Source organism: Exiguobacterium sp. s192, from assembly GCF_018618795.1.
Lineage (GTDB): Bacteria > Bacillota > Bacilli > Exiguobacteriales > Exiguobacteriaceae > Exiguobacterium_A > Exiguobacterium_A undae.
Window position 1 is genome coordinate 631,314 of sequence record NZ_JACSMS010000001.1, and the last position, 222,970, is coordinate 854,283.

Genomic DNA, 222,970 nt, shown 5'->3' on the forward strand with positions numbered 1-222,970 from the left:
GATTTGTTTGTTGCCTCTAGGAACACCGCGTGGCTGGGCAGACAAGGAATATACATAACTAAGAGAAGTAAAACAGGAAAGGATGAGACGGATGTTGCCGATTTATTTGTCTGTTTTGGAAATGTCGAATCTCACCCTTGCAGTTCTCATCGTGGGCGTCATCTTGACCTTCAAATACGGACGCCTGTTTGTGAGTAAAGAAATCCCGGCTGCAAGTAAACGAATCGCCGCTGTCTTGTATGGTGTGTGTCTGTTCGGTTTGAGCGGCATCGTCCTGGTGTTTTCATGATGACGAGACCTTTTTTGACAGGAACCTACCGTGTCAAAGAAGGTTTTTTTGATTCAAAGGCGAAAGGGTAAAGATTGAACAGTGAAGTGATTATTAAACCAAGGGGGAACTGAGGATGGACGGATTATTAAAACGCCGGATCGGGGCAGGCATCGTTGATTTACTCGCACAAGGAGTGGTTGCCGGTGTGCTCGAAGAAACCGTGTTGAAACGCGTCAAAAATAAGGCGGTTCATTCACTGATTACGGAACCGGCCGTCAATTTCCTGCTCGAGACGACACAACTCGCGACAGGAAGCCGGCAAACCATCGGGCAACGACTGTTTCAGATTCAAGTCGTCAGTGACAACGGACAACCGCTCGCTGTCAAACAGATTGCGAAACGGATTGCTTACCGGGAAACGATTGCCCCGATCAAAACATGGAAAAACCGCAAAATTTATCTGCAGGACGGATCGGCGTTACCGGAGGATGAATTTGCCGGTACACGTGTTGTGCGGAAGGGAAAATAAAACAGCTGATTCGAAAAAAATCATATGAAATTACCGGGGACAGCAGATTTTAAATCTGCTGTCCCCTTTTCTTGTCGTAGTACTCAATAAGTGGTGCTAAACGAATATGTGGTGTGTTGAGAATATGGAGATCGTTGGTTGACGAGTGAGGATAAGATAAAAGGCTTCGAATCAAAGCACACACCAGAAACGGATTTTGTTCGTTGTTCACCTGCTTCAATAGACGGAATCCAGGCGGTAGACAAAAGAAATCCAGGTTGAGATGATTCAATGGTCATCCATCGACCGCTTAACGCTTCGTGAACGGCGATGACTGGTTTTTGACAAAACAAAAAATACGTATCTGTAAGGGATGCTGGCGTAGTCTCATCAATAAATAGGTGCTTCAAACGGCGTCCTAATTGAAAATCAAAGACTGTCCCCTTTGTCCGCATGAACCACGAATCGTTTAAAAGAGCGTAGGTTGGATTAAGGAAATAAGAACTAGAAAATTTTAAATCGTGTTGTGAGATACTCTCTTTTAAATTTCCACTTAAGTTGAAGAAGATAAGATTTGAAAGTGAGAGACGTAACGGCTGCTTAGTCTTAGCAAAATACCGAAGTATCAGTTGATTATCATTGGTCAGAATATAAAGGATTTCTATGTGAATGACGTGAATGTTTATGAAAATCGTAGTACACAGACGAACGCCTATTCGATGTGTCGTCGTAAACGCTTCCCCTGTAAATGGAATTAGATGCAAAGATAAGTTTGTTTCACAAGGCATACTGGATACCGATAAGTCATATAGATGACCCGATAGCCCATTAAAAAGCGAATTTTCGAGAGACGACGATTTTAAATTTCCGAGGAGGATATCTTCTTGATGACCATTTCGGTCAGGCACAAGTAAACGCTGGATTTGTCCTCCGTTGCTTAAAATATCGACTTCGATTCCTCGACTATTCTTTAAACGATACTGTGTCGACTGATCTGCTAATTGATTAATTTCAACCTTCAATTTCTTTCCTCCTCTTTTCGAATGAAATAAACCGGGTTTTAACGGTATAATAAAATAATGGCAACAGATTAAGTAAAAATGTTTTATTGAATTTTACCATAAAATAATTATTTTTTACTAAAATTTTTTATCTTTAAATTAATCAAAATCAGAGGTGGATGGATGATGGCAACGATTAAGGATATTGCAAAAGAAGTTGGATGTTCGATTTCGACGGTTTCGCGAGTGTTAAATAATGATCCAACTTTATCGGTGGGAGAAGAGACGAGGACTAGAATTTTTGAAGTGGCAGAAGAGGTCGGTTATCGAAAAAAAACATTAAAAACGCTCGTGAAAAACATCGCTTTTTTGTACTGGTTGACTGACAATGAAGAGCTCGAAGACGTCTATTTTCAAACGATGCGGGTTGAAATTGAGAAAAAAGCACGCGAAAACAATATTGAATTGACGACATATAAATTAGAAGGCGGAATTGAGAAAATTCCATTTGATATCGACGGATTTATTGCTGTTGGTTCCTTCATGAATCGTGAACTGGAATATTTGAGAGAATTGACAACACACGGCGTGTTCATCGATTCTACGCCGGATCCGGCATATTACGACTCTGTTCGTCCGGATCTTGCGCAAATCACGCGCCAGGCAATCGATGTGTTGGTGGAACAAGGGCATAAGAAAATCGGATTTATCGGCGGGACGTATCATAATCTTGATACGGATGCAGAGGAGATGGACGGACGGGAACGGGCTTTTCGTCAAGCGATGGAAGAACGTCAGTTGTTGCGTGAAGACTTCATTTTTTGCCGGAAGGGTTTTTCGGTGGATAACGGTTATTACTTGATGAATCAAGCGGTTGAACAGCTCGGGGAAGAGTTGCCGACAGCTTTTTATGTCGCGGCAGACCCAATCGCGGTTGGTTGTTTACAAGTCTTGAATGAACAGCAAATTGAAATTCCGAAACGTGTCAGCCTGATAAGTGTCAACGATACAAGCATCTCGAAATATGTATCACCACCTTTGACAACATTCCACATTGACTTGGAGGAAATCTGTCAGAATGCGATTCAGTTGTTGCTGGAACGAATTTTAAAGAAACGGAAAGTCGTCAAAACCGTTTACATCGGCGCTGAATTAATTACGCGTAAAAGTACGTTGTAAATAAATTTAGTAAAATATTTTACTAAATTTATTTACAACGTTTTCTTGTGGTGTTATATTTTGAATAAGAAAACGCTTTCAAAAATGCTTTTATTCTTTTCATAATATGACTCATAGGAGGAGTAAGAAGATGAAGAAAACCATTACATACATGACTGTCCTGAGTAGTCTGGCATTAACGGTCTCGCTCGCGGCATGTGGTCCCGGGGAAGAGTCGCAGGAGAAGAAGGATGAAACATCGGGTAAAGAAGCGAAGCTTATTGTCTGGGAAGACATTGAAAAAGGAGAAGGAATCAAAGACATCGTTTCAAAATTCGAACAAGACAACGGCGTTGATGTGAAAATCGTTGAAAAACCGTATGCCAAGCAAATCGAGGACTTACGATTAGATGGTCCGGCGGGGACGGGTCCCGATTTATTGACGATGCCAGGGGATCAGATTGGGACTGCCGTAACAGAAGGAATCATCATGGAGATGGATGTTCCGAAAGAGATCCAGGCCATTTATACTGATGTTGCGCTCGATTCGCAAAAAGTGGATGGGAAACTCTATGGTGTCCCAAAAGCAGTGGAAACAACCGTTTTATACTACAACAAAAAACTGGTGTCAGAAGAGAAGTTACCGAAAACATTGGAAGAGTGGTATGCCTTATCCAAAAAAACGGCAACGGGGCAATCATTTGGATTTCTCGCTTTATTTGATCAAATTTATTATGCCCAAAGTGTCCTGAGCGGATATGGCGGCTACATTTTTAAGCAGGATGGCCAAGGGAAGTATCAGACGAAAGAAGTCGGGCTTGGGAATACCGGAGCCATCGAAGGTGCGACGTATATTCAAAAGTTTTACAAGGAAAAATTATTCCCGGCAGGCATCATCGGCGAGCAGGGAATCAATGTCCTCGAGTCCTTGTTTACGGAAGGGAAAGCGGCAGCCATCATCTCCGGTCCCTGGAATGTCGAGCCGTTTACGAAAGCCGGCATTGATTTCGGTATCACAAAATTGCCGGAACTTGAAAACGGGAAAAACATGAGTTCTTTCATCGGCGTCAAAAGTTATAATGTCAGTGCCTATTCCAAACAATCGGAGCTTGCGGGCAAACTGGCGCTTTATTTGACGAATGCGGAAAACTCTAAAAAACGTTTTGAAATCACAAAAGAAGTTCCGGCCGTCAGTGCGTTGGCAGAAGATCCTGCGGTCACAAAAAGTCCAGCCGCACAAGCAGTAGCCGAACAATCTAAATTTTCCGAGTTAACACCGAACGTCCCCGAAATGAATGAAGTCTGGAAGCCGGTTGATGCCGCACTTCAAACGATTGCCACCGGAAAAGCGGAACCGGAAGCAGCGATGAAGCAAGCCGTCAAGACGATTGACGGTCAGATTAAGGCGAAACACGGAACGAAATAACCGTGTTTGATGCGACAATGCCTGACAGTCAGAGATTCTAATAAAGAGGTGAAGGACGTGCAACACCGGAAAATTGGATTGATGTTATCGATCATTCCAGGACTTGGCCAATTGTATCACCGGCAATGGATGAAAGGCGGACTCTTGCTCGCGGTCAGCATTGCCTTTTGGATAGCGTTCGCCGATTTGCTCAACATGGGACTATGGGGAATCGTGACGCTCGGAACAGAAGTACCCCGCGACAACTCGATTTTTTTGTTGGCACAAGGCATCATCGCGATCATCATTTTGTTATTCGGGATCGGTCTTTATGTATTTAATTTACGGGACGCCTACCGCAATGGGCAAAAGCGGGATCAAGGTGTCCGACCGGATTCTTTGTGGTCGGATTATCGGAATTTAATGAATCAAGGTTATCCCTATTTAGTCAGTGGACCTTCGTTGTTTCTGTTGATATTTGCCGTGATTTTTCCTATTTTGTTCAGTTTCGCCTTGGCGTTTACGAATTATGATTTGTACCATTCCCCGCCTGCCAAACTGGCGGATTGGGTTGGATTTTCTACCTTTGCTCAAATCTTCACAGTTGATATTTGGCGGTCGACGTTCTTTGATGTGTTGTCTTGGACGATTGTCTGGACATTGGTCGCCTCGACGTTACAAGTGTCGCTCGGTATTTTTTTAGCAGTGCTCGTCAATCAAAAAGAGGTCCGGTTCAAACGTGTCATTCGGACGATTTTCGTTTTGCCGTGGGCGGTTCCCGGTTTTGTGACGATCCTTGTCTTTGCCGGACTTTTTAATGACAGCTTTGGTGCCATCAATCTGGACATTTTGTCTCTATTCGGTCTTGATCCGGTCCCGTGGTTGACAGATGAAAAGTGGACACGGGTTGCCCTTGTATTCATGCAGGGATGGCTCGGATTCCCGTATGTCTTTTTAGTGACGACAGGTGTTTTGCAATCGATTCCTGATGATTTATACGAAGCAGCAACGATTGACGGCGCTTCGATTTTTGCGAAGTTTCGACATATTACGATGCCGATGGTACTGATTGCGATGTCGCCGATTATCATTACCCAGTTCACATTCAATTTTAATAACTTTAACATCATCTATCTCTTTAACGGGGGCGGACCGTCCGTACCGGGTTCCAATGCCGGCGGAACGGATATTCTCGTCTCCTGGATATATAAATTGACGATGCAGTCCGGTCAATACGCGTTAGCTGCTGCTTTGACGATCCTGCTTTCGATTTTTGTCATCGCGATTGCGTTATGGCAGTTTAGACGAACGAATGCCTTTAAGGAAGGAGCGTGATCGGGATGGCGACACGTAACATGACGCGGACGGTTCGTCTGACGCTGACCTATTTGATTCTGCTGTTCGTTGCGACCTGCATCATCTATCCCCTCTTGTGGACGATTGGTGCGAGCTTTAATCCGGGCAACAGTTTAGTCAGCACATCGATCATTCCAAAAAATCCAACACTTGATCATTACCGGGAATTATTTGCCGGAAAAGAAAGTCTGCAATACGGTCATTGGTATATGAACTCTTTGAAAATCAGTCTCTTTACGATGCTCGGAACGGTTGTCAGCGTTTCTTTTACAGCCTATGCTTTTTCAAGGTTTCGCTTCAAAGGACGCCAGCAAGCCCTGACGTTGTTCTTGCTGTTGCAAATGATTCCGCAGTTTTCTGCCTTGATTGCCCTGTTCGTACTGGCCCAGCTACTTGGCATGATGAACAGTCACTGGCTACTGATTCTGTTATATATCGGCGGGCAAATTCCGATGAATACATACTTGATGAAAGGATATATGGATTCAATTCCGGTTGATCTGGATGAAAGTGCAAAACTCGACGGCGCCGGTCATACCCGGATTTTCATCCAAATTATTTTACCACTGTGTCGTCCGATGCTTGCCGTGGTCGCGATGAACGGATTTACGGGACCGCTCGGTGATTTTGTGCTGGCTTCGACAATTTTACGGACGCAGGAAGCGTATACGTTGCCGATTGGTCTGTTTAATCTCGTCAACGAAGCGATGGGAGCAAGCTATACGACGTTTGCTGCCGGAGCGATTTTAATCAGCATACCGGTCGCTATTCTGTTTGTCCTTCTGCAAAAACATTTTGTATCCGGGTTAACAGCCGGAGGCACAAAAGGGTAAGAGAGAAAGAACAGCTAAATTGGTGAGTAAGGGAGAGTTATATAATGGGACGAAGAATCTATACATCAAAGGCCAGGCATTTGTTGCACGGTGGGGACTATAATCCGGATCAGTGGCTCGACGTCCCGGATGTCTTGCAGGACGATTTACGGTTGATGCGTCTCGCACACACGAATACGTACTCGATCGGCATCTTTGCTTGGAGTGCGCTTGAACCGATCGAAAATCAGTTCACGTTCGAGTGGCTCGATCAAATCATCGACGAGATTCATGCGAACGGAGGCCAGGTCATATTGGCGACACCAAGCGGGGCGCGTCCTGCCTGGTTATCTCAAACGTACCCGGAAGTCCTGCGTGTCGATGAGAGGCATGTCAAACAGCTCCACGGCGGGCGTCACAATCACTGTCTGACGTCGCCCGTCTATCGCAGGAAAACCGAGCAGATAAACCGCTTGTTGGCCGAACGTTACGGGACACACCCGGCGCTTTTGATGTGGCATGTCTCGAATGAGTACGGGGGCGAGTGTCATTGTCCGCTTTGCCAGGAAGCCTTTCGGAATTGGCTGAAAGTGAAGTATGAGACGCTTGAAGCGTTGAATGCCTCGTGGTGGAGTGCCTTCTGGAGTCATACATTTGATGACTGGTCGCAAATCGAATCGCCGTCGCCGATTGGTGAAAGTATGGTCCATGGTTTGAATCTGGACTGGAAACGCTTTGTGACGGATCAAACGATTTCCTTTTTTGAACAGGAAAGCGTACCTTTACGTGAATTGACGCCGGCACTTCCGATTACGACCAATTTCATGGCGGATACGGAGGACTTGATTCCTTTTCAAGCTCTCGATTACAGTCAATTTGCCAAACACGTCGATGTCGTCAGTTGGGATGCCTATCCGACTTGGCACAATGATTGGGAGACGACGGCCAATTTAGCGATGAAGGTCGGGTTCATCAACGACTTATTCCGGAGTTTAAAACAGCAACCGTTCCTTTTGATGGAATCAACACCGAGTGCCGTCAACTGGCATCCCGTCAATAAAGCAAAACGTCCGGGCATGCATCTGTTATCCTCGATGCAAATGATTGCCCACGGTTCCGACAGTGTCCTTTATTTCCAGTGGCGCAAATCCCGCGGATCATCAGAAAAGTTCCACGGGGCGGTCGTCGATCATGACCGATCGGAGCATAACCGGGTCTTTCGGGAAGTCGCCCAAGTCGGACGGACCCTCGAACAATTAGATGCTGTGGTCGGTACGACGCGACCGGCGGAAGTGGCGATTGTCTATGATTGGGAAAATAACTGGGCATTAAACGATGCTCAAGGGTTTGCAAACGGGACGAAAGACTATCCACAAACCCTCCAGGAACACTATCGCTTTTTTTACGAGCAGGATATTCCCGTCGATGTCATCACGAAGGAACAGCCGTTTGATGCTTACAAACTGTTGATCGTGCCGATGCTGTATTTGGTTAGTGCGACGACATTAGAGCGGTTGCAGCGTTTTGTCGAACAGGGTGGGACATTAGTCACGACGTACATGACAGGTCTCGTCGACGAACACGATTTGACGTATGCCGGATGGCCGGATGAACTGAAAACACTGTTTGGTCTGACACCACTCGAAACGGATACCCTTTATCCGAATGATCGGAACGGGGTGGTGTTTGACGGCAAACATTATGAACTGCAGGATTATGCGACGATCATGGAAGTAGCGGAAGCGGAGATCGTCGGTAGCTACACCGATGACTTTTATCGTCATACGCCGGCCGTGACAAAAAATCAGTATAAAAAAGGTGAGGCATGGTATATCGGCGGACGACTTGAGTCTGCATTTCAGCATGACTTGTATACGATGATAACGGATCGGTTAACCATCAAGGCGCTACTCGATACGTCGCATACGGCTGAAGTTTCGGTTCAAGTACGTCGTGGACAGGACGTGTACTACGGATTCATCATGAACTTTTCGGAAGTCGAGCAATCGATTAAACTGTTTGAGCCTTTGCTGGAGTCTTTAACACAAACGGAGATCAGCGGTCAACTGACGCTTAAGCCGTATGAAGTCAAGATAGTTGAACGGACGAATACAAACAATAAATGAATACGATACAAGGCGATTTTCCGAATGTAAATGTTTTAATGTTCGGAAAATCGTTTTTTTTGATGATGTTTCATTTAAAGGGCTGTCTCATTTTGCGAATGTCTCAACCACTCCAATAATTTTTTTGCCGGACGTGACAGGACGGCTTCCTTTTTCCAAATCAAAAACGTGTTTGAGGTGACGTTCGGCAGGAGTGGCACAAAAATCAGTTCACTGCCTGTTGTATTGATGATGTGATCCAGGCATAAAGCGTGACCAAGTCCTTCTTTGACCAAAAGTGACGCATTAAACAGTAAGTTATAAGTTCCGACGATGCGGCTTGCATTGAAATCGAGTCCCGTTTTTTCCGCAAACTGTTGCTGGTCTTTGGTTTGTTCCGAGATGATCAACGGTGCATTCCGTAAATCCGCTGCATCGACCGTCGTTTGTTGGCCCAGCGGATGGTCTCTTCGTGTCAAGATACCCCATCGGTCGGCTGTTGCAAGCTGTAAATGATGATATTCCTTGACGTCAAACGGTTCAATTACAAGACCGAAATCGAGAATGCCTTTGTCGAGTTTATCGAGGATATCTTGACCGTTGCCGCTGTGGATCCGGATGGTGACCTCAGGGTGCTGCTGATGCATCTCATGAAATGCCCGGATAACGCTTAACATACTGGTCGTCTCGCCGCCGCCGATGTAGAGATCACCGTGCAACGTTTCTTCCGTCGTCAGATTGGTGACGATTTTATCCGCCAGAGTAACCATTTCGCGCGCCCGTTCGGCTAAATAATAACCGTTCTCCGTCAAGATGATACCGTTCGGCGTCCGATCAAATAAAACACCGTTTAACTCGTCTTCCAACCGTTGCAGTTGGCGGGACAATGCCGGTTGAGAGATCCGGAGAATGCGGGCGGCCCGGGTAATATTTTTTTCTTCGACGACCGCTAAAAAATACCGTAACTGTTGTAGTTCCATGAGAATCCTCCTATGCGTTTTAGTTATGTCTTGTGATGTAATATTAGCATTAGACATGACTAATGGATACTTGTAGTGTTGTACACAAGCAAGACATACGAGGAGGAACATCAATGAGTACACCACTAAACAAAGTCATCGTCATCATGGGGGCATCCAGCGGGATTGGCGAAGCGACGGCCCGTTTATTAGCAGAACTAGGAGCGACACTGATGTTGGCAGCCCGTCGTCTCGACCGATTACAGGACATCCGGGACGCGTATCCACAAGCGGATATTCGGATCAAGCAGGCAGACGTCACCCAGTTTGATCAGGTCGAAGCTGTGATTCAGGAAGCGAATTCGGCATTTGGACGGATTGATGTTCTGTTTAACAATGCCGGCATCATGCCGACCGCACCGCTTGCCGCGGGTCACCGGGAGGACTGGAAACAGATGCTTGATATTAATGTCATGGGGGTACTAAACGGGATTGCCGCGGCGTTACCGATTATGGAACACCAACAAGCCGGTCATATCATTGCAACGGACTCAGTCGCCGGTCATGTCGTCTATCCGGAATCGGCCGTCTATTGCGGGACGAAGTTTGCCGTCCGGGCCATCATGGAAGGTCTGCGGCAAGAACAACGGGAAAACCAGATTAAATCAACCATCATTTCACCAGGTGCCGTGCAGACGGAACTCTACACGACGATCAAGGATCAAGCTGTCGGCGAATCGCTTCGTCAAGCGCAACAGGAATGGGGACTGACGAGCGAAGATGTGGCACAAGCCGTTTTGTATGCAATCGACACACCGGACCGGGTTTCGATCAGCAACTTAATCATTCGCCCGACGCAACAACACGTGTGATGCCGATGGAATCATCATCACTTCTTCAACAGATTCAAAATCGACTGATTGAGGCAGACGATCCCCTGTTCGAGCAGATTCATGCCGTACAACGCGACGGAGAACGATTGCTCCACCGGTTGAACCAGCAACTTTTGTCACCGACGGCGTATCGCGACACGTTAGCCGAGTTGATCGGTCAGCCGGTCGACGAAAGTGTTGTCGTCTTACCCCCGTTTTATACGGACTTCGGGCAACACATTTCGCTCGGAAAAGACATCTTCATCAACCGTGGGGTGATGCTGACGGATCTCGGTTCGATTCAAATTGATGATCATGTGTTGATTGGTCCGTTTGCCAAGTTGTTGACCGTCAACCATCCGGTCAGTCCGGCAAAACGGCGTGGTTTGCTCGTTGCCCCGATTCACTTGAAACAAAATGCTTGGATTGGAGCGGGGGCGACGATTCTACCGGGGGTGACGATCGGCGAACAGGCGATTGTCGCAGCCAATGCGACCGTGACGAAAGATGTCCCGGACAAGGCGATTGTCGCCGGTACCCCGGCTCGAATCATCCGTTACGTTGATGAGACGGAGGGATGAAATGAACCGTCGTGTGATTGTCATAATGATGATTCTCTCGCTTGTACTGTCGGGGTGCGGTACGTCGGCGCCTGTGTCGACCGAATCAGACAAAACGGTCAAGGAGAGAGCAACCATGCGCATCGAAATCAATGGTCAAATCGCTTCAGTACAACTGGAAGACAACGCAACAACTACAGCCTTAATGGCGGACGCTCCGTTTACGATTAAAATGGATGACTTGCATCGAAATGAAAAGTACCATTATTTCGACAAGGCATTTCCGACGGATGCCCAATCGGTTCAGACGATTGAGGCTGGAGAAGTACTGCTGTATCAAAACAATTGTTTAGTGATTTTTTATGAAGCGGTCGAACCGGCGGCTGAATATACACGAATCGGACAAATCACCGATTTTGAGGACATTCAATCGCTGTTTGCTCCTGAAAGTGTCCAGATTCGTTTTCTGAAGGAATAGGAAACGTAAAAAAAGACTTACATCTGGTCCCTGACCGATTGTAAGTCTTTTTTAAATTGATGGTTTTGTGGTCATTTCAGGGACGGAGGTGAGAAGGAACTATCCAAATTCCATAACCGGTCTCCCAGTTGTTTAAGCAACTCGTTGGCCCGGCGCTCGATCGTCTCGGGCAGTGTCGCCTGGCTGAAGTAGCTCAGATTCAGACTTTCCCCGTCGCGCATCGCAAGCGTCCCCGTGACGTCTTTTGCATGATAGAGATGAATGACGCTGTATGTTTCATCCCCGTTCGGATACTGGAAGTAAAAGCGGGGACCGGAAAAGACGCCGATCAGTTCCGGTTGAGTCGTCTGTAGCCCGGTCTCCTCCTGCAGTTCACGGATGGCGACTTCTTCAAGTGTTTCGCCGAGTTCCATCGATCCGCCCGGCAGTCCCCAGTCGTGTGTATCGGACCGGTGTTGGAATAAGACTTCCCGTTGATCGTTCGTCACGAGGACCGTCGCACCGACGCTGATGATCGGACGACTCCCGATGGTCTTGCGTAATTCTGAGATATACCCCATGTAGAGACCTCCTTCATGATCTGTAAGATTGGCTTTGATGTAACCAGTGTTTGCACAGGACGGAACAGCATCCTTGTTCGTGATCACGTCTCAATCATTCGGCTGGATTGAGGTGGATCGCATATGTTGACAGGACATCGGTAAATTGCCGAACACTCATGTCAGGCTGCAATCGCAGTGAAGGAAGAGAAACGTCCTGAAGAAAGACTTGATGGACATCTTCGATTTTTGCCGGATCGTTGTGAAGGACGGACATATTCGTCAGAATCGCTTCAATCAACAGGATCTGTTCGAACGAAAGTCCTTGCGCGGATAACCATTCGGAAACGCTCGGTCGCTCCTCCATTACCGGATGAATCCACCCTCTGCATGAATGATCTGCCCTGTGATCCAGGCGGCGTCTTCACTGACGAGAAAGGCAATGGTCCGCGCGGCATCATTCGGTGTACCGATCCGTCCGAATGGAAACTGCGGTTGGAGCTGCGTCCGGACGTCATCCGTCATCCACGTCGAATCGGTTGGTCCGGGATTAAGCGCGTTGACGGTAATCCCAAGCGGCGCGACAGCGAGCGAAAACGAAGTCGTAAACGCTGAAATCGCCCCTTTCGTCGCTGCATAAGCGAGTTCATCCGGCATCGGACCGAGATCCTGTCCGGACGTCATGTTGACGATACGACCATTCTGTAAACCGGCTTGCTCGAACTGACGGGCAAACAGGACCGATAACAGCAGCGTGCTCCGGATGTTGACGGCGTAGTGGGCATCAAGTGCTGCAATATCTAAGGAAGCCAGATCGGTCTGCGTCGAGTGAGCGGCATTGTTGATCAGGACGGACGGTGTGCCGACTGTTGAGAGCGTATGGGCAAAAACACGTTCTGCCGCATCGGGCGCCGACAGGTCGATTTCAAGCGCTTCGCTTTGGGTACCGTTTGCCGCCAGCTCTGCTTGAAACGTCTTGATCCAGGAAGGATCGGCTTTCCAGTATGTAAAACAAATTGTCATTCCTTGAGCCGCGAGCTTCCGGCAAATCGCCGTACCGATATCATCGGGATGGCTCGCACCGGTAATGAGTGCGATCCGGGGTGAGTATGACATGATAACGCCTCCAATGTAAGTCCGTCTATGCATGTCATTGTACCGTGATGAAAAGAAGGGCGTCCAGAAAAAAGAGGGATTTTTTTACAAAATGTAATAGAATCCATCCGTTTCCAAATGCTATGATGAAAAAAAGAGGTGGTTCAACGTGCTGAAACGGAAATACGCGGCGCGCTCGTCGTGGAAGCGGATGATTGAACGAAATTACCGGGAGCTGTACATGGAGACGGAATCATTCACCGGGTATGTAACACGGCTTGATATGATTCAAGTGACGCACCCGTTGCATGTTCGGTATTCAGAACGGACGGTTCAGCTTGTTGGCGACGGCTATTCCTGGCTGCAACAGTTTCCGAGCGAAAAAAAGCATGTCGTCACGACGATGTTTGATGAACACGGAAAAATCGTTCAAACGTATGTCGATATTTGTCTTCGTCACGGACGAGATACGAACGGGATTTTTTGGGATGACTTGTTTTTGGATCTTGTGCTGTTGCCGTCAAGAGTGTTTGATCCTTGATGCGGATGAGCTGGAAGCGGCATTAAGAGCGGGGGAAATCAACCGGGCGCAGTATGATGAAGCATGGCAGGAGGTCGACCGGTTGCGCGAACAAATACGGACATCGGATTTTGTGACCGGTACGCTTGCTTATGCGCACCATGCCTTACTGAGCGATGCGTGATTCGAGCAAGCAAATCCCGTTGAGTGTCAAAACAATCAACGGGATGATGGAAGGGTGTCGCTAGACGATTTTGTTGTTGTTGTGATAGAGGACAAACAGAACGATGCTGATGACGGCTAAGGCGATCACAATAAGCACCATCATGACGTTTCATCTCCTTGCGCTTTCGAAAAAAACATGGCACATCCCTGTCCTAGTCTTTACCCTGTATTCAGAAGACTGAGTGAGCAGGCCGCAGAAAATTTTTAACAGATTGAGTTGACTGACGAGAAGTCTCAACCTAAACCATCAAGGAGGTTGGAAATATGAAACAGGCGTACATATTTGATATGGATGGGACATTATTTCAAACGAATCGTATTCTTGGTCATGCCTTGGACGACGCGTTCACGTTCTTGCGCGAGCAGGAACGCTGGAGCGGAGAGACTCCGCTTGCGAAATATCAATCGATCATGGGAGTACCGTTGCCGGAAGTCTGGCGGACACTGTTGCCGACGCATACGGATGACGAACGGATACTTGTTGATCAAATCTTTCAAGGCGCGTTGATCACCCATATAAAACAAGGGCATGGTGCGTTGTATCCGGGTGCCGAAGCGACACTCCGTGCCTTAAAAGCAGCGGACCATCCTTTGTACATCGCAAGCAACGGCTGGAACAACTATTTAGCTGCGATCGTGACGTATTATGAACTGGATCGTTGGTTAGACGGTGTCTACAGCATCGAAGACGTGGCGTCGTTACAGAAAAGTGATTTGGTACGGCACATCTTGTCAAACCATCAGTTGACGCAAGCGACGGTCGTCGGAGACCGGATTTCTGACTTTATGGCGGCACGGACGAATCAATTACCGGCCATCGGTTGCCGTTTTGATTTTTCGAATGAAGCAGAACTGGCAGAAGCTGATTATATCGTCTCCGATTTACGGGACATCCTAAAGCTGAGTCTTGCTTCGCTCTCGAAATGAGATGATCTAGTTTCAACACGACACAACCGGTGCCTCCTTTAAACGCAAGGGGACACCGGTTGTGTTGAATTGTGTCATCTCTTTTGGAAAAGCGCTGTCCACAGACCCGATAATCCAAAGACCGGATCGGTCGGTGCAGCTTCCTGCATCAACCGGATTTCAAGGACGTCAAACGTATCGAAAATCGAGCGGAGTTTGTCTTCGGTGAAGCCAAGACCGCCCTGCAGACTGCGTTGACGGTAAACGTCCCAGTCCGTCATGTCGGACCCGCCGTACTGACCACCCTCGACGAAGCAGGTTAAGGCAAAGCAACCACCCGGTCGTAACGCATCCGTGACGACGCGGATGTAGTCGTGTCGTCGGTGCGGGGCGATATGATGGAAACAGCCGGAATCGTAGACGAAGTCGTAAGCACCGTCTTCAATCGAGAGCTCAAACAAGTTTCCTTGCCGGAACCGGACATCAAGTTGTCGCTCGTTTGCCCGTTCATTTGCCCAATCAATCGATGATTGCGCAAGGTCAATCGCGTCAACCTGACTTCCACGTTCCGCCAGATACAAGGCATTGCGTCCGGGACCGCTTCCGAGTTCGAGGACACGTGTCAGCGGAAGTTGTGTTTGTTCCACGTAGGCGACAAGATTTTCATCCGGTTTATCGACGAAAAAGGGAATCCGTTTCGTCCGATCTTCATAAAAGCTATCCCAAAACGCAGTCGGTTCCCGCAGTAAAGCATCCAGCATGTTCAGGATATCGTCCTGCGTGCGAATCGTTTCCTTCATCGTGGTTCCTCTTTTCTCGCCGGCAGATTTCTCAAACGGACCGCAGTTGTCAGTATGTCTTCCAGATGTTCCGCCCGCTTGTCGATGAAGGTCGTCCAGAACATTTCCCCGATTCTTGCCAGTTCGTCCGGTGAATAGACGCCGGGCTCAAAATGACCCCAACAGCCGTCCGTTGTCAGTTGATCCCAAAAAACATAATCAGCGACCGGGTAATGGGACAGCGGAACGTCTCCCCCCATCGGTTTTAAATCGACGAGTTCTGGACAAAGCCACATCGCCGTGGCGACGGACAACAGACCGCCGTGACGTTCTCTTAACCCGTCCAGTCCTGCAACGTGTAACGCTTCCTCAAAAGCCTGATAACGGTGGGTCGTGATGACGACCAGTTCCGGATACTTGAAGTTGATCTGTTTGACGAACGCCGATTCCCAGTAGGCACCTCCGTGCCCGTTGCAAAGGACAAATTGATTAAATCCTTGACGGAACAGATTGACGATGATTTCTTCGAGCATCGCCGATAACACCGTCGGACTGACGGTGACGGTTCCCGCTTGATTGGCATGTTCTTCGGAGGTATTAAACGGCAGGGTCGGTAAGACATAGGCGTTTAAGCGTTCGCCGAAAACGGTCGCATACCGCTCGGCAATCAATGTATCAAGATGCATCGGCAAATACGGTCCGAACTGTTCCGTTGCACCGACCGAAAGAACGGCAATGTTCGTCTGGCTGTCTTGGATGACTTGTGTACTGTTTTTGTAGCTGAGCATGCATCAATTCTCCTTTATTCGAATACTTGACGTAATTCGATTTGTCCTTCGCCGTGACCTTGCGGATCCGGCATACGTCTGGCCCAGGCGATCGCTTCCTCTTTTGACGCCACATCAATCAACAGGAAACCGGCAATCTGCTCCGTCGACGGTTCAAACGGTCCGGATGTGATGTCCGCTTGTCCATCGGGTTGTTGATACGTAAAACGGAGCGCTTCCCGTGTCGGGTGAAGTCCTTTTGCCATGACCCGGACACCTGCCGTCACCAACTCCTGATTAAAAGCGGCCATCGCGTCTTGGAGCGATAAATCCGGGAGTAAATCGGCTTCCGACCGGTGAGACGCTTTGACGAGCAACAGGAATAACATCAATTAACCTCCAAACAAAAGTAGAAAATGGTGATGACTGTATCACATATTTAGTATTCGACAAACAGTAAAAAAATCCTGCTGTATAAACTAAAAAATGGATGTTGGAAATTTCGATGGCGGAGTAGATAAGGAAAATGATTGCCAATTTAATCGTATTTAATTAGCATGGAAATGGAAGTTGTGAAATCAGAAATGGTCATGAAAGGGAACTGGAAGATGGTATATGGCATCGGGTTATTTTTGTTAGGGGTCGTCGGATTGACGGCGCGCGGGTTGTATTTTGGGATCTTCGATATCACGGAGTGGGCGAGTCTATCGTTGCTTCTGCCCGCCGCCTACGGGGCGGGGTGGATCGAACGGATCCAACAAAAGCGGGACGGGACCTTTTGCGGCGTAGACGCCGGATACGCTTCACGCCTCGGTGAACGAGTATCGACAGGGGTAAAACAGATCTATCGGGCGGATGTTGCGTTCGGTACGTATCGGCGGACGTTCCATAAACCGTGGCACCGCTGGTTCATTGCTTTTCCGAAGGTGGAAGGATTTTTTCTGAATTTGGTGTTCGACGTGTCAAACCAACAACTTCAGCTAGTCGAGAAACCGAATCAACGGTTGTGGAGCAATCAGACGGAATGGTGGATCGAGGAGGGGGGAGAGACTGTCGGTGAAATCAAAACGGATAATACGTTCCGTCATGCGGCCGCGTTCAGCGAAGTGTTGCAGATGACTTACCGAACGGAACAGTATCAGATCCGGTCATCCAAGTTATCGCGGCGCATAGAGGTGTTGCGGCAAGGCGCAACGATCGCCACGAGCAAACGGAAACGGAATCTTTTGACGTTTGATGTTCCAAAGCAGGATGCGCACGTCGCGCTCATCGCCGGAATGGTCTTGTTTCGTTTCCATTATCGGGAATGAGACGCCTCCCGGATGAAGTGCGGAGTGTGATATCCTAAGACAAAGCAAGAGAATCAAAAACAGAAAGCAGGCGATTTGTGATGAGCAATCCACTGAGTCAACTCGCATGGACCTTCGTCTCTGAGTGTGACATCCCGCATGACGTGCAAGGATTATTGATTCAAGGCGAACAGGCCTTGTCCGCCTACAAGACGATTCGTGACGTCGCCGTTTTCACGACCCACCGGTTGATCATTCGGGACGCGCAAGGACTGACGGGAAAAAAGGTCGAAGTCTACTCGATTCCCTATAAGTCGATCAACATGTATTCGACGGAAAACGCCGGCGGGATGTTTGACATCAACTCCGAAGTTCAACTGTTCACCCGGGCCGGAACGATTAAGATCAATCTCAACAAAAAGGTCGACGTTCGCAAAATCGATCTGTTGATTGCCAATGCGATTTTATGAGGAGGAAAATGTAATGAAAAGAACGTTCAAGAAAAAACGAGTGATCCTCTTATTGACGTTGCTCGCCGCTATCTGCCGCCCTAAACGAGTTCGTTAATTTTATTTCAACTCCCGTAATTCATGCTTAAATGTACAGAGCGTAACGACGGGTAATCTTCATTTACTGAATCCGTCACTTTGAATAACAGGGAAACAGCACGAAAACGCTCCTGCCAATAAAAAAACAGATCCATCAGGGACCCGTTCCGCAACTGACCGTATAGTGATGATCTTGTTTTTTGCTGTAACAAATGGTTGGTGTCATCCCCGTCTCGCTGTCATAATCGTACCAGAGGACGTCGTACATGCGCCCGTACTCCGGATCGACCATTCTTTTGTCGAGAAGGGCGCTGTAACTCTGATACGGATGTCCTTGTTCGTACAGATAATGGCGAATCGCTCCGTGCTCTGTATCGTCCGAAAAGACGACCGGCGACAGCAATGGTAAGACGATCAACAAAGCGAGTAGAGAACCACCCATCCAAAGTCCAATTTTTTGCCAACGCTTCATTTGAATATAACTCCATTTTAGTTAAAATATTGAATTTATATGTAAAAGCAACGACCGACAGTCACTCGATTGTCGGTCGTTCTGGTTTACCCCGTCTTTCGCATCGATTCAAACAAACGTCCCTTGTAGACGTCTGCGATCGTATTCAAGAAGGACTCGGAAAATCGTTTCGGGAAAAACGGTTTCGCATAAAAGTACTGATAGGCCCGTTTTAAGTCGTCCCATTGTGTACACGGATCCGTTTGTCGGAATCGCGCGACATCGATGATTCGGGTGCCGGTCGGCGTCAATAAGATGTTGCGTAAGTGAATGTCGGATGGATTCAAGCCGACCGATCGTGCTTCTGCTAAAGCCTGATCGACGGTCTGGATGACATCGTCTGTAATGAGCGTGCCGCTGATCAAACATTCGAACAACGTTTGCCCTTCGATGTATTCGATGACAAGATAATCCGCGCCATACTCGTATTGTTTGGCATACGTCGTAAAAGGGCTTAATTGTTCATAAATCGATCCTTCGATTGCTGCCAGATGTCGATGCGACGGGAAAAACTTTTTGATGACCCGGTCCGTTCCGACGATCCGAAATACAAACGCACTTCGACCCGTTCCAATCCACTCCAGTTCATCTGGATAAGAGGAGACCGTATAGCCATCTTGTATCTCTGTCAGATGGATCGCAAAAGCCAGTTCGGAATCTGTCTTCACACATGCCACTTCCTTTCTCTTCTTTTAATTATACGCTGTTTGGTGTGAGAAGGTTTCATAAAACGACTCCTGTGTGAAAGTTTTGAACATTTTGTGATATGCTGAAAATGTACAGCAAATACCTAGCTCAGGGGGTTCTTTTATGAATACATTACAACAATGGCGTGACCATTTTGAAGCGCTTGGTGCCTATGACGAAGCAGTAGCTCTACTTTATTGGGACATGCGGACGTACATGCCGGATCAATCGGCCGAAAACCGTTCGAAATCGATTGGATTCCTGTCGACGGAGAGTTTCCGCCGCCGGACCGGCACGACGTACCAGACGTTGCTGAAGGCAATGGGACAAGAGACGCTGACGGGGTTAGAGGCGATCTCTTATGAAAAAGCGAAACAGGCATACGATCGGGACTCGAAGATTCCGGAAGCGGAATATCAGACGTTCATCACGTTGATCTCGGAAGCCGAAAGTGTCTGGGAAAAAGCGAAGGACGCGGATGATTGGGATCTGTTCGCCCCGTACTTAGAAAAGATCGTCGCCATGGAACGTAAATTCGTCGAGTACTGGGGATACGGGCAACATCCGTATGATGCGTTACTTCATGATTATGAGCCGGGGATGACAGTCGCGGAACTTGACCCGTTGTTCGCGGAACTCCGTCAAGCGATCATCACTCTGTTAAAAGAACTGGACGGGAAAACGTTCCCGACGCTCGACTGGTCAGCAAGCCGAAAGACGCAGATTCAATTGAATCACGATTGGTTAAACGATATCGGCTATGATTTCACGGCCGGCCGCCTCGATGAGACGGTTCATCCGTTCCAGACGACCATCAACCGGAAGGATGCCCGTGTCACGACGAAGTATGATGAAAATGATTACCGGAACTCCGTGTTCGGGACGATGCATGAAGCGGGACACGCGACATACGAACAAGGCATCGCTCCGGAGCTCGATGCGCTCGGACTGGGAGAAGGCGCGTCGATGGGGATTCATGAATCGCAGTCGTTGTTCTTTGAAAACTTCATCGGTCGAAACCAAGGGTTCCTCGCAGCACGCTACGAAGGACTGCAACAAGCGATTCCTTCGCTAGCGGACGTTCCGTTTGAGACGTTTTATGCGGCCGTCAATGAGGTCAAACCGTCCTTGATCCGAATCGAGGCGGACGAATTGACCTATGCCCTCCATATCATCATCCGCTATGAACTCGAAAAACGATTGATTACGGGTGAACTGGAAGTCAAAGACTTGCCGGTTGAGTGGAACCGTCTCTATAAAGAGTACCTTGGAGTCGATGTCCCTTCAAACGCCAAAGGGGTGTTGCAAGACGTCCACTGGTCGGGCGGATCATTTGGTTACTTCCCGAGTTATGCCCTCGGACTCGTCTACAGTGCGCAGTTGAACGAAGCGTTACGTCGGGATGTGCCGAACGTCGATCAATTGATCGCGGACGGAACGCTTCAACCGATTAAAGGGTGGCTCAATGAACACATCCATCAACACGGAAAAGCGAAGACACCGGCTGAATTGATTCAAGCGGCAACCGGACAATCGATTTCCGTCCAACCGTTGATCAACTATTTGACAGCGAAGTACACGCGGGTCGTCGAGGCATTATGATGCGTTGGTTTGCCCATCGGGGAGCCAGTGATCAGTTCCCTGAAAATACGCTGGAAGCCATCGAAGCGGCGATTCCGTTCGTTGACGGGATCGAATTTGATGTCCACTTTTCACAGGACGGTGTCGGTGTCATCATTCATGACGAGACGGTCAACCGGACGACCGATGGAACGGGACGCGTCGTCGATTTGACGCTCGCGGAACTCAAACAGCTGAACGCCGGTGCACGCTTTAAAGGAAGCGGCGGACCCGTCCGGACGACGATTCCGACACTCGACGAAGTCTTGGCGTTACTTGCTCCGACAAGCGTTATCCTGAACATCGAGCTGAAGACGGATACGATCCGTTATCCAGGCCTTGAAGCCTATACACTCGAACGGTGTCGTGCCCATAGTATCGCAAGCGACCGATTGATTTTCAGTTCGTTTAATCATTATTCAATCGCGACCGTCCGCGAGCTCGATCCGGCGATTGAGACAGCGATTCTGTTTCCTTATCCGCTGTACCATCCGGAACAGCAGGCAAAACAACTCGGGGCAAAAGCGATTCATCCGGATTACCGTCGCGTCACGCGAGACGACGTCATCCTTGCGCATCAGGCGGGAATCGAAGTCCGCGTTTATACGCCGAAAACCGCGGCTGATGTCAAACAGATGATGGCGCTTGGCGTCGATGCCGTCATCGTCAATGATCCAAAAACGTTTAAGGCGAGCTTGTCCATCCACTAAGGAGGAAGCGTCATGCGCAAGGAGCATGTGTTAATCATACTAGCGTCAATCACGGCGCTCGTCATCGGTCTGCAGATTGGTTTTGCCAGCCTGCCGGCGCCGAAACCAAAACAGGTCGAGGAGTCGGTGACGAAACCGGATGATTTTCAGGCAGGACTGCGTGACGCAAAAACCGAATTAAAGATGGTACAACGTTTTGCCTTGACGAGTACGATCAAGCATGACCGTTCAAACGAGACGTGGATCTACGCCAGTCAAACCCCGACCCGCATTGCGGTCGATTGGTATTATGTTTCGAGTTATCCGGAGAGCAACGTCCAGATGACCCGAAACGACGTCTCGCGAATCGTGACGTACGACCGGTACCTCATCGTCGTGCGTCCGATTTACGGGGTTGTCGAAGACAGTGAACTGGAACAGTTTGCGCTGCGTTTTTCAAGTTATTTTATGACGCTAAAACAACAAAAGGAGGATGACGATGTCAGGTAAAATCATTCTGTTGATTGGTGGATCGGGCAGCGGAAAGTCTTCCTTGATTAAACGGTTACGCCATGAATATGAACGTGTCCGCTTTATCCCGTCCGTCACGACACGGCCGAAACGTCCGACGGAACAGGATGGGGAGAGTTATCATTTCGTCGACGTCAAGACGTTCCAGCAATTGATTCAAGACAATGGTTTCATCGAGTACGCGCACGTTCATCGCGCCTGGTACGGAACACCGCGCCAAGCGTATGAAGATGTGCTGGCGTCCGATGGAATCGTCATCAAGGATATCGATCCCAAAGGGGCAACCGCCTTTAAAACGATGTTTGCCGATCAAGTAATCACGATTTTTGTCTCCGTTCCGCCGGACTTGATGAAAGAACGGCTGTTGATGCGGGGTGATACGCCGGAGTTCGAAGCCCGGCTCATCGACTATGCCGATGCGTGGAAAGAGCGTGATCATTACGACTACATGATTGAAAACATTGACTTTGAACAAGCTTATGCCGATCTGCTCGGCATCATTTCCGCCTATATTCCGGGACAACCGTCCGAATCGTAACAGCAGGGAGTCTCCCTGCTGTTTTTGACTGTTGCAAAAGGAGGTACTGATGGACCCGATTTTAGACTGCTTACAACAACACCCGGCTTTAAAAGATTTTACGGGTTGGCGGCGCCTTCCGACCCGGTATGGTATTGATCCCAAATATACAGCGCAGGACGAAACAGGAACGTCGATCTTCCACATCAATCCGTTACGGGATGTGGAGCGAAAACAGCAAGAGTTCTGTCTCCTGCAACAGATGCATCAGGACGGTTTGGCGGTGCCGGAACCGCTCGACCTCATCGTGATACCGGGCATGTCTTGGTGCTGCAGCCGGTACCGCTATCTGGAGGGAACGACGGTCCGGCAACTGTTCCCTTTGGGGCAGGAGTCGGAGTATCGTCTGGGACGAGAAGTGGGGCAACAGTTAAAACGACTGCATACCTACGCTGCACCGTCAGTGCTTGAACCGTGGGCGAACCGTTGTCTCGCCAAACATCAGCGGTACGTCGATCAGTACCGGCAAGGACGGATCAGAATCCAAGACGATCAGCCCCTTCTTTCCTTCATCGAGCGCCATGTCGAGTTGCTGGACGGTCGACCGAACCGGTTCCAGCACGATGACCTGCACCTCGGTAATCTGATTGCGGATGAGGGTCGGTTCGTCGGATTGATTGATTTTTCGAATCATGATTTTGGGGACCCTTGGCATGATTTCGTCAAGGTGGGATTGTTTCAAGTCGAGGAGAGTGTGCCGTTTGCCGTCGGTCAACTCGACGGATATTTTGACGGGGAGGTGCCGGAAGCATTTTGGGTGCTATACAGTGTTTATCTTGTGATGGCCGTTTTTTCTAGCGTGGTCTGGACCGAGCGACATGCGCCGTTGGAAACGGAACAAATGGAACAACGCCTTGGCGGTATAGTGGCGGCTCATCACCAGTTCGAACAAGTGATTCCGGATTGGTACCAAGACTTCATCTACTCCAATTCCGAAAATGCATGAAACCACCACAACAAACGTTTCCCTGACGAAGTCGTCTTCATCAAGGAAACGTTTGTTGTGGTATTCAGCTGTCCCATGTGTCATCGAGGTGCTCTGCATAAAAACGGAGCGCCCGTTCATAGGTCAGGATGTCTCTGTCAGCAGTGGTGTCAAGGAGTGTCCGGATGAGCAACTCCGTCGATTCGGACGCCCGGTCGAGGTTATGTAAAGTCAACGCATAAAACGTTTGGAGCACGGGATGGTTCGGAAATCGGACGAGTCCTGCAGTCAAGGTCTGTTCCGCCTCCATGTATCGTCCAAGCGCCCGGTAGGTGCTGCCGAGTCCGATATACGCTTGTTGTAAATAAGGCGGGATTAAGCCAGAGGAGATTGCTTTGACATAATAAGGAACGGCAGCCGACTCTTCACCGAGGCTGTCGTGGCACCAAGCCATCTGGTAATTGACGAACGGATCGTCCGGTGCTTGCCTGATGTAAGTCGCGACGACGTCTTTTGCAACGGCGTACTGTTTTTCCTGCCGGAACCGACTGACTTCCGTCCAGTCAAAAGGAGGTGTTTCGGTCGGCGTCGCTTCCGTATTCAAACGGACGAAAATCCGCTGCTCCGTCCAGGTATGGTTGTCGGGGAACCAGACGGATCGGATGCCGTCGTCCTGCATACCGAGGCGACGGACCAACTGCACCGTGGCAGAATCGTCGAGGGGAATCCGGACTTCAATCCGCTGATACTGCAATGGAGCAGCGACGGCTTCGTCGGCATATCCGAAGGAAGCGTCGATCGAAAAGCCGATTGTTGCCGCTGCTAAGCTCTTTCGGGCGAGCGTCGAAAAAGTAATCGTTCCGAGGTGGACCCCGTCCGTCGTCCGGAACACACCGAAGCAGTAGCCAAGGTCATCCGCCGCCCGCTGCTGTTGTTCTGCGATCCATGCTTCGAACCAGTCCTCTGTAAACACGGTCACATCCGGTTGTCCGGAAGAGGGGACGGAAGATTGCGCAAGCCAACTCGGAAAATCCGTCAGTTGGTATGGACGGATCGTCAAGCGTTCCGTCTGTGTCGTGAGTGTGCCTGTCATCACTGAATCACTCCTTTTTTGAGGTGGGAACCAAAAAACCCTTCAACCGAATCGGCTGAAGGGTTGGATGAAGATTAAGCCTGTTGTTCGAGTTTTGTCAGCAATGTCCGGAACGTATCGAGTTCGGCATCGGAAAAGTCAGCGAACACATCAGACAGATATTCCATCTTCATCGCTTCCAGTTTCCCGTATAACTCGATGCCTTCTTCTGTCGCCCGAAGTTCGACGACACGACGGTCGAGTTCACTCCGCTCACGCGAAATCAATCCTTTTTTCGTCAATTCATCCGCAAGCGCCGTAATCATGCTGGCTGAAAATTGGAATTCATTGGACAAAGCCGACGCGATTTGCGGACTGCTTGTGCAAAGTGACTTCAAAATAAAGAATTCATTTCGCGTCAAGTACGTCGTAAACATGCTCCGGACGTCTTTTTTGATGGCGCGGTAATTCATGCGTAAACCCTTTTCTGTATCCACGATCAATTGGTCGCGGTTTGCTACTTCTAGTGTAGTGGCCATAGTTTCACTCTTTCTGTACCGTAGTTTCTTCTTCCGAGATTTAGTATAGTGAAAAATTTTAGTTTAATCAATATTTTTCTCTTGAATCATCTGTTTTGTTAACGGTTGGACCTGTTTGATGATTTCCTCGACATTCCGGAGTTCAGGATAGAAGCGGCGGAAGAAATAATCGATCCGGTGCGGATCGTTGCCGGCGATCGTCACCGCCATGCAGATGTAGGCAATCCCGATCCCTTGGCGGGGCAGGAAGGGGTTCGGCATGACCTGGGCACATTTCAAGGCGAGCGGACTGTGGACGGAAACGGCTTCGATCAATTCGCCGTAGTTCCGGATATCGACGTAATGGAACATCCGTATCAGTTCGTTGATCAATTGTTGATCGGAGTCAAGCATCATCTGGGACGTGACCAATTGTTTATCCAGATCATTGATGACAGCGGAATGATCAATGAAATAATTTAAGTTGTCGGACGTGATCCGGACTTGGTGGGGATCAGACAAAATCTGTTGGACGGTCTCGTCTTCGAATTGTTTGAGCTGTTTCTTGATGTTGACAAACTCTTGGTCGGCGATTTCAAGCAGACCGGCGACCCGGCTGAAACTGCGCCGCACTTCCGCCGGCACGCTGTTCGGATTTTTGTAACCGAGATCGTGTTCGATTTCAGCCCACGCGTGTTGGAGGATGGAGCGGATCTGAATCTCGGCTGTATGGTCCTTGAAACGGCCGTATTCGCTGAGCGCGAGTCGTTGGTCACTTAGGGCGGCGACGAAGTGGACCGACAGATAGCCGAACTCTGTCGTATCGAGTAACGTCGATTTATCGACGGATTGATCCCGGTCGATCGAAAACTCATTTTCGATGATCCGCGCCGCTTCCCGGACATCATCGTGAAAATACGTCACGATCCGGATCCCGGTCAAGTCATGGACGTCCCGGAGCGACTGGTATTTATTTGGTTGTCGTAACACTTTTTGATATAAGCTTTCGGATTCCTTGGTCCGCGCAACAATCGAATGGTATTTGATCCCGGCAGCGTCTAAAAGTTCGGATAACAACACCTTTAATTTATCCGCAAACGCGTCATAATCTTCCTTATCGTTTACGTATTCCAGCATCATCGTATTTAAATCTTGTGATTGCACGGATTTCACCTTCCTCATCAAGTCTCTTCTAGCCATATTGTAGCACTCGTTTTCGATGGACGCACGGGAAGACCCTGTTTCAACGACTGCCGTTCGTGGGAAAGAAAGAATAGAACATCTGGGAGGGGTGCTACAATGGAAATCTTGGACGCACGGGCGTTGCCGGCCGATCATTCCGATATCTTACATGTCACACCATCGTCAGTTTATTTCAGACGCCGACTCGACGAAAATCAATTTCATATCAGCCGGTTTGATTTGGAAGATCAGGAACAAATCGATTTGACGACGGACGTGTTGCGCGATCACGGACCAACCCGTCCGTTCGTCAAACAAGGCAAAGTGTATTGTTTAAACGAGCAACACCGGGATGACGGTGGGGAAACCCACCTGCTTGCGATCGATCTGCACTCGGGGAAAAGCGAGCAGCTCGCCGTGTGGAACTTACCCGGTGATTTGACGCTGTACTGGGTCTTAAACGCCCGTTATATGGTCCTGTTGCATGTCGATCAGACGACGACGGCTTTTCTGTATGACGTGACGACAAAAACCCAGCACCCGATCAACGATGAACGGTTGTACGGCATCACGGAAAACTACCGGGAACTGTACTTTTTCCTCGTCAGTCTAAACGAGACGGATTATATCGTCTGCAATGCCCGGCTCGATGAGTTTTCATTTTATGACGCGCTTGAGAGCGGGGTCATCTCGCCGGAAGATCCGATTGATCACTCTGAAAGTCTGTTGATTGCTTCGCTTGCTACGATTGTCCAGGAAATCGAACAAGGAGCTGACCGTTTGTCGTTTCAGACGTTACTCCGCCTGGACGGGGAAGGGGACACTGTTCAATATTTAGGGGAACAGGGTGGTCACCTTGTGTTCAGTGCCTACACCGAACGGTTAAATGAAGAAGTGTTTTATCAGATCAACAATGAATCGGACATCACGGAACTCGGTCGGGTCCGGTGGAGTGATTATGAACCGCTGGACTTTACGTATGACGACGTCGAATCGACGATCTTCATCGTCAACGATCGGTCCGATGAACACCATGAAGTCATGAATCTGCGGACAGGCGCCCGCTACTTGGAACGGGACCCCTTTGAACGGGTGTTACGCGACCGGTTTTATCTGCATGAATCGATCGGCGATGACGCCGAACCGATGGTGACGGTATTTGACGGCGAACAAAATGTCCGTCACCGGTTTGAGGATGCCTATTATATGATCGTTTCCGGAGAGCTCGTCATCTTGTCCGTCAAACAGTTGCAATGATCCACCGAACGATTGGCGGAATCACACTGTGAATTCAAGCAGTGTGATTTTTAAACTGTACGTATGTTTATTTCATTTACCGTAAATATTAATAAAAAATAAAATTAGAAAAGCAAAAATCATATCAATCATTTTTATAAACACAACAAAAAACTCTCCCATCTTAGCCAATTTGACCAAGACGGAAGAGGAGAATGGTATGCTTATTCTGCATCAGATGTCCGTGTAAAGATATCGACTTGAATGTTTCCAGCTGTTGCGCGTGAGTACGGGCAAACAGTATGCGCGATTTTTCCGAGTTCAGCAGCTTGTTCTTCCGATACACCACGGACAAGAACGTCGAGTTCAACTGACAGGGTAAAACCGTCTGCTGCTTCGTTTAGGGTAACGTGAGCAGTGACTTCGCTGCCGTCATGTTTGATGCCTTGTTTACGGGCAACAAGGTTCAAGGCAGAATCAAAACAAGCAGAGTATCCGGCAGCAAATAATTGTTCCGGGTTTGTTGCTTCTTTTTTAGATCCTGGTACAGGCATCGCGAGAGCGACGTCTAAGATTCCGTCTTCCGATACGACGCGACCGTCGCGTCCTCCTACAGCAGTTGCAGATGAAGTAAACATTGGTTTCATGGTTGTAACATCCTTTCGTTTTTAGGTATTCTTTTTAAGTAGCTTACAATTAGATTTTATACAATCTAATTTAAAACACAACTATTATGCTTGAAGGAGGTCTCTTGATGTCAAATCCACTCTTACTGGATGAACAATTATGTTTCCCGTTTTATGCAATTTCACGGGAAATCACGAAACGGTACCGTCCGTTGCTCGATCCGCTTGGATTAACCTATCCGCAGTATCTGGTCATGTTGGTTTTATGGGAAGAAGATGAGCAATCGCTCAAAGCAGTCGGTGAACGGTTGCACTTGGATTCCGGTACCTTGACGCCTTTATTAAAAAAACTGGAAGTATCCGGTCTGATTCGGCGTGTCAAGAATCCGACAGACGAACGGCACATCAAAATCACGTTGACAGCAGAAGGACGGGACCTTCGGCAACAGGCCGAACGCATTCCGCTCGCTTTAAAAGAAGTGCTCGGCGTGTCGGAAGAATATCTTGAGCTCGTCAAACAGACCTTAAACCGGCTGACATTAAAAATGAACGGAACTGATTAAACAGTCCCGTTCATGTAATGCTTATTTACGGCGGAAACCTTCTTCTTCCAGATAGTTTGCCGCTTCTTTATACGAATTAAAGGCCCCGTCGAGTAACTCGCCGGCATAGACCAACCATGTATCCAAATCTTCGTTTAATAACGTCAATTCGAATTGGTTGTCATTGATCCATGTTTCTTCTAATGTTTCGACCGTCTCGACGGTTTCCAACGCCTTGATGGCATCTTGAAGTAAGAGGATTAAAGCCGGCTCCGAAAATTCACGGATGTTGACGAATCCTTTCCGGTCTTTTTCATATCCGGGTAAACCTGCTGCGTAAACAAACCCGTTTCCGTTTGGATGCAGGTGATAGACGACGATTTTTTTCTCGAACTGACTTTCCGGGAAGTGGAAGTTGACACGATTCAGGGAAACTTCTTTCCGGACAAGTTGTGGGAAAGTCTCGATGATAGTTAATTTTTCTTCAAATGTTAGCATGGTTCCTCCTTGAGATACATTTCTACTCTCTTATATATGCGATGATTCGCAGGGAAATGTCAACGTCTGATTGATGATGCTGAAACTTCAACGGGTCTCCTCCCGTATGAAAAAACGAAAGGCAGGAGATTTTATGCAAGCAAACCATCCGACCGGGGAGTGGCAATATCTGCCTCAGGCCTCGGTAACCGCTGAACGTCAATACGTTGGAATCAAGTATACCATTGTTGCCCTCCTCATTGGAGTCGCGACCGTCGTCCAAATCACCTGGCTTGATCTGTCTCCATGGTGGATGTGGATTGCTTCCGCCGTCGTCGGTCTGTTGTTCATACTGCAGTTCGTCTATATTCCGCCGATCCGGAAAAAGTATTTTAAGTTCCGCGTCGATGAGGAATTTTTAATCGTCGAGTCCGGCATCTTCATCTTACATCATGTCGTGACACCGCTCGTCAAAGTCCAAATCATCGACACCTCGTCGGGTCCGATTTTACGTCGTCATGAGTTAATGAACATGAACGTCCGCACCGCGTCGGGAGAAATCGATCTGCACGGACTCGAGGTGACTCAGGCGAAGAAACTGCGACAGCAGATCGAACGGATCGCGAAACTTGAGGAACAAGAGGAGGAGACGTTATGACACGGCGGGTCCATCCTCTGTTCATCCTGATGACGACCTTAACGCATCTCCGCTCGCTTGTCATCCCGATTGCGGTCATTTTGTTTAATGATTTGAAAAATGACGGGTTTGGTGTTTACACGGCAATTGGCGTCGCAGTCGTCAGCCTGATCATCCTGTTGTTTGGAATCGCGTCCTGGTATTTCTACACGTTCACCTTGGACGACCAATCGATTCGGGTCAATAAAGGGATTTTCCGGAAAAGTGAGCGGACGACAAAACGTCAGCGGATCGAGTCGATCGGAATCAACCAAAACGTTCTCGAACGTCTGCTTGGACTGGCGACCTTGACGGTCGAAACATCGTCAGACGGCGGCAAACCGGAAGTCGAGCTCAAAGGGGTCCGGTTGAAGTTCGCCAAACAATTGAAGTCAACAATCGGATCGACGGATCAGATTGATTCGTCAGAACACTCCTCCTCGTCTGACACGTATTCCGTCAGCATGACGGAGCTGTTGCTGGCCGGTGCCTTGTCCGGGAGAATCGGTCTTGCGCTGGTCGGGTTCGGTGCCGTTTATCAATTTATCAACCGCTTCATTGAAAAGTACATCAGTCAACTGTTCAACGAATTACTCCATCTGTCGTTACTGGTGTTAGTTACGATCGGCCTGTTGGTGTTAGTGATCATCTACATCGGCTCCATCCTCGTCTTTGCATTACGGTATGGATCGTTTCAAGCCACTTTACACCAACACCGGTTGACGATCGGGTACGGTCTCTTGAACCGGACGGAAGTTGTGTTTCATCAAGATAAGGTTCAAGCCCTCGTCATCGAAGAGAACTGGATCAAACGCCGGTTTAAGCGGGCACATCTCTCCCTGCATATCATCTCCGCCAGCGGGGAAGAGGAAAAGCTGTTGCTCCATCCCTTCATCCGCGTCAGTGACATCGATGGCTTTTTAGAACGGTTTTTACCGCGGTTTAAGCAACTTGTACCGGAACGACGTGCTGCCGATCGCGGATTTTTCTACATCGTGCGTTGGCCGTTGCTCGGTTATGCAAGTCTGTTCCTGGCTGTAAACGGCGCCTTGTACTTTTGGCTGCCGGAAGCGATCCGGTATATCGGCTTGGTGCTGTTCTTATTTTTGCCGCTGTATTACGTCCTCGCCCGGTCCGGTTACCGGCATACGCGTTACGGTTATGAAAATGATCTGTTCGTTTTACGAAAACAACTTGTCAACCGGGAAACGATTTATGCGCCCCGTTTGAAAATCGAAGCTTTTTCCGGGCATGTCTCCCGTTTTTTGGAAGAGAAAAGCATTTTGAAATTCCGAATCACGCTGCGTGGTTCGACGGGGTTTGATGCCGGATATTTTACTGCAACCGAATTTAAGGAGATCTTGCACTGGTACCAGCAAACATTCTTAAAACCGTTGCCGCCGGCAGCAGGTCCTGAGGCAAAGGACGGCGAATAAGTGTAGGAAACATAGGACGGAAGGGAGTTTACAGCGTGCGCAGATGGTTATTCGTCATCCTTATTCCCGTACTGATCATCAGTGGATTGATTCTGTATGATGGTCACCGGATTCAACAGACGCTCAGTGGACAGTCCGATGCGTCCCGCCTGTTAGCAAACGAAAGCAAAGCGTCTGATGAGAAGCAAACCGATGATCAAACGTGGTTTACCGAACAAGACGTCGTATCGAAAAAGCTGACGACATCAGGACCGGAACGTGTTGGTCAGTACCTTGCTGCAACAGAGGCTTCTGACAAAACAGTCATTGTCCTACCTGACGACACACCACACCAGGCCTCCCTGTTTTCACTGATCCGCTTGTACCATGAACAATTTGGTTACCATGTCCTGCTTGTCGAACGTCGAGACACGGAGGCACGGAACTCTGGTTGGTTGGACCGGCTGGATTTGATTGATTGGACAAACCAGCTGATTGCGGAAAATGGACCGACGAGCCAAATTTTATATCACGGATTAGGTGTTGGAGGCGCGACGGCCTTGTTGGCTGCGGGGGAAGCAGACGTCCCGAAACAGCTGAAAGTCGTCATCTCGGAAGGTGCTTATGCCCGCCTTGACGATTGGTTGGCGTTCCGTGCCAAAGAAGATCTCCCGTATCCTGCGGGTCCGTCACTTGCTGCTGCCAGTACCTTCAATAAGTTCCGGCAGGATTTCTTTTATGGGGATGTGTCCGTCACGCGACAGACCTCACGCATCATGGTGCCGACTTTATTCATTCACGGGACGGACGATCAACGCGTCCCGTCGCGGATGGTGTATGAACTGTACCAAGCAAAACCCGGCATCAAACAACTGTACCCGGTCCGGGGAGCGGGACACGACGACACGTCTTTCAAAGATCCCGATAATTATGAAAAACGGCTCCGGTTATTTATCGAACCATTCGTCAAACCGCTATAAGCCATAAAAACGAGAACGGCAGATGTTCCATCCGCCGTTCTCGTTTTTTGTATTGACCTGATTTAAAACAGGATAAATATACCAGCTTCCTGTCGGTATGCTACGCTGTCTCTATTAACAAGAAACAGGCGCACGTAGTGTGTTGTTTCGAAAGGAGCAATCCATGACAGGAGTTCAATTGTCTTGGGTAGGAAATGAATCGGCGTTCGTCGATCAGATGGACATTCAAACCATCGGTCCTGTCGCGGTAGGACGGTTTGGCGGATGCAGCCGGGCGGGGCAAACAAAAAATGAGGACGGGTGTCTGATCTGGCTTGGTGACGACTGGGAATTCACACTGGTGCTCGACGCCCACGATACAGCGGAGAGCGCAATTGCAGTCGTGCGTCAGATCACGCGGCATCAGGAAGAAATCGAACAAACGTTACATCAACCGGTCGAGCAGGCATTTTCGTCACTTGAACAGCTGGTGCTCGGATTGTTACAGGACGAAGCTTTTCGGGCGACCTGCCGAAGTGTACAAGGAGAGACAGCCTGTTTGTTCCTTGCGCGAAAAGGAAAATACCTGTGGTGGTTATCGGTCGGCGACGTGCTGGCTTATCTGTTCCATCCGGATTTGAGCCGGCATCATCAATTTAAGCTGAACGAACGACAATTTTTTGAGTGGATCGGGCGGGTCAACACGTTTGATTTACCGGTTCCGTGTTACACGCGCGGCGTCCGGGAATTACGGCGCGGGATCAACCGTATCTTGGTGACGACAGACGGTCTGGTTGAATGTCCTGGAACACCATTTGAAGATTCAAAGACGATGGCCACTCTTTTTGAGAGATACCCCGAAACGGCACTTGCTACGTTACTCGAAACGATTGAACGACATGATGTCCGAGACAGTACGACGATTGTGACCTGGACGGTGACGGTGGAGGAAACCGTCACGATGCCGGGCAACGCAAAATAAAAGCATGACCCGTATTTCCGTCGCTGGTGGAAAGGGGGTCATGCTTTTATTCAGTTGGTTCCACGGGAGACTCAACGGGAGCGGGTTGTTCTGTCGGCACGATGTCTGTCTCCGGTGTTTCATCCGTATCGGTCGACGGCAACACGATGCCGACACTTGCCAAAACGGCAAGTAAAGTGGTATTCGTTAAAGTTTGACGCATCTGTTTCCCTCCACTTCTTACAGATAAAGTGATCTTTCTTACTATTCTGAATATTTATGGCGGATTCGTCAAGCAATCGCCATCTTCCTTATGAGTATTTTTCCCGTTAAACCGTTATACTTAAACATGAAAAAGGGGGATCTCGCTTGAAACTAACTAAAGCCAACACACGTATTTTAGAGTCGTTGTTACCACGACTCAACCTGAATGTCGAAGAACCGGAGCGGACGGAAATCGAACACCGTCTCCAAGCCGATTTGTACGAAGCACAACGGTCGCAAAAGCCGTTTGAAACGGTGCACGGTCAATCGCCGGAAGAGCGGCTTGATCAAATGATCGCCGAAATCCCGGAACGCCGCCGCGTCGAGACGCAAAAACGGTGGACCCGCAACTATGTCTCGACGATTCTGATGTTCATCTTCATCGAAGGAATCGACGGCATTTTTCAATTTGCGTTAGCCGACTATATCCTCTTTTCCATCATCGCATTATTTTTAATCGATGCAATGTCAATCTTGATTACGTCACCGAAAATCCGTCTCGTCAAGAAGCGGGTCTGGGCACAATTCCTTATCAGCTTCATGCTGTTCGCGACGTATAAAGCTGTCCTGATTACGTTCGTTCCGAATCCGGACGTCTTGATTCAAGTCAGTGGAACTGCTTCGTATGTGATTGGAATCGCCGGATTGGTCGGACTGTACATTTACTGGTCGAAGAATCCGCTTCGTAAACGGGCCTAATCAGCAAGGAGGGGAAAACATGGAATTCACGCACTGGAAAAGACGTATGCAAGACCATTTTGAACGAATGGGATTTGATTTACGGATTGAACGACTGGCGATGCAGGATATGCTGAAGCTCGAGGCGACACACGGAGCGTTCCTGTTTTTCCCGATTACAATCACTTTATATGAGCGAATGGGTTGGCAAATGGTGGCGATTGAATCGCACCATCCGGAAGAAGTCGACGACTTGTTTGCGGAAGCACAAGTCCAATCGTTGTTCCAGATGACGATGATGACCTTCGAAGAAGAAGAACGCGAATTCATCTTAGGTTTTTACAGCAATACCGGGCGTTACTTGACAGACCAGGTCTCTTCGACCGGTCAACTGATCCGCGTCATCGAAGAGGAGTGGAATGATGGAGAAGTCTTACGAATTTCAACGTTTGAGTCGTTTCCGGGTTTATTCGTCGCTCCGGCATTTGCGCATCAGACCTATGCCTTTGCACCGGACGGGGATGACTGGCAGATCTTGGTCGGTCGGACCGGCCGGCCGGCCAGTGATTACCGCTTTGACGGGCACGTGTTGAGCGCGCACCGCGTGCCGGAAGGGGAACTGTTTACACCCGCTCCGATCCGCGTCCCGATTCATCAGTTTGAGGAGGTACGCAAACAATTGCGCACCGAACAGGTCGAGATCGAGACCTTTTTACAACAGGCGATGGAAACGATCCGTCAATATGATCCGTCATTCGGGTTTGCCTGGCGGGGGACGGTCACGTTTTTCCACGGAATCCCCGTCAATCCGTTTGCGCAACGCTTGTGGCTCGAAGAAGGGCAGAAGCGCTTTCGCGTCATGCAGCAAGGGTCCCGGCGGATTTTGGCCATCGGCGCCACGTCCGACGAGACGATTCAGCTGCTCGATCAAGCAGTCGGTGCCGGAGAACCGGACGGGACACCCGTCAGCGCCGTGGGACAGCTTCTGTTAGGAATTTGGCAACAATTCGAGTCTGATGAAGCGACGTATTTGACCGCGGTCGACTGTGAAGGGATTTCACGCCAACAAGCCGAAAACCGGATTCGTCACAGCCTGGCACGCCGCGAACCCATCGAATGGATCGACCGGGCACAAAACGGGAACGACAGCTGTCGCTTCGGCGGTCTGACGCTTACCTTTCCGCACCGCCCGCCCGGAGTCGTCCGAATCAGGCGAACCGATGAATCAACTGCTGTAGCAGAGCAAACCGATACACCATGATACACAACCGAAAAAGCGACTGTCGTCTCTCGATTTACCGAGAGAGGATAGTCGCTTTTTTTTACTCCGAAAACGGCTGACCGAGTCCGAGGGAGGCAATCAACTTCCTGATCCGTTCTTCCGACTGTTTCGGGGTCAAAATCAACAACTGATCTCCGCCGATCAGCCGGGTTTGTCCCCGTGGGGTGATGATGGCATCGTTTCGGATTACCGCGACGACCAACAAGTCTTGCGGCATCTCGATTTCTTGCAGTGTTTTCCCGTCGATGCGGCAAAATGACGGGACACTGACTTCGACAATCTCGGCGTTCGGATTGGCGACGGTCATGAACTGAATCAAGGGTTCAACATCAATCAGCGGTTTGACATCAAGCTTCATCAATTTGACGATCCACGGCAAGGCCGTCCCCTGCAACAGAGCGGATGTCATGACCGTAAAGAAAACGATGTTGAACAACAGGTTCGCTTCCGGCAAACCGCTGGATAGCGGATAGGTCGCCAAGATGATCGGAACGGCGCCGCGTAATCCGGCTGCCGTGATGACACTTTGTTCCCGGATGTTATAGGGAAACGGCAGTAAGGACAAAAAGACGGCGAGCGGTCGGGCGATCAGCACCAACGTCAGGACGATGACAGCGGAGACGAGTAGCGTTTGTGGGTCGAGCAACTGTTTCGGGAAGACAAGCAGACCGAGCATGATGAACATCCCGACTTCCGCCAAATGGGACAAACTGCCGCTGAAACGGACAAGGATGTCCCGGTAAATCAAATCGTGATTACTGAGCCAAATGCCTGTCACATACACGGCGAGGAATCCACTGGCGTGCAGACTCGTCGCCACGCCGTAGGAGAGAAGGGCACCGCTGATCAACAGCGTCGGATAGAGGGCGGAAGATTGGAGCTGAATCCGGTTCATCAACGTCGTCAAGCCCCAACCGATCACAAGACCAATCAGAAGTCCAAGCCCCATCTCATAAAGCAACGCCACGATTCCCTGACCGATCGAAAATGCGGCCGGACTGAGAGCGAACTCCGTAAAAAAGATCGTCAGGAAGACGGCCATCGGATCGTTGGTTCCGGATTCCGCTTCCAGCGTGTGTTTGACCTTCTGATCAATCGATTGTCCGTTGAGCAATGAAAAGACGGCTGCCGCATCCGTCGAACCGACCAGTGCTCCGATCAACAAGGCAATCGGCCAACTGAAATCAAGCAGGTAGTGTGCGACGACGGCAATCAATCCGGTCGTCACGAGGACGCCGATGGTTGCGAGTGATAATGCCGCCGGTAACACCGGCTTAAAGTTTTTCCAGCGCGTATTGAGTCCGCCGTCAAACAAGATGATGACCAGAGCAATCGTCCCAAACAGCCGTGCTTGTTCAAAATCTGCAAAATCAATCCATCCCGTGACATCGGTTCCGGCGAGAATCCCGACAAAAACAAACAGAATCAGGGTCGGGACATTCAGACGAACGGCAAATTTCGTCGTGATGATGGCGAGTAACAGTAAGATGCCGGCAAGTAACAGGACGGTCGCTTCGTTCACATGCACTCACTCCCTTTGATGAAAGGTATCTTTTCTTTAGTATACGCCATTCTCTTGCACCAATTCGGAAAAATAGTTTTCAAGAACATGTGTATAAATCCGAAAAAAAAGGAAAACAGGTAGCATATGGTATCATCGATCCGAAAAGAGGAGGCAGTTTCATGAATATTTGTGTAGTTACAGGAGCAAATTCCGGTATGGGCATGGTCACGATTCAAGCATTACTCGAACGCGGGGACCGGGTCATCGCGACCGTCCGCTCAGCCAAGAAGGCGACGTTACTCGTTCAATTGTTGCGTGAGCATGGGGTCTCCCATACGAATCTGGAGGTTGAGATCGTCCAACTGGATCAACTGGACTCGGTCCGGCAATTTGCGGATCTGCTATTTGATCGGATCGGCCGCATCGACCGGCTGATTCTGAACGCCGGTGTCATGGTCCCACCGTACCACCGGACGAAGGATGGGTTCGAGTCTCAGTTCCAAGTCAATTACCTCAGCCACTTTTATTTGATTGAACGGTTGCTCCCGCTTCTGGAACAAGGACAGGACCCCCGCGTCATCTCGATTTCGTCACTTGCCGGTGAAGGCGGGTTGATCCGGACGGACATCGAACTCGAAGCGATGGCGCATGTCAAAAAGGAACAATACAATCCGATGCGGTCATACCGGGAATCAAAATTGTTGCAGATGGTGCACATGCGTGAACTGGCGGAACAATACGGAGACCGGGTGACGTTCGTCAGTGTCCACCCGGGCATCGTCAATACGGACTTATTCTATCGCGGAAAATACGGCAAGGTGCTCAAAACCGTCTTAAAGCCAATTGCTCAAATCGGGTATTGGACCGGAAAACTGTATACGCCGGAATACGGAGCCAAAACGGCGTTGTACCTTGCAACGACGGAAGATCGTCTTGAAAACGGAGGGTATTATGCGGATTCGGCACCGCGTCTCAGTAATCCGGTCGTCGAAGACGAGACCTACCGCCGACAAGCGCGGCACCTCTCGAAACAATGGGTCGGGTTAACGTAACCAAAAGAAGGTCTACCGACTCGTGGGAAGTCGGTAGACCTATGTTGTGCAGACTGGGGGTCTGATCACGCTCCTAGCATACAATATAGGAGTATATAATTTTGAAATATGAAAAAAATCACAAATTGATGCTGTCATTTGAAATTTTCATGTAGTTTGTGCAAATCGGTTTTCTTCTGTGCTCATTTTCGTTAGGATGAAGAAGAATTTTTTTTCAGGAGGACTACTATGATTCGACAAGCTACAACACAAGATGTGAAACAGATTGCGGCACTTCTCAGACATAAGGCCGAATTATTACAAGCAGGCGGAAGCGAACAATGGTCCGCGTATCTGAAGGCAGATCTGGACGCGCTCGTCGCAGCAGATCTTTCAGCAGGACGTTTGTACGTATATGAACAGGACAGCCGCCTTCTTGGTTCGATTGCGCTGTTGCCTTCACTCGATTGGGACAAAGCCTTATGGGATGATGCGGAAGGTTTGTATATCCACCGGATTGTCGTCAGTGAATCGGCAAAAGGGTTGGGTGTCGGAAAACAACTGATCCAGCATGTCATTGCTGTCGCGATGGCTGAACAGGAACGTCTCCGGTTGGATTGTGTCGCGACGAATTCGTTTTTAAATACGTATTATCCGTCCTTCGGGTTTGAAAGCCGGGGAATTCGTGACGGTTTTTCGACATATGAGTATCCGGTTGCCGTCCTTTCGCACTGAGACCCTCTTTAGTCAGGACAAGTGACGTGTGCTTTGGTATGGTTAGTAAAAAGAATGATTCGAGGAGTGATCAGATGCGTCTTCAGATTGGTTTCATCGGTTTTGGAAAAAGTACGACCCGTTATCATCTACCCTACGTCATGATTGAGGAAAATTTTGATGTGACGTGGATTTACAATCGAAAAGCAAAGCCTGATCTCGAAAAAACGTATGCTGATCAGTTACCCGACGTCCGGTTTACGACGGATCTCGACGCGATGCTGCGGGATCCGGAGCTGCAAGTCGTCGTCATCAATACACCACCCGCCACACATTTCGCCTATGCGCTGCAAGCGTTGCAACACGGAAAACACGTTCTGGTCGAAAAACCGTTTACGGTAACGGAGCAGGAGACGGCGCAGTTGTTCGAAGTCGCCAAGCAGCAGGGAGTTAAACTGCTGGCCTATCAAAACCGGCGTTTCGACAGTGACTTTCAAGTCGTCGAGCAAGTCATCCGGTCCGGTAAACTGGGACGCCTCGTTGAAGTCGTCTCGCATTTTGATCTCTACCGCCCGGAAGCGGCGCCGGCCATCGCGACAAACGAGAATGGCGCGTTGTACGGTCTCGGTGTCCATACGATGGATCAAATTGTCGCCTTGTTCGGAAAACCGGACCAAGTCGGGTACGACATCCGTTCGGTCCGCTTAGCCGGGAATCCGGATGACACGTTTGCGCTTGATTTTTATTATCCGGAACTCAAGGTCAGTGTCCGGACAAGTCATGTCGCCTTAGCCGGCGCGCCGCGTTGGATGTTGCACGGGACAAACGGTACGTTCATCAAACAACACGTTGACCGGCAAGAGCTCGATCTGAAGGCGAATTACTTCCCGGGAGAAGAAGGCTTCGGAGAAGATTCGGAAGATGATTACGGGCGACTGTTGTATCATGATGACCACGGTCACTTGCAGGACGTCCGGATTCCGAGTCCGGTCGGTGATTACGGGAAGCTGTATCGGGCCTTTTACGACAGTATCGTCCACGATAAACCTTTACCTGTCACCGAAGAAGAGACGAAACTCGTCGCACATTTGATGGAACAAGGTTTCTCCCAACCGTCTCCTTTCATTTTGAATGTTAAAAAATGAATTTTTTTCGATATCAATATAATTACATCTCAGCAATCTGCCTAGGCAGAGCTGAGATTTTTTGTTATAAAGGAAAAGATATCACAATTTTTCAGAATTTTCTTATGGAATGTTGATTAATATTTCAAAAAGATGGGAAAAACTGTGTATATTACATCCAAAGGGGGTTTATCATGAAAAAAATCATTTCGTCCTTCATCATTGCGGGGGTGTTGATCGGCTTGTTTAGTCCGTCGCTCATCGCAGAAGCCGCCACGAAGTTGACCGTCACGACCGATGTGTTGCGTGTTCGTGAAAAGCCGTCGACGACGAGCAAGATTCTCGGAAACATCACGAAAGGTGCCGTCTATACGTCAAATGGCACATCCGGCAGTTGGTACAAGATCACGTATAAATCACGGACCGGTTACATACACAAGGACTATGTCCGAACGTCGACGACCTCGAAATATACGTCGACCGGTGCCCGTTATACGACGGTTGGCACGTTGAACGTCAGAACAGGTCCAAGTACAACGTCTAAAACCGTTACGCAATTGAACAAAGGGGTCAAAGTGGCGTCATACGGCACATCCGGCAGCTGGACCCGTATCTTGTACAACGGCAGCTACCGTTATGTTTCGACACAATACTTGACGAAGACTGCTCCAAGCAGTTCATCGAAACAGTTAAACGTACCGTATTACAATCAGTACTCATTGGGTTATCCATCCGGTTGTGAATTCGTTTCGTTGAAAATGGCACTGGAGTACAAGAAGAAAGCGGTCTCTGCTGCTTCACTGTATAACCAAATGCCAAAAAGCATGAAAAATGCCACATACAAAAACGGGAAATACTACTGGGCGGATCCGGAAAAGATGTTTACGGGAAATCCGGCCGGAACCCTCGATTACTACAAGAACTGGGGCATATATCCAAAAGGCATCTTACCGCTCGCGAAAAAATATCGGAGCGGGGCAACTGATATTTCAAAGCAAGGGGTCAGCAAGATCGAAAGTGAAATCCGCAGTGGAAATCCGGTCATCGTTTGGGCGACGGTTGATTTTAAAAATCCATATGGTTACTTCTCATGGATCAAACCGGATGGCAAAACATTTACAGGATACCGCAATTACCATGTCATGCTCGTGACGGGTGTCTCAAGCACCTCGTTTACGGTGTCCGATCCATACCGTGGAAAATATACGGTCAGCCGGTCACAATTTACATCTGTCTACAATACGACAGGACAATATGCCTTATCTGTCCGTTAATCTGTCTGCCGGTGAAGCTTTCCGCTTCACCGGTTTTTTTATTAGACTCCGTAAGCATGAAGCGATGACCGCGTTACGGATTTTAAAGAAATGGGAATTGATTAAAAGACAAGTAAAATAATAACAACCCCTATGCTTTTATCCAGCAAGTCATCCAGAAAGGACCGGTGAGAAGATGGATGAAACACGTTTGGAACAGCTTGAGCAAGAAGTCGCACAGTTAAAGGCACGACTGGATCGATTGGAACAACAACCGGCGGCAGACGCAGACATGAAAGGCGAACCGGTTTCTTCTGTCGCCCGTCCAGCCGTCCGTCCGGCGTTCGTCAAAAAGCAACGGACACCTGTCGTCAAGAAGGTCCGGACACGGGACGAATGGGAAAACGTTTTGGCAACGGTCTGGTTACCGCGGATCGGGGCGATTTTTGCGGCAATCGGGGCAATTTTCCTGTTTTCGTACGCTTCCATGGCCGGTTTGATCAGTCCGGCAGTCCGGATCGGAAGCGGAGTCATCATCGGCTTACTCGTCATGGCACTTGGTGAGTTTCAGTATGAGAAGAAACGGCGGGAGCTCGGTGTCGGGCTTGTCGCAACAGGAACGATTGTTTCCTTGTCCGCGTTATTCGCCGGTATGGCCTTATATGAATTTTATCCGCCGCTGTTGGCCTTTTTACTCGAAATCGTCGTGCTTGCGATTGCCTACGGATTGATGTTGTGGATGCGGTCAACGGCGTTATTGATCCTGGTCTCGGTTACCGGTTTTTTGTTACCGTTCCTTCAATTATCGGATGAACCGGACGTCTTCTTGTTTTTACTGTATGAAGTCCTGTTATTTACGGCAGTATGTATTGCCATCCTGCGTTTACAGTCGACGAAAGCCTACCCGGTGGCAGCCGGAATCTTTTTCCTGGCGTTGATTTTCGGCAGTCTCACTGTTAATTTTGAGACACGCCCCTTGATTGATGAAATCACCTTACTCATGGCATCCTTCATGGGCTATCTCGGTCTTGCATACGTCGGGACCAGACTTCCGATCACTTACAATTATCCGAGCTGGATAGCGGGCGGGTTCGTCCTGCTCAGTCTGTCAGTGGTCGATTGGCCGTTTGTTTACGGACTCGCGGTTCTGTTTGCACTACTCGCTTACGTCGTCGCGAATCAAACGAAGGATGCCTGGCAAAATGGTGTCGGTCATATCGCCCTGTTGTTTGCGATCTCACAATTACCGGTCGACACACTCAGTTTAGGCGATCAGTTCCGGACCGTTCTCTATGCGCTCGTAGTCGTCGGATTGTGGTTCGTCGAGCGGCAGCAAGTACCATATCAGCGATTCTTCGGCATCGCTGTGTACTTGATGCTTACGTTGTATACGATTGGAAACTATGAAGCGTATCGACTGAACGGTCAATCGTATGCCGTATCTGTATTGGGGCTGACCCTCGCGACAGCAGCCTTCATCCTGTTACTCGTCCGGACGCATGGGGAAGCGATTTGGCGGAAGTATTGGCAGGTCGTCTTATTTTTCGCAGCGGTTGGTGTCTTCGTGACCTATACGTTGATCGTGATGGAACTGCCGTTTTATGCGGATCTCGACCAGACGGACCGCAGTACGACCTTATCCGTCGCCTATATCCTGCTCTCTTTTGTTCTGGTGGCGATCGGCCGCTGGCGCGGAACGGCTGCCTGGCGCTTGTCGGGTCTTCTGTTGCTGTCGGTCAGTGCCATTAAACTGTTATTGTTTGATTTGTCATTCTTGTCCTTGATTCAAAAAGCGTTTGTCTTCATCGGATTCGGTATCGTGGCGTTCGTCATTTCACGCACGTACTTCAAAAAGCGTCAATCCTGAACAGTGTTCTTCCTTTTCCGTCAGACGGTCACATCTGGCGGGGAAGGATTTTTTTATGGAAACATATTGATAACGATTATCATTATCGACTATACTGATTGATGAACTTACTTAATTATCAGGGGGAACCATCCATGCGACATAAAAAATCACTCACCATCGGACTGTTATCGATGACGACATTATTGGCAGCGTGTACCGAACAACCGACGGCAACGAAACCAGCAGCGAAGCCGGATCCATTCGAACAAGTCGTCGCCGATTACCGGATTTATGCCATCGCGGAACTCGATCAGTTCACGAAAAAGACGGAAGCGTTCACGACAGCGGTCAAGGAAGGAGACCTCGATCAGGCTAAAGCACTGTATGCGCCGGCCCGGATGCATTATGAGCGGGCAGAACCGATTGCCGAGGTGTTCGGCGACCTTGATCCGAAAATCGATGCCCGTGAAGGGGACGTCAAGGAATCGGAATGGGGCGGATACCACCGGATCGAGCAAGGCTTGTTTGAGAAAGGGACGACGAAAGGATACGAAAACTATGCGACACAATTGATGGAAGACGTTCACCTTCTCCGGGCGAAAGTCGAGACGGTCGATGTCACACCGGAACTGCTCGTCACCGGCGCAACGGATTTATTGAATGAAGTCTCGACTTCCAAAGTGACAGGTGAAGAAGACCGGTATTCGCATACGGATTTATATGACTTCGCGGCGAACGTCCAAGGGGCGGAAAAAATCTATCAGTTGCTCAACCCTGTGTTGAAGAAACAGGACCCGGTTCTGTCAAAAGAGATTGCGGCTCGTTTTGCTGATGTCAATGCCTTACTGGAAGCCAAGAAATCCGGCGACGGATACGTCCTCTATACCGACCTATCGAAAACGGACGTCAACCAGTTGAGCCAGGCCATCAACGAGTTGGCGGAGCCGCTTTCGAAAATGGGCATCGTATTGGAGGGGTGATTGATGACGCGGACTACGTTGGAAGAAGGAGTCACACGTCGTGACGTGCTGAAGGTCGCCGGATTGACGGGGCTTGGCGCAGCATTGTATGCCAGCGGAATCGAACGGTTGTTGCCGCGTGCCTTGACGGCGCAAGCGATGGATCAGGTTCCGTTTTACGGGACATACCAAGCGGGCATTCTGACCCCTGTACAAAATCATATTCAATTGGTCGCTTTTGACGTGCAGACAGATCGGCGGGATGAACTGATCGATCTGTTACGCCGCTGGACACGCGCCTGTGCCCGGTTGGCGGCCGGTCTGTCGCTTGGAGAGTCGGACAGCCAATACGTGCCACCGGAAGATACAGGGGAAGCGGAAGGGCTCTCGGCGAGCCATCTGACGTTTACATTCGGGTGCGGTGCCAGCTTGTTTGCCGGGGATCGTTTCGGAATCGCCCATAAACGGCCGGTTGCGTTACGTGACTTGCCGACCTTTGATTTGGACCAGTTGGATGACAAGTGGTCCGGCGGAGACTTGATTGTTCAGATTTGCGCCGATGATCAGCAGGTCGTCTTTCATGCCTTACGGAACTTGACCCGGATTGGACGCGGAGTTGTCAAAATCCGCTGGACGCAAGCCGGTTTTCAGCGGTCGAAAGCGGCGGATGCGACTGGCGGAACGCCGCGGAATTTGTTTGGTTTCAAAGACGGAACCGGTAATCCGGATCTGACGAAAGATAAAGTCCGGAACAAGCATCTGTTTTACCAGTGGCAGGACGGTTCTCCTTGGCTGACAAACGGGACGTTTCTGGTTGTCCGACGGATTCAGATGCACCTCGAGGTCTGGGACCGGACGATTCTAAAGGAACAGGAACGGACTTTTGGACGAGAGCGGGCGTCCGGTGCGCCACTGGGTTCAACCAACGAGTTCGCCTCTGTCACACCGGACAAACGGACGTTACACGGGGAAACACAACTGCCGGCGGATTCGCACACGGCAGTGGCGCACGGGACAGGTAAGGAACAGCTGTTACGCCGCTCCTATTCGTATCAAGCCGGGGTCAATGAAACGACCGGCGCTCTAGATGCCGGATTGTTATTCGTTTCGTTCCAACGCTCACCGGATCAGTTCATCACGATTCAAAAACGACTGGCGGCGTCCGACCGGCTAAATGAATACATCACCCACCGCGGCAGTGCCTTGTTTGCTTGTTTTGGCGGGATTCAAAAAGGAGGGTACATCGGCGATGCGTTATTTGCTTAACTTTCTGATCGTCCTGTTGTGTCTGTTCGGAACGATGCCGCTCGTTCAAGCGGATTCACAGACTGACGCCTTATATGTATCGATCGGACAAGCGATTGCCGCTGTTCAGGCAAACGACCGGCCGGCGCTTGAGACGGCGGTCGCTCGGCTTGCGCAACAAGTCGAGCAGCTCAAAACATCGGATGAAAAAACGGTGATCCAAAAGGAACTGACGAATTTACAGGATCAACAGGATGAACCGTTTTCCAAAATCAGTCCTGCCTTGACCCGGTTGTCGACAGCTGTCCGTGCCTTGGAAAAAACAGCAACGAAGGCGGATCCGGCAGCGAAACAACGTCTCAATGCATTGTTTTTGCAGACCGACCAACTGCGTGAAGCAAATACAGCCGCCGAACGGCAACAACTCCAGTCGCAACTGCTCGCAGCATGGATCGATCGGGAGACGATTGTCCGGGAAACGAGTATCGGACATTACGGACAAGTCGAGATGGGGCTGTCCGCCATCCGGATTGCCCTCGCGCGTGACCCGTTTGACGAAACCGAATTCCGCGACGCGCTTGATCAGTTTGATCAAAGCATTCAATCATTTCTCGACGGGGATACCGTCAAGGACGTTCAAAAGACAGGACTTGCGACACTAACGACCTTACTGGAGCAGGCGGACCGGTCACTTAAGCAAGGTGACATCGAGGCGGCGAAACAGTCGTTGACGACCTTCATCACACGTTGGCCGAGCGGGGAAGGGGAAGTCCGGACACGCAGCAATGCGCTCTATACAACAATTGAATCGGACATCCCGGTCTTATTGTCACGCGTCAGTGCAAAGACACGTGTCTCCACTCAGGACGAACTCCGTCCAATCATCGCTTCGTTACAAGTGTTGGAGCAAAAGACGACCTATACGTTCGTCGACGCGATGCTCGTCATGTTACGCGAAGGACTGGAAGCCTTGTTGATCATCAGTGCCCTCGTTGCCTTCACCCGAAAAGCAGGCCTCAAGGGGGAACGGTTGATTTGGAGCGGAGCGGTCGTCGGATTACTTGCCAGTGGCGGTCTTGCGCTCCTGATTCAATCGTTTTTTTCCACGGCACTCGCCGGTGTCGGACGGGAGCAGATTGAGGGATGGACCGGTCTTGTTGCCGTCTTGATGATGTTAGTCGTCGGTTCATGGCTGCATTCGAAGACGGTCCTGACGTCCCGGAAAGGACAACTCGCGACAGCGTTTGTCGGACGTTCGTTGTTTGCCGTCAGTTTCCTGACGATTTTCCGGGAAGGGGCGGAGACTCTGCTGTTTTATGCGGGGATGGCTCCTGCGATGACACCGCTCGCTTTGACGAGCGGCATTTTACTCGCGATCGGTCTGATCACTGTCGTGTCGGTCGCCGTGATTTATTTCGGCGTCCGTCTGCCGATTAACCGTCTGTTTTTGGCAGCGACGATCTTGATTTACGTCATGGCCTTTAAAATACTCGGTGCCAGCTTGCATGCCCTTCAATTGACGGGCAGTGTGCCGATGCATGTTCTCGCATCTGTGCCTTCCGTGCCGTGGCTCGGCTTTTACCCAACGTATGAGACAATCCTCCCGCAGGCGGCCCTCGGTCTGTTTGTTGCGGCTACGGTGATTTGGAAACGGCAGTCGGCTGTGCGGTTACGACAAGTCGGTTAAATCATTTTTCGATTCATGTTTTATTCATTATGTTTCGGGAATAACTTTATATCGAGAGTAGATTGTTCGCTCGCATGAAGGAGAGGAAACAACATGATTGAAACACGAATCGTCCGTAACATGACAGCCGTTGACGCAGAAGTGACAAGTCTGAAATCAAGCGGTTATTCGAATAAACAAATTTACATTTTTGCAAAAGACGAAGAGTTGGCAGAACGCATTGCAAGTGATACGCAGACACTCGCTTATCGGGTGACTAAAAAATCATTTTTCGAGACGCTGATGTCAACGGTCCGCAGCAACCGAAAAGACCGGATTGCCCAGTTATCGGAACTTGGGATGACGAAGGATGTCGCCGAAGATCTTGAGGATGAAGTCCGTCACGGTCGGATCGTCATCGTCGGGTCAAAGTCTGATCTGCTCAATCCAGCGTTTGCTGCTTCCTATGTCGTGGATGAAGCGACGGATTACGGCGCAGGTGTACCAAAACTGGAAGAGGAAGAGACGACAACGACACTACCGGCCGATCAGAACGTGAAACTAAAGGACGATTGAACTACCTCCACCTACGCTTTGCTCAGAGGTGGAGGATTCCTGAGTTATCCGACCTACCGGTCGAAAATTTATCAGGCTAACCCCGTCGTCCCGACGGTTGAAGAAGCTAAGATACGTTCGGCTTCTTGTTTGAGATTCAGTCCTGCATTCACATCCCGGTCGTGATGGATCCCGCAACTCGGGCATGTCCATTCACGCAAGCCAAGATGTTTCACGTCTTTGTGTTGATGTCCGCAACTGGAGCACAGTTGGCTCGAAGCAAAGGTCTTGCCGACCTTCACGATGGTCTTCCCGTACCATTCTGCCTTGTACTCCAGCATGCGGAAGAACTCCGACCAGCTGACGTCCGAGATGGCCTTGCTCAACTTGCGGTTCTTCTGCATGTTCTTCACCTGCAAGGTCTCGATGCCGATAACGTCGTGGCTTTTGACGATCTCGGTCGATACCTTGTGCAGGAAGTCGGTGCGCTTGTTTGCAATCTTCTCGTGGATACGGGCGACTTTCCGTTTCTGCTTCTGGTAGTTCCTCGCCTCGGACAGCTTGACTTTCTTGTCCAAGGCCATGCGCTGACGACGAGAGAGCTTACGCTGCTCGCGCGCCAGTTTCTTCTCAAGCGAACGGAAGTAACGGTCATTTTGGTATACCGTGCCGTCCGACAGGATGGCGAAGTTCTTCAGTCCGACGTCGACGCCGACGGATGAACCGGTCTTCGGCCGTTCGTTGATCTCCTGCTCGACGAGCAGGGAGACGAAGTATTTTCCTGAAGCGTTACGTCGGATCGTGGCGTTCAAGATCCGGCCTGTGACCTGCTTCGAGTGGGCGAAACGAACCCATTTCAGCTTCGGAAGTTTGAGCTTATTGCATCCAATAGAGACTTCAGGAAGCTGGTTTTTGCCTTGGATGTTGGTCTTGTACGACTGGACGGGATTACGCTTGGACTTAAAACGAGGGTGTTCGTTCTGCTTCTTGAAGAAGCGGTCAAACGCATCGGCAAGATGTTTGACGCTGATCTGAACAGAGGTACTATCGACTTCCTTCAACCAGTCGAACTCCTGCTTCAACAAAGGAATTTCTTTGGAACAAGAACCGTAGGACAGTCCTTTTCCAGTGGTCTTGTATAATTCATTCCACTTCGCCAAGAAGTGGTTGAAGATGAAGCGTGAACACCCGATCGTCTTCGCAATCAGGATTTCCTGCTCTTTTGTGGGGTAGATTCTGAATTTGTAGGCCTTGTGCTTCAACACCAATTTTCACCTCCTTCAAAGAGAATATACCCGAAAAACAGGCTGGCGATTCATCTCCCACTTTCACTAGGGCTTCGCCCTTAACGTTTAGAAGTGGGCGTATTCTCTCCTAATTTTGATAAATTTCGTCAACTAAAAAAGGAGGACGCTGACGGCGTCTTCCTTTTTTAAATGGATTCCCGTATATCAAGCAGACTGTCGAAAGGAATACGGCGGTATAATCCCGTCGAGGTTTTAAGTTCAATTAAACCGCGGGCATGAAACAGGGTGGTGACCGAGCCGCTTAAGGCGGTCGCATTGCCATGCTGTAAGTAATCAATCGTCATCGTTTGACCAGTTCGAATCGCATCTTCTAACATCCGCTGAAAAACAATCTTCGTTTGTGCCGTCGGTAAACCAGGATGCGTTTTGTACAAGTGTTCCAACTGCAGAATATGATTCCGGGTCGTACGTTGTCGCCACTTCCGCTCCGTTCGTTTTTTGGACTGTAACACGTCGCTCCACCTCCGATTGAATCGTTTGAATGTAGATGAACCACTGCATCAAAATATTCCCTGTTTATTTTGGAAATAAACACCGTTTACAGAGAAGCCGCTCCGATTGTCAGGTTGTTGGTCAGCAACTGGTTTTGAATACTCGATTTGCGGAAAAAGACTAGGAGTACGCCAGGAACAGAGGAGGAAATGTCTGATGGAACGCAGTACGTTAATCGCACTCGAAAAACACATATACGCCATTCATCTCGAATTGGATGGCCTTGCACGCTTGATCACCAAACAATTGTTACATCTCAGTCAAGTAGCAGGCTCGGTCGAACATTTTCGACGGATGAGTTTTGATCTCTACAAAAAGCGGGAAACACTGGACCGGATCGCACCACAGGTCTTGTACGAGACGGCGCTTGATTATGAAGATTTTTTGGAAGAAGAGTTTGATGATGTCCCTGCTTCATGGGCATTGTCCACAGACGAAGCTGAGGCGCTGGACCAATTATGGTGGTTCGAGTTTTTCCGGATTCAAGCCGAGATGGAAGACTGGCTGAGCTTGTACTTGATCCGGCGGATTCGGGAGGACATCCGTTACGTCCCTCCGGTCATCGAAAAAAATGCCTACGCACTCTCCGACGACGCCCGGCATGTCTTCTGGCGTCTGTTGCAACGGTCGGTCGCCAAACCGTCCTCGAAAATCAAGGCCAATCAACTTTCCTGCCGGATGGGAATTACAGAAATCGCCCGTTATGCCCGCTTTAACCTGGAGCGGACGCAGCTCGCGATCGAAGAGCTGACGGCACGGGGCATCATCTCGATCGAAGAAGACGATGAAAAATTGAAGTTACGTGTCCGCCTTCAAGTGATTTAAGCCGATGAACCGTTCAATCATTCGTTCGTCGTGACGGGCGGAAGGGCCAATCCAGATGAGATGTCCCGGACTCTTCGATTCAATGAACTGGGCATGGGGAATGGCGCGTCGTGCATACAGCGCATGTTCAAACGGAACCGCCCGGTCTGCCTTCGAATGGACGATCAAGACCGGGCATGTGATGTCACGTAACGTCTGGCGCTCAATCTGTTGGGTCAAGTCAAACAGGACACCCCGTCCCGGACCATTCTGAAGTCCGACTTGATAAAGCAGCTTCTCGTCGGCCCCGTTTAATTGGAGCCGGATGTCTTCCCGTTGCAAGAGACTGGTCATCTCGACCATTCGCACGGAGGCTTCTTGCGGGAATTTGATCAACTTGTCTTTGACATAGTGCCACAACAGCTGCTGGAGGAGTTGTAGAGGGCGTTGTAACAACGGTTGAATGAGCCACGCCTGATAGGGTAAGGAGATTTGGTGCGTCATCGCGCAGGCCAGGACAAGGGAACGTACGGCGGGATTGTTGCTTGCGAGCGCCAGAGCCGTCGGTCCGCCGGCCGAGATGCCGTAAACGGTATATTGTGTAATGTGGCGTGACGCCATCCAGCCTTGATAAAAGGCTGCCAGTTCTGCCGGAGACGCCGCCAATTGGAGCGGCGTTTTTCCATATCCGGGACGAGACGGGACGATTACCCGATACCCCGCTTCGATCAATCGTTCGACATGATATACTTCCCGGTAATCGGACTGGGTCCCGTGAATCAACAGGACAACCGGGCCGGTTCCGCTGTCCCGATAATCAAATTGTTGGTCGTTCCAATCGGCGATATGCTGCATCCAAATTCTCCTATCTCTTAAATTTTTCCAAATTATTGTTAATCTTCTTTCCTAATTAAGGTATAATCCAATTATAATCAAACATCTTACAGATAGGAAATGAGGATGCCCTGTGCCTAATGAAAAATTATCCAATCGCGACCGGTTATTAGCGGTCCGTGACATTTTTGAACAATATTCGGATGAAGAAAAGACGTTGACGTTGGAAGAATTGAGTACGGAACTGTCGAAGCGGGGACTGATCGAAAAACTGTCCCGTAAGTCGCTGAAAGAAGACATTGCGGCGCTGGCCAAATCCGGCTTTGACATCGTCGCTGAGGAAACCAAAAACGGGTTGGCGATTCCATACCATCTTGTCAGTCGTCCGTTCGAGTATCACCACCTGCGCCTGTTGGTTGATGCGATCGCCAGTGCGAAGTTCATTTCCGAGAGCGAAACGCAGATTCTCGTTCGTAACATCCATTCTTTGACGAGCAAACGACTGGCGGAAACACTGAATCCGGTCATCCATACCGTTAAGAAACCAAAAGGCGTCATCCCGTTTTCAATCGATACCATCCAAAAAGCAATCATTGATCAGGATATCATCCGCTTCCAGTACCAAGGAAAGTTCAACGAGCGGACACGAAAGTTCGAATTGCGTAAAGACGGTGATTATTACTTCGTGACACCGGCGCACCTGATCGTCGACAACGGCAATTATTATCTAATCGGTCGAGATGAACGGGTTGAACAAATCCGGACTTACCGCGTCGACCGGATCGTCAACTGCAGTGTCTTTGAACCTGCGCAGACACCGGTACATGTCGAATCAACTTATTTGAGTAACATGTTTAATATGTATGGAGGGGAGAATGAACAGTTGACCTTGAAGTTCCATGAAAGTGTCATGCCGACGGTCGTTGATCGTTTTGGAACGGACATTCGTTGCCGTCGGATCGAGGACGATTGGTTTGAAGTCAAGGTCAGTGCCTTATTCTCCCAAGGATTCATGATGTGGTTGATTCAATTCGCGGAGCAGGCTGAAATTCTGGAACCGGTCGAATGCCGAGAAGCCTTTAAGGTAAAAGTGACTGAACTGGCGAAAGTCTATCAAACACGGTCCATCGCGCATTAAATCGAGTAGGAACGGATTCAACAGCAAGGAGACTGTCATCTGACAAAACAGATGCCGGTCTTTTTTGTCGTTTTTTGTCGTATATTCATATTTGAATATTTTTAGCCGTTTTTTCCGACTACCATTAAGGATATCTTATCTTTTCGTAGGAGGGACCGCATGCAACACATGGAAAAACCACGGATGGGAAGCTTTATTGCTGGGGTATCGTACCTCCTCTTTATTTGCTTGTCCTATACGACATGGTACTTATTATCAATTTTTGCGTTTAATCTCATCTTCAGTTCCGAATTACTCCTGTCAATGGACTTGGTAGTGTTTGGTTTCAGTCCTTTGTTTGCACTGGGAATCACGATGTTCTCCTTGAGCGTGCTGAAGCGTCACGGTCAACCGAAATTTGCGCCGTACATATTGGTTGTCTATAGTGTCGCGACCAGCGTCTTGATTTATTATTCTGTCATCTACTCGATTTTACCGCGCATCTAACGAGGCTTGCATGGGCTTGTCATTTGGAATATGCTACGTGTATAGCATTCATTTGAGGAGGGGATACGATGAATACACAGTATATCCTAGACTGGATGCCGCTTGTTCTTCCAGTCGCTGCCATCGTCTTTATTGTCATCATTGCGCGTAAAGCATCGAAGATCGATGCAGATAAATAAAAGACTCTTCTTCGGAGTTGTTTCAGGCTGAAGAAAAGGTGCACTCTCTCTTAACAGAAGGAGGGCACTTTTTTTATTTGTCTCAACGTCTCGTACCGGGATCAGCAGCGCGTCGCTACAAGAGTCTTTTTAATTCCTGACGCGCCATACAAAAGACCCGAACGCTTGAAAGAGATCATTCTCTCAGACGTTTGGGTCTTTTGGTTAATCGAGTTGTTTCGTCGGGGCCAAGACGATTTCCCGGATGTTCACATGTTGCGGTTGCTCGAAGGCGAACAGGACCGTATCGGCGACGACTTGCGGATCCAGCATTCCAATCCTCGACGCGATTTGCGACTGGGGTCTTGCGACAACACCGCGGAATCAATTGATGCGTACTTTATGCGACGAAGCCCCTGCTCCATGAGCAAGGGCTTTTGTCAGCGTTCGATTTGTTCCCGTACTAACCGGCGGAAGGTCTGAATATCATAAGCCGGTTCACTCGGACTGAACTCGATCCCGTCAATCAGACGGGCGTTGTGCAACGCATCAGGGAACTCGATGCGCGACAACCACTCAAACGTCGTCTCCTCATGACGCCGCGGGAAGGCTTGTTCGAGTTGTGATGCAATCTTTAACAGCGGATGATGACTGTGACGCTTTGGAGCACGCGCACGCGTCTGTTTTGGACGTTGGACGGTTTGTTCCATCTCGATGTGTACGACTTGGCGTTTCCGGATGACGTACAGCGTGACAGCGACGAGGATTACCGTCACGATGACGAGCACGACCCAGATCCAATTGGATGTACCGGCGTCGACTGTCGAGCGTCCGACGTTTTGAACACCTTTGATGTTTTCTAGACCCATCGCTTTGTTCGTCATCTGATCGGCCTCTCGTCCGATCGGTTCCGTCCAGAGAAAAAGTGACCCGAATGCTTCGAATATCGGACGAATCCAGCTGGTGACGGAACCGAACAACGCTTCCTTCATGAAGCGGAACATCCCTGCGAGAATTAGCCCTCCGCCCAGCATCAGAGCAATCGTTGGGAAGATCCTCCGCCATTCCGTCATGTACGTGACGACGAATGGATAGGCGACGACAAGGAATGAAAGCAACAGGGCGCCCGGCGGCGGCATCATTCCGGGGAAGAGAATCACCATGACACCAATGACGAGGGCACTCACTGCATAGCGCCAGACAGACTCGACCGTATCAAGAAACGCTGTCCACGTGACGAAGACGAGCGCCAGGACACTTGCGGCCGGAGAAAGAAAGAACAACAGTCCAGCTGCGAGTAACTGGAGACCAATCCGCAACGGACGATGCGGCACGAACGCAAGAGCCGGAAAGGCGAGAGCTGCATACAGCGGAACCGGTAATAAACTCGCAAGGAATATCCACCAGAGAATCATGCGCTCACCCCTTTCTGCCGATGACCGAGATGGATTTCCGCCGTCGTCGACGGAACGCTGCGCTGCAATCGTTTCGTGAAATAGCGCCGTTCAAGCGGTAAATCGTATTCGGAAATCCGCGCCAGACATTCCATCGTTCGCAGGAATTGATGTTTTCCTGTACCGGACGGAACATGGTACCACTGACCGGATCGATTGACCATCGAGATCCAGAGACTGTAAGAAGCCCCTTGTTTCTCGAGCTCGCGGATGATCGTCGCGGCTCTGGACAGCAGCTTCTCGAAGTCGGAGCGAAGCGCGAGCCCGTCTGCTGACAGTCCATCAACGATCACGGCATAATCATGGTTTCGCTTCCGGTCATATTGATAGGAATAGAGTTCGTTCGTCTTCGCATAAGCGGACCAATAGATGGATTTCGCATCCCCGGAGTAGGGAAAGACGGAGTGAAAACTTGACCGGTCCGTGAACGGGCTGGATCGATCAATCGTCTCACCAGGAATCATCTGCTCGTTCCACTCGACGGAAGCAGGGGCAAAATCAGGAAAGACATGCCCGAGTTCCTGAATGTCTTGTGTCACATAGACCGTCATCAGATGAAACGGGTCTGAAATCATGACGTCAAACGATTGGATGCGGATCGTTCCTCGGTGGGCAGCGAGGACATCAATTGAAAACGGGACAACCGACTGTTTCCCGACATACAAGTGTTGACGCCAAAATTGACTGCTTGCTTCCGCAATCTGAATCTGATCCCCAAGCAAGCCGGAAACTGTGATTCGCCCAAGCGGCAACTTCGTCGTATTCGTCAGTTCAAAGGGAATCTGGATTTCTTCATCCCGGAAAGCGCGGACAGTCTCAAGTAGACGAACTTGAATCCGCTTTGCCAGATACTCGAGGTAAAGCGGCATCAACCAGCCGTATAACGTATAGGCAAGCAATATGGCCGCAATCCAGACGGAACCATATAACCCGATGATTAATCCAGTTGCCCCCGTCAACACTAGGATGACCATATGAAAGGATTTTGGTGTGATCAATTGCATGCTTACACCTCAGTCGGTACAGTCAGCGAATCAAGTACCTGCTGGACGAGTCGTTCGTTCGACAGCTTCAGCGTCGCTTCAAGTGTCAGGACGAGTCGGTGGGCAAGCAGCGGGGCAGCGAGGTGCTTCACGTCTTCTGGTGTGACGTATGTCCGCTCCTGCATCCACGCACGTGCTTTTGCTGCTTTCAAGAGAGCGAGCGTCGCCCGGGGGCTTGGTCCGATCTCAACGTCACGATGGGCACGGAGGGCATCACAGACGTCGAGTAAGTAATTTTCAACGCTGTCCTCGATTGAGACGGCGACGACCTCTTCCTTCCAGTCATTGAGTTGCTCGAGCGGGACTTGAAGTTCGGCTGCTGTGAGATGGGCGCCCCGTAATAACGCTTTTTCCGCCTGACGCGTAAGGGGAGCGAACGAGAGCTTAAACAAGAAGCGGTCAAGCTGGGCGTGCGGCAGTGGAAATGTTCCTTGTCCGTCAAACGGATTCTGTGTCGCAATCACAAGAAAGTGTTGCGGTAACGTATAGGATGTATCCCCAATCGTCACTTGGGCTTCAGCCATCGCTTCGAGTAACGCCGATTGTGTCCGCGGTGTCGTCCGGTTGATCTCATCGACGAGGACGATGTTCGCAAAAAGAGGACCGAATCGTTGTTCGAACGAGCCCGTGAGCGGATTGAACAGTTCCATTCCAAGCAGATCGGTCGGTAACGTATCCGCCGTACATTGGACACGCGAGAATTTCGCTTCAAGTGTCTGTGCAAGTGCCTTGGCCAGTGTCGTTTTCCCTGTTCCCGGACGATCTTCGAGCAGAATATGTCCTTCAGCAAGCAAACCCATCAACAAATGGTCAATCACATCGTCCTGACCTAAGACAGATTGTTTAAGTGATGTACGTAATGTTTGAAACATAGATGATTCCCCCTTTAAGATGCATCGTATTTCTAAAGTGTACGAAAATTCAGAAAAAACCGCCAGTGGTTTTCCTGAAACCGCCCTAAAGAATACGTCTATTTTCTATACTACCATTTTCATCACTACCATTTTCATCCAAAAGTTTCGTAGAATATCAAAAAAATTGAAAAAATCTGAGAGGACTTCTGCACACGGTTGTTTGCTTATACACCGTTCGCAACAAAAAATCATTGCCGGAACTGAACAACACCCCCTCTAACGTCTGAGGGGGTGTTGTTCATTCTTCAAAAAGATCATCCATCAACGCGGTGATCTCTTTTTTGCGTGCGTTCGTCTCATCGCGTAAGATGCGGATCGAACGACCGGTCCAATCGAGTCGATCGCCAATCGTTGCCTGACGCGGCAAGCGACTTTTCGGCAACGTGATCGTCTCACGTTCGTCTGTCTCGCAAATCGCTAAATCGTCTTCAAAATCCGATAGAGTGAGCCGCATCTGTTTCACCTCCGCGTTCGATTATTCCGGCCGTAAGTCGGTCCGGTTCGATTCCTTAATGCCATTACCGGTTGAGATATACTGGATCGTTCCGTTTTTGTCTGTTCGATCAACCGTAATCCGTTCCGTCTTCAATTCTTGTAAGACAGATGGGCGTGGATGACGGTAGGCGTTGTCCTTGCCAGCTGAGATCAATGCCCGCTTCGGATCAACGGCTTGTAAGAAGGGCAGGGAGGACGATGTTTCCGCTCCGTGATGTCCAAGCTTCAGGACATCGGCACTTAGATCCTCATTTGATTCCAGAAGTTGTTGCTCGGTCCGGATCGGTGCGTCGCCCATGAAGAGAAAACGATCCTGTCCGTTCTCGACCCGGAGAACAGCGCTCCAGCTGTTGAGATCCTGTGTGCCGTCGGTGACGGGTGCAAGAAAGGTGAAACGTGCGGCCTCACTTGGAATCGTTAGACCGGCTTTGACCGGCTTGATGGTCACGCCTTCTCGTTTGACGGCAAGCAGGAAGTCGCGGTACGTCTCCGTCGTATGGGTGACGCGCGGCGCGTAGACACTGTCAACCTCAAAGGCATCGAGCACGGTATCAAGCCCTCCGATATGATCGGCGTCCGGATGCGTCGCGACGACCGCGGTCAATCGTTTCACACCGAGCTGTTGCAGGTAGCGGACAACATCGTCTCCTTTGCCGTTGTTCCCGCCATCGATCAGGATCGCGTCATCTTTCGTCCGGATGAACGTACTGTCCCCTTGACCGACATCAAAGCCGTAGACCTCCATCTGGCCTGCCGTCGGGGCAGGGGGCGACTCTTCATTCCGTGTCGTATAGAAGATGACAATCAGGCAGAGGGCGAGTAAAAGGGTCGATCCCCATTTCAACATGTCGGTTGCTCTTTTTCGAACAGATACAATATGCCGTTACGCGGATGACCGAACCGTGGTCCGCGATAACCGCGACGCTTCAAGGCAGAGCGCATCAGAATCATCATTCCGCCGTGCCCGACGAGTAAGACCCGCTCATCGTCTTCGAACATCAATTGATTCAAAAGAACCTCGATTCGTTCGTTTGCATCCTTGATCTCGGCTTGAATCCGTTTACTAAACGGTGCCGCAATACGTCCAAGCACCGCCCAACCCAGAAATGGAAGTCGCAGATTCGACCGAATCGCCGGAAACGGCACTTCCCGTAATAGATCGGTCACGATAATCTCTTTGTCATAAACGCTCCGTGCCGTCTGGACAGCCCGCGGCATGCTGCTGGCATAACAGACGGTCCAGTCGATCTGACCGAGCTCTACAGGCTGGATATCGATGTCTGACGTATCGTAACGTTCAATCCACTTTTCAATGTCACTGGCGCTGATCCAGCCTTTCGTCGGGTATCCTTCCGTCACCCGATGATGTCTCACTAATCCGATTTTTTTCATGGTTCATGCGACGGTCAAGACCGTCTCCCTCACTTTCATTCATCGTTTTACAATGCGACTCGGATGGCGAGTCCGCACAAAATTGCTCCTAAAATACTGAGCAAGCTCCCGATGATGTAATATTCCGCAAAGCGGCGATCTTCAAACTGTTTAAAACGGGCAAGTGCCTTCAAGGCGATGACGAATCCGATTGCCCCGGTGGCGTTCGTGACGACAAGCAGGGTGATGATTGCCCGTTCGACGAGACCGATATATCGTCCGATGCCGTTCAGTTCCGTCGTATAACTGCGGGCAGAATCTTCGACTTCATGCGTAACGGTCCGTGAGACCCCATCGAGTTGCTCTTTACGTGTCACTTTCCGTTCAAAATGCGCTTCGATCAACCTTGGGGCAAACGGGGCGAGCATCAAAGCGATTCCATGTCCGAGTAACTCTGTCGTCACTAAACTAAAGCAAAGGATCCAAAGTACTTGCTCCGGCCGTGAGAAGGTCAACGACCAGTCGAGTGGCACGAAAATCCAGGTCAAGGCGATGATCGCACCGATATGTAAGGCTTGATCAATCCAGTAGGCAGGCGCTTGCTGGACGCGGCGCTTGAGCGGGGAGGCATCGAGTAGGGCGTGAAACAAAAGGATACTTCCTCCAAGCAATCCGGCGACCTCTAACGGCAGCGTACCTCCCAAGACAAAAAACGTTAATACAAACAGCATGAGAATGCCGTGGACGGCGATGTGACGGAATAAAATCCATCGGTTCCGGTGTTTATGCGTTGCCATTCGTTTCGTTTGCAACGGAAAATCGGCCAGGAGATGGATGAACAAAAGGCTCAGTAAGACGGTCACCGAATCGCCTCCCAAACTTGGAATTGTTCCAGTGCCTGCGTCAATGCTGCTTCGAGGCGCTTCCGTTGTTTGCGTTGCGAGCGGGAGACGAGTTTTGCGACATTTGCCCGGGCATCCTGTTCCTTGAATCCCATCCGGCGCCCGATTTCTTCATACGTATCATCCGGATATTGATCCATCAATTGATGAAGTTCGATTTGCCGGTCCGTCTTCCCGAAATACGCCGGATAAAGCATCTCGAAATAACCGTTCAGCAGGGCGGTCGGCAGATAAGGGGGACCAGCAAAGGCAATCCGTGACGGAAGCGTCTTTGCCTGCTCCTGCGCCTCGAAGGCATGGATGATCGCACTTCCATTTGCTTCTTCTGCCTTTATTGTCGACATCGTCTCATATTGACCGAAGCCGATCCCGATATATCCCGTCAGCTCCTGATTCAATAACTTCAGGATGACCGGATAACTGACCGGATAATCTGCGAATACAGCTAATAAGCTGTCACCGGATTTGATTTGGAAAGGCACGATACTTGTTGGAAATGCCGTGTTCAGATCGTCTGCCAGTGTCCGGAGCGTCTGCAATAAGGCTTCTTTGCTCGAATAATCGCGGGAGCCTTTGACATCAAACGATAAGGCAACAGCTTGCATAACATGTCCTCCTGTCTATATGTTGCCGAAATCATGGCAACATGTTGTTTGTTACCGTTAAAAGGGTAACATTTGCGGTGTTACTGTTATTAGAGTAACAAAAAAGAACGTGGAAGACCATCAGGACGATGGACTGATTTTTATAGCGACAGGGGGAGACGGTAAAACAGACTAAAGTATCATTTTTTTATTCAAGTTAACATAACATATATTATCACTAGTTATAATATCTTGTCTCATAATTAAGGTAAACTCAATATAGTGAGACAAAACAAAAAAAACACGGAGTTATCCGTGTTTTCGGCAATCGTAATGCTGGCTCCGTTCTAAACGATGAATCAACCGGTCCAAGAAAATATGATGGCGGCGTTCGAGCTGTGTGATCCGTTCCAGCGGCAACCACGCGAAATGGAAAAAATCACCGCAATCTTGACCGTCACCAGCAACACAATGCGTCCAACGATTTTCCTGACATTCGATATGTGCGTGGTAAAAATATGTGTAATGAACCCGCATTCGTTCCGGATACCGCATTTCCTCTTCGCCGACGTATTGGACGGTCGCGAGCGAAAGACCGCTTTCTTCCAGTGTTTCCCGTACAGCTGCTTCTTTGGCGATTTCAGCGTCTTCTATGGTACCAGCAGGAATTTGCCAATCACTGTCTGGAGCTGATTGCGGATGAAATACAAGTAGTTCCCATCCCTCTGGTTGTTCCCGTGTGATATAGATTGCTACTTTTTCGCGTCTTCTGAATTTCATCTTCATCACCTCTCCAGTTCGGCAGATTGCACAAAAGCAGCCGAGGAACATGTCCGTAGCTGCTTGATGAAAGAGATATAAGCTAAAGCTCCGAACTGCCCGCTCCACGTTTTTGTGGCGATCATGCCTTGACCATTTTCTTTTATTGTAGCGGTTATCGACAATCGTTTCAATTTGTAAACGACTGAATTGCTGATAATTCGAAGAAAAGTCTGAAAAAGATGCCGTGATGGGCGCTGGAAAGCCAGAAACGAACAGCAATCGGCGAGTTTTCACCCAATTGAATAAAAAAAGATGCCCCTCGTTTAAAATGAGGGGCATCTGACCATCAAACGGTATACCAATCGATCAAGGCACCGAATTTCTCTTCATCGTACGCAAACGAGCCGTTCGACAAACGATCCAGATAAGACAAGGATTGGACTTGAATCGCCTTTTCCTGCTCTTTTCCGATCAAGATGACTTCTTTTGCTTGGGTGACATCGATCAAAGCCGCAACTTGGTGAGGTTTTGATTTTAAATCACGCAGCAGCTGCGTCCCGCGTAAAGCGCGATTCGAAACTTGGAACTGGTCGGCAAGCCGCATTTTCTTCAGTGCGCCCCGCTGCGTCAAGAGGACGATGTTCGGCGCTTGTTTGAAGCCGATCGCCCCTGCGACGACATCCTGGTCCCGCAGATTGATTGCTTTCACACCAGCCGCCCGGACACCTACGACCGGGACATCGTCTTCCGTGAACCAGAGACCAAATCCATGCTGGGTCGTTAAGAACAATTGCTCTTGTCCGGTAGAAACCTTCGCATACAAGACTTCGTCATCGGACCGTAACCGGACACCTTGGAGGGGTTTTGATTTCCGCTGGGCGTTGTAATCACTCAGCTTCGAGCGTTTGACCATTCCTTGGCGCGTGACGAACAGACAGTGCGATGTTTCATCAAACGTCCGGACGAGATCGACGGATAAAATCCGGTCGCCCGGATCAAGTGGAACGAGATTGGCGACGTGTTGTCCCCCATCTTTCCACTTCGTATCCGGCAACTGGTGGACCGGAATCAAGAGATAGTTCCCCTGGACCGTCCAAACGATGACATGATCCGTCGTCATGGCTTGTCCTTGATACAGCAGGCGATCCTGCTCTTTCATCTCCGGCAAGTCGTTGGTCGCTCCGAATGAACGCATCGAAGAGCGCTTGATATAGCCGTTTTTCGAGACGAAGACCATCGTTTCTTCGACCGCGATCATGACTTCCGTCTTCAGTTTCAACTCTTCGACTTCCGCTTCGACCGTCGACCGCCGGTTATCCGCAACCTGCTCTTTTAAGACCGTCAATTCCTTGATGATCAACCGGTTTCGCGTTTTTTCGTCGTTGAGAATCTTTTCGAGACGGGTGATTTCTTTTTCGAGCTTCGCAGCTTCGTCCTGTAATTCGACGATATCGGTGTTCGTTAACCGGTACAATTGAAGCATGACGACGGCTTCCGCTTGGCGGTCCGTGAACCGGAACCGCTCGATCAGCTTGTCTTTTGCTTCTGATTTGTTGGAGGCGGACCGAATCAAAGCGAGTGTCTCATCGAGGACGGAAATCGCCGTCATCAAAGCAGATACGACCTCCTGGCGGCGTTTCGCCTGCTCAAGATCAAATGTCGTGCGTCGGATGACCACATCCTTGACGTGGCTGAGATAGGCGTCAAGTAAGGCCAGAACGCCCATCTGACGCGGTGTCCGCTCATGAATCGCCACCATGTTGTAGTTGTAGGCGATTTGCAAATCGGTCTGCTTCAGGTAGAAATGGAGCACTCCTTCGGCATCCGCTTCTTTTTTTAGTTCGATGACGACACGGAGTCCGTCACGGTCCGTCTCATCGCGCACTTCCGCCACTCCTTCGACTTTACGGTCGAGGCGGAGTTCTTCCATCCGTTTGACGAGGTTGGCTTTGTTGACTTCATACGGCAGTTCCGTGATGATGATTTGCTGGCGTCCGCCGCGTAACGTTTCGATCGTCGCCCGCGAGCGGATGATGACTTTCCCGCGACCGGTTTCGAACGCTTTTTTAATCCCGTCGAGCCCTTGGACGACTCCGCCGGTCGGGAAATCAGGTCCTTGCATGTGGGTCAATAAATCATCGACGGTATGCACGCTTCCGGAGATCCGGCCGATCGCAGCGTCGAGGACCTCGCCTGCGTGATGGGGCGGGATTTCCGTCGCATAACCCGCTGAGATACCGGTCGAACCGTTCATCAGAAGATTGGGTAAGAGAGACGGTAGTACAAGCGGTTCCTCTGTCGTGTCATCAAAGTTCAGCGTGTAATCAACGGTCTGTTTATTGATGCCGTCGAGGATCAGGCTCGAGACTTTGGACAAACGGGCTTCCGTATACCGCATCGCTGCCGCACTGTCGCCGTCGATCGAGCCGTTGTTCCCTTGCATGTCGACTAACGGATACCGGAGTTTCCACTCCTGGCTCAGACGAACCATCGCTTCATAGACCGAAGAATCCCCGTGCGGGTGGTAGTTACCGATGACGACACCGACCGTTTTGGCGGATTTACGGTAGGCGCGGTCAAACAAGTTGCCTTCCGTATGCATCGCGTACAGAATCCGGCGTTGCACCGGTTTCAATCCGTCGCGCGCGTCCGGTAAGGCCCGGTCTTGGATGATGTATTTCGAATAACGTCCGAACCGGTCCCCGACGACTTGCTCGAGGGACAGGTTGAGGATGTTTTGCAGGTTAGACATATCAGTTCACACTCTCTTTCGTCACATGTTCATTTTCAATGATCGAGAGGTCTTCCGTCAGCCCAAACGCTACATTGTCTTCAATCCAGCTTCGGCGGTGTCCGACGTTATCGCCCATCAGGACGGATACACGTTTTTCAGCGACAGCTGCATCATCGATCGTGACACGAATCAACGTCCGTGTATCGGGATCCATCGTCGTTTCCCAAAGTTGTGGCGCATTCATCTCACCCAGTCCTTTGTAACGCTGGATCATATACCCTTTGCCGAATTTTTTCGTTGTTTTGGCAAGGGTTTCTTCGTCCCAGACGTACTCGAACTTCTCGGATTTGCCCTTCCCTTTCGAGACGCGGTAGAGCGGCGGCAAAGCGACAAAAACTTTTCCGGCATCGATCAACGGACGCATGTAACGGAAGAAGAACGTCAATAACAAGACTTGGATATGCGCCCCGTCCGTATCGGCATCCGTCATGATGATGACTTTGTCGAAGTTGCAATCGGACAGGTCAAAGTCTGCTCCGACGCCGCTCCCGATTGCGTGGATGATCATATTGATCTCTTCATTTTTCATGATGTCCGCGAGCTTCGCTTTTTCCGTGTTCAGGACTTTCCCGCGTAACGGTAAAATCGCTTGGAACGTCCGGTTGCGTCCTTGTTTCGCTGAACCACCGGCAGAATCCCCCTCGACGAGGAATAATTCGTTTTTCTCGGCGTTTTTTGACGCGGCGGGTGTCAGTTTCCCGTTCAGGATGCTCGAACGTTTCTTTTTCTTCCCGTTCCGGGCTTCTTCGCGGGCTTTACGCGCGGCTTCCCGGGCCTGAGCGGCGCGGATCGCTTTTTTGATCAGGAGTGTCGCCGTTTGCGGGTTTTCCTCGAGATACGTCGACAAGCGGCGTGTAATAACGGCGTCACAGCTCGTCCGGGCTTCCGGAGAACCAAGTTTTGATTTCGTTTGTCCTTCGAACTGCAGGAATTCTTCCGGAATCCGAATGGACACGATCATCGTCAACCCTTCGCGGATATCGTTGCCGTCGAGGTTTTTATCTTTTTCCTTAAGCAGCGTGTTTTTGCGGGCATACTCATTCATGACCCGTGTCATCGCCGTTTTGGCACCGACTTCATGTGTTCCGCCGTCCCGTGTCCGGACGTTGTTGACGAATGACAGGACGTTTTCCGAATAGGCATCCGTGAACTGGAACGCGATATCGACTTCGATGTCATTTTCCGTTCCTTCAAAGGCGACTGTCGGATGCAACGTATCTTTGTCGTCGTTCAAATAGCCGACGAATTCGCTGACTCCGTCTTCGTATTGGAACGTGTCCGCTTTTTCCGACCGTTCGTCGGTCAGTGTGATTTTTAATCCTTTCAACAGGAAGGCTGATTCACGCAGGCGTTCCGCCAACGTATCGTAATTGTATGTCAACGTGCTGAAGATTTTTCCGTCCGGTTTGAAATAGACGCTTGTTCCTTTTTGACGGGTCGTTCCCGTTTCAAGCAAGGTCGTTTTCGGAATTCCCCCGTCTTCGAACGTTTGCTCAAACTGTTTCCCGTCGCGGTAAATCGTGACTTTCAACTGTGTCGACAGGGCGTTGACAACAGATGCCCCGACACCGTGCAATCCGCCCGATGTTTTATAACCGCCTTGACCAAATTTACCGCCGGCATGAAGCACCGTGAAGATGACTTCTGCCGTCGGTTTTCCGGAAGCGTGCATCCCGGTCGGCATACCGCGTCCATGGTCGCGGACGGTAATTGCGTTATCTTTATGGATGATGACATCAATCTGTTCCCCGAATCCGGCCAGTGCCTCATCAATCGCATTATCAACGATCTCATACACCAAATGGTGGAGTCCGCGATGATCGGTCGAGCCGATATACATACCCGGGCGCTTCCGGACTGCTTCGAGTCCTTCGAGCACCTGTATGGCATCATCATTATAATTGTTTAAATCTGTCGCCATGTTTTTCACCTCAAATAGAAAAACGCCGAATATTCCAAACGTTCGTTCGTTTTTCTAGTAGTCTGTATCTAATTGTAGGCATCTTCTTGCTATCTGACAAGGATAATCTAGAAAACAAGAAAAAAAGACACCTACTGTCAAGGAGTAGATGTCTTGTCGGATTGCGATTACAAGTACTGGTGTTCAATTTTAATGCAACGATTTTCGATGTATGGAATACCGGCCCCGAGTGCTAAACTTTCCGCTTCGACACTCGATAACCCGAGTTGATTCCAAATCATGCCGACGTCACCGTGTGCGACGGCATCTTTGGCGACGTCCGCCAGGAATTCCGAACGGCGGAAGACATCGACGATATCGATGTGTCCCGGGATGCTGGCGACACTCGGATACACTTTCTGACCATTCCATTCGTTTAAAGTCGGATTGACCGGGATGACTTCGTAACCGTGTTGGACCAGGTAGTCCGCAATCCAGTTGGCCGTTTTGCCGGAGTCGCTCGAAACACCAACGACCGCAATGCGTTTTGCATCTTTTAACAATTTACGTGCTTGTTGATCTGAAATCATGTTATGTCCCCCTCATGTTAAATACAGGATAGTCTTAGACTATATACCCCATTCGATTTGGATTAAGCCTCGAAACGGGCACATTCGCAACGTCCGAAACCGGGAATTGACTAAAACGCTCTGTACGAAATCGAGATGACCAACTCCCTGTCGGAAGGAAGTTCGTTGCAACTGAGAGCGAATTCGAAACTTTCGATTTGTTCACGTTATTCGGTTGACATAATAGTATTATTGTATTTATGGATGCTTGAAAGGGGTGTTCGATCATTTGCATCGAGTCGAATGGTTACCTGTCTCGATCGATTTCGCTGCAACTGAGCGCTCCCTGTCTGACAATTTAACGTTGCGTGAAATAACTATTTCACGCAAACTAGTGTACCGTCTACCAACGTTTGGTATAGTAGTAACAGAGAGGGGATAGAATGATGAGTTTGTTTAAAAACCTAGGAAAAACGGTAAAACCGATACCCCTTCCCGCCCATATGATGGATCTTCCGGGATATGTCCGGATGCCGGATTTCATCCGGTCCTATATCGACCATTTGGCATCGAAGAATTTCTCGAAAGCGACGATGCGGCGGTACGTCTACGATTTTGATTCGTTTTTTCAGTTCGTTGCGGAAGCGTCGGGAGAAGCAATTCAGGCGCGGGATATCACGCAGGACGCGTTTCTTGAAATTGATGGGTCCGGGATTGCTGCTTATGCGGAATACTTAGCTTTAACAAAACAGAACGCCCCGAGCGTCATCAATCGGAAACTGTCAGCACTTCAATCCCTGTTCCGGCATTTGATCGATATCGGTGTCCTGTCGGAAAATCCGGTCGCGAAAATCAATCGTCCGAAACAGGCGAAGCGGGATCCGGTTTACTTAACAAAACGCGAATGGGACGAACTGATGCAACTGTTGCCGTCGAACGTCGAGATGAATGCCCGGGAAGCTGCCCATTATGAACGGGATCGTGTTCGGGACGTCACGTTGTTTCAGTTGCTCGGGTACAGCGGGATGCGGCTCAGTGAAATGACACAATTGACGTGGAGTGCCGTCGATTTTCACGAAGGGACGATTCGGGTCATCGGGAAAGGCAACAAGGAACGGGTCATTCCGCTCGCGAAGCCGGTCCGGGTCGCCTTACGGAAATACGCCGCGCATTACAGTCTGACGATGCGGGGAGCAGAACCGATTTTTCAGAAACAAGGCAAAGCACTCAGTCCCCGGGCGGTCCAGCATATCTTAAAACGCCACGTCGACCGTCTGCGTCCTGTTTTGCCGTTTTTGGAGCGGAAACAGATCACTCCGCATAAATTACGGCATACATTCGCGACGCGCCTGGCGACCGGCGGGGTCGATGTCTTGACGATTCAACAATTGCTCGGACACGAGTCGGTTGCGACGACGCAGGTTTATGCCCATATCGGTGATCAAGAGAAAAAACGGGCAATTGAATTATTTGATAGTGAACGATAATTGTATTATGTCACCTACATCCTAAGGAAAGGAGCAACGGGATGAATTATGGACTAAGTGAACGAAAAATCAAACAAATGTCGGATACCTATGCTTTCCGTCGCGGCAAACGGTATGTCGCCGCTAAAAAAGTCACGTTGCGAAACTACCAATCCGGTGACTTGCTCGTCGAAGCCGCTGTTCAAGGCGAAGACCTGTTCACCGTCACTGTCCGCGTCAAGGAACACGGCGTGGATGCCGGCTGCAACTGTCCGTCACTTGCGATGGATCAATCGTTTTGCGGACATATCGTTGCCGTGTTGCTAGCGATGCATCATGTGCAAGTCTACGGCATACCCGGTGGAAAGCAATCATTAATCCGTCCGTTTGCGACGACGCGGCAGACGGAAGATGCCGCGGTGACGGCTTATTTGCAAACATTACGCAAAACGGAACGGGCAAAAATCAGATTTGATGTCAACGGTTCGGCGATTGTGATGGAAAGCATCACGGCGCAACAACGTTTTATCATCAGTCCGATGTATTTTGACCGGCTCTTGCAAAGGCGTGACCACTTACGGAATCTGGCCGACGTCTGGCTCAGTCCCCCGCTCAAACACCGGCTCGTCAGCGGTCCGCCGACGGTCGAACTGGCGCTGGACCGGGAAGCTGGTGGACTTGAACTGCTCGTGACGTTTAGCTATCAGGGGGTTCGGATTAATCCGTTGCAAGAAACAGATTGGCTCGGACGCGATGGATTGCTCGAAGGCGCCGTTCTCCACTACGTGACGGAGAGTGGTTTCTTGGAGCGGAATGGTCGCTATCAATTAGAGGGAGAAGCGGCGGAATATCAATTTCTGAAAGGTTTGCTCGATCCCCGCGTCGTTTACGGCGAACTCGTCGTTCAAGTGACGGAAAGTATCCGCCACTCCTTACCGAATGGACCGTTTCATCCGCGGATTGATGTCGACACGACGGACCGCCTGGATTGGTTAACCTTCCGCTTTTCCATGGACGGGATTCCGGAAATGGAACTGAAACGGGTCTTGCAGTCGCTAGTCACCCGGAAAACGTATCACCGGTTAAAGAACGGTCAGTTTGTCTCGTTTGAGACCCGGGCGTTTGAACAGTTGCAACGCGTCTTTCGGCAACTCGAAGCAGCAGAGCAGGATCAACTTGAAGCGGTGTTGCGCGCGCCGGCTTTGCCGAACCTCAAACATCTGGTCGGTGCCTCCTTCTTGCATGTCCATAAACAATTAACAGAACGATGGCTCGAGCTGAAAAATGGAACAGGAGTCTACCTGAACTTCCCGGAAGTACTCGACCGCCACTTGTATCCGTATCAGCGGGCAGGGATCCAGTTCATGGCGAATCTCGCCGGACACGACGGGCACGGGATTTTAGCGGATGAGATGGGACTCGGGAAAACGATTCAGGCGATTGGGTATCTTGAGACGCTGCCGCCGGGACGGGTCTTAATTGTCGCCCCGGCCTCCCTGCTCCATAACTGGCAGGCGGAACTCACGCGATTTGCCCCGACGAGAACGGTCCATCTGTTGACCGGAGCGCGAAAGCACCGCTTGGACCAAATCGAGACAGTACCAGCGGACGGGATTTTTTTGATTTCCTACCCGTCGTTACGAGCCGACATGGAGGCACACCAGGCCGTCGAATACGACGTCGTAATTTTTGATGAGGCACAACATCTGAAGAATCCGGCGTCACAAACCGCTGTCCGCTTGCGCCGGATTCGGGCGAAACGTCGGTTTGCCTTGACCGGAACGCCGCTTGAAAACCGGACCGATGATCTCTGGTCGATTTTCCGGGTCATCTTCCCTTCCTTGCTGCCGGACTTACAGACGTTTCAAACGTGGTCGCATGACGAGATCAAACGATTCATCCGTCCGTTTCTGATGCGGCGGACCAAAGATGAGGTGTTGCAGGATTTACCGAAGAAGCAGATTGTCCATCACTATACAGACCTTGGTCCGACACAGAAAAAGCTTTATGCCTCCTACTTATCTAAACTGCAACTGGAAACGTTGCGTCATTTGGATGAAACGAAACGTGAGGACCGGATCAAGTTGCTCGCCGGTTTGACCCGCTTACGGCAGATTTGCTGTGATCCGGCGTTGTTTGTCGAAGATTATACAGGCGAATCGACAAAGCTCGAACGCCTGCTTGAAATCATTGAAGAAAAAGTAGCGAGCGGACATCGGATCCTGATTTTTTCCCAGTATACGAAGATGCTGGCCCGGATTCGGGAACGACTGGCAGCACGACAACGTGCCCACTTTCTACTGACCGGTGAGACGCCGGTTGAAGACCGGGTCGCACTGTGTGACCGGTTTAATGCCGGTGAAGTCGATCTCTTCCTGATTTCCTTGAAGGCCGGCGGGACCGGTCTGAATCTGGCGACGGCAGATACCGTCATTTTATACGACAGCTGGTGGAATCCAGCCGTCGAGCAACAAGCGGCTGACCGGGCTCATCGATTGGGACAGCAGTCGCCGGTCGAAGTGATTAAGCTGTTGATGACCGGGACGATCGAGGAAAAGATGGCGGAATTACAAGATCGTAAAGCGACGATGATTGATGCCGTCCTATCGGATCAGAAGCCGGATGTTTTAACGATTCGTGAACTCGTCCGTCTGCTCGATCTCCCCGCTTTTGTCGATTCAGCAGGTGAGTAACCACACAAATCAAAGAAATTCTTAAAAAAATGAAGGACCTTCAATCCGTTGTCTATCAACAGGTTTGAAGGTCTTTCGACAATCAAATTCAGAAAAAAAGGTTTTAACTTTTGAAAGACAGGGGTATATCTACATTAGCACCGTACAACACGGTCGCTTTTCAATTATTGTTTCTCAATATCAGCGTAATGACCTGGGAGAGAAATGCTACTTACTCACTTCGTTTTTCATTTCTGAATGAAATCCAGTTGAACTAGCATTTAGCGCATGAATTTCTGTTGGAACCTATTGTTCCACTCCTACATTCATTACCTTTTGAGGGCTATACCAAATTCAAGGGGGAAATGAACATGTCAGTAACATTAAAAGTAGAAGAACGCGAAGTACGCCCACGCTCACTTAGAAAGCAATTACGTCATGAAGGAAAAGCTCTTGGTGTCGTGTATGGCTACAAAGTGGAAAGCACACCGATTTCATTCGACGAAAAAGAATTGGTCAAAGTTGTCCGTGATCACGGCGAAAACGTCTTGGTTGCTCTTCAAATCGGCGGTAAAAAGGTCAACACATTGATCAACAAACTCGATATGGACATCTTTACACCAACAATCAAACACGTTGAATTCATCGCTGTTAAAATGGATGAAGAAACAGAAGTCGAAACGGATATCGTCCTCGTCGGCGAAGCAGCTGGCGCGAAACTTGGCGGATTCCTTTCACAAACACTCTTTAAAGTAACAGTTGCCGCAACACCAGATAAATTACCGGAACGCATCGAAGTGGATGTAACGGAACTTGCAATCGGAGATTCGATTACAGTCGCTGATCTTCCGGAAGAAAAAGATTTCCGTGTCGTCACAGAAGGTGACATCCAAGTTGCAGCGGTCGTTGAATCGACACTTGAAGCTGAACTTGAAGAAATCGAAGAAGCAGAAGCTGAGGCACAAGCAGCTGATGCGGATACAGCGACAGACGATTCAGAACAAACTTCTGAAGAGCAAGCTGAAGAAAACAAAGAAGGCAAAGAGTAATCTTTTCTCCCCTCCCCTCGTGGGAGGTTTTTTTATGCATATTGACAAGTCGCGGCGACAGCCGTACAGTGAAGAAGGTACACATCATTGACACATCCACTAGGGGAGCCCGCTCGGCTGAGACGATTTACTTCGGACCCTTTGAACCTGATCTAGTTCATACTAGCGTAGGAAAGTGGAGCGGAATCCTCGTGCTCTTTTTCTGCATCTTGCAGGTTACACGACCGCTCTCTTTTCATAGAGGGCGGTCTTTTTTGTGGTTTCTTTGTGGGTGTGCATTCAAAGGAGAAGTGATTATGAACAGTTGGAAAATGAAAGAAATCATCGTCATGATGATGCTCGCCGTAGCTTGTGGTGTCCTCTACTTAGGATGGTCGACGTTATGGTTGCCGATCTCGGCCATCTTCGGACCGGTCGGTGCAAACTGGATGTTCGGCATCTGGGTCATCGCCAGTCCCCTTGTCGCCTACATCATTCAAAAACCAGGCGCGGCATTGATTGCAGAAGTCGTCGCTGCTGCCGTCGAGTTGTTTACAGGGAGTCACTTCGGCTTATCGGCACTGTTGATTGGATTTGCACAGGGAATCGGAGCCGAGATCGCTTTTGCCGTGTTCGGCTACCGGACGTTTAATACGTTCACCTTGATGTTGTCCGGTGTCTTTGCCGCCGTCGGAAGTATGGTCTACAGCCTCATCGTAAATGGATTTGCCTATTATACGACGACGACACTGCTGTTGACGTTTTCCCTGCAACTCGTCAGCGGAGCATTGCTCGGTGGATTGCTCGCCAAACTAATCGTCGACGCGCTCGTTAAAACCGGGACATTGAACGGTTATGCGATCGGACGGCAACGAAAGCAGCGTGCCGCATGATGCAGTGCGCGCACCTGTCCGTCCGTTATCCGGATCAGGATTCTCCGGTCTTACACGACTTGTCGATCAGGATTCAAAAAGGAGAAACGACCTTGCTCGTCGGTCCAAGCGGCAGCGGCAAGACGACCTTTTTACACGTTCTTGCCGGTCTGTTGCCGGATACGATTGAAGCAGATGTCACCGGTCACTGGTCGACCGAGGGAACGGTCGGGATTTTGTTCCAACAGCCGGACGATCAGTTTTGTATGCAGACGGTCGGAGCGGAAATCGCCTTTAGTCTCGAGAACCGGCAGATTATCCGCAGTGAGATGGAGGAACGCATCCAGTTGCTGCTGGCGCGGGTCGGACTTGATCTTGCCTTGACGACACCGATTGCCGAACTGTCCGGCGGGATGAAGCAACGGCTCGCGTTGGCCTGTGTCCTCGCCCTTGAACCGGATATCTTATTACTGGATGAACCGACGGCACAACTCGACCCGAGTGGTCAACGGACGATGATGCATCTGATTGAAGAATTGCACCGTGATCCCGACATGACGCTCGTTCTGATCGAACATCAGCTCGATCAGTGCGTGACGTTTGCCGACCGGGTACTTGTCTTTGAAGGTGGTCGCTTATTGCTTGATGGCACACCGTATGACGTGTTTCATCAACAGCGGAATGTGATGACGGCGCTTGGGATTACGATGCCGCTCCTCTACCCTTACGGACTGGAGACCTTACCGGAACTGTCCGGACAAGCCTGTCATCTGAAGAAACGTCCGGTTGAACGTCGAGCGGTTGGAACGGAGCGGACATTTGAGCTGACGCGGGTCCGTGTCAAACGGGGGAAACGGACGATTCTTAACGATTTTTCATGGACGACCTTTTCCGGTCAATGGATCATGCTCGTCGGACGCAACGGGGCTGGAAAAAGCACGGTCCTTGAGACACTGGCGAAATTGCTTCCGTCCCAAGGCGATATCCGCTTGTTCGACACCCCGCTTCGGAGATGGTCGGACCGGACGTATTACCAACAAGTCGGCTTTGTTTTTCAACAACCGGACTTCCAATTTCTTAAACAGACGGTCACCGACGAACTTGCCATCAGCTGTGCTACCTTTGATCCGGAACGGGTCCAGACAGCCTTGCGTCACTATCGACTGACCGATGTCGCGGATCAGTTTCCCCTCGCGCTCAGTCTCGGGCAAAAAAGACGGTTGAGTGTCGCGACGATGTTACTGGAACGAAAAGCTGTTTTGTTGCTCGATGAACCGACCTTTGGACAAGACGCTGAGACGACGGCACATATCATCGACGTGCTGCATCAAGCCCGGGAGGCAGGAACGACCGTGATCATGGTGACGCACGACATGGAGCTGGTCCACCGTTACGCCGACCGTGTCGTCGTCATCGGCGAGGAACGGGTCCAGTTTGACGGGACGCCGCTGGAGTTGTTTCAGGAAGAAGCACTTTTGGAACAAAACCAACTGTTCCGTCCGGTATCGTTTCTGTATCAACAACTCGAGGAGGTGAAACACCGTGCAGGAAAACGACACACCGCTCGCGCGTATTAATCCGGCGGTCAAGCTTGGAACGCTCCTCTATATGATGGTGTTGCTGATTACGACGTCGAGTCTGCAGGTGACGCTTGCCTTAGCGGTACTTGCTGCCGTCGGGATCTGCAGTTCCGGTTGGCGTTTGCCGACGCTCCTTCTGCGCTTGACTCCCTATGGTGTCTTGTTTTTATTGACGTTTTGGATGATGGCGGCGTTTGGCAAAGGCAGCACCGAACTTTGGACGTTCGGCTGGTTTCGGATTACGGAAGAAAGTCTTGATCATGCCTGGTTGATTGCGACCCGGATGCTTGCATTTGTCTTCCTGAGCTTGACGTTCGTTGCAACGACGGATCCGACACGGTTCGTCATGAGCCTGATTCATCAGTGCCGCCTGCCGGTCCGTCTGGCCTACGGTTTTTTAGCCGGTCTACGCTTTATTCCGATCTTTCGGCAAGCGATTCGGACCATTCGCCAAGCCCGGCGTGTCCGCCGGCAACGGTCGATCTGGCCCTGGCAAACGTTTTTTGACATTAGCTTGCCCCTCTTTACGACGAGCATCATCCGGTCGGAACAGATTGCGATTGCGATGGAAGCACGACAGTTTCAAACAAACCGGACGTATTATGTTCGACCGATCGTCACCCGCTTCGATCTGTTGTTTTTCGGTCTCGTCAGCAGCATCGCGACGTCGCTTCGTCTTTTTGTCTGACCTGCGCAAGATTACTTCCTGCTACATCAGGGAAATACCATCTCAAGTGTAAAGAATTCAAAAAAGGAGGTGAACGTCGTGAAACGAATCATTTTAGTAGGTGCGGGTCATGCGCATTTAGAATGTATTCAACAAGGCAGTCATCCGGATGTCAACTGGATCGTCATTAATCCTTCACGCTATCAATATTATTCCGGGATGTTCTCGGGGTTGGCGGACGGGACCTATACGCTCGACGAGACCCGGATCGATGTCAAAGCGTTGTGTGAGCGCCACGGGAAGACGTGGATCGAGGACCGGGTTATTCGAATTGACGCAGCGAATAAACAGGTGATATGCCAGTCCGGACAGATTCTGTCGTATGACATCGTGTCGTGTAACATCGGCTCGCGTGACTGGGAGATTGCCGGTGCGCCGCGTGTGACGATAAAACCGAACTACCGGATTGATCAAGCGCTCGAGGTGTTCAGGACTGCCGTTTCCCCTGTCATCGTCGGCAGTGGCGCGGCTGCAGTCGAGATGGCGGCGTCTTTTCGGTCCGCCGGCAGTCCGGTGACGCTGATTCACGAGGAACCGGTGCTCGCAGGTCATCCGGCTGGTCCAAAGGTTGCGAAACGGCTCGATCAACTGGGCGTCAAACGAATCGTCGATCGGTTTGATACGCTGGAAGGTCAAACGGCGTGGTTACAATCCGGTCAGTCGCTCGAGACGGATGCCCTGTTATTTTTAGGGGGTGCCCGTGCGAGCAAACTGTTCCAGAAATCGGATTTGTACTGTGACGCGAAGGGTTTCCTGCTCGTCCATGAGACGTTGCAGGCACTGGAAGATCCGTCAATCTTTGCCGTCGGTGACTGTGCGACGCTGACCGCGTATCCGGACACACCGAAAAACGGGGTGACGGCCGTTCGTCAGGCACCGGTCTTGCTGAAAAACCTGCTTCGGTTCGTGAATCAAGAGCGTCTGGTGACGTTTCACCCGCAACGGCGTTATTTGACGATCCTGGCCCTCGGCGGTAAACAGGCGACATTGCTGTACGGTCGTCATCATCAGACCAATCATCTCAGCTGGTGCCTCAAACAATGGATTGACCGCCGGTTTATCCGCAACTATACGAATTAATCCACCAATCACGGATGTCCGTGATTGGTTTTTTTATCTGTGCTGACTCCTTGTTCAATAAAATAACCATTTTTATACAGGTCTGATATGGTAATATGATGGATATGAAAACAGAGGAGGAATTGTCATTAAAAAAGGCTTACTGATGGCGGCTCTTGTCTCCAGTCTTATTTTGACCGGCTGCGGACAAGAACGGTTGCTTCAACTGGAACCGGTCCCTGCCTATTGGACCGCGTATGCATTTGCTTCCGGTCAATACATAGAAGAAGAGGTTACCATGAAACAAAAGAAACAATTGTTGCGGACGTGTATGGAGAAAAAAACGGTTTCTCTACCGAAGTCATACCGGACGTTGCAGACATTCGGCATGTTTTTTACATTGAATGATCTAGAGCTTCAACCAACTCCGACCGAAGTGGTATATCTTGCACAAGGTCAGCAACTGTATGTATCCTGTCGTTCGTCCAAGACACACGAATTACGTGTCCACCGGGTGAAAGCGGCGGATCATCCATGGGTCCGCGTAACAAAGGGTCAGGATCGCGCCCCGATGAAAGCACCGGCTCTCATTCCGCTGACGAAGGAACAACAGGACCGGCATGTCTCCACTAATCGGGACACGACGGCAGAAAATGAATTTGCGCGAGACTTGAAGCCGTTTTACGGTCTTCAATTGCCGGTTTCGGGACAATTGTTGTTTGTCATGACCGAGTCCGGCAAAGAACATGTCATTCGAAATATTCCGATGTCGTCCCTTCACCAGCAAGCGGAGTTTTACCTGGTGAGCCGCCGACATGCTGACGGCTCGACATCCCGTTCGCTGACCTTTTCACGGTACGATTGGGAAATCATGGACCGGCAAATCATGACGGCATACAAATCTGATCTGATCCGCATGAAGCAATATCCTTTGCCGAAAACCTTACCGTTGAATCAAACGATTCCGTTCGTGACGCTCCAGATAAAAGGAGATCAGCAGATGGTAGAAGAAAAGACACTCTCGATACGTTATCAGCCGGTGTATCGTCCGGTCGACGAATACCAAATTGAGGCTGAGCCGACGCAGGGAATGACAGCCTACTTCCATCCGACGATGACATCGTTTGAAAAAGCGAAACGGTCCGAAATGGTCACCCTGCCAAATCAGCTGTCCCGAGCGATTGCCAAAGAGTTAAAAGCTGTCACACCGGAAGAACCGCAAGGAGCAAATACACCGTTCTCGTATATGACGTTGCTTGAAGACGGTAACACTCAAACCTTTAAAGTCTACGTTAAAAAACGCGCCAACAAGACGGATCTTTACTTGCAAGAGCAGCGGACGAAAAAAAGTGCCAAGCTGTCCGGTGATGTGGCGCGGCAAGTCATTGAACAGTTAGAAGAAGAGTGATGCTGAGCGGCTTCTTGCTCCACTAGCAATGATAGGACCACTCAAAAACCCCATCTGCTTCTCCCGGAGGAAAAGCAGATGGGGTTATGTGTCTTTTACAGTTAGACCGTTTGGCTTGATTTGACGTATGAAACCAGTGTTTCCGTGAATTTTTCACGTTCGTCGAGGAACATCCCGTGTCCGCTCTCTTCGAATACTTCGAGACGTGAACCCGAGATGTTTTCGTGCATGACTTCCGCGAATTCAAACGGGCAGACTTGGTCTTTTTTACCGTGCATGATGAGCGTATCCACCGTAATCTTCGGCAGACCGTCGCGTAAATCTTCATCACGTAGGGCGATCGCCGATTGGATCGTTCCGTGAGACGAAGCGACGACACTCAAGTTATGGAACCATTGCTGAAGCGGCTCCGGATGTTCTTTCGCAAAGAAGATTTCCCCGAATCCTTTCAGCATCGACGGACGATCTTGTTTCGTATCCTCGATCAATGCATCGACTTCGTCTTTTGTCATCCCGTACGGGTAACCGTCGCGTTGTGTGAAGACCGGTGCTGCCGCTCCTGCGAGAACCAGTTTCGAGACTTTTGACTCGCCGTGGTTCAAGAGATATTTTAAGGCGATGCCGCCGCCCATCGAGAAGCCGAGCAAGGTGACGTTCGTCAACTGCAATTGTTCGATGACTTGGTTGATGTCGGAAGCCATCGTTGTGTAATCATATCCGCTGGCTGGTGCGTCTGATTTTCCGTAGCCCCGGTAATCAACGCCGATATAGCGGTATCCTTCTTCAAGAAGGCGGTTTTTCTGATACTCGAACATATTATTGTTTGCTGGCCATCCGTGTAATAGAACAACCGGTTGTCCTGATCCGATATCTTCTACATAAATCTTCGTTCCATCGACTGCTTGAATAAATGTACCCATTTCTGAAAAACCCCCATTGAATTAATAGTGTTGTTTTCGTGCACAATTAGAAGATACCCTATTGATGCAGAAAACTAACATCTTAATATTAAAAGATTTTCAATTTTGAATTTTACTGGAAATAAAATAAGACATACATGGTAAAATATTGTTAAAAGAATGAAGAGGTGAGGATCATCAAAAGACAGATACTCAGCATCAGTCTTGTCAGCAGTCTGTTCCTGACAGGATGCGGATCAGAACGCTTATTGCAGCTAAAACCATTACCGGATTATTGGGAAGCCATCAATTTTTCGAACGGTTCCTTTGAACCGGTGCCGAAAAAACAATCTGCCCGATTGCTTCAAACGTGCCAAGATACAAAAAATGTCGTGAAGATGCCTAAACAATACCGGACACTCGATACATATGGACTCTATTTTTCCCTGCAAAACATCGGGACCTACACAAGTCCGATTGAACTGCAATATATCGCGCAAGGGAATCAGTTTTATCTGACCTGCCGTTCACAGAAGACGTTCCGCCTCTCGGCTCACCCGATTAAACAAGCGGATCATCCGTGGCTGAAGCAAACATCCGGTCAAGACCGTACACCGATTACAGCGCCGACATTGAACGTTCATACATCTGATAAGGCAACGAAGCGTAAACAAGAAGTCGTCGACGTCTCAAACCAAGTTCAGCGTGTATCGGTAGAACTTCCGTCAAAGGGTCAACTGTTGCTCATCGAGGAAGAGGACGGGCAAAAGGAGACAATCTTTGGCTTGCCGGCTTCTTTTACCTATTCAGAGTTTGAACTGTCGCTTGAAAAGACGACGGATGGTTTGCCGTCGACGACCTTTACCCTGCAGTTCAAGAGGAATCAGTATCTCAATCAACGTGATGTTTTAAGGAATCTCGGCAAACGACCGGTCAAGCTGACCTATCACCCCTTGCCGGACACCTTGCCGGCAGACAAGACAATCCCGTATCTGACATTTCGTTCAACAGACGCAGAACAACCAGTCACTAAAACGATTTCCCTTCGTTACGAGACCGACGTTAAAGATATTCCGGTCCATGGATTTAACGGCATCGGAGATGACAATAAAAAAATCCACGGCTTCCTTCACCCGAACGATACGGCGTTACGTGAAGCCGACTTCCGCCAGTTGTCCTTGTTGTCTGACAAACTGGCCAAACAAGTGGCGGACGAATTAAAAGAGGTCACGCTCGAAACACCTCAAGGCAACCGGGCGGATGTCCGCTACTTGACGTTGATTCAAAGCGGTAAGCTCCAAACGTTTGACGTATACCTCAAAGCGCGGGCAAATAAAACAGATGTCTACCTGAAAGACATCCGAACGAAAAAAGCGGCCAAACTGTCCGGCGAAGTCGCAGCCAATCTCTTGACCGAAGTGGAGGAATAATGATGCGTCAATTGATTCCTGTAGTGCTTGGAGCCGTCTTGTTAAGCGGATGTAGTCCGGACGCAAAACCAATCGAGTACACTTACTTACCGGAAGTCTACGACACGTTGAACCTGACGGACCTCAAGGAGGATGATCCGAAACTTGGTGTCCTCATCAAACAGGTGTGTGCGACAAAACGGGTCGCTCCCCCGAAGGATTATGTAGTCGGCAAACAATATTTCGTTAATCTCGTCAGCCAGTTTCCGGAATCGATGGGTGAGCAAGCCGTCTATTTGAAAACGAAACAGAATCGCTTCTTGTATTGCCACGATTATGTGTCCAAACCGGGGTATCACAAGTTAACTCCAGAACAGGATCGATTTCCATCAAGTAAACTGTTAAAACCTGAAAAAGACATCACGTTTCAACCATTGTCTTCTGATTTTAAAAAAAGTATCAGTTCCTTCCGTAATTCACTGATGACGTCTGCGAGACAATTATCCTTACCGACCACCGGTTATCTCGTCGCACGGGCAACGAATGAACAAACCAAACAGACGGTCGTCACGAACGTGATAGAACTGACACCGTTCGTTGGAGTAGTCCCGATTTTCCTCGAATCGAATATCCAAATTCGAGAACCGTATGAAGTCCAGTTGAATCTGCTGGGTCAACAACGGTATCAAGCCACGTTCCATTCATCCAAGGAGCGAAGTACGATTGACTTCCAGGAGGCGCCACATGCAGACGGCACTTACGGTACGGTCACGGTCAAGGAAAAAAGCGGAAAGGCGACCCGCTACAAGCTGACGGTTAAGCAGGAACAACAACTCCCCTCTGGTCTGGACATACCGCCGGACGATCTTTACGATGCGGACTATTCTTTACCGCGTTTCGCCATTTTCCATGACCGACCATTCGGAAAGCTGAAATTTGAAGCGGACGGAAGTCTCAATCAAGCAGATCCCTTCCCGCTCGAGAATTATATCGAGACGTCACTCGAAGAATCAAAACAGTTGGTCCGGTTGATTGAGGACAGTGAAGAGACGGAGCAAAAAGGACGATTGGCCGAGCGGCCGTATTTGACGTTACTGAACAAGGGGAAGGCGCAACAGTTTAAGATTTATCTCGACCGGCGAGTCAAGAAAACCGATGTCTATCTCGAAGATGTTCACCGGAAGATCAGTTTTAAGCTGTCTGCTGCCGGACGTGACTTGTTACTGGAGACCTATCACATCAAATGACTTAAAACACCAGATGTTCCACAGCGTAGATGACCCCACAAAACAAAATGAAGGCGATGCCTTCGTGCAACCACTCTTTGCGGGTCAGCCGTTCCTGTAAAAAGGACGCACAGGCAATCAGCAATGCAAAAAAGTACAGATAGACAAACGCGCCGGACAAGAAAAAACCGATGATGAAAATCATGCCGAACAAGACCGTTAAACTCGAAACGATTCCTTTTCGTGTCGCCATCTTCCGCCACCCCGTATCGGTTAGTTTTTCATCTTTACCCGGTTTAAGATGATCCCATTCCATGATAAAAAAAGCGAGACCCTCTTCCGGAAAAATTCCGAAGAACGGTCTCGCTTTTTCGATTCAGGCATGCGTGTGGTCGGCGACGACGGCATATTCCGTGACGGCGTTTGACAGAACCAGCGGCTTGACTTCCGATGTCCCCTCGTCCCGTTTTTTATGAACCCCTCTATACGCCTGACTGGCTTGCCAGGCATGGAAGTGTTCCTGTTTCTCCCACGTCGTCATAATCGTGACGACATCGTGTTCCTCTTGACTGAGGTCGACCAATACCTGCATCCGGACGAACCCTTCCATCTGTTCAATCCCTTTTGTTTTCTGAAAACGTGCCGCGACTTGATCGGCTTTGCCGTTTTGCACCCGTAATTGATTCATCACAATCCACATCATAACGTCCCCCTTTTTCACGACTGCTTTCAGTATAACGGATCGGCCAGTTCTCCTCCCAGCCGGACGTCTTTAATCGAGCGTATTCGACAAACGGCGTACCTGTTCGTGCCCATCCGCATCGACGGCATGAATGTCAAAAAACAACGACCGCGGAAAAGCTTCCGGCAACGGTTGAATCGTATGGAAATGATCTTTCCGGTTGATGTCAAATGTCCGCTTGATGCCTGTGAGCGGCAACGTCTGCTCCCGTTCACCGCTTGACGTGACTTTATACGGATCAAACGTCAATTGCTGCATCGTCTGTGACGGATTTTCACCATATGCGACAAGATACCGTTTTTGATCCGCTTCCAGCAACCGTCCCTCAAACCAATCGGTCGGTTGCGGTGCTTGACGGATCAGATGGACGACACGATAGGTCGAATCCGTTTGTTTTAAAACAAGTAAAAACTGCACTTTTACCGTCTTGACGAAGGCGATCGTGTGCCTGTCACCGAGCGGTTCGATCCAGTAAACTTGTTTGGTTGAGAACGGAATCGTTTCCGGTTGCTGCTTCATGACGTCGACCAGCGTTTGAGGGGTCACACCGTAAGCGTCGGGCTGCGCCGTCTGTTTCAATGGTGAAATCAGCAAACCGACGAGACAGGTGATGGCGAAGAACAACCCAATTCGTTGTTTCATGCCGAACCGGAAGACGGAACAAAGTGTTTGACGAGTGTGTACTGCGCAGAACCGGGTGGATAGTCGGGAATCACACCAGTCGTCTCGTATCCGTGTTTTTGATAAAAGGCATAGGCCTGAAAAGAAAAGGTCGTTACAAGCACCCGTTCAACCCCTGATTGACGGGCCAGCTGTTCAATCCGGTGCAACAGTTGGCTGCCGAGACCTTGTGCGCGTAAGTTGTCCGGGAGATAAAGAAACTCCACCTCGAGCCACCCCCAATAGATTTCGCCGTAAATACCTCCGACGATCTGCTCGTCATCAAGTACCATCACATGAACGGGACGAACCGCGGTACGGCGTTTTTCGGCATGGTGCGGAGAATGTTCGTCATTGTACGTGCGGATTTTTTCTTGAAGAAACGTTTTGTAGGGACCGGATTCTTCCGTCCCTTCCTGAATGGTCAGCATCCGCGTCTCCCCCTTCTCATTTTCCGATTGAAAAGCCATCAAAGTAACGGCCGCCGTGTTGTTCCAGCCAGCGTTCGACGAGCCGGATGACGGCTTGTTTTTGATCGAGTCGGAAATAGTCTTCAAATGCTGTTGTGAGCTGATCCGCTTCAGACGGATTGACGGCCGCGAGGCTCCGGATCAGCCATTTCCCTTGTCCGGTCCAGTGACCATGTGCCCGCAGATAAAACTGCGTTGCTTGTTCCAGTAAACGGGCCGCAATCCCGAGTCCTTCCGTCCGGTCTGTTACGCCGATGAAGTCATCCAGTAAATCCGTCAGAAAATAACGGGCCTGACTGGCTTCACTAGCTGAAAATACCGGTGGACCAGCCAGCAGCTCTGTCTCTGCCTGGTGTTTCAGTGTCATCAGGACAGAATGATCCCGAAGGATTGTCCCTTCCGCCATCATCCGTTGCATCGACGGCCGTCCTCTTTTTCGGTCCTGCTGAAAGAAGGCAAGCACCGTCGTACTGGAATGGATAAAGGCTTCGACGGGATAACCGTCCGCGATAAACGATTCCCGGTACGAGGACGGGACCGTCTCATCGATGATGACAAGATCCAAATCCGATGTGGCGGTAGCTTGACCGCGGACAAAACTGCCGGCGAGCACTGCCGCATCACAGTTCGGATAACGCGTCGCGATGACGGCGCGTGCCGCCAAGAGCGCCTCTTGCAACCGTTCACTCATGGGTTTGATCCAACAGCATCGTGTGATCCGAAGCGAAGACCGCCAGTTCGTCTCCCGGCACAGCGACGATTGAGACGAGTCCTTCCTGCGGTAACTTCATGTCGATCGTCCAGGATTCGTAATAAGTGTCAGAACCGTTGATGACAAGTGTTTTACCGGAGCTGAACGTCAGGAACAGGTGCGGTGCGGCCTTGCCGATGCGGACGGCGATGATGCGTTCGGTATGTAATCTTACAATCAGTTGCAGCATCTCTTCTTTTGGCATATGTCGGACAACCCAGTCCTTCGTCGATTCAACGTCACCGTAATACAGACGGTCGGTTTCAATCCGGATCGAGATGTCGGGAATCGTTGCATCATATAGATTAATCAATTCGATGCTTGTGAAGCCGGTCAAGTGGACAGTGGCGATTTGTGTTCCTGTTAAGTAGGTGGAGACAAGCTTACGGGCGAGTTGATGATCTTCCTTATTCATAATTACACCTCTTTATAAAATATTCGATAGTTGAAATAAATAGAAAGATATACTTTCGGTACTTTTACCCTCTCAATTTACCACATATTAGCAAAGGGCGGGAGAGGGCAACAAAAAACAGACGCCCGCCACGCGGGCGTCATCTGTTTGGTCGTGCTTAGTTGGCTTTTTTTAAGATGTTGAGTAGCCACTTCTGAAGATCCTTGCCACCTTCGTAAAACGAACAATCACGGAGTTCGATCGTATGTCCACCCGCTTGGATCAGCTCGTTAAACGTGTTTCCGAGATCACGGTTCTCCCATTGACGCTCATCATTGAGGTACTTGAAACCGAAGTTACACTCGACGTTGAAGATGATATGGAACGGTTCCTTAAACGACTGGACGGCACGGATCATCTCAAGGAGAATCATCCGCTTCGGTGTTGATTTTTTGAACGTATCGATGACGGTTGTCCGTCGTCCGTGAAATTCGACGACGCGGACGGCGCGTCCTTCATCCGCTTTGAAATCATAACTCGTCCGAATCGAGACGATGATTTCGCGTTGATCTTGTTGTTGCATCGTATACCACTGCCTTTCTCTCGTTTGAGTATACCACCACCCTCCCCCCGCCTTGAAGTGTTATTTCACAATCCGTCCCAAGAACGATTGAAACCTCCCATTATTTGTCTTATAATGAAAAATATGCTGAAAGGAGAACGATTGTGAAACCGTTATTTTCCATTATCCTGACGATTTGTTTAATTTTTACGGGCTGTTACTGTACGCTTGACGAGCAGACGGACGGACCCCATTTCAAATCGCGTGCCCGGACGATCTCGAAGTATCATACGTTTGACATCGAATTTTCAAAAGGGTTGCGACCGGACCAAGTTTCGAACCGGACCGTCACGATCACGGATTCGACCGGTGAACGGATGCAGACGGAGCTTGAAATCATCGACGGCAAGGAATTGCGGATCAAGCCGCCCCGCTCCGGTTACCAAAAAGGCCGCCGGTACATCATACATATCCGGGATTCGATCGACGCACGTAAACAAGTAAAAAGTAATACGATAAAAGAACGGACCTTCACTGTTGATCGTTAAACAGGAGGCTCCGTTCTTTTTTTAGTCGGCGCGTTTGGGAAAAATCGTATAACTGACGGCAATCAGTCCGTCGACCAGAAGGACAAGGAACCAGATTTGAACCGTTTGCAGCAAGGCTTCGGTCTGTTTGAAGTCTGCAATCCAAAAGATCATCCCGGCTAACAATACACTTCCAATAACGAATGCCGTCAAGTGGCGAAAAAATCCCTCGCGTTTTCGCTGCGCCTTGGGGCGGACATCGCGTGCGACATCTTTGCGCAAGACAAATCGTTGATACGTCTGGTCCGCCCATGCAATCAACGATTTACCGAAGGCGAGTGAGGCAGCGATATAGATGGCGGCGACACCATGAGCCCACGTTGCTTCCGTCCCCTGCCTTAAGTCATAAACGGTCAAAACAAGCAAGACGAGATCGATGACCGGTGACATCGCCATCAGGCGCAGACCGAGTCGTTTTCGCCCCCACCCATAGCGTACAATCAGTCCGGCGAGGATGAAGACCCAAAACATGATTTCACACACGATGATGCCCCACGCAATTCCGTTCATGTTGACTCCTCCTTTTTAATACGGGTGTATTATAAAAATACCACATCCAGTTCTGATTGCCTATCGTTTTAATACATTTGTATCAAAAAAATGGTATACTGACGTCATGCCAAAACAAGTCGATCACGAAAAAAGACGACGCCAAATCGCAGAAGCGACCTGGCGTCTCATATCAACTGAAGGAATTGAACAAGCGACCGTCCGAAAAATTGCCCAGGAAGCCGGTTTATCGCTTGGTGCGTTACGGCATTATTTCTCGACCCAGGACGAGTTGCTCCGCTTTTCGATGGAACTCGTCTCGGAACGGGCGCAACAACGGATTACCACCATCTTCGAACAAGGAGGTCCGCCGCAGCAAGTCTTGCTCGATGTTTTACTGGAAGTGTTGCCGTACAAAGAAGAATACCAGCTCGAAATGAGCGTGTGGTTTCAATTCATGATGGCGGCGTACCGTTCCAAGACCGATACCGGCACGGACGATTTGTTTCGGATGTGCCTCGTCCTGCTCGAACGATTGCCGGCTGATACGTTACGGGATGGAATCGATGTCCGGCTCGAAGCGGAACGATTGGCGGCATTGGTCGATGGTCTGGCGTTTCATGCCTTATTCCGACCGGAACGGTTGACGAAAGACCGCTTGAAGACGATTCTTGTCCACCACCTGAACACCATTTTCCAGTAATGACGACACCCCGCCGCCCTCCCCTCAGGAGTGGACGACGGGGTGTTGTTTGTGTAAGCGGCGTTCTGCCAGGTGAAGCGATCCGGAACGCATCAGACCAAAACCGATGAAGGCGAGCCAAACGCCGTGATTGCCGATCCAGTTGATGGACAGCAGCAGCACGGCAAACGTGATGAATCCTTGAATCATCGAGTTCCGGACCGGTTTCGCTTGGGCGCGTCCAGCGAACACTCCTTCATACAGCATCGCAAATCCTCCGGTCAGCGGGAACAGGAGAATCCAGCCGTAGTAGGCACCGGCGACAATCAAAAGTTCCGGGTCAGCCGAAAACAAGCGGAGAAAAGGCTGCTGGAACAGAAACAACAGGAGCATGATGAGGACAATCGACGCCAAACCAAACTGCCGGGTCAGCCGGACACTTTGTTGATAACCCGCTTCATCGTTGCGTCCGCGCGCTCGTCCGACAAGAATCGTCGAAGCACTGCCGAGCCCGCCAAACCAGTACGCGATGACATACTGTATTTGCAACAGGATTGCATTGGCCGCCAGAATATCCGGTCCAAACGACGCTCCGGTCCGGGTGAACCAACCGGTGACGAGCAAAAGAAAAATCGTTCGGATGAACAAATCGGCGTTGACGCTAAAAAACTGCCGGTAGTCCTGAAGGCGGAATAACAGGTGCCGGTACGTCGGTTTCCAAATCAGTTGCCGGACAATAAAGGATAAGGCCAAGAACACGGTACAGACTTCGGCGATCAGTGTCGCAGCAGCGACGCCGGCAACACCGTAATCAAGACCGACCACGAAGATGACGTCCAGCACAATGTTGATGATATTACTCACGATTTGAATCATCAGAGCCCGTTTCACCTGCCCCTGCCCAATCAGCCAACCGAGTACCGCATAACCGATCAAGACGAACGGCGCACCGTAAATCCGGTAATCGATGTATGTGTTGACGTCCGACAACAATGAGGCGGGTGCGGCCAACAGGTATAATCCGGCAGATGCCAAAGGGGCGCGGCAGACAATCAAGATCAGACCGATTACCAGTCCCAGCAGGATCGGGCGGTATAAAGCAAACTGTAACGAAGTCTCATCGTGGTGGACACTCGCTTGGGCACTGAAACCGGTGGTGCTGACCTTCAAGAATCCGAACAGCCAGTAAATCGTGTTAAAAAAGACGGCACCAAGCGCGATGCCGCCGATTGCCGCGGCATCCCCCGTCTGACCGATCACGATCGTATCCGTGACGCCAAGCAACGGTGTCAGGATACTCGACAAGATCAACGGATAGGCCAGCACCCCATACTGCCGGGCCGTAACCGGTGCCGTCACCACGCTGCCGCCTCAATGAACGCCTTGGTGTAATCGGGGCGGCTCGGATTTCGTTGCTCCATCGTATCGAATCGATCGATAATCCGACCATCCTGCAGCACCAGAATTTCGTCGCACAGGGCTGTCACACAGTCGAGCTGATGGGAAATGAAGACGTACGACATCTGCAGGGACTGTTTTAAGTCCTGCAACAAATCGATTATCTCACGCAAGGCGAGCACATCGAGTCCGGTCGTCGGTTCATCGAGAACGATGACGGCGGGCTCGATCGAAATCGCCCGGGCGATCGCCATCCGCTGCAATTGTCCGCCGCTGAGAGCCGCCGGCAGTCGATCGAGCAGGGATTCGTCCAGCCCGACAGCAGCCAGCAATTCAGCTGTCAGACGCTCTTCCGATTCATTTGAGAAATGGTTCAAGTCCGGTTGATGCAGACGATACGGTTCGAGCAGCGAGCGGCGCATCGTCCAATCCGGATTAAAGGAGCCGTGTGGATGTTGAAAAACAGCTTGAATATGCCGGCGTCGGGACCGCTTCGATCGGGTTGAGAACGGTTGTCCGAGCAACAGGACTTGTCCGTCGTCCTGCGCCTGCAGTTGTAACAATACCCGGGCTAACGTCGATTTCCCGCTCCCGCTTTCGCCGATGATGCCGAGGGACCGACCGGCGGAAAGCGCAAACGTGACATCGGTCAGGACGGGGTGATTCCGATAACGAACCGAGACATGCTCGACTGTCAATAATGCGGACATCTTCATGCCTCCTCTTGTCAGTGTCTGTTAGTATACAAAGCCTGGGTATAGGGATGCCGGCTCGCATGAATCGTCTCCGGAGTGACGGCATCAATGATGGTTCCCTCTTTCATGATATACAACGTATCCGCATAATGTAAGGCATGGGTCAGTTCGTGCGTGACGAATAGGACCGTCGCCGCCGTTTGTTGTTGGTAATTGCGGAGCCAGTCCAATAGTTGCCGGGTCGCAACCGGATCGAGGGCCGTCGTCAGCTCATCGGCTAAAAGGAGGCGCGGTTTCAGGAAAACAGCAAGGATGATCGCCATGCGTTGGAGTTGTCCGCCGCTGAGCTGATGCGGCAGACGGTCCAGTAAATCGATGTCGAGACGGAATGAGCGCAGTAACGATTCCGTCTGTTCCTTATCGTAGGCGACTTGATGTGCCCGGCACAGATCGCGCATCGTTTCCTTGATTGTCAAAAACGGGACAAAGGACTGCTGGTAGTGTTGCGGAATGTAGCCGATCTCCCGTCCCCGCACCCAGTCCTTCCCTTCTGCAAACGTCACCGTCCCGCCGACCGACAGCGTTTCCGGTACCAATCCGAGCAAGTGTTTCAGCAGGAGGGTTTTGCCGCTTCCGCTCGCACCGATCAGACAGATGAATTGATTGGCCGGGAAATCGACGGTGATGGCATGCAACAACGACTTGGCCGGTGCCGTGACCGTCACGTGACGCAGTTGAATCATGTTCATGCTCCTTTCTTTGCCGTCTGCTGTTGCAGACGGCGGTTCCACCACATCGAAGCACTGACCGTCAGGACGATACACCATCCGGGCCAGATCATGAATCGGGGGGCCGCCTGAAAATACGGACGGGCTTCATTTAACATCGCTCCCCATTCGGGTACGGGAGGCTGGACACCCAAGCCGATGTAGGAGAAGGCGGACAAAAATAAGATGATTTTCCCGATGTCGACACTCATCAACACACGGACTTGCCGCAGGACGGGCCATAACAGATGGCGCCGGACGATCATCGCATCCGATAATCCGTTGACCCGTGCCATCCAAATGTACTCGGATTGTTTCGTCGACGAGACGATTGCTTCCGTGAGCCGGGCATAAGACACCCATTTGATCAATAAGATGGCGAGGACGAGACTGTTGATTCCGGCACCTAACAATCCTGCCAAGACGAGAGCGAGCACCGTATCCGGGAAGATGATCAGACTTTCTTCGATCCGGTGAATGATCCGTTTCAACAGACCGCCGTAGTAACCGGCGAATAATCCGAGAACCGTTCCGACGGTTGCCGTCAACAATACTGTCACCCCGCTGAACAAAAAAGAAATCACTCCCGCCAGAATCAAGCGGGCCAGAAAGTCACGTCCCAAGGCATCCGTCCCGAGCCAATGCTGCATCGAGCTCGATGCGAGGCGTTGCGTGACGTCCGTCGTGTAAGGCGAGTGTGTGCCGAGATAGATCAGCAGAATCCCGATCCACACGCTGAAGATGAACCAACGCAGCCGCTTCATCTCATGCCACCTCCCCGCCAATCGGGACGCAGATGTTGCGTCACCAGTCGCATGATCACGTTCAGCGTCACGATGATGGCCGTCGTCAGCAGGATATAACCTTGAATCAGCGGATAATCCCGTTGCAAGACGGCGTCGACCATCAATTTCCCGACGCCCGGGTAGGCGAACAGGACTTCGAGCACGACGACGCCACCGGCCAGGCTGCCGAGCGATAAGGTAAAGACGGCGAGGACCGGAGGCAGACTCCCGCGAAACGCGTATTTCCAAAAAATCGTCTGTTCGGAGATCCCGCGGGCGCGGGCAATCTGAATGTACTCCTTTGCGAGTTCCGTCTGTAAATTGACCCGTAACAGCTGGATGTAGACACTGGCCAAGGCCAAACTGAGCGAGACAGCCGGCAAGACGACGGATAATGCTCCGTCCCGCCCCATGACGGGTAACCACGGCAGACGGATGGCAAACCAATCGGTCAAGACGAGCCCGATCCAAAAGCTCGGGACAGCCGCGCCGATCAGGGACACACCGTCAGCAGTCAGTCGGACGACGTGTCGGTTGGAACGTGCACTCCATGTTCCGAGCGGTACGGCGACAAGCAGGGCAAGCACCAAGCCGCTTCCGGCGATTTCAAAGGTTGCCCGGTAACTTTCTCCCAACATCAATAAAACCGGCCGTCCGGTCATGAACGATTCACCGAGATCGAGTCGACCGACCCGGCCCAACCAGTCAATGTACTGTGCCAGCAATGGTTCGTGAAAACCGAGTTCTTGGCGGACGGCCTCGATTTGTTCCGGTGACGCACTTAATTCGTCGATATTGAGCAACGTCAAGACCGGATCCCCCGGTAAAAAGCGTAAAAGCGCAAAACTGCCGAAGGTCATGAAAAACAGAAAAAACAGGGCTTCCCCTGTTTGACGGACGAACAGACGCCCCATCTTACCGTACCTCGAGCTGATTCGTGATCATGTAGTATTCGCTTTTTTCCGTTTTCCAGCCTTTGACGTGAGTTTTGTCGTAGGCGACGAGCGTCGAGGGATGGAGTAAAAAGCTGTTCAGTTGCTTGGCATCAACCTCGCGGGCAATCTGTTCAGCGAGGACATTTCGTTCTGCGGGCTTGACGGTTCGCTTCAGACGATCAAGCTGTCGTGTCAGTGACGGATCGTTGACACCGCTGAAGTTCAATCCCCCCTGCGGATGATACGTCGCATGCAAGTAATAGCCGGCATCTCCCCGCGGTGCCGTTAAATTGCTGTAGGTCGCAAGATCCCAGTCCCGGTGACTGCTCATGTATTCTTCCGGCACGTCAATCTGTTTGATCTTGATCGTTACTCCGATTTTCTTCGCGTCATCCTGCAGGACTTGGGCAATCAACGGTAAATCCGGTCGTGCCGAGTAGGTCAGCAACGTCAACGTCAACGGTTGACCGTTTTTTTGCATTTGACCGTCCTGTAACGTATAGCCCGCCTGCTTTAAATAAGATACAGCCGTCCGCTGTGTCTGTTTTTCGTATGTCGGCGCAAACGGAAATGACTGGATGAACGGACCGGTCGCGACCGTCGCATATCCTTGCAGGACGTGATCGACCAACTCGTCCCGGTCAACTAACGCATCGATGGCTTGGCGAACGGGCAACGACTGCATCGGTCCGTTCGAGACGTTCATCGTCAGTTGATGGACACGGAACGTCTCCACCGCCTCGACCGTCAGTCCTTTGTTCTTCAGCTGATCGACGGATTCGACTTCCGGTCGATAGACGACATCGGCTTGTCCGGACTGCAACGCCATCGTTCGTGCCCCGGCGTCCTCGTTGAATAAAAAATCAACGCTCTCTAGTTTGGCCCGCTCGCCCCAGTATCCGTCAAACCGTGTCAAGTCAACTTTTGTCCCGGGAGAGAAGTTGCTGACGGCAAACGGACCGGTTCCGACGGGTTGTGTATCAATCCGTTTTGCATCGATATCAATGATGGCCGTGTTCGGATTGACCAGCTCCGAGATGAACTCGGGGTAAACCGTCCGGGTCTCGATCAGCAGATCCGCGCCGTCAACGGTGATGGATTTGATGTTTAAGGCGTTCTTGACGCCCGCATTCTCGCGGATTGACCGCTCCAGTGAAGCTTTGACGGCGGCCGCATCAAGCGGCTCCCCGTTTTGAAATTGGACGTCTTTTTGTAAAACGATGCGCCAAACGGTCGGACTCTCATTCGTCCAGCTTTTGGCAAGCCACGGCTCGACCGTCAGCTTGTCGTCATCCAGACGGACCAAGGTCTCCGTCACGCCTGCTCGTAACGGGACGTAACTGCTGTCACGATGCGGATCGAGGGATAACGTCGCGAAATTATAGACGAACGTCAAGTGCCGATCTTTCGGGGAATCGGTTGCCGGACTGCACCCGCTAAGCAATGCCGTACCGATGGCGACGGTCACGAACATTTGTCGTGACCACTTTGTATATGTAAACATCTGTGTTCCACCTCTATTTCGGAATAATTACGTTTTACATCATATCGTAATCATTCCGATTTAACAATAGTCTTTTAAGCATGAACAAAAAATCCCTTCCAGATCCTCCTGTTAAAAAAGATACGCGAAAGGGATTATGGATTGCATACTGTTCATTTTACAAGACGCGGACAAAGTCCTTGGCTTGCCATTCAAGTTGTTTGGCGGACTCGGCCAACAGGTCAAATTCGTTGACGGTCTGTTCAAGTTGTCCGTTGCTCGTCTTGACCTTGGACGAAATCCGCTCGATGCTCGTCGAAACGGCTTCGATCCGTTTGACGATGCCTTCGATGTTTTCTTTCACTTCTCCAATCGACTGGGAGACCTTATTCGACAAATTCCTGACTTCGGTTGCGACGACGTTAAATCCACGTCCGTGTTCACCCGCCCGTGCCGCTTCGATGGCAGCATTCAAGGCAAGGAGATTCGTCTGGGCGGCGATTTCCCGAATCGTCTTGACGATGTCGGTGATCGAATCGGCTTCCGCCTGGAGCTGCACGAGATTTGCCAGATTTTCAGTTGATTCCGCTTCGACTTGCTGGACGGTCGCGAGGACGTTTAATCCGTCCTGGCGGCCGCTTTCCGACTTAATGGTCAGGAAAGTTGAGGTTTCATTTAATTCCTGAGCCATCCGCAACACGTCCTGTTGCCGGACCGTGATATCGGTCGCGATTTTCGACACGCCGACGACACGCCGCCCGTCGTCGGAGAAGATCGGCATATAGGTCGCTTCGAGCCACTTATGTTGTCCATCGGCAGCCTTCCGTTCGATTTTATCCTGATAGGTGATGCCTTGCATCAACTTCCGCCAAAAGACTTCATAAGCCGGACTGCTTGTATATTCGGGAAAACAGAGATCACGATGGTACTTACCGATTAACTCGTTGACTTCGTATCCCATCGTTCGGGCAAACAGCTCGTTGACATAGGCGACTTTGCGCCGGTCATCAAACCGAATGATGGCTAAGTTTTGTTCGATGGCACGAACGACTTGTGTATCCGTGACTTGAGTTGCTTGATCTTGCATCGACATATCTGTCCCTCCCTAAAGTTCGACTCGCTTGTCAGCATAATGCTTACACTGTCTTATTATCCCTCCTATTGTCTAATTCCTTCCATTTTAAACTGTAATCCAGTAAATAATTTATTGGTATGCAAAGATTTTGTAAGTCCTCTCGGGTCATGGCACCGTAAGGCTCCATTAAAAAAGGTCCCCTGCAAGGGAACCTGAGGACAATTCTTTAATAAGCGCTCCAACCGCCGTCGGCAACGACAATCGCTCCATTGACGAAGCTGCTCTCTTCCGACACGAGGAACAGTGCCAGCTTGGCAATTTCTTCAGGTTGGGCTGTTCGTGGATTTAAGCCCATCCCGAGCATCGTCCGTCCCATTCCGAAGTCGTTGATGTTCGTCATCGATTGACCGATGTTCGTCTCGACCGCTCCCGGCGCAATCCCGTTACAGCGGATTCCTTCGTTCGCATAGAGGTAGGCCGTGTTTTTGGTCAATCCGACGACGGCATGTTTCGATGCCGTATAGGCGGCCCCGGCCCGCGCCCCGTTTAAACCGCCGATGGAAATGTTATTGAGAATGATGCCGTGCCCCTGTGCCCGAAAGATCGGCAGGACGAGACGCATTAACCGCATGACGCCGGTCGTATTGACGGAAAAGACCCGTTCCCAGCGTTCGTCCGTGACGTCTTCGACACCTTCCATTCCGTCCATGATTCCGGCATTATTGACGAGAATATCCAGTTTTCCGTACGTTGACAGCGTGTCGTCGATCAATTGGCGGACGGCGGCTTCTTCCGCGACGTTCGTTTCTACGGCGATTGCCGTTCCGCCGTTTTTCGTGATTGCTTCAGCGACTTCTTGTGCCCCCGCGTAATGAATGTCCGAGACGACGACATGTGCCCCTTCTGCTGCAAACAACTCTGCCATGGCTTTTCCCATTCCGGAAGCGGCTCCGGTGACGATGATGACTTTTCCCGATACACGCATGATGCCTCACCCTTTCTGATTGGATTCACCCTTACCTTCTTCTTTTCCCGTTTTTGGTCTGGAAAGTCATGTTGCATCACGAAATTCGACGAATAGTCCTTCGGTTGAACACAAAAAAACCAGAAACCCGTGACCGGATTTCTGGTAATACGTCTTGGTTTATTTTAATTCACGGCTTGTTTTTTCTTCTGCCTGTTCGTTTTTACTTTTTGCATCAAACTCGGCCCGCGTCATGACGTCTTCGACGTGCATGTTGACTTCGACGACTTCAAGACCTGTCATATCACCAATCGCTTTTTTGATTTTAGCGACGGTTTCTTGGAAGATGGACGGGATGTTTTTGCCGTATTCGACGATGACACGCAAGTCGAGTGCCACTTGACGCTCGCCGACTTCAGCGCCGACTCCTTTTGTGATGTCTTCTGTGCTGCGGAGACGATCCGTCAAACCGCTCATGAATCCACCACTCATCGATAAAATGCCCTGTACTTCGTTTGAAGCAATCCCGGCGATTTTTTTGATGACCTGATCTTCGAACGTCAATTTGTTTGTACGTACCTCTTCATTTTGTCCAGTCGTGTTTAATGATTCGTTTGCCATTTGAAATCTCTCCTTTTGAATAAAGTGTAAGTGTATTTATATGAATCAGTCCCGGTTAAAGAACTGAATCCATCCTTCAATATCGAGTGCTCCGTCCCGCCATTTCCCAATCAGAAAACCGATGGCGGTAAACACAAGAAGCAACAAGGTTGGTCCGAACCCGATCGTCAGGAACAGAACCGCAATCACGAGTCCAACAAGACCGCCGATTAAGCGAAACCGATACGGATAGAGTTGTTCTTTCGTACTCATGTTCATTCCCTCCTTTAGACGACACGTTCTGACGTTTTGGTTTTGGTATCACTGATTTTGACTTTTGTACTCGTTACCGGCAGTTCAAGCAGGGATTCAACGGCATGTTTTGCCCGCTCTTGAATCTCTTTGCCGATCGTCGGTAATCCTTCTTGACCAAAGACCGAGCAGTCCACCGTTAAGGCGACCGTCTCTTTTTTCGAATGAATATCGGCGCGGACGCTTGGGGTTCTTACACCATTGAGTCCCCGAATCGATTCGAGTGCGGTCCGTTCAATCGTTTCTTTCGAAATCGTGATGTTGCCGTCTCCTGTCCGGATCAACAACCGTTGACCTTTCGAGCGGCTGAGTAATCCCGTGAATAAGAGAATGACGAATACGAAAGCTAAAAATCCACCAATCGAGAGAACCGTGTAGCTGTACCATTGTTGATCTTGCCATTGTTCGAGTAACGGGCTGAGGCGAGGAACGTCATAAACGCCGAGTACGAGCAGGGCGACGCTCACTAACCCAAGTAGACCGATGAGAACGAGTAAAAAACGATTGAACCCATTCATCTTCATCTCTCCTTTTAGGTTGTAAATTTCTTTCACACAAGACTTTCGCTAGCTGAAATATTATGTGTATGGTGTGTTTATTCCCGTTCACTAGACCCCAAAACATTTATTTCCGCATTTTGATAAAGTTCTATTATTCTGAAAATTTAGCATTGAGGTCGTGTTAATCCAGTGTTTAATCTACTATATTCGATAAAAAAAGCTCCTTTCATCCGGAATAGAGGAAGGAACTTTCATAAACCCTAATACTTTAAGTTGGCTATCATACTCAAAAATAACTGTCAATATCATTTTACTTCGACAATGAACGCGACGTTTCCGTCGCCTTGCTTCCACCACCCGTAGATATGGTAGATGTAGCGACCTGGTTTGTTCGGTACGGTCAACCGTTCATTTTTCAGCTGAACCGTTTTGTTTGTTCCGTCTTCCAGCCAACGTTCGCTTTTGATACGTTCAGGCGACGGACCGTCGTTAAAGGCCACTTCAATCGTTGCTCCCGGTTCGACGACCGTCGGTGTATGTTTTGCCGTCATTTCAAGTGGTGTTGAATAAACGGTATCGGCACATTGACTGATGAAGAGACCATTCCAACAATAGGATCCACTCGTCACCTCGATCTCTTTCCCTTGAACGGACACGTCCGGTTCCGGCGGTGAACCACGAAACGGTTCCAAAAATAAAATCAAGCCCACTATCACTAAAAGACCAATCCACAATCCTTTTCGCATCTTTTTTAGTCCTTTCCGACCCCGAACTGTTCGTCAGAGGTTTGTTTGTATCGAAAACAGGTTAATACTTTTAGGGTTGAGTCAAAAAATATGTAGGAGGTTTTTTTCATGGTTGAAAACAAAGTCGTCATCATTACAGGTGCATCAAGCGGAATCGGGGAAGCTACGGCTAAGTTACTGGCGAAACAAGGAGCACGTCTTGTCCTCGCAGCACGCCGGGAAGATCGACTGCAAACATTACAAAAAGAAATTGAAGAGCTCGGTGGAAAAGCCGTTTACCAAGTGACCGATGTAACGGATTCGGCACAAGTCGAAGAACTTGCCAAACTGGCACAAGACACATTTGGTTCGGTTGACGTTCTCGTCAATAACGCCGGTTTAATGCCATTGTCGAAGTTGAATAAAAACAAACAAGACGAGTGGAACACGATGGTGGACGTCAACATCAAAGGTGTCTTGTACGGAATCGGTGCCGTCTTGCCGTATATGCGTAAGCAACAACGCGGACACATCATCAACATCTCGTCGATTGCCGGACACGACGTCATGCCGTCAAGCGCCGTCTACAGCGGGACAAAATTTGCCGTCCGTGCGATTACGGAAGGTCTCAGAAAAGAAGAATCGGTCGAAAACAACATTCGGGCGACGATCATCTCACCTGGAGCCGTCGATACGGAACTGAAGGATCACATCACTGATGAAGAGATCAAACAAGGGATCGGCGACTTAAAAGCAATGGATGCGGATGCGATTGCTCGTGCCATCGCCTACGCCGTCAATGAGCCGGACGATGTTGCGGTCAACGAAATCTTGATTCGTCCGACAGCGCAACAATAAGTAGCACAAAAACACCGTCTCCGGTCTGGAGCCGGTGTTTTTTCGTTTAATCGAGCAACTGCTCCGCAATCAACTGATAGGACCGGAGTCGTTTGTGTTGGTCAAAGGCGTTGTTGATCAACAAAAACTGATCGGTTTGATACCGGATTGCCAGTTGCCGTAATTCCGTCGCCACCTGCTCCGGTGTCCCGACGATCGTTCGCCGACGGTCATGCTCAATCCGTTGTTGTTGTTCCGCGTTCCATCGTTTCGTATCCGTCGTCGCAAAAGACGGGACGATCGAATGACCAAGACGGATTCCTTGTATCCAGGCATCCTGTGTCCGCGCCAATCGTTCCGCCTCTTGTTCCGTCTCGGCACAGATGACGAAGACGCAAACGATGACGTTTGGTTGACGCCCGTCGACGGTGATGAATTCGTCGCGGTAAGTCTGTAACGTTTCTTCCCAGCGGTCGGGGTTGATGAAGTGGCCAAATACGAGACCGTGTCCCCGTTCGGCGGCAAGCTTTGCACTGCGCGGAGACAACCCGAGAACAGAGAGCGGAAGCTCATCTGTGATACGGGGCGTCGTCTTGACAATCCGGTACGGATGGCGCGACGACAAGGAATCCGTCAAAAAGCCGTTGACTTCGTCAAGCAGCCGCGGAAATGCGGCTGCCTCGTTGTCCGCCCCGTCCGTCAATGCACGCCGTGTCCGTTCACTGCCACCCGGTGAATTGCCGATCCCCAGTTCAATCCGGTTCGGATAAAAGGCGGCTAACGTTGAAAACGTCTCGGCGACTTTTAACGGACGGTATTGAGGCAGTAAAACACCACCGGATCCGAGTTTGATCCGTGACGTCACGGCTCCCATCCGGGCGATGAACAGTTCCGGTGCCGCGCTCAGCAGACCATTGGTATTATGGTGTTCGGCAAACCAGTAGCGTTCATAGCCGAGGCGCTCCGCCTCGATGACCAATTGTTGCGTCATTTCCATCGTCTGTTCAATCGTATCACCTTCATGTAACGGGACTTGATCTAAAATTCCTAAGCGCATCTGATCGCCTCCTCACACCTTAGTGTAAGCCGTCGCCACGCTGAATTCAAAAAGGAGGTCTCGTTACGTGCGGACCAGCCGGCGGTCTTCGATGATCAATCCGTCCCGCATTTCGATTTTCCGGTTCGCCCGCTCTGCAAGTGCCGGATCATGGGTGACGAACAAGACGCCGCACCCCTTCTCTTCATTCAGACTCCGTAACAGGTTGAAGATGATCTCGCCGGTTTCCGTATCCAAATTGCCGGTCGGTTCGTCAGCGAGTAACCATTTCGGCTCATGGACCAAAGCGCGGGCAACCGCGACACGTTGCTGTTGTCCGCCGGATAATTGGGACGGCAACGAACCGGCTTTATCCGCCAGCCCCACTTTTTCGAGGAGCGACAGCGCCCGTTCCTTTTTATCATACGTCACCTTTCGTCCGAATAAGGGCGCCATGACGTTTTCGAGTGCCGTCAAGGTCGGAATCAGATGAAACTGTTGGAAAATGAAGCCGACGTTCTCAAACCGGAAGTCGGACAGTTCCCGACTCTTCAAGTGATGAATCGATTGGTCACCGTACGATAACGTTCCGTTCGTCGGCCGGTCGAGTGTCCCGATCAAGCTGAGTAAGGTTGATTTTCCGGAACCGGATGGACCGATGATCGAGATGAAATCACCTGCTTCGAGTGTCAGGTTGATGTCCGTCAAGGCATGTGTTTCGATGCCGTCTCCGGTAAACGACTTTCCGATTTGTTGGCAAATGAATGAATCTTGCATGTTTGTCCTCCTTGTCGTACTGGGATGTCTACATAATTCTCCTTTTATTTGGGAATTCCTGCAAAAAAAGACCTTCTTTTACGGAAGGTCTTTAAGAAGACATCGACGGGTGATTCGACGAACGTTTTTTGAGATACAACCATTCGTACGGGACGATGTAAAACAAACAGGCAAGTGTCGCGAACCGAATGATGCCCACGAGGTTGCTTCTCGATTCAACAAACGACATCTGACCAAAGTAATCATAAAAGCCGATGAACAACAGAATCGTGAAGACACCTGCTGTCAGATAGATCAAAAGACGTAAGGACAATGGATAGTGCCTTGTAATGAACAGCATCGGAAGACCAATCGCAAACGTAAACAACGTCGTCGCAAACGTTCCGAATTGGTATAAAAATTCATTTTCGATCGTCGTCACAAAGGCGTATGCCGTGAATAATAAAAAGGAACCAATCGCACTGACGGCTGAATAACTGACCAGACGCATGATAGTGTTTCTCCTCTCCTATGGAAACGATTACAAAAAAGTCCGGCAGACATCATCTTGCCTGAGCAAGATGGTGCATGACATCGGCCAATGTTTCGGCTTCAAGTTCGGCTTCGAGTGCCCGTTGCGCCCGCATGAAGGTGTTGTCGAGCGTCGATTGGATATTTCGACCGACGGGACAGGCCGGATTCGGGTGTTCGTGGATCGAAAATAAGTTATCCTTGGATTCGACCGCCCGGTAAATCATCAACAATGTGATGTCTTCCGGACGTTTCGTCAACATCGCTCCAGACTTTCCTGCTGTCGTCGCGAGCAGTCCAGCTTGCCGCAACGAGCCCGTCAATCGCCGAATAACGACCGGATTCGTATTGACACTTCCGGCGATGAATTCGGAAGACATGGCTTGATCCGGGTGGGACGCAATCAACGACAAGATATGAACGGAAACGGCTAATCGACTGTTAATCATCTGTTTCACCACCAATGCTTCTAGTTTAATAAGGACGACCTTTAATGTCAATTTCCTTGACAACCGTAATTTCTGTAACTAAACTAATTACATGTATCAGCTACATATTCCTTAAGGAGGCGTTTGTAATGAAGATTGCGATTATTGGAGCCAGCGGAAAAGCCGGTCGTGTTCTGTTGGAAGAACTGGCAGGACGAGGTCATGCCTTGACGGCAATCGTCCGGAATGCAGCGCGGACGAATCATGAGACGGTCCTTGAAAAAGATGCCTTTGCCTTATCAAAGGACGACTTATCGGGTTTTGATGTCGTCATTAATGCCTTTGGTGCCGCACCGGGACAAGAACAACAGCACGTCGAACTGGGACAGCATCTGATTAAACAGCTGCAAGGGACACGAACCCGTTTGCTTGTCGTCGGTGGAGCCGGCAGTCTCTATGTCGATCCGGAACAAACAATCCAACTGGCGGATACACCGGAGTTTCCCGACGCGTATCTGCCGACTGCAAAAAATCAAGCGAAGAATTTGGAAGACTTACAACAAACGACGGACCTGCACTGGACCTTCATCAGTCCGGCGGCCTTCTTTGATCCGGACGGTGAACGGACCGGTCAATACCAGCTGGCACATGATGTCTTGACGTTGAATAGTGCCGGAGAGAGTTACGTTAGTTACCGGGATTATGCGGTTGCTGTAGCGGATGAAGTCGAACACCACCGTCACGACCAACAACGCATTTCAATCGTCTCGAAATGACGCTCTCCCCCACCTGCAGAAAATGGTGGGGATTTTTGTGACTTGTAAAATCCGTGTTCAGGCGACGGAGATCATCCCCTTTCCTTTCATCCATCTCTGATTTCCCTTATACTAGGAAGTGACCGATCGTTAAATATCGTATGAAGTTCGTTCAACGTAGCACCTATCTTCCCTAAAAAGGAACTATTTTGGCACTTTCTGTCTGAAATAGTTTTTTGGTGTATTATGATTTCAGTGAGGAGAAAAACATGATTATTGGCTATATGCGACCATTTTTTGAAGATCCGGCTTGTGAGAAACAGGCGGCAATACTCGGAACGTATGAGGTCGATGACACGAGGAGAGAAGACCACAGTTCTTCCAAACGGCGTCACGTTCTCGATCAAACATTGGAGGATTTAGCGCAAGGGGATGTCCTGCTTGTCTCTCACTTGTATGTATTAGCCGATTCATCCCGGCATCTCATCGAAGTTTTAGACCTTCTTGACAGCAAACAGGCGTTTTTATGGTCAATCCGGGAAAACATCGACACCCGTCAAGCCTTGCCCCATTCGTTTCGCGAAATCGTTCAGCACCTCGTCGCGCTGCAGAGTGATGTCGTCAGCATGACGACACGCGAAGGCTTATCAAAAGCAAAGGAACTCGGCAAACAGACGGGACGACCGCGTAAACCGGACGAAAACGTCAAGCGGGCGATTGAGATGTATCAAAGCAAGCAATACAGTTTAGCCGATATCCGTGAAAAGACCGGTATCAGTAAAAGTACGTTGTACCGGTATTTGGAACAATGACGACGTCCCCCTTGTACTTCAGTACGAGGGGGTTTGTCCCATATGAGAGGAGCAACAACATGCCAAAGGAGTATGAGGACTTACGAAAAACGTTACACGACCGCTTCACCCGCTATCCGGACCGCCACCCGGCGCTTACCTGGTCAACGGTTGAAGCCGAGCTGACAGACGATCATCTTCGTGCACTCGACTGGATGGAACAGACCGGCGGCGAACCGGATGTGGTGGTCATGCCGGACGGTCAGTGGCTGTATGTCGACTGTGCGGAAGAGAGTCCAACCGGACGGCGCAGCTTATGTTACGACAACGAAGCACTGGAAAAACGGAAGAAAAACAAACCGCTCGGCAGTGCCGTTGCGACAGCAAGCGAGTACGGTGTGGCCGTCTTAACGGAAGACCACTACCGTCATTTGCAGACGGTTGGGGCGTTTGACCTGAAGACGTCGAGCTGGATCGAGACTCCGGAGTCCATCCGCATGCAAGGTGGCGCCCTCTTTTGTGACCGGCGGTACGGCAACGTCTTCACTTATCACAACGGGGCGGACTCGTATTATGCGAATCGCGGTTTTCGGACGTATTTGACGTTATAGTTCATGTTAAAGCGGTACCTACTCTCGAGCAGTAGGTACCGCTTTTTGTTGTATCCTTATCACTAGTCAGAGTACCATTTAAGTAAAATACCAATTTTTGTATGTATTATCCTAGTGTTTTGCTATAATTTACTGTGTCTTAAAAATAGAGGTTATGACAATGAGCCAACATCATCCGTTTGATACACGACAGACAAAATGCCTATAGAATGAAGGAGGTAAAACGATATGCTGATGACCGGAATCCTTTTAGGTGTCGCCTGTACGTGGGCAGTTGGAAGGTTAATCCATACGTTGCGGCAAAAACATCAGTCCCAACCGACAATCGCGGCATTCGGCAACCATTCCAAAGACATCATGTATATCTTCGAGGTGAAGCCCGTCTATCGGTTTCGCTACATCAGTCCTTCACTGGATGACCATATCGGTGCCGGAATCGTAAAAGCGAGTTATGCCGACCCGTCAGAGTGTTTCGACCGAATTCATCCGGAGGACGTCGAAATCCTGATGTCTAAATTATCCGGTAACTGCAATTACGAGGAACCGTTCACCCAACGTTGGCGGACAAATGACGGGACGTACACCTGGTTTGAAGAGTACACGACACCGATTTACGAACAAGGTGAACTCGTTGCCGTTCAGGGCGTCATCCGCAATATGGACGCGGCAAAAACCAAACAACGGGAACTCGAGCAACTGTACCGGCAAGATCCGTTGACGGGTCTCTTGAACCGGCATACCTTCGATGGATTACTCAAAGAAATGATGCAAGCATCCCCTGTCCGGCTCGGTGTCATCGCGCTGGATCTCAATGACCTCAAACAGATCAATGACCGATTTGGCCACGTCGCTGGAGATGCCTTGTTGCAACAGACGGCGCTTTGTCTGTCACGGTGTGCGTTTGAAGCGTACCGCCTCGGCGGCGATGAGTTTGTCATCATTTGCCGGGATCATGCGGAGCAGGATTGCCTGCTCTTGGTCGAACAGTTGCGCTCCGAATTCATCAAACACGAGTTGTCGGTCGCGATCGGATTTGCCTACAATCCGGCGACAACCGATCTCGCGGATGTCCTCCGAAAAGCGGATCAGGCGATGTACCGGGATAAACAGACGACGAAATTACTCGTTTGACTGTTGCAACACCTGGTTCAATTGGTGATTAAACAAATCGGGCTGATCGAGGTTCGCGGTATGGCCGGCATCTGGAATCAAATGAATCTGTGTGTTGGGATATTCACGTTGGAAGCGGGATGCACCGGTGACCTCATGCTCTTGCACCATGCCGTTTAAAATGAAGACGGGAGCTTGCAGATGCTGTAACGATTGTTTGGTCATGGTGGGATAACGGAACGTCATCTGATGCAACACACGTTGCATCGTCTCTTGCCAACGTGTCCCGTGCAAGTCTTCGAACTGAGCGGCAATCAACGGCTCATGTTGTTTGATGTCGAGAAAGTAAGTGTATTGTTGTGCCATGACGTCCGTAAGTTCTTCCGGTACGACCGGTGTATATCCGGTCAAGATGATTCCATCAACCAACTCCGGTGCTTTCAGTGCGACTTGAATCGCGAGTGACGCCCCAAGAGACAGACCGACGAGATGACCGGGTCCGGTTTCGCGGATACGGTTGATCAGATTGACCGTCGCCTGCTCGATGTATTCCACGGCAGCTGCATCTTCTGACGTACCATGTCCGGGTAAATCCATCACGATGACGTCGTATTCTTTCTTGAAATAAGCGATTTGCTGTTCGAAATGGGTTTGTCCTGTTCCCATGAAGCCGTGTAAAAAATAGATCCGTTTCATCGTCACACATCCTTTATTTGGTGTTGGTCAAGCGTTCGAATCGCCGCGATGACGAGATCCGGCCGGTCCAGATGAATCGCATGACCTGCTGTTGGAACGAAGATTAATTCAGCTGTTGCTGTCAACTTGGCTTGTTGTGCAATCAATCGATGCCATGTTTCTTCGAGTCGGCGGAGTTCGTGTTCCGGTAACCCGTCTTCGATTCCGTCTGAAATGCTTTGCTCCTTGTCCCGACCGAGGACAATCAGTGGCAGTTCCGGGAAATTGTCCGTCCGCATCCGTTCCGCATCCGTTTTCCAGTGCGTGACTTCTGTCGCCATCATCGCATAGAGGGCAGGATCGAGTTGGAAATCGAGCAGCGCTGACTGAACCGTTTCCGGCAAGCGTTGTTGCGCCGGCGTCAATGCCGGTTGGATCAACAGACGCAGCTGGTCGCTCGTTTGTGTTGCATAACGCCGGCATTGTTCAATCCAGGTGGCATCCGACGACAGTGTATCAAGTACGGGTGTATCGAGGTCATCAAGTTCGTGTAAGTCAACTGACGTCGAATCGACCAAAAGCAACCCTTTTACCTGATCGGGATACCGGATTGCGAACTCTTGGGCAATCAATCCGCCATAGGAGTGACCGACCAAGAGAATCGGTTCGTCTACGTTGCAATGGTTCAACAGCCTTTGCAGTTGTTGAACGGCGTGACTCGTCCGGTGAATCCCGTCGCCTTCCTGCCAGGAATGCCGGTGGAAGCTGAGAATCCGGTTGGTTGGTCGCAATGTTTGAACGATCTCATACCAGTCTTCATAGGAACACCCCATTCCGGTCAAAATCACGATGGGTGTCCCGGTTGTGCCTGTATCCAAGTACTGTACTTGATGCAAAGAAGACACTTTTGTACGCATACCATGTCTCCTTTCGTGTCGTTGTTGATAAAACAGGCAATCCTAACTGGTGTTCTGCAAAAGTTTGGGATATCCTTTTTGTTTTTTTTGAATAATTTAGAATAATATTAAGGTAATTGAAATATAATTAATAAGTAGGAGTTGCGTGTTCATGACCATCTCGGCTGTTTTATTTGATCTCGATGGGACGTTACTCGATCGCGTCACCTCGTTACGACGCTTTTTGGCCGTCCAACACGCCAAGCGAATTGCCCCGCGTTCGACTTGTCCGCTTGATCTGTACCAACAACTTTTTCTGGAACTGGATCAAAACGGTCACGTGTGGAAGGATATCGTCTATCACCACTTAATCGTCCACTTACACCTTGAGGGTGTCACCGTGTCCGAGTTGTTGCACGACTACGTCTCCGAGTTTGCAAAGACGAGTGTGTTGTTCCCTGAGACACGTCACATGTTGGAGCAGTTGCGCGTGTCCTGTCGGCTCGGGCTCATCACGAACGGTCGGAGCGACGTGCAACGTGCCGTCATCAACCACCATCAATTGCAGACATTTTTTGACCCGATCTTGATTTCGGAAGAAGTGGGTCTTTCCAAACCGAATCCGGAACTGTTCTTACGTCCTTTGATCCACTGGGAGCTTGCCCCGGAAAATGTTTTGTATATCGGGGATCATCCGCTTCACGATATCAAAGGAGCAGAAGCAGTCGGGATGACGGGTATCTTAAAAACAGATCATCCGGTTGTTGCCAGTCCGTCTTCCTACACAGTGAACGACTGGTCGGAACTCGAACCCTTGCTCATCCAACTTAACTTAGAAAGAAGGTCACGCTCATGACAACTGCCTATCAGATCCGCCCGTACCAAGATCAGGACTTCCCCGACATTCAGCGCTTAAATGCTGCGGAAGGCTGGAACCAGCTCGTCCGTCTCCATGAACGGACCCAACTTGCTTGGCAACACTCAAACGCTGCACTTGTCGTTGAACACGCGGGGGAGGTCATCGGTTATGTCCGCGGAATGACAGACACTCAGGTCACGTTGTACATCTGTGAATTACTGATTGATGCCGATTTCCGTGGTCAAGGTCTGGCTCAACAGCTGTTCGCCTGTCTTCATGACCGGTATCCGACGACCCGGATCGAAGTCCTCGCCTCAAGCAGCTCGGAAAGTTTTTACCGGGGTCAGGCATTTCGTCCGTTTTACGGTTTCCGGAAATCGTTTGAGTGATTCGGTTCTCCTAATGCATTTCCGCCCAAACGGTTTCAAATGCGGTTCCCTTCATATCAAAATAAGCGTGTAACGGTTCGTAAAAAAGATAGCCCCCCTTAATTAATTGGAACTGATTCGTGACCCCGTCGGCCAGTGTCACGTCAACCATCCGCAACTCCGGATGGTTCTGAATGCTGGATGGCAGTTCGGAGTCGGCCAGTGGCGTTGCCGTACTTAGACCAGTCAACAGATTTGTCCAGGATGCGGACGGTGCAAGCGACGCTTTCCGCTCCGAATCCCGCGTCCGTTCGGTCTGATAGCTGATGTGCGTGATCGTTTGATCGAGACGAAGGTGTCGGAAATAGTCCGGTCGAAAGGTCGTTTGATCAAGGACCCGGACGATTCGTTGCCCGTCCTCCTGACCGATTGCAAGCAGTCGGATGGAAGGGTCATATCCTTCCAGCTCGTAAATCGTATAGTCCGTCAGGTTCGAGGCGAAGGGTTGTTTTGATAAAGTCGTTTCGTTTTCTTCAGTCAACGTGTTTTCGGACGTCCCTAACTTCCGACCACGCAGTTGAGACACTGCTTGTCCGCTGATTGTCGTGTCCGCCTGGATATACATCTTCTCCTGATAGACGAGTCCGGGCAGCATCGAGGCGGTCGATTGGTCGATCGGCGTCTGGATCCAAGATTCGAGTCGGTCATATTGCAACAGACCAATCAGCAGGCTAGCTGCCAAAATCAGTTGCGGTAAACGATGCCTCCGTTTTTTGCGGCGGAGCCCCTGCTCCATCCGGGCGTGAACGGTATCCGGTACGGGAATGTCTTCTAACACGGTCTCAAGTTGCTGTTTCATCCGGACTCTCCTCCTTTCATTTGGTGCCGTTGCAGTTTTTGAATTATCCGGTATAATGTACTTTTCACCGTACTGACCGGAATATCGAGTAAGTCAGCGATTTCCTGAAAAGAATAATCGGCTTGGTATCGCAAGAGCAGTAACGACCGTTCTTTGACTTCAAGTCGTTCGAGCAAGTCCGCCAGTTGAACTACCTCCACCTACGCTTCACTTAGAGATGAAGGATTCCTGAGTTATCCGACCTAACGGTCGAAAATTGATCAGGCTAACCCCGTCGTCCCGACGGTTGAAGAAGCTAAGATACGTTCGGCTTCTTGTTTGAGATTCAGTCCTGCGTTCACATCCCGGTCGTGATGGATGCCGCAACTCGGGCATGTCCATTCACGCAAGCCAAGATGTTTCACGTCTTTGTGTTGATGTCCGCAACTGGAGCACAGTTGACTGGAAGCAAAGGTCTTGCCGACTTTTACGACGGTCTTCCCGTACCAGTCCGCCTTGTACTCCAGCATGCGGAAGAACTCCGACCAACTGACGTCCGAGATGGCCTTGCTCAACTTGCAATTCCTCTGCATGTTCTTCACTTGCAAGGTCTCGATGCCGATGACGTCGTGGTTTTGGACGATCTCGGTCGATACCTTGTGCAGGAAGTCGGTTCGCTTGTTGGCGATCTTCTCGTGGATACGGGCGACCTTCCGCTTCTGCTTCTGATAGTTTCTCGCCTCGGACAGCGTGATTTTCTTATTCAGGGCGATGCGTTGACGGCGGGAGAACTTACGCTGTTCGCGCGCCAGTTTCTTCTCAAGCGAACGGAAGTAACGGTCGTTCTTGTATACCGTGCCGTCCGACAGGATGGCGAAGTTCTTGAGTCCGACATCGACGCCGACGGATGAACCGGTCTTCGGCAATTCGTTGATCTCCTGCTCGACAAGCAGGGAGACGAAATATTTGCCTGAAGCGTTACGTCGAATCGTGGCGTTCAAGATACGGCCTGTGATGTGTTTCGAATGGGCGAAACGTACCCATTTCAGCTTCGGAAGTTTGAGCTTATTGCATCCAATCGATACTTCAGGAAGCTGGTTTTTGCCTTGGATGTTGGTCTTGTACGACTGGACGGGATTGCGCTTGGACTTGAATCGAGGGCGTTCGTTCTGCTTCTTGAAGAAGCGGTCAAATGCATCAGCAAGATGTTTGACGCTGATCTGAACAGATGTACTATCAACTTCCTTCAACCAATCGAACTCCTGATTCAACAAAGGAATTTCTTTGGAACAAGAACCGTAGGACAGTCCTTTTCCAGTGGTCTTGTACAATTCATCCCACTTCGCCAAGAAGTGGTTGAAGATGAAGCGCGAACATCCAATCGTCTTCGCAATCAGGATTTCCTGCTCTTTTGTGGGGTAGATTCTGAATTTGTAGGCCTTGTGCTTCAACACCATTTTTCACCTCCTTTAAGGAAAATATACCCGAAAAGCAGGCTGGCGATTCATCTCCCACTTTCACTTCGTTTAGAAGTGGAAGTATTCTCGCCTAATTTTAATAAAGTTGATCGACGACCAGATGTTCAAACGACGGGATTTGCGCCTCACTCCTATCCTGTGCTGCATTAATCGTGATTCGGGTCAGCCAAGTCTTAAAATTGGTGACATCCTGCAGCGACTTCCGGTACTTCCAGGCACGAAAGGCAACTTCCTGAACGTTTTCGAGCGCTTCCTGCTCGTGTTTTAAATACAGATACGATATCCGGTAGATGTAGCGTTCTTCAGCATATAGCGCCGTGAGAAATGTATCATCCGTCCAGCTTCCGGCGATTTTTTTACGGAACACAGCACTCCTCCCTTTCCTTTCTATCTTATTAGACTAAGTATGGACCGATTTAGTTTCAAAAATCTGTAAAAAATTATAGGGCAGGAGATTTTTAGATGAATTTTCACACGGCAAGCAGCTTCCGCAACATCAAAGACATCCAATTCATAAACAACCGACTGATCAAGCAAGGTCATCACCTGACGTACGATTGGACGCAATCGGAACGGGTCGATATTCCGGCTGCCCTGCAACGGATTGGACAGCTGGAACTCGATGCCGTCGAGGCTCGGGATTGCCCTTGCCAACCGGATTCCGGTTTTCCTTTGTATGCTCGATTCGACGAGTTGGACCGGTTCGGAAGCGAGCACGTTTTATCACATCGGTGATGTCAGACCGTGCTTCGGTCAGGTCAATGACTGGGTCCGGACCATCCTCGACGCGATGGCTGAGCGGACAGTCCGATGAGGCGGATCGTTCTTCTGACCGTCGGCAAGACACATGCCGGAAAATCAACGTTTGCCGACCGCTTGTCCCGGTTGTACCCATCGTTTCTTGTCATCGATCAAGACGTGCATGCCCGTTTCCTGAACACCCATTATCAAAAATTGTTACCGCTCGACGGTCCAAACCGCTTAAAACATCAACTGACGGACACGATTGTCGAACATGCCCGTCTTCAGTCTGACCTGCATCTGATTGTCTGCAATGCCAATCTGTCAAAAAAACAGCACATCCGCTTTTTACAACAGTTTCCAAAGGATCAGTACCGAACGATTCTCGTTCACTTTGACCTTGCCGAAGAAGTTCTGTTGGCGCGGGTTGACGCTTCCATAAAGGATCGGGCGGAAATCCGCGGTGCAGAAGATTACCGGCAGATCTTGTCACGTCAACGATTGGAACGTCCTGAACCGGATGAGGCGGATCAGATGATCCGGATCCGCACGCAAACCGACATCGAGTCTTTTCTGCAGGACACTGCCTGGTTCATGAATGAGGAAGCGTCGAAAGGACCTGTCTGAGCAAACGGCTCAAGCAGGTCCTTTTTGTGGTATTTGAATCCGGGCAGACGTTCCTTGACCGGTGGTGCTATCAAGGGTCACTACCCCGCCGTGTAATTCGACAATCCGTTTGACAATCGACAAGCCAAGTCCGTGACCATCCGTCGTCCGTGAGGTCTCGCCCTGATAAAAACGGTCAAACACGAATGGGAGCTCCGCCGCCGAAATGCCTTTTCCTTGATCGGTGATGGTCAACGTCACATCCGTTGCTTGTGTCAGCCGAATCGATAGGACGCCGTTTGCAGGTGAGAAATAAACCGCATTTTGCAGAAGATTGAGTAAAACCTGTTGCATCAGTTCCTCTTCCCAGACGACCGTCACTTCCGCCAACTCGAGATCGAGGATCAGATGTTTGTCTGTCCACTGGGATTCCAGTAACAGCAGAGAATGACGGACCTGCTCATCAAAACGGTACGGCTTCCGCTGGATGATTGACTGATGATCAAGCCGCGATAACCGGACAAGATTCGAGGTCAGGCGGGACAGACGGTCACTTTCCTGTCCGATGATCCGAATGTAATGCTCTTTCTTGTCTTCCGAAAGACCGGGCTGTGCCAGTAACCGGCTGAACCCATGGATCGAGGCGATCGGTGTCTTCAGTTCATGGGAAATCGCCGCCGCCAAATCTTTTGCCAAATATTCGTTTCGTTGCAAGGCGACGGTCATCTGGTTAAAGTTCTGAATCAAGTTCGCGACTTCATCACTCCCCTGATCCGGAATCTGAATGTCGTAGTTGCCTTGCGTCACTTCAACAGCGGCTTCGCTGATCCGTTTGATCCGTCGGGTCACGAGCCGGACGGCAAACCAGGTCAGGAAAAAGGCGACGGCAATCGTCAGACCGATTCCAACCAAGGACGAGTTGCGAATACTTGAGACGAGGTCCTGGTCCGGATTCGGTGTCGCCACCAAGTAACGTTCGCCGACCTGCCGAATATGAAGCGGACGCTCCGAAAAGGTTCCGGCGACAGCCACTTCTCCTTTCTGTCGGAGCGTCTCTGTTTCAGTTTCAGACAGTGAAACCATAGTTTGTAAACGGTCGGCCGAGACTTCCGTCGTCTCAATCACCGATTGTTCGACGTAGCGGCTGGCTGAAGCGAAGGACAGTTCTTGTTCGACCATCAACCGTTCGACGGTACCCGTCCGTTCCGCCAGTTGTTGTGCGACATCTTGGCGGACCGAATCGAATTGGAAAAAGAACGTCGCCCCGAGCGGAATCAATAACGGCAACAGCAGCAAGCCAAACAAAATAAGGAAAAACCGACCGGAGATTGACTGAAAAAACGGCTTCATAACACGACCCCTTTGTAGCCGAGTCCCCAGACCGTCTCGATCGTAAAGACTTCATACTGATTAAATTTATCCCGTAACCGTTTGACATGGACATCAACTGTCCGGCTGTCACTTTCAACATCATATCCCCAAATCTCATCCATTAACTGTTGGCGTGTGAAAATCTGTTTCGGTTGGGACAACAGACGATAGAGCAATTGAAATTCCTTTTGCGGTAACGCCAGTTCGCCGTCCGGTGTGACGACGGTCGCATCCCGCATCCGTAACGTCAACGTCTTCACGACAAGTTCCTGCGTCGCGACGATTTTCGATCGCCGAAGCAAAGCATGAATCCGTAACAGCCATTCATCAAGATCAACCGGCTTGACCAGATAATCATCGACGCCGGTCACGAATCCCGCTTCCTTATCAGCAAACGTATCGAGGACCGTCAGCATCAAAATCGGCAGATCATACCCGGCTTGCCGCAACGCATGGACGAGTTCGACACCCGAGACATGCGGCATCATGACGTCCGTGACAAGCAGATCGATGTGTTGTTCGTCAAAGCAGGCAAGCGCTTGTGCTCCGTCTGCGGCTTCGATCGTCCGGAATCCTGCCGCACGTAAGGTCTCTCCTAACAGGTACCGGACATGTGGATCATCTTCTGCAATCAGGATGGTAACCATCCCACACCTCCTTTACGCATTGCGCAGGGCTTCAATCGGATGGAGCAACGACGCTTTTCGAGCGGGCGCATATCCGAAGACGACCCCGACGAGCATTGAAAAACCGGCTGCAAGGAGCAACGTCCCGACGGAAATCGTAAACGTCGTCCCGATCAGCAGACTGACGAGATATGCCAGACCGACTCCGACAATGATGCCGATTCCACCACCCATCAAGGATAATAAGATCGACTCGAGTAAAAATTGGAGCCGAATCGCCCGTGGTCGTGCGCCGAGTGCCTTGCGCAGACCGATTTCCGTCGTCCGCTCCGTGACCGAGACGAGCATCATATTCATGATTCCGATGCCGCCGACAATCAAGGAGATCGAGGCAATGCCGGTCAACAGCAACGACAACATCGTATTGATTTGATCAATTGAATCAAGAGCTTCATCAAGACTGACGATCGTATAGCGGTCTTCCTGTTCATTATAGAATTGATACATTTTCGCGGACAGATCCCGTTTGACGGTCGCGACGTCGGCCGACTCCTCCTTGAAGACATCGACTTGTTGCACCGTGTCGATGTCAAGCGTCCGCAGTGCCGTCGTATACGGAATCACGATTTCCTCCGAGTCGGCATCACTCACGCCGATGACCTGATACGTCAAACCGTTCAGGAACAGCGACTGTCCGACCGGTTCCTGTCCCGGAAAAAGTGTCCGGGCAACGGAGGGACTGATGACGGCGACGACGGTTTCCTGCTCGACATCACTGATTTTGATTTCCCGTCCCTGTGTGACATCGGCCGATTCCTGGTAGTAGATGTGATTGCGGCCGCTGATCGTCACGTCATCGAGTCGGGCGTCTGCCGACCGCACCGATAATTGAGTCGTCAACGTCGGGGCAATACCGCGTGTCCCGTCGACTTGATTTAACTCTTCCAGTTGTCCTTGGGATAATCCTGCTTTTAACGGAGACGCCGTCGTTTGAATCGTCAATTTGTTTGCCCCGAACGTCGAGACTTCGGCATTGATCGAGGCGGTCGCCCCGTTGACGATTGAAATCAGGGCGATGATGGAAGCAACACCGATGATGACCCCGAGTGTCGTCAGAAAAGACCACATTTTATGGTGGACGATATTCGTCCAGGCCATCCGAAAGGTTTCGCGTATCATGGATGACTCGCCTCCTGTACCTGTCCGTCTTCAATCCGGACGATTCGTTTCGCCTGTTTCGCAATCGTAATGTCGTGGGTGATCATGACGATCGTCTTCCCTTCGTCCGCCAACTCGTGAAACAAACCCATGATTTGCTGGCCGGTCTTTTGGTCGAGTGCCCCGGTCGGTTCATCCGCCAGCAGCAGCGTCGGTTTCGTGACGAGTGCCCGGGCAATCGCGACCCGTTGTTGTTGCCCGCCGGACAACTGATGCGGATAGACACTCCCCTTTTCCCCGAGTCCGACCCGGGTCAGCAAATCGATCGCCCGCCGGCGCCGTTCTTTTGGCGAGACACCCGCATAAATCAGCGGCAACTCGATGTTTTGCAGGACCGTCAATCGCGGTAACAGTTGGAACTGTTGAAAGATGAAACCGACTTCCTGATTCCGGATCCGGGCGAGTTCATCTTCAGACAGTTGGCTGACATCCTGGTGTTGCAGGTGATAGTTGCCGCTTGACGGGATGTCGAGACAACCGATGATGTTCATCAAGGTCGACTTACCGGATCCCGACGGACCGAGGATCGTCACGTATTCCCCGGCCTCGATCGATAAATCCACATCTTTCAAGACCATTTGCCGGTTTTCGCCTGCTCCGTAAGCTTTCGTAATCTGTGTTAACTCGACGACGGCCATTACGATGCACCTCCCGGAGGAGTCGGTAACAGACCCGAACTGCCTTGTTCAGTCGGCAACACGACATAGTCATCAACGGACAGACCTTGTTTGATTTCAATGTCTTGCCCGTCTGTCACTCCGGTCGTGATGAACCGGCGGACGACTTCGCCTTCTTCTTCGACGTAGACGTACGGACGGTCATTTTCCGTATACTCGACGACATCAAGCGACAAGACGGCCGCCTCCTTGACCAATTGTTTGTTGATGCGGGCCTCGACGGTCATGCCGACACGCAGTTGGTCCGGCCCATCGATCGTGACGTCCGCCGTGAAGTACGACAATCCATTTTCCATGACCGCTTCTTTACCGACCGATTCCACCGTACCGCCTACAATTTCATCCAAGCCGTTTACACGCAACTCGACCGACTGATCTTGTTTGAGGCGATGGATATCCTGTTCGTCGACCTTCAGTTGAACGGTCAAGTCTCTGTAGTCCGTGATGACGGCGAGTGACGTGTTGGGTCCGTAGATGGCATTTGGTTCGACATCAAGCTTGGCGATCTCACCCGTAATCGGGGCTTGATACGTTTTGCCACTCACGCTTGAAAACAGAGTGTCCCCCGCTTTGACTTGTTGTCCGACTTTAACCTCGACCGCCTTGACTTCGACCAGCTCATTACTGACGACCGTACTGCGCTTGTCGGCCATGACTTGTCCCGTGAAATGATAATACGTCTGCAACGTTTTTTGTTTGACTTGCTCCCGTTTTAATCCATCCGCTGACGATTGTTGCCCCATCGCTGCGACACCGGCTGTCCCAATCAGCAGGATGACTAGCAATCCGATCCACCATTTTCGTTTGTTTGTCTGCTTCATCTGTTTGTTCCTCCCTTGTCTTGAATACTCATACTGTAGAAGGAAGTTATGAACCAATTATGAATTCGGAGGGCATTTGATTAAAAAAAGTCTTTTCTTGAATAGACAAAATTTTCAAATAATATTACACTTATTTTACCTTAATTTGTAAAAGGAGTGGTTTGATGGCTATCTTAGTTAAAGACGTTTCGCATACCTTCAGCCAGGCGGGATTACAGAGTGAAGTCTTAAAAGCGTTGACCTGTCAGTTTTCCGCGAATGACATCACCGCCCTTGTCGGTCCGTCCGGATCAGGGAAATCGACGTTTTTAAGTCTGATCGGCTCGCTCGACCGGCCGACATCGGGGCAAATCGACTATGACGGACAGGACATCACGAAGTGGAAGAACCGGCAGTTGTCGAAGTTCCGGGCGCAGGAAATCGGCTTTGTCTTCCAACAGTTTCACCTGTTGCCCGCTTTGACGGTCAAAGAAAATCTGCTCGTTCCCTTACTGAAACAAAAAACCGACTTCAACAAAGAAGACCGGATTGCGGAAATCTTGGAAAAAGTCGGACTGACCGCGAAACAGGATGCCTTGCCGGCGCAATTGTCCGGCGGGCAACAGCAACGGGTCGCAATCGCTCGAGCCCTGATCAATCGGCCGCGCTGGATTCTCGCCGACGAGCCGACCGGTAATCTCGACTCGATCAACGGGGAGATGATCTTTCAACTGTTGCTCGATCTCCATCAAGAAGAACAATGCGGCATTCTGTTCGTCACGCACGATTTGGCACTCGCGGAACGGGCGGATCGGATTGTGTTCATGCAGGATGGACAGATTGTCGAAGATCGGCGGAAGCAGACGGTTCGAAGTGTGTAAAAACGATTCATGGAGGCGAGGTGGAATTCATCAAAACGTTCCGGTCCAAACTCATTGTATGCGTGATTGGTTCATCCGCCGTCTTTTTTCTGCTGTTGTTTACGACACAATCGGTTCATCAATCCTTTCGGCAAGCAGACTTTTCCGAACAGGAAACGACGATAAAACGGGGATGTGGAAAAGATTCATTGTCAAATCGGTTTTTTTCAAAATATAACTGTTCCGGAGGGATCATCCGAGAAGATTCCGAGGGTGAAATTCTTGGGGGTGCGACCGGGAAAACGGAAAAAATCGAAGGTCCTTCACGCGGAAAAGTAAAAACGGCTGAATCGGCCTCTTTCTTCGAAACAACCAAGGAAGCCGCCCGTTCCAAGTCGTCCGATTGGTTATGGGCAGGTCTGTTGCTTGCCGGGGTCTTCATGTTCTTCATCTATCATCATTTCAATCAGCGACGGCTCCGGAATCGCCCAATCAGCGAAACTTCCGTAATCCATAACCGGACCGCCTTTCCACGACCCTTCTCGATCCATCCGACGAGCACACCCAAGATGCTCGTTCCACCGCAGGAATCTGTCCGGCTGCTCTTATTCGACTTCAATCAGCAATTATCAAAACCATTGCAACGCCGACGGCACGAGTCGCTGACGGAGTGGACGCAGCGAATTGAGTTGTCGACGTCACTTGCGCCCTACCTGATTACCCGCTATGCAACAGAGACAGATTGTCAAAGGGTTGATCCAAATGCACTCCGTCATTTCAAACAGGATTTAACAACGTATTTACGCCATCAGTCTTCCCATCACTGAATAAAGGAGAATCCCTATGCTACGTTTCGTTTTGAATCACTGGCGCCGACAACGGTTTAAGTTCATTCTGACGCTTGTCGGTGCGCTCATCATCAGTGCCGGACTCAGTCTGATGTTCAACTTGACCGACTCCAGTCAAGGCACGGTCGAACAGACATTACAAAAGAAATGGTCGTCCGCCTACGATATCGTCGTTCGGCCAAAAGGCAGTCAAATGTCGACTGAATCAAGTGACCTGCTGGAACCCAACTATTTAAACGGTATCAACGGCGGGATTTCTTTGGAGCAATATGAAACCATCAAACAGATGAAAGAAGTTGATATTGCAGCACCGATTGCTGTCATGGGCTATGCCAACACGTTTGTCATGTTCAAGAAAGCCATGACGTTTCCAAAGGAACCCGGTATTTACCGCTATAAGAGAACGACATACACCGAAACTGGCCTTGGCAAAGAACAGCAATTCGAAGAGCAGATCCATATTGCTCAAGGCACAAAGATCCAGTTACCAGAAAAAGTCCCCTTCTCGACCTCCCCGGTGGACAGATTTCGGGATGTCTCTGCCGGTAATCCGGTTCTGATTGTTGCTGTCGATCCGAAAGAGGAAGCCCGACTAGTCGGGCTCGATCAAAGCGTCAGTTCCAAAAATAATTCCCGGTATTTTTCACAACTGGATCAACATGAGTCACCTCGAGGGGCTGACGACAACATCATTCCGGTTCTTGTCAATCCGCATTCCTTTAATAAAGGGACATATGAATTTACGATTGAAAAGCTGGATGCCCCGTATAAAACTGAGCAGGATCAGCAAAAGCTGGTTCAAGAACTGGTCAAAAAACAGCCGGACGGTGACCGTGTAAATTCTATCCTTCAAACGTATCCGGCCAAATTGACGCAACGCCTTGAGATGCCGTCTTCTAAAGTCGAAGAAACCTATCTCAAAACATTGTCGGAAGGGACAAACCTCCAGACGTTTGTTGCAGAAGATGCTCCAGGTGCCCAGTTGCTGTATAAATCAGGTCCGCTTCAGTTCAATGAAACCAAAAGTCCATATCCGACGCGCTGGAAGAATGCTTTTGAAGTCAGCACCTCTGCGATTCATTTAAAGAACTGGTACTTTTCGGAGTCGACGCATCCTTCAAAAGGATATCGGTCACTTGTCTCGACCGGAAAAAAGGTTAAAAATCCGAGCGAGATGGAAATTCCGTTTAAGTATCCTTACCTCACCTTTAAAGTCGTCGGTCTCTATGATCCGAACAAAATTAAAGTCTCAAAAGATCCGCTCAATGAACTGCCGATGGAAACCTATCGACCGTCATCCGCTGATCTCGTCCTCGATGCGAAAGGCAATCCGGTCAATCCGGCAAAGTCAATCGACACGTCTGGTAATCCGGTTGGTTTATTGACGAACTCGCCGAACATCCTGACGACGTTAGACAGTGCCTTTGCCGTCAACGGAAAACAGGCCATCTCGTCGATTCGTCTCAAAATCAATGGCGCAACAACCGTCAGTGAGGAGTCGGAACAGCTCCTGCAAAACGTTAAGACACAAATCGAACAGGAAACCGGACTGCTGGCAACGATTACAAAGGGGTCGTCGCCGCAACCGGTCGTGACAAAGGTCGTCGATGACGGCAAGACACTCGGTTGGATCGAACAGCCGTGGGTTCATATCGGTGCCGCGATGACAATCTTCCGCGAAACGAGTGTCGGCTTCTCCGGTGTCATCTTCGCGATGCTTGCCGTTGCCATCGTTTATGTCCTTGCGACAAGTTACGTCTCGATGCTCGCCCGGCGGAAGGAATTTGCCGTCTTGCTCGCACTCGGCTGGCGGACAAAAGACTTGTACCGGATTGTGTTAATTGAAGCCGCGCTTCTCGCCGCTTTTGTCTCCGTTGTCGCTTTAATTGTCGAAAGCATCTTCTCGTATGTCCGAAACGAAACGATGAACGGGTGGAGCTTACTCTGGATTACCCTGTTCAGTCTCGTGATTTACTTTGCCGGTGCCGCCTGGTCTGCCTTTACGATCCGGAAAATTTCGCCGTACGAAGCCATCAAGACGGGTGAATATGCATCATCGTCTCACGTCAAACTCGGTCTCCGTTCGACCTGGACGCTCGCACTCAAAGAGATTTTCGGCAAATGGAAGCGGAATGCGCTGTCGATTTTATCGATTGCTTTACCAACGGCTCTGTTGACATTCTTCCTGTTCGTGACGTTCCACCTGCAAGGCGTCCTGTATACGTCATGGCTCGGTCAGTTCGTCGCCTTACAGGTCGGTCCGATGCATTACGTGACGATGGGTGTAGCAATTACGATTGCCATCCTGACGACCGGCGAAATCATGTGGCAAAACGTCACCGACCGGCGGGCGTCGCTCGCGATCTTAAAAGCCGTTGGCTGGACAAACCGTTCCGTCCGTCAATTGATTGTGTTAGAAGGTATGCTGATCGGATTCGTCGCCGGAATCGTCGGACTGAGTATCTCTTACATCACAATTTATGTGTTGTATGATCTCGTTCCGTGGGATGAGCCGCTGTTGATCGCTGTCTCCCTGCTTCTGCCGGTTCTGTTCGGAACAATCGCTTCGCTCCTGCCGGCGCAAATCGCAGCACGCGTCAATCCCTATCAGGAATTAAAAGATGCAGGATAATCAGAATCAGTAGACAACCTGAAGACCGGCTCTCGCCATACGAGGTCCGGTCTTCAGGTCGTTCTGGTCGTGTGGTTCGTCAGGCGCGTCGCCCCTTGATGGATGAGCCAGGCAACCACTAAGATGAATGGGAAAAATTGTAACGGAAATAAAAACAGCAGCAAAGTTGCGGTGACAAACGGCTGTTTGAGGATGACCGTACAACTGGCAGCGACACTGACTGCAATCAGCAAACCCGGTGTATACGGAAAGACGGACGCTAAGGCAAACGCCATCGCTGTACTCGAGAAGACCGCCGGAAAGATTTTTCCGCCCCGCCATCCGAACGAAAAACAGACATGGGTCAAAAAGGCTTTCCCGACGGCGATGCTGATTAAGAAGAAGACCGATTGATCGAAGGCAATCCGCGAGAACTCGAGGATTTTTTGTTCGCCGGAAAATAAGAAATAGGACGACATGCTGCCGAACAGACCTAAGATTGCACCGGCGGCCAAAGCTAAACCAAGTGGATGTGGATAGTTTCGTGCCACAATGTCCGTCCAGCGGCCAAACATTACAAATAGATACCCGAATCCCGTCCCGATCATGACTGCCGGAAGCAGGAAGTACATCACCTCCACCGTCCAGTTCACTTTCGGTGTACTGATGGAAAATAAGATTTCGTGTGGGAACAGTCGATTCAGTGTCGTAAAGGCGAAAATCCCGCAGGCTGTCGTCAGTGCATACAACAAGACTTTGATGGATTTACGCTTGAAATTGGTCCGGTTCACCCCGTCTTCGAGTGCTTCACTGACGCCGATCAACGGCGCGTAAAAAATCGTTGATAACATCGCTCCGATCCCAAGATCAAGCAACTCTTTTTTCTTCTGCAGGGTCCAGGTCATCCGGTCACCGGCCCACGTCATCAATCCGCCGAGAATGCTGATCAAGGCTGCTTCCGGACCGAGACTTGCTCCGAACGTCAAAACCAGTAAGGCAGCCACGGTATTTTTGACGACTGCCCCTTCATACGCAACCCGGCCTGTCGTCTTGAATTCCTCAAGCGTCTGATGCATCGTCCGGGGATAGTCGCCGATGTACGTCTGGAACAGACCAATCAACAATCCGCCGAACAGGCAAATCCAAAACGGATAAAACGGCGTGTCCAGCTGTTCCGGAATCGTCGTCCACGTCACATGAATCAGCAGATTCGACAATGCCAGAAAGAGCGACGCAAGTGCCCCGACAATCAGCCCGAGCAGACAACTGTAGAGGACGAATACCAGATTAAAGTTCATCTGCTTCACTCCTTATTCGCAAATACTACCCGTCACTTCCGGTCTGGTTTGTTTTTGTTTAAGTGGAATTCTTTTAACGCCCGGTTAAAATTCACAATCAGGGCACTAATAACGCCGATTCCAAGCAAGACATACCCCATCGTAAAAATCTTGCCGATCGGCGTGACCGGATGAATATCACCATATCCGACCGTCGTCAGCGTCATGACGGAAAAATACAGCGCGTCGAGATAACTCAGCTGTTCGACGCTGTGATAAAAAAACATCCCGACCGCCAGCAAAAAGGCGACGGAGAACATGACGGCTTTTTGTTCATCTTGACGAAACAGGATTTTCAGGACGTAATACATATTGCGTAACAGAATGAAAAAGGCAATCATCGCATCCTTCCTCTCCTCACAAGCAGACTTGACACGTGACGACTTTCGTTCCTTTACCTTATCTATTGAATTACCCGAAAAAAGGGAGAACGATTCTTAAATCGTCTCCCTTTACATCCATCCTCTTGTTCGGTTTCCGATCTGTTTGTCCACTCCCTTATTTCGGACGATAGAATAAGGTAATATGAAGGTTCCTGCAAAACATTCATCTACCTTAGAGGAGGTCAGAAACATGCGTATTCAAATCATCGGTGGTTCCGGTACCGGGAAAAGCACGCTCGGCAAGTGGATCGGGCAACAAGAGAGTATCCCCTGGATCGACAGCGATCATTATTTGTGGAAAGATCAAACATTTACCGAAAAACGATCGGTCGCGGAGCGGTATGCCTTATATACACCGGATATTGAAAACCATCGACAGTATGTCGTCTCCGGTTCCGTCTTTTCGTGGAATCCGACCGGCTTCGACAACCGGGAGTTGCTTGTCTTTTTACGCTTGGATGAAACGACACGGATGAACCGTTTAATCCAGCGGGAACAAGAACGGTATCCTGATTTCACGGGAACGAATGCATTTCTCGACTGGTGCAGCACGTACCTGACGGCGACGGATCCGGCGATGATTGGGACGCTAGCCGAACACCGTCTGCAAATGGAACAATCCGCTTCTCCTGTCATTGAAATCGATGCGGCGTTACCGACGGACGAGATCTACAGGCAAATCAGACACGCCTATCAGCAACTGCAAACCGCACTGTGAATTTTCGTATACTTACCGAAACCAATCGGCTCCCTCCCGTGTCAGAAAATCGAGTTCCCGTTCGTAATGCGTGACATGTCCCTCTTCAATCATCCGCTGAAAGGCTTCTTCGCCTTCCGTTGCTTTCCGCTGAATCGTCGCAATCAGTGCCTGGATACGGAGCAACACCGTTTCGTACAAGGCGGCTTTTATGTCTGGTTTTCCGTAAGCCGTCAAAAACAATTCGATTCGCCGCCGGATGCGTTCCTGATCTGTGATTCGATCATAGAGCACAGGCTCCCCTGTTTCCGTCATTTGATGGCGGCTTAACGGAACAAACGTATACATCGTATACGCGATATCCCAAATCCGTGGTCCCGGGGCGGCGACGTCGAAATCGATGATGCCGATCGGCCGTTCATTTTGAAAAATGACGTTATAGACGGCAAAATCATTATGGCAAATCAGTTCAAGTGGCTCGGGTGTTCCGTCGAGCGGTGGCCAATCAGGTGGGATTCGAAAATCCGCGACGGCTTCGTGATAAGCACGTAATAGGCGTGCCGTTTCTTCCAAAACGGTATCCGAGCGCATGTATGGCTCGAGCGGATAATTCCCGGCCTCGCCTTTAATGTACGAGACGATTTCCCGATTTTGTGCGTCAATCCCTAAAAACCGTGGACTCCCTGTAAACCCTCTTTTCTCAAGATGGTGTAACAACCGATGAATCCGTTCACTGTCCGGTTTTTGTTCGCGTCTGACTGTATCCCCGATCCGTGAGACGTCGGAGACATTCCCGCCCGTCAATTGTTCTTCCCGCTCAGGTTGTGTCATGTGGTATCCTCCCCTTTCCGTTGACTCAGTGCAGTGACGAGAATCGATGCCCCGACTAAACTGATGACAAGATCGCTTCCTTTGACCAACGAGAAGTCAAAATGCCACAACGTGTCAACCCCGTTCGTGATTATCATCCCGATGACATACAGCGTGATACTGAGCGGAATCATCCGTTTAATGAACCGCGGGACACGAATCCAGATTCGTAACAAGCGTTCACCTGTCTTACTCATCATTCCATCCCCTTACGACCTAAAATTTTCCTGTTTCATTTAGCTTATCATGTCTGAATCAATCACTCAAAGTGTTCGCCGGTCTCACCAACTGGTAGACTAAGGGATAGAAAAGTCAGGAAATGGAGTCGATATTTATGAAAGCCATGACCATCACACAATACGGTCACGTCCCGCTTGAACTTACAGAACAGCCCCGTCCGCAGGTCAATCCCCATGATGTGCTCGTCGAAATTCATGCCGCAAGCATCAATCCAGTTGATTTTAAGATTCGGGACGGGAACGTCAAACTGTTGATTCCCTATCAGTTCCCGTTGATTCTCGGCAATGATTTTTCCGGTGTCGTGACGGAAATCGGTTCTGCCGTTACGAAGTTTCAAATCGGGGATGCCGTTTACGGTCGTGCCGAGAAGAACCGGATCGGCACGTTTGCTGAATACATCGCAATCGATGAACAGATGCTCGCTTTGAAACCAGCCACACTTTCGTTTGAGGAAGCGGCGTCGATTCCGCTGGTCGGCTTGACGTCCTATCAGGCGTTACATGACATTCTGCAGCTGACACCCGGACAAAAAGTTTTGATTCACGCCGGTGCCGGAGGCGTCGGAACGTTTGCGATCCAACTGGCGAAGGCAATGGGACTATATGTCGCAACGACGGCAAGCCCCGCCGGACATGAGCTTGTCCAGTCACTTGGGGCCGATAAAATCATTAATTACCGGACAGAAGCCTTCGAGGACCTGTTGCACGATTATGACGGCGTCTACGATACGATTGGCGGCGAGACACTCCGACGGTCGTTTAAGGTTGTCCGTCCGGGTGGACACATCGTCTCGGTTTCCGGACTGCCGAATGGCCGGTTCGGTAAGTCCTACCGGTCCGGTTTTCTCAAGACGTCATTATTTAGACTGTTGACGCTCCGCGAGACACTTCTTGAACGAAAATATGATGTCACCTATACGTTTTTGTTCATGCGACCAAGTGGTCGACAACTCGAACACATCACGGAATGGATCGAGAGTGGACAAATCAAACCGATCATCGACCGGGTGTATCCGTTTGAAGATGCCCAAGCGGCGCTCGAGTATTCTGAGTCCGGTCGGGCCAAAGGAAAAGTCGTCTTAAAAATCAAATAAACCGTTCAAACAGTCAATAAACACCGGACATACTGGTGTTTATTGACTGTTTTTGTATTGATGTTTTATTTAAATCCGACTCTCAAGCGAAGTATAAAATAAGCTATTATGTAAAATAAAGGATGTCAACTTTTATTAAACGGAAGGAGCAAACAGATGGACATACGTACCGGCACCCCGTACAAGCATTATTTTTGGAAACGGTTTTTCCTGCTGTTCATTCCGCTGTTTTTGATCGGGATTCTACCTGAGCCGTTCATCACAGAAAATCCATTCAACAGTCTTGAAGATTACGGCGAATTCGCCTTCGTCTTTTTGTTGTATCTGATTGTGATGTCCGGAATTTCCGCTTTTTTGGTCTCGATGCGTTGGAGAAGAAAACAAAACCGTAGATGATGACCACTTCGACTAAAAGGAGACACAGATCATGCACTGGAAAACAGCTCTTACGGCAGCTTTAATGGTGTCGCTCGTCTTCACCGCAGGATGTACCGATTCTGATTCAGCCAAGCAACCGTCGAAAATCAAGGCAGATCCGCAGGTGGCTGAGCCGACGCCAAATCTCGAACCGGTCAGTGCCCCTTTGTCCGACTATGGAAAATATGTGCCGCTGAAGAAAAAGACAGACCAGATTTCGCTCGGAACACATCAGACATACAATTTATCGTCGTTTTTTGCCGGTCAAAACGTCCTGGTTGCTCCGGACTATCTGTATCAGCAATCGATCTACTATACGCACGTTAAACAAACGAGTGATACAACCATTAACAGTTACATTTACCGCTACAGCCAAGGGTCGAACGATAACCAAGTGCTGCATACGGTCAACCGGACGATCGGTATGATGACCGGAGTGTCGCATTACCTGTTTTGGGTCGAATACAATCAAACCAAGTCCGGACAAAAATGGGCGATTCGCTTGATGGACTTGAAGACGGAAAAAATCAATACGCTTGATCAAGGCATCAGCCGTTATGACACGGCGATTCCTTATCTGGATGCGTCCTCAAAACGGGTATCCTGGATGACGCATGAAGCGACACCGACCCGAACGAAAACCATCCTCAAGTCGTTTGATGTCGCGGAAGACGCCATCATCATCCATCAGCAATATATGTTAAAAGAAGGCGAAAAACGGAATGGACAGTACCCATTTGACTTCCGCCGGAGCGATGCCGGGCTGATTTTGCATACAAGTACGTTTAAGAACGGTCATAAAACGCCGACGCTCGAGACGTTTGACGGTGCATTCAGCCGACGAATGAACGGACAGATTGATTTTGAACACAATAAAAAGTATGTTGCAATCGGCGAAGAAGGCTCCGCTCTCTTCATGCCTAAGAAAGGACGACAACCGGGGTACCAGTTCAAACCGTCGGACAACCGGTTGACGGTTGATGCATTCCGCTTTTTAGCGGCTGATCGGGTCATTTTCCGGGAGAGTATGACGCGACTCTGGTACGCCGATCTTGCGCGCGGCACCGTTGCTCCCTTGACGGAAATGGCCGATACGACGTCCAAACCGATTCATGTCAACGGGAAGCTCGCATATGGGGTATCGGACGACGAACAGATTGAATTCCATGTCATCGATTTAAAAAAATGATTGGTTAAGACCGTTCTTTTCGTGTGAAAAGGACGGTCTTTGTTTTGTCCGGAGGGGTCCATTTCGAGCGTTCCGTATGCTACACTTTTGGTAATAATTAGTCATGAGGAGGAAATACGATGACGAAACATCGGTTGTACACGACAGCGTTTTCGAGTGTCTATCCGCATTACGTGACAAAAGCGGAACGCAAGGGTCGGACGAAACAGGAAGTCGATACGATCATTTGCTGGCTGACCGGTTACTCCGAGCAACAACTCGCAACGCTGACAACAGATCAGACGACATTCGAAGCCTTTTTTGCGGAGGCGCCGGACATGCAGGAACGGCGATTGTTAATCAAAGGTGTCGTCTGCGGCGTCCGGGTCGAAAATGTCGAAGATCCGTTGATGCGGGAAATCCGCTATCTCGACAAGTTGATTGATGAACTGGCAAAAGGAAAAACGTTCGAAAAAATCTTACGGTAAGAATTGAAGGAGGAAAACATCGTATGCTGACTACCATTGCTTCACTCTTCGCTCTCGTCACGATGTTAATGAGCGGTGTTTACGGCTATGTCTATTTTCAGAAAAAACAAGAAGGCATCCCGCTTTCTCCCCGCACGAAAGCGGTCTTTACGTCGTTGATCATTATCTTCGGTACGGCGTCACTTCTGATCACTCAGTACTAAAAAAAACCGGACACCTCAGGCAGGTGTCCGGTTCTTCTGTCTATTCTCGTTAAAAACGTTCCTCCAACCAAAGCAAGGTGTCCGCTATCATCTGATCCGACACGGTATGGTTGATGAATGGATATTTGAAAAACGTCAAATTATTGTTCGTTCCAACAGACTGTTGGACATAGTGTTCTTGCGTTTCAATCGGAATGACTGCATCGCGTTGTCCATGTACGAATAACGTTGGTGTAGACTGTTTTTGTAAGACAGGATCATACGCCCGTAAGCGTCGTTCTTCTTCTACCGTTAAATCGTCTCTTTTGTCACGGCTTCGGAAAAGCTGTTCCGAAAAGAGGAAGGAGCCGGACCCGTTGATGTTAATCACCCCTGCGCTGCCGTTGTGTTTAGCAGCAGCACCGCTTGCGATGAATCCTCTCATCGAGACACCAAGCCAAATGATGTCCTCTCTTGGAACGTTCAGTTGCTGAACGAGTGTGCTCGATTCCTTGATGCTTTGAAACACGACTTCCCAAAAGTGACGTTCGACGACGCCCGAGTTAAAATACGTTGCTAACGCATCACGGCTGTCATGCAGGTGGAGTTCCGGTACAATGACGGTAAATCCTTTATCAGCAAGCATACCGGCAAATTCCTCGTATTTGGTAACACTTGATCCCCAGCCATGATATAAACAAATCGTTTTACGGTATTTTTGATGTTTGGCTGGATATGTCCGGATCGACAGAACGGAATCATTTAATGTGCGCATCTGTATGTCTCTTTTTCGATTTAGATGTAAATTGATTACAACTATGTAAGTTGCATGAATTATCCATTTTTTGTTATGTTTGTGAACGAGAGGAGGAGAAACATGCACTTACTCTGGTTCAATCTGATCATGTTTTGCTTTTACTTCCCCAGCCTGATTCTGCACGAATACGGGCATGCGATCGTCGGCCGCCTGATTGGTCTGAGGCTAAAATCAGTTTCGATCGGGAAAGGCGAACCCTTCTTACGCATCGGTCATTTTTCCGTCGCCCGAAAGCAATTTTGGGAGGGACTCTACCAATCTCACCCGTCAGAGATTCCGCGCCGTCGCGGACAACGAGCAGCGATGTTACTCGGTGGAGTTGGTGCCAACTTTATCGGTGGTGTATTCGTTTTTATTCTAAGTCAGCTCTTTCCAAGCCCAATTATGCAACTGTTGGCTCTGCCCTTCATTCAGATGTCAGTCATTTCGTCCTGTTAAATCTGATTCCCATTCGCTTGACTAGTGGTGTTCCAAGCGACGGACTGCAGTTGAAGCAACTGTTTTTCAACAAAAATCAACGGATATCCTGACAGGAGTGGAGTTCATGTTAAAACCATTGCTGTTTGCAAGTAGTCTACTGCTCGTCGGATGTGCTTCTTCCGAGCAACCGAAAACCGTTCCGTGGGGTGAAAATACACCGGCTCAAATGGAACGACTAAAAGCCAATGACATTGAGTTTACAGTCAAGGGCGACCAATTACTGATCCCGCAAGATCAGGTCGATCAAGCGACAAAGTGTTGTACCTGATGTAAAAGATATAGCGGCCACTCCTAGACAAATCAGGAACCAGCCGCTATTTTGTATTGATTTAAGAATCGGAATGATCCAGTTCTTTTTGTGTCCGGCGTAATGAGATTTTTGTGAAGATCCACTCGTACAGTTGTAAGAATGCAATTACGACAACGAATGTCACCAGTACTCTCAGCCAGTCATTTAACGTCTCCGGCATCCCACGCAGGAAAAGCATGACGATTGCAAAAAAGAGACCGCCGGTAAGGTGTGTCCAAAAATGTTGTTTCATTTTCTTCTTGAAACTGCGTTCGTCATCGACTTCCGTATCATAAATCCCTTCCATTGCCATCTTCGCTAACGCATAAAAAACATAGACGATGACATAGACGAGACTGGCTCCCCAATGTGAAGCCGGACGGTCCAAAATGAATCCCCGGACAATCAGGTCAAGCATCGCCAGGACGATGATAAACAGTCCCGCCTGATGAAACGCCAGCAACTCCTTCATCTGTGTCCGTTCATCCGCTACAGTTTCAATCCCTAACCATTGTTTTAACTTATTCATCGGCTTCCTCCCAAAATAGCGTATTTAAATCAGTGTGCAACGCATGGGCAATCTCAAGACACAGCTTCAGGCTCGGATTAAATTTACGCGCTTCAATCAGGGCAATAGTTTGACGTGTCACCTTCACACGATCGGCCAATTGTTGTTGCGTCCATCCTTGTTCCATTCGTTTTGATTTCATCGGACTCATGCTTGGACTCATGTTACTCACCTACTTCAAAGATTTTCCTTTTTCAGTATGTCATATATAGTTAACATATGCAATGTATAAATGACATTCTTCTGATCATAAACTGATTCTATGATTTACTTTTTAATAAAATTCATATAATCCGTCATCGAAATATTGGAATGTTTCTTCTGAGATTGGTGAAAATCCATATCCGGAATAGAACGCATCAAGCATCTGGACATCCTTTCGAAAAGACCGTGTCGCCAAGGCTTCATCGTAGCGGGGATCGCCGACCGTCATTCCGGCTACATCGATAAATGCAACGATTTCATTGTCTCGGACCAACAGATTGTCCGTCGTACAATCTCCGTGTATCCGCGTCGCCGGAACAGGTTCCGGCTGCTTGGTGAATAATGCGTTAAGTAACTCGCGCGAACCATTTGTCCATCCCTGTTTAATATAGTGATCGGCTTGAAGCAGCTGTTTATTCAGCCAGTCTTTTGAAGAATGGGTGGAGCTAGTCTCCCTCGTATGAAGCTGTCTGAGGAACCGTCCAAATGCACGAATCAGCTCAAGACGCTGCAGTTCGGAAGCATTCGCCAGTGCCGTTGTCAACGTCTCACCTGCTATGTATGACATCAATAAATAATCCTGTTGCTCGTCTTCCATATAATCAATATACGTCGGAATAATGATATGTTGTGACTTGAACGTCTGCATCACTGTCGCTTCCTGCGCCAACCACTCGCGGTATCGAGGTAAGCTTGCCTGCTTGAGGATATAGGTGCCGTCTAACGTTTTCACATAGTAGACGATGGCTGTTCCCCCCTGCACGGCAACGGGATGGATCGAATAGATCAAACCGACTTGTTGCTCGATCCGTTGCCTGATAACACATTTCATATCAGCACTCCATCCCCGACCGTAAACGCCTTAAACGCAACAGGTGACGACAACCGGATCCAGGTCGACGGTTTACCGTACTTCATCGAGGCATCGATAAACGTTTCCAGTGTCTCGACCGACGGCGTATACAATTTGACCATGAAGTTAAACGTTCCGGCGAGCCGGTGGCACTCGACGACATCCGGGTGATCTTTGCAAAACGTGATAAACGCGTCGCATCGCGTATCTTCGAACATCAAAATCGCCATGATTGTTTTTTTAAGCGCAACGGGATTCATGACGGCGCGGTACCCTTCGATGACACCGCGGTCCTCGAGTTTCTTGACGCGTTCGTTGACTGCAGGCGTCGAAAGACCCACCGTTTTGCCGAGTTCCGTCCAGGACATCCGCCCGTCTGCCTGCAACGTCCGGATAATTGCGTAATCAATTTCGTCCATTTTTAAAACCTCCTAATATTATGAAGACATATCTTAAAATTACCATTCATTTTCAGGTGAAGCTACTGAAAAACAAACAAAACCAGCTGTCCGGTCCCGTTTTTCTTTCGTACAATTAAGACAGATCAAACGAGACGTGAGGTGAACGACATGCAGGCAACAAATTGCACCCGCTGTGCGGAAACATTTGAAGAAGGTCAGGAAACGTATCATTGTTCGCACAACTGTACCTTTTGCAAAGAGTGTACCGAGACGATGAATTCGATTTGTCAAAATTGCGGAGAAACATTAGTCCAGGTAGAACGGTAATACATACAGCAAGGGAGCGGATCATTGGAATCCGCTCCCTTCGTTCGTTATTCACGTGTCGACACCTTGCGTTCTGCCAGCCGGTCCTTCGCCTGTTCCTGATGTTTCTGAATCGTACTTTCTCCGACCGCTTTTGCCAGTCCCCGCGTCGGCAGATTGACATACATCGTCTCGTAGTTGCTGATTTCAAACGTCTCATGGAAAATCCCGACGGCATGACTTGCACGGGCCGACTGATTAAACTGTTTCCACGCGGTCAGGTGACGGTTGCCGTGCGAATAGGCAATCAGAGCGTCGGAGGAACGCCAATACTGAATCAACGTGACTGACCGCCAACCGACGAGCATCTCATGCGACAACAAACCAACCTGCTGCTCATAACATTCCTTGATCATCGGTGTCATCGCCTGAACGGCCGGTAACCATTTCCGGACCGCTCGCAGACGGTTGATCCGTAACCCGATGATAAATACGACGACGTCTTCATTCGGTGTCGCGATCACGCGTTTCATCGTCTTTTCCTCCTTCAAGTGTCTGAATCGACGCAGCACACCATTCGAGCAAAGCTTGTGTCTTTCGTTTACCGTAATCGAGCGTCAACAGCCAATACACCGCTTCGTTTGTTTCAGGATAGGCACGAATCGTTCGTTCAATCATGTGGTACGTCTCCAACCGTTCACGGAGCAGAGCGGCATGCTGGTCGATTTTTTGAATCGTCGTTTCTTTTGACTCATGACGAGCAAAATAGAGTTTCAGTAACAGTTCATTCCGCTGGACCGGCAGTTCGGTCGTCGGCTCCTCGACCCAGCGTCTGAGGTCGGCCTCTCCGTCCGGTGTCAGAACAAAGGTCTTCCGGTCATCCCCTTCTCCGGTTTCTTCAACGATTAATCCTTCCTGCGCCAACGTCTTCAGCATCGGATAGACCTGTCCGAAGCTGATTTTCCAAAAATGATTGAGACTTGTATCAATCGTATGCTTCATTTCGTAGCCTGACGTACAGCCGCTCGCAAGTAACCCTAAAATCGCATACCGGGTCATGTTTTCTTTTGGCATCGGTTTCTCCTATATCTTTTAGATAGTATCTTTTAGATATATATTCCCGGTCTTTCAGTTACTAAACGAATATCCAGAATTTTTAACGGTTGATTTCATTTCTTTCATCAAGTATGTTACCCTATTTACAATTATTAACAAAGGAGGTACGTGATGCACGCGATTCAAAGTTACTTCATCCTGTATTTAAAAATCATGGTGACGGATAAAATTCCTTTTTTGTGGACAATCGGACTGCCGCTTGTGCTCGCACTGGCGTATGGCACCCAAAATGACTTTACATATGCCGACTTCCTGTCCTTCATCCCGCTGTTCTGGGGCTATATCATCTTATCGACGTACTTGAACGGAATCGGACTCCAACTGGCCCGGATGCGGGAACGAGGGTTGATGAAAACCTATATCATGATTTCCGGAGATAAGCTGAGCTGTATTCTTGCGATGATCCTTGTCCAAGTCGTGTTCGCCGCGGTCAGTCTCGTCTTTTTTACGGTGACGGTGTCGCTCGTAACAGGATTCTTTTCGTTTCAACTGATTGGACTTTCCCTGCTCGTCCTGCTCGGCAGCCTGCCGCTCGCTTTCGCAAGTACATTGCTGACACTTGTGCCGTTTAAGATCTCCAGCATGGCGACACTTGCCAACATCGTCATGTACCCGTTGTTTTTAGTGTCGACCCGCCAAAGCGAGCAGTGGTTCAGTTACTTAAATCCGTTTTATACGATCCGTCAGTTGTCGTTTGAGATCCTTCACTTTTTCAAAGACCTCGATGTGTCAGTCGACGGACTGACTTTGCTGTTGGCGCTGATTCTTTATCTGCTGAGCGGTCTTTTCGCCATCAAACGTTTTAACTTATTGTCCATCTTGACCCGTTAAGGAGGAAACCCATGATTGTTCAACACCTGCAATTTGCTTATCCAAAGTCCCATGCGTTATTACATGACGTGACGTTTACGCTACAACCAAACAAGCTCAATGTGTTGATTGGCATGAACGGCTCCGGGAAAACCACTTTATTTGACTGTATGACGGGTGCTTTGCGTCCGCAGGCAGGTGACATTACCCTGCCGGACCAATCCGATATCCTCTATCTGACGCAATCCATCTATTATTCCGATGAATTAAAGGGAAAAGACGTCGCCTATTTCATCGGCCGGCTCGCCCAACTCACTGATTTTAAAAAACAAACGACCTACAGTGCTTCGTTACAGAGCCGACGCGAAATCGATTTATTCCATCATCTCTGGCAAATGAAGGTCGGGAAGATGTCGGCTGGCGAAAAGAAATGGTTGTTCGTCACGTTGTTGACGACGATCCCCCGCGCATTGTACATATTTGATGAACCGACGAGCGGTGTGGATCCCGCCACCCGCCTGCACATCATGCGCCGATTCGAAAAGTTGATTGCCGACGGTCGGACCTGTTTGTTTTCGACTCATCAGCTGCATGACTTATTGCACACGGATGCGCATGTCATTTTCCTGCATGACGGGTCGATTGTTTATGAAGGAGATTTTCAGGACTGGTTACAGACGTTTCAAACGACCGATCCGGACGTCGCGTTCACAAAAATGCTTGACCTGGCAACTGAACCGGAACGTGCCAACACGATGCCTTAATGGGATCGTGTTTTTTCTTACATTCTTGTAAGCTCCTCTTCTTTTTTAGGGCAATGAATTCGTTTCGCTATACACTAATAGAGTTTTCATTTTCCTAAAACAGAACGGGAGTTTTTTTTGCTATGCCTTATCTTTTAAAAGTCAGCTTATTCAGCCTTGTCCTGCTGCTTGTAGGATGCAGTCAACCGGAACCGGAACCAACGCCCCCGGTTCCAGCACCAAAAGAATTGCTCCGAAGTGAGACATTTTCGCCGCTCGGACAAAGCAACAGTTACGATTTAACGGCTGTCCATCAGCGGTATCCTTACCTGTCCGGTCCGAGCTACATCGATGAAACCGCTTTGTATTTTTACGCCTCAAATGAGAAAAACAGCCTCATTTTTCGTTATTCCTTAACGGATCAAAAGCTGCAAAAATTGTATACGACGAAGCAATCCATTTACAAACTGGTCGGTGTCGGACGGCAGTTATTTTGGATCCGTTATCAAGATCATGCGAATGACAGCACATGGACACTGGAGACCATGGATTTAGCCACCGGTTCCATCCAACAACTGGATCAAGGAACCGAGCCGGAGCATTTTTACCCGGATTTGCAGACGACAGCGACGCATGTCTCCTGGATCAAACATATGAAAAAGAACCGTCAGACACAGTCGCTCGTCCAAAAATATGATGCAGCGACCGGGTACGTCACGACACAAAAAACACTGACATTGAAGGAAACAGCAACCCGGACCGGAGCATATGCGCAACATCTCAGGGACGGAGACGGCGGAATTCTTCTCGATCAAACCACGTACAAAGCGGATGAGAAAACGACCGCCTACACGACACTTTCCGGAAAAACGATCAAAAAAGCCACGATGCCGCTTGATTTTGCTTATGGGCGGCACTATCTCGCAACGGGTGCGGAAGGAAACGCTCTGTTCCAGTCGCATGGGTCGAACCGGACATCATATTACTATACGACACCGGAACCGTATGATCTGGTTGATGCCTTTTGTTTCCTGTCAGCCGATCATGTCGTCTTCCGGGAAGAACAGCATCAACTCCTTTATGCGGACCTGATAAACGGGACGGTTGTTCCGCTGACGGACAAGGAAGGCGAGTATTCGAAACCGGTTTTCACGAACGGTCGACTCGGTTACAGTGTGGTCCGGGATGACGGAACATTACATTTCCACCTCATACAACTCAAAAAATAAGGAAAACACAAAACCCGTCCTGTCATGGAACGGGTTTTGTCGTCTTCCTTCCATTCACTGTTGCTCCGCGTACGCTTTAAAACGGTCAAGAATCGCCTGCCAGCCCGCTTGTTGCATTTCGGGCGGATTCGTCGACTCCGCTTCAAATGTTTCGACAACTTCCGTTTCATCACCATTCGCCGTAAACAGAATCGTCACGTGGCGTCCGTCGTCAATCGTGTACGCTAATTTTTCATAAAGAATCACCTCTAGGTAGACGCCGGAAAAATCAAAGCCGACACTTCCATCCTTTGCCGCCATGTGACTGGAAAAACGACCGCCTGCCTGGACATCATTCGTCGCTTCTGTCGTATGCCAATCATCGGAGGCGGCATTCCAGGCTTTGATGTGTTCCGGTTCCGTCCAATACGTCCAGACTTCGGCGACAGGACGTTGGATTACGGTCTGGATTTGAATTTCTTGAGCATGGTTCATGTGAATCACTCCTCTGTAAGTTCAGAATCTGTTCTTTGTTTAACGTTCTGCTTTAACTGAGCAAATCCTTCTTTTAAGAAAAATGGTTTATTTTGTCAATCATTCAGGTATACTAACTTTACAGTTAATAAAAGTTAACCGGTTAATAAAAAGGAGTGTTAATAATGGAACAGCAGGCGATTTTGATTCTCGAACAGTACGACCAACTCAAAGTCATCAGTGATCCGATGCGGACAAAAATGCTGATGCATCTGATTGAACAGCCACATACCGGTCAGCAATTGGCTCAAAAACTCGACGTCTCCCGGGCAAAGATTTTGTATCATCTGCGGGAACTCGAAAAGTATCAGTTGATTCAACTCGTCGAGGAAGAAGTCCGAGGCGGAAATGTATTGAAGTTTTATCAGGCGGTCGCCCGCGGATTCATTCCGGCTGATCATCTCCTGAATCTTGTCGAGACGAAACAAGCGACACGCCAGTCTTATGTCGAGGTGCTTGACCGGGCGAAAACACGTGTCTTGACGGCGCCTGACCGCTCGTTTGCCCCGCGTTCCTCTGACGTAGAGGACTGGGAAAGCCTGTCGTTCCAACAAGAACTGCGACTTTCACCTCAGCAATTCTTGACGTTTACAAAACGGTACCGGGAACTGTTGCAGGACATCGAACAGGAGCCTTCATCCGAAGCGGACAAGAAGTTATATTACGTGATGGCGACAGCGTTTGAGATTGACGCACCTTTAGTTCAAGAGGATGAGGAGGGAGGACATGCAGGCGACTGAGCCAAAAACGCATCACCCGCTCTTGCGGAACCGTTCGTTTCGAGCGCTTTGGCTCGCCAGCACCTGTTCCTTCCTCGCCTTATCGACCTACTTATTTGCCGAGCAATGGTATATCCTCCGCGTCTTGAAACTTGATGCTTATTTAGGTCTCGTCTTGATGCTGACATTGTTGCCGCGGATATTCTTGATGGTGGTGGGTGGCGTGATTGCCGATCGGTTCAAGAAATCAATCATTTTACGCTATTCCAGTCTGCTGCGGTTCGCCTTTGTTCTGCTGTTGCTGTCCGTCTATCACTTCGAGCTGTTGACGATCGTTCCACTCGCTGTATTTGCTTTTACGTTCGGTTGTATCGATGCGTTTTTCTCCCCTGCCAGTGCGTCCCTGTTGCCCCTTCTCGTTTCGAAAGAAAATCTGACACGGGCCAATTCAATTCTTCAAACCTCCAATCAGATGGCGTTGTTCTCCGGCCCGTTGCTCGGCGGCGTACTGCTGACCTTTTCTTCGTTTCACTTCATATTTTTGACGATTGCACTGTTTCTTTTGCTCGCATCGCTCTGTACCCTTTTCATTCGCGAACATCCCGTCGACAATCCGACTCGGACCTCCGCTTGGCTTGAGCTCGTGCAAGGATTTCATTATGTGTTATCCGACCTGTACTTAAGACGGATCCTCTTCCTGCTGATTATCATCAACTTCTTCTTTTTTGGTCCTTTGCTGATGGGGATTCCCCTGTTGGTCGACCGGGTTTTATTGGGTGAAGCCCTTGATCTGAGTTATCTCCAAGGTGCGTATCAGCTCGGCATGCTGCTTGGGGCTGCCTGGATCGGCTTCAATCACTCAATCAACCAGTCGTTTCGCCTGTTGCTGTCGTTGATTGGTCTGCTTGGAGTCGGTCTTGGGTTACTCGGACAAATCGAACACGTCTGGCAAGGCGTTCTGCTGCTGCTGACAATGGGAGGCATCTCCTCCATCATCAATGTTCTGATATTGACGACGATTCAAACGACGACACGGCCACAGATGATGGGACGGGTCATGAGCCTTGTCAACGCCTCGTCAAACGGCTTGGTTCCATTGTCTTATGCGGCCTTGTCTCTTTCGCTGTCATTTGATGTCCGTCTCGAACAGATTCTCTTGTTATGCGGCTGCGGTATCGTTTTTGTGGTGTGTGCTGCCTTCGTTCGGATTCGGTGAACGCGTCAAAAAAGTCATGTCCCGTCCGTTTCAGGGGGATATGACTTTAACTTGTCGAAATGAATAAACAGCACCGAAGAATCATGACCCATTGAAACAAAACTAATCCGTGAGGAGGATGCCTGTATGAATATAAACATCTGTCAACTGTCAGCTCATGAGAATCCTCCGATGGAGCTTTTGCTATTAGCGGACCCGTCTCAGAAACTAGTCGAAGAATATGTAAAGAGAGGTCGTTGTTTCGTAGCTGAAACAAGGAGTCAACTGATTGGGGTGCATGTGCTCCTACCCACGAGACCGCAAACGATCGAAATCGTAAACATTGCAGTAGACGAGAAGTATCAAGGCAACGGCGTCGGAAAATATCTCTTAAAACATGCAATCCAAACCGCGCAAGCGATGGGCTACACAACCATTGAAATCGGGACAGGCAATTCAAGCATTGGTCAGTTGGCACTTTATCAAAAATGTGGATTTCGGATTGTTGGAGTTGATCTAAATTTCTTCTTGCGGCATTACGAAGAAGACATTATGGAAAACGGTATCCGGTGCACAGATATGATTCGGTTATCACAAGACTTATAAGAGTCTTTCTATACTCCTCTAGAACAACTCGTCGTCTATGATGAATGGAACACAGAAGGAGTAATTGGTGCAATGAAGTTTGTCCCAGAAAAACGATTCGAAGCGACAAAAAAGTGGCGCTTCTCGATAAAGAGAATAACCACCATCTTGTCTTCAGTATTAAGTCATGTCCGAGCTTAGGGCATGACTTTTGCGTTTAAATAACTGTCGTGAATTTTTTTGCCGTTTCATTCAGTTCATGCGCCGACTCACTGACGGTCTCGAACCGTTGCAACGTCTCTTCCATGACGGAGACACTGGACGAGGCATCGATATTTGCCCGTGTGATGCCCTGTTGAATCCGCTCCAGTTCCTTGTTCATCTGTTCCGTCGTGTCGCGGACGTTGATGACGGCGAGTTCAACGAGTTTTGAGAGATTACGGACTTCCGTCGCGACGACGTTAAAGCCGCTTCCGTGCTCACCCGCGCGTGCTGCTTCGATCGAGGCGTTCAGCGACAATAAGTTGGTCTGGGCGGCAATCTCTTTAATCGTCCCGGTGATTTTTGTGATCTCGGAAGACTGTTCCTGCAGATTCGTTAAGGTCCGTAAATTTTCCTTGGCATCATCCGCCATCTTCTCGATCGTTTGTTTGAGTTGCCGGCTTTCCTGTTTACCTTGCACGGAGCGGGCATCCAGATCCGTTGCGATGCCGGCAAAAGACGTCGCATACTCCTGGATGGTTTCTTGCCGGTCCGTGATATCAGAAGCAATCTTGACGACGCCGACGACTTTGTTTGCTTCATAAACCGGCATATAGGTCGCCTCCAGCCAAATCGAGTCGCCACGGGCGTCAATCCGTTCGATTTTATCAGCCGAGCTGAAACCGGCCAGCAGTTTGCTCCATAATTTCTGATACGCCTCACTGTTTGCAAAATCCGCTCGGCAAAACAGGTGGTGGTGCATGCCAATCATCTCATCGCGTTTGTACTTCATCGTCTTCGCGAACAAGTCGTTGACATCAACGACCCGGCGTTGTGTGTCAAAACGAATCATTGCGACATCGTGGGTCAGGGCTTCCAGAATATCAGCAGAAGCAAGGGTTGGGTTTGTTAGTTGAGGTGTCGTCACGTGGTTAATCTCCTTCAGGTCATCATTTCAAATTTCATCCATTTAGTTACGAAACTATTTTATAGAAAAACGTTTTTGTTTGCCATTTATCATAACAAGTCCCATTTCTGCTTCAAATCAATCTGCTCAATTTAAGAAAAACATTGACCCCTTTCTCAAAAGAGGTCTTTTTTGGGATTATTTTTTCATGCTTTACAACTTATTTCCAATCATGTATCATTTATATCGGGAGGCGATACATTGAGGAACGATACATCAGTTTTGACCGAGAGTACGTATTATGTTTTGCTTTCGTTGACGACACCAAAACACGGATACGCGATGATGCAGCAAATTGAACAATTAACGGACGGTCGTGTCCGGATGGGACCAGGCACGATGTATGGGGTCTTAAAGAATCTACTTGAAAAAGGCTGGATTGAAATTGTCGAAGAAGCCGGTCGCCAGAAAATTTATGGTTTGACAACAAACGGCTATGAAGTATGTTTGGCAGAACGAGCCCGTCTGTCGCAAGTATTACAGCATGCTAACGACTTACTTAAAGGAGCAACTGATGAAAAAATTCAAACTTTACCTAAATGATGAAACGGAAGAACGTTGGGTCAATGAGATGAGTCGTCAAGGCTGGCAACTGACGAAGTTTTCTCCGTTCGTCTACACGTTCGAACGGGAAGATACGGTCTATACGTACCGGAATGAAATGATTACTCAACGGCCAAACCGTTCTGAGTACTTCGCTTTTTTAGAAGAAACAGGTGTCGAAATCGTTCATGCCAATCCTTTTTGGGCATACTACCGGAAAGCCGGTACCGAAGAATCCTTTGAATTGTTTACGGATACAAGCTCGACCAAACGCTACTTAGAAAAGAAACTCCAAACGTATTGGATCACCCTACTGTTTTTACTGATCTCGATGCTGTCCTTGTTTTTAATCCCAAATATCGGACAAGAAATGACGCATCCTGTGACTGCTTCGGTGATGATCGGATTCGCCGTCCTTGAAGTTCTATTGATTGTAGCGATTTTCTCGATCATCTACCGGACTAAAAAGCATCTACGGTCGCTCTAACACCAAAAAAAACCTCTTCGATTTTATTATAAATCGAAGAGGTTTTGCTTATTTCAAGGCATAACCTTGCTCGTTCAATACTCGTTCCCATTCACTTAAGTACATATACTCCTGTTCGCCGAGCGGATTGTCGAGCTTCGTAATGAACTCGAGACTGTTGCCGTCCGGATCATTAAAATGAATCTTCGCATGGGCATGCTGGGCAATCGGCATGACGAACGGTTCCGTTCCTTCAAAACCAAACGCTTTACGTGACGTATAACCACGTTCCGTCAGCCAACGGACCGATTCACGTAAGCCGTCGAGCGAGACGTGAAAGGCGATATGCCGGATCGACGGATGATACGGCAACTCGACTTGGTCCGCTTGCCAGAGACCAAGCCAGCTCTGCTCTTCGACAATCCAGAGAAAGGCGATTTTTTCATCCACGATGTGATCAAGCTTCAATCCGAGTCCTGTATAAAACACAATGGACCGCTGTAAGTCGCGGACGGGCAGGTGTGCTTCATATAGGCCAAGAATCATCGCCGTTCACGTTCCTTGACGTGTCCGTTCAACGCCTCGATATAGCGGCTTGCCGAACGGGCGACGGCTGCATTCGCATCCGTAACGACGATTTTATGGAAGGCATCGTAGATTTGATTAAAGCGGACGTCTTTTAAGGCGGACGCCATTTCAGCGACGGTCGTTGCCGGTAACGGAATCAGGTTCGGATAACTGTACATGAAGCTGACCCACGCCCGGTCGGCGACGACACGGACGATATCTCCCGTCAGTAATATCCCGCGACCGTCGTTCCCGGTCGTCCATTCGAGAACGGTCGCCCCGTCAAAATGACCGCCGATCCGGTGTAAGATGACATCCTCACTTAACGCGAGTTGATCGCCGGACCAGAAGACGATCTGTTTACTCGGTCGTGTCACCCACTCTTGATCCGCTTCGTGAATATACAGCGGGATATCAAATGTTTCCGCCCATTCGACCTGAGTCGCATAATAATGCGGATGCGATAACGCCATCGCATCGAGTTGACCTACTGCATCGATAACGGTCTGATCGAGATAGGTTACGCAATCCCAAAGAATCCGTTTTGTTCCCGTTACAAGATAAGCCGTCTGTCCGATCCCGAATTTCGGCGTCGTGACCAGACTTTGAAGTCCCGCTTGTTCTTCTGTCACCGTCGTCTGATACGTCCCGGACGAAATCATGTCCGACAGTGTTGTCCACGACTGACCGTTCGGATTGACGTATTGCCGCTCATCCGTACAAATCGGACAGATGTCGTCCCGCGTCATGTTTTCATCCATCTGTACCCCGCACGTCGTACAAATCAAGTACTGCATCAAATTCCCCCCTGTGTTTACTGTTTTCTGAGACGCATCACTGTATAATAAATCAGTGCGAAAATGACCGCTCCAATCATAAATCCGAGTAAGACACTGCCGTCGAACGTTCCTGTTACAGCATACACAATGCTCAAGCCGACTAAGGCGCCGCATACAATCATCAAGATGCGGATCATCAGATTTGAGGTCCTCATATTGATCCCCCCTTCAAATATGGTGCTACAATGTTCTTGGCGCATCCGCCATCGCGTTTGCGAGAATCATGTAAATGATTAAATTGATCGGAAGCGGAATGACAATGAAAATCAGGCGGACGGCCAATGACGAGATACCGAAGTGTTCCGCGAGTCCGCCGCACACCCCTTGAATCGATCGGTCCGTCGCTGATCTGCGTAATGATTGTGCCAATCGTCTCCCCTTCTTTCTCTGATCGTATGTTGGATTAATCATCCATATGTTACAATAATTAGTATAACGTAACAGCGACTGGTTTGCAGGGGCAATCTCATCGAACCAGCATTCGCTAGAAAGGAACGATGAGATGGATATCTGGTATTTACTCCAAGAGCGAGCCGTTCCGGTCACGATTCTCGCATTACTGATGATGGGAAGTGCAGTCGTCGTCTTTACGGTATGGAAAAGACGTCTTGCCTTGTCGATGCCGCTGCGTCTGTTTACGACCATCGTTTGTTTAGTCTGCATTGTCGTTTCAGCCGGCTTACTGCTTTTTACGCTGTTCCTCGGGTATAACTCTTGAGAAGATGCACCCTAAAAAGACGTTACTTCCCCCTTCGGAAAGTAACGTCTTTTTTTATTCCCTTTCATCAAATGTCAGATTGACCGGTGTACGCGGTAACGACGTTTGACCCAGTTGGTTCGTTGTTGGAATACTACGCTCAACTTCATGAAAAGAAAATGAGTCCGCCCAAACTGTTCCTGCTTCCTCGAGTAAAAAACCGAAGTGAAGCGACAAGGCTTCTTCTGGAACATCCAGCACAATGGCGCAATATGTCCAGTCGGTTGAATCATGCAATGAACGGCCGGACATATTATCAAACTGTAGCGGATCACCGCTGATATCATCGACCCGAAACCATGCACCCGCCCGTCCTGCCTTCTCCGTCTTTAGAAAACCGGCGAACATCATCCGTTTCCCGCGGTAATCGACCGCCTGAATGCTTTGCATCATTGTCGCGAATTTACCTTTCGCCTTCTTTTTGGACATGTGGCTTAATTTTCCGGACTGAACTCCTTGATGTACGATATCCGAGTCCATTTCAAACTGATATTCTTCAGTGTCGGTCCCGCTCAAGAACCATCCTGTTGGTTGATTGGTTTGCATATGCCGTCTCTCCTTATCGGTTAATGTACTCATGATTTGGCGATAGCGCCGTGGCGGTAATCCGTATTGTCCTTTAAAGGCACGGGTAAAGGCTTCTTGCGACTGATAGCCACAATGAAGCGCAAGATCTAAAATCTCGTTGTCTGTCGTCCGCAAGATTCGTGCGCTGTCCGTCACACGTCTGATCCGAATGTACTCCCCTATCGTCTGTCCAATCCGTTTTTTAAACAGTCTTCCAAAGTGAAAATAAGAATACTGTACAGAAGCAGGCAACCGCTCCATTAAATCTTGTTTGTACAGATGTGCCTCGATGTAACGCATGGTTTCCCGCCAATCCTGTTCCTTCATGGGAACTTCCCCCCATTCCTTGTTTCTATATTCATTGTAATCGTGTATGCGTGATTTATTTTGATATTTTTTGCGGTCTTTTCGCAAAAAAAGTCGACAATCCGTCGACTTTTCCCGTTTATTTTTCGACTGCCCGTTCAAACGCCGATCGGGTCCGGTATTCCCGGTCCTGCCAAATCCAGCGCTTCGCTGTTCCTTTAGCCAAGCGATAGGTGTTCTGTTCAAATTGATTGCCGGAGCTTGTCTTAAAAAAATGAGCGACGAACAGATTGTCCGGTCCCGTCGTGAACGTATTCCGCTCGATCCGGTTATCCCGGACATCGTGCTGGACCAACAGTTGACCGCCTTCGAGTCCGATCGTATCGTTCCCAGTCACCTGATTGTCCGTAATCCGGACGTCTTTTGTTCCGCCCCGCTTCTTGTCGTAGCCGCCGATCGAGATGCCAGTAAACCGGTTCTGTTGGATCACATTGCCGCGGACCGTGACTTGTTCTGCGTATTTCCCCGCATGTTCACTCGTCACTTCGATGCCGATATCATTCCGCTCGACGGTATTATTTTCAATCGTCAGCCGTTTCCCACCGTCGATGTAAATGCCGGCTGCGTTGTACTCCTTGCCGTAGACCGGATTGCCATAGCTTGAGCTGTCGGAGACAACATTCCCGGCAATCGTCCCGTTCCGCGCATAATCCTCGGCCGGATTCGTCGCGACACCTTCATAACCGATCAAGTCGATCCCGATGTTATCGTTGCGCCGAACGATATTGTTCGTGACGGAGAATCCATCGATGTTGCCGTTCAGCACCAAGGCTTCGCTTGCGCCCAGCCGGTTGTCTTCGACCCGATTTCCCCGGACGGTGATCTGCTTCAGCCGACCGGTTCCATAAATCGCAATCCCGTGGGCGTTGCCGTCTTTGGCGTTCGTCTTGATCCGACGGACCTGATTTTCGATCAATTGAATGTTCCGCCCGGTGCCGGTGACAAACATCCCAATCGGCGTCTCATTGGTTCGTGTCGTCGCGATGTCTGCGACCACCAGTCCTTGAATCGTCACGTACTGTCGATTTTCGATCCGGACGAGTGTCGTGTCCCCGTTTTTTTGCTTCAAATTCTTCCCACTTAACACCACTTTCTCCTTTTGATAATTCCGGAAAACGACCGGTGCTTGTTTCGTCCCGCTGTGCTTGATCGTCAACGCTTCCGTGAACGTTCCTTTGCGGAGGTACACCGTCGTGCCGGCTTTCGCGAGCTGACTGGCTCGTTTCAGCGTTTTCAGCGGTTGTTTAATTGAACCGGCATTCGTATCCTTACCGGTCGGGGCGACATACAGAACTTTTTTGGCAGCTGTCGACTCCGCCGGTTCTTGATTCCATGTCGCCGAACAGCCGAACAGTCCGAGCGACAGCAAAAGAATAAATCGTTTTTTCACGTAAATCTTCCTTTCCTTGAACATTTTTCTGATTGTAAATAACATCCAATCCTTTTACACTTATCTTATTTACATACAAAGGACGTGAAGTGGATGTTGAAACAAATGCTCGTCTGTTCACTATCGGCGCTTTTACTCGCCGGTTGCAGCTCGGAAGAAGCTGTACCGAAAAAAGTCGTCAAACCGACGGAACTGCCGTTGACGCTCGAACTGGATGAGTCCCAAAAGCCATCTGATTCAATTAAGAACGAGGTCGTTTATAAAATGTCCGGTCAATCCAAGAGTCCGCTTTACCTGACCGGGACCGAATATCTTCCATCCGGGAAACAAAAAATCTGGTTTTCCGAAACCATTAAACCGGGTCAATATGACGGAGAAAAACTGAAACTCGGACAATTGTTTGATACGACAAAAGGATATCGGTCTTATACGTATGAGTTAGACGGTACGATGCATGACTGGTCTATAGAGTCGGATGATCTCAAAGATTTTTTAATAAACGGCGTTTCCTTTCGGGAAAAATCTCTTCGTCAATCCAATTATCAAGTATTGATGCTTGAACAATCCAGCATCCGTTCCACGATGTTAGGAAATGAGATGAATGACATTCAGACTCCTCAAAGCGTAAAGCTTAAAAAAGGGGAAAGTATTTTTACGATTTCTTTGTCGACAACTCCTGTCGGCGGTTCGAGTGACAATACTTTATAAAAACAGACTTGTCTCTTCGTAAAAAGAGGCAGGTCTGTTTCGTTCAGTGCCGCTGATGCGGCAAGGGGATCGTCAATGGTTTGAAGTCCGGTCCAAGCAGGATTTTCATCAAAAAAATCAGCTGTCCGGTGTGATAGGCATAATGCGCGAGCTGCCGTTCAATCGCGTCGACGACGAGATGCGGTTCACCGCGAATCAAAACGGTCCGCTCCAAATCGTTTGGTGTCAAGGAAGCAAGCGTTGATTCGACGAGTTGCCAGCCGTCGTTCCACAGTGTCAGTAAAGTCTCTTTGTCATGACCCTGATCGACAAACTCGGCGTCCCGGTTACGATCCGGCTTTTCCCCGTCTGTCGTCAAAAAGTCGGTCCAGCGTGAGGTCATATTGTTTGTCATATGCTGGATCAACAACGCGACGCTGTTCGTATCCGGTGCCAGTGTCTGATGAAACTGTTCTTCGTTCAGCCAACCGAGTGCCTGCTCCGCCGGTTCGCGGACGGCCCGGAACCTCGCTTGAATTGCTGTCAAATACACTTCTTCAAAAGCCATTTCATTCCCTCCTTTTACTGTTAATCCATCACGAAGTCCACGCCATTTGCTCCACTGACCGGTATCGTCCGTAACGTTTTTAAGTTATCATCCGTGACGATCAATCGCCCTTTTCCGGAAAGTGATGTTTTACTTTCAGTGAAATACGACGTCTTCTTATACGGATTCCGGTACAGGTAACGGTAGTACTTGCCCTGCTTCCAAAAATCCGGTCGGACCGTTTCAACTCGGAACGCTTGTCCGAACGTCCACTGGACGAGCCGTTGATCGGTATCATTTTCACCGGTGCCGATGATTTGATAACCCGTCTGGTTGTTGATCATCCGCATCGGTTCCGTCGACCAGTAGCTGACATCATCCAATACTGAAAATGACTTTTGCTGCATCGTTCCGTCCGTCTTCAGCTTGATCATCACGCCGTCGGTCGTCGCAAAATACGCGGTATCTTTCGCGCCGTATAACGCCGTATAGGCATACGGTTCGTCCGCTTTTCGAATGACGCGTGATTTTCCGGTCGTCTGGTCGAGCAGGACCATTCCGGCCGCTCCTTCTTTATCAACCTCGGAACCGTTGTTGGCATAAGCAATCGTCTGATCCAGTTCAAGGATCGGTGAATCGAAGACCGGCATCAGCCGGTCTTCAATCGGATACCGTTTGTCTGTCCGGACGTTGATTAACTGAATTTTTTCCTTCGGCTTCGAGGCATTTGATTCCAGCCAGACATCTTTCCCGTAATGGGCAACGGATGTTATCGCTGTATTCGGCACCTGATGTTTTGTAAACGTGCCCCGTTTTAAATCGTACGTAAAAAAGTGATCTGCTTCGATGCCTTCCGGGTGATGCGCATAGATGTGCCGCGGGTCGGTTCCTTTTTGTGACAGCCTCATCCAATAGAAATCCGGGTCAGCAATCGCTTCCCTCTTCAGCTCTTTACCCGTTTTTGACAGTGTCGTCATCAATCCCGGTTCCTGCGGATCATCCTGTGTTTCCTTAAAACGATTAATATCGCTTCCGTACAGCAGGATGACCTGACCATCTTTTGGTGTAAACGTCATCGTCGTGAGATCCTTCGAAATGACCGGATAGGAAACGGCTTTTGGTTCCTCCGGACGCAATCCGAGATATAAAGCACCTGCACTGACAAAAACGGCCAGGCCTGCCGATCCGTAGAGCATTCGTTTTTTCCATGGTTGGAGCATGTTTATCCACTCATTTCGTTTGTCATTTCCACCTTCCATTGTACCGCTTTTTTTGTAAAAAAATTCTTTTGAATCAGATTTCCATTACCAATTGACCTATTGTTTCACAAAAAAAGACACTGTCGGATGGACAGTGCCTTCGTGTCGTTTCAATTATCTGGCTGTGACGCCACCGTCGACCGGAAGACCAATCCCGGAGATATGGCTCGCTTCATCCGTCGCAAGGAACACGACGGCATGCGCAACTTCTTCGGCTTGCCCGACGTGACCAAGCGGAATCACCTGTTCAAAATAGTCTTTATATGCTGTCATCGACGGCGCACTCATCTTCGTCTCGATGTAACCTGGATAAACGGCATTGACCCGGATGTTGTCCTTGCCGTAATCGACAGCCGCCGCCCGCGTGACCGCATCGATCGCGCCTTTAGACGCCGTATACCCGCCGGCTCCCGCCATTCCACTGATCGCAGAAATCGAGGCAATGTTGACGATCGAACCACCTGTTTCTTGCATCAACCGAATCGCTTGTTGCATCCCGAGCAGAACACTGTTGACGTTGATGTTGAAAATCCGGGACCAGTCGGTTTCATCCTGCTCTAAAAACGGGGTACTGAGTGCAACGCCGGCATTGTTGACCAACACATCCAGTCGATTAAACTCCCGCTTGATCATGTCGATGACGTCTTGCCAACTTTCACGGGAAGAGACGTCATGTTGTAAGGCATACGCTTGACCGCCTTCAAGCAAGATCTGTTTGGCGACAGCACGGACGGCCTCTTCATTGATATCTGTCGCGACGACGATGGCGCCTTCACGCGCCGCCATCAGTGCAGTGGCTTCTCCCATGCCACTCCCGGCACCGGTAATTAACATGATTTTTTCTGCTAATCGATTCATCTTCATTCACTCCGTTTCTAGATGTTAAGGTTGCATCGCTAAAAAATCGGGACTGGTCGGATTGCCGATATAATGTCCGCCTTCAATCTGAAGGGTTTGTCCGGTCATGAATTTTGATTCGTCTGACGCGAGGTAAACGACGGCGTGTCCGATGTCATCGGCTTCGCCGTGATACGGAAGGGCATTGTATTTTTCGAAGGTCGCCAGCAGACTTGGACTCATGTTGGCTTTTGCCGCCGGTGTCAAAATCAAACCGGGAGCAATCGCATTACAGCGGATTAAATCCTTCCCGTACTGTGTCGCGATATACTTCGTCAACTGGACGACGGCAGCTTTTGATGTCCCATAGGCAGAACGGATGCTGTCACCCGCAAAAGCCGACATCGAAGCTGTATTGATGATCGATCCGCCACCTGCTTCCTTCATATGTGGAATGGCATATCTTGCCCCAAGCAAAACACTTTTGACATTCACGTTCATCAAACGGTCCCATTCTGCCAAGTCCATTGCGACGACATCTAAGTCTTTCTGAAGATTTGTCAGGCCGACGTTATTAAACAATACGGTGAGTCTGGCGTACGTCTCGACGGTAAAATCGATGGCGGATTGAATCGATTCTGCTTCAGACGCGTCCAAGAAGACGGCAGAAGCTTGTCGTCCTTGCTTCCGTAACTTAGCCGCCACTTCTTCCGCTCCATCGACGTTATAATCTGCTACGACGACGGCTGCTCCTGCTTCGGCGAGCAAAGTCGCGGCCGATAAGCCAATCCCTGACGTACCACCTGTTACCAACGCCACTTTCCCCGCTACTCGACTCATCGTTTCACTCCGTTCTCTCGTTTCGCCCGAATGTGGGTCAAGAGTTTTTCATTGATTGCTAAGTATTGACGAATCTCGTCTTCATCTAACACGTCATACAGTTCGAGGTACTGTTGTTTTCCAATTGATTGGGCTTCACGTAAGACTTGCTCTCCCTGCTCCGTGATTTGGAGCAAAACTTGCCGGCGGTCCTGTTCGTTATAGACCCGTTCGACCAGTTCGAGTTGAATCAGTTTTTTAGCGATGTTCGTCATCGCGCCTCCTGTAAAACCAAGTGTTTCTGCTAACTTCATCTGATTTTGAGGACCTTTCCGTTTCAGCTCACCTAACGTCAGAATCGGCGAAATTCCGACATTGTAGGGAAAACGAGTATTCCAATCGATGATGGCTTCATTTGTCACGGCTTCCACTGTATGAATCATTTTAAAGAGTTGATCTTGCTCCATTGGTTCGACATCCTTTCTTGATCGTTTATCTTATAAGTAAAAATCTATTCGTTTCTTTATCGCATTGAATAATTTAACACTAAACTATTTAACTGTAAACATTTTTTGCGTGTTTATTTTATGCGGCGATATTTATTCTACCCCTTAACTTTTTTTTACTACGTTTGCTATAACTTATTCAAAATCTAACCGATAACTTAGATAAGCAACACGTAAACTATCATCAGGAGGCTTATATGGACACGACACGGACTCATTCCATCAGAACACGTCTACTTCTCATCATCAGCTTGATCCTCATTCTTTTCTTTGTTTTCAGCAGTCTTTCCCTTTATCTCACGACCAAACAAACCGCTCTGTCGACGCTCAAAAAAACGGCGGAACAGGATGCTTTACGAATCGCCAGAAACGTCGATTCCGAAGCCTATCAGAAATTCTTAACGAATCCAACCAATGATGCGACGTACGATCAATTACGCGAATCACTGGATCAACTGCGACAGCAAAACGGTCTCTTGTACGCGTACACCGCTACAATCGACGACAATCAAGTCAAGTTGTTGATTGACGGGCTTCCGGTTGCTGACGCCGCTAAGATCAATGATCCGGCAACAGGGGCTGTCGCGTCCGATATGAAAGAGGTCTTAGAAGGGAAAACGCACTCGACCGATGTCATCGATGATCCGAAGTTCGGTCAGTACATCAGTGTCTATGTCCCGTTAAAAAGTACGACGGGTGATATCATCGGGATTTTAGGGGTCGATATTGCGGCAAAAGACGTCGAGACCTTGACGACGACGCTGTTAAAACAGACGTTGCCGCTGTTTCTCGGTTTACTCGTCTTACTCTTACTGTTGACACTCGGATCACTGTATTACATACTCGGTCGAAAACTGAAACCGCTCGAAACGCTTCAATCCGTTGCGCGAATGATTGCCGACGGAAAACTTTCGCAAGCCGATCAGACGATGCAACAACTGAAGATTCCGGCAAAAGATGAAATCTACACGCTCGCCCGTTCGATTCAGCAGATGAACGAAACACTCCGCCTGATGATCGTCGACATCAAACGGACGACGGCTCTCGTCACGGACACGAGTCAGGCGATTGATGCCGGGACGACGGAAGTCCTCGACGGTTCAACGCAGATTGCCGAGACGATGTCGGAAATCGCGACCGGTACGGAAAGTCAGACGCACACGACACTCGCCTTGACCGATGAGATGACCGGCTTCTCTTCGCTCGTTCAAAAGACGACCGATGACAGTCAGCAAATCGAACAGACGGTTGAGACGATGCGTGTGGCGACGCGCGACGGACAAACGCAGATGAAACAGTCCGTCATCCGGATGAACACGATTCATACGCACGTCGTCGAAGCGACGGAGCAGGTCCGCCAGCTGAAACAACAATCCACCGACATCCAAGGACTGGTCACGATCATCCGTGATATCGCGGCACAGACGAACTTACTCGCACTCAATGCGGCCATCGAAGCGGCGCGTGCCGGCGAACAAGGCAAAGGATTTGCTGTCGTCGCAACCGAGGTCAAACAGTTATCGACCCATGTCGCGAGCAGTGTCAATCAGATTGCTGCAATCGTCCAGAATATCACCGGGAATTCGACGCAAATGGAAGTCCGGTTCGCAGAGACGTTACAGGAGACGGTCTCCGGTCAACAAGAAATACAAGCGACGGACGGCTCGTTCACTCAAATCGCGGAACAAGTCGGAACAGTCGCGGCGTCCGCTGCCGGAATGCGTCAACAAATGCTTGACGTTGCCAGAACGGAAGCCCGGATTCGAAATGCCCTGACGGAAATTGCCGCTGTCGCCGAAGAACATACGGCCGGCAACGAAGAAGTGGCGGCGGCGTCCGAGCAGATGATTGCGACAATCACCGGACTTCATGTCCTCGTCGAAACGTTAAATGAAACATCGACCTATTTAACGAATCAGACGGAGAAATTCGATCTGACGTCATGAAAAAACGTCCGTTTCCTTACGAGGAGACGGACGTTTGTTTTCGGTGGAATCGTAAATATAGAATGAGCCTACTTTTTCACGGATTCAGTCGAGGATTGTATCGTTCGATTATTTTTAAGCGCATCCGGCACAATCGGGGATTGTAATGCCCGGGTCATCTGTTGGATAGAGAGATTGGTTTCGAACTTATTTTTAAGTTCGACGGTCCCGTGTGTCGAAAAGGCAGTATGCCACTTTTCCGATTTTAAGTACCGCGTCGCAAACAGGTACGTTTGACCTTTTTTTAACAGGGCGTCTTCGTTGTACAGAACCAGAATGCGATGACCGGTTGGATTTTTTTCGAATCCGCCCGGTTGATTGACTGTAATATCACCGTTTAGCATTCCCTTCAAGTTTTTCTTCACTTGAACCGCATACTGTGTTTCAGGAAATCCGTCAGGACGTCTGCTGCTCACTTCCGTTATGACTTCACCTATGAATACATTGTCCGCGGCACCTGCAAGAAGTTGAGGATTCGAGAAATCAGCGATCTCATTCAGTTGACGGTGCACCAGTTCAGGAGGCTTTGTCATGTTTATATAGTAGAAAGTTAAAAAACTTAAGACTACAGCTACAGTCGTGAGTAGACCTTTTTTCATTCTGGACCCTCCCCCTCGGTTCATTCGCTTCACTTGTTCGAACCGTGTCTGATGCCGTTCATAACACTAGTATGCCATTTCTATTATTTTACAATGAGGATATCGTTATTTCTACTCCGATGGACGTTATTCTGTTGACTGGAATGTAAAGCGTCCGTTTCCTCGACAGGAGACGGACGCTTGTTTACACTAAAAATTGATTTGATATTGCTAGCGGCTGCATACGAACCGCACCACCTGAAAGGATGATTGACGATGAAACAAATCCACCACCTCTGTATCCAGACAACTGACTACATCGCGTCGAAAACGTTTTATGAGCAACTGGGATTCGAACTGGTCCAAGAATCCCCTGATTTCCACACCCGCGCTTTTAACAGTTGGTTGAAGCTCGGTGATTTTTACATCGAACTCCAGACGAACAAAGTCGACGAGACCTTGACGCCTTATACGAAACATACAGCGGGTCCCGTCCATTTCGCACTATACGTCGACGATCTGCAGGCAGAAGTCGCCCGGCTCGAACAACTCGGCATGCCGTTTTTGCCGAAACACGGCGGTAACATCTACTTCGTCGTCGACGGTCACCTCAGTAAGTTAAAAGCGCCGGAAGGAACGATCATCGAGTTGCGGGATACTTGGACGATCAACGGCTGAAGTATTTTCCCTGTTACTTCCGGTTAATCGATTCATTTAATTTGATGCGATATTGATCATTCCAAGAGGGCTCATCCTTGATGAGATCGTCACAGAACGCCGCGACATCCGGTCCCGTGATGTCTGTGACGGTTTTCCCTTCTGCTGCCCCCATCTCAAACAAATCGAGTAATCCCTCGAAAATCCGACGGGTCGACGGCCAATCCACCGGTCCTCCGGCGATTGCCAAATATTTTTGAATCGCACGATAGGCATGGAAATAGTCAGCAGGTAAATGTTTCGCGCGACGCTCCATTTCTCGGTAGTGCCTTTTGTCCTCTAAGTTACCCATGATCTTTTCAACGATACTCATACGGGTTCTCCTTTCGGTTGACTCATTTTCAGTTCTGTCAGCTTGCTGGAAACGAAGCTCCAACGCTCCCAAAATGAAGCAAGCCGCGCTTGACCGGCAGCATTCAAGGTATAAAACTTCCGTGGTGGTCCTTGTGTCGATGGTTTTTTGACGGTATCGACGAGTTGATTTTTTTCAAGCCGCATCGTGATCGTGTAGACCGTCCCTTCCACTACATCCGTAAAGCCCAACTCACGTAACTGCCTTGTGATTTCATACCCATACGTCTCTTCCCGGCTGATGATTTCGAGCACACATCCTTCGAGCACACCTTTTAACATTTCTGTGATGTCTTCCACGGCATTCCCTCCACTCCAGTACTCTGTATTACTACCTACAAGTATATAGTATAACTAACTAGTGAACGTGTCAATGAGGGGTTGAATGTATTGACTGCAAACGATCATGGTGATGGATGTATTCGCAAGTAGTTAAAAACAAGAAAAAAACAACGCATGCTCGTAGTCGACATGCGTTGTTTTTTGTATAACCATCGAAGGAATTTGTAAGATTCAAGGTTTTGTGCGGGAAATGTTCGAACCCAGTTATCGCATTTTTCCCAGACTTATTCATGTAAAGTCATCTTAAATACTGTTAACCTAAGACCAATAGGGAAAATATGGTTCGTTTGATTTTCAAAATTAAAAATAAAGAACATCTATTACGGCCATTCTCTCTTTAGACTACAGATGATCTCTCATATTTTACACTTTAAAATACAACAACATTATTGAAAGGAGGAGTGTTTTTGAAAAAGTTACTCTTGTTCGTTTTACTCTTCACGGGAACAATCGTTTTAAACGGGTGCACGACCATGACTTCAACCAAAATAAGTGACGATAGATCGGTGATTCATTTTGATGCAACTTCAATCCTTTCGCTTGGACATGACCATCAAATAAAGATGCTTATGCTGTCTAGTGTCCCTACAGATTCAATCGCTGTGTCAGATGCGAATGAAGAGTTACGCGTGATGAAAGCAGATAATACCAAGCACTTAGAAGAGATGACCATTCTACAACACGATGAACCCGCTGCGGAAGAATTTAAAACCCTTGTCATCGACTATCTTGAAGTAGAAAACGCATATATAGACAAAAAGATTGAGAGCCTTTATTCAGACAACGTACGTCACCCGAGTCGATTTTCGATGGAGACACTGTATTCAAGAGTCGATGCTGAACTCCCTAACTTCCGATATGAGCCGAATTAACAATCAAAACTCTTTCTGAGCGAACAGTTGAATTCCATCAATTTGCAAGATCTCAATAGTATAAAAAGATTCGAATTGATACGATGAAGGGATTTTCCAATCAAAAAAAGTAATTTATTCTGAAAAGAGGAATCAGGCAATGAATTTAAACTATCAAATGACTTTTGAAGACTTTATGGCACTACAAAAGGATGCTTTAAACAGGACACGCCATCATCAAGCAAGATCTAATGTTGCTTTCATAGCGTTGGCTCTGATGGTGTTGCTACTCAGCCTTATCATTTTCACTATTCTCGAACCACTTTTTCTTGGGTTTTTTTCGGAAAATGTACGCCAACTCATCATCATCTGCTTGTCTTTTGTTCCAGTTCTCTTATTGAAATCGACTTTAGTAAAGTATTATGAATTCGTTACACTCCGGCAAGTGAGATCTTCACTTAAAAACGATAAGCGATGGCCGCGAAATGTAACGTTACACCTTCATGAAACGGGCATTCAATCAAATTCCACGTATAACGGTATCGTTAAAAACACGGACATCGCATGGGAAGAGTTTAAAGCGGTCAGTGAAGATGATGACCGCCTCTTCCTATACTTTGAAAATAACGAAGCACTTATTTTACCGAAAACTTACTCTTCATGGACTGAAACAGAACACATGCTGCTTCGTGATTTGATAAAACAACACTTGAACCATGACTTTGGACAAGAAAAAAAATAACCGTCTGTTTCTAGTTCAATTCTTAATCTAAACGACCCCTACCTTTGCTGTACTTAAAGGTGGGGGTCGTTTAGATTCATGAGGTTTGATAACTTTTTCCCGCTGTCTCAAACGTATACCTGTTAAAGAATGGCGCCTGTATGCCTCTTGTGGAGGTGAGATGCTACATTGGTACCGAACGGTTAATAGACGTTTTTTCACTTGATTCCTAAATTCACTAGATAAGTCGTTTTTGCCTTGTCGAGTTTCCGGTACACGGTCTTCGGGTCTTCAATCCGGACGTATCGGTCCCCCTGCTGTTGATATATACTATGCTGCGGCGGTTTCTGGTCCGTCGCTGTGCCCGGCACATCATAATATAATTCAATCCAGTCCCCATCGTCACTCACCTTGATACCGGTCTCTTTCCGCTCGATGGGTGCCTCGTTCTGACGAATAAGTTCTTCGTTCTCAAGTTTCAGCACGGTCTCGATCGATTCGTTGAATTTCTTTTGGTAGTCTGGCGGTGGATCAGGTTCTCTGAATATGTAAAATACGATCAGCGCGCCAAGACTGACAAGCAGCATCTTTCGAAAATTCATCTTCCCCCTCCTGTTCGATAGATCTCAGCTGTTCGCTTCAAACTGACAGGCGATCCGTAAATCAGACCGTTTGTCCCAGCCTTTATCGGTCACCCGTTGTTGAAAGATGGCGTGGCGCGGTAATCCTTTTGAAAACAACGGGGTTGGACGAATCGTCCGGGTATATAAATCTGATGCGCCATATGCCAGGTACAACTGAAATTGTCCGTCTGTTAACTTCGCCGCAATCGCCGTCACCGTCTCCGGAAAATGCGCGATTGCGTCACAGGTCGATTGATACGGCGGCAACTCGTTTTTCAGATGCATCCGGGCCTGATTTTTGACCGACCATGGCAACGGCTTCCACGACTTCAATTGTTCTTCATACTGTTTTTCCGTTTCTTCCGATTTATCTACCGTGTCGTAATATACGACATCGATGTCCTGTTCCTCCGTCAAAGTCACTCCCCAGATCAATGACCGGATATAGCCGGCGCAAATCCAGGCGTCCGGCAGTCCGAGCCGGTCGACGAGCATTAATTGTTCACGCAGTGTTTCATTTTCGGATAATGAATTGTAAATTTCGTTTGTTCCTTGCATTGATATGCCCCCATTTAAGTCTTCAGCTTTTTCCACGTCTTCGGATAGGTCCGCAACTCTTTTTTCGTCGGATGCTCGGGGTCCAGTTTCTTTCCGCGACGTTCAAGGATCGAATCGGTCATCAAGAGTGCGACGGCGAGTACAAGATAAATGCCGATGCTGGTGAAAAACGGCAGACCGAGATTCAAGACGACCGGCAGGAAAAGACCGACCAATACGATGAAACAATAATCAATCACGTATTGAACTTGAATGATCCGCTTCATGTTCCGATGTTCCGTCAGTGCCATATCCCGGTTCACTTCTTGTGAGTGGAGCCGGGCAATCAGTACCAAGGCAACGACGAGCACGGCAAACGGCCAGTAGGCACCTCGGTTGGCGACGACCAATACGATACTTATCCCGTACAATAAGGCACTCAGCAACCGTTGTTTCATCAGTCGGCGTTTTGCTTCCTGAATAAAGCGGGTGCGTTCTTGTTTCGTTTTCATGAATCTTCCCCCCCCCCTCATATTTTACTATACATTTTTTAGGAGGAACTGATCTCTTTTATGAAAAAGGGAATCGACGATCACAGACCATCCTCCCCCCTTGCAAAGCTTCGATTCACCAAGAAGGTGGGTCGTTCCGATGATGGATGTCCATTTCATGATCGTTTGAATTATACGCCCGATCGTCATGTGTGCGGTCACGGTATCCTAAACGCGCAGACGCAATCCAAACCCCTAATCCAACCACTGCAAAAATTCCGATAAAAATCATGATTTCTCCTCCTTTGACAGTCATTGCTTATTTGTTTTCTCACAGTTATTCATTTTTCCTTTTCGCAGGTTAAAATCTTACAATTTAACATACGTTGATTCGATGCAATAGTTCCAGAAAAAAGGGAAATAAGATCATCGTATTCTGAAGAATTATTACGAAATCATTGCATTTGGGAACAATTAACAGTATATTTTGTTTAACTATTCTGATAATTATTACCAAACTTTTTTAAAGGAGCGTGTCACATGAAATGGTCTGCCAAGAAAAAGCTTTCATTGATCACTGCATCATGTCTCGTCGTCGGTACTTTCGGATTGGTTGCTTCAACGACAGATGTCTTTAAAGATAACATTCCCTCGGTTGCAAGCGAAAAGAAACAAGCGGGCGTCAGTCAAACGATCACACCGAAAACACTCTCGATTGCCAAACTGATGAAACAAGGTCTTGTCCAAACCTACCCAGGAGATCCTAATCTCGCGAAATCGACGTTCCGTGTCGACCGCTTGTTAAGCGCTCCACCCAAGTCATTGAATTTAGTGGCAAAGGACGGACATCGGTTTATCACGGTTCCTTTTATCATGGAAGATACTTCTCATCACGATGGTGGGTACAGCGTGTATAAACCCAACCGCTTTACACTGCAAGACGAAACCGGAAAAGAATACGAATCCGTCGATTACGTCAACCGGAACGAAAAAGCATGGAAAAATACCCATCAGTATTTTGCCCCGTACCGTTCACAAGTGGATGTCGTCTATCAAGTACCGATTAACAAAAAAACCTTTGTTCTGTTTGCCTCAAGTGATGCATTCGCTAAAACACATACCGTTAAAATCGAAGTCGATTAACTTCAACACGCTTGATGCTTCCATGGCGTCAGGTGTGTTTTTACTTACATGCATGCCAAAGGAGTGTGATTGAAATGATCTCTTTTATTTGGAATTCCTGGTGGCGCAACAAGGAGCGGTTCATCCTGCTCCTCGTCGGTGTCCTCATCGTCAGTACCGGACTCAGTTATCTGATCGGGACGACACAGGCGAGCAACGGCACCGTCGTCGATGAACTGCAGAAACGCTGGGGTTCCTCCTATGATATCGTCGTTCGTCCGCCGGACAGCCGCAGTGTGACGGAAGACTTAAAGTTGCTTGAGCCGAACTATATGAGCGGTCTCGACGGCGGCATCACGATGCAACAGTATAAAACGATTCAAAAAATTTCCGACGTTGAAGTCGCCGCACCGATTGCGATGATCGGAAATTATTATGCGGATGCCCAGATTGGGACATTCGATTTCAAAGAACAAGGCTTCTATAAAATCACCATTCAAGACGTTCAGGATACCGGTTTACAGAAAGAACAACAGTCCAGTTCTTCCTTCTTAGGTGCCGGATGGTCTCCTTCCGAGGGGGATGGCTTGAACCGGGATATTTCACCGCAAGCATTAGGAAAACAACCGCTGATGGAGTTCGGCAGTGCCACCATGCTTGCCGGAATTGATCCGGAAGCAGAAGCAAAACTCGTCGGTCTTGACCAAGCAACAAAAAAAGCGACACACAGCCGTTATTTCACAAAAGACGACATCGCGACAGATAACGGAGACGATGTATGGAATATTCCGTTGATTTTAAATAGTCACGAGTACGTCGATGCCTACCGTAAATATCGTTACGAAAAAGTAGACATTCCTTTGGTTAATGATTCGATGACCGAGACAGTTAATGCCATCATGAAAAAAGGTGGTGCATCGTATCTGAAGACACTTCCGGTGCAACCCGCTAAGGTGTACAAGATCACGACGAGTGAAACCTCGAAAGAGCTCGTCAACGATATTTTAAAAGGAACCGTCCCGTCTAAACCAACCGGAAGCTTCGATTGGATGTATTTAAAACCGTCCGCGGTTGAATACCAGACACTGACCAGTCCCTATGCTACCCGTTGGCCGTTTGCGTATCAGGTTACACCACAGGAAGTGCCGAAAGATGTCCTGTTGGCAAAACGGACGATGTATCGAAAAGCTCGGTCGTTTGGAGATACATCGATTAATTTAAAGTCTGTACCTAAAATGAAGTTGAATTTCATCGGTGTCTTTGATCCACAAAAGCTGAACATTTCAAAGGATCCGTTAACCGAGCTTCCGATGGAAACGTACTTCCCGGCGAAAGCCCAATGGGTCATGGACAAAAACGAACGCCCCGTTAATCCGGTCCGCGACGTTAAGCCGACAAATGATCCGTATGACTTCCTGACGAAACCACCGTCGATGCTGACGACACTGGATGCGGCGTTCAAGCTCCGTGGTGATAAAGCCATTTCGGCCATCCGGGTCAACGTCAAAGGGGTCGAAGCCATGAATGAAACAAGCGAAAAAAAATTGCAGGCTGTCGCGCAAGAGATTGAAGACAAGACGGGACTGATTACCGATGTGACACTCGGATCCTCCCCGCAACTCGCCCTGACTTACCTGCCCGGTTTAAAAAATGAATCCGCTTTAGGTTGGATTCAGCAGCCGTGGATCAAGCTCGGTTCCTCGATGGCGATTTTCCAAGAGGCGAAAGTCGGCATGAGCGGCGTCATTGCGAGTGTGATTGCGGTTGCCCTCGTTTATGTTTTCAGCTCGAACATCATTTTGCTGTATGCCCGCAAAAAAGAGTTTGCGATTTTACTGTCGCTCGGCTGGCGTCCGCGTCAGTTGTCAAAGCTGCTGTTTTTTGAAGCGACGCTACTCGGTACCTTCGTCGCCCTGATTTCCTGGACGATTCTCGGGTCATTCTGGCTGACGACGGATCATCCGATTGCGCTTGGTCGGATTTTGCTGATTGGTCTCGCCGGTCTGTTGATTTACTGGGGCGGAACGCTTGTCCCGATGACCTTGATTCGTCGTATCCAGCCGTTTGAAAGTATGCGCTCCGGCGAAGTCTCCAAAGGCCGTCGGCTCGTTCGCTCGCAATCGATTTTCGGGATGAGTCTCAATCAGCTGTTCACGTACTGGCAGCGGACTTTGCTGTCGATTGTTGCGATCGCCCTGCCGACCAGTCTGTTCATCTTCTTCCTCTTCGTGACGTTCCGACTGAAAGGCGTCTTGTATGCGACGTGGCTCGGTGAATACGTCGCGCTTGAAGTCGGGACGATGCACTACGTCGCGATGGCGGTCGCCCTCTTGATTGCCATCCTGACGACGACGGAAATCATGTGGCAAAACGTCAATGAGCGGAAACCGCAACTCGCCGTCCTAAAAGCAACCGGTTGGCGCGACGGTTGGATCCGGCTCCTTGTCTTGACGGAAGGCATGTTAACCGGTTTGTTCGCCGGTCTGATTGGTCTCCTGATTGCGCTCACGATGATCGGATATGTCTACAATCAGTTCCCGGTCAATGAGCTCTTGTTCCTCAGCGTGATGCTGTTCATCCCGGTCGTGACCGGCGTCCTCGGTGCCCTGTTACCAGCACAACGGGCCGTCCGGATTACGCCGAATGCGGCGATCGGCAGTGTCGCCGTCAATACCCAGGCGACGGAACGCCGCTTTAAACTGGCACTCGGTTCGATCGGCGTCGCCTTGGTCGCCGGTGTTACGAGCCTGTTCTTGTTTGCTGCAAACGAAGATATCACGCAAACACCAAAACAGACGCAGGCGAAGCCGTCTACCGTTCAAACGACAGGTGCGAAAATCGCTGATTTAAAACAAAATGAGTCGAAGAAAACAGCGGCTGTTTCGCAGTCAGAAACTGACAAAAAAATCAAGAAACTGATGAAAAAAGGCATGGTGCAGACGACTCCGGGCGGAGAACAGATCAGCAATCAGTTCTTTTATGTCGCTCCGCTCATCGAGACACCAAAAGAATTGGATTTAAAAGAAAAACCCGGCTACCGTTTTGTGACGGTTCCAGCGATCATGCAGGATAATCAGGATTCCCCATTAAAAGGTGCCATGTCCATTTATCGGCCAAGCACCTATGCGATGACCGCTCCTGACGGGAAAGAGTACTTGCCGGTTGATTATGTCAATCGTAATGAGAAAGCCTGGAAGTTCAGTTATCAGTATTTTGCGCCCGAAAAATCACGTGTTGATCTCGTCTATCAAGTACCGGAAGACGAAAAAGTATTGGTCCTGTATGCATCGGATGATGCATTCCCGAGAACGGTCACCGTCAAAATCGATTTGGATGCCGCTCCCGGTGCTGATTCCAAACCGAAGCAAACACTAAAAACCGCCAAACAGGATTCCGGTGCCATTCAAGAAATCATGAATCAGGCGATGGTCCGTACGTTCCCAGGCGATCCGGAGCTGAAGAAAGCGATTTTCCGGGCCGGTGCTTTGTTGCCTGAACCGCCGAAAGAGTTGAAACTGCCGGCGTTGCAGGATGAACAGTATGTCACCGTACCGGTTATCTTACGCAACTATACAGCACCTGAAGGCGAAGGATACGGCACTTACCGCCCGAACCGCTATACGCTGACCGACGCTGACGGCACCGTCTATGAGTCCGTCGATTATGTTAATCACAATCCGGACGTCTGGAAATCCGGTTACCAGTACTTCTCTCCCCGTGCGTCCCGCGTTGACCTCGTCTTCCAAGTGCCGAAGCAGGACAACACGTATGTCCTGTTCGCCAAGGACGAAGCGTTCGCGAAGTCCGTCGCTATCAAGATTGAGGTGAAAGCAAGCAAGGATAAAACATCAAATTGATCTGAAGGAGGCTTTTGATGCTGAAATTCATCTGGAATTCCTGGTGGCGCAACAAGGAGCGGTTCATCCTGCTCCTTGTCGGCGTCTTGATCGTCAGTACCGGACTCAGTTATCTGATCGGGACGACGCAAGCGAGCAACGGCACCGTCGTCGACGAACTGCAAAAGCGTTGGAAGTCATCGTATGACATTGTCGTCCGTCCTCCCGGCAGCCGCAGTGTCACGGAAGATTTAAAGTTGCTCGAGCCGAACTATATGAGCGGGCTCGACGGCGGCATCACGATGCAACAATATCAAACGATTCAAGAGATGGCCGATATCGAAGTCGCGGCACCGATCGCGATGATTGGCAACAGTTCGACCGGCTCAAATATCGGCACGCATACGTTTGAAGAGGAAGGAATCTACAAACTGACCATCACCGACCAGCAAGATACGGGCTTGAAGGTCGAGAAATACTCTTCTGCCACGTACCTTGCAGCCGGCTGGGAACCATCCGGTGACGCGACAAATGCCGGTGTCTCCCCGATGCCGCTCGGCAAACAACCGCTCTATGAATTCGGCAGCAGTACGATGCTTGCCGGAATTGATCCGGAAGCGGAAGCCAAGCTGATCGGTCTTGATGAGGCGACGTTTGCCGACACGTACAGCCGCTATTTCACAAAAGACGACCGTCCGAGTGTCGTCGATGAAGTCGGAACCGTCGCCATTCCGGTGCTGTTGAACGAACGCGAGTATGTTGATGCGTCCCGGATTTATACGTATGAAAAACTCGATCTGCCGCTGATTAACGATTCGTTGAACGAGACGATTATGGATGTCTCAGAACGCGGCGGCAAAAAGTATCTGGAGACGCTCCCGGTGACGTCCGACAAAGCAAAAAAGTATACCATCACGACGCAGCAAATCCAAAAACAGTTAGTGCAGGATATTCTCAGCCATGCGCCGGTCGTGACGGACGTCACCCGGTCCGACTGGATGGCGTTGAAACCGTCGCCGATTACCTATCAGCCGATCAAAAGTCCGTATGCCTCCCGTTGGCCGTTTACGTATCAGGTGGAACCGAAGAAGGTCAATCCGGATTCGTTACTCTTCAAACGGACGATGTATCGGGAAGCGCGGGAATTCGGAACATCCAGTGATGACTGGCCACGACTACGGCTCGATTACATCGGCGTCTTCAACCCGAAAAAATTGAATGTCTCAAAAGATCCGTTAACGGAATTGCCGATGGAGACCTATTTCCCGGCGAAAGCCCAGTGGGTCATGAACGCCAAGGAACAACCGGTCAATCCGGTCCGTGACGTCAAACCGTCCAATGATTCCTATGACTTTTTGACGAAACCGCCGTCGATGCTGACGACGCTTGAGGCAGCGTTTCAAATTCGCGGTAAAAAAGCGATTTCCGTCATCCGTGTCAACGTTAAAGGTGTCGATGCGATGAATGAATAGAGCGAGGCGAAATTGCAGGCGGTCGCTCAAGAAATCGAGGACAAGACCGGTCTGATCACGGACGTCACGCTCGGTTCATCCCCGCAACCGGCCTTGACCTATCTGCCGGGACTTGAGAAACAGGCGGCACTCGGTTGGGTGCAGCAACCGTGGATCAAACTCGGCTCATCGATCAGCATCTTCCAGGAAGCGAAGGTCGGGATGAGCGGCGTCATCGCCAGTGTCATCGCGGTCGCCCTCGTTTACGTCTTCAGTTCGAACATCATTTTGCTCTACGCCCGCAAAAAAGAGTTTGCGATTTTACTGTCGCTTGGCTGGCGTCCCCGTCAGTTGTCGAAAATGTGGTTCCTCGAGGCCACGCTTCTCGGGACCCTCGTCGCCCTGATTGCCTGGTCGATTCTCGGGACGTTTTGGCTGACGACGGATCACCCGATTGCCCTCGGTCGAATTTTATTGATCGGTCTTGCCGGTTTGTTCATCTACTGGGGCGGCACGCTCGTTCCGATGGCTCTGATCCGCCGGATTCAGCCGTATGACAGCATGCGGTCCGGAGAAATCTCAAAAGGACGCCGGTTCGTCCGTTCGCAATCGATTTTCGGGATGAGTCTCAATCAGTTGTTCACGTACTGGCAACGGACGTTGCTGTCAGTCGTCGCGATTGCCCTGCCGACCAGTCTGTTCATCTTTTTCCTGTTCGTGACGTTCCGCTTAAAAGGGGTGCTGTACGCCTCCTGGCTCGGCGAGTTCGTGGCGCTTGAAGTCGGCACGATGCATTATGTCGCGATGGCCGTCGCCTTATTGATCGCCATCCTGACGACAACGGAAATCATGTGGCAAAACGTCAATGAACGGAAATCCCAGTTGGCCGTTCTGAAAGCGACCGGTTGGCAGGACCGGATGATCCGTCAACTTGTGTTAATGGAAGGTCTGTTGACCGGTTTGATTGCCGGGATTGCAGGACTCCTGATGGCCGTGTTCCTGATTTTAAAAATGTACCATCAATTCCCGACGGCTGAACTCGGATTCCTGAGTCTGACGTTACTGATTCCGGTTGCGACCGGTGTCATCGGGGCTTTGTTACCGGCCCAGCGTGCCGTCCGGATCACACCGAATGCCGCCATCGGCAGTGTCGCCGTTAATTCCAAGACGACGGAGCGTCGCTTCCGGCTTGCACTTGGAACGATTGGCGGAGCGCTTGTCGCCGGCGTCGCTTCCTTGTTCCTGTTTGCGACAAATGAAACCGAGCCACAACCGGTTGCGACCAAAACGGCTGAAACACCAGTCATTACGACAACCGGCAGTAAAATTAAGGACGGTTTGACGGGAGTCAAGCGTGATGAGCCGAAAGCTTCAAAAGCTTCCGATTCCGCCGCCATCAAAAAACTGATGGCGAAAGGAAGTGTCCCGACGTTCCCGGGCGATCCGGCCTTAAAAGACTCATATTTCTGGGTCGGTCCCCTGTTGAAGGAACCGCCGTCCTCGTTGAAGCTTGAGGAAAAAGTAGGTTTCCGGTATATTACCGTTCCTGTTTATCTTGAAGATGAGAGTGGTGCGGAGGGCGAATCAGCCTATTATTATCCGAACCGTTTCCCGATGTATGATGGAAACACGAAATACGAGCCGATCGATTACGTCAATCGGAATAAAAAGGCATGGAAAAACGGGACGGACTTTGCGCTGGATCAACGGTCTCATGTTGATCTCGTGTATCAGGTACCGGAAGATCAGACTCGGTTTGTCCTGATTGCTGCTGGTGACGTCATCCCGAGATCACGGGCTGTCAAAATTGAACTGAACTAAAAAAATGCTCCCTTCCGTCAGTGGAAGGGAGCATGTTTGATTAGAGCCGGATCAGTACGATGCCGACAATCATCAGACCAAGACTGAACAGTTGAACACCCGTGACCGGCGTTTTCGCTGCGCCAAACCATCCGAAACGGTCAATTAAAAGGCTGCCGGTCAGAAGGCCGATTGTCACGATGACGACAGCAACGCCTGTTCCGACGAGCGGGACAATCACAGCATTCCCGGCGATGAACAAGGCCCCGATCAACCCGCCAATCCAAATCCACCACGGAGTCGGAAGTGAACGGTTGAACTGCCACTTCGTCCGGACGATCACGTTCACAAGTAATAATGTCAACGTGCCGACGATAAAGGAAATCAACGCTGCTTTAATGGCGGAATCGAGCACCACACCAAGATGTCCGTTAATCGCGGCTTGGGCGGCACTCATCATTCCCATGACGACACCGAGAACGCGCCAACCGTAAATGGTCGAATCGACCGGCTTTACCTGTTCCGGATGCCGGCGTTTCGCGAGCCAATCGCCGAGCGCAACCGTTCCGACGACACCAAGTAAAACAAATCCCGCACCAATTAGTCTTGTGGACGAAAGCGGTGTGGAATTTGTAGAAAACCAACCGAAGTTGTCAATCAGAAGCCCCATCAGCACCTGTCCAAAAATCGGCATGATCACCGTCTGGACACCGCCGATTCGAGGGAAGAGCAGAATGTTTCCGGTTAAAAAGATGACACCAAGCACGCCGCCGATCCAAATCCAGCCAGGTTCCGACCAAACGCCCGGATTCAGACTGAAATTGCGTTCGACGAACATTGTCAGCACGATCAAAAAAACCGTCCCGATGCTGAAGGACAGCAAGGACGCGAGGAATGGTGAGCCGACGATTCCACGCAACCGTGTGTTAACACTCGTTTGAACGGGAACGAGGATCCCGATGATTAATCCAATGATAATGGCCAGAATAAGAAGCCCTCCTTTTGTACGAGTCGTTCTTATCATATGTCAGAGACGGACGGGAAAGCGATTTGCCTGCTTATGTCGTCAGTTGAACACAAGAAAAAGCATCCGGATTTTGAACTGAACCAAAAAAGTTAGACAATAAATAATTCGTCAGGCGACCTTGAGGACCTGAGTCCGGTATTCCACCGGGCTCAGGTTTTTTAGTCGTCTCTTAATACGACGATGGTTATAGTACTCGATATAACGCTTGAGCTCACATTTGAAGTGGTCCATGTCATCGAACTCCTTGAGATATAGGAGCTCTGACTTGAGCACGGCGAAGAAGCTTTCGATGGCTGCGTTGTCGAGACAGTTTCCCTTACGGGACATACTTTGCGTGATGCCGTGCTCGTGGAGCGTATCGATGAACGCTCGGTATTGATAATGCCAACCTTGGTCGGAATGGAGGATTGGTTGGGCTTCTCCATCGAGCCTTCTGATTGCCTGGTCCAACATTTCGCCGACGAATTGGTATGTGGGACGGCCCGACATGGTATAGGCAATGATCTCACGGTTTCCCAAGTCCATCATCGGCGAGAGGTAGAGCTTCTCCCCGAAGAGGTGAAACTCAGTGACGTCGGTCACCCATTTCTGCTTCAGGCCGGAGGCCTTGAAGTCCCGTTGGAGAAGGTTAGGCGCGACCTTCCCGACTCGCCCTTTATAGGAGCGGTATCGCTTCATGCGGACGAGGCACTTAAGCCCGAGCTCGTTCATGAGACGGCGTATGGTCTTCGGATCGTGCCGGAAGCCCTGGCGTTCGAGGAGTGCGTGGATGCGACGATAGCCACATCGCCCCTCGTGTTCGTGGAAGAGGGTATGGATGGCTGCCTTCACCTCCGCATACTTGTCTTCGCCCGTCAGGCGCGTCCGCCAGTAGTAGTAGACGCTTCGCGCCATACCGAGCACGCGGAGGAGTCCCGGGACGGGATAGATCGCCCGCAACTCGTCGATCACTTGCGCCTTGATCCGGTTCGTCGCGCGTTCTCTTCTTGAACCAAGGCTCTCAATTTTTTTAACGCAGCGTTCTCCATCTCGAGGTACTCGATTCGCTCTTTGAGCTTCTCAACCTCTGTCATCTCTTCAGGATTCTTTTTGCGTCTCGCCATCGGGGCACGTCCTTTCGGTCTGGCGACCAGACCCTCGACCCCTTCCCGTTCATACGTTGATTGCCAGTTCGAGATCATCCCTGGGGAGGAGATTCGGTATTTTATAGCCGCCTCTATGCGGGACAGCCCGTTGGTCGCCATGTCATTTAATACCTCCAGTTTAAATGTCGGCGAGTGGGTTGTATAGGAAGGATCGAAGATCGTCTCCCCCCAACTTTCATAGAGACGCGACCAGTCACGGATCAGTTGACGCGCTATCCCGAATTCTTTCGCCACACCTTGGTATCCGTCTCGTCCCGTCAGATAACGTTCAGCGACCTGGATTTTAAACGCCTTCGTATATTTGACCATAAAAAACACCCCATAAAAGTTGGATTTTCATGTCCAACTTTTATGGGGCAGTTCACTATCGCGGATACTTTTTTGCAACATAGGAATTTCATTACCGGTATTCGTTGCTTAACGGCTGTTCCGGATCGGCTCGACGGATCCAGCGCTCCAGGACGGTTTCAATGACAATCCCCAGCAGCATGAACCCTGCCACATAAAGCAGTGACAAGTCAGTTTTCCCCAGCAGTTCAGAAATAACAATCAGAATCAGTAGAAGGGCGATGATACCAAAACTCATGGTAGATCGGAGTCGAATCAACCGTTTGGCACGTATCGAGTCCGACAGCCGGCTCATCCTGTGACTTTCACGCCTTAAAATCCCACCGGAAATTATTAATGCGCAGAGAAGCATAAGGATCGACCAAATGGATTGGTCAAAAAAGTGAACCGCCATAAAGGCGCCTCCGGTAAAAACAGCCGATAAAATCCGGAGCGGCCTCGTTTGCTTGCGAATGGTCTGAATGATTTGGATCCGTTCTTGTTTGTTCATCTTCTCACCCCATGACGATAATATGTGTTCTGACCATAGAGGTTCCTTCTTTTTGGAAAGGTTATTTTAGTCCTTTTCCCCCGTGCGGCTGATCTTCAAGCACCCGTTCGACATGTAACAGAATCGGTCGCGCCTGTTCAATCAACTGTCGTGTCGCCGGCAGTTGCAATGACGCCGCATGCGCCGCTTGGTCCGTCCAAATTTCCCGAACCATCACGGTATCCGATTCACCTGTCGTACTAACAGTATACTGCAGACAATCCGTCACGTACTCAAGAGACGCCGCTGCTTCTAACAGTAGTTCAATCAATCGTTTTTCCTCACCAACTTGCGTCGTGAACCTCGTCCATAATCCATAATACATCTTCTTTTCCCCTCCATGACGTTATGACTGATTATTCAAATCAAGATTTCTGGGAACATTTAGGTGGAATGTACGTATACTAAGAATAACTTACATAATCAAAAGGAGAATATGTTTTGAAGAAACGTCTGTTTTTAGCGACCGGTTTGTATCTGCTCGTCATGATGATGACGATTTACGCCATTTTTTTTGAACAATCCGATTCTACTTTCTTACTAATCATCCAACTCGGATTGTTGATCCACTTCTACTTCCAGTACCGGATGTCATTCCTAGTACCTGATCAGGATGTTCCTACTGCACCGTTTCGATTGAATGTCCTTCGAACCGGACTGATTGTAGCAGCCGTCATCACATACGTTACGCTCGATACCGTACCCCTCCTGCTCGCTACGGCTGTCGCTTTGGCGCTGGCTCTCCCGACGCTTGTCTCCTACATCAGGTTACGAACACAGGAAAACTGATTCATTCCCGTTCCGGCAACGAGCGGGTGCGTCCAATGAAGACGACCTGCTGCTTCGCCAGTCGAAAGACCTGATACTCACCGCGAGGGTCCGTGTTCAATTGTACGGCGACTTGATGTCTCGCTTCTTTTGAAGAAGCCGTCTTGTCATAGGCAGACCGGACCGCAACGATCGTCTCTTTGCCATATTGCTCGGCGACATGTTTCGTCACCCGGGCACGCACGATTTGTTCAAACGTCTCATCCTGTTCCTGCTCAAGAAAAAACCAACCGATGCCGCCGATCATTCCTAATAAGAGTAGTGCCAGTACCGTCTTTCGCATTTCGAACGCCCCGTTTCCGTTTTGTTCTCTTTAGACAGAATTCGCTGTTCATTCCACACCTCCTGCTTATTGAAGAAAAGCAGGAGGAGAAAGGAGGTCTTCATTTGTCTTCTCGCACTTTTCCTTTAATGTTTCGCTTGTTATTGGCGGGATTGATTCTCGTCAATCTCCTGAACACCACCGTCCTTGATCTGCCGCGATTGACGCTCGTAACAAATATTCTACTTGTGCTGGTTGCATTCTTCTTTTTCGTCCGCTTGCTGAAAAATTCGCAGAATAAAAAAAAGCCGTGAATCCATTCCTCTTTCAGGAATCGGGTTCACGGTTTTTGTCGTCACTGATTCAATTCTTCGACTAGATTCTCCTGGTTCCGTCTTGTCGTGAACCAGATCAGTCCAAACACCAACACGACAAGTCCGGTAACCGTCATGTTGATACTCGTTAAGTCCAGTGCGATGTTTCCGCCATCGACGCGTGAGATCAAGAAGGTGGTGCCAATCCCGGTGACGAGTCCGAATCCGATGCCGCTACCGATGAAAATCAGCATTTGAATCAAAATCAAACGTCGGAGCGATGACCGGGTCAAGACCAACGTCCGGAGTAACGCATACTCGCGTCGTTTCGTCGCCAAATAATTTAATAACGAATTGGCGAGACCAAACCAGACGGATACACTCATGACAGCCAGCGCGACGATGAAGACGATCCATCGTTCTTGCAGTTGCTGATTCGCCAGGTTGACGGACGTCTCATACCGGTTCAACTGGAGCGTCGGATAACGTGTCGTCAGTTCCTGCAACACGGTCTGTGTCTGCTTCGTGTCGGCCGCATCGATATACAGTGCACCAAGCCGGTCTTCAGAAGTCCGGATTGACGACCGCCAGTCGAACCAGGCGTCCGTTGGTAAGTCCGGGTCAATCTGTCCGACTTCAAATTGACCAATCGAGACGGTGCCCGTTTCTCCGTCGATAAAACGCCCCACCTCAAGACGGTCACCAACTTCCAATTCATTCGCTTGCGCAAATGCTTTAGAGACGATGAATTGATCGTTTTCCAAAGAGCGAACGGATTTCCCGATTACGTCAAGTTTTTCAAGGTCTGTCAATGCGTAATTTAAAGTAATGGTGTGATCTGATTTTATGATTTCAAGTCCACTTACCGGAGAAACGAACGTACTTTTTGCTTCCGGCAGCTCCTCTTCAATCGTCTGTGTCAGTTCAAGTGGATCAGCTTTTGTCCCTTCAATCAAGCGGCTTTTCAGGACCAGTTCCGTCGGATATTGCGTCTTCAGATAGGTCAGCTCATTTTGTTTAATTGTTTCAAGGAAGGTCGAACCGAGGACAACAACAACCAGCAGGATTTGGACGATCAACATCAGCAACGCGTTTTTCCGTATTTGCGGCAAGACACTCCGAACAGCCACAAACGTCGTCGGTCCAGCCACTTTTTGAAGCAACGGTTCAATTCGGACCAACAGCCGTTGCAGCAACAAGGGCGTTGCGCTGTACATCATCAGAAGAAAACTGATGGTCGATACGAGATACCCACCGGCTCGGTGATTGTCTGTTTGCGCGAGAATCGTCGCATATAACAGCGCCCCTGCTGTGAGTGCGACGAAAAATTTAACGAAACGTTCCCGGAGCTGCGACGCTTTAGGTCCATCATGATTTTGGCGCATGACATGGAGCGGCAGAATTCGCCGGTTGCGGTAAGCAGCAGCACTCAGCAATAAGAGAATCAACAGGCTGCTACCGATTGTAACGAAAAAGGCCAGTTGCCCATCAAACGGAATGACCGCTCCCTTCAATGCAAACAGTTCCCGCCACTGCTCCTGCAGGATGCTGTAAAACAATCCGCTTAATAAGAAAGCCATCAGAGCTCCGGCGCAGACAATCAGACTCGACTGGATCATGAAGATTTGGAACAATTGCCGCGTCGTCGCCCCAAGCGTCCGCATGATGGCGAACTGATACCGGTGTTTGCGGAGAAAGACATCAAAATTCGTCATCAGGATAAACGCGGAGACGATTAAAATCAGTCCGGCAATGATGCCGACATAGACCTGCATGGCCGAGACACCGTTGACGTTTGAAGTTTCGGTTTCGGCAAGTTCGACGCGTAGTCCAGATGTGGCTTGTGTCAGTCGATCCGCATAGGCAACGACATCCGCGTCCTTTTTCAACTGAATCAATACATATGTTGCAAGACCTTCTTGCCCGACGGTTGCATTCAATTCTTTGACATCCGCATACGACATCACTAGCGTATCCGGTGCTGCTCCGCTCGCTGATGCGTCCGGCAGGATTTCAATCACATTGTACTTGTTACCTGCAATCGTGAGTGTCTGTCCTACTTTGACATCATAGGCTTTGGCCAACCCCGCATTCGGAATGACCTCGCCCCGCCCCACTGATTGCTTAAAACGATAGCGGCTTTTGGCGAGCGTATCATTTTTTGTCCCGATCGTATAAACATCCGCCGTCGTTTGTCCGGTGACCGTCAAATTCGTAATCAAAATCGGTGAAATCTGCCGGGTCTGTTGATCTCCTGTCAACCGGTCCAAAAAGGATTGATCGATGACATTCGTCTGTCCACTTTGATAGCCGACCGACAAGTCCATCTTGCCGTAGAGCCGCTCGATATCGGCTTGAACCGAAGCCTGGCTTTGCGAAACGAACAAGACCATCGACAGGACAAGTAAAATCGAAATCAATACGCTGCCGATTGAGGTCAGAAGAATCATCGGACTTTTCCGGTATAATTTCAGTGCCAACCGGAACAAATGCTGTTTCTCCTGCTTCATACCGACCTCACGTAGCGCTCGAACGTCTCCATGATGGGTCCAAGTTCTCCGGTCGACGGCTGATCGGCCACGATACGTCCGTCGTGGAAGTACAATACCCGGTCGGCGTAAGACGCGACCTGCGCATCATGCGTGACGAGCAGGATGCTTGTCTGTTGTTCCTTGTTCAGCGCCTTCAGCAGCGTCATGATTTCCGTCGACGTCCTGAAATCAAGATTCCCGGTCGGTTCGTCCGCCAAAATGATTGGCGGCTCTGTAATCAATGCCCTGGCAATTGCCACCCGTTGTTGTTGACCGCCCGACAGTTCGGTCGGCCGATGTTTCGCCCATCGTGAAAGTCCAACAGGTTCGAGAAGATGGTCTACCCGTTGCCGGATTGTCTTCGCATCAGTACCGGCAAGTATCAACGGCAGTGCCACATTTTCTGAAACCGTCAAATCGTCGAGCAAATGGAACGATTGAAAAATAAAGCCGATATTTTGTTGCCGGTACAAGGTTGCCGCCGGTTCCGTGAAGATTTCTCGTTGCGCTTCATCCCGCAACCGCAACGTACCGCTTGTCGGCTGATCAAGTGCTCCGAGAATGTTCAACAAGGTGCTTTTACCGGAACCGCTTGTGCCCATGATGGCAATGAATTCCCCTTCTTGCATCGAAAACGAGACATCGTCGAGTGCATGGACCGTCTCCGTTCCCCGTTGATATGTTTTCGTCAACCGTTCAATTTGTAGTAAGCTGGTCATTCCAACACCTCTGATTTTACAATTTAATTCCATTTTTCATTATACACAAAACACCAGCTGTAAAAAGGAATATTTTTCAAAAACAAAAACAGCCCACTGAGTGTTTCAGAGGGCTGTTTCAGAGTTTCGATCAGTTATGTTTGTCTTTCCGGTACGTCAAACCGATGAACTGTGACTTTTGATTAAACAGTTTCCGGTAAGACATGTAACCGACAAGTACGGCGGACGTTGCTGCCGTCGTCAGTAACAGGAATAAGATCAGTAACTGATAGAGGACCGCTTCCATCGGATTGGCTCCGCCGATGATCAGTCCGCTCATCATGCCGGGCAGTTGAACCAAGCCCATTGTCTTCTGCGCTTCAATCGTCGGAATCATGCTCGTCCGGATGGCACTCTTGAGACTTGTATCGATGGCTGTTTTCGTATCACCGCCGAGCGACAAGATGAGTTCGATGACTTCATCACCCCGTTCGACCTCGTCCTTGAACTTATTAAGAAATAACAGCGACAAAATCATACAGTTTCCGATTACCATCCCACTGATTGGGATGACTTGCTGGGCTTCAAACGGAATGATGTTCAATCCAAGCATCAGTCCCATTGTCAACACTTCGACCGAGACCAAGGTCGCAAGGACAATCCACTGGATACCGGGAATCCCGTCGCCTTTACGGATGACGTTCAGTGTCGCCGCACCGATCATCAACAGAATCATCAGCAGGATATAAATCGGACTGTCGCTTTCAAAAACAAACGTCAGGATATAGCCGATGATCAGCAGTTGAATGATCGAGCGGACGGTCGCGATCAGGATGTCTTTTTCGAGACCGAGTTTCAGTGTAAAGGCGAGAATCAGCGGAATCGCAATGAAAATCAAGGAAGTTGCCAACTGGACGTAACTCATGACAACTCCCCCTTTAGGAACGCCTGAATGTCCGAACGTGCTCCGTCCGGTTCAAGCAGCGAGACGTTGCCCTGCTCCAACAGTTGTCCGTCTTTCAGGAACCAGACGTCTTCACTGACACGCCGTGCCTGATCAAGATCATGCGTAATCCAGATGACGGTCACTTGGAGTTCCCGTTGCAGGCGCTGAATCAGCTGCTCGATTTCTTTGACCATCCGAAAGTCGAGACTGGACGTGATTTCGTCGAGCAACAAGACATCCGGTCGATTAACGAGCGTCCGGGCAATCGCGAGCCGGCTCCGTTCACCGCCCGACAGTTCTTTGACCGGTTGGTTCAGGTCGACATGCAAATCGACCAATCCCAGTAAGCGATTGGCTTCGTCTGTCGCCAGCGTCTCGTGAAAAATTGTTTTCGGTAAGCTGAGGTTATCGCCGACTGTTCCCGGTAACATCGGAGCGCTTTGAAACGCCATCCCGATTTTTTTCCGGAGTTCAACGAGGTCCAGTTGTTCTAAATCTTCCCCACGGTAACGAACCCGTCCCCCGTCCGGTGAGATCAGCCCGTTCATCTGCTTTAAGCAGGTGGATTTTCCGGCACCACTTGGTCCGACGAGCGTCGTGATTTTGCCTTCCGTGAACCCTCCTGTGATGCCGCGGAGTATATGTTTGTACTGGACGTTTTCAAAAGTAATGATCGACACGTCTGCTTCACCTGACTTTCTGATTTCTAGTAATCGACTATAAAACGGGTATATCCAACATGACAAAACCATACAACGCATTGATGCGTTGTATGGTGATGAGCGTCTTATTTGGCTTCTTTTGGATCAATCAACGGCCGTACTTCCATCCGCCAGCCGTACTGCTCCGCTTCCTCAATCTGAGTCGTCGGATGGAGCAGCGCCAAATCGACGGCCTGCTCCAGATCAATCGCTTCAAAGACGACCAAACTGCCGATCTGCTCCGTTTTATCCGGGTCCGGTCCGTCCTGATAATCAATCTGTCCGCCGAGGAGCCGGGCCCGTTTCGTCTCCGCTCCCGGATGCCACTCATACAAGACGTTCGTTTTTGTAAAAAAATCTTCCAACGGTACATTACAACGTTGCATGACGGCATCGAGCTCTTGCTGCGAGGACTGATTCATCTTTTCTGCATCGTAGTAGCCGATGAATAAAAATAACATCCAATCCCTCCTAGTTTCAAGGCTTTCGTGACTCGTCGTTCCTACTTGAAATACCCTGTTTTCAATGGAAATAATCACGCTCAACATAAAACACCTTGTCTCCAATGGAAACAAGGTGCCGCTTATTTATTGGCAATTTTGCGTAACAAATACAGTGCGTAGATAGCTGCCGGGACGGCCATGAACTGAACAAACAAATGCAACAGTCCGAAGATAAAATTCAAATCCGTGAAATCCATTTTTGGTCCCTTCTTTCAACGTAATGATTTTGCGACGACTTGCCGCATTTTTTCAAAACCGAGCCGCTCGTAAAAAACATCGACTCCGTCGTTGCTCATCCAGTAATCGAGATCAATCTTATGTATACCTTGCGCGAGTGCCCGTCGCTCGACTTCAAGCAATAACTGACGACCAAATCCCTGCTGCTGTTTGTCATCGACAATACAAAGATGATGGACACGGACTTTGGTATTGGCAAAGTTGAAGGCACTTTCCGGACGACGGAGGTATTCGATCCAGACGTATCCGATGGCTTCTCCGTCCAGTTCCGCGACTAAAAACTGATGTTGATCCTTCCCGACCATTTTCGCAAAAAACGCCCGGACCGTCGCAAAGTCGTACGGTTTAAAAAAGTCCGGCTGTTGCGCGACATGCGGTTCATGGACGTAGCGGTTCAGCCGGGCCAGTGTATCCAGATCCGTTGTTTCGATAATCTGCATGCGTGTCCCTCCACTCAATGGGTGATTTGTCCGTTGAAGACGTACGGTACCGTCTGCTGCGTCGTCAAAATCTGTTCATATTCTTTCGACAGGTTCATGAACTGGACGGCGTCCGCAATCGTCACCCACGAAATTTCCTCAATCTCATCCGGGAAAATCGTACCGAGTTCGCCCCCGCGAATTTCGGACTGGAAAAAGAAGAACAGACAATGTTCATCGACTTGCGGGAAAAAGGCTTCGCTGACGTGCAACAGTTCCCCGACCGCAACGTCATAACCGGTCTCTTCTTTCGCTTCCCGGACAGCTGCTTCCGGTAACGTCTCCCCGGCTTCGACTGTTCCCCCTGGCAACGTGTAATACGAATAAGATGGTCCGATGTTTTTGACCATCAAGACCTGATCCCGTGTCTCGTTTAATAAGACGTTATAGACGATATTTTTTTGGCGTGTCATGCTCATTCCCCCTTAGACCAATAGATGGTATTTTTTAACTTATCTACTATACCATAGTCTTTTTCAGGCAGGGACAGTCCTCTATAAAAAAGGAAAAATAATTCCATGCGAATGACCTTATGGTAAAATAATTCCATTACGTTAATAAAAGGAGGATTAGGATGATTCATTTGGAACCGGCAACCGACAGCGATGCTCTTGCTTTATTTGAACTGCAAGTCGCAGCGTTCAGTCCCTTGCTTAAGAAATATCAAGATTACGACACGAACCCTGCCAATGAAACGATTGACCGGGTCTATGCACGGATTCATCATCCGACAAGCACGTTCCTAAAAATCATCGCGGACGGACAGCTCGTTGGCGCGATCTGTATTCGCTGGAAAGAAGACGTTCATTTCCGGATCAGTCCGCTGTTTTTGGCACCGGATGCACAAGGTAACGGATTTGCCAAACAAGCTATGCTGCTCGCGGAAGCCCGTTATCCGCAGGCCGTGACATGGGAACTGTCCAGTCTCTTCCAAGAGACGAAGACATGCCAGTTGTACGAAAAGATGGGTTACGTCGAAACCGGTGTCCGGAAACCGCTGACTGCCAAAGCGACGCTGATCCAGTATCAAAAAATCATGGCCTGAAAAAGGAGTACACGAATGTCGATGAAAAAAACAATATCTGCTGCTTTATTGTCCCTTGCGCTGCTCGTTCCGTTGTCACCGGACGCGATTGCTGAGACAAAGGGACCTTCGACGCAGCAAAAAAATGAGTTGTATCAACAATACGAAATCGTGATTGAATCCGTGAATCAACGTCATCCGGACGGTGAGCTAGAGTTAGCCCCGATCTATGCCTTTCGGGATGAAGACTGGCGTCCGATCGAGGAGTTCAGAAAAATCGCCAAAAAGCGGAGTACGTTCAGGATCGCTTTGACATCGGACGAGAAACAGGCGGTCAAACCGGAACAGTCAAGTGAAATTAACGTCATAGCGGATATTACGACCAATTACAGTCAAAGTGCCGAACGTCAACTCTGTTCGGATACGGTCTCTGTTACGTCCGAATCCCGCACCAAAGGGACCTGGGTTCAAAAAGGCTATACAGCAACACGAATCGATGCCAATCAAACCTACGAAATCAGTCTCGGCGGTTACTATACGATGGACGGAATCGTGACGGGACATATACCAACAATTGAATTCCATTGCGGACGGACCGGTGAAATCAGCTGATCCGTTTGATTCCACCCCAATACATATCCATAGGAGCTTAATATGATCCCCATATTGAAAAATGAGTTTTTTCATACGTTTAAAAGCTTTAAGTCTGTCGCGATTGTCCTGTTCTTTACCTTGACGTCGGTTGTGACCGCCTCTTATTTGACCAACCATCCGGAATTACTGGGCAATTTCGACAGTCAAGCTGCCTATACCTCGAGCATCAAGTTCTTGATTTTCTTCTTCGGTTTCTTGTTTGTCTTTGCGGTTTCGCACGACATCATCAACCGTGAGATTGACTATCAAACCATTCGACTGCTCGTCAGTAAAACATCACGTTTTAATATCATCCTCGGTAAGTTTTTAGGCTCGTTTTTATTTTGGATTGGTGCCATTTCGATCAGTTTTTTGATTGTTTCCCTCTATGCCCGGTCGTGGTTTTTACTCGATTATCTGACGGTCTGCACCGTCCTGTTTTTCATCACGTGTTTAAACATCTTTTTATCGACATGGATTTCACGTCCCAGCATGACGATGTTCGTCGGAATCTTACTCGGGATTCTCTGTCCGATTCTCGGATTTTGGGCTGCCTTTTCGAGCAACTGGTACTTGCTGCCGTTTAAGTATCTGTTGCCGTACTACTATGTCGTGGAATCAAACGGATATCTCGTCATACCGTTCGTGATCGGCATCCTGTTTCTCGCAGCATCTTATTTTATGTTCAACAGAAGGGATTTGTAATCATGCTCGCAATTGAAGTGAACGATCTACATAAACGTTATGCCGGCAACGACGTGTTGAAAGGGATTCAACTTCACGTCACACAAGGGGAAATCTTTGGTTTTCTGGGGCGTAACGGTGCCGGCAAGTCAACGTTCATTCATATCTTGACCGGCATCACTCAACCGACGAGCGGCTACTTCTCAATTTTAGGGGAAACTCATCACCAGATGGAGAGGATCAAACAGAAGATCGGCGTCATGCCGGATACGTCAAACCTTTACCAACATATGAAAGCACTCGACTTTTTAAAGTACATGGCCGCCTTAAAAGGAGATACCAGAAGCACAGCCGAGTTAAGTCAATTGCTGGAACAAGTTGGCTTACCTTACGTCGAAAAACAAAAAATCAAGTCGTTTTCCTTCGGGATGAAAAAGAAAATCAGTATTGCACAAGCTTTGCTCGGCAATCCGGAACTCATTTTTCTCGACGAACCAACATCCGGTCTTGATCCGGAGTCCGCCATCCTGATTCAACAGTTGATCCTCACTTTAAAAGAGCAGGGCAAGACCATTTTCCTGACGTCACATAATCTGACGGAGATCGAAAAAATTTGTGATACCGTCGCCATCATGACGGACGGGATGATTGCCAAAGTCGGTACGGTGGCACAATTAAAACATGCAGCGAAAGAGACGATCCACGTTCATCTCCGCACGAATCCCTCACTGGACGCGATGAGATTACAGGAATGCGGAATCAATGACGTCCAGTTCATTAAACACGATCAAGCAGTCAGCGTCATCGAAGTGAACGAGGAGGAAGTCATTCCACTCTTGATCGAACGATTGACCGCCCAGCGCGTTAAGATTTACGAAGTGAAAATCGAGGTCACCTCGTTAGAAGATGTCTTCATGGCAGTTTAAGCAGACAACCCCCACTTCCTGATACGGAAGTGGGGGTGTTTTTGAACACACATGAGTCAGACAACTGCTTACTAGTACTCAGGAAATTAAATATTTCATGGTACCCACATTTAAAAATAGTTAATGGTTTTTAAAATGTTGCAGCTTGTCGATTTCTTCTTGAACAAAACAAATGAGTGCTTGCATCTCGTGTTCAGAGACATCAAATGACACGCCCGCCAACGCATAGACTTCTTTGACTGAGTGTGTGCGGGTCGCACGGAGCGCTGTTTTAAAAGCTTCGATGGTTTGTTGCGGTTGCTCTTTGTATTTCCGATACATCTGTAAGGCCGCAATTTGCGCCATCGCGTACTCAATATAATAAAAGGGTGTCTCAAACAAATGAATGATGCTCAGCCACTCCTCCCCTTTCCACCTCGAGAGTGTCCTCCAGTCGATGGCGTTGGAGTCAAACCGGTCGCGTAAGGAGGCAAACTGTTCATTTCGTTCTTCAACGGTATGTGCTGGATTTCGATACAACCATTCCTGAAACTGATCGACGATGATGGTTTGAGGTAAAAACTCGATGACCAGCCTGAATTGCTCGAGTTTTGCCTTCCGGACATGTGCTGCATCTTCAATCGCCAGATGCCAAAACTCCATGGAAAGTAGTTCGAATGTCATCGCTGCGAACTCCGCTACTTCCATCGGGATGTGCTGAAAGTTGTCCGGCGCGTCTTTCATTAAATCATGATGGACCGCATGTCCCAGTTCATGAATGAGAATGACCACATCATCAAATGTTTGTGTTCGATTCATGAAAAGAAACGACGTTTCAGACTCCGGGAGGAATTCACAAAAACCGCCACCCGCTTTATGGGCTCTTCCTTCAAGATCTAGATGCTTTTGAGATTTAAGTTCTTCCAACACTTTATGAAAAGATGGATCCAGATTACTTAAAATTCTTCCGACCGTCTCCAGCAGACTTTCAACAGATGTACTTGCCGTCTCTTGGACGTCCGAATACGGAGAGATCCGTACATCCCACGGGCGAAGTTGTTGTTTCCCCAAAAATCTGGTTTGTTCCTCTTGAAATACTTCTTTCAGCGGCACGATATGCGTTTGGACAGCCAATGCCAATTGCAGACATTCTTTCGAGGTATAATCAATCCGTCCCAATTCCATGAAGGCATATGCCACATAATTTTCAAGTTCCAGATTTTTGGCTTTCCCGTGGCGTAATCGAATCAGCTCTGAAAAAATACTCTGAAGTGATTCGGCGTGATGTTGATAGGAAAGATGAATCGCCCGGTAGGCAGTCTCGCGTACGCCTTCATCGGATTCAAAAAGTAATGCTGTTAAGTCATGGATCAAGACAGCTTCTTCATCCATGGATTGCAGACTCCCGATGAATTGGATGTATCGGTTGATTTGTTCATCCTCTTGCTGACGGATCAAGATGTTTTTGTCTGAAAACGATGTTTGTTGGTGCATTAAAATGGTTTGCATTCGTGTATTTTCAATTGCTTCGCCGTGCTTCTCGAGACAGATATCGTACAGTCTTTTTTTACAAACTGCCAAGAGCGGTTTGATGTCACGCTGCACCTCTTTCAGCCGGTTTTCGTATTGTTGATTTGATGTATCCCTTTGAAAATCAATCGATGCCCAAATGACCATTTCATCATATTTATGAATAAACGCTCGACTCTGTTCAATGAATCGAGGAAATGTGTCCGCACTCTTCATTAACTCATTAAAATCATTTTCTAGTTTGCGCTTTACGGTCTTCATCTGTTTCCCCCTTCATCGTATATACTCTCTACTGAACAATCCAAGTGTATAAACCAAATTTTGTTAAAATCATCATTATTCTATATATGACTATACGATTATTTGAGGCCGTTTTCTAGTTCGTGAAAATCTGTCGCTGTCTTTTCCTGACAAGTTTTTTCTATAATGACTAGTTTCATTATCTTTTTGACTATTATCGTTGTCATTAAGACAAGTATCGTTTACAATTCAAGTGAGGTGAAGGAAATGAAATCAAAAGTAAAGGAACTACGGGCACGCCATGGATGGAATCAAACAGAACTGGCAAAACGCGCCAATATTTCACGCCAGACAGTCAGTTTGATTGAGCGGGAGGAGTTCATGCCGTCGCTTCTGATTGCCACTAAAATTGCCCGGGTCTTCGAAACGACAATCGAGGATATCTTTCAATTCGACGAGGAGGAGTTACTGTGAACAAAAATCTACAGTTGATATTACGGATGCTTGTTGGCGGCGCTATTGGATTTTTCTTGATGTACTGGATGTTGAGCAGTCCGCTCGAGGGAATCGCCTTTTCAGAGTACAGCGTGTGGGTCAATGGCTTTTTGCTTGTTGTCCTGATCGGCTTACTTCTGTTTCCACTGATTCGTTATCGGCAAATTCAACGCCTTCTCCACCAACCGTTGACGGGAGACGCGGAAGACTCGGCTGATCAACAGATGTATCGCTGGTTCAGTGATGGCACACTGAGTTTAAACCTAGTGCTTCCGCTTAGTCTTGTATTGGTCAGTGTGAATTTAGTGCTCGATCAACAGCTTTCCTTAGTCGTGACTGGCTTCGTCGCAATGGGTGTCGGACTGATTGGTTCGATCCGGTTTCAGGCGCTGGTTCAGCACATGTATCCGGAACGGAAGCTTCCGGACATCAGTGAAACGGATTATGCCATGAAACTCCTCGCGGCATCGGATGACGGGGAAAAACACGTCATGCTCGAAGGACTGTACAAAACACATTCTCTTGTTAATATGATGCTGATCGTTGGAATCATCTTGCTGCTCTTCTACTCGCTGTCGACGTCGAGCTCTCAGCTATTCAGCATTTTCGTCATTACCTCCATCTTGATGGTCAGTAACGCAAAATATTATCTGACGATTCGTAATCGTTAAAAGGAAAGGAAAAACATCATGCTAAAAAAAATGGCTACTGTCGTTCTGACATCCGTTTTGATTTCCGGTGTTTTAACCTGCTGGTCTTATACACCAATGTCGGAACGGGCAAGCGATACGATGTATTCATCAGCGAGCGGCATCTTTGTTCTTCATTTGATGTATACCCTGCCCATTCTACTGGTTTCCGGGGTCTTGACGGATGTGCTAATCGGGAACAGATCAAAACATCTTTTTTCGACCCGGCTTCGGTTTGTCATACAGGCCGTTTTGTATGTCCTGTCGGGCGTCTTGATTGGAACGATTTTAATCCTGACATTTACGAAAGAGGCTTTTGAAGTCCCGGTTTCCCTAACGATTGCCGGAGGTTCCGCCCTGCTCTACTATCTCGTAAACCAGCTGATTGAACGAGCCTTCCGGCGTGTTCATAAAAAGGAGACTCCTGTATGTTGAACAAAATGTTGAACAAATTATTCGCGGCCGCTCTGACCGCAATCGCCACTTCCGGTATATTGACGTTGGTTTTATCCGTTTATGCATTTTTCGAAGAATCAGATGAAGATGTCTTTTCCGTGGCTTTTGATTATTTTCTCATTTACACGTTCTATTCGTTTCCCGTCATCTTCATTTCAGGAATCCTCGTCGATTGGCTGAAGAAACGATTTGTTACATTCTTCCCTAAGCACCGGAAAACAGTCCCTTTGTTGTATGGTGCATCAGGCAGTACAATCGCCCTGGTTATTGTTTTACTAAATCATAACGGAGCCGTTCGGTTCAGTGAACTGTTGTTCTTGCTGCCTTTCCTGATGCTTTGCGGCGCATCAGCGATTCTGTATTTTTGGATTTCGCATAGGATTCTCAAAAAATCGTATAATAATCCTAAAAAATGACTCGCGGTTAAAACTACCGGAGTCATTTTTGACGTCAGTCGAGCATCGTCCGTTTGAACTGAATAAGCATCATCCGTTGACCGTTCAGTTCGACTTCTACTGCTTTGCTTTCTTGTTGGAATCCGTTACCTGTCAGGATTTTTTGCGAAGCGATGTTTCCATCCGTCGTTTTTGCTTGAATTTCCTTGATATCAAGTTTCCGACATTGTCCAATCAACAGCCGGACGGCCTCTTTGGCAATCCCCTTACCCGTATGATTTTGTCCGATCCGGTACCCAAGTTCTGCCCGTTTCGTAGTTACATCCCAATCGACGAGATTGATACGACCGATAATTTCTCCGCCTTCATCTTTGATCAGGTAAAAGAACGAAGTGCCATCTCGCTGTTCCTGCAAAAGCGACGCATGGCGTTGCTTAAACATCTCAGGCATGTAATAGTCATCTCCGCGTGACGGAATCGATTGTTCAAAATATGTGCGGTTCTTGAGTTCAAATGTATATAACTCTTCTGCGTCCAGTGCCGTACAGGTCTTCAACTGAATTTTCATATCACTCCTCCTAACTCCCTAATTATTCCTTTGTAATTCCATATATTATCATTATAATCATATAAGATACAGTTTATCACCGATTCATCACTACAGGTCAAGTTAGGAAACAGCATGTTCATCAAACGAAATCATCATAATTTAGCTACTCATAACGTCCGTGTCTTTTATTTCATCACCTTGTTCGGTACGATCAATCTCCTCGATCCGGTCATCACCTTGTTTTATTTTCATCGTGGCTTGTCGGCATCTGACATTCTGATCATCCTCTTCATGTATTGTGCCGCGACGTTAGTATCGGAAATCCCGACCGGTGCCTTTGCCGATCGCTTTGGACCAAAAGCATCGTTTTTAACCGGCAGCCTGATCAGTATTTTCTCAACCAGTCTGTTGCTGGTCGCAGACAATCTCTGGTGGTTTTCGATTCAGGGACTGCTGTGGGGATTATCCACGTCCTTCTTTTCCGGTTCAGACGATGCCTTGATTTACGAATCATTAAAGGAAAGCGGTCAGGAAAAGACGATGAGTCAGGTCATGGCGAAGATCTCGTCCGTCATGTTCTCCGTCACGATTTTTACCAGCCTGATCGGCGCCTATCTCGTCCGCGATTTAGCGGAAAGTCAGTTCCAATTTCTGATCCTCATCGGAATTCTCTTCAAAATCATCGAATTCTTCTTGATTTTCAGTCTGATCAATCCTAAATCGTTTGATCAGTTCCGGGACAACCCGTATACCCATGTCAAAAACGGTTGGCAGATCATCCGCCGATCACCGGATCTGATTAAAGTTTTTCTCAACTTCACGATAGTATTGATTCCATCTGTCGTCATTTTCGGAAAGTTTGAGCAACCGTATGTGACGGGAGCCGGACTTCCCGTTGCATGGCTCGGTGTTTTGTACGCAAGCGCCGCTCTACTCAGCATGCTGATCACCCGACATCTCGCGTGGCTGTTGCTCCGGTTTAAACGGACGACATTGATGCAACTGTCCGGCGTCGTCACACTGCTTGCCGTTACGTTGGCCAGTTTCCTGTTTGACAGCTTATGGATCGCCTTAGTGCTCTTTTTTGTCCTCCGGATGCTCCGGTCAATCCGCCAACCGCTTTATTCCGGCATCATCAACGAACATATCCCGTCCGGCAGCCGGGCGACGACGCTCTCCCTGCTCAATCTCGTCGATTCCGCGTTCGACTTAATCATTCTCGGAACGATGTCATTCGTCGCGACTCTTGGATTACCGGCCATCTTTATCGGGTGTGCTCTGATTATTGGAGTGGGTCTGTTGTTTCCGGTGCGGGAGGCGAAACAGCCGGTACAGTAATATTCCTATACTATATAAAAGAAGTCATAAGACACAGTGAGTTAGATTACTGTGTCTTATGACTTCTGCCCGCAAAACAGACGGCACAAAAAAGACAGACGGTTCCCAGGCTGACACCGATAATCATGGCGGAGTCAAAGAAATTTTGAAGTCCGAGTCCGCCTGCAATGAATGCGGAAAACAGCATCAAAAACATGACAGTATAATTTTTTCGCACGTTACGTTCACCTCCGTGTCCAGTAGTATACGATTGAAGTTGCTTCCTTTCCCTTACTTACTTCATTATGTCTTTGTTTGATTCAAAAACTTTTGTTGAGATCGACTTCCCCTTCCCTCACAACACCTTGGTCATCTACATATTCCGTTTTCAGATTCCCGTGTTGGAGAATTTTCTTTGTCTGTAAAACAGTTGCTAATCGTGCCAGATTCTCTTCTTCATTCGGGACACGATTCCGGTTTAGAGTAAAAGTAATGAACGGCAATACTTGAGCGTCCCGGTAAGCCATTGGATTCGACGGTTGGATTTTCAGCTTCCGTACATCCTCTTCCTCATAGATAACCCTATACTCCGTTCCTTTGCCAAAAACTTTTTCCACAAGTGGACGCATATCATCCATCAATTCCTTCGACCACTTTTCTGTCAAAAAGGTATCGGCGACTTCATTCGTCGTTTGATCGACATAGACCAGAAATTCTGTGTCCGTCTTCGCATCATATAGTTGAACCGCATAATCAAACGTAAAATAGTTGCTCATATTGTCATATAGGACACCAAGTACTTTCGCGTCTTTGAAGTGTTCCGCAATATACGGTGTTGTTTCACGTAACACGCGGTCTTCTCCCTCTTCTTCCGGCTCCATCGATTGAACGAACAAAAAGATGACCAATCCCGTCATCACCACCATCACACCACTGACGATCAACAGCTTCTTAACGAATCCACTCATCTTATTCTCCCTTCTATCTTTCCCTAATACTACCACTTTTATCGTTAAATTGACTAAAATCATCCATTTTACCTTTCTAATCGTTCTTGACATCTCTACAATAAGAGTAGTCCGGTTCGAATGATCAAACTTGGCGAAAGTGTGGTGAAGACATGCGACGAAAAATCGGCATCATTCTGATTAGTCTGCTGACCTTATTGGTATTAAGTGGTTGCTCAAATGAACACTATGTCGTTGTCGACGTCACAGGTAATCAATTGTCCTTGGCTCCTGACAAACAGAAACCTGAGGAGCAGTACGCCTTGACCGAAGTCACGATTGACGATCAGACGAAGATTGACGGTCAGACCAACCCATTATCCGCCTTAAAACCGGGGGACATCATCCGGTTCGAATACCGGAAGGACAAAAAACCGCTCGTCGCAACGATCGAACGGGTCAACTGATAGAGGAAAGAAGGTCGATGATTTGAAACTGACAGGAACACGCATTTTGGTGACCGGCGTCACCGGGACGCTCGGCGCACGTGTCGCAAGACGACTGGTGCCGGAAGCACTTGAAGTCCGCGGCTTGATCCGGAATCCCGATCAATTTGCTGCTATGAAGCAACTGGATTTCACACCGGTCCTCGGTGACCTTACCAATCGAGCGTCGCTTCGACAAGCGATGGAGAAGATTGACTGGGTGATCCATTGTGCCGCCTATCTTGGAGAGGACCCGGTCCTCGCGCATCAAGCCAACGTGGTTGGCGTCGAGCACTTGGCCGCTGTGGCACATGAAACGGGGGCACGCATCGTCCATATCTCGACGACATCCGTCTACGGAGAACCGGCGGACGGTCAGTTGACCGAGTCGTCGCCGCTCGCCGTTGACCATCCGGCACCGTACATCGAGACGAAAATCCGCTCGGAACGCATTTTGAACGAGTATGCCGCGCACGGACTCGACGTCCGCATTTTACGGTCCGGTGCCATCTGTGCCGAGCACGATTCCTACTGGGGCGACCGCCAAGTCAAACGGATGCAGGAGGCGGAGATCGTGACTTGGGTCCATCCGGACGATGTCGTGAACTGGATTCATGCCGATAATCTGGCCGAAATGGTGTACCTCGTCCTCACACGCGGGCAAGCCGGTGACGTCTTCCATGCGGTCGACGCCAACATTCCGGAAACCGACTTTCGCATGCGTCTGATTGCAGCGTCGGGCAAGCCGTACCGCATCCCGAACCGGATCGCGGAGCATCCGACCTATTCGAACGATAACATCGTTGCCCTCGGTTACCTGCCGGTTCGTTCGTTTGAAGAAACGATGGCCAGGTTGGTCTATATGTTTCAATCTCCTGTATGAAACAAGCTCACGTCTGCTTCATTTAAATGGTTCCTTTCATTCCTGCAGTACCTATTAAAAAGACATGATCTTTGTGATCAGTGTCTTTTTTTGTTTTTGATGCCCCACTTTTATATCTCTAAAAATGATTCTTCAGATTTATTTGAATTACAATATCGAAATAATCCCTCAAAAAGCCGATATACTATTGAACTGCAGGTGTCTTATCAACAGCTTAAAGGAGGTTTTAATTTGAGAAACTTGAAATTCATATCTTTTTTAAGTCTTATTTTTATTTTTTTATCATTCGGATTTCACTTATTGATATTTGAAGGACCGTCCTGGAAGCGCGTGTTAAATTTAAATAGTATTCAATTAACGGTTGGATTGTTAAGTACTTATTGGCTGTTTAAGACATTCCGACGTGCAGCAAAGAAGGACCAACCCTTTTGGCTATTTCTCTCCGGAGGAACATTTTTTTCAGCGTTCGGGACATTCATTTGGATAGTGATTATGTTACGTTCTCACACCGTTCAAACGCCCGTTTTTTCGTCAGTACTTTGGATTTGTGCTTACTTTCTTTATTTCAGTGCTTTGATCTTTAAATTACGTAAGGATAGTACCATTTTAGCAAATACGACGTATTTCTTTAACATGGCCATCTACATGGTGGCGGCGAGTTCAATTAGTTATTTTTACTTACTTCATCCGCTTTACCATCTGCAAAAAGAGTCTTTTTGGTTAAATACCATCACTATATTGTTTCAATTTGCTGATTTAGGCATTTTATTTTTCATTGTGACTGTCGGTTATCTAATACCATTTGATCGCAAAAACCATACCTTGATTTTTCTCGTTATTGGATTATTTCTACAGGTAGCGGGAGATGTGATTTTTGCCCAACTCACCATCGAGAATACCTATGAAGCCGGTAAACTGGTGGATTTTATGTGGACACTTGCTTTATTGTTCATCGGATTTACAGGCCTTCACTATGCACCCACCCAATCACAGCATACTTTAAAAGTTAAAAGACCTTTTTTCAAACGAGAATTTTTACTTCCTTATACAATTATTCTTCTTTTATCTTTTTTAATGATTAAATCGTATGAATGGCATCTAAATGCTTTGAGTATCGGATGGTTTACCATTTTTACACTCATCTTGATTCGACAAACCCTCGTTTTAATAAAAAATAAGCGCCTGTTGACGGAACTTGAGGATGTCGCATATCGGGATCGTTTAACTGGTATTGGTAACCAGGCGGATTTTATCCGGTCGACCCCTGAACTTAAGCAATATCCCGACGCATCGATTGCAGTTGTAGTGGTTCATTTGGATCGATTTAAACAATTCATGGATGCCTTTGGTTATCATGTGGGAAATCAAATCATCCAAGTCATGAATAGTAGATTATCCGTCATCCTTCCGAAAGGGGTCCGTGTATTTCGGACGAGCGAAAATGAATTCACCGTACTACTTCCTTACGAAAAAGTAGAAACGCTTCATGAACGATGTAACGAGATGATTGCTTTTTTACGGACCACTATGAAAATTGAATACCATGAGATTAGCTTGGTCCCCCGAATTGGAATCAGTTTATTTCCTGTTCACAGTGACGATTTAGAAGAGCTTCAAAGATTAGCAAGCGAAGCCTTGTATCATTCACAAAATAGAACGCATCATCTGTATACTTTTTATGATGCTTCGTTCACTTCACGGCTGGCACAGCATTTAGAAATGGAGACCCATTTGCGAAATGCACTACAATCAAATCAATTTGAAGTGTATTACCAACCGAAAGTTCATTTGTCGACCGAAAACATTGTGGGTATGGAAGCATTGATACGATGGAAACATCCGGATTTCGGATTCATCTCACCCGCTGAATTCATCCCAATCGCAGAAGAGTCCGGATTGATCAATGAAATCGGTGAATGGGTGTTGCGTACGGCTTGTATGTATAATAAAAAACTCCAAACGTCAGGCTTCACGCCACTTCTGCTATCAGTAAATGTTTCATCACTTCAATTTCAGAATCCTCTTTTCAGTGAGAAAGTGGAAACGATTTTAAAGGAAACAGGTCTGGATGCTCAATGGTTGGAATTAGAAATCACCGAAAGTATTGTTCAGGATATCGAGGAAAGTATTTCCATCCTCCAAGACCTTGCTCGATTGGGTGTCGAAACGTCGATTGATGACTTCGGTACAGGATATTCTTCACTCAACGTATTGGAGCAGTTGCCAATCGATACGCTGAAAATTGATAAATCTTTTGTCGATCGACTAGAGGGGGATTCCTCTTCTCCAATCGTCAAAACCATTATTGAGCTAGGTATGAATTTAAAATTATCGATTGTCGCGGAAGGGATTGAAACCTTGCAACAGAAAAAAATCTTGGAACAATACGGCTGTCCGATCGGACAAGGGTACTTCTTCTCACCGCCCGTATAAGCAAAAGCATTCATGGCTTTGCTTCCCGTTCAAGAAACAATGGTTTTAACGGAAATCAGTCATCACTGAGGGCACCAAAAACAGACGATCACAATGATTCGTCTGTTTCTTGTTTATAAGACGCAGAAAGCGAGATAGTTAAAAGTTTTCTTATGTAAACGAATTTTCATTCCCCTAAATCGCAATTACCTGCTAGAACCATGAGGTAAGAATGTATAATGAATAAATCACAAAAAAAGGAGTATAGATGATATATGCTTAAATCATTACGATGGCCTTTATCCATTACGTTTTTTTATCTCTTTCTCTATTATATATGGATTTTAGCTTGGAATGATGACTCCTATATTCAAGCATTCGGTGGAAATCTATTTTCTATTTTCGGAATTTTCATCGCCTTCGTTTGGCTTGCGTCCACGGTCAAAAAATCGAAAGGTACAGATAAAACATTTTGGATGCTCCTCGCAATTGCAACATGCTGTTACCTGATTGCAGAGATTATCTGGTTCATTACCGAGAGCATCTTTTCAAAGGCAATACCTTCTCCCGGTCTGACGGATGTTTTTTATCTGTTACAGGTTGTTTTTATTTTAAGTGCCCTGCTGTACAAAGTCTTTCATCAAACAAAAAAACAAGAGCGCGTTCCATTCCTATTTGATGTTTTAATTGTTTTAGTAGTCTCCTCGACGTTTTCTTGGCACTTTTTAATTGCGCCCATTTTGGATTCACAAGATATCACCATGAATGAGCTGATCGTTTCGTTGGCGTATCCAGTTGGTGATTTAGGAATGCTTTTGGCAACCGCGTTTCTTTTTTTTAGTGCGACTAAACAAAACCAAAACACTTCTACACTACTTGTATTTACAGCTTTATTTATACAAGCTGTCGCTGATTCTGTTTATCTCTATCTAGTATCGATTGGTGCCTATTTTTCAGGTAGCTTCATTGACCCCTTATTTATTGTCGTCATGATGTTACTCGGTTTGTCAGGATTACTACATTCTTCTTCGAAAACTCCGGTAGAGTCTGAACTACTGATCTCCCGAATGAATATTTTTCAACTGTTGACTCCATATGGTGGTGTCTTGGTTCTATTTCTTTTCATGGGCTTACACTCGAATGGAATGGATTCCGTCACCATCGGATCAGGTCTATCTATTGTATTGGTCATTGTTAGACAAGTACTCATGATTTTAGAAAATCAGCGTCTGGTCAAACAGTATTACCGTAAAACGAAAGAGTTGGAAATAAGTGAAGAACGCTATAAATCGTTATTTGAATATCATCCAGATCCTGTCTATTCCACTGATCTTATGGGTCGGTTCGAAAGTGCCAATAAAGCTTGTAGTGCATTACTTGGTGTAACCAATGAAAAACTAATCGGTAAAAACAGTTTGTCATACGTCGATCCTCTTGATCGCGATCGTGTCACTTCTGAACTTAAACAAGTGTTTGTAGGCCATCCAAGGAGTTATGAAACAATCGTTAACAGTCATCATGAAAGTAAAGTCTATATGCATATCACAAACATTCCGATTATTGTTCGCAATAAGTTAGTCGGCATCTTTGGAATTGGCAAAGACATTACTATTAATAAACTTAATGAACAAAAAGTTAATTACTTAGCTTACCATGATGCCTTGACAGGACTTAACAACAGGATAGCTTTTGAGGAAAAAATCCATGAATTGATTAATACTCAAACAAATATCAATGCGAATCAAAACATTTCATTATTTTTCATGGATTTAAATCAATTTAAACATGTGAACGATTCTTTAGGACATGACGTAGGTGATCAACTTCTTACAGCTGTTGCTCAGCGTTTGTTTACTATTTCTGAAGCTTTTACGATGATCGCAAGACAAGGTGGAGATGAATTTACTTTAATTGCGGAAAATATCGAATCGGATTCAAAATTGCAGGAGTTAGCACGAATGCTAGTAACTCGTCTTCAAGATCCTTACAACATTCAAGGGCATACCATTCATTGTCCTCCAAGTCTTGGCGTATCATCCTTTCCAATGGACTCAAAATCATTTCGAGAATTGATGAAACATGCAGATATTGCGATGTATGCTTCTAAGAAAAAAAGTTTAAAAGGAGCTTATACTTTGTATTCCTCACTCCATGAGTTAGAAAAATAAGTGATCCACTTGAACTACCTCCACCTACGCTTCGCTAAGAGGTGGAGGATTCCTGAGTTATTCAACCTAGCGGTCAAAAATTTATCAGGCTAACCCCGTCGTCCCGACGGTTGAACGTTGATCTTGTCCGTTTCTTTTATATGGATGCCTACTCTGCTTGGTTTTCGCTACTTCGGTCATCCTCAAAGTGAACGTTGAAGATTTTACGTGACAGACGAACTTCCTGTCACAACCCTATATCTTCAGTTTTCAAAGAACATGACTCTTTTTTTATTCCTGATTTTAATTGTTTCAAAGCAAGAGTGTCGGACAATTGACATGTAGCAAGACACGCCTTCCCCGAAGACGATTCATCTCCTACTTGTACTAGGTCTTCGCCCTGAACGTTCAGAAGTGGGAGTACTCTCTTCTAATTTTGATAAAAACAAATCAGATTTGAAAGCGAGGTTTTGGTATGAAGAAACGTGCCACGTTATTACTCTTAAGCAGTTTATGTTTGAGCGCAGGTTGTGCTACTGAAACCACGACGTCTACAACGGACTCGATTGCAGCCGAAGCCCGTCAAGATACAACAGCCGACTTGATTCGGGCAGACGACCGGGTGTATCAGCTCGACGGAACGGACGCGACCATCAAAAAAGAGAACGTGACCTCCTTTTCGACGGTCAAAAAACAGGTGACTGCCAAACAACCGTTGACGGACCTAGCAGCCACGGACTGGGAAGCTGGCACGACGTTATATCGGGACGAAGAAGCGACGGGCGTTGTCTATGTTTTTAAGGAAACGACCGCTTATCGCTATACGGCGATTCCGGAAGGTTGACCTATTTTCAAAAAGACGTGTCCGAACCTTACGATTTTGTTAGTTCACTCCGTTACGTCGAGATGGTACACTAGCGACATTATGTTCCAACCATCCACTAAGGGAGACTTCTTGATGAGACAGACCACGCATACATCCACTTCCACCTCGACAACGAATCAAAAGATCATTCAATTGATCCAAGGCCTTCATCAGTTACATACGACACCCATGAAAGCGGCCCATTATCAAAAGCTGGCAACCTATTTACCCTATCCTTCTTTAGAGGAAATTGAACAACGGTTTGGATCCTGGACGAAACTACTGGAACAAGCCGGTATCGTTAAACCGATTGATTTATCAAACCGCGATCGTTTGACGCTGAACCGCTCCAAATCATCTCCGTCCCGAAAACGTTGGACAGTCGAAGAAAGCATCGCTTTTTACGTCGAGACGTGTGGCTCCCGTGTGACCATCCGGTCCTATTCCGAACTGCGGACCGCCCATCCACAGATGATGAGTGCGAACACGATCATCCGCCACTACGGCACCTGGAAACAGGCATTGGCGCACTTTCAATTGTCCTCAAACGGCTTTTACTCGGACGAGGACTGTTTAAATGCCTTGCGCCAAGCATATGAGAAAATCGGACCGGCGATAACGAGTCAGGATTATGTCCGCTTCGCCCGTAAGCAGCAACTGCCCTCGTTGACGTTGCTGATTGAACGATTCACGAGCTGGCGCGAAGCATTACGGATCCTGGAAGAATCGCGTTAAAAAAAACGGTTGATCCTCACGCAAATGGAGGATCAACCGTTTTTTTCATTGTTCTGATTCTGCAACATCTGATACGAGGATTTCATGGTCCTCCCCTTCTTCGCAGTCGGTCAAGAAGAAGACGGACCGTTCATTTCCCGTCCGCTTCTCGAGATTTTGACAGATTTCCTTGTTCCGGTCGTCCGTTTGCGAACCGTATGCGTCGCGTGACGAATCGAGCGAGTACGTGAACCGTTTGCCGTCATAGCTGACGTCCTCGAGGATCGCATCCCCTTCCGTCGTATAATTCGTAATCCGGATCGTGTCCTTCTCTTTTTCGTCGACATGCTTCAGAAACGTCTCAAATCGATCCATGTGGTGCTGCTCCGGTGTCGTGACGATGTCTCCGTTTTTGACGGCTTCCTCCATAGAATAACTTTTCCCGCATCCGCCTAACGTCAACAAACAAAAACCGATTACGGCAAGCCCACGCCTATTCATTCCTTTTCCTCCTTTAGAGTGTCGTCGCAACGGTTTGTAAATCATCTGCCGTTTCGGCAATCGACTGGGCAATACGTCGCATCCCTTCAATCGTTCCCGCGACTTGCTCCGTGTCTTGCGATAAGCTGACGATTTGTTTTGAAACATCAACAGTTTGACGGGAGATTGTCGTAAAGGCATGGACAACACGTGTCAGTTCCTCCGTCGTTTGCACGACCGATTGTTCTGTTCCGTTCATCCGCTGTGAGACTTGTCCCATTTTGGACGTGATTTCCTGCGCGATGCTGGATGCCTCGGAGGCGGAACGTTTACTCTCTTCGGCAAGCTTGCGGATTTCCTGTGCAACGACAGTAAAACCACGCCCCATCTCTCCCGCCCGGGCTGCCTCAATCGAAGCATTCAGACTCAGTAAATTCGTCTGATCGGAAATGGCCGTGACCATTCCGGCAATTCGTTCGATTTCTTGCGATAAAAAAGCAAGTTGCGTCATCTGTTCCGTCGTCTGTGTCATCTCAGCGACGACGTGCTCAAACCGTTTTGTTTCCGATTCGACCAAATCGACGCCATCCTCTGCTTCTTTTGCGGCTTGGCTTAATTGCGTCGCAATCGTTCCCGTTGTCAGCGAAACCTGTTGGGCATGCCGTTCCATCTCCTGAAAACTCGCCGACGACTGTTCACTCATCGCCGCCAATTCTTCCGTCGATTTTTGGACGGCTTGACCGATCCGGACTTTTGCATCCGTAACCATCTGCCGCTCGTCCTCGATCGTATCTTCATACATCGCCAGGACGATTTGTTGTTCGAGATTAAACAGCTTTCCGACCGACCGGACAATCCGGACTTGTTCCGACTGGGGCAACGTGCTTGCCTCAACTTGTTGACTGAAGACGTTCAACACCTTTTGAAACGAAGCAATGTACCATTTATTATGTAAGCCGATCCGGACATGACGATCGGCGATCCGTTTTCGGACCGCTACATATTCCGGCGTCACTTGTCCGTCAAACATCTGCAAGATGTGCTTGGCAAGTGTTCCTTTTAAACGCTCCAGTGTCGAGTGACGTTCGATCAGCTGTTTCAGTTCCGGCACCCGGACCAGTTCTGCATAAAAGGCGTCGACCATTTGTGGCATCCAGTCGGCGACATCGTGACGAATCAAACGGACAATTTGTAAATCTTCGACCGTCAGATCAATCAATTGAAGTTGTTCGGTCAATCCAGTCCCAGCTTCTAATCGGACGAAATCACGTTCTTGAACGATCCGTTCTGAGAACGTCATCTCCTGTTGCTTTGACCACCATTTCATCTCGTTGCACTCCTTTTCAGTCATCTCTTGTTGTATAACGGTTTCTTCGAACGAAAAATAAAGCGTTTTCACTCTAAAAAACCCATAATTATGATAACTTGTCAGAAAATACATTTCCCGTATCCTTGATAGCAAAAAACGATCCGTTGTCGACGGATCGTTTAATAATGCCTCACATGGTTCGTTGTACCAGCCAGTCGTCGAGGCGGTGGAGTTGTGACGTAAATCCTTCTTTCATCCCCATCTCAAGGACTTGTTTGACCGCTTCCTCCGTCTTAAAGTCAGACCGGAACACCACCCGGGTCCGATTGCCGACGGTTTCGAACGTCGTTTCGTTTTCACTGCCCGGTAGTTCCTCCGAAATCATCCCTGACGCGTCCGAGAAATAGTCGGCGTGGGCGTAACGATGCGGCGCGTCGATCTGCCGGAAAATCGCTTTGCCCCACGACTCCATTCCATAAAAATCGCCTTGTACGGGATCCTTGCAACGCATACAGTAATGCCAGATACCGCCTTCAACAAAGTCGAATGTCGTAATTTCCGTCTCCCAACCCTCGGGTCCCCACCAGGCTTCGAGTTGTTCTTTTTGCGTAAACGCGGCGAAGACCATCTCGCGTGGGGCGGCAAATGTCCATTCCATTTGTAGGACGGAACCGTCCACCGTCGTTTTTAATTTATCCTCCATCTTTATTCACTCCTTCTGAATCGACTGAGTTCTGCTGCTGTTCCAAGTACGCTTCAAGCCGAACCATCCGACTGATCATCTGCTGTTCAAACGATTGACTCCACGCAGTGATGCCTTGAAATACTTCCGTCCGTAAATGATAGATTCGGCGGTTCGCGACCGGCTCCATCCAGACAATGTCCGCTTCGAGCAAAACCTTTAAGTGTTTCGATGTCTGTGGTTGATTCAACTGCAGTTGCACCGCAATCTCACCGACCGGTAACGGACCCGTCTTCAACAGTTCAACGATCTTCAATCGATTGGCATCGGATAAAGCAAATAACGTTCGTGCAAGCCCATCTGACATGATTTCCACCTCTTCTGTATCTATATACCCTTTAAGGAATATTCCAAACAAGGAATATATAAAATTGAGCGGAAAAGTTGTCTTTGCGAGCTGACGTACAGTATCGTCAAGACAGAATAACATGTAGAGAGAGTGAATTCTGATGAAAACCGAATGGCTCGAAGCCTTTCATGTCACGGCGGAAACATCCAGTCTGACGAAAGCGAGCGAGTTGCTGCACATGACGCAACCTGCGCTCAGTAAACAAATCAAAAATCTTGAACAAGCCGTCGGAACTGCCCTGTTCACCCGGACGACGAGCGGTGTTTCGTTGACCCCGGCAGGAGACATCGTGTTTAAAGAAGGACAGCGGATCATCGAACAGCTCGACGAGATGCAACGGCAAATTGATCAATTGCAGGGACAGACGTCGTTTACCCTCGGTTCCTGGCCGAGTGTCGCCATGTCTTACCTGCCGCAACACTTTGCCAACCATCCATCGGTGGACGGTCCGGAACTCAAGATCAAGACGGCCCATACGTACATCGAGCTGATGGCCGGGCTTGAGCAGCATCAGTACGATGCCGTCTTGCTCGACGACCGGCAGATTGACCATCCGTATCCGTCGACGCACCTGTATACGGAACCATTTTTACTGTACTTCCACGAAGCCGACGAGCGGTTTGAAGGCTGTGTCGACGTCCGCTTTGATCAGATTGAAGCTTCGTCATTCCTGTCGTTGCCAATCGACTGTGACTCGACGAACATCTTAAAGGCGGCTTTCGCTGAGCGCAGCGCGACCTATACCATCGCGTCAGAAATGGAATTTGGCTCAAGCGTCCTCGGATTCATCCGGGCAAAACTCGGGATTGCGATTTTACCGGCCATCTTTTAGGATGGTCTTCCTCCGGAAATCCGAACCCTGCCGATCACCGGCTTCGACGTGACACGCGAACTGTCGCTTGTGACGCGGGATACAGAACACCACCAGACGTTACTCCGCCTGATTGGTCATCCCCGCAACCGTTGATCCAGTTGGATCCGAAGTTTATCGATATCGGCACGGTCGAGTATCTGCTCGTTGATTTCACCGTATCGGACAACATGATACAGCATCGGATCAATCGTCAACTCAATCCGGTCATGCCAGTCCTTGAGGGTTTCTTCCGGGCGGCGCTTTAAGACGTCAGGCAATTGCCGATCAAACGACAACATCAAGTGACGGACTTCGGACACGGAGTCCGTTTGTTGTGGTTGCGGACGCCAGGAAGGCGTTGCCGCCTTCGTCCGCAGGACTTGCGGATCCGCTTCTTCCGTCGGCTCAAGCGTCTGTTTACGCCGGCGGTATCCGAGAAACCGGCGGAACACAAACACAGATAAGAAGGCTGTCACCAGTGCTCCGACCGGTACCAGGATATCGGGCAAGAACAAGGAGGTCCCTTTGATCATCGGACCGCTCGGAAAATATTTAACTTTAATCGTCTGCGCCTTCAGTCCTTTACGCGGTTCGATCTGATAGTTGAATTCATAATCCGCCGGTTTATAAATGTACGTCGTGTAGACATAACGTTCAAAAGCGACCAGCGATGCAGCCAGCACCAAAACAGAAAAAAGCATAAGTCCGAGCTTCCGTTTCATATTGCCCCTCCTTTTTTACCAAATAATAACATAAAGCTTGTTCGTTCATTATCATTTTTCTTTCTTTTCAGTCAATTTCAGCGTACAGTGAAACTACACTGTCAGATGGGATGTGATCGTATGTATTTACCTTCTTTTCGACTGGATCAAAAAACCGTTCTCGTGACCGGTGCCGGACGCGGAATTGGTCGTGCTCTCGCCATCGGGATGGCGGAAGCCGGAGCTGATGTCCTGCTTGTTGCCCGGACCGAATCCGACTTACAGGAAACAGCGAAACAAATCGAACAGCTCGGTCGGCGCGCCTTTGTTTTGACATGTGACGTGACGGACCGGACGCAGGTCCAAGCGACGGTCGACCGTGCCTATACATATGTCGACCGGATCGATGTGCTCGTCAACAACGCCGGGATGAATATCCGCTCGAAGGCACTTGATGTCACGGAAGATGAGTGGGAAACGATTCAACAAACGAACTTAAAGTCGGCCTTCCTGTTTTCGCAGGAAATTGGCCGTCGGATGCAGGACACAGGTGGCAGTATCCTCAACATCGCTTCGGTCGCAGGGCATGTCGCGCTGCGGACCGGTGTTGTCTACGCGACGACAAAAGCAGCTTTGATTCAGATGACAAAAGTCCTCGCGCTTGAATGGGGTCCGAAAAACATCCGTGTCAATGCGATTGGTCCGTGGTATTTCAAGACGCCGCTGACGGAACCGTTACTCGCTGATCCCGCTTATTTGCAGGATATCGTTGACGTGACACCGCTCGGACGGGTCGGTGAACTGACGGAACTCGTCGGACCGGCTGTCTTTCTCGCGTCGGATGCCGGAACATACGTCACCGGACAAACGTTATTCGTGGACGGCGGGATGACGATTAAAGGCTTTTAAGGCGAGACAAAAAGGACTTCCGATCTTGATCGAAAGTCCCTTTTTCTGTCGTTCTCTATTTTTAAAGTGAGGTGGGAAATGTGTATGTCTTCATTAAAAAGTAAAATTGCTGTTGTCACAGGTGCTTCACGTGGTGCCGGTCGCGGCATTGCTTACGAACTCGGACGAGCCGGAGCAACCGTCTACGTCACCGGACGCAGTACACAGGAAAGCTCCACCGACGATCGTCCGGAAACGATCGAACAGACGGCTGCCGGTGTCACGGCTCGCGGTGGCCACGGAATTGCGATCCGCTGTGACCACACGGATCCGGATGATGTTGCCCGATTGTTTCAACAAATTCAAGATCAGCACGGTCGGATTGATCTGCTCGTTAACAGTGTGTTCGGTGGTTCGGAAGCTTCGCTTCCTCCCGGACAGGGCAAACGGTTTTGGGAACGTCCGCCGGAACACTGGGACGCGATGATGGTCGCCGGACCAAAAGCCTATTTGCTGACGACACGGGCGGCTGTTCCGTTGCTTCAACAAAGTCCGGCTGCATTGATCGTTAATTTGACGTCGATCAGTCCGAATCAAGCGGCCGGCAACTTGTATTACGATTTGGCGATGCAGTCGATCAACCGGATGACGTGTGTGATGGGGCAGGAACTTCGAACGTCTCGCGTCGCTTCGATTGCGCTCTGTCCAGGTTTCATGCGGACGGAACGGGTCGTCGACGCAGGATTCGGAAACCAGGCAACCGAGACCACCGCTTACGTCGGACGAGCTGTCGTCGCCCTGGCACAGGATTTGGATATCCTGCAACGGACCGGTCAAGCCTTATTCGTCTCAGATCTCGCCCGTGAATACGGCTTCTCGGATCAAGATGGTTCGCAGCCGGCTTCATTTGGATTATAAGTAAACTTTTTATCGATTTACACAAGAAGGTTCGGCTTGGTCTCGCGACAGCCGAACCTTCTTGTATTTCATCATGCCATTCTCCGACCAATTACCCGGTACATCAGTTTGATTAGAATGAGTGTCGTGATAAGTGTGACAACGAGTACGGCAATCGGCAACAAGACCGGATAACCGAAGACATTGACCGTCACATACTCCCGGAACAAAACGTAAACACTTAGAGCCTGTCCCTGCGTGAACTTCATCAGGTTCAACATGAAATCCGGTGTTTCTGTATTAAAAAGAACCGTTTCAATCAGGAAAGGTCCGCCGACGATGAGTCCACCTAGGAATACAGCGACCACTGTCTGTTTGATCAACATCGACAGGAACAACAGGACGATGACAAGCGAAACGGCAATCACCCACTGATACAAGATGGAAATCCCGTATAATTCAGCGAACGTCAGCGGGTAAGGTGAGTTGACGTAAGCCGCTTGAATCGGAATCTCCCAACCGGAATGCCCGCGGAAGAAACACAGCAGTTGAACCAGATTGTAGATTAGAATCGTCCCCGTTACCAGTGCGACGGATACCATCAGCTTGGCCGTCAACAATTGTTTTCTCCCATGCCGTGAGGAATAAAGATACGCCGCAACACCGGTCTGATATTCATTCGAGAAACTGACTGCTGTTCCAAAAATCAGGACTACTGCCAACAACGCATATCCACCGGTTCCTGAAAACGTCAGCAGTTGATCAAACGTTTGATAGTTACCGACCGGACGATAATCAATCGCTTCCGTCAAACCGGCTTCTAATGAGAATTGACGTTTTTCATATACAGTGGATGCCTCCTTTCCTTTCTGACGGAGCGAAGAGACATCTTTGGATTGCTTGCCATAAGCGGATGCAGCCTCGAGCACGTTATGATAGGAAGCATTTTGTTTCTTTTCCAATATCGTCGGATTACTTTTTTTGACATAGGCTTCACTCCCCGCTTCCGCACGTGCAATCATTTCTGACGTCAATTCCCCTTCAAACCCTGTGTTGACACGATCCATCCACGGCCATCCCATCCGTTGCACGGAAAAGTATAATCCGGCAATCAGGATGACGAGTAACAATAACCATAAAAAACGTTGCTGCAACAACTTGTAAAACTCAAAGCGGACGAGTTCCCGCAACGTACTGTCTGATTTTTTCATACGACTTGCCTCTTTCGACTAGTTTGATAAAGAACCTTCAATACAATCAGGGTCACGATCACTTGCACAAGCAGGATGGCTGCCGGCAGTAACAGCGGAATTCCGAGATTTATGGTCTGATACGTCTTAAACACTTCTCCGGTCAACAAGGCGCGGCTCGGGAAAAATAAAATCCCTTGCTCAAAAACTTTTGTTTCCGGAAAAAAGATGCCCGAAATCACGAATTGGTAAAGAAGCGGGACACCCATTAAAATGCTCGACCAGAGAATCGCTTGAATCGCCGTTTTGACGAAAAATGAGATTGCGAGCACCCAAATGCCAAGCACGATTAATACAAATGTCTGATAACCAAACGATACCAACCAGTATTGTCCGATGGAGAACGGATACGGTGAATTAGTCAAACCATCCATCACTTGCATCGGAGCGGACCAATCAATCGTTCCAAAACGATACCAGGCAAGACACAAAATCCCTAGATGTACTACTAGACTGATGCCCGTCAGGAATATCGATCCGGCAAGCAGTTTTGAAGTCAGTAACTTCGTTCGACCGTTCACAGCGGGCAGTTGATATTGATCTACGCCCGAAACCCGTTCTTTGGAATAGATGAAAGCAATCAGCAACAGCAAAGGGAACAGCAGGACAGCAACGCCGGCTTGAGTCGTAAACGTTACTGCTTTTTCTGCCGGGATGTGGTACTGAATCGTGTCCAAATTGATTTGTTCCACCATACTGGTATGTAAGGCACGATCCCGTTCTTCAAAGCCCGGTTTGGCCAATCCGTTCGTTAAGGTTTCCAGCCCCTGTGCTTTAAAAATTTGGGCTTCTTCAATGTTAAACAAGTGGGCGAATGCTTCATTTTCAAACGAAACACCGGAATCAAACTGACGATCTAAACCATGATCTTCATCATTAATTTTATTTGCGCGGTCATGTATTTTCTTAAATGTTTCTGCCGTCGCCGGACCCTCCCATGCTGCATACTTCGCGCGGACATTTGCTTCCTCTTCCGAAAAGACCGAAGACATCAAGTACAGCAATAAGGCGACGATGAACAGCATGGCAGGAATCGATGTGCAAAGTTTATACAATTCAAAGCGGATCAATCGGCTCATGCACTTTTACTCCGTTCGTCCAAGTGATACAAGTATAAATCTTCCAGTTGCGGCTCATCTTGGACCGCCTTCGGATGCGGCATTTGGCTTGAAATGATTCGGACCCGGTTTTTACCTTGCCGCGTTTGTTGGATTGATCCGATTTGATACGTGTCTTGTAATTCGAGCAATTCCTGATCCGTCACATCAACGGTCCAGATTTCAGTCGCAATTTCATCCAACAGCTCATACGGATTAGCTTGTTTGATGATGCGTCCCTGCTTCATCAAAATGATTTCACGCGCTATCGATCCGACATCAGAGACGATATGGGTCGACAGCAAAACAATCCGCTTCCGGGCAATCGACGCAATCAGATTCCGGAAATGAATCCGTTCCTTTGGATCAAGGCCAGCTGTCGGCTCATCAATGATTAAGAGTTCCGGATCATTCAGCAACAATTGGGCAATCCCGATTCTCCGCTTCATACCACCGGAAAAGCTTTTCAACTTCTTATTGGCGTGTTCTGTCATGTTGACCGCTTCGAGGGCGGACATGACGCTTGTTTGGACATCTTGTTTTGGCACCCCTTTGACGGTCGCGAGATAACTTAAAAATTTAGCGGCGGTAAAGTTGCTGTAGATTGGCGTGTCTTGCGGAAGATAGCCGATTTTTTCGCGGTACGCGTCAGCAAGCGGCGACATTTCTTGTCCGTCAACAAGAATTTTACCCGTTGATGGTTTAAGCAATCCTGCTAAAATCTTCATCAACGTTGACTTACCGGCCCCGTTCTCTCCGAACAACGCATAGACGCCTGGTTCTAACGTGATATTGGCATCCATCAATGCCTTTTTCCCATTCAGATATGTTTTTGAGGTGTTCTGAATCTCAATCTTCATCCCATTTGACTCCTTACGTTCATGATTTAATCTAGCATCTTACACATTATACAAAATTTGTATCTTTCAATGTAATGGATTTCAAATAAATGTTTTTGCTATAATGGGTATTCTTTGGATTCAAATGAGAGGGTATGCAGAAAGGAGTCTGTCTATGGAACAGACAAAATCGTTTAATTTAATCGAACAAGCGGTCACAAGTTATGGTCTCGATTTTCGCTCACTCGAAATCGAACCTGTCTCTCTAACGACCTACGGCAAACATGGAGATGTACACTATAAAATTCTGATCGACGGACATCCCTATTCGATACGTTTGTTGCCGGAACAACGTTATACCGGGTCCGCGCTTTCACACTCCACATTGGATACACTGGAGCTACAGTTGAGATACACCGATTATTTGCGGACGCAGGACATTCCGTTCATGGAGCGTGTGAAACCGATGCATGAAGCACTTTTTACAACAATCACCGATTCGGACGGACAGAATTGGACATGTTGTCTGTTTCGCTGGATGGATGGCCACCACGTGACGGCAAATACAGTACATATGGTCGCTCGGATGGGCACGTTAGCCCGTCGATTGCATGATGTCTCACTTCATCAACAGGAAATCCGGTTTCCGTTCATTGACCATACGGTTGCCTATCAGCGTTGGCTCGGCGATTTACAACGCCTTTCGATTTCACGGATGCCGGAACCGCTCCGAAATTCCTTGCAGGAGTATTTGTCTCTGGCACAACAGCATCTCGACACCGCAAGACACCACCAATCTTCTTCACTTCATCCGGTCATCTCGACGGATTTAAATTCGCTCAATATCTTATGGAATCAGGATCAACAAATCGTCGGAATCGTTGATCACGAACATATCGGCGCAACCGACCGCGTGCAGGATTTGGCCTGGCTGATCAAATGGTATGCCCGGACGGAAAGTATCGAATCGCATACTGTGTCCGGTCGTTTAGCGAAAATCTTACTTGCCCACTACAACTCTCCGACCATGCTCGTGCCGGAAAAGGATCCGCGGCTGGCTGCCTTGCTTTGGCTCTCGGGCTGCTTCAATCTGCATTTCGTTGTACGGACGAAACATTTGTTGCAGGAAGCCGGGCAACATACGGAACAGTATAATCCGCTGCAGCTTCACTTGCAGACATACCGTCTTCGGGGCGAGCGACTGTCCGGTCTGCTAATCTAAAAAAAGAAACAAGTCGCAGGACTTGTTTCTTCACAACACACGAAACGGACGGACACTATCGGATTTTTTCAGACGGTATTCCGCAATCGGCTTAAAGTGACTGTTCAGCGTCTTAACCCGGAATTCAGCTGTTTTGGTGATTTCTTCGAGGACATGATACGTTTTCGTTTTGGCATCATATGCATAGTCGACTAAATCATGTTTACTGTCATATAAGACACGGACTTGTTTCGTCTTATGGTTGATTTCATACATCCGGTCCTGATTAAAGATCAGTTCGGTTTCCTTTGTAAGTGTTTGTGTTTTCTCGACCCCGCCCTTTACGTACTGGTTCGTCGTCATTGTTTTTACGTTGCGCTGTTTTTTGACGTCATACGACAAGACTGTCAACTTTTCCTCATGTTCCGGACGGATGCCGTAAATCTTGAGTTGAGAACCCGTCTGGCGCATGTGATAGGCGAAAAGCATCGATGTGATGGTCTCATGGTGCAACGTTGCAAATGATTTGGTATCAAAGGTATGCAGTTTGATGGAATAGTTGTATCCTTTCATATGATCGGCCAACACGTACGCTTTATTATCGATAAGAATCAGATGCCGTCCATATCCGGTGAATTTTTTTGTCTTCCCGACTTTCTTAAAATCAAGAGTATATTTCGTCAGCGAGGAATGATCCATATCTTCCAGGCTCGTGACATAATAGGCGTCTTTGTACTTCCTGATTTGACCCGGTGCAGGCGCGAGCCGTTTGACCGTCTGTTTACTGTTCTTTAAATCAACGACACGATCCGTCTCCGAACCATACATCACTCCGTCGTTTATGTATTGAGCGTTGCCGAACGCATAGCGCACTGTTTCAATCTTTTTGCTGCCGATATAGGTCTCAAAAGTAGTGATCGGTTGCTGATAACTTGTTGAAACGACTTGATAGGTATCTTTTTGCGCTGCTACAGCGTGATTGAATCCAACAGTCATACTAACAACTGTTGCTGCCATCAGCAGCTTATAAGCTTTTTGCATAAGTTACACCCCTTCTTGAATTTTTCATAATACCTGAAACGGCATCATACGGGCAGTTGACTGAAACTTATAATCGGCAACCGGTTTGAAGTTGCTGTTCAGCGTCTTGACACGGAAATTACTTGTTTCGAAATTCCCTTCGAGGACGTGATAGGTTTTTGTTTTGCTGTCGTACGCATAGTCAATCAGTGCCTGTTTACTGCTGTACAGAACCCGGACCTGTTTCGTCTTTTGATCGACTTCGAGCATCGAATACATATTGAACACCAAATCCTTTGTCGACGATAACGCTTTTGTATCATTGACCCACATGACGGGTTGCTTGGATGTCAAAACGATTTTCCCTTGTTGTTTTTTCAAGTCATAAGACGCAATCGACAACTCTTCTCCTTCTTCTGTTTTATTGCCGTAAATTTTCAACTCATTACCGGCATGGCGGAAATGAAACGCAAAAACCATCGGCTTGATTTTCTCAAGATGGAGCGACGTAAAGTGTTTTGTATCAAACGTATGTATTTCAACCGAATTCGTTTCCATTTTCATATTATTCGCCAGAACATACAATTTATCTCCGGTTACGATCATGTCCCGCCCATGACCGACAAATCGTTTCGTCTGGCCGATTTTTTTAAAATCAGACGTATATTTTGTCAGCGAAAATTCATTGATCTTCGACATGGACAATGCGTAATAGACATTTTTATACTTCGTGATCCGCAGTGGCGAGTCGGCAACTTTTTGGAGTGTCGTCTTGCTGTTTTTCAGGTTAATGACACGGTCACCGTAGGAGCTGTACATTAATCCATCATGCAGACGGTCGACACTGCCTAATGTATAACGTACCGTCTCGATTCGTTTGCTGCCGATGAACGTCTCAATTTGAGTCAACGGCTGACTGTAACTTGTCGACGCGATCTGGTAGCTGTCTTGTTGTGCCGAGACATCTTGACTAAAACCGATTGAAGAACTGACAATCGTTGCTGCCATCAGCAGCTTGTAGCCTGTGTGCATGTTTTCCATTCCTCTCCACACGAACCGTATTAAGGTTCCATCAACAGTCCCGTATTTCAGACTTGCTATGTTCCCTTCATACAAATAATACCCATTTAATGGCACACGGTGAGCTGTGAATCATCAAATGGGTCAATCTGTTTTTTGAAATTCATTTCGGTGAGATAGCCCCAAGTTACGATGAGGCGTTTACCCCTTACATTATTTCCATATTAAAGGGTGATTTATTTATCGTATGTTATAATTATACAAATAATGATTTTGAGGAGTTCATATGAAAAGAATACTCGTCATTTTATTAAGTGGAAGTTTATTTGTCTTGGCTGGATGTAGTCAATCTGATACAGAGAGCACTGGTAGTTATGCGATGATTGTAGTGGTGAATAACAAAGAATATAACGGAACAGAAGCTCAATTGGATACATCCAAGCAACTTGGGGAAGAAATCAACAAAATAATCAAGAAAACTAAAGCCAATGAGATGCCTCAAGGGAATAATCAATCGAATTACTTTCCAGTTGGATCGAAAATCTATTCCGTTAAGGGAACGGAAGATTATATCATCGTAAAAGACAACAAAAATAAAAAGTGGCTTTTAGAAAAAGTGATGAATAGAGAATAGAAAATTTCTCTTTCATTACTTTTTTCAGTTATAGCAATTATGGCTCATCACAATCAGCATGTTTGCTACTTTAACGACTAAGTTCAATGAGCAATCTAAAAAAACGATTGGGGAAATCCGTATGATACTAAATGTTGATATACATATTCGAGCGATGACCTCTAATGATTTTTATTTAATGGTGAAGTGGTTAAATAATCAGAAGGTACTAGAATTCTATGAAGAACCACCTTCCAAATTAGATGAAGTAATACATAAATATGATCCTAGAATTAAAGGTGAGCATTATGTTACACCTTGTATTGTAGAGTACAAAAGCGAACCCATAGGTTATATGCAGTACTATAAAATTCAAGAAATTGATTTGGAAAAATATGATCTTCCAAAAAATCAAAATATTTATGGTGTAGATCAATTTATTGGAGAACCCCAATTATGGGGCAAAGGTATAGGCTCCATGATGATTCAAATGATGCTGGAGTATCTTTGGAATGACAAAGATGCTTTAAAGGTCGTATTAGACGTTAAGAAAAATAATAAAAGAGCAATTTCAAGTTATAAGAAATGCGGTTTTACGCAAAATAAAGAGTTAAATCATGACTCACTTTTAATGGAATGGACAAAAGAAACATGAATATACTTAATAACATTCTTCAATGAATATTTGGAAACAATTTAAAAAGGCACGAACGCTTATCTAACAGCGTTTCGTGCCTTTTCCTGTGAACCTATTGCAATCAAACGCAACAGAACCTATTTTTTAAGAACCGGCCGCATCGGATCAAAAACGGTTTTCGCATCAAAGAACGAATCCAAAACGTTGGTCTTCCCAGCAATCGCTTGGCGGAGCCGGATCCCGTCGACATTGATCCGCGCCTGTCGGTAATAGTCTTTCCCCGCCTGCTTCCAAGCATGCTGCGAGGCGTCGACGTTATAAAAATAGCGGAATCCTTTTTGCGTCAAATACCGGTACTTGTCGCCGCTGTACCCATGCCAGTCCTGAATATCACTGCCGTACGGATATATCAACTGACGGGTCGACCCGATCAGTGGCATGACGTCGCGGTTGTAACGGTTCGTATCCGCTTGAATGGTCGCCAGGCTGACTTTCCCGACTGAGATATGACCGTATGTGTGACTCGCAAACTGCCAACCGTCTTTTTTGAGCGCGGTTGCCGTTGCTTTCGCTGCTTGACGCGCCCGTTCGACTTTGGCTGACTTGCCATACTGGGCACACGATGACCGGTAACCGAGGACACCGTTGTATCCGGTGATGCCGAGCACTCCTTTGGCGCCGCGATACGAAAAATCGGGATGTTGCGCAACAAACTGATCGACGACCGGAACGAGGTCGTAGGCCCCATCTGCTTTACCGGTCATCGTGTTTGTGATCTGTCCGTTGTGTTCGCGTAATGTCGTCGCAAATCCGTCACCGGTCATGTATTCATAGTAATTGACGTCATCCTGCGACAGGACGAGCGGATGCTTGCCCTTCGGAAACGCGAGTGCCGTCTCTGTCATCTGTCCGTCTTTCCACATTGCAAGATCTGTTGGTCGGACAAGGACGTAGTTCCGCTTATACAGTCCACTCAGAATCCGTTTAAATTCGCCGAGCGTCACCATGTAATCGTCATAGCCCTGCTCTTTCCGGTCTCCGTCAAAGGCACGCTTCGGCTCCGCAATCAACGAATGGAAAAACAGATGCGGCACGGCGGTTCCGGCTTTGATCGGAATGAGCTTTGCTTGTTTCGCCACGTATTCTGCCCGCTTTTGTTTCGCTTCCGCCGTCTTCAGCCGGTCAACAATCCGGATCGCCCGCCCGTAATCATACTGTGCGGCCATGCCGTCCGCCCGTTTCAGTTCCTGCTCTATGTACGCCTCATCCGTCGCTTGCCGCTTTTTGGTCTGTTCCGTTCCCGTCTGCTTCGGTTTCACTACCGGTTTGACTGCCGGTTGACCACAACCGCTGACAAGCAAGATTCCGGTAAGACCAAGTCCGATCCATTTGCTGTTCATCTTTATCCCTCTCCTTTTTAGAAATCTGATTTCCCTTCTTAATTATATCCCTACCCGATTATTCAGTCGATTAACTATTTTACCGGGGCATTCCAGTTCGTTATGTCCCCCATCCAAAGCGGAAGTACACAAACCGGTCCGATGGGTGTTTAATAAGGGACGTAATGAAAACACACGGAGGTGCAACACATGATTGAACAAAACGTAATCAATGGAGTTTGGTATAACACAGAAGAAACGATTCCGGTCTTTAACCCGGCAACAAAAGAATTGCTCGGACACGTCCCGAGCAGCACAGCTGACGATGCAGCGCGCGCCGTCGATGCGGCAAGTACGGCTTTCGTTGACTGGTCGGAACGGACAGCCGATGACCGTGCTGATAAAATTGACGCCTGGTACCGATTGATTCAAGAACACCGTGATGAACTGGCAGATATCATGACACGCGAACAAGGAAAACCGTTCGTCGAAGCACGCGGGGAAATCGACTACGGCAATCAATATGTCCGGTGGTATGCAGAAGAAGCACGCCGGATTTACGGTGAAACGATCCCGGCATCTGTTCCCGGAAAACGGCTCTTCGTCGAAAAAGAACCGGTTGGTGTCGTCGCTGCGATCACACCGTGGAACTTCCCAGCGGCGATGATCACACGGAAACTTGCTCCGGCCCTCGCTGCCGGCTGTACCGTCGTGCTGAAACCATCGGAAGAAACACCCTATACGGCACTTCGCCTCGTCGAACTGGCGATCGAAGCGGGTATTCCGGCTGGCGCCATCAACGTCTTGACGGGTGACGCGGCAACGATCAGCGGTGTCTGGCAAGCCGATTCGCGTGTTCGTAAAATCACCTTTACCGGCTCAACAGCGGTCGGTAAATTGATCATGCGTCAAGCAGCGGATACGATGAAAAAACTGTCACTTGAACTCGGTGGACACGCCCCGTTCATCGTCACGGAAAATGCGGATCTCGATAAAGCCGTTCAAGGCGCCATCCGCTCGAAATTCCGAAACGGTGGACAAGCGTGTGTCGCAACGAACCGTTTTTATGTCCAGGCATCGGTTCTTGATGCCTTCACTGAAAAATTCGTCGCCGAAGTCAACCGTTTGAAAGTCGGCAACGGACTCGACGCGGATTCGACGATTGGGCCATTGATCAATGCGAAAGCCGTCGCCAAAGTTAAAGCACACATTGACGACGCCGTCGCAAAAGGCGCAACGATTTTAACGGGCGGAACGATTGACGATTCTGTCGGTTACTTCGTTACACCAACCGTGCTCGGTAATGTCACGGAAGATATGATCTGCATGCAGGAAGAAACGTTTGGTCCGCTCGCTCCGATCTCCGTCTTCGATACGCTTGACGAAGTCATCGAACGCGCGAACAACACACCATACGGTCTTGCGGCATACGCATTCTCAGAAAAAATTGACGAAGCGCTTCAACTCGGTAAAAAACTCGAGTACGGCATCGTCGGCTTGAACGACGGTGCACCATCGGCTGCCCAAGCACCATTCGGCGGTTACAAAGAAAGTGGACTCGGTCGTGAAGGCGGCGTCTACGGCATTGAGGATTATCTCGAAGTCAAATACCTGTCACTCGGTTGATCACAAAATCGGGCTGACTCATGAGTCGATTTAAAACTAGTAAAATGGCCGATGATTCCTTCTTTTCACGGAATCATCGGCTATTTCTATTTAAGCTTATGATATTCTTACAAACGGTCAAATAGATTTACTTCACATCATTCAAGAAGATTTCACGATTAATCAGTTAGTAAGCTAGTCCCTCACCCTTTACTATTCCTAGCATAAGTGCAAGTCGAGATAATTGTAAGTCAGGTATTCAATACACAAAAGTCAGAAGAAGTAAGTCTCGGCAAATTGTTTTATCTCATCACCTAAAATAGCCAGACGTTTTTCGATTTCTTTCCGATGTCCGTATCGAATGATATCCTCTGACGTCATTGTTCGAATTAACAAGCAATGATGTTGATAAGCCGTTTCGATCAATTGAAGGTACTGCTCACCTCTGACTTCTTGAGAAACAGCTAGATTACCATCACTATATCCATCAAGAAATCCTGTAGCTATAGTCTTTAGAATATCCTTACATTTCTCAAACTGGTGTTTTTTGTAGCGTTGGGTATTTGCCAACATTCTAAACAAAGTCTTGTACAAGTTCATGAAATTACCGGCCATTTCACGAGGTTCATAAACAATCGGGTACGGATCAATCAGGCAGACGCTGTCCCCTCCCCACAAAATGTTTTCGGGTGAGACGTCTTGATTGACTAATCTTGCCGAAACGATTCGGCGATTTCGATTCGTAGTCACTACTTGAAGTGCATGTTCCACCCTATTGTTTTGAAACATCGGATACGCGTTAACTAGCTTTTGATGATTATGGATGTGTTTTAAGCTTGTTTCTTTAAAAAACGCCTGAAATTCCTCGTTTCTAATTCCATGGAGTCCTTTATTTTCTGTCCATACTAAACGACCAAATCCCTCCATTTCAGGTGTAAGGCTTTCCATTTTTCGATAGATGGCTCCAATTTGTCTACCTACACGCAACGCTTCGACTAGCGACATTTCTCTTAAAGGCAATGATTTTCCACCAAATGACTCCAACGTATATGTAAGCTTAGACGTAACATGAAATTTAAAAAGTGCTGGTGCACTACCTGGGACCATTTGATTCACGGATTCGTAATACCATTTTGTTGCCGAATATTCTGCCATCAATGCGTCTTGATTGAATGGAACTGGCTTTCCGTAAGCAACTTTTTTCGGAATTCGAAGCACCAACTCCTCATCCTTTTTCGTCACTTTCCATGCCATGTGCCACGCTCCTTCCCCAATCATGACAGGCAAAGAGACACCCGCATGATTTATTGCTTCAAATAAGAGCTCTTCTTCTATTGGTGTTTCTTTTCTTATCATTAAATGACCTCCATCGTTTTTAAGGTACTGATTGTCATTTTACTATAATCACGCTTGTTATTTACCTAATCAATTCTAAATAGTCAATCGGTTCAATAAAGGTAACCCTTATGAGAGAAACGTTAACAAGTAGAAAGAATTAAAAAGAGGAGCAATCACACCAACTCTTCCTTCAATCTGAAGAGACAAAATAGTACCACACACATCGAATCGAGATAGATGTAATGCTTTTCTTACGATATATAGAGACCCTAAGTCAGCAATGAAGTGATCATCGCTATTTTTTTTTATAATCAGAATGAAGAAAAAGTAGTCACGGTATGCAATCGATAGGTATGGTCAAGTTAATATTGATAGGAACATGTTCATCTCATTTTCTCTGCTAAGAGACTTCTATCCTGACTCATCGAATTCATCCGCATATATACTAAAATCCGAAAATGTATTACAATGTATTACAAAGGAGATGATAATCATGAGTACGATTTCTGTACGTCTGGATGATCAGGATACACGCCTCATCAAGGAATATGCGAAGGCGAAAAACATCACGATTTCTACACTCGTACGCGATGCCGTCCTCAATCGTATCGAAGACGAAATCGATTTACAACTCTATCATGATTCCATGACAGCACACCGTAAAAACTCAGAAGCGATTTCTTTCGACGACATGATGAAGGAACTTGATTTAGAATGACGGCTTATAATGTAGAGTTCGAGCGCGGGGCTCAAAAATCTCTTAAGAAGATGGACCCTCAACAAGCGCGGATTATCATGTCCTGGATCAAGAAGAATCTTGTCGGGACAGATGATCCGCGTCGTCATGGAAAAGGACTTGTCTCGAATCGCTCAGGCGAATGGCGTTATCGCATCGGTGATTATCGTCTGATTGCTGACATCCAGGATGAAAAAGTCGTGATCTTAATTCTTGAGATAGGGCATCGTCGGGATATTTATAAATAATCGTCGTGAAGAATATTTAAATACTTAACCTGGCAAATAGCATCGTTATTATAGAAAGAAGTCCACATCATTTCTCAGATGTGGACTTCTTTGTTTTCATTTTGCTTGTCTTGACACGATAGTTATCTGTATTCGCATGTAATATTAACTAATACCTACTTGATGAGCAGAAACGAATATATTCATTATTCAAAGAGTAGAATGAATATTTTTACTAGATTAGATTCATTACTAAGATAATTGACTTATTTTTCAGATATTTCTGTATTTTAATGGTTTAACAACAGTGTTTTTATGGTTATAATAGGAAAGTAATGGGTTTTATTACTTACATATGGGATTAAACAAATACGCTTTTTAGGAGGTGAGGTACATGGCTTATTCGTTTATATGCAAAAATATAACGAAATCGTTCCAGACAGGTGAAAACGAGACGTTCGCATTACAGGACATCCAGCTCGACTTCGCCGAAGGTGACTTCATTTCGATTATCGGACCTTCCGGTTCTGGTAAGTCGACGTTGCTCAGTATTCTTGGGACACTCGACACTCCGACTTCAGGAGAATTACTGTTTGACGGAAAAGACATCTCCAAATTAAATGCGAAGCAACTCTCAGACTTCAGGTTCGAGAACATCGGTTTCATCTTCCAGCAGTTTCACCTCATCCCAACGCTGACGGCACTTGAGAACGTGCTCGCTCCGCTCTTCGGACGCAAAGTCAATTACGATAAGGAAAAACGGGCACTCGAGCTCCTCGAGGAGGTCGGACTCGCAGACAAGATTCACTCTCTCCCTTCTCAACTCTCTGGTGGACAACAGCAACGTGTCGCCGTCGCCCGCGCTCTCATCCATCGCCCGAAGTGGTTGCTCGCGGATGAACCGACTGGGAATCTTGACACAGCAACCGGTGAGGTCATCTTCAGTCTTTTGACGAAACTCAACCATGAGAGCGCCTGTGGCGTCTTCTTCGTCACGCATGATCCTGAACTCGCCGCACGCGCGAACCGGACGATTACGATGAAAGATGGTCGGGTCGTCGATTCGTCGGAGGTGCCTGCTTATGTTTAAGTTCATCTGGAATTCCTGGTGGCGCAATAAGGAGCGCTTCATTCTCCTTCTCGTCGGTGTCTTAATCGTTAGTACGGGACTGAGTTATTTGATTGGAACAACACAAGCGAACAATGGGACGGTCGTCGATGAGCTCCAAAAACGTTGGGGATCATCCTACGACATCGTCGTTCGACCGGAAGGCAGTCGTAGTGTGACGGAGGATTTGAATCTGCTCGAACCAAACTACATGAGTGGGCTCGACGGTGGAATCACGCGAAAGCAGTACGAAACAATCAAAAAGATCGCTGATGTCGAAGTTGCCGCTCCTATTGCCATGATTGGCTATAATCGGACTTCAAGTAGTGTAGGAACACATACGATCGATAAAGAAGGTATCTATCGATTAAAGATTAAAGATACACAAAATACTGGTCTTCAGAAAGATTCTTACGAGTACACGCTATTTCTAGCTGCCGGATGGGAACCTAGTGGTAATGCAACAAAAACAGGTGTCTCACCTCAAGCACTCGGAAAGCAACCACTTTATGAATTCGGCAGTGAAGTCATGATCGCTGGCATCGACCCAGAAGCAGAAGCCGAGCTGGTCGGCTTAAATCAAGCAACAGAAAAAAGTGAATATAGTCATTATTTTACGAAAAACGATTTAGCTACACCTTATGGCGATAACGCCACATCAATCCCGATACTTTTAAACAACCGTGAATACGTCGATGCGACACGTACCTATACGTATGAAAAAGTGGAGATTCCTCTCGTCGATAATTCTATCAGTGCAACTGTTCAGAAGATCGAGAAAAAAGGAGGAGAGGACTATCTTCGGACCCTCTCAACAACAGAAGATAAAACCTATACGATTACAACACAGGATGTCCAAAAGAAACTTGTAAGTGACATTTTGAATAATACGTTACCTACAGGCGACTCCACTAATAGTGATTCACTCTCACCCATTGGCTTAAAACCTTCACCTGTCGATTATCGTTCTGTCGAGAGTCCACATGCTTCCAGATGGCCATTTACTTATCAAGTTCAACCAAAAGAAGTTCCTAAAGAATCGTTACTTGCAAAACGAAGCATGTACCGTGAAGCACGTACATTTGGAGATAATATCAATGACTGGCCTCAAGTAAGATTGAATTACATTGGTGTATTCAATCCTAAAAAATTGAATGTTTCAAAAGATCCGTTAACTGAATTACCTATGGAGACGTATTTCCCCTCCAAAGCACAATGGGTGATGGATCAAAATGATCGTCCTGTCAATCCGGTTCGTGACGTCAAACCAGCAAACGATCCCTATGATTTTCTAACTAAGCCACCTTCGATGCTGACCACTCTAGATGCAGCATTCAAAATACGCGGTAAAAAAGCCATATCAGCTATCCGCGTCAATGTTAAAGGTGTGGAAACAATGAACGCGACGAGTGAGAAAAAGTTACAGGCAGTCGCTAAAGAAATCGAAGAAAAGACTGGACTGACTACTGATGTCACGCTGGGCTCATCACCACAACTTGCACTGACATATTTACCAGGGTTAAAGGGCGAATCTGCTCTCGGTTGGGTCCAGCAACCCTGGATTAAACTCGGCTCATCGATGGCAATCTTCCAAGAGGCAAAGGTCGGCATGAGCGGCATCATCGCGAGCGTCATCGCGGTTGCAATCGTCTATGTCTTCAGCTCAAATATTATTTTGCTTTATGCCCGTAAAAAGGAGTTCGCGATCCTACTATCTCTTGGGTGGCGACCACGGCAGTTGTCAAAACTATTATTCTTGGAGGCAACGCTTCTCGGTTCACTCGTCACACTGATCGCTTGGACAATACTTAGCTCGTTCTGGATCACGACTTCCCATCCGATTGCGCTCGGTAGAATCCTGTTAATCGGACTCGTAGGACTGATTATCTATTGGGGCGGTACACTTGTTCCAATGACCTTGATTCGTAAGATTAAACCATATGAAAGTATGCGCACAGGAGAGGTCTCAAAAGGGCGTCGCTTCGTTCGGGCACGTAGTGTTCTTGGAATGAGCGTTAACCAACTTGCGACGTATTGGCAACGAACGTTACTTTCTGTGATCGCAATCGCTTTGCCGACAAGTCTCTTTATCTTCTTCCTGTTCATTACGTTTCGTCTGAAGGGCGTCCTATACGCTACATGGCTTGGTGAGTATGTCGCTTTAGAAGTAGGCACCATGCATTATGTCGCGATGGGTGTCGCGCTCTTGATTGCGATTTTAACGACGACTGAAATCATGTGGCAAAACGTAAACGAACGGAAAAGTCAGCTCGCCGTCTTGAAGGCTACGGGATGGCGTGATGCTCAGGTTCGTACTTTGGTTTTGAGTGAGGGTCTGATGACTGGTCTAGGTGCCGGCATCATCGGATTGTTGATTGCACTTGGACTAATCGGTTTCGTCTACAATCAGTTCCCGACGAATGAACTAGGCTTCTTGAGCATCATGCTGTTGATTCCGATGGTGACAGGCGTTCTAGGTGCCTCCCTTCCGGCACAACGCGCAGTCCGGATTACACCAAACGCCGCTCTTGGCACTATCGTCGAAAATAAGAAAACGACAGAACGTCGTTTCAAGTGGGCACTCGGATCAATCGCCGCTTCATTATGTATCGGTGTCGTGAGCCTGTTCTTATTTGCCTCGACTGAGTCATCGACGGCTCCACCACAGAGTTCTCCACTGAAACAGCAAACAAGCGGACAAAAATTAAAAGATTTAGCTGCTGAAAAAACGTCCAAAAATGTCACAAAAACATTTAATCAGAGTCCCGCTCTTAAAAAACTAATGAAGAAAGGTGTTATCCAAACGTACCCGGGCGATCCGAAAGCAAAATACGAGCTGTTTTACGCCAAGCCACTCATTTCGACACCGAAAGAATTAAATTTAAAAGAAAAAACAGGTTATCGGTATGTGACGATTCCTGTATTCATGCACAACTCTGATACACGAAGTGAAGGTGCCTATTCGACTTACAGACCAGGAACGTTTACACTTACTTCCCTAAATGGTAAAGAATATACGACCGTTGATTATGTCAATCATAATGAAAAAGCTTGGAAATATGGCTATCAGTATATTTCTCCGTATAAGTCTCTTGTCGATTTAGTATATCAGGTACCTATTGATCAAAAAGTATTCGTTCTATATGCAGCAGATGAAGCTTTCCCAAAACCAACAACAGTCAAAATTGAATTAGAAGGTAGTTAAATACAATCCCCTCCAGGTCAATTTAAACTGGAGGGGATTATGATTAAAAAATATTTAATATCTTTTATGGTTTACAAGAAATAAGAGCAAACATGTGTGTAAAACAGTTATTTTGTATACAAAAATGAATATTCTTCTTGACGGTCACAATTGACAGGTAAGCTTCTCAATATACGAATCAGTACGACTTAGATTATCGTTCAATGAAAGGAATAGCTGGATGGAACGGTTGTTAACAACCATCCTACTCGATCAGTACAATTTTAAGGTCGGACGCATAAGTCTCAAAGAACGTCGATTCTCGGAAGAAAGATTATTATGAATCACTCCGCCTATTCTCCGTGCGTATGCACCAGACCAACAAGATCCGTTCCCTTGGATTAACTATTTGCTGAGCACGATTCTTGCTACTTATAAAGAACTGGAAGATCGTGTCGGACTAGTGACGACGGGTAGCCAAAACACACATCAAATAAGACCTCTTCAATTGTGAAACCCGTCGTCTGTACGTCACACAGTGTCCCATAAGGAAAAGGAGGAAAATTCCCCGATTCACTCCGGAAATTTCCCTCCTTTTGTTCATTTTAATCAAGAGACATCCTCACTTTTAAGACAATCCTATTTTTCCGTTCATTCTACATATTCGTAAAGAACGACACTTTCGATATAGTGAATGAACCGGCGTAACTCTTTTTCTTCTTCGCCGGACAAATCGCCTTCCTTCGACATCGAAGCGATTTCTTGACGCTGGACTTCGATTGCCCGCAAACAGAGTTCTTCTTTTTGTTGATCGACGTCGGCTTTCCCGCCGACCGGTGACGACCAGCGGGTATGCTTGAAGCGTAACCGTTTGTAGAATTCGAGCACGCTTTGCACGACATCGACCGGATAATCGCCGCGGCATCCTTCGAGCCGGGCGATGACTTCACCCATGACCTGTTCGTACAGTTCATGCTCGACTTGCGTCAGCCGGATCAACTGGTCGGACGACATATTCGACCGTCTCCGTTTCCAAAGGATCTTCCGGATCGGTTGTGTCAGCCGGAAACGCGCCTCTTTGTCAATCGCTTCGCGTCGGTTGTCGATTGACCGGAAAACTTCTTTCTTCAATTGGTCCGGTGTCTCATGATCGGCAAGGAACTGTTTCGTGAAGTCACGTTCCCACTGGACTGCTTCGAGACGCAGTTTTTTCAGTTGTTCATTGAAGTGAGTCAATTCTTCTTCACTTTTCTCCTGTGCCCGTAACAGACGTAGCATGACATGATATTCGTTTAACAAGTCAAAGGCGACGGTCGAGTTTTCTTCGTTGACGACCTGCTTGATTTCCGTGATGGCGCGTGTCACCATCCGTTGTTTAAACGAATTTAGATCCAGTTCCGGTTGGGCATCTGCCTCTCCGCGGTTGAGCAGCGGCAAGAGGACTGTCGCCAGAACGAGTGTGAAGATGATGACGCCGGCCGCAAGGAAAATGATCAGTGACCGTTCCGGGAACGCTTGTCCCGAGTTGGTTAAGAACGGTAACGACAAGACCCCGACCATCGTGATCGTTCCGCGGACGCCGACGAGTGTCGTGATGACATCCTGTTTAAAGGACGGTTTTTGATGATCCGCTTTTTTCAGGAAACGGTGGTCGAACCAATTGAAGAACATCGTCCAAACCAGACGAATCAAGAGGATGACCCCACCGATTTCAATGACGAACAACATCAAGCGCCAGTTGTTGATCGCGTCATCGGCAAAGATTTCCCGCGTCGCTTCCGGTAATGTCAAGCCGAGCAACAAGAAGATAATCCCGTTTAAGATGTAGGCGATCATCGTCCAGATGTTGTCGGTCAACGTCTGCTCCTGGGCAAAAAACGTTTCTGTCCGTTCCTTGATCAAGGCGTGGAGAATCCCGCCCGTAACGACGGCGATGACACCGGAGGCATGCAAAACTTCTTCTGCGACGAAGAAGATGATGAACGGCGTCAAAATTTGCAACAAGGCATAAAAGACAACATCTTCAATCCCTGTCCGGCGTAATTTCATCTTCAGCCAGTTCATTGCGATACTGATCGCCAGACCCACGACGGCTCCGACAGCGAACATGTAGATGAATTCCGTCGTCGCTTGTTGAATCGAAAAGTAACCGGTGACGACCGCTGCGACCGCATAGCTGAAGGCGACCAGTCCCGACGCGTCATTGATCAATGACTCTCCGCGGACTAAGTTGAGAATCTGTTCCGGTATCTGGACCCGTTTCGCAATCCCGTTGACGGCAATCGGATCAGTCGGCGAAAGAATCGCTGCAAGCGCAAAGGCTGCCGCGAGTGGAATCACCGGTACCAGCCAGTTGATGAAGTAACCGCCGATGATCGTCGTCAGCAACACGAGGACGATGGCATTTCCGAAAATCGCAGCCCGCATCTTCCAGAGTTCTTCGCGCGGGAAATGTGAACTGTCGTTATAAAGGAGTGGTGCAATGAATAACAGCAGGAACCATTCCGATTCGACTTCAATCTTCAAACCGCTGATTAACAATGCGGCAATCGTTCCGACGAGAATTTGAATCAAGGCGGTCGGGATGAAGCGAATGTAATGCCCGAGTACTTGCGTCAAGATGATTAAGGCAAGCATTAATAAAATCAGTGATAACGTTTCCATAGAAAACCCCTTCCATTCTTTCACTGTTTCTCTGGTTATATCGTAACATAATTTCTCACTGACTTAGGGGATTCTCCCCTTTTCAATCGTCATATGCTGCAAGCAACGCGCGCGCTTGGTTTTGAAGATCGTCGATCAGTGACGCTGGTTCCAACACCTTGACCTCCCGACCGAGCCCAAACAATTGCCGGCCGAGAAACGGTAATTCAGCAACAGGGACCGACCATGTGCGTTGTTCGTTCAGCGGCAGGATTCCTTCGAGCAACCGTTCTCCGAGCGTTGTCAATTCCAAGCGGACCGTTACCTGTTCCCCTGCCTGTCCGTGTTGGTCGGCCTCTTCGAACGTCATCCGGTCTGACGGGAGGGCCGTCTGTTGCACCTGCTCCACCCGGTCGACCCGGTACTGGCGCAGCCCACGGTCTGTCTGCGCGAGCAGATACCAGCGGTTGCGATCAAACGTCAGACCGATCGGATCGATTAGAATTGTCCGCCGACCGCCTGTCGTCTCGTACGTGATTTCGCCTTTGACTTCCGCCTCCATCAAACGCAACAAATCACGCGTCAAAGGAGACGGTGGTGTATCCGGTCGCGCAAAGCGGACCCGTCCTTTTAAGCGGTCCATCTTGGCTTCGAGATCAGACGGCAGGTCGTGCAGATACCACTCGGCAAGATTGCCCCGCAACGCACCAAACGGCAGGTCGGGAATCTGTCCGACCCAATCGAGCATCAAAAACAGCGTGATGGCTTCCTGTTCCCGTAAGGCCAGCGGCGGCAACAACCGGTTCGGCAGGACACGGTACCCGCCGGCGGCTCCCCGTTCACTGTAAATCGGGTACCCGTTCGCTTCGAGTTCGAGCAAATCACGCTGGATCGTCCGCAAGGAAACTCCGCAGGCGTCCGCCAATTCCCGTGCCGTCAGCAGTTGTTGCCGGTTCAGCAGACGCATGACTTTTAAATGACGACTTTTCATAAAAAATCCCCTCTTTAATTACGACATCTTTTGTCATGATTATACCGTAGACTAAGTGTAGAACAAACAACAGGAGGAGTTACGATGACAAAAACCGTTTTATATATCGCCTGCAGTTTAGATGGGAAAATCGCCCGCTCAAACGATTCACTCGATTGGCTGTTTGCCGTCGAAGGCGACGGTGACAATGGGTACGCGACGTTCATGGAAGACGTCGGTGCCGTCATCATGGGCCGAAAGACGTTTGACGAAGTCTTGGTGCTGAGCGAAGAGTATCCATACCCAAGCATCGACAACTACGTCTTGACCCGGCAACCGGACAAACAGTCGGAACACGCAATATACACGAATGAACCACTCGATGCCCTAATCAACCGGATTGGTCCGACGATTGACGGTAAGATTTGGCTCGTCGGCGGCGGTGAATTGATTCAAGAAGCGTTACGGTTGCAACTGATTGATCAGCTCGAACTGGCGATCGCCCCGGTCGTCCTCGGCAGTGGAATCCCGCTGTTTCCGGAAGGGACGCTCGAGACCCGATTCCGGCTGACCGGTTGCCGTCCGTCCGGACAATTCATCATGGCAACGTATGACGTCTTGAAATGACCTGCCAGACAGAAAAAAACCTTTGAAACAATGCAGTTGATTCATGCATGTGTTCAAAGGTTTTTTCTTGAAAACAGTATTTCATTTTATCCGTTCAGTCATGATCGTCGGCAACCGACACAATGACATTGCCGTGCTTCTGTCCAGAATCGACGTAACGGTGAGCGGCGACGATGTCCTCAAGCGGATACACCGTATCGATGACCGCTTGGATCTTTCCCGCTTCAAACCACTCATTCAGCCGGGTTAAATCGTCCTTCAGCGCCCGGGCGACACCTTGTCCGGCGACTGAACGAAACGCTCCGTCCGCCTTGACATGCTGCCGGGCTGTCCGTTTGTCCACCTTACCAGACGCATCAAACACCGCGTCATACGTTGTCAGTTCAGTGTCATAACCATCTGTTGTATAGTCGACGACGACATCCGCGCCAAGTTGTTTGACCAATTGCGCATTCCGCCCGCTGCAGACGGCCGTCACATGAAGACCATATTGTTTCGCAATCTGGACGGCAATTGAACCGACGGCTCCGGACGCCCCATAGATCAAGATCGTCTTCGCCTGCTCGAGATTCAGTTTCCGGAAAAAATGCAGGACGGTCGTTCCGCCAAACGGAAGGCTGGCTGCTTCTGCAAAGCTTGCGTTACGCGGCATCTGCTGGACACACTTGTTTTCCTTGATACAGGCATATTCGGCATAGCCGCCAAAACGCATTCCGGTCAGGGCGTAGACCCGATCGCCGACCTTGAAGTTTTTTACCCGGTGACCCGTCGCGACGACTTCACCCGCTAAGACGACTCCTAAAATCGGCTGTCTCGGTGCTTTCCATCCGACGACGAGACGCATCGGGAGCTTTCCGGCTGCCGGGACGTCGAGCGCCCGCAGACGCCGGTCCCCGGAGTGCACGGCGGTAGCATGTACCTGAATCAGCAGATCAGATGCTTTTGGGGCAGGCTGTTCGACTTCTTCTAACTTCAACACATCCGGCGGACCATAGGCAGTACAAATAACGGCTTTCATTGTATCCCTCCTCGTACAGATTGGTTACTTAAAGGAATACGACAGTGGAGCCTCGAAAACCTGCTTGATGCGGGTCTGTTTTACCTGACACCTGCCAGCCATCATGCTTTTGGTTTTGACTTTTTCGGTTTCGGTTCGGTCCATTTAAAGATGCCGTTCATGAAGTTGTAAATCCGTTTGGATTCTTTCGTCATCAGTGGTCCGAGGATTGCTAAAATCAAGACGTACAAGGCGGAGAACGGCGACAGGATGTCCATCAGTCCGCCGGCGATCCCGAGATTCGCGACGATGATTGAAAACTCACCACGGGAGACGATCGTCAGACCGATGTTCGATGATGCTTTGTGCGACAGTCCGGCTCTGCGTCCGGCAATCATTCCGGCAACATAGTTCCCGACAATCGTGATGACGACGGCACCAAGTGCGAGCCACACGGCATCGAGCAGCATCGTCGGATCAATGCTCAGTCCGAAGCTGAAGAAGAAAATCGCACCGAAGAAATCACGGAACGGGACGACAAGATGTTCAATCCGTTCTCCTTGATCCGTTTCCGAAAAGACGAGTCCGAGCAGTAAGGCACCGATCGCTTCCGCGACGTGAATCGTTTCTGAGAAACCGGCAACGAAGAACAGTGACGCAAAGACGACGATGATAAAGACTTCGTCCGAGGCGATCTTCAACATCCGATTCAGAAGTGGTGTCGCTTTGCGGGCGATGATGAAGAACAACAGCATATATCCGAGGGCAATCAGAATCGAGGTCAGAGATGACAGTAACGTCGTCCCGTCTCCAAGCAGGAGTCCTGATAAGACGGACAGGTAGACGGCGAGGAAGATGTCCTCGAACATGATGATGCCGAGAATCAATTCCGTTTCCGTGTTCCCGGTCCGGCGCAAATCGACCAGGACTTTCGCCACGATGGCACTGGATGAGATCGTGATGATTCCGGCGATGATCAACACTTCATATAATGGGAATCCGGCGATGAAGCCGTACAATAGACCACCGGTAAAGTTGATCGAGAGATAAATCGTTCCGCTCGTGACGATCGATTTACCCGACCGGATCAACTTGCCGATCGAAAATTCCAATCCGAGATAAAACAAGAGGAACAGGACGCCGATTCGTCCGAGAAAACTGATGAACTCTGCACTTTCAATGAACTTGAAGTCTAGTATCCCGATTGTCGGAGCGTGCGGCCCTACGATCATTCCTAAAATGATTAAAAACGGAATGATCGAAAAATTCAATTTATTCGCAAGCAATGCTGCGATCGCCACTAAGATAAGCGCGGTACCAACTTCAAATATTAAATGATCCATCTATTATCCGCCTCCTTCGATAGAGAATAGGGCTTTCGTGATATGGCGGATATGTTGACGTTCACCGGACAAGACGATCGTATCGCCTGCTTCAAGACGTGTATCCGGTCCCGGATTCAACGATTTTGATTTATCGTGTTTCAGAACAGCGATGATCGAGATGTCATACTGATTGCGAACATCAAGTTCACCAATCGTCCGGTTGTTGACGGCGGAATCTTGCCCGATCTTGAACCATTCGATGACAAGATCGTCAAACGCCAGTTCAATTTTTTCGAGATCTTTCGGTTTGTACGCAAGGCCCCCTAAAATACCGGCCATCTGACGGGCTTCGGCGTCATTAAACGTCACGCTCGAGATGCTCTCATCAAAATCGTCGTCGTCATAATGGTGCATTTCCCGGCGACCGTCGTCATGGACGATGACGACCACCTTGTCTCCTCGAGTTGTGATGCCTTCGAACTTCCGTCCGATTCCTGGTAAATCCACTTCACGCATATCCATCTGTAGTTCCTCCTTTAAATTGGTCAATCGATTGGTTTATAGATGATGATTGGCTTTTTGGATGAGCGACTTGAATTTTTCATCACTCAATATATCTTGAAGGTCATGCAGCTGTTTTAAATCCGCTTTCGCCATGATGACAAACCCGTCTTCCTCGATGAATGCAACGCGATCTCCTTCCTCCACCTGTAACGCTTGTCTGATTTTTTTCGGGATCGTAATCTGTCCCTTGGACGTCAACTTGGATAGCTCCATTCCGAACTTCCTTCTTTCTTTTTCTGATTTTCCTTACTTCCTTACTTTTCTTATTTATAGCATAACATACTTCCGATTTAATTCCGAGTACTTTGCTTTGAATTAATAAAAAAGAATCGATTCCCTCGCTTAAATCCGCCTTCAGACGGGCAATCTTTCATGTCGGTTGTTCTATACTGACAGAAAGAAAGGAGGGATTGATCATGAAAAAATGGCGTCTCGTGTATTTGCAACTGGTTTTCACTGGAATGCTGATTGGTTTGTTCGGATTAGCAGGAGTCGCGATTTCCCTGTTTATTAAAAGAGCACAAAAAGGATTCTCACTGGATATTTTACTGGATAAACCGGGTTATTTTATTTTGATGGCGGGACTATTAGCATTCATCCCTTGTCTGATTGCCTTCATCCATATCTTGAAAATTCTTCGTTCCCTCAAATCGAACGCAACCGTTACACCGATTGCCGCTTCATTCGGGATCATCACATTATGTTGTTACATCATCAGCGCCGTCGCACTCGGTTTGTTTCCTGTCATGTTCATCGTCGCCAATCGTGATGATGCGCCCGGTCTCATTCTTTTTGCTTTCCTACTGATTTTGGTTCCGTTTACGTTCAGCGTGATCAGTTCACTTCTGCAGTCACTACTTCAGAAACCGGATTGACGTTCAGAACCAGTATTCGATTTTTGGTATAGCACATCATTCTTACTTCCTGTATACTTTTGGTAAAATATGTATGGTTAAAGTGGGTGAACCATTGTGACTCGTGCTTCAATTCTTCTTGCTTCATTCGGGGTTTCACAGTTTGGTGATTTCATCTATCTGGTCGCGATTAACGTCTACCTTTATCAATTGACCGGTTCCGCCGCTGCGGTCGCCGGTCTTTGGATCATCGGTCCAATTGCTGCTCTGTTCATGAAATTTTGGGCCGGCAGTGTGATTGACCGGGTCGATGTCCGCCGGTGGTTAATCGGGACGGATATTGTTCGGGCGGTACTCGTCGCCCTGCTTCCCCTGCTGTCGACCTTACCGCTGATTTACCTGACTCTGTTTGCCCTTGCGCTCGTCAAAGCATTTTTTGAGCCGGCAGCGACGACTTACCTGACACAAGTCGTTCCGGAAACTGGGCGCAAGTCGTTTAATGCATACCGGAGTCTGATTACGTCGAGCGCCTTTTTGATTGGTCCGGCACTCGCCGGATTGTTATTGCTCGTCGCGACACCCGGCGTGGCCATTTGGATCAACGCCATGTCGTTCCTCGTATCCGGTCTGTTGCTCCTTACTTTGCCGTCTGTCCCGCGTGCGTCAGCTGTCCCAAGACTACAGCTCGCGGATCTGGCAACGGATTGGCGGACCGTGAGCCGCTTCAGCCGCACCGAGCGTTTCGTCAGCCTGATCTACATACTCGGTCTGTTGACGATGAGTCTTGCTCTCGCGCTGGATGCCCAGGAAGTCGTCTTTTTACAGACAGCCGTCGGTCTGACCACCACCGATTACGGATTATTAATCAGTATCACGGGAATCGGTTCTGTCCTCGGTGGCCTGACCGTCGCCCGTTTCGCGAACCGTCTTTCCTTAAAGACGTTACTCGTCAGCGGTTATCTGTTTGTTGCGCTCGGCTACTTGATTTACGCGACTGCCGACTCCTTTCTCATCGTGACGATTGGTTTTCTGTTACTCGGGTTTTTTAATGCATTTGCCGGAACCGGTTTCCTGACGTTTTATCAAAACAATGTCCCGGGTGAGCTGATTGGCCGCTTCACGAGCCTGTATGGTCTTGGTCAAAGTGTGGTACAAATCGTGTTCATTTTAGCAATTGGTTTTACGGGCGACTTGTTCCCGCTTCGATTCAGTATTGTCTCTGCCGCCGTTTTGCTTGCGGTATTGAGTCTCGTGCTGATGGTTAGCGTTCTGCGACCAAACAAGAGAGCGTTTTTTCGCGAAGATCAGACAACAAAACAAATTTCTTAACTCATCGAATACATAAAAGGACGTGCTGACATGAAGATTTTAATTGGGCAACCGAAACAAGAAACACAACTCGAACAATTGCGATGTGAGATTGCTGCTCATCCTG

254 protein-coding genes, 1 pseudogene and 1 riboswitch (1 of these 256 running past the window's edge) are annotated in these 222,970 nt (G+C 48.7%); of the genes and pseudogenes, 122 read left to right on the plus strand and 133 right to left on the minus strand.

Annotation, left to right across the window (positions count from 1 at the left end; translation table 11 throughout):
* Nucleotides 1–91 precede the first annotated feature (91 nt).
* A complete protein-coding gene (locus KNP87_RS03235; protein ID WP_119923061.1) occupies nt 92–289 on the plus strand; it encodes a hypothetical protein in 198 nt (65 codons plus the stop codon).
* 115 nt (nt 290–404) lie between these two features.
* Complete coding sequence (locus KNP87_RS03240) at nt 405–800, plus strand: RDD family protein (RefSeq protein WP_214720803.1); 396 nt, start codon at nt 405–407, stop codon at nt 798–800.
* Between the two features lie 83 nt (nt 801–883).
* On the opposite strand, the gene KNP87_RS03245 is transcribed toward KNP87_RS03240, so the two are convergent.
* Nucleotides 884–1,801 carry an aldose epimerase family protein gene (locus KNP87_RS03245; RefSeq protein ID WP_214720804.1) on the minus strand — a complete coding sequence of 306 codons (918 nt, stop codon included), beginning with the start codon at nt 1,799–1,801 and terminating at the stop codon, nt 884–886.
* 165 nt (nt 1,802–1,966) lie between these two features.
* On the opposite strand from KNP87_RS03245, the gene KNP87_RS03250 reads away from it, so the two are divergent.
* From KNP87_RS03250 to KNP87_RS03270, 5 genes are all read left to right on the plus strand, one after another.
* A complete protein-coding gene (locus tag KNP87_RS03250; protein ID WP_214720805.1) occupies nt 1,967–2,959 on the plus strand; it encodes a LacI family DNA-binding transcriptional regulator in 993 nt (330 codons plus the stop codon).
* 130 nt (nt 2,960–3,089) lie between these two features.
* A complete protein-coding gene (gene ganS / locus KNP87_RS03255) occupies nt 3,090–4,364 on the plus strand; it encodes a galactooligosaccharide ABC transporter substrate-binding protein GanS (RefSeq protein WP_147511048.1) in 1,275 nt (424 codons plus the stop codon).
* 57 nt (nt 4,365–4,421) lie between these two features.
* A complete protein-coding gene (ganP, locus tag KNP87_RS03260) occupies nt 4,422–5,678 on the plus strand; it encodes a carbohydrate ABC transporter permease (protein WP_119923057.1) in 1,257 nt (418 codons plus the stop codon).
* A gap of 5 nt (nt 5,679–5,683) precedes the next feature.
* Nucleotides 5,684–6,532, plus strand: coding sequence for a galactooligosaccharide ABC transporter permease GanQ (gene ganQ, locus KNP87_RS03265; RefSeq protein ID WP_119923056.1), 849 nt, complete (start codon nt 5,684–5,686; stop codon nt 6,530–6,532).
* A 44-nt stretch (nt 6,533–6,576) separates the two neighbouring features.
* A complete protein-coding gene (locus KNP87_RS03270) occupies nt 6,577–8,637 on the plus strand; it encodes a beta-galactosidase (RefSeq protein WP_214720806.1) in 2,061 nt (686 codons plus the stop codon).
* A 74-nt stretch (nt 8,638–8,711) separates the two neighbouring features.
* Here the strand turns inward: KNP87_RS03270 and KNP87_RS03275 are convergent, their stop codons facing one another.
* Nucleotides 8,712–9,596, minus strand: a complete 885-nt coding sequence (locus KNP87_RS03275) for a LysR family transcriptional regulator (protein WP_214720807.1) — start codon at nt 9,594–9,596, stop codon at nt 8,712–8,714.
* A 113-nt stretch (nt 9,597–9,709) separates the two neighbouring features.
* On the opposite strand from KNP87_RS03275, the gene KNP87_RS03280 reads away from it, so the two are divergent.
* The 3 genes from KNP87_RS03280 (at nt 9,710) to KNP87_RS03290 (ending at nt 11,485) form a co-directional block, all read left to right on the plus strand.
* Nucleotides 9,710–10,447, plus strand: coding sequence for an SDR family oxidoreductase (locus KNP87_RS03280; protein ID WP_214720808.1), 738 nt, complete (start codon nt 9,710–9,712; stop codon nt 10,445–10,447).
* A gap of 5 nt (nt 10,448–10,452) precedes the next feature.
* Nucleotides 10,453–11,028 (plus strand): DapH/DapD/GlmU-related protein, encoded by a 576-nt coding sequence (locus KNP87_RS03285; RefSeq protein ID WP_214720809.1) that lies wholly within the window; start codon nt 10,453–10,455, stop codon nt 11,026–11,028.
* A gap of 115 nt (nt 11,029–11,143) precedes the next feature.
* Nucleotides 11,144–11,485: a cyclophilin-like fold protein gene (locus KNP87_RS03290; RefSeq protein ID WP_251135386.1), complete on the plus strand. Its 342-nt coding sequence runs from the start codon at nt 11,144–11,146 to the stop codon at nt 11,483–11,485.
* 71 nt (nt 11,486–11,556) lie between these two features.
* On the opposite strand, the gene KNP87_RS03295 is transcribed toward KNP87_RS03290, so the two are convergent.
* From KNP87_RS03295 to KNP87_RS03305, 3 genes are all read right to left on the minus strand, one after another.
* A complete protein-coding gene (locus KNP87_RS03295; protein WP_214720811.1) occupies nt 11,557–12,045 on the minus strand; it encodes an NUDIX hydrolase in 489 nt (162 codons plus the stop codon).
* Between the two features lie 94 nt (nt 12,046–12,139).
* Nucleotides 12,140–12,391 carry a hypothetical protein gene (locus tag KNP87_RS03300; RefSeq protein ID WP_214720812.1) on the minus strand — a complete coding sequence of 84 codons (252 nt, stop codon included), beginning with the start codon at nt 12,389–12,391 and terminating at the stop codon, nt 12,140–12,142.
* The gene (locus tag KNP87_RS03305) at nt 12,391–13,140 is read right to left on the minus strand and encodes an SDR family oxidoreductase (RefSeq protein WP_214720813.1); all 750 of its coding nucleotides are present in this window, start codon (nt 13,138–13,140) and stop codon (nt 12,391–12,393) included. The genes KNP87_RS03300 and KNP87_RS03305 overlap by 1 nt, the downstream gene beginning before the upstream one ends.
* Before the next feature lie 262 nt (nt 13,141–13,402).
* On the opposite strand from KNP87_RS03305, the pseudogene KNP87_RS17450 reads away from it, so the two are divergent.
* Together KNP87_RS17450 and KNP87_RS03315 are read left to right on the plus strand one after the other, a co-directional pair.
* Nucleotides 13,403–13,823, plus strand: a pseudogene (locus KNP87_RS17450) (DUF402 domain-containing protein).
* 305 nt (nt 13,824–14,128) lie between these two features.
* Entirely contained in the window at nt 14,129–14,791 is a 663-nt protein-coding gene (locus KNP87_RS03315) for an HAD hydrolase-like protein (protein ID WP_119923048.1), read from the plus strand.
* Between the two features lie 74 nt (nt 14,792–14,865).
* On the opposite strand, the gene KNP87_RS03320 is transcribed toward KNP87_RS03315, so the two are convergent.
* The 3 genes from KNP87_RS03320 to KNP87_RS03330 are packed head-to-tail and all read right to left on the minus strand — an operon-like array spanning nt 14,866 to nt 16,705.
* A complete protein-coding gene (locus tag KNP87_RS03320; protein WP_119923047.1) occupies nt 14,866–15,570 on the minus strand; it encodes a class I SAM-dependent methyltransferase in 705 nt (234 codons plus the stop codon).
* A complete protein-coding gene (locus KNP87_RS03325) occupies nt 15,567–16,337 on the minus strand; it encodes a creatininase family protein (protein WP_214720814.1) in 771 nt (256 codons plus the stop codon). Before KNP87_RS03325 ends, KNP87_RS03320 begins: the two co-directional genes overlap by 4 nt.
* A 14-nt stretch (nt 16,338–16,351) precedes the next feature.
* Nucleotides 16,352–16,705: a YciI family protein gene (locus KNP87_RS03330; RefSeq protein ID WP_214720815.1), complete on the minus strand. Its 354-nt coding sequence runs from the start codon at nt 16,703–16,705 to the stop codon at nt 16,352–16,354.
* A 168-nt stretch (nt 16,706–16,873) separates the two neighbouring features.
* Between KNP87_RS03330 and KNP87_RS03335 the strand changes: the two genes are divergently transcribed.
* Together KNP87_RS03335 and KNP87_RS03340 are read left to right on the plus strand one after the other, a co-directional pair.
* Nucleotides 16,874–17,626: a tubby C-terminal domain-like protein gene (locus KNP87_RS03335; RefSeq protein ID WP_214720816.1), complete on the plus strand. Its 753-nt coding sequence runs from the start codon at nt 16,874–16,876 to the stop codon at nt 17,624–17,626.
* A gap of 80 nt (nt 17,627–17,706) precedes the next feature.
* On the plus strand, nt 17,707–18,075 hold the full coding sequence (locus KNP87_RS03340; RefSeq protein WP_026832836.1) for a PH domain-containing protein: 369 nt from the start codon (nt 17,707–17,709) through the stop codon (nt 18,073–18,075).
* Between the two features lie 232 nt (nt 18,076–18,307).
* Here KNP87_RS03340 and KNP87_RS03345 read toward each other — a convergent pair whose 3' ends face one another.
* Nucleotides 18,308–18,625 carry a hypothetical protein gene (locus KNP87_RS03345; protein ID WP_214720817.1) on the minus strand — a complete coding sequence of 106 codons (318 nt, stop codon included), beginning with the start codon at nt 18,623–18,625 and terminating at the stop codon, nt 18,308–18,310.
* Between the two features lie 86 nt (nt 18,626–18,711).
* Entirely contained in the window at nt 18,712–19,332 is a 621-nt protein-coding gene (locus KNP87_RS03350) for a serine/threonine protein kinase (protein ID WP_026832838.1), read from the minus strand.
* Nucleotides 19,333–19,474: 142 nt separating this feature from the next.
* Here KNP87_RS03350 and KNP87_RS03355 point away from each other — a divergent pair, with 142 nt between their 5' ends.
* Genes KNP87_RS03355 through KNP87_RS03375 form a run of 5 tightly spaced genes read left to right on the plus strand, consistent with a single transcriptional unit; the run spans nt 19,475 to nt 23,714 of the window.
* Nucleotides 19,475–20,953: a carboxypeptidase M32 gene (locus tag KNP87_RS03355; protein WP_214720818.1), complete on the plus strand. Its 1,479-nt coding sequence runs from the start codon at nt 19,475–19,477 to the stop codon at nt 20,951–20,953.
* Nucleotides 20,953–21,681, plus strand: coding sequence for a glycerophosphodiester phosphodiesterase (locus KNP87_RS03360; protein WP_251135388.1), 729 nt, complete (start codon nt 20,953–20,955; stop codon nt 21,679–21,681). Before KNP87_RS03355 ends, KNP87_RS03360 begins: the two co-directional genes overlap by 1 nt.
* Before the next feature lie 12 nt (nt 21,682–21,693).
* Nucleotides 21,694–22,170, plus strand: coding sequence for a hypothetical protein (locus tag KNP87_RS03365; RefSeq protein ID WP_119923039.1), 477 nt, complete (start codon nt 21,694–21,696; stop codon nt 22,168–22,170).
* On the plus strand, nt 22,160–22,729 hold the full coding sequence (locus KNP87_RS03370; protein ID WP_026832842.1) for a guanylate kinase: 570 nt from the start codon (nt 22,160–22,162) through the stop codon (nt 22,727–22,729). The genes KNP87_RS03365 and KNP87_RS03370 overlap by 11 nt, the downstream gene beginning before the upstream one ends.
* 49 nt (nt 22,730–22,778) lie before the next feature.
* A complete protein-coding gene (locus tag KNP87_RS03375) occupies nt 22,779–23,714 on the plus strand; it encodes an aminoglycoside phosphotransferase family protein (RefSeq protein WP_214720820.1) in 936 nt (311 codons plus the stop codon).
* A gap of 64 nt (nt 23,715–23,778) precedes the next feature.
* Here KNP87_RS03375 and KNP87_RS03380 read toward each other — a convergent pair whose 3' ends face one another.
* From KNP87_RS03380 to KNP87_RS03390, 3 genes are all read right to left on the minus strand, one after another.
* On the minus strand, nt 23,779–24,786 hold the full coding sequence (locus tag KNP87_RS03380; protein ID WP_214720821.1) for a tetratricopeptide repeat protein: 1,008 nt from the start codon (nt 24,784–24,786) through the stop codon (nt 23,779–23,781).
* A 74-nt stretch (nt 24,787–24,860) separates the two neighbouring features.
* Nucleotides 24,861–25,304: a MarR family winged helix-turn-helix transcriptional regulator gene (locus tag KNP87_RS03385; RefSeq protein WP_026832844.1), complete on the minus strand. Its 444-nt coding sequence runs from the start codon at nt 25,302–25,304 to the stop codon at nt 24,861–24,863.
* Nucleotides 25,305–25,367: 63 nt separating this feature from the next.
* On the minus strand, nt 25,368–26,447 hold the full coding sequence (locus KNP87_RS03390; protein ID WP_233550649.1) for a GTP pyrophosphokinase: 1,080 nt from the start codon (nt 26,445–26,447) through the stop codon (nt 25,368–25,370).
* A 135-nt stretch (nt 26,448–26,582) separates the two neighbouring features.
* Here KNP87_RS03390 and KNP87_RS03395 point away from each other — a divergent pair, with 135 nt between their 5' ends.
* On the plus strand, nt 26,583–27,722 hold the full coding sequence (locus KNP87_RS03395) for a hypothetical protein (protein WP_026832846.1): 1,140 nt from the start codon (nt 26,583–26,585) through the stop codon (nt 27,720–27,722).
* Nucleotides 27,723–27,925: 203 nt separating this feature from the next.
* On the opposite strand, the gene KNP87_RS03400 is transcribed toward KNP87_RS03395, so the two are convergent.
* Complete coding sequence (locus KNP87_RS03400; RefSeq protein ID WP_026832847.1) at nt 27,926–28,348, minus strand: organic hydroperoxide resistance protein; 423 nt, start codon at nt 28,346–28,348, stop codon at nt 27,926–27,928.
* Between the two features lie 107 nt (nt 28,349–28,455).
* On the opposite strand from KNP87_RS03400, the gene KNP87_RS03405 reads away from it, so the two are divergent.
* The gene (locus tag KNP87_RS03405; protein WP_214720822.1) at nt 28,456–28,890 is read left to right on the plus strand and encodes a MarR family winged helix-turn-helix transcriptional regulator; all 435 of its coding nucleotides are present in this window, start codon (nt 28,456–28,458) and stop codon (nt 28,888–28,890) included.
* A gap of 21 nt (nt 28,891–28,911) precedes the next feature.
* Here KNP87_RS03405 and KNP87_RS03410 read toward each other — a convergent pair whose 3' ends face one another.
* Complete coding sequence (locus KNP87_RS03410; protein ID WP_147511069.1) at nt 28,912–29,367, minus strand: hypothetical protein; 456 nt, start codon at nt 29,365–29,367, stop codon at nt 28,912–28,914.
* A gap of 76 nt (nt 29,368–29,443) precedes the next feature.
* Here KNP87_RS03410 and KNP87_RS03415 point away from each other — a divergent pair, with 76 nt between their 5' ends.
* The 4 genes from KNP87_RS03415 (at nt 29,444) to KNP87_RS03430 (ending at nt 33,378) form a co-directional block, all read left to right on the plus strand.
* Nucleotides 29,444–30,004 (plus strand): PH domain-containing protein, encoded by a 561-nt coding sequence (locus KNP87_RS03415; RefSeq protein ID WP_251135389.1) that lies wholly within the window; start codon nt 29,444–29,446, stop codon nt 30,002–30,004.
* Nucleotides 30,001–31,458 (plus strand): PH domain-containing protein, encoded by a 1,458-nt coding sequence (locus tag KNP87_RS03420; RefSeq protein ID WP_214720823.1) that lies wholly within the window; start codon nt 30,001–30,003, stop codon nt 31,456–31,458. Before KNP87_RS03415 ends, KNP87_RS03420 begins: the two co-directional genes overlap by 4 nt.
* A gap of 35 nt (nt 31,459–31,493) precedes the next feature.
* Nucleotides 31,494–32,417 (plus strand): alpha/beta hydrolase, encoded by a 924-nt coding sequence (locus KNP87_RS03425; protein WP_214720824.1) that lies wholly within the window; start codon nt 31,494–31,496, stop codon nt 32,415–32,417.
* 163 nt (nt 32,418–32,580) lie between these two features.
* Nucleotides 32,581–33,378, plus strand: a complete 798-nt coding sequence (locus KNP87_RS03430; RefSeq protein ID WP_214720825.1) for a protein phosphatase 2C domain-containing protein — start codon at nt 32,581–32,583, stop codon at nt 33,376–33,378.
* A gap of 46 nt (nt 33,379–33,424) precedes the next feature.
* Here KNP87_RS03430 and KNP87_RS03435 read toward each other — a convergent pair whose 3' ends face one another.
* Nucleotides 33,425–33,580 carry a hypothetical protein gene (locus KNP87_RS03435; RefSeq protein WP_214720826.1) on the minus strand — a complete coding sequence of 52 codons (156 nt, stop codon included), beginning with the start codon at nt 33,578–33,580 and terminating at the stop codon, nt 33,425–33,427.
* Between the two features lie 146 nt (nt 33,581–33,726).
* Between KNP87_RS03435 and KNP87_RS03440 the strand changes: the two genes are divergently transcribed.
* On the plus strand, nt 33,727–34,320 hold the full coding sequence (locus tag KNP87_RS03440) for a hypothetical protein (protein WP_026832852.1): 594 nt from the start codon (nt 33,727–33,729) through the stop codon (nt 34,318–34,320).
* 19 nt (nt 34,321–34,339) lie between these two features.
* Nucleotides 34,340–35,560 carry a hypothetical protein gene (locus KNP87_RS03445; protein ID WP_214720827.1) on the plus strand — a complete coding sequence of 407 codons (1,221 nt, stop codon included), beginning with the start codon at nt 34,340–34,342 and terminating at the stop codon, nt 35,558–35,560.
* Nucleotides 35,561–35,621: 61 nt separating this feature from the next.
* On the opposite strand, the gene KNP87_RS03450 is transcribed toward KNP87_RS03445, so the two are convergent.
* On the minus strand, nt 35,622–37,103 hold the full coding sequence (locus KNP87_RS03450) for a potassium/proton antiporter (protein ID WP_214720828.1): 1,482 nt from the start codon (nt 37,101–37,103) through the stop codon (nt 35,622–35,624).
* Nucleotides 37,104–37,264: 161 nt separating this feature from the next.
* On the opposite strand from KNP87_RS03450, the gene KNP87_RS03455 reads away from it, so the two are divergent.
* From KNP87_RS03455 to KNP87_RS03495, 9 genes are all read left to right on the plus strand, one after another.
* Complete coding sequence (locus tag KNP87_RS03455) at nt 37,265–38,137, plus strand: SDR family NAD(P)-dependent oxidoreductase (protein WP_214720829.1); 873 nt, start codon at nt 37,265–37,267, stop codon at nt 38,135–38,137.
* A gap of 228 nt (nt 38,138–38,365) precedes the next feature.
* Entirely contained in the window at nt 38,366–38,851 is a 486-nt protein-coding gene (locus KNP87_RS03460; protein ID WP_214720830.1) for a GNAT family N-acetyltransferase, read from the plus strand.
* Between the two features lie 74 nt (nt 38,852–38,925).
* Nucleotides 38,926–39,975: an oxidoreductase gene (locus KNP87_RS03465; RefSeq protein WP_214720831.1), complete on the plus strand. Its 1,050-nt coding sequence runs from the start codon at nt 38,926–38,928 to the stop codon at nt 39,973–39,975.
* A gap of 173 nt (nt 39,976–40,148) precedes the next feature.
* Nucleotides 40,149–41,228, plus strand: coding sequence for a C39 family peptidase (locus KNP87_RS03470; RefSeq protein ID WP_214720832.1), 1,080 nt, complete (start codon nt 40,149–40,151; stop codon nt 41,226–41,228).
* Between the two features lie 175 nt (nt 41,229–41,403).
* A complete protein-coding gene (locus KNP87_RS03475) occupies nt 41,404–43,074 on the plus strand; it encodes a DUF2339 domain-containing protein (protein ID WP_214720833.1) in 1,671 nt (556 codons plus the stop codon).
* A 134-nt stretch (nt 43,075–43,208) separates the two neighbouring features.
* A complete protein-coding gene (gene efeO, locus KNP87_RS03480; RefSeq protein ID WP_214720834.1) occupies nt 43,209–44,036 on the plus strand; it encodes an iron uptake system protein EfeO in 828 nt (275 codons plus the stop codon).
* A 3-nt stretch (nt 44,037–44,039) separates the two neighbouring features.
* Nucleotides 44,040–45,281: an iron uptake transporter deferrochelatase/peroxidase subunit gene (gene efeB / locus KNP87_RS03485; protein ID WP_214720835.1), complete on the plus strand. Its 1,242-nt coding sequence runs from the start codon at nt 44,040–44,042 to the stop codon at nt 45,279–45,281.
* Nucleotides 45,265–46,947: an FTR1 family iron permease gene (locus tag KNP87_RS03490; RefSeq protein ID WP_214720836.1), complete on the plus strand. Its 1,683-nt coding sequence runs from the start codon at nt 45,265–45,267 to the stop codon at nt 46,945–46,947. Before efeB ends, KNP87_RS03490 begins: the two co-directional genes overlap by 17 nt.
* A 93-nt stretch (nt 46,948–47,040) precedes the next feature.
* Nucleotides 47,041–47,502 carry a YflT domain-containing protein gene (locus KNP87_RS03495; protein WP_214720837.1) on the plus strand — a complete coding sequence of 154 codons (462 nt, stop codon included), beginning with the start codon at nt 47,041–47,043 and terminating at the stop codon, nt 47,500–47,502.
* A gap of 71 nt (nt 47,503–47,573) precedes the next feature.
* On the opposite strand, the gene tnpB (KNP87_RS03500) is transcribed toward KNP87_RS03495, so the two are convergent.
* Both tnpB (KNP87_RS03500) and KNP87_RS03505 read right to left on the minus strand, forming a co-directional pair.
* Nucleotides 47,574–48,746, minus strand: coding sequence for an IS200/IS605 family element RNA-guided endonuclease TnpB (gene tnpB, locus KNP87_RS03500; protein ID WP_214720838.1), 1,173 nt, complete (start codon nt 48,744–48,746; stop codon nt 47,574–47,576).
* A gap of 167 nt (nt 48,747–48,913) precedes the next feature.
* Entirely contained in the window at nt 48,914–49,240 is a 327-nt protein-coding gene (locus tag KNP87_RS03505) for a YolD-like family protein (protein ID WP_214720839.1), read from the minus strand.
* A gap of 196 nt (nt 49,241–49,436) precedes the next feature.
* On the opposite strand from KNP87_RS03505, the gene KNP87_RS03510 reads away from it, so the two are divergent.
* Nucleotides 49,437–50,105 carry a hypothetical protein gene (locus KNP87_RS03510; protein WP_119923019.1) on the plus strand — a complete coding sequence of 223 codons (669 nt, stop codon included), beginning with the start codon at nt 49,437–49,439 and terminating at the stop codon, nt 50,103–50,105.
* Here the strand turns inward: KNP87_RS03510 and KNP87_RS03515 are convergent.
* Nucleotides 50,079–50,939, minus strand: a complete 861-nt coding sequence (locus KNP87_RS03515) for an alpha/beta fold hydrolase (protein ID WP_214720840.1) — start codon at nt 50,937–50,939, stop codon at nt 50,079–50,081. The two genes, KNP87_RS03510 and KNP87_RS03515, sit on opposite strands and share 27 nt — an antisense overlap.
* Nucleotides 50,940–51,051: 112 nt before the next feature.
* Here KNP87_RS03515 and KNP87_RS17370 point away from each other — a divergent pair, with 112 nt between their 5' ends.
* Together KNP87_RS17370 and KNP87_RS03525 are read left to right on the plus strand one after the other, a co-directional pair.
* Nucleotides 51,052–52,056 carry a helix-turn-helix transcriptional regulator gene (locus KNP87_RS17370; protein ID WP_119923017.1) on the plus strand — a complete coding sequence of 335 codons (1,005 nt, stop codon included), beginning with the start codon at nt 51,052–51,054 and terminating at the stop codon, nt 52,054–52,056.
* A gap of 159 nt (nt 52,057–52,215) precedes the next feature.
* On the plus strand, nt 52,216–52,542 hold the full coding sequence (locus KNP87_RS03525; protein ID WP_119923016.1) for a hypothetical protein: 327 nt from the start codon (nt 52,216–52,218) through the stop codon (nt 52,540–52,542).
* Between the two features lie 598 nt (nt 52,543–53,140).
* Here the strand turns inward: KNP87_RS03525 and KNP87_RS03530 are convergent.
* The 12 genes from KNP87_RS03530 to KNP87_RS03585 all read right to left on the minus strand — a co-directional run bounded on the left by KNP87_RS03530 (nt 53,141) and on the right by KNP87_RS03585 (nt 65,509).
* Nucleotides 53,141–54,115: a hypothetical protein gene (locus tag KNP87_RS03530; RefSeq protein ID WP_119923015.1), complete on the minus strand. Its 975-nt coding sequence runs from the start codon at nt 54,113–54,115 to the stop codon at nt 53,141–53,143.
* A complete protein-coding gene (locus KNP87_RS03535; RefSeq protein WP_214720841.1) occupies nt 54,112–55,158 on the minus strand; it encodes a DUF58 domain-containing protein in 1,047 nt (348 codons plus the stop codon). Before KNP87_RS03535 ends, KNP87_RS03530 begins: the two co-directional genes overlap by 4 nt.
* A 2-nt stretch (nt 55,159–55,160) precedes the next feature.
* Nucleotides 55,161–56,069: an AAA family ATPase gene (locus KNP87_RS03540; RefSeq protein ID WP_214720842.1), complete on the minus strand. Its 909-nt coding sequence runs from the start codon at nt 56,067–56,069 to the stop codon at nt 55,161–55,163.
* Nucleotides 56,070–56,349: 280 nt separating this feature from the next.
* Entirely contained in the window at nt 56,350–56,565 is a 216-nt protein-coding gene (locus tag KNP87_RS03545) for a DUF3006 domain-containing protein (RefSeq protein WP_119923012.1), read from the minus strand.
* A gap of 21 nt (nt 56,566–56,586) precedes the next feature.
* On the minus strand, nt 56,587–57,450 hold the full coding sequence (locus KNP87_RS03550; RefSeq protein WP_119923103.1) for a ComEC/Rec2 family competence protein: 864 nt from the start codon (nt 57,448–57,450) through the stop codon (nt 56,587–56,589).
* Nucleotides 57,447–57,998 (minus strand): histidine phosphatase family protein, encoded by a 552-nt coding sequence (locus KNP87_RS03555; RefSeq protein WP_214720843.1) that lies wholly within the window; start codon nt 57,996–57,998, stop codon nt 57,447–57,449. The genes KNP87_RS03550 and KNP87_RS03555 overlap by 4 nt, the downstream gene beginning before the upstream one ends.
* Before the next feature lie 47 nt (nt 57,999–58,045).
* The gene (locus KNP87_RS03560; RefSeq protein WP_214720844.1) at nt 58,046–58,840 is read right to left on the minus strand and encodes a DUF3307 domain-containing protein; all 795 of its coding nucleotides are present in this window, start codon (nt 58,838–58,840) and stop codon (nt 58,046–58,048) included.
* Nucleotides 58,837–59,484, minus strand: a complete 648-nt coding sequence (locus tag KNP87_RS03565) for a hypothetical protein (RefSeq protein WP_119923010.1) — start codon at nt 59,482–59,484, stop codon at nt 58,837–58,839. Before KNP87_RS03565 ends, KNP87_RS03560 begins: the two co-directional genes overlap by 4 nt.
* Before the next feature lie 288 nt (nt 59,485–59,772).
* Complete coding sequence (locus tag KNP87_RS03570) at nt 59,773–60,243, minus strand: NUDIX domain-containing protein (RefSeq protein ID WP_233550645.1); 471 nt, start codon at nt 60,241–60,243, stop codon at nt 59,773–59,775.
* Nucleotides 60,244–60,571: 328 nt separating this feature from the next.
* Nucleotides 60,572–62,977 (minus strand): DNA topoisomerase IV subunit A, encoded by a 2,406-nt coding sequence (gene parC, locus KNP87_RS03575; RefSeq protein ID WP_214720845.1) that lies wholly within the window; start codon nt 62,975–62,977, stop codon nt 60,572–60,574.
* A gap of 1 nt (nt 62,978) precedes the next feature.
* Entirely contained in the window at nt 62,979–64,940 is a 1,962-nt protein-coding gene (gene parE, locus KNP87_RS03580) for a DNA topoisomerase IV subunit B (RefSeq protein WP_026832880.1), read from the minus strand.
* A gap of 167 nt (nt 64,941–65,107) precedes the next feature.
* Nucleotides 65,108–65,509: a CoA-binding protein gene (locus KNP87_RS03585; protein ID WP_012370464.1), complete on the minus strand. Its 402-nt coding sequence runs from the start codon at nt 65,507–65,509 to the stop codon at nt 65,108–65,110.
* A gap of 425 nt (nt 65,510–65,934) precedes the next feature.
* Between KNP87_RS03585 and KNP87_RS03590 the strand changes: the two genes are divergently transcribed.
* From KNP87_RS03590 to KNP87_RS03625, 8 genes are all read left to right on the plus strand, one after another.
* A complete protein-coding gene (locus tag KNP87_RS03590) occupies nt 65,935–66,975 on the plus strand; it encodes a tyrosine-type recombinase/integrase (RefSeq protein WP_251135391.1) in 1,041 nt (346 codons plus the stop codon).
* 41 nt (nt 66,976–67,016) lie between these two features.
* On the plus strand, nt 67,017–69,647 hold the full coding sequence (locus tag KNP87_RS03595) for a DEAD/DEAH box helicase (RefSeq protein WP_214720847.1): 2,631 nt from the start codon (nt 67,017–67,019) through the stop codon (nt 69,645–69,647).
* Between the two features lie 350 nt (nt 69,648–69,997).
* A complete protein-coding gene (locus KNP87_RS03600; RefSeq protein WP_214720848.1) occupies nt 69,998–70,675 on the plus strand; it encodes a 50S ribosomal protein L25/general stress protein Ctc in 678 nt (225 codons plus the stop codon).
* A 91-nt stretch (nt 70,676–70,766) separates the two neighbouring features.
* Nucleotides 70,767–70,866, plus strand: a riboswitch (TPP riboswitch).
* A 105-nt stretch (nt 70,867–70,971) separates the two neighbouring features.
* The gene (locus tag KNP87_RS03605) at nt 70,972–71,547 is read left to right on the plus strand and encodes an ECF transporter S component (RefSeq protein WP_026832884.1); all 576 of its coding nucleotides are present in this window, start codon (nt 70,972–70,974) and stop codon (nt 71,545–71,547) included.
* Complete coding sequence (locus KNP87_RS03610) at nt 71,544–73,103, plus strand: ABC transporter ATP-binding protein (RefSeq protein WP_251135392.1); 1,560 nt, start codon at nt 71,544–71,546, stop codon at nt 73,101–73,103. The genes KNP87_RS03605 and KNP87_RS03610 overlap by 4 nt, the downstream gene beginning before the upstream one ends.
* Nucleotides 73,069–73,794 (plus strand): energy-coupling factor transporter transmembrane component T family protein, encoded by a 726-nt coding sequence (locus KNP87_RS03615; protein ID WP_214720849.1) that lies wholly within the window; start codon nt 73,069–73,071, stop codon nt 73,792–73,794. The genes KNP87_RS03610 and KNP87_RS03615 overlap by 35 nt, the downstream gene beginning before the upstream one ends.
* Nucleotides 73,795–73,872: 78 nt before the next feature.
* Entirely contained in the window at nt 73,873–74,913 is a 1,041-nt protein-coding gene (locus KNP87_RS03620; RefSeq protein WP_214720850.1) for an NAD(P)/FAD-dependent oxidoreductase, read from the plus strand.
* A 145-nt stretch (nt 74,914–75,058) separates the two neighbouring features.
* Nucleotides 75,059–76,300: a hypothetical protein gene (locus tag KNP87_RS03625; protein WP_214720851.1), complete on the plus strand. Its 1,242-nt coding sequence runs from the start codon at nt 75,059–75,061 to the stop codon at nt 76,298–76,300.
* Between the two features lie 101 nt (nt 76,301–76,401).
* On the opposite strand, the gene KNP87_RS03630 is transcribed toward KNP87_RS03625, so the two are convergent.
* Entirely contained in the window at nt 76,402–77,220 is an 819-nt protein-coding gene (locus KNP87_RS03630) for an alpha/beta fold hydrolase (RefSeq protein ID WP_028106197.1), read from the minus strand.
* A 167-nt stretch (nt 77,221–77,387) separates the two neighbouring features.
* Here KNP87_RS03630 and KNP87_RS03635 point away from each other — a divergent pair, with 167 nt between their 5' ends.
* Together KNP87_RS03635 and KNP87_RS03640 are read left to right on the plus strand one after the other, a co-directional pair.
* Nucleotides 77,388–78,629, plus strand: a complete 1,242-nt coding sequence (locus tag KNP87_RS03635) for a hypothetical protein (protein WP_353049353.1) — start codon at nt 77,388–77,390, stop codon at nt 78,627–78,629.
* 2 nt (nt 78,630–78,631) lie between these two features.
* Nucleotides 78,632–79,855, plus strand: a complete 1,224-nt coding sequence (locus tag KNP87_RS03640; protein ID WP_214720852.1) for a hypothetical protein — start codon at nt 78,632–78,634, stop codon at nt 79,853–79,855.
* A gap of 1 nt (nt 79,856) precedes the next feature.
* Here the strand turns inward: KNP87_RS03640 and KNP87_RS03645 are convergent, their stop codons facing one another.
* From KNP87_RS03645 to KNP87_RS03675, 7 genes are all read right to left on the minus strand, one after another.
* Complete coding sequence (locus tag KNP87_RS03645; protein WP_251135393.1) at nt 79,857–80,150, minus strand: hypothetical protein; 294 nt, start codon at nt 80,148–80,150, stop codon at nt 79,857–79,859.
* A 60-nt stretch (nt 80,151–80,210) separates the two neighbouring features.
* Complete coding sequence (locus KNP87_RS03650) at nt 80,211–80,534, minus strand: antibiotic biosynthesis monooxygenase (protein WP_214720853.1); 324 nt, start codon at nt 80,532–80,534, stop codon at nt 80,211–80,213.
* Between the two features lie 72 nt (nt 80,535–80,606).
* Nucleotides 80,607–81,218 carry a hypothetical protein gene (locus KNP87_RS03655; protein WP_214720854.1) on the minus strand — a complete coding sequence of 204 codons (612 nt, stop codon included), beginning with the start codon at nt 81,216–81,218 and terminating at the stop codon, nt 80,607–80,609.
* Nucleotides 81,215–81,667 (minus strand): GNAT family N-acetyltransferase, encoded by a 453-nt coding sequence (locus KNP87_RS03660; protein ID WP_119922999.1) that lies wholly within the window; start codon nt 81,665–81,667, stop codon nt 81,215–81,217. Before KNP87_RS03660 ends, KNP87_RS03655 begins: the two co-directional genes overlap by 4 nt.
* 16 nt (nt 81,668–81,683) lie before the next feature.
* Nucleotides 81,684–82,397, minus strand: coding sequence for a nucleotidyltransferase domain-containing protein (locus tag KNP87_RS03665; protein WP_214720855.1), 714 nt, complete (start codon nt 82,395–82,397; stop codon nt 81,684–81,686).
* On the minus strand, nt 82,390–82,872 hold the full coding sequence (locus tag KNP87_RS03670) for a hypothetical protein (RefSeq protein ID WP_026832896.1): 483 nt from the start codon (nt 82,870–82,872) through the stop codon (nt 82,390–82,392). The genes KNP87_RS03665 and KNP87_RS03670 overlap by 8 nt, the downstream gene beginning before the upstream one ends.
* Nucleotides 82,873–83,029: 157 nt before the next feature.
* The gene (locus tag KNP87_RS03675; RefSeq protein ID WP_026832897.1) at nt 83,030–83,434 is read right to left on the minus strand and encodes a hypothetical protein; all 405 of its coding nucleotides are present in this window, start codon (nt 83,432–83,434) and stop codon (nt 83,030–83,032) included.
* A gap of 143 nt (nt 83,435–83,577) precedes the next feature.
* On the opposite strand from KNP87_RS03675, the gene KNP87_RS03680 reads away from it, so the two are divergent.
* Entirely contained in the window at nt 83,578–83,961 is a 384-nt protein-coding gene (locus KNP87_RS03680) for a hypothetical protein (RefSeq protein WP_026832898.1), read from the plus strand.
* 21 nt (nt 83,962–83,982) lie between these two features.
* Here KNP87_RS03680 and KNP87_RS03685 read toward each other — a convergent pair whose 3' ends face one another.
* Nucleotides 83,983–84,510: a hypothetical protein gene (locus tag KNP87_RS03685; protein WP_214720856.1), complete on the minus strand. Its 528-nt coding sequence runs from the start codon at nt 84,508–84,510 to the stop codon at nt 83,983–83,985.
* 106 nt (nt 84,511–84,616) lie between these two features.
* On the opposite strand from KNP87_RS03685, the gene KNP87_RS03690 reads away from it, so the two are divergent.
* Entirely contained in the window at nt 84,617–85,192 is a 576-nt protein-coding gene (locus KNP87_RS03690; RefSeq protein WP_214720857.1) for a TetR/AcrR family transcriptional regulator, read from the plus strand.
* A 24-nt stretch (nt 85,193–85,216) separates the two neighbouring features.
* Here the strand turns inward: KNP87_RS03690 and KNP87_RS03695 are convergent, their stop codons facing one another.
* The 12 genes from KNP87_RS03695 to KNP87_RS03750 form a co-directional block, all read right to left on the minus strand.
* The gene (locus KNP87_RS03695) at nt 85,217–86,530 is read right to left on the minus strand and encodes an MATE family efflux transporter (protein ID WP_214720858.1); all 1,314 of its coding nucleotides are present in this window, start codon (nt 86,528–86,530) and stop codon (nt 85,217–85,219) included.
* Entirely contained in the window at nt 86,527–87,279 is a 753-nt protein-coding gene (locus tag KNP87_RS03700; protein ID WP_214720859.1) for an ABC transporter ATP-binding protein, read from the minus strand. Before KNP87_RS03700 ends, KNP87_RS03695 begins: the two co-directional genes overlap by 4 nt.
* A gap of 17 nt (nt 87,280–87,296) precedes the next feature.
* Entirely contained in the window at nt 87,297–88,007 is a 711-nt protein-coding gene (locus KNP87_RS03705; RefSeq protein ID WP_214720860.1) for an ATP-binding cassette domain-containing protein, read from the minus strand.
* 2 nt (nt 88,008–88,009) lie between these two features.
* Nucleotides 88,010–88,795 carry an ABC transporter permease gene (locus KNP87_RS03710; protein ID WP_214720861.1) on the minus strand — a complete coding sequence of 262 codons (786 nt, stop codon included), beginning with the start codon at nt 88,793–88,795 and terminating at the stop codon, nt 88,010–88,012.
* Complete coding sequence (locus KNP87_RS03715; protein WP_214720862.1) at nt 88,792–89,730, minus strand: ABC transporter permease; 939 nt, start codon at nt 89,728–89,730, stop codon at nt 88,792–88,794. The genes KNP87_RS03710 and KNP87_RS03715 overlap by 4 nt, the downstream gene beginning before the upstream one ends.
* Before the next feature lies 1 nt (nt 89,731).
* Entirely contained in the window at nt 89,732–91,255 is a 1,524-nt protein-coding gene (gene nikA / locus KNP87_RS03720) for a nickel ABC transporter substrate-binding protein (RefSeq protein ID WP_251135395.1), read from the minus strand.
* Nucleotides 91,256–91,412: 157 nt separating this feature from the next.
* Nucleotides 91,413–92,327, minus strand: a complete 915-nt coding sequence (locus KNP87_RS03725; protein WP_251135396.1) for a methyl-accepting chemotaxis protein — start codon at nt 92,325–92,327, stop codon at nt 91,413–91,415.
* 208 nt (nt 92,328–92,535) lie between these two features.
* The gene (locus tag KNP87_RS03730) at nt 92,536–93,294 is read right to left on the minus strand and encodes an SDR family oxidoreductase (protein WP_214720863.1); all 759 of its coding nucleotides are present in this window, start codon (nt 93,292–93,294) and stop codon (nt 92,536–92,538) included.
* Nucleotides 93,295–93,453: 159 nt separating this feature from the next.
* Complete coding sequence (locus KNP87_RS03735; RefSeq protein ID WP_026832909.1) at nt 93,454–93,894, minus strand: Asp23/Gls24 family envelope stress response protein; 441 nt, start codon at nt 93,892–93,894, stop codon at nt 93,454–93,456.
* Between the two features lie 45 nt (nt 93,895–93,939).
* Nucleotides 93,940–94,146 carry a DUF2273 domain-containing protein gene (locus KNP87_RS03740; protein WP_026832910.1) on the minus strand — a complete coding sequence of 69 codons (207 nt, stop codon included), beginning with the start codon at nt 94,144–94,146 and terminating at the stop codon, nt 93,940–93,942.
* Between the two features lie 14 nt (nt 94,147–94,160).
* The gene (gene amaP / locus KNP87_RS03745; RefSeq protein WP_028106213.1) at nt 94,161–94,703 is read right to left on the minus strand and encodes an alkaline shock response membrane anchor protein AmaP; all 543 of its coding nucleotides are present in this window, start codon (nt 94,701–94,703) and stop codon (nt 94,161–94,163) included.
* A gap of 287 nt (nt 94,704–94,990) precedes the next feature.
* Nucleotides 94,991–95,431 (minus strand): hypothetical protein, encoded by a 441-nt coding sequence (locus KNP87_RS03750; RefSeq protein ID WP_214720864.1) that lies wholly within the window; start codon nt 95,429–95,431, stop codon nt 94,991–94,993.
* A 108-nt stretch (nt 95,432–95,539) separates the two neighbouring features.
* Between KNP87_RS03750 and KNP87_RS03755 the strand changes: the two genes are divergently transcribed.
* Entirely contained in the window at nt 95,540–96,268 is a 729-nt protein-coding gene (locus tag KNP87_RS03755) for an SDR family oxidoreductase (RefSeq protein ID WP_026832913.1), read from the plus strand.
* A gap of 46 nt (nt 96,269–96,314) precedes the next feature.
* On the opposite strand, the gene KNP87_RS03760 is transcribed toward KNP87_RS03755, so the two are convergent.
* From KNP87_RS03760 to KNP87_RS03775, 4 genes are all read right to left on the minus strand, one after another.
* Nucleotides 96,315–97,304: an LLM class flavin-dependent oxidoreductase gene (locus KNP87_RS03760; RefSeq protein WP_214720865.1), complete on the minus strand. Its 990-nt coding sequence runs from the start codon at nt 97,302–97,304 to the stop codon at nt 96,315–96,317.
* Between the two features lie 63 nt (nt 97,305–97,367).
* Nucleotides 97,368–98,060, minus strand: coding sequence for an ABC transporter ATP-binding protein (locus KNP87_RS03765; protein WP_026832915.1), 693 nt, complete (start codon nt 98,058–98,060; stop codon nt 97,368–97,370).
* Between the two features lie 91 nt (nt 98,061–98,151).
* Nucleotides 98,152–98,550 carry a hypothetical protein gene (locus KNP87_RS03770; RefSeq protein ID WP_214720866.1) on the minus strand — a complete coding sequence of 133 codons (399 nt, stop codon included), beginning with the start codon at nt 98,548–98,550 and terminating at the stop codon, nt 98,152–98,154.
* Between the two features lie 52 nt (nt 98,551–98,602).
* A complete protein-coding gene (locus KNP87_RS03775; protein ID WP_119922986.1) occupies nt 98,603–99,019 on the minus strand; it encodes an Rrf2 family transcriptional regulator in 417 nt (138 codons plus the stop codon).
* 128 nt (nt 99,020–99,147) lie between these two features.
* Here KNP87_RS03775 and KNP87_RS03780 point away from each other — a divergent pair, with 128 nt between their 5' ends.
* The 4 genes from KNP87_RS03780 (at nt 99,148) to KNP87_RS03795 (ending at nt 102,286) form a co-directional block, all read left to right on the plus strand.
* Complete coding sequence (locus KNP87_RS03780; protein WP_026832918.1) at nt 99,148–99,774, plus strand: NAD(P)-dependent oxidoreductase; 627 nt, start codon at nt 99,148–99,150, stop codon at nt 99,772–99,774.
* Nucleotides 99,775–100,022: 248 nt separating this feature from the next.
* Complete coding sequence (locus KNP87_RS03785) at nt 100,023–100,565, plus strand: recombinase family protein (RefSeq protein WP_026832919.1); 543 nt, start codon at nt 100,023–100,025, stop codon at nt 100,563–100,565.
* A 59-nt stretch (nt 100,566–100,624) separates the two neighbouring features.
* Nucleotides 100,625–101,155: a DUF4256 domain-containing protein gene (locus KNP87_RS03790; protein WP_214720867.1), complete on the plus strand. Its 531-nt coding sequence runs from the start codon at nt 100,625–100,627 to the stop codon at nt 101,153–101,155.
* A gap of 228 nt (nt 101,156–101,383) precedes the next feature.
* Nucleotides 101,384–102,286 (plus strand): sensor domain-containing diguanylate cyclase, encoded by a 903-nt coding sequence (locus KNP87_RS03795; protein ID WP_214720868.1) that lies wholly within the window; start codon nt 101,384–101,386, stop codon nt 102,284–102,286.
* On the opposite strand, the gene KNP87_RS03800 is transcribed toward KNP87_RS03795, so the two are convergent.
* Together KNP87_RS03800 and KNP87_RS03805 are read right to left on the minus strand one after the other, a co-directional pair.
* The gene (locus KNP87_RS03800; RefSeq protein WP_214720869.1) at nt 102,275–102,961 is read right to left on the minus strand and encodes an alpha/beta fold hydrolase; all 687 of its coding nucleotides are present in this window, start codon (nt 102,959–102,961) and stop codon (nt 102,275–102,277) included. The two genes, KNP87_RS03795 and KNP87_RS03800, sit on opposite strands and share 12 nt — an antisense overlap.
* A gap of 2 nt (nt 102,962–102,963) precedes the next feature.
* A complete protein-coding gene (locus KNP87_RS03805) occupies nt 102,964–103,857 on the minus strand; it encodes an alpha/beta hydrolase (protein WP_214720870.1) in 894 nt (297 codons plus the stop codon).
* Nucleotides 103,858–104,008: 151 nt separating this feature from the next.
* On the opposite strand from KNP87_RS03805, the gene KNP87_RS03810 reads away from it, so the two are divergent.
* A complete protein-coding gene (locus KNP87_RS03810; RefSeq protein ID WP_214720871.1) occupies nt 104,009–104,692 on the plus strand; it encodes an HAD family hydrolase in 684 nt (227 codons plus the stop codon).
* Nucleotides 104,689–105,084 carry a GNAT family N-acetyltransferase gene (locus KNP87_RS03815; RefSeq protein WP_214720872.1) on the plus strand — a complete coding sequence of 132 codons (396 nt, stop codon included), beginning with the start codon at nt 104,689–104,691 and terminating at the stop codon, nt 105,082–105,084. Before KNP87_RS03810 ends, KNP87_RS03815 begins: the two co-directional genes overlap by 4 nt.
* A gap of 10 nt (nt 105,085–105,094) precedes the next feature.
* On the opposite strand, the gene KNP87_RS03820 is transcribed toward KNP87_RS03815, so the two are convergent.
* The 4 genes from KNP87_RS03820 to KNP87_RS03835 form a co-directional block, all read right to left on the minus strand.
* On the minus strand, nt 105,095–105,922 hold the full coding sequence (locus tag KNP87_RS03820) for a hypothetical protein (RefSeq protein ID WP_214720873.1): 828 nt from the start codon (nt 105,920–105,922) through the stop codon (nt 105,095–105,097).
* The gene (locus KNP87_RS03825) at nt 105,919–106,122 is read right to left on the minus strand and encodes an RNA polymerase sigma factor (protein WP_214720874.1); all 204 of its coding nucleotides are present in this window, start codon (nt 106,120–106,122) and stop codon (nt 105,919–105,921) included. Before KNP87_RS03825 ends, KNP87_RS03820 begins: the two co-directional genes overlap by 4 nt.
* Before the next feature lie 60 nt (nt 106,123–106,182).
* Nucleotides 106,183–107,355, minus strand: a complete 1,173-nt coding sequence (gene tnpB, locus KNP87_RS03830) for an IS200/IS605 family element RNA-guided endonuclease TnpB (protein ID WP_214721035.1) — start codon at nt 107,353–107,355, stop codon at nt 106,183–106,185.
* 100 nt (nt 107,356–107,455) lie between these two features.
* Nucleotides 107,456–107,746 (minus strand): RNA polymerase sigma factor, encoded by a 291-nt coding sequence (locus KNP87_RS03835; RefSeq protein ID WP_214720875.1) that lies wholly within the window; start codon nt 107,744–107,746, stop codon nt 107,456–107,458.
* 95 nt (nt 107,747–107,841) lie between these two features.
* Between KNP87_RS03835 and KNP87_RS03840 the strand changes: the two genes are divergently transcribed.
* Nucleotides 107,842–108,114 (plus strand): hypothetical protein, encoded by a 273-nt coding sequence (locus KNP87_RS03840; RefSeq protein ID WP_214720876.1) that lies wholly within the window; start codon nt 107,842–107,844, stop codon nt 108,112–108,114.
* Between the two features lie 75 nt (nt 108,115–108,189).
* Complete coding sequence (locus tag KNP87_RS03845) at nt 108,190–108,747, plus strand: AAA family ATPase (RefSeq protein ID WP_214720877.1); 558 nt, start codon at nt 108,190–108,192, stop codon at nt 108,745–108,747.
* Nucleotides 108,748–108,756: 9 nt separating this feature from the next.
* Here the strand turns inward: KNP87_RS03845 and KNP87_RS03850 are convergent, their stop codons facing one another.
* From KNP87_RS03850 to KNP87_RS03870, 5 genes are read right to left on the minus strand one after another with little or no spacing between them, the layout of a single operon-like run.
* A complete protein-coding gene (locus KNP87_RS03850) occupies nt 108,757–110,076 on the minus strand; it encodes a HAMP domain-containing sensor histidine kinase (RefSeq protein ID WP_214720878.1) in 1,320 nt (439 codons plus the stop codon).
* Nucleotides 110,073–110,744 carry a response regulator transcription factor gene (locus KNP87_RS03855; RefSeq protein WP_214720879.1) on the minus strand — a complete coding sequence of 224 codons (672 nt, stop codon included), beginning with the start codon at nt 110,742–110,744 and terminating at the stop codon, nt 110,073–110,075. The genes KNP87_RS03850 and KNP87_RS03855 overlap by 4 nt, the downstream gene beginning before the upstream one ends.
* Before the next feature lie 12 nt (nt 110,745–110,756).
* Nucleotides 110,757–111,902: an ABC transporter permease gene (locus KNP87_RS03860; protein ID WP_214720880.1), complete on the minus strand. Its 1,146-nt coding sequence runs from the start codon at nt 111,900–111,902 to the stop codon at nt 110,757–110,759.
* Nucleotides 111,899–112,579, minus strand: coding sequence for an ABC transporter ATP-binding protein (locus KNP87_RS03865; RefSeq protein WP_214720881.1), 681 nt, complete (start codon nt 112,577–112,579; stop codon nt 111,899–111,901). The genes KNP87_RS03860 and KNP87_RS03865 overlap by 4 nt, the downstream gene beginning before the upstream one ends.
* A complete protein-coding gene (locus tag KNP87_RS03870) occupies nt 112,579–113,439 on the minus strand; it encodes an efflux RND transporter periplasmic adaptor subunit (protein WP_214720882.1) in 861 nt (286 codons plus the stop codon). The genes KNP87_RS03865 and KNP87_RS03870 overlap by 1 nt, the downstream gene beginning before the upstream one ends.
* A 164-nt stretch (nt 113,440–113,603) precedes the next feature.
* On the opposite strand from KNP87_RS03870, the gene KNP87_RS03875 reads away from it, so the two are divergent.
* The 3 genes from KNP87_RS03875 to KNP87_RS03885 are packed head-to-tail and all read left to right on the plus strand — an operon-like array spanning nt 113,604 to nt 117,758.
* Complete coding sequence (locus tag KNP87_RS03875; protein ID WP_214720883.1) at nt 113,604–114,299, plus strand: ABC transporter ATP-binding protein; 696 nt, start codon at nt 113,604–113,606, stop codon at nt 114,297–114,299.
* 20 nt (nt 114,300–114,319) lie between these two features.
* Complete coding sequence (locus KNP87_RS03880; protein ID WP_214720884.1) at nt 114,320–115,105, plus strand: hypothetical protein; 786 nt, start codon at nt 114,320–114,322, stop codon at nt 115,103–115,105.
* Between the two features lie 16 nt (nt 115,106–115,121).
* Nucleotides 115,122–117,758 carry an ABC transporter permease gene (locus KNP87_RS03885; protein ID WP_214720885.1) on the plus strand — a complete coding sequence of 879 codons (2,637 nt, stop codon included), beginning with the start codon at nt 115,122–115,124 and terminating at the stop codon, nt 117,756–117,758.
* Between the two features lie 53 nt (nt 117,759–117,811).
* On the opposite strand, the gene KNP87_RS03890 is transcribed toward KNP87_RS03885, so the two are convergent.
* Both KNP87_RS03890 and KNP87_RS03895 read right to left on the minus strand, forming a co-directional pair.
* Complete coding sequence (locus KNP87_RS03890; RefSeq protein WP_214720886.1) at nt 117,812–119,035, minus strand: chloride channel protein; 1,224 nt, start codon at nt 119,033–119,035, stop codon at nt 117,812–117,814.
* 32 nt (nt 119,036–119,067) lie between these two features.
* Nucleotides 119,068–119,415: a potassium channel family protein gene (locus KNP87_RS03895; RefSeq protein WP_119922962.1), complete on the minus strand. Its 348-nt coding sequence runs from the start codon at nt 119,413–119,415 to the stop codon at nt 119,068–119,070.
* Between the two features lie 232 nt (nt 119,416–119,647).
* On the opposite strand from KNP87_RS03895, the gene KNP87_RS03900 reads away from it, so the two are divergent.
* Nucleotides 119,648–120,175, plus strand: coding sequence for a shikimate kinase (locus KNP87_RS03900; RefSeq protein WP_214720887.1), 528 nt, complete (start codon nt 119,648–119,650; stop codon nt 120,173–120,175).
* 12 nt (nt 120,176–120,187) lie between these two features.
* On the opposite strand, the gene KNP87_RS03905 is transcribed toward KNP87_RS03900, so the two are convergent.
* Together KNP87_RS03905 and KNP87_RS03910 are read right to left on the minus strand one after the other, a co-directional pair.
* A complete protein-coding gene (locus tag KNP87_RS03905) occupies nt 120,188–120,985 on the minus strand; it encodes a phosphotransferase (protein WP_214720888.1) in 798 nt (265 codons plus the stop codon).
* On the minus strand, nt 120,982–121,221 hold the full coding sequence (locus KNP87_RS03910) for a hypothetical protein (protein WP_251135398.1): 240 nt from the start codon (nt 121,219–121,221) through the stop codon (nt 120,982–120,984). The genes KNP87_RS03905 and KNP87_RS03910 overlap by 4 nt, the downstream gene beginning before the upstream one ends.
* 137 nt (nt 121,222–121,358) lie before the next feature.
* Between KNP87_RS03910 and KNP87_RS03915 the strand changes: the two genes are divergently transcribed.
* From KNP87_RS03915 to KNP87_RS03935, 5 genes are all read left to right on the plus strand, one after another.
* Nucleotides 121,359–122,357, plus strand: coding sequence for an NADP-dependent oxidoreductase (locus KNP87_RS03915; protein ID WP_214720890.1), 999 nt, complete (start codon nt 121,359–121,361; stop codon nt 122,355–122,357).
* Nucleotides 122,358–122,513: 156 nt separating this feature from the next.
* Nucleotides 122,514–122,753, plus strand: a complete 240-nt coding sequence (locus KNP87_RS03920) for a hypothetical protein (RefSeq protein ID WP_026832944.1) — start codon at nt 122,514–122,516, stop codon at nt 122,751–122,753.
* A gap of 31 nt (nt 122,754–122,784) precedes the next feature.
* Nucleotides 122,785–123,963, plus strand: a complete 1,179-nt coding sequence (locus KNP87_RS03925; RefSeq protein ID WP_214720891.1) for a hypothetical protein — start codon at nt 122,785–122,787, stop codon at nt 123,961–123,963.
* Nucleotides 123,964–124,082: 119 nt separating this feature from the next.
* On the plus strand, nt 124,083–124,430 hold the full coding sequence (locus KNP87_RS03930; RefSeq protein WP_214720892.1) for a DUF2200 domain-containing protein: 348 nt from the start codon (nt 124,083–124,085) through the stop codon (nt 124,428–124,430).
* Nucleotides 124,431–124,453: 23 nt separating this feature from the next.
* Nucleotides 124,454–124,633, plus strand: coding sequence for a hypothetical protein (locus KNP87_RS03935; RefSeq protein ID WP_028106243.1), 180 nt, complete (start codon nt 124,454–124,456; stop codon nt 124,631–124,633).
* A gap of 49 nt (nt 124,634–124,682) precedes the next feature.
* On the opposite strand, the gene KNP87_RS03940 is transcribed toward KNP87_RS03935, so the two are convergent.
* Entirely contained in the window at nt 124,683–125,387 is a 705-nt protein-coding gene (locus KNP87_RS03940) for a serine aminopeptidase domain-containing protein (protein ID WP_214720893.1), read from the minus strand.
* Nucleotides 125,388–125,489: 102 nt separating this feature from the next.
* Here KNP87_RS03940 and KNP87_RS03945 point away from each other — a divergent pair, with 102 nt between their 5' ends.
* Nucleotides 125,490–125,867 carry a M50 family metallopeptidase gene (locus KNP87_RS03945; protein ID WP_214720894.1) on the plus strand — a complete coding sequence of 126 codons (378 nt, stop codon included), beginning with the start codon at nt 125,490–125,492 and terminating at the stop codon, nt 125,865–125,867.
* Nucleotides 125,868–125,973: 106 nt separating this feature from the next.
* Nucleotides 125,974–126,177, plus strand: a complete 204-nt coding sequence (locus tag KNP87_RS03950; RefSeq protein WP_214720895.1) for a putative periplasmic lipoprotein — start codon at nt 125,974–125,976, stop codon at nt 126,175–126,177.
* 61 nt (nt 126,178–126,238) lie between these two features.
* Here the strand turns inward: KNP87_RS03950 and KNP87_RS03955 are convergent, their stop codons facing one another.
* From KNP87_RS03955 to KNP87_RS03970, 4 genes are all read right to left on the minus strand, one after another.
* Nucleotides 126,239–126,727: a DUF6773 family protein gene (locus tag KNP87_RS03955; RefSeq protein ID WP_214720896.1), complete on the minus strand. Its 489-nt coding sequence runs from the start codon at nt 126,725–126,727 to the stop codon at nt 126,239–126,241.
* The gene (locus KNP87_RS03960; RefSeq protein WP_239456920.1) at nt 126,720–126,929 is read right to left on the minus strand and encodes a helix-turn-helix transcriptional regulator; all 210 of its coding nucleotides are present in this window, start codon (nt 126,927–126,929) and stop codon (nt 126,720–126,722) included. Before KNP87_RS03960 ends, KNP87_RS03955 begins: the two co-directional genes overlap by 8 nt.
* A gap of 111 nt (nt 126,930–127,040) precedes the next feature.
* Nucleotides 127,041–127,802, minus strand: coding sequence for a phosphotransferase (locus tag KNP87_RS03965; protein ID WP_214720897.1), 762 nt, complete (start codon nt 127,800–127,802; stop codon nt 127,041–127,043).
* Complete coding sequence (locus KNP87_RS03970; RefSeq protein ID WP_214720898.1) at nt 127,799–128,242, minus strand: Lrp/AsnC family transcriptional regulator; 444 nt, start codon at nt 128,240–128,242, stop codon at nt 127,799–127,801. Before KNP87_RS03970 ends, KNP87_RS03965 begins: the two co-directional genes overlap by 4 nt.
* A 150-nt stretch (nt 128,243–128,392) precedes the next feature.
* Between KNP87_RS03970 and KNP87_RS03975 the strand changes: the two genes are divergently transcribed.
* Nucleotides 128,393–128,551 (plus strand): DUF1272 domain-containing protein, encoded by a 159-nt coding sequence (locus KNP87_RS03975; protein ID WP_214720899.1) that lies wholly within the window; start codon nt 128,393–128,395, stop codon nt 128,549–128,551.
* A gap of 47 nt (nt 128,552–128,598) precedes the next feature.
* Here the strand turns inward: KNP87_RS03975 and KNP87_RS03980 are convergent, their stop codons facing one another.
* Both KNP87_RS03980 and KNP87_RS03985 read right to left on the minus strand, forming a co-directional pair.
* Nucleotides 128,599–129,063, minus strand: a complete 465-nt coding sequence (locus KNP87_RS03980) for a DUF4188 domain-containing protein (protein WP_214720900.1) — start codon at nt 129,061–129,063, stop codon at nt 128,599–128,601.
* The gene (locus KNP87_RS03985) at nt 129,035–129,604 is read right to left on the minus strand and encodes a PadR family transcriptional regulator (protein WP_214720901.1); all 570 of its coding nucleotides are present in this window, start codon (nt 129,602–129,604) and stop codon (nt 129,035–129,037) included. The genes KNP87_RS03980 and KNP87_RS03985 overlap by 29 nt, the downstream gene beginning before the upstream one ends.
* Nucleotides 129,605–129,757: 153 nt before the next feature.
* Between KNP87_RS03985 and KNP87_RS03990 the strand changes: the two genes are divergently transcribed.
* The 3 genes from KNP87_RS03990 to KNP87_RS04000 all read left to right on the plus strand — a co-directional run bounded on the left by KNP87_RS03990 (nt 129,758) and on the right by KNP87_RS04000 (nt 132,428).
* Nucleotides 129,758–130,477, plus strand: a complete 720-nt coding sequence (locus KNP87_RS03990) for a hypothetical protein (protein ID WP_028106251.1) — start codon at nt 129,758–129,760, stop codon at nt 130,475–130,477.
* 11 nt (nt 130,478–130,488) lie between these two features.
* Complete coding sequence (locus tag KNP87_RS03995) at nt 130,489–131,220, plus strand: ATP-binding cassette domain-containing protein (RefSeq protein ID WP_214720902.1); 732 nt, start codon at nt 130,489–130,491, stop codon at nt 131,218–131,220.
* A 122-nt stretch (nt 131,221–131,342) separates the two neighbouring features.
* Entirely contained in the window at nt 131,343–132,428 is a 1,086-nt protein-coding gene (locus KNP87_RS04000; protein WP_214720903.1) for a hypothetical protein, read from the plus strand.
* 54 nt (nt 132,429–132,482) lie between these two features.
* On the opposite strand, the gene KNP87_RS04005 is transcribed toward KNP87_RS04000, so the two are convergent.
* On the minus strand, nt 132,483–132,902 hold the full coding sequence (locus tag KNP87_RS04005) for an SRPBCC domain-containing protein (RefSeq protein WP_028106254.1): 420 nt from the start codon (nt 132,900–132,902) through the stop codon (nt 132,483–132,485).
* Nucleotides 132,903–133,066: 164 nt separating this feature from the next.
* Between KNP87_RS04005 and KNP87_RS04010 the strand changes: the two genes are divergently transcribed.
* From KNP87_RS04010 to KNP87_RS04020, 3 genes are all read left to right on the plus strand, one after another.
* On the plus strand, nt 133,067–133,681 hold the full coding sequence (locus KNP87_RS04010) for an ArsR/SmtB family transcription factor (protein WP_214720904.1): 615 nt from the start codon (nt 133,067–133,069) through the stop codon (nt 133,679–133,681).
* The gene (locus KNP87_RS04015; protein ID WP_214720905.1) at nt 133,668–134,876 is read left to right on the plus strand and encodes an MFS transporter; all 1,209 of its coding nucleotides are present in this window, start codon (nt 133,668–133,670) and stop codon (nt 134,874–134,876) included. The genes KNP87_RS04010 and KNP87_RS04015 overlap by 14 nt, the downstream gene beginning before the upstream one ends.
* A 132-nt stretch (nt 134,877–135,008) precedes the next feature.
* The gene (locus tag KNP87_RS04020) at nt 135,009–135,461 is read left to right on the plus strand and encodes a GNAT family N-acetyltransferase (protein WP_483299334.1); all 453 of its coding nucleotides are present in this window, start codon (nt 135,009–135,011) and stop codon (nt 135,459–135,461) included.
* Between the two features lie 196 nt (nt 135,462–135,657).
* On the opposite strand, the gene KNP87_RS17325 is transcribed toward KNP87_RS04020, so the two are convergent.
* A complete protein-coding gene (locus KNP87_RS17325) occupies nt 135,658–136,569 on the minus strand; it encodes a methyl-accepting chemotaxis protein (protein ID WP_214720907.1) in 912 nt (303 codons plus the stop codon).
* Nucleotides 136,570–136,809: 240 nt separating this feature from the next.
* On the opposite strand from KNP87_RS17325, the gene KNP87_RS04030 reads away from it, so the two are divergent.
* Entirely contained in the window at nt 136,810–137,151 is a 342-nt protein-coding gene (locus KNP87_RS04030; RefSeq protein ID WP_214720908.1) for a PadR family transcriptional regulator, read from the plus strand.
* A complete protein-coding gene (locus KNP87_RS04035) occupies nt 137,123–137,638 on the plus strand; it encodes a DUF2812 domain-containing protein (protein ID WP_214720909.1) in 516 nt (171 codons plus the stop codon). Before KNP87_RS04030 ends, KNP87_RS04035 begins: the two co-directional genes overlap by 29 nt.
* Nucleotides 137,639–137,686: 48 nt before the next feature.
* Here KNP87_RS04035 and KNP87_RS04040 read toward each other — a convergent pair whose 3' ends face one another.
* Genes KNP87_RS04040 through KNP87_RS04055 form a run of 4 tightly spaced genes read right to left on the minus strand, consistent with a single transcriptional unit; the run spans nt 137,687 to nt 139,392 of the window.
* On the minus strand, nt 137,687–138,163 hold the full coding sequence (locus KNP87_RS04040; protein ID WP_214720910.1) for a VOC family protein: 477 nt from the start codon (nt 138,161–138,163) through the stop codon (nt 137,687–137,689).
* A complete protein-coding gene (locus KNP87_RS04045; RefSeq protein WP_214720911.1) occupies nt 138,160–138,981 on the minus strand; it encodes a hypothetical protein in 822 nt (273 codons plus the stop codon). Before KNP87_RS04045 ends, KNP87_RS04040 begins: the two co-directional genes overlap by 4 nt.
* 17 nt (nt 138,982–138,998) lie before the next feature.
* Nucleotides 138,999–139,178, minus strand: a complete 180-nt coding sequence (locus KNP87_RS04050) for a hypothetical protein (RefSeq protein WP_214720912.1) — start codon at nt 139,176–139,178, stop codon at nt 138,999–139,001.
* Between the two features lie 25 nt (nt 139,179–139,203).
* Nucleotides 139,204–139,392 (minus strand): PspC domain-containing protein, encoded by a 189-nt coding sequence (locus tag KNP87_RS04055; RefSeq protein ID WP_012370394.1) that lies wholly within the window; start codon nt 139,390–139,392, stop codon nt 139,204–139,206.
* Between the two features lie 133 nt (nt 139,393–139,525).
* On the opposite strand from KNP87_RS04055, the gene KNP87_RS04060 reads away from it, so the two are divergent.
* Complete coding sequence (locus tag KNP87_RS04060) at nt 139,526–139,741, plus strand: hypothetical protein (protein ID WP_035414132.1); 216 nt, start codon at nt 139,526–139,528, stop codon at nt 139,739–139,741.
* Nucleotides 139,742–139,795: 54 nt separating this feature from the next.
* Here KNP87_RS04060 and KNP87_RS04065 read toward each other — a convergent pair whose 3' ends face one another.
* Nucleotides 139,796–140,674 (minus strand): helix-turn-helix domain-containing protein, encoded by an 879-nt coding sequence (locus KNP87_RS04065; protein WP_214720913.1) that lies wholly within the window; start codon nt 140,672–140,674, stop codon nt 139,796–139,798.
* A 118-nt stretch (nt 140,675–140,792) separates the two neighbouring features.
* Nucleotides 140,793–142,103: a right-handed parallel beta-helix repeat-containing protein gene (locus KNP87_RS04070; protein ID WP_214720914.1), complete on the minus strand. Its 1,311-nt coding sequence runs from the start codon at nt 142,101–142,103 to the stop codon at nt 140,793–140,795.
* Nucleotides 142,104–142,196: 93 nt separating this feature from the next.
* On the opposite strand from KNP87_RS04070, the gene KNP87_RS04075 reads away from it, so the two are divergent.
* A complete protein-coding gene (locus KNP87_RS04075; protein ID WP_214720915.1) occupies nt 142,197–142,811 on the plus strand; it encodes a hypothetical protein in 615 nt (204 codons plus the stop codon).
* Nucleotides 142,812–142,854: 43 nt separating this feature from the next.
* Here the strand turns inward: KNP87_RS04075 and KNP87_RS04080 are convergent, their stop codons facing one another.
* The 5 genes from KNP87_RS04080 to KNP87_RS04100 all read right to left on the minus strand — a co-directional run bounded on the left by KNP87_RS04080 (nt 142,855) and on the right by KNP87_RS04100 (nt 146,719).
* Nucleotides 142,855–143,358, minus strand: a complete 504-nt coding sequence (locus KNP87_RS04080; RefSeq protein WP_214720916.1) for a DUF1572 family protein — start codon at nt 143,356–143,358, stop codon at nt 142,855–142,857.
* Between the two features lie 20 nt (nt 143,359–143,378).
* A complete protein-coding gene (locus KNP87_RS04085) occupies nt 143,379–144,557 on the minus strand; it encodes a hypothetical protein (protein WP_214720917.1) in 1,179 nt (392 codons plus the stop codon).
* 153 nt (nt 144,558–144,710) lie between these two features.
* Nucleotides 144,711–145,454 carry an SDR family NAD(P)-dependent oxidoreductase gene (locus tag KNP87_RS04090; RefSeq protein ID WP_214720918.1) on the minus strand — a complete coding sequence of 248 codons (744 nt, stop codon included), beginning with the start codon at nt 145,452–145,454 and terminating at the stop codon, nt 144,711–144,713.
* A 24-nt stretch (nt 145,455–145,478) separates the two neighbouring features.
* Nucleotides 145,479–146,273 (minus strand): SDR family NAD(P)-dependent oxidoreductase, encoded by a 795-nt coding sequence (locus KNP87_RS04095; RefSeq protein ID WP_214720919.1) that lies wholly within the window; start codon nt 146,271–146,273, stop codon nt 145,479–145,481.
* Nucleotides 146,270–146,719: a MarR family winged helix-turn-helix transcriptional regulator gene (locus KNP87_RS04100; protein WP_214720920.1), complete on the minus strand. Its 450-nt coding sequence runs from the start codon at nt 146,717–146,719 to the stop codon at nt 146,270–146,272. The genes KNP87_RS04095 and KNP87_RS04100 overlap by 4 nt, the downstream gene beginning before the upstream one ends.
* A gap of 236 nt (nt 146,720–146,955) precedes the next feature.
* On the opposite strand from KNP87_RS04100, the gene KNP87_RS04105 reads away from it, so the two are divergent.
* Nucleotides 146,956–148,704 carry a methyl-accepting chemotaxis protein gene (locus KNP87_RS04105; protein ID WP_214720921.1) on the plus strand — a complete coding sequence of 583 codons (1,749 nt, stop codon included), beginning with the start codon at nt 146,956–146,958 and terminating at the stop codon, nt 148,702–148,704.
* Between the two features lie 68 nt (nt 148,705–148,772).
* Here KNP87_RS04105 and KNP87_RS04110 read toward each other — a convergent pair whose 3' ends face one another.
* The gene (locus tag KNP87_RS04110) at nt 148,773–149,276 is read right to left on the minus strand and encodes a hypothetical protein (protein WP_214720922.1); all 504 of its coding nucleotides are present in this window, start codon (nt 149,274–149,276) and stop codon (nt 148,773–148,775) included.
* Nucleotides 149,277–149,597: 321 nt separating this feature from the next.
* On the opposite strand from KNP87_RS04110, the gene KNP87_RS04115 reads away from it, so the two are divergent.
* Entirely contained in the window at nt 149,598–149,999 is a 402-nt protein-coding gene (locus tag KNP87_RS04115) for a VOC family protein (RefSeq protein ID WP_214720923.1), read from the plus strand.
* Nucleotides 150,000–150,012: 13 nt separating this feature from the next.
* On the opposite strand, the gene KNP87_RS04120 is transcribed toward KNP87_RS04115, so the two are convergent.
* Nucleotides 150,013–150,351: a DUF1048 domain-containing protein gene (locus KNP87_RS04120; RefSeq protein WP_026832971.1), complete on the minus strand. Its 339-nt coding sequence runs from the start codon at nt 150,349–150,351 to the stop codon at nt 150,013–150,015.
* Nucleotides 150,348–150,689, minus strand: a complete 342-nt coding sequence (locus KNP87_RS04125; RefSeq protein ID WP_026832972.1) for a PadR family transcriptional regulator — start codon at nt 150,687–150,689, stop codon at nt 150,348–150,350. The genes KNP87_RS04120 and KNP87_RS04125 overlap by 4 nt, the downstream gene beginning before the upstream one ends.
* Nucleotides 150,690–151,138: 449 nt before the next feature.
* Between KNP87_RS04125 and KNP87_RS04130 the strand changes: the two genes are divergently transcribed.
* On the plus strand, nt 151,139–151,603 hold the full coding sequence (locus KNP87_RS04130; RefSeq protein WP_214720924.1) for a hypothetical protein: 465 nt from the start codon (nt 151,139–151,141) through the stop codon (nt 151,601–151,603).
* A 139-nt stretch (nt 151,604–151,742) separates the two neighbouring features.
* Nucleotides 151,743–152,324, plus strand: coding sequence for a YcxB family protein (locus tag KNP87_RS04135; RefSeq protein WP_028106272.1), 582 nt, complete (start codon nt 151,743–151,745; stop codon nt 152,322–152,324).
* A gap of 197 nt (nt 152,325–152,521) precedes the next feature.
* Here KNP87_RS04135 and KNP87_RS04140 read toward each other — a convergent pair whose 3' ends face one another.
* From KNP87_RS04140 to KNP87_RS04155, 4 genes are all read right to left on the minus strand, one after another.
* A complete protein-coding gene (locus tag KNP87_RS04140) occupies nt 152,522–152,905 on the minus strand; it encodes a hypothetical protein (RefSeq protein WP_214720925.1) in 384 nt (127 codons plus the stop codon).
* A 24-nt stretch (nt 152,906–152,929) separates the two neighbouring features.
* Nucleotides 152,930–153,484, minus strand: a complete 555-nt coding sequence (locus KNP87_RS04145) for a nucleotidyltransferase family protein (RefSeq protein WP_214720926.1) — start codon at nt 153,482–153,484, stop codon at nt 152,930–152,932.
* Nucleotides 153,485–153,498: 14 nt separating this feature from the next.
* Nucleotides 153,499–153,975, minus strand: coding sequence for a hypothetical protein (locus KNP87_RS04150; protein WP_214720927.1), 477 nt, complete (start codon nt 153,973–153,975; stop codon nt 153,499–153,501).
* Nucleotides 153,976–154,090: 115 nt separating this feature from the next.
* Nucleotides 154,091–154,246, minus strand: a complete 156-nt coding sequence (locus KNP87_RS04155) for a hypothetical protein (RefSeq protein ID WP_214720928.1) — start codon at nt 154,244–154,246, stop codon at nt 154,091–154,093.
* 248 nt (nt 154,247–154,494) lie between these two features.
* On the opposite strand from KNP87_RS04155, the gene KNP87_RS04160 reads away from it, so the two are divergent.
* The 4 genes from KNP87_RS04160 (at nt 154,495) to KNP87_RS17255 (ending at nt 162,184) form a co-directional block, all read left to right on the plus strand.
* Entirely contained in the window at nt 154,495–155,097 is a 603-nt protein-coding gene (locus tag KNP87_RS04160; RefSeq protein ID WP_119922923.1) for a hypothetical protein, read from the plus strand.
* Between the two features lie 74 nt (nt 155,098–155,171).
* Nucleotides 155,172–158,933: an ABC transporter permease gene (locus tag KNP87_RS04165; protein WP_214720929.1), complete on the plus strand. Its 3,762-nt coding sequence runs from the start codon at nt 155,172–155,174 to the stop codon at nt 158,931–158,933.
* Between the two features lie 17 nt (nt 158,934–158,950).
* Entirely contained in the window at nt 158,951–160,384 is a 1,434-nt protein-coding gene (locus KNP87_RS17250) for a hypothetical protein (RefSeq protein ID WP_251135399.1), read from the plus strand.
* A gap of 12 nt (nt 160,385–160,396) precedes the next feature.
* Nucleotides 160,397–162,184 carry an ABC transporter permease gene (locus KNP87_RS17255; RefSeq protein WP_251135400.1) on the plus strand — a complete coding sequence of 596 codons (1,788 nt, stop codon included), beginning with the start codon at nt 160,397–160,399 and terminating at the stop codon, nt 162,182–162,184.
* 40 nt (nt 162,185–162,224) lie between these two features.
* On the opposite strand, the gene KNP87_RS04175 is transcribed toward KNP87_RS17255, so the two are convergent.
* The 5 genes from KNP87_RS04175 to KNP87_RS04190 form a co-directional block, all read right to left on the minus strand.
* Nucleotides 162,225–163,187, minus strand: coding sequence for a DMT family transporter (locus KNP87_RS04175; RefSeq protein ID WP_119922920.1), 963 nt, complete (start codon nt 163,185–163,187; stop codon nt 162,225–162,227).
* Nucleotides 163,188–163,298: 111 nt separating this feature from the next.
* Nucleotides 163,299–164,195, minus strand: a complete 897-nt coding sequence (locus tag KNP87_RS04180) for an IS3 family transposase (protein WP_483299335.1) — start codon at nt 164,193–164,195, stop codon at nt 163,299–163,301.
* Nucleotides 164,138–164,644 carry a helix-turn-helix domain-containing protein gene (locus tag KNP87_RS17455; RefSeq protein WP_483297333.1) on the minus strand — a complete coding sequence of 169 codons (507 nt, stop codon included), beginning with the start codon at nt 164,642–164,644 and terminating at the stop codon, nt 164,138–164,140. The genes KNP87_RS04180 and KNP87_RS17455 overlap by 58 nt, the downstream gene beginning before the upstream one ends.
* A gap of 91 nt (nt 164,645–164,735) precedes the next feature.
* Nucleotides 164,736–165,173 carry a hypothetical protein gene (locus KNP87_RS04185; protein ID WP_119922918.1) on the minus strand — a complete coding sequence of 146 codons (438 nt, stop codon included), beginning with the start codon at nt 165,171–165,173 and terminating at the stop codon, nt 164,736–164,738.
* Nucleotides 165,174–165,234: 61 nt separating this feature from the next.
* Complete coding sequence (locus KNP87_RS04190; protein WP_119922917.1) at nt 165,235–165,537, minus strand: putative quinol monooxygenase; 303 nt, start codon at nt 165,535–165,537, stop codon at nt 165,235–165,237.
* A gap of 116 nt (nt 165,538–165,653) precedes the next feature.
* On the opposite strand from KNP87_RS04190, the gene KNP87_RS04195 reads away from it, so the two are divergent.
* On the plus strand, nt 165,654–166,001 hold the full coding sequence (locus tag KNP87_RS04195) for a hypothetical protein (RefSeq protein WP_119922916.1): 348 nt from the start codon (nt 165,654–165,656) through the stop codon (nt 165,999–166,001).
* 1 nt (nt 166,002) lies between these two features.
* On the opposite strand, the gene KNP87_RS04200 is transcribed toward KNP87_RS04195, so the two are convergent.
* Nucleotides 166,003–166,323 carry a hypothetical protein gene (locus KNP87_RS04200; RefSeq protein ID WP_119922915.1) on the minus strand — a complete coding sequence of 107 codons (321 nt, stop codon included), beginning with the start codon at nt 166,321–166,323 and terminating at the stop codon, nt 166,003–166,005.
* 128 nt (nt 166,324–166,451) lie between these two features.
* On the opposite strand from KNP87_RS04200, the gene KNP87_RS04205 reads away from it, so the two are divergent.
* Complete coding sequence (locus tag KNP87_RS04205) at nt 166,452–166,616, plus strand: hypothetical protein (protein ID WP_214720930.1); 165 nt, start codon at nt 166,452–166,454, stop codon at nt 166,614–166,616.
* Between the two features lie 41 nt (nt 166,617–166,657).
* On the opposite strand, the gene KNP87_RS04210 is transcribed toward KNP87_RS04205, so the two are convergent.
* From KNP87_RS04210 to KNP87_RS04240, 7 genes are all read right to left on the minus strand, one after another.
* Nucleotides 166,658–169,126, minus strand: coding sequence for an FtsX-like permease family protein (locus KNP87_RS04210; protein ID WP_214720931.1), 2,469 nt, complete (start codon nt 169,124–169,126; stop codon nt 166,658–166,660).
* Complete coding sequence (locus KNP87_RS04215) at nt 169,123–169,866, minus strand: ABC transporter ATP-binding protein (RefSeq protein WP_214720932.1); 744 nt, start codon at nt 169,864–169,866, stop codon at nt 169,123–169,125. The genes KNP87_RS04210 and KNP87_RS04215 overlap by 4 nt, the downstream gene beginning before the upstream one ends.
* Before the next feature lie 130 nt (nt 169,867–169,996).
* The gene (locus KNP87_RS04220; protein WP_214720933.1) at nt 169,997–170,770 is read right to left on the minus strand and encodes an ABC transporter permease; all 774 of its coding nucleotides are present in this window, start codon (nt 170,768–170,770) and stop codon (nt 169,997–169,999) included.
* Nucleotides 170,767–171,471, minus strand: a complete 705-nt coding sequence (locus tag KNP87_RS04225; protein ID WP_214720934.1) for an ABC transporter ATP-binding protein — start codon at nt 171,469–171,471, stop codon at nt 170,767–170,769. Before KNP87_RS04225 ends, KNP87_RS04220 begins: the two co-directional genes overlap by 4 nt.
* Nucleotides 171,472–171,578: 107 nt before the next feature.
* Nucleotides 171,579–171,953: a YciI family protein gene (locus tag KNP87_RS04230; protein ID WP_214720935.1), complete on the minus strand. Its 375-nt coding sequence runs from the start codon at nt 171,951–171,953 to the stop codon at nt 171,579–171,581.
* A 254-nt stretch (nt 171,954–172,207) separates the two neighbouring features.
* Nucleotides 172,208–172,672 (minus strand): GNAT family N-acetyltransferase, encoded by a 465-nt coding sequence (locus tag KNP87_RS04235; RefSeq protein WP_214720936.1) that lies wholly within the window; start codon nt 172,670–172,672, stop codon nt 172,208–172,210.
* A gap of 14 nt (nt 172,673–172,686) precedes the next feature.
* Nucleotides 172,687–173,124 carry an NUDIX domain-containing protein gene (locus tag KNP87_RS04240; RefSeq protein WP_214720937.1) on the minus strand — a complete coding sequence of 146 codons (438 nt, stop codon included), beginning with the start codon at nt 173,122–173,124 and terminating at the stop codon, nt 172,687–172,689.
* A 161-nt stretch (nt 173,125–173,285) separates the two neighbouring features.
* Here KNP87_RS04240 and KNP87_RS04245 point away from each other — a divergent pair, with 161 nt between their 5' ends.
* Genes KNP87_RS04245 through KNP87_RS04260 form a run of 4 tightly spaced genes read left to right on the plus strand, consistent with a single transcriptional unit; the run spans nt 173,286 to nt 175,978 of the window.
* Nucleotides 173,286–173,756: a GNAT family N-acetyltransferase gene (locus tag KNP87_RS04245; protein WP_214720938.1), complete on the plus strand. Its 471-nt coding sequence runs from the start codon at nt 173,286–173,288 to the stop codon at nt 173,754–173,756.
* Nucleotides 173,757–173,777: 21 nt separating this feature from the next.
* Nucleotides 173,778–174,347 carry a hypothetical protein gene (locus tag KNP87_RS04250; RefSeq protein ID WP_214720939.1) on the plus strand — a complete coding sequence of 190 codons (570 nt, stop codon included), beginning with the start codon at nt 173,778–173,780 and terminating at the stop codon, nt 174,345–174,347.
* A 42-nt stretch (nt 174,348–174,389) separates the two neighbouring features.
* Nucleotides 174,390–175,073 carry an ABC transporter permease gene (locus tag KNP87_RS04255; protein ID WP_214720940.1) on the plus strand — a complete coding sequence of 228 codons (684 nt, stop codon included), beginning with the start codon at nt 174,390–174,392 and terminating at the stop codon, nt 175,071–175,073.
* Nucleotides 175,074–175,075: 2 nt separating this feature from the next.
* A complete protein-coding gene (locus KNP87_RS04260; RefSeq protein WP_119922904.1) occupies nt 175,076–175,978 on the plus strand; it encodes an ABC transporter ATP-binding protein in 903 nt (300 codons plus the stop codon).
* 120 nt (nt 175,979–176,098) lie between these two features.
* Here KNP87_RS04260 and KNP87_RS04265 read toward each other — a convergent pair whose 3' ends face one another.
* Nucleotides 176,099–177,748: a M3 family metallopeptidase gene (locus tag KNP87_RS04265; protein ID WP_214720941.1), complete on the minus strand. Its 1,650-nt coding sequence runs from the start codon at nt 177,746–177,748 to the stop codon at nt 176,099–176,101.
* A 246-nt stretch (nt 177,749–177,994) separates the two neighbouring features.
* Between KNP87_RS04265 and KNP87_RS04270 the strand changes: the two genes are divergently transcribed.
* The 4 genes from KNP87_RS04270 to KNP87_RS04285 are packed head-to-tail and all read left to right on the plus strand — an operon-like array spanning nt 177,995 to nt 179,783.
* A complete protein-coding gene (locus KNP87_RS04270) occupies nt 177,995–178,201 on the plus strand; it encodes a helix-turn-helix transcriptional regulator (protein WP_119922902.1) in 207 nt (68 codons plus the stop codon).
* Nucleotides 178,198–178,893: a DUF3169 family protein gene (locus tag KNP87_RS04275; RefSeq protein WP_119922901.1), complete on the plus strand. Its 696-nt coding sequence runs from the start codon at nt 178,198–178,200 to the stop codon at nt 178,891–178,893. The genes KNP87_RS04270 and KNP87_RS04275 overlap by 4 nt, the downstream gene beginning before the upstream one ends.
* 18 nt (nt 178,894–178,911) lie before the next feature.
* On the plus strand, nt 178,912–179,346 hold the full coding sequence (locus KNP87_RS04280) for a hypothetical protein (RefSeq protein ID WP_026833002.1): 435 nt from the start codon (nt 178,912–178,914) through the stop codon (nt 179,344–179,346).
* Nucleotides 179,340–179,783, plus strand: a complete 444-nt coding sequence (locus tag KNP87_RS04285) for a hypothetical protein (protein WP_233550636.1) — start codon at nt 179,340–179,342, stop codon at nt 179,781–179,783. Before KNP87_RS04280 ends, KNP87_RS04285 begins: the two co-directional genes overlap by 7 nt.
* 34 nt (nt 179,784–179,817) lie before the next feature.
* On the opposite strand, the gene KNP87_RS04290 is transcribed toward KNP87_RS04285, so the two are convergent.
* Complete coding sequence (locus KNP87_RS04290) at nt 179,818–180,330, minus strand: GNAT family N-acetyltransferase (protein ID WP_026833004.1); 513 nt, start codon at nt 180,328–180,330, stop codon at nt 179,818–179,820.
* A gap of 114 nt (nt 180,331–180,444) precedes the next feature.
* Here KNP87_RS04290 and KNP87_RS04295 point away from each other — a divergent pair, with 114 nt between their 5' ends.
* Complete coding sequence (locus KNP87_RS04295; protein ID WP_026833005.1) at nt 180,445–181,650, plus strand: MFS transporter; 1,206 nt, start codon at nt 180,445–180,447, stop codon at nt 181,648–181,650.
* Between the two features lie 299 nt (nt 181,651–181,949).
* Here the strand turns inward: KNP87_RS04295 and KNP87_RS04300 are convergent, their stop codons facing one another.
* The gene (locus tag KNP87_RS04300) at nt 181,950–182,597 is read right to left on the minus strand and encodes a hypothetical protein (protein ID WP_026833006.1); all 648 of its coding nucleotides are present in this window, start codon (nt 182,595–182,597) and stop codon (nt 181,950–181,952) included.
* A gap of 152 nt (nt 182,598–182,749) precedes the next feature.
* Here KNP87_RS04300 and KNP87_RS04305 point away from each other — a divergent pair, with 152 nt between their 5' ends.
* The 6 genes from KNP87_RS04305 to KNP87_RS04330 all read left to right on the plus strand — a co-directional run bounded on the left by KNP87_RS04305 (nt 182,750) and on the right by KNP87_RS04330 (nt 190,103).
* A complete protein-coding gene (locus KNP87_RS04305; protein WP_026833007.1) occupies nt 182,750–183,043 on the plus strand; it encodes a hypothetical protein in 294 nt (97 codons plus the stop codon).
* A 22-nt stretch (nt 183,044–183,065) separates the two neighbouring features.
* On the plus strand, nt 183,066–183,944 hold the full coding sequence (locus KNP87_RS04310; RefSeq protein ID WP_026833008.1) for an NAD-dependent epimerase/dehydratase family protein: 879 nt from the start codon (nt 183,066–183,068) through the stop codon (nt 183,942–183,944).
* 231 nt (nt 183,945–184,175) lie between these two features.
* Nucleotides 184,176–186,377 (plus strand): putative bifunctional diguanylate cyclase/phosphodiesterase, encoded by a 2,202-nt coding sequence (locus KNP87_RS04315; protein ID WP_214720942.1) that lies wholly within the window; start codon nt 184,176–184,178, stop codon nt 186,375–186,377.
* 254 nt (nt 186,378–186,631) lie between these two features.
* Nucleotides 186,632–188,524: a DUF4084 domain-containing protein gene (locus tag KNP87_RS04320; RefSeq protein ID WP_119922899.1), complete on the plus strand. Its 1,893-nt coding sequence runs from the start codon at nt 186,632–186,634 to the stop codon at nt 188,522–188,524.
* Nucleotides 188,525–188,978: 454 nt separating this feature from the next.
* Nucleotides 188,979–189,347, plus strand: a complete 369-nt coding sequence (locus tag KNP87_RS04325; RefSeq protein ID WP_119922898.1) for a hypothetical protein — start codon at nt 188,979–188,981, stop codon at nt 189,345–189,347.
* Between the two features lie 114 nt (nt 189,348–189,461).
* Nucleotides 189,462–190,103 (plus strand): hypothetical protein, encoded by a 642-nt coding sequence (locus KNP87_RS04330; protein ID WP_026833010.1) that lies wholly within the window; start codon nt 189,462–189,464, stop codon nt 190,101–190,103.
* Nucleotides 190,104–190,148: 45 nt separating this feature from the next.
* Here KNP87_RS04330 and KNP87_RS04335 read toward each other — a convergent pair whose 3' ends face one another.
* The 4 genes from KNP87_RS04335 to KNP87_RS04350 form a co-directional block, all read right to left on the minus strand.
* Nucleotides 190,149–190,583, minus strand: coding sequence for a DUF4362 domain-containing protein (locus KNP87_RS04335; RefSeq protein WP_214720943.1), 435 nt, complete (start codon nt 190,581–190,583; stop codon nt 190,149–190,151).
* Nucleotides 190,584–190,596: 13 nt separating this feature from the next.
* On the minus strand, nt 190,597–191,889 hold the full coding sequence (locus tag KNP87_RS04340) for a globin-coupled sensor protein (RefSeq protein ID WP_214720944.1): 1,293 nt from the start codon (nt 191,887–191,889) through the stop codon (nt 190,597–190,599).
* A 172-nt stretch (nt 191,890–192,061) separates the two neighbouring features.
* The gene (locus KNP87_RS04345; protein WP_214720945.1) at nt 192,062–192,574 is read right to left on the minus strand and encodes an SRPBCC family protein; all 513 of its coding nucleotides are present in this window, start codon (nt 192,572–192,574) and stop codon (nt 192,062–192,064) included.
* Entirely contained in the window at nt 192,564–192,920 is a 357-nt protein-coding gene (locus KNP87_RS04350) for an ArsR/SmtB family transcription factor (RefSeq protein ID WP_214720946.1), read from the minus strand. Before KNP87_RS04350 ends, KNP87_RS04345 begins: the two co-directional genes overlap by 11 nt.
* A 142-nt stretch (nt 192,921–193,062) precedes the next feature.
* On the opposite strand from KNP87_RS04350, the gene KNP87_RS04355 reads away from it, so the two are divergent.
* Entirely contained in the window at nt 193,063–193,794 is a 732-nt protein-coding gene (locus tag KNP87_RS04355) for a LysR family transcriptional regulator (RefSeq protein ID WP_251135401.1), read from the plus strand.
* 116 nt (nt 193,795–193,910) lie between these two features.
* On the opposite strand, the gene KNP87_RS04360 is transcribed toward KNP87_RS04355, so the two are convergent.
* Nucleotides 193,911–194,537, minus strand: coding sequence for a hypothetical protein (locus KNP87_RS04360; protein ID WP_214720947.1), 627 nt, complete (start codon nt 194,535–194,537; stop codon nt 193,911–193,913).
* 120 nt (nt 194,538–194,657) lie between these two features.
* On the opposite strand from KNP87_RS04360, the gene KNP87_RS04365 reads away from it, so the two are divergent.
* Nucleotides 194,658–195,425 (plus strand): SDR family NAD(P)-dependent oxidoreductase, encoded by a 768-nt coding sequence (locus tag KNP87_RS04365; protein WP_028106316.1) that lies wholly within the window; start codon nt 194,658–194,660, stop codon nt 195,423–195,425.
* An 84-nt stretch (nt 195,426–195,509) separates the two neighbouring features.
* Entirely contained in the window at nt 195,510–196,322 is an 813-nt protein-coding gene (locus KNP87_RS04370) for an SDR family NAD(P)-dependent oxidoreductase (protein WP_214720948.1), read from the plus strand.
* Nucleotides 196,323–196,393: 71 nt separating this feature from the next.
* Here the strand turns inward: KNP87_RS04370 and KNP87_RS04375 are convergent, their stop codons facing one another.
* From KNP87_RS04375 to KNP87_RS04385, 3 genes are read right to left on the minus strand one after another with little or no spacing between them, the layout of a single operon-like run.
* Nucleotides 196,394–197,512: an ABC transporter permease subunit gene (locus KNP87_RS04375; protein WP_214720949.1), complete on the minus strand. Its 1,119-nt coding sequence runs from the start codon at nt 197,510–197,512 to the stop codon at nt 196,394–196,396.
* Nucleotides 197,509–198,630: a hypothetical protein gene (locus KNP87_RS04380; protein ID WP_214720950.1), complete on the minus strand. Its 1,122-nt coding sequence runs from the start codon at nt 198,628–198,630 to the stop codon at nt 197,509–197,511. Before KNP87_RS04380 ends, KNP87_RS04375 begins: the two co-directional genes overlap by 4 nt.
* Nucleotides 198,627–199,508, minus strand: a complete 882-nt coding sequence (locus KNP87_RS04385; RefSeq protein ID WP_026833021.1) for an ABC transporter ATP-binding protein — start codon at nt 199,506–199,508, stop codon at nt 198,627–198,629. Before KNP87_RS04385 ends, KNP87_RS04380 begins: the two co-directional genes overlap by 4 nt.
* 154 nt (nt 199,509–199,662) lie before the next feature.
* Here KNP87_RS04385 and KNP87_RS04390 point away from each other — a divergent pair, with 154 nt between their 5' ends.
* A complete protein-coding gene (locus tag KNP87_RS04390) occupies nt 199,663–200,709 on the plus strand; it encodes a phosphotransferase (protein ID WP_214720951.1) in 1,047 nt (348 codons plus the stop codon).
* A 30-nt stretch (nt 200,710–200,739) separates the two neighbouring features.
* On the opposite strand, the gene KNP87_RS04395 is transcribed toward KNP87_RS04390, so the two are convergent.
* Together KNP87_RS04395 and KNP87_RS04400 are read right to left on the minus strand one after the other, a co-directional pair.
* A complete protein-coding gene (locus KNP87_RS04395; RefSeq protein WP_214720952.1) occupies nt 200,740–201,729 on the minus strand; it encodes a hypothetical protein in 990 nt (329 codons plus the stop codon).
* Between the two features lie 24 nt (nt 201,730–201,753).
* Nucleotides 201,754–202,749: a hypothetical protein gene (locus KNP87_RS04400; protein ID WP_251135402.1), complete on the minus strand. Its 996-nt coding sequence runs from the start codon at nt 202,747–202,749 to the stop codon at nt 201,754–201,756.
* A gap of 265 nt (nt 202,750–203,014) precedes the next feature.
* On the opposite strand from KNP87_RS04400, the gene KNP87_RS04405 reads away from it, so the two are divergent.
* Nucleotides 203,015–203,362, plus strand: coding sequence for a hypothetical protein (locus tag KNP87_RS04405; RefSeq protein ID WP_214720953.1), 348 nt, complete (start codon nt 203,015–203,017; stop codon nt 203,360–203,362).
* Nucleotides 203,363–203,420: 58 nt separating this feature from the next.
* Nucleotides 203,421–203,996, plus strand: a complete 576-nt coding sequence (locus KNP87_RS04410; protein WP_251135403.1) for a GNAT family N-acetyltransferase — start codon at nt 203,421–203,423, stop codon at nt 203,994–203,996.
* Nucleotides 203,997–204,115: 119 nt separating this feature from the next.
* Here the strand turns inward: KNP87_RS04410 and KNP87_RS04415 are convergent, their stop codons facing one another.
* On the minus strand, nt 204,116–205,378 hold the full coding sequence (locus tag KNP87_RS04415) for a polysaccharide deacetylase family protein (RefSeq protein WP_251135404.1): 1,263 nt from the start codon (nt 205,376–205,378) through the stop codon (nt 204,116–204,118).
* 189 nt (nt 205,379–205,567) lie between these two features.
* Here KNP87_RS04415 and KNP87_RS04420 point away from each other — a divergent pair, with 189 nt between their 5' ends.
* Nucleotides 205,568–206,983 (plus strand): NAD-dependent succinate-semialdehyde dehydrogenase, encoded by a 1,416-nt coding sequence (locus KNP87_RS04420; protein ID WP_026833027.1) that lies wholly within the window; start codon nt 205,568–205,570, stop codon nt 206,981–206,983.
* Nucleotides 206,984–207,235: 252 nt separating this feature from the next.
* Here KNP87_RS04420 and KNP87_RS04425 read toward each other — a convergent pair whose 3' ends face one another.
* Nucleotides 207,236–208,318 carry a hypothetical protein gene (locus tag KNP87_RS04425; RefSeq protein ID WP_214720954.1) on the minus strand — a complete coding sequence of 361 codons (1,083 nt, stop codon included), beginning with the start codon at nt 208,316–208,318 and terminating at the stop codon, nt 207,236–207,238.
* A gap of 475 nt (nt 208,319–208,793) precedes the next feature.
* Here KNP87_RS04425 and relB point away from each other — a divergent pair, with 475 nt between their 5' ends.
* From relB to KNP87_RS04445, 4 genes are all read left to right on the plus strand, one after another.
* Entirely contained in the window at nt 208,794–209,018 is a 225-nt protein-coding gene (gene relB / locus KNP87_RS04430) for a type II toxin-antitoxin system RelB family antitoxin (RefSeq protein WP_214720955.1), read from the plus strand.
* Nucleotides 209,015–209,284, plus strand: a complete 270-nt coding sequence (locus tag KNP87_RS04435) for a type II toxin-antitoxin system RelE family toxin (RefSeq protein ID WP_035408288.1) — start codon at nt 209,015–209,017, stop codon at nt 209,282–209,284. The genes relB and KNP87_RS04435 overlap by 4 nt, the downstream gene beginning before the upstream one ends.
* 373 nt (nt 209,285–209,657) lie before the next feature.
* On the plus strand, nt 209,658–210,353 hold the full coding sequence (locus KNP87_RS04440; protein WP_214720956.1) for an ABC transporter ATP-binding protein: 696 nt from the start codon (nt 209,658–209,660) through the stop codon (nt 210,351–210,353).
* The gene (locus KNP87_RS04445) at nt 210,346–213,576 is read left to right on the plus strand and encodes an ABC transporter permease (protein ID WP_214720957.1); all 3,231 of its coding nucleotides are present in this window, start codon (nt 210,346–210,348) and stop codon (nt 213,574–213,576) included. Before KNP87_RS04440 ends, KNP87_RS04445 begins: the two co-directional genes overlap by 8 nt.
* A gap of 630 nt (nt 213,577–214,206) precedes the next feature.
* Here KNP87_RS04445 and KNP87_RS04450 read toward each other — a convergent pair.
* Both KNP87_RS04450 and KNP87_RS04455 read right to left on the minus strand, forming a co-directional pair.
* Entirely contained in the window at nt 214,207–216,219 is a 2,013-nt protein-coding gene (locus tag KNP87_RS04450; RefSeq protein ID WP_026833030.1) for a Na+/H+ antiporter, read from the minus strand.
* 82 nt (nt 216,220–216,301) lie between these two features.
* Nucleotides 216,302–217,189 carry a helix-turn-helix transcriptional regulator gene (locus KNP87_RS04455; protein WP_214720958.1) on the minus strand — a complete coding sequence of 296 codons (888 nt, stop codon included), beginning with the start codon at nt 217,187–217,189 and terminating at the stop codon, nt 216,302–216,304.
* 84 nt (nt 217,190–217,273) lie between these two features.
* Here KNP87_RS04455 and KNP87_RS04460 point away from each other — a divergent pair, with 84 nt between their 5' ends.
* Complete coding sequence (locus KNP87_RS04460; protein WP_147511299.1) at nt 217,274–217,795, plus strand: dihydrofolate reductase family protein; 522 nt, start codon at nt 217,274–217,276, stop codon at nt 217,793–217,795.
* Nucleotides 217,796–217,889: 94 nt separating this feature from the next.
* Here KNP87_RS04460 and KNP87_RS04465 read toward each other — a convergent pair whose 3' ends face one another.
* The 4 genes from KNP87_RS04465 to KNP87_RS04480 form a co-directional block, all read right to left on the minus strand.
* Nucleotides 217,890–218,813 (minus strand): NAD(P)-dependent alcohol dehydrogenase, encoded by a 924-nt coding sequence (locus tag KNP87_RS04465; RefSeq protein WP_214720959.1) that lies wholly within the window; start codon nt 218,811–218,813, stop codon nt 217,890–217,892.
* Between the two features lie 101 nt (nt 218,814–218,914).
* Nucleotides 218,915–220,135, minus strand: coding sequence for a cation:proton antiporter (locus KNP87_RS04470; protein WP_214720960.1), 1,221 nt, complete (start codon nt 220,133–220,135; stop codon nt 218,915–218,917).
* Between the two features lie 3 nt (nt 220,136–220,138).
* Nucleotides 220,139–220,639 (minus strand): cation:proton antiporter regulatory subunit, encoded by a 501-nt coding sequence (locus KNP87_RS04475; protein ID WP_026833034.1) that lies wholly within the window; start codon nt 220,637–220,639, stop codon nt 220,139–220,141.
* A 36-nt stretch (nt 220,640–220,675) separates the two neighbouring features.
* Nucleotides 220,676–220,894 carry an AbrB/MazE/SpoVT family DNA-binding domain-containing protein gene (locus KNP87_RS04480; RefSeq protein ID WP_026833035.1) on the minus strand — a complete coding sequence of 73 codons (219 nt, stop codon included), beginning with the start codon at nt 220,892–220,894 and terminating at the stop codon, nt 220,676–220,678.
* 203 nt (nt 220,895–221,097) lie between these two features.
* Between KNP87_RS04480 and KNP87_RS04485 the strand changes: the two genes are divergently transcribed.
* The 3 genes from KNP87_RS04485 to KNP87_RS04495 form a co-directional block, all read left to right on the plus strand.
* Entirely contained in the window at nt 221,098–221,556 is a 459-nt protein-coding gene (locus tag KNP87_RS04485) for a DUF2975 domain-containing protein (RefSeq protein ID WP_026833036.1), read from the plus strand.
* Nucleotides 221,557–221,652: 96 nt separating this feature from the next.
* A complete protein-coding gene (locus tag KNP87_RS04490; RefSeq protein WP_026833037.1) occupies nt 221,653–222,864 on the plus strand; it encodes an MFS transporter in 1,212 nt (403 codons plus the stop codon).
* A 30-nt stretch (nt 222,865–222,894) separates the two neighbouring features.
* On the plus strand, nt 222,895–222,970 hold the start of the coding sequence (locus tag KNP87_RS04495) for a hypothetical protein (RefSeq protein ID WP_026833038.1). Its footprint extends 587 nt past the window's final position; only the first 76 of its 663 coding nucleotides appear in the window; it begins with the start codon at nt 222,895–222,897; the stop codon falls past the right edge of the window.

Coding starts and splice junctions, on each gene's coding strand:
- KNP87_RS03235 (WP_119923061.1), top strand. CDS start 92: ATGTTGCCGATTTATTTGTCTGTTTTGGAAATGTCGAATCTCACCCTT.
- KNP87_RS03240 (WP_214720803.1), top strand. CDS start 405: ATGGACGGATTATTAAAACGCCGGATCGGGGCAGGCATCGTTGATTTA.
- KNP87_RS03250 (WP_214720805.1), top strand. CDS start 1,967: ATGGCAACGATTAAGGATATTGCAAAAGAAGTTGGATGTTCGATTTCG.
- ganS (WP_147511048.1), top strand. CDS start 3,090: ATGAAGAAAACCATTACATACATGACTGTCCTGAGTAGTCTGGCATTA.
- ganQ (WP_119923056.1), top strand. CDS start 5,684: ATGGCGACACGTAACATGACGCGGACGGTTCGTCTGACGCTGACCTAT.
- KNP87_RS03270 (WP_214720806.1), top strand. CDS start 6,577: ATGGGACGAAGAATCTATACATCAAAGGCCAGGCATTTGTTGCACGGT.
- KNP87_RS03275 (WP_214720807.1), bottom strand. CDS start 9,596: ATGGAACTACAACAGTTACGGTATTTTTTAGCGGTCGTCGAAGAAAAA.
- KNP87_RS03280 (WP_214720808.1), top strand. CDS start 9,710: ATGAGTACACCACTAAACAAAGTCATCGTCATCATGGGGGCATCCAGC.
- KNP87_RS03285 (WP_214720809.1), top strand. CDS start 10,453: ATGGAATCATCATCACTTCTTCAACAGATTCAAAATCGACTGATTGAG.
- KNP87_RS03290 (WP_251135386.1), top strand. CDS start 11,144: ATGCGCATCGAAATCAATGGTCAAATCGCTTCAGTACAACTGGAAGAC.
- KNP87_RS03295 (WP_214720811.1), bottom strand. CDS start 12,045: ATGGGGTATATCTCAGAATTACGCAAGACCATCGGGAGTCGTCCGATC.
- KNP87_RS03300 (WP_214720812.1), bottom strand. CDS start 12,391: ATGGAGGAGCGACCGAGCGTTTCCGAATGGTTATCCGCGCAAGGACTT.
- KNP87_RS03305 (WP_214720813.1), bottom strand. CDS start 13,140: ATGTCATACTCACCCCGGATCGCACTCATTACCGGTGCGAGCCATCCC.
- KNP87_RS03315 (WP_119923048.1), top strand. CDS start 14,129: ATGAAACAGGCGTACATATTTGATATGGATGGGACATTATTTCAAACG.
- KNP87_RS03320 (WP_119923047.1), bottom strand. CDS start 15,570: ATGAAGGAAACGATTCGCACGCAGGACGATATCCTGAACATGCTGGAT.
- KNP87_RS03325 (WP_214720814.1), bottom strand. CDS start 16,337: ATGCTCAGCTACAAAAACAGTACACAAGTCATCCAAGACAGCCAGACG.
- KNP87_RS03330 (WP_214720815.1), bottom strand. CDS start 16,705: ATGTTATTCCTGTTGCTCGTCAAAGCGTCTCACCGGTCGGAAGCCGAT.
- KNP87_RS03335 (WP_214720816.1), top strand. CDS start 16,874: ATGGAAATGGAAGTTGTGAAATCAGAAATGGTCATGAAAGGGAACTGG.
- KNP87_RS03340 (WP_026832836.1), top strand. CDS start 17,707: ATGAGCAATCCACTGAGTCAACTCGCATGGACCTTCGTCTCTGAGTGT.
- KNP87_RS03345 (WP_214720817.1), bottom strand. CDS start 18,625: ATGAAGCGTTGGCAAAAAATTGGACTTTGGATGGGTGGTTCTCTACTC.
- KNP87_RS03355 (WP_214720818.1), top strand. CDS start 19,475: ATGAATACATTACAACAATGGCGTGACCATTTTGAAGCGCTTGGTGCC.
- KNP87_RS03360 (WP_251135388.1), top strand. CDS start 20,953: ATGCGTTGGTTTGCCCATCGGGGAGCCAGTGATCAGTTCCCTGAAAAT.
- KNP87_RS03365 (WP_119923039.1), top strand. CDS start 21,694: ATGCGCAAGGAGCATGTGTTAATCATACTAGCGTCAATCACGGCGCTC.
- KNP87_RS03370 (WP_026832842.1), top strand. CDS start 22,160: ATGTCAGGTAAAATCATTCTGTTGATTGGTGGATCGGGCAGCGGAAAG.
- KNP87_RS03375 (WP_214720820.1), top strand. CDS start 22,779: ATGGACCCGATTTTAGACTGCTTACAACAACACCCGGCTTTAAAAGAT.
- KNP87_RS03380 (WP_214720821.1), bottom strand. CDS start 24,786: ATGACAGGCACACTCACGACACAGACGGAACGCTTGACGATCCGTCCA.
- KNP87_RS03385 (WP_026832844.1), bottom strand. CDS start 25,304: ATGGCCACTACACTAGAAGTAGCAAACCGCGACCAATTGATCGTGGAT.
- KNP87_RS03395 (WP_026832846.1), top strand. CDS start 26,583: ATGGAAATCTTGGACGCACGGGCGTTGCCGGCCGATCATTCCGATATC.
- KNP87_RS03400 (WP_026832847.1), bottom strand. CDS start 28,348: ATGAAACCAATGTTTACTTCATCTGCAACTGCTGTAGGAGGACGCGAC.
- KNP87_RS03405 (WP_214720822.1), top strand. CDS start 28,456: ATGTCAAATCCACTCTTACTGGATGAACAATTATGTTTCCCGTTTTAT.
- KNP87_RS03410 (WP_147511069.1), bottom strand. CDS start 29,367: ATGCTAACATTTGAAGAAAAATTAACTATCATCGAGACTTTCCCACAA.
- KNP87_RS03415 (WP_251135389.1), top strand. CDS start 29,444: ATGCTGAAACTTCAACGGGTCTCCTCCCGTATGAAAAAACGAAAGGCA.
- KNP87_RS03420 (WP_214720823.1), top strand. CDS start 30,001: ATGACACGGCGGGTCCATCCTCTGTTCATCCTGATGACGACCTTAACG.
- KNP87_RS03430 (WP_214720825.1), top strand. CDS start 32,581: ATGACAGGAGTTCAATTGTCTTGGGTAGGAAATGAATCGGCGTTCGTC.
- KNP87_RS03435 (WP_214720826.1), bottom strand. CDS start 33,580: ATGCGTCAAACTTTAACGAATACCACTTTACTTGCCGTTTTGGCAAGT.
- KNP87_RS03445 (WP_214720827.1), top strand. CDS start 34,340: ATGGAATTCACGCACTGGAAAAGACGTATGCAAGACCATTTTGAACGA.
- KNP87_RS03455 (WP_214720829.1), top strand. CDS start 37,265: ATGAATATTTGTGTAGTTACAGGAGCAAATTCCGGTATGGGCATGGTC.
- KNP87_RS03460 (WP_214720830.1), top strand. CDS start 38,366: ATGATTCGACAAGCTACAACACAAGATGTGAAACAGATTGCGGCACTT.
- KNP87_RS03465 (WP_214720831.1), top strand. CDS start 38,926: ATGCGTCTTCAGATTGGTTTCATCGGTTTTGGAAAAAGTACGACCCGT.
- KNP87_RS03470 (WP_214720832.1), top strand. CDS start 40,149: ATGAAAAAAATCATTTCGTCCTTCATCATTGCGGGGGTGTTGATCGGC.
- KNP87_RS03475 (WP_214720833.1), top strand. CDS start 41,404: ATGGATGAAACACGTTTGGAACAGCTTGAGCAAGAAGTCGCACAGTTA.
- efeO (WP_214720834.1), top strand. CDS start 43,209: ATGCGACATAAAAAATCACTCACCATCGGACTGTTATCGATGACGACA.
- efeB (WP_214720835.1), top strand. CDS start 44,040: ATGACGCGGACTACGTTGGAAGAAGGAGTCACACGTCGTGACGTGCTG.
- KNP87_RS03490 (WP_214720836.1), top strand. CDS start 45,265: ATGCGTTATTTGCTTAACTTTCTGATCGTCCTGTTGTGTCTGTTCGGA.
- KNP87_RS03495 (WP_214720837.1), top strand. CDS start 47,041: ATGATTGAAACACGAATCGTCCGTAACATGACAGCCGTTGACGCAGAA.
- KNP87_RS03510 (WP_119923019.1), top strand. CDS start 49,437: ATGGAACGCAGTACGTTAATCGCACTCGAAAAACACATATACGCCATT.
- KNP87_RS03515 (WP_214720840.1), bottom strand. CDS start 50,939: ATGCAGCATATCGCCGATTGGAACGACCAACAATTTGATTATCGGGAC.
- KNP87_RS03525 (WP_119923016.1), top strand. CDS start 52,216: ATGCAACACATGGAAAAACCACGGATGGGAAGCTTTATTGCTGGGGTA.
- KNP87_RS03530 (WP_119923015.1), bottom strand. CDS start 54,115: ATGATTCTCTGGTGGATATTCCTTGCGAGTTTATTACCGGTTCCGCTG.
- KNP87_RS03535 (WP_214720841.1), bottom strand. CDS start 55,158: ATGCAATTGATCACACCAAAATCCTTTCATATGGTCATCCTAGTGTTG.
- KNP87_RS03540 (WP_214720842.1), bottom strand. CDS start 56,069: ATGTTTCAAACATTACGTACATCACTTAAACAATCTGTCTTAGGTCAG.
- KNP87_RS03545 (WP_119923012.1), bottom strand. CDS start 56,565: ATGCGGCTCACTCTATCGGATTTTGAAGACGATTTAGCGATTTGCGAG.
- KNP87_RS03555 (WP_214720843.1), bottom strand. CDS start 57,998: ATGAAAAAAATCGGATTAGTGAGACATCATCGGGTGACGGAAGGATAC.
- KNP87_RS03565 (WP_119923010.1), bottom strand. CDS start 59,484: ATGCAAGCTGTTGCCTTATCGTTTGATGTCAAAGGCTCCCGCGATTAT.
- KNP87_RS03570 (WP_233550645.1), bottom strand. CDS start 60,243: ATGAAATTCAGAAGACGCGAAAAAGTAGCAATCTATATCACACGGGAA.
- parC (WP_214720845.1), bottom strand. CDS start 62,977: ATGTCTAACCTGCAAAACATCCTCAACCTGTCCCTCGAGCAAGTCGTC.
- parE (WP_026832880.1), bottom strand. CDS start 64,940: ATGGCGACAGATTTAAACAATTATAATGATGATGCCATACAGGTGCTC.
- KNP87_RS03585 (WP_012370464.1), bottom strand. CDS start 65,509: ATGATTTCAGATCAACAAGCACGTAAATTGTTAAAAGATGCAAAACGC.
- KNP87_RS03590 (WP_251135391.1), top strand. CDS start 65,935: ATGAGTTTGTTTAAAAACCTAGGAAAAACGGTAAAACCGATACCCCTT.
- KNP87_RS03595 (WP_214720847.1), top strand. CDS start 67,017: ATGAATTATGGACTAAGTGAACGAAAAATCAAACAAATGTCGGATACC.
- KNP87_RS03600 (WP_214720848.1), top strand. CDS start 69,998: ATGTCAGTAACATTAAAAGTAGAAGAACGCGAAGTACGCCCACGCTCA.
- KNP87_RS03605 (WP_026832884.1), top strand. CDS start 70,972: ATGAACAGTTGGAAAATGAAAGAAATCATCGTCATGATGATGCTCGCC.
- KNP87_RS03610 (WP_251135392.1), top strand. CDS start 71,544: ATGATGCAGTGCGCGCACCTGTCCGTCCGTTATCCGGATCAGGATTCT.
- KNP87_RS03625 (WP_214720851.1), top strand. CDS start 75,059: ATGGCGGCTCTTGTCTCCAGTCTTATTTTGACCGGCTGCGGACAAGAA.
- KNP87_RS03630 (WP_028106197.1), bottom strand. CDS start 77,220: ATGGGTACATTTATTCAAGCAGTCGATGGAACGAAGATTTATGTAGAA.
- KNP87_RS03640 (WP_214720852.1), top strand. CDS start 78,632: ATGCGTCAATTGATTCCTGTAGTGCTTGGAGCCGTCTTGTTAAGCGGA.
- KNP87_RS03645 (WP_251135393.1), bottom strand. CDS start 80,150: ATGGAATGGGATCATCTTAAACCGGGTAAAGATGAAAAACTAACCGAT.
- KNP87_RS03650 (WP_214720853.1), bottom strand. CDS start 80,534: ATGTGGATTGTGATGAATCAATTACGGGTGCAAAACGGCAAAGCCGAT.
- KNP87_RS03655 (WP_214720854.1), bottom strand. CDS start 81,218: ATGAAACAACGAATTGGGTTGTTCTTCGCCATCACCTGTCTCGTCGGT.
- KNP87_RS03660 (WP_119922999.1), bottom strand. CDS start 81,667: ATGCTGACCATTCAGGAAGGGACGGAAGAATCCGGTCCCTACAAAACG.
- KNP87_RS03665 (WP_214720855.1), bottom strand. CDS start 82,397: ATGAGTGAACGGTTGCAAGAGGCGCTCTTGGCGGCACGCGCCGTCATC.
- KNP87_RS03670 (WP_026832896.1), bottom strand. CDS start 82,872: ATGAATAAGGAAGATCATCAACTCGCCCGTAAGCTTGTCTCCACCTAC.
- KNP87_RS03675 (WP_026832897.1), bottom strand. CDS start 83,434: ATGCAACAACAAGATCAACGCGAAATCATCGTCTCGATTCGGACGAGT.
- KNP87_RS03685 (WP_214720856.1), bottom strand. CDS start 84,510: ATGAACGGAATTGCGTGGGGCATCATCGTGTGTGAAATCATGTTTTGG.
- KNP87_RS03690 (WP_214720857.1), top strand. CDS start 84,617: ATGCCAAAACAAGTCGATCACGAAAAAAGACGACGCCAAATCGCAGAA.
- KNP87_RS03700 (WP_214720859.1), bottom strand. CDS start 87,279: ATGTCCGCATTATTGACAGTCGAGCATGTCTCGGTTCGTTATCGGAAT.
- KNP87_RS03705 (WP_214720860.1), bottom strand. CDS start 88,007: ATGATTCAACTGCGTCACGTGACGGTCACGGCACCGGCCAAGTCGTTG.
- KNP87_RS03710 (WP_214720861.1), bottom strand. CDS start 88,795: ATGAAGCGGCTGCGTTGGTTCATCTTCAGCGTGTGGATCGGGATTCTG.
- KNP87_RS03715 (WP_214720862.1), bottom strand. CDS start 89,730: ATGGGGCGTCTGTTCGTCCGTCAAACAGGGGAAGCCCTGTTTTTTCTG.
- nikA (WP_251135395.1), bottom strand. CDS start 91,255: ATGTTTACATATACAAAGTGGTCACGACAAATGTTCGTGACCGTCGCC.
- KNP87_RS03725 (WP_251135396.1), bottom strand. CDS start 92,327: ATGTCGATGCAAGATCAAGCAACTCAAGTCACGGATACACAAGTCGTT.
- KNP87_RS03730 (WP_214720863.1), bottom strand. CDS start 93,294: ATGCGTGTATCGGGAAAAGTCATCATCGTCACCGGAGCCGCTTCCGGA.
- KNP87_RS03735 (WP_026832909.1), bottom strand. CDS start 93,894: ATGGCAAACGAATCATTAAACACGACTGGACAAAATGAAGAGGTACGT.
- KNP87_RS03740 (WP_026832910.1), bottom strand. CDS start 94,146: ATGAGTACGAAAGAACAACTCTATCCGTATCGGTTTCGCTTAATCGGC.
- amaP (WP_028106213.1), bottom strand. CDS start 94,703: ATGAATGGGTTCAATCGTTTTTTACTCGTTCTCATCGGTCTACTTGGG.
- KNP87_RS03750 (WP_214720864.1), bottom strand. CDS start 95,431: ATGCGAAAAGGATTGTGGATTGGTCTTTTAGTGATAGTGGGCTTGATT.
- KNP87_RS03755 (WP_026832913.1), top strand. CDS start 95,540: ATGGTTGAAAACAAAGTCGTCATCATTACAGGTGCATCAAGCGGAATC.
- KNP87_RS03760 (WP_214720865.1), bottom strand. CDS start 97,304: ATGCGCTTAGGAATTTTAGATCAAGTCCCGTTACATGAAGGTGATACG.
- KNP87_RS03765 (WP_026832915.1), bottom strand. CDS start 98,060: ATGCAAGATTCATTCATTTGCCAACAAATCGGAAAGTCGTTTACCGGA.
- KNP87_RS03770 (WP_214720866.1), bottom strand. CDS start 98,550: ATGCGTCTGGTCAGTTATTCAGCCGTCAGTGCGATTGGTTCCTTTTTA.
- KNP87_RS03775 (WP_119922986.1), bottom strand. CDS start 99,019: ATGATTAACAGTCGATTAGCCGTTTCCGTTCATATCTTGTCGTTGATT.
- KNP87_RS03780 (WP_026832918.1), top strand. CDS start 99,148: ATGAAGATTGCGATTATTGGAGCCAGCGGAAAAGCCGGTCGTGTTCTG.
- KNP87_RS03785 (WP_026832919.1), top strand. CDS start 100,023: ATGATTATTGGCTATATGCGACCATTTTTTGAAGATCCGGCTTGTGAG.
- KNP87_RS03790 (WP_214720867.1), top strand. CDS start 100,625: ATGCCAAAGGAGTATGAGGACTTACGAAAAACGTTACACGACCGCTTC.
- KNP87_RS03795 (WP_214720868.1), top strand. CDS start 101,384: ATGCTGATGACCGGAATCCTTTTAGGTGTCGCCTGTACGTGGGCAGTT.
- KNP87_RS03800 (WP_214720869.1), bottom strand. CDS start 102,961: ATGAAACGGATCTATTTTTTACACGGCTTCATGGGAACAGGACAAACC.
- KNP87_RS03805 (WP_214720870.1), bottom strand. CDS start 103,857: ATGCGTACAAAAGTGTCTTCTTTGCATCAAGTACAGTACTTGGATACA.
- KNP87_RS03810 (WP_214720871.1), top strand. CDS start 104,009: ATGACCATCTCGGCTGTTTTATTTGATCTCGATGGGACGTTACTCGAT.
- KNP87_RS03815 (WP_214720872.1), top strand. CDS start 104,689: ATGACAACTGCCTATCAGATCCGCCCGTACCAAGATCAGGACTTCCCC.
- KNP87_RS03820 (WP_214720873.1), bottom strand. CDS start 105,922: ATGAAACAGCAACTTGAGACCGTGTTAGAAGACATTCCCGTACCGGAT.
- KNP87_RS03840 (WP_214720876.1), top strand. CDS start 107,842: ATGAATTTTCACACGGCAAGCAGCTTCCGCAACATCAAAGACATCCAA.
- KNP87_RS03845 (WP_214720877.1), top strand. CDS start 108,190: ATGAGGCGGATCGTTCTTCTGACCGTCGGCAAGACACATGCCGGAAAA.
- KNP87_RS03850 (WP_214720878.1), bottom strand. CDS start 110,076: ATGAAGCCGTTTTTTCAGTCAATCTCCGGTCGGTTTTTCCTTATTTTG.
- KNP87_RS03855 (WP_214720879.1), bottom strand. CDS start 110,744: ATGGTTACCATCCTGATTGCAGAAGATGATCCACATGTCCGGTACCTG.
- KNP87_RS03860 (WP_214720880.1), bottom strand. CDS start 111,902: ATGATACGCGAAACCTTTCGGATGGCCTGGACGAATATCGTCCACCAT.
- KNP87_RS03865 (WP_214720881.1), bottom strand. CDS start 112,579: ATGGCCGTCGTCGAGTTAACACAGATTACGAAAGCTTACGGAGCAGGC.
- KNP87_RS03870 (WP_214720882.1), bottom strand. CDS start 113,439: ATGAAGCAGACAAACAAACGAAAATGGTGGATCGGATTGCTAGTCATC.
- KNP87_RS03875 (WP_214720883.1), top strand. CDS start 113,604: ATGGCTATCTTAGTTAAAGACGTTTCGCATACCTTCAGCCAGGCGGGA.
- KNP87_RS03885 (WP_214720885.1), top strand. CDS start 115,122: ATGCTACGTTTCGTTTTGAATCACTGGCGCCGACAACGGTTTAAGTTC.
- KNP87_RS03890 (WP_214720886.1), bottom strand. CDS start 119,035: ATGAACTTTAATCTGGTATTCGTCCTCTACAGTTGTCTGCTCGGGCTG.
- KNP87_RS03895 (WP_119922962.1), bottom strand. CDS start 119,415: ATGATTGCCTTTTTCATTCTGTTACGCAATATGTATTACGTCCTGAAA.
- KNP87_RS03900 (WP_214720887.1), top strand. CDS start 119,648: ATGCGTATTCAAATCATCGGTGGTTCCGGTACCGGGAAAAGCACGCTC.
- KNP87_RS03905 (WP_214720888.1), bottom strand. CDS start 120,985: ATGACACAACCTGAGCGGGAAGAACAATTGACGGGCGGGAATGTCTCC.
- KNP87_RS03910 (WP_251135398.1), bottom strand. CDS start 121,221: ATGAGTAAGACAGGTGAACGCTTGTTACGAATCTGGATTCGTGTCCCG.
- KNP87_RS03915 (WP_214720890.1), top strand. CDS start 121,359: ATGAAAGCCATGACCATCACACAATACGGTCACGTCCCGCTTGAACTT.
- KNP87_RS03920 (WP_026832944.1), top strand. CDS start 122,514: ATGGACATACGTACCGGCACCCCGTACAAGCATTATTTTTGGAAACGG.
- KNP87_RS03925 (WP_214720891.1), top strand. CDS start 122,785: ATGCACTGGAAAACAGCTCTTACGGCAGCTTTAATGGTGTCGCTCGTC.
- KNP87_RS03930 (WP_214720892.1), top strand. CDS start 124,083: ATGACGAAACATCGGTTGTACACGACAGCGTTTTCGAGTGTCTATCCG.
- KNP87_RS03935 (WP_028106243.1), top strand. CDS start 124,454: ATGCTGACTACCATTGCTTCACTCTTCGCTCTCGTCACGATGTTAATG.
- KNP87_RS03940 (WP_214720893.1), bottom strand. CDS start 125,387: ATGCGCACATTAAATGATTCCGTTCTGTCGATCCGGACATATCCAGCC.
- KNP87_RS03945 (WP_214720894.1), top strand. CDS start 125,490: ATGCACTTACTCTGGTTCAATCTGATCATGTTTTGCTTTTACTTCCCC.
- KNP87_RS03950 (WP_214720895.1), top strand. CDS start 125,974: ATGTTAAAACCATTGCTGTTTGCAAGTAGTCTACTGCTCGTCGGATGT.
- KNP87_RS03955 (WP_214720896.1), bottom strand. CDS start 126,727: ATGAATAAGTTAAAACAATGGTTAGGGATTGAAACTGTAGCGGATGAA.
- KNP87_RS03960 (WP_239456920.1), bottom strand. CDS start 126,929: ATGAGTCCAAGCATGAGTCCGATGAAATCAAAACGAATGGAACAAGGA.
- KNP87_RS03965 (WP_214720897.1), bottom strand. CDS start 127,802: ATGAAATGTGTTATCAGGCAACGGATCGAGCAACAAGTCGGTTTGATC.
- KNP87_RS03970 (WP_214720898.1), bottom strand. CDS start 128,242: ATGGACGAAATTGATTACGCAATTATCCGGACGTTGCAGGCAGACGGG.
- KNP87_RS03975 (WP_214720899.1), top strand. CDS start 128,393: ATGCAGGCAACAAATTGCACCCGCTGTGCGGAAACATTTGAAGAAGGT.
- KNP87_RS03980 (WP_214720900.1), bottom strand. CDS start 129,063: ATGAAACGCGTGATCGCGACACCGAATGAAGACGTCGTCGTATTTATC.
- KNP87_RS03985 (WP_214720901.1), bottom strand. CDS start 129,604: ATGCCAAAAGAAAACATGACCCGGTATGCGATTTTAGGGTTACTTGCG.
- KNP87_RS03990 (WP_028106251.1), top strand. CDS start 129,758: ATGCACGCGATTCAAAGTTACTTCATCCTGTATTTAAAAATCATGGTG.
- KNP87_RS03995 (WP_214720902.1), top strand. CDS start 130,489: ATGATTGTTCAACACCTGCAATTTGCTTATCCAAAGTCCCATGCGTTA.
- KNP87_RS04000 (WP_214720903.1), top strand. CDS start 131,343: ATGCCTTATCTTTTAAAAGTCAGCTTATTCAGCCTTGTCCTGCTGCTT.
- KNP87_RS04005 (WP_028106254.1), bottom strand. CDS start 132,902: ATGAACCATGCTCAAGAAATTCAAATCCAGACCGTAATCCAACGTCCT.
- KNP87_RS04010 (WP_214720904.1), top strand. CDS start 133,067: ATGGAACAGCAGGCGATTTTGATTCTCGAACAGTACGACCAACTCAAA.
- KNP87_RS04015 (WP_214720905.1), top strand. CDS start 133,668: ATGCAGGCGACTGAGCCAAAAACGCATCACCCGCTCTTGCGGAACCGT.
- KNP87_RS04035 (WP_214720909.1), top strand. CDS start 137,123: ATGAAAAAATTCAAACTTTACCTAAATGATGAAACGGAAGAACGTTGG.
- KNP87_RS04040 (WP_214720910.1), bottom strand. CDS start 138,163: ATGATTCTTGGCCTATATGAAGCACACCTGCCCGTCCGCGACTTACAG.
- KNP87_RS04045 (WP_214720911.1), bottom strand. CDS start 138,981: ATGCAGTACTTGATTTGTACGACGTGCGGGGTACAGATGGATGAAAAC.
- KNP87_RS04050 (WP_214720912.1), bottom strand. CDS start 139,178: ATGAGGACCTCAAATCTGATGATCCGCATCTTGATGATTGTATGCGGC.
- KNP87_RS04060 (WP_035414132.1), top strand. CDS start 139,526: ATGGATATCTGGTATTTACTCCAAGAGCGAGCCGTTCCGGTCACGATT.
- KNP87_RS04065 (WP_214720913.1), bottom strand. CDS start 140,674: ATGAAGGAACAGGATTGGCGGGAAACCATGCGTTACATCGAGGCACAT.
- KNP87_RS04075 (WP_214720915.1), top strand. CDS start 142,197: ATGTTGAAACAAATGCTCGTCTGTTCACTATCGGCGCTTTTACTCGCC.
- KNP87_RS04080 (WP_214720916.1), bottom strand. CDS start 143,358: ATGGCTTTTGAAGAAGTGTATTTGACAGCAATTCAAGCGAGGTTCCGG.
- KNP87_RS04085 (WP_214720917.1), bottom strand. CDS start 144,557: ATGCTCCAACCATGGAAAAAACGAATGCTCTACGGATCGGCAGGCCTG.
- KNP87_RS04090 (WP_214720918.1), bottom strand. CDS start 145,454: ATGAATCGATTAGCAGAAAAAATCATGTTAATTACCGGTGCCGGGAGT.
- KNP87_RS04095 (WP_214720919.1), bottom strand. CDS start 146,273: ATGAGTCGAGTAGCGGGGAAAGTGGCGTTGGTAACAGGTGGTACGTCA.
- KNP87_RS04100 (WP_214720920.1), bottom strand. CDS start 146,719: ATGGAGCAAGATCAACTCTTTAAAATGATTCATACAGTGGAAGCCGTG.
- KNP87_RS04105 (WP_214720921.1), top strand. CDS start 146,956: ATGGACACGACACGGACTCATTCCATCAGAACACGTCTACTTCTCATC.
- KNP87_RS04110 (WP_214720922.1), bottom strand. CDS start 149,276: ATGACAAAGCCTCCTGAACTGGTGCACCGTCAACTGAATGAGATCGCT.
- KNP87_RS04115 (WP_214720923.1), top strand. CDS start 149,598: ATGAAACAAATCCACCACCTCTGTATCCAGACAACTGACTACATCGCG.
- KNP87_RS04120 (WP_026832971.1), bottom strand. CDS start 150,351: ATGAGTATCGTTGAAAAGATCATGGGTAACTTAGAGGACAAAAGGCAC.
- KNP87_RS04135 (WP_028106272.1), top strand. CDS start 151,743: ATGAATTTAAACTATCAAATGACTTTTGAAGACTTTATGGCACTACAA.
- KNP87_RS04140 (WP_214720925.1), bottom strand. CDS start 152,905: ATGAATTTTCGAAAGATGCTGCTTGTCAGTCTTGGCGCGCTGATCGTA.
- KNP87_RS04145 (WP_214720926.1), bottom strand. CDS start 153,484: ATGCAAGGAACAAACGAAATTTACAATTCATTATCCGAAAATGAAACA.
- KNP87_RS04150 (WP_214720927.1), bottom strand. CDS start 153,975: ATGAAAACGAAACAAGAACGCACCCGCTTTATTCAGGAAGCAAAACGC.
- KNP87_RS04155 (WP_214720928.1), bottom strand. CDS start 154,246: ATGATTTTTATCGGAATTTTTGCAGTGGTTGGATTAGGGGTTTGGATT.
- KNP87_RS04160 (WP_119922923.1), top strand. CDS start 154,495: ATGAAATGGTCTGCCAAGAAAAAGCTTTCATTGATCACTGCATCATGT.
- KNP87_RS04165 (WP_214720929.1), top strand. CDS start 155,172: ATGATCTCTTTTATTTGGAATTCCTGGTGGCGCAACAAGGAGCGGTTC.
- KNP87_RS17250 (WP_251135399.1), top strand. CDS start 158,951: ATGCTGAAATTCATCTGGAATTCCTGGTGGCGCAACAAGGAGCGGTTC.
- KNP87_RS04175 (WP_119922920.1), bottom strand. CDS start 163,187: ATGATAAGAACGACTCGTACAAAAGGAGGGCTTCTTATTCTGGCCATT.
- KNP87_RS17455 (WP_483297333.1), bottom strand. CDS start 164,644: ATGGTCAAATATACGAAGGCGTTTAAAATCCAGGTCGCTGAACGTTAT.
- KNP87_RS04185 (WP_119922918.1), bottom strand. CDS start 165,173: ATGAACAAACAAGAACGGATCCAAATCATTCAGACCATTCGCAAGCAA.
- KNP87_RS04190 (WP_119922917.1), bottom strand. CDS start 165,537: ATGTATTATGGATTATGGACGAGGTTCACGACGCAAGTTGGTGAGGAA.
- KNP87_RS04200 (WP_119922915.1), bottom strand. CDS start 166,323: ATGCGAAAGACGGTACTGGCACTACTCTTATTAGGAATGATCGGCGGC.
- KNP87_RS04205 (WP_214720930.1), top strand. CDS start 166,452: ATGTTTCGCTTGTTATTGGCGGGATTGATTCTCGTCAATCTCCTGAAC.
- KNP87_RS04210 (WP_214720931.1), bottom strand. CDS start 169,126: ATGAAGCAGGAGAAACAGCATTTGTTCCGGTTGGCACTGAAATTATAC.
- KNP87_RS04215 (WP_214720932.1), bottom strand. CDS start 169,866: ATGACCAGCTTACTACAAATTGAACGGTTGACGAAAACATATCAACGG.
- KNP87_RS04220 (WP_214720933.1), bottom strand. CDS start 170,770: ATGAGTTACGTCCAGTTGGCAACTTCCTTGATTTTCATTGCGATTCCG.
- KNP87_RS04230 (WP_214720935.1), bottom strand. CDS start 171,953: ATGTTATTTTTATTCATCGGCTACTACGATGCAGAAAAGATGAATCAG.
- KNP87_RS04235 (WP_214720936.1), bottom strand. CDS start 172,672: ATGCAGATTATCGAAACAACGGATCTGGATACACTGGCCCGGCTGAAC.
- KNP87_RS04240 (WP_214720937.1), bottom strand. CDS start 173,124: ATGACACGCCAAAAAAATATCGTCTATAACGTCTTATTAAACGAGACA.
- KNP87_RS04245 (WP_214720938.1), top strand. CDS start 173,286: ATGATTCATTTGGAACCGGCAACCGACAGCGATGCTCTTGCTTTATTT.
- KNP87_RS04250 (WP_214720939.1), top strand. CDS start 173,778: ATGAAAAAAACAATATCTGCTGCTTTATTGTCCCTTGCGCTGCTCGTT.
- KNP87_RS04255 (WP_214720940.1), top strand. CDS start 174,390: ATGATCCCCATATTGAAAAATGAGTTTTTTCATACGTTTAAAAGCTTT.
- KNP87_RS04260 (WP_119922904.1), top strand. CDS start 175,076: ATGCTCGCAATTGAAGTGAACGATCTACATAAACGTTATGCCGGCAAC.
- KNP87_RS04265 (WP_214720941.1), bottom strand. CDS start 177,748: ATGAAGACCGTAAAGCGCAAACTAGAAAATGATTTTAATGAGTTAATG.
- KNP87_RS04270 (WP_119922902.1), top strand. CDS start 177,995: ATGAAATCAAAAGTAAAGGAACTACGGGCACGCCATGGATGGAATCAA.
- KNP87_RS04280 (WP_026833002.1), top strand. CDS start 178,912: ATGCTAAAAAAAATGGCTACTGTCGTTCTGACATCCGTTTTGATTTCC.
- KNP87_RS04285 (WP_233550636.1), top strand. CDS start 179,340: ATGTTGAACAAAATGTTGAACAAATTATTCGCGGCCGCTCTGACCGCA.
- KNP87_RS04290 (WP_026833004.1), bottom strand. CDS start 180,330: ATGAAAATTCAGTTGAAGACCTGTACGGCACTGGACGCAGAAGAGTTA.
- KNP87_RS04295 (WP_026833005.1), top strand. CDS start 180,445: ATGTTCATCAAACGAAATCATCATAATTTAGCTACTCATAACGTCCGT.
- KNP87_RS04300 (WP_026833006.1), bottom strand. CDS start 182,597: ATGAGTGGATTCGTTAAGAAGCTGTTGATCGTCAGTGGTGTGATGGTG.
- KNP87_RS04305 (WP_026833007.1), top strand. CDS start 182,750: ATGCGACGAAAAATCGGCATCATTCTGATTAGTCTGCTGACCTTATTG.
- KNP87_RS04320 (WP_119922899.1), top strand. CDS start 186,632: ATGCTTAAATCATTACGATGGCCTTTATCCATTACGTTTTTTTATCTC.
- KNP87_RS04325 (WP_119922898.1), top strand. CDS start 188,979: ATGAAGAAACGTGCCACGTTATTACTCTTAAGCAGTTTATGTTTGAGC.
- KNP87_RS04330 (WP_026833010.1), top strand. CDS start 189,462: ATGAGACAGACCACGCATACATCCACTTCCACCTCGACAACGAATCAA.
- KNP87_RS04335 (WP_214720943.1), bottom strand. CDS start 190,583: ATGAATAGGCGTGGGCTTGCCGTAATCGGTTTTTGTTTGTTGACGTTA.
- KNP87_RS04340 (WP_214720944.1), bottom strand. CDS start 191,889: ATGAAATGGTGGTCAAAGCAACAGGAGATGACGTTCTCAGAACGGATC.
- KNP87_RS04345 (WP_214720945.1), bottom strand. CDS start 192,574: ATGGAGGATAAATTAAAAACGACGGTGGACGGTTCCGTCCTACAAATG.
- KNP87_RS04350 (WP_214720946.1), bottom strand. CDS start 192,920: ATGTCAGATGGGCTTGCACGAACGTTATTTGCTTTATCCGATGCCAAT.
- KNP87_RS04355 (WP_251135401.1), top strand. CDS start 193,063: ATGAAAACCGAATGGCTCGAAGCCTTTCATGTCACGGCGGAAACATCC.
- KNP87_RS04360 (WP_214720947.1), bottom strand. CDS start 194,537: ATGAAACGGAAGCTCGGACTTATGCTTTTTTCTGTTTTGGTGCTGGCT.
- KNP87_RS04365 (WP_028106316.1), top strand. CDS start 194,658: ATGTATTTACCTTCTTTTCGACTGGATCAAAAAACCGTTCTCGTGACC.
- KNP87_RS04370 (WP_214720948.1), top strand. CDS start 195,510: ATGTCTTCATTAAAAAGTAAAATTGCTGTTGTCACAGGTGCTTCACGT.
- KNP87_RS04375 (WP_214720949.1), bottom strand. CDS start 197,512: ATGAAAAAATCAGACAGTACGTTGCGGGAACTCGTCCGCTTTGAGTTT.
- KNP87_RS04380 (WP_214720950.1), bottom strand. CDS start 198,630: ATGAGCCGATTGATCCGCTTTGAATTGTATAAACTTTGCACATCGATT.
- KNP87_RS04385 (WP_026833021.1), bottom strand. CDS start 199,508: ATGAAGATTGAGATTCAGAACACCTCAAAAACATATCTGAATGGGAAA.
- KNP87_RS04390 (WP_214720951.1), top strand. CDS start 199,663: ATGGAACAGACAAAATCGTTTAATTTAATCGAACAAGCGGTCACAAGT.
- KNP87_RS04395 (WP_214720952.1), bottom strand. CDS start 201,729: ATGCAAAAAGCTTATAAGCTGCTGATGGCAGCAACAGTTGTTAGTATG.
- KNP87_RS04400 (WP_251135402.1), bottom strand. CDS start 202,749: ATGGAAAACATGCACACAGGCTACAAGCTGCTGATGGCAGCAACGATT.
- KNP87_RS04405 (WP_214720953.1), top strand. CDS start 203,015: ATGAAAAGAATACTCGTCATTTTATTAAGTGGAAGTTTATTTGTCTTG.
- KNP87_RS04410 (WP_251135403.1), top strand. CDS start 203,421: ATGTTTGCTACTTTAACGACTAAGTTCAATGAGCAATCTAAAAAAACG.
- KNP87_RS04415 (WP_251135404.1), bottom strand. CDS start 205,378: ATGAACAGCAAATGGATCGGACTTGGTCTTACCGGAATCTTGCTTGTC.
- KNP87_RS04420 (WP_026833027.1), top strand. CDS start 205,568: ATGATTGAACAAAACGTAATCAATGGAGTTTGGTATAACACAGAAGAA.
- KNP87_RS04425 (WP_214720954.1), bottom strand. CDS start 208,318: ATGATAAGAAAAGAAACACCAATAGAAGAAGAGCTCTTATTTGAAGCA.
- relB (WP_214720955.1), top strand. CDS start 208,794: ATGAGTACGATTTCTGTACGTCTGGATGATCAGGATACACGCCTCATC.
- KNP87_RS04435 (WP_035408288.1), top strand. CDS start 209,015: ATGACGGCTTATAATGTAGAGTTCGAGCGCGGGGCTCAAAAATCTCTT.
- KNP87_RS04440 (WP_214720956.1), top strand. CDS start 209,658: ATGGCTTATTCGTTTATATGCAAAAATATAACGAAATCGTTCCAGACA.
- KNP87_RS04445 (WP_214720957.1), top strand. CDS start 210,346: ATGTTTAAGTTCATCTGGAATTCCTGGTGGCGCAATAAGGAGCGCTTC.
- KNP87_RS04450 (WP_026833030.1), bottom strand. CDS start 216,219: ATGGAAACGTTATCACTGATTTTATTAATGCTTGCCTTAATCATCTTG.
- KNP87_RS04455 (WP_214720958.1), bottom strand. CDS start 217,189: ATGAAAAGTCGTCATTTAAAAGTCATGCGTCTGCTGAACCGGCAACAA.
- KNP87_RS04460 (WP_147511299.1), top strand. CDS start 217,274: ATGACAAAAACCGTTTTATATATCGCCTGCAGTTTAGATGGGAAAATC.
- KNP87_RS04465 (WP_214720959.1), bottom strand. CDS start 218,813: ATGAAAGCCGTTATTTGTACTGCCTATGGTCCGCCGGATGTGTTGAAG.
- KNP87_RS04470 (WP_214720960.1), bottom strand. CDS start 220,135: ATGGATCATTTAATATTTGAAGTTGGTACCGCGCTTATCTTAGTGGCG.
- KNP87_RS04475 (WP_026833034.1), bottom strand. CDS start 220,639: ATGGATATGCGTGAAGTGGATTTACCAGGAATCGGACGGAAGTTCGAA.
- KNP87_RS04480 (WP_026833035.1), bottom strand. CDS start 220,894: ATGGAGCTATCCAAGTTGACGTCCAAGGGACAGATTACGATCCCGAAA.
- KNP87_RS04485 (WP_026833036.1), top strand. CDS start 221,098: ATGAAAAAATGGCGTCTCGTGTATTTGCAACTGGTTTTCACTGGAATG.